The following is a 195,558-nucleotide window of genomic DNA, read 5'->3' as shown; positions in this document are numbered from 1 at the left end:
TGTAGAGTCGAGATCCTATGTTCGTGGTCAAGCCTGCTGGAAGCAGGCTTGACCGACCTTCAGCATGGCCGGATCGAAGTCTCGGCCGCTTTTGAACACGCCCCAGGCGATCCTGGCCAGCTTCCTTGCCAGAATGTTGAAGACGGCGGTGCTGGGGTGACCGCGTTTTGACAGCTCGTCGTAGAGCGGTTGCCCCCGGCGACACCGCTTGAGCCCCATTGCAGCCATGTAGAGCATCTGGCGCAGCATCGGTGCGCCCTGTTTGGACAGCCGACGTCGTCCAGTTCTGCCGCCAGACTCGTTGGGCCGGGGATCCAGGCCGGTGCAGGCAATCCATGCGTTGGCGTTGGCCAACGGCCAGCGCGTCATGTAGTAAATCAGGTGGGACGCGACGGCAGGGCCGATACCCGGGATGGTCAGCAGGCGCTTGTAGAGCGCGCCATGCTCTCCATCGCGGCCCAAGCGCTGCAGTTCGCTTTCCAGCTCGGACAGCGTCCCAGCCAGAGCGCAGAACAGATCAGACAGCTCCCCAGGGTCACTTTTGCTTACCCCGAAGGATTGCTCCAAGCGCGCGCGCGTCTCCACCAGCGCTCGCCGCTTGCGCAGCAAATCGTGCATCTGCTGCTGCTCGTCAGTACGCGGTACGTATTCACGCAGGCGGTCGCTCTCCTTCTTCACATAGCGGGCGATCGCTTGGGCATCCATGGCATCTGTCTTGCCGCGCGAGCCCGTCGCCCGAGCGTAGTTCTTGATCAGCCGTGGATCGATTACATAGACAACGTGGCCCGCCTGGCCAGCCATCCGAGCCAACAACTCGTAGTACCGTCCCGTCGCTTCCATGCCAATCCGGCATCGCTGGGGCAAGGTTTTGAGCCACTTGGCTATCCCGGCCCGGGTGTTGGCGACCCTGTCACCGGCCTTGCGGTCGGCCACCGCCGGCACGAACTCCTTGGAGTCCACGTCCACGCCAATATCGAGAGAATCAGACATTTGTACGGCTCCCAGCTATCTTTAAAGGGCTGGGGTGGTACCGCACCGACGTTAGCTTGCCTACATCGACGATCCCCTTTGGGGGCCGTACGATCCTTTATCGACGTTCGTGTGCGGGATGGGGATCGCTCGACTCGTCTGTCGGCTGGTATCCGCAGATGCATGCTTGACGGTCCCTCCACCCTGGCTCCTACATACAGCGTAGGAGCCGGGAGGAACATACAAGCCATGCTCGACTGCTCTTGGCGCCGTCGCCAGGAAACGCCCGCGCTGCGCGCGGAGTCGAGCATGGCTCGACTCCACAAAGGGCTGTCAGGCGAAGACGGCTTCGACCTGGGCCCAGCCGGCGGCGTCGACCTGCTCCAGCACGTCCAGTGCCTGCAGGTTCTGCAGCAGCTGGCTGACCCGGCTGGCGCCGAGGATCACGCTGGAGACATTCGGGTTGCGCAGGCACCAGGCAATGGCCAGCGTGGCCGGGGCGTGGCCCAGCGCGCGTGCCACCTCGCTGAAGCGCCGCACCTGACCCAGGCGGGCCCCGGCGTCGGCCCCCAGCACCAGGTCCTGCAGCCACTCCATGCCTTCGCGCCCCAGCCGTGCATCGGCCGGGATGCCCTGGTCGTACTTGCCGGTGAGCAGGCCCGAGGCCAGCGGCGAGAAGATGGTGGTGCCCAGGCCGGCACCCGCATACAGCGGCGCGTACTCGACCTCGACCCGCTCGCGGTGCAGCAGGTTGTACTGCGGCTGCTCCATCGACGGGCCCTGCAGGTTGCGCGCCTCGGCGATGTCCAGCGCCTGCTGGATCTGCGCCGCCGACCACTCCGAGGTGCCCCAGTAAAGAATCTTGCCCTGCCGTACCAGGGTATCCATGGCGTGCACGGTCTCGGCGATCGGCGCGTCCGGATCCGGGCGGTGGCAGTAATAAAGGTCCAGGTAGTCCACCCGCAGGCGCTTGAGTGCAGCGTGGCAGGCGTCGGTCACGTGCTTGCGCGACAGTCCGCGCTGGGTAGGTCGCGGGTCCTTGGCGCTGCCGAAGAACACCTTGCTGGACACGCAGAAACCGTCGCGCGGCAGGCGCAGGTCGGTGATCACGTCCCCCATGACCTGTTCGGCACGGCCGTTGGCATAGCCCTCGGCGTTGTCGAAGAAGTTGACGCCATGATCCCAGGCGGCGGCCACCAGGTTGCGGGCCTCATCGCGCGGAACCTGATCGCCGAAGGTCACCCAGGCGCCGAAGGACAAGGCGGAAATCGGCAGGCCGGTGGAGCCCAGGCGACGGTATTGCATGCGAATCTCCTGCTGCGGGCCCGCATCCGGGCCGGGATCGAACCCCATTCTACCTGCCGCCGCCAGCCGCAAGCCCTTGCCGTTGCTGGCCTGATCGGCACCGATGGCCGCGCACACGCTGCTTTTTCTTGCCCCGGCCCCTGCCCTGCACTAGGCTTCCCGTTTTTCGCGACGCCCCAGGGGAGTCACTCACATGGTCGAAGGTTTGGGCAGGATCGGCTTCGGCCTGTTCGGGTTGGCGGTGCTGATCGGCATCACCTGGTTGTTTTCCAATAACAAGCGCGCGGTTGACTGGAAGCTGGTTGCCACCGGTATCACCCTGCAGATCGCCTTTGCGGCGCTGGTGATCCTGGTGCCGGGCGGGCGCGACGTGTTCGACGCGCTGGGCAAGGGCTTCGTCAAGATCCTCAGCTACGTCAACGAGGGCTCGGGCTTCATTTTCGGCTCGTTGATGGACACCAAGAATTACGGCTTCATCTTCGCCTTCCAGGTGTTGCCGACCATCATCTTCTTCTCTGCACTGATGGGGGTGATGTACCACCTCAACATCATGCAGGGCATCGTGCGCGTGATGGCCTGGTCGATCACCAAGGTGATGCGCGTGTCGGGTGCGGAAACCACCAGCGTCTGCGCCAGCGTCTTCATCGGCCAGACCGAGGCGCCGCTGACCGTGCGCCCGTACATCGCCAAGATGACCCAGTCCGAGCTGCTGACCATGATGATCGGCGGCATGGCGCACATCGCCGGCGGCGTGCTGGCGGCCTACGTGGGCATGCTTGGCGGCGGTGATCCGGCGCAGCAGGCGTTCTACGCCAAGCACCTGCTGGCAGCCAGCATCATGGCCGCGCCGGCCACCCTGGTCGTGGCCAAGCTGCTGATCCCGGAAACCGGCACCCCGCTGACCCGCGGCACGGTGAAGATGGAAGTCGAAAAGACCTCCAGCAACATCATCGACGCGGCCGCTGCCGGTGCCGGTGACGGCCTGAAGCTGGCGCTGAACATCGGCGCGATGCTGCTGGCCTTCATCGCCCTGATCGCGCTGCTGAACGCACCGCTGACCTGGATTGGCGATGTGACCGGCCTGGCCGCTGCCATCGGCAAGCCGACCAACCTGTCGACCATCTTCGGTTACGTGCTGGCCCCGATCGCCTGGGTGATCGGCACCCCGTGGGCCGATGCCACCACCGTCGGTTCGCTGATCGGCCAGAAGGTCGTGATCAACGAGTTCGTGGCCTACACCGAGCTGTCGCAGATCGTGAACGGCCAGATCGCCGGCGTGAGCCTGTCCGAAGAAGGTCGCCTGATCGCCACCTATGCGCTGTGCGGCTTCGCCAACTTCAGCTCGATCGCGATCCAGATCGGCGGCATCGGCGGCCTGGCCCCGGAACGTCGCCACGACCTGGCCAAGTTCGGCCTGCGCGCCGTGCTGGGCGGTACCATTGCCACCTTCATGACGGCGACCATCGCCGGCGTGCTGACGCACTTCAGTTGAACCCTTGGTTGAGAAAAGATTCCCTATGAGCAGCAGTGTCGTTGTCGTCGGTTCCTTCAATGTCGATCACGTGTGGCGGTGCGAGTCGCTGCCGGCACCGGGTGCGACCATTGCCGGCCGTTACAGCACCGGCCCCGGTGGCAAGGGCTTCAACCAGGCCGTGGCGGCCTGCCGCGCCGGTGCCGACACCCACTTTGTGTGCGCGCTGGGCGACGACGCCGGTGGCGCCACCGCCCGTGAGCTGGCCGCGCAGGACGGCTTCGGCCTGATCGCCGAAGCCAGCAGCGAACCGACCGGCACCGCCGGCATCTATGTGGACGCGCGCGGCCGCAACACCATCGTGATCGGCCCGGGTGCCAACGCCGCGCTCAGCACCGACTTCCTGCAACAGCAGCAGGCGCTGCTGACCGGCGCCAAGGTGGTGCTGGTGCAGCTGGAATCGCCGGTGCAGACCATCGAAGCGGCACTGGCCACGGCCCGCGAGGCCGGCGTCACCACCGTGCTCAACACCGCACCGGCCGATGCCCCCTCCACCATCGGCCTGCTCAAGCTGGCCGATGTGATCACCCCGAACGAGACCGAGTTCGCCGCCCTGCTCGGCCGTCATGTCGGTGAGCGCGTGGATGCCAACGACGTCGCCGCGCTGGATGGCGCCAGCCTGCACGCGCTGTGCCGCAAGCTGGTCGGCAACGGCACCGTGGTGGTCACCCTGGGTTCGGTGGGCGTGTTCGTGTCGCATGCCGACGAGAACCTGCGCGGCGATACCCAGCCGTACTACCGCGTGGGTGCCGAACAGGTGCAGGCGATCGACACCACCGGCGCCGGCGACGCCTTCAACGGTGCGCTGGCCGCATCGCTGGCACAGGTGGCCGACGCCCCGTTCGCCCGCCACGTGCGCTTCGCCAACCAGTTCGCCGGTCGTTCGACCGAGAAGGAAGGCGCCGCTGCGGCAATGCCGCGTTTCACCCCGTCCGACGCCGAAGCAAAGTAATTCCACGCCATGCGTGGATGAAGAAGCCCGGGTGTGCCGACACCCGGGCTTTTCTGTTTGCCTTTCAATGAGTCAGATCCACACCTTGCGTGGATGAACGAGACCGGGCAAGCCGCAGCAGCAGGCCGGTGACGATTGCCAGCAGCGCCACGGCAGCGGCCACCACGCCCAGCGATGCCAGGCCGAAGCGTTCGATGGCCCCACCCCCCAGCAGCGCGCCCAGGCCGATGCCGGCGTTGGCCGCAGACACATTCAAGGTTCCGGCCAGCGCCTGTGCCTGCGGCGCTGCACGCATCACCCGCACCTGGCACAGCGGGAACAATGCGGTATGCGCCACACCCCACAGGGCCAATGCGATGAGCACGAATGCGCCGTGGCCGGCCAGCCCGACACTGGCCAGCATGCCCAGCGCCAGCACCGCGCAGAACACCAGCGTCGCGCCCAGTGGCGCACGATCGACCCAGCGCCCACCCAGTACATTGCCGAGCAGTCCCACGGCCCCGAAGCCCATCAGCCACCAGCCCACCTGTGCCGCCGGTACCTGCATCAGCCGCTCCAGCACATCGGCCAGGTAGGTGTAGGCAGCAAACATCGCGGTGAACACCAGCACCGACAGCAGCACATGGCCCAGCAACTGCGGCTGGCGCAGCACTCGTGCCTGTTCGCCCAGCGCGCGCCGCGGTCCGGCCACGGTGTCCGGCATCCACAATGCCAGCGCGCCCGCCATCAACAGCGACAGAGCCGCCAACAGCCAGAAGCTGCCGCGCCAGCCGAGGGCGTCGGCGGCCAACGTACCCAGCGGGATACCGAACAGCATTGCGGCGGTGATACCCAGGTAGACCCGGGCGACCGCACGACCTCCCTGCCCCGCAGGGGCCAGCTGCGCGGCAGTCTCACTGGCCGTGCCCCAGAACACCGGCAGGGCCAGTGCCGGCAGCACCCGCGCCAGCGCCAGCAGCCACGGCTGCGTGGCCATCGCGGCCAACGCGTTGGAACCCGCGAACAGCAGCAGGATGACCACGAACAGGCGGCGCCGGCCGACGTGTGACAGCAGCGCAGTCAAGGGTGGCCCGGCCAGCATCACGGTGAACGCGAACAAGGTGACCAGCTGCCCCGCTTGGGCGATGCCCAGGCCAAGGTCGCGCGCCAGCGCGGGCAACAGGCCGACGATCAGGAACTCGGTGGTGACGATGACGAAGGCGGACACCGCCAGCAGGACGACCGAAAGACGTGCGCGAGGATTTGCGTGGACAGCGGTCACGGCGGAATCGAGGGAGGACATGAGCGGGCATCAGAACAGGGGTCGCCAGCCTATTTCCTCCATGAGTTCCGATTGCTGCTATGTTTTCCACCGATTCCGGACAGAATTTCCCCATGCTTCCCACCGAGCGCCTGCGCGGCATCGAGGCCTTCGTCGCCACCGCCGATGCCGGCAGTTTCACTGCCGCCGCCGAACGCCTGCACCTGACCAGTTCGGCGGTGGGCAAGACCATCGCGCGGCTGGAGGCGCGGCTGGGAGCGCGGTTGTTCGAACGCAGCACGCGCCGCCTTCGCCTGACCGAGGCCGGTGAGGGCTTCTATCGCACCTGCGTGCGGGTGCTGGGCGAACTGGCCGATGCCGAGTCGGTGCTGGTCTCGCACGCAGACGCGCCCGTGGGCCGCCTGCGGGTGGATGCGCCGGCCACCTTCGGGCGCCTCAAAGTCTGGCCGTTGCTGCTGCAGCTGGCCGCCGAGTTTCCACAGCTGCATCCGCAGGTGACCTTCAGCGACCGCTTCAGCGACCTCGCCGAGGACGGCGTCGACCTCGCCGTACGCATCGGCGGTCCCGAGCCGCTGCCCGCCACGCTGGGCAGACGCCTGCTCGGTTACGAATGCCTGCGCTTCTGCGCCTCCCCGGCCTACCTGCTTCGGCATGGCCAGCCCCGCTCGGCCGCCGAGCTGGCCGGGCATGACGGTGTGCTGTTCGGACGCGCCGACGGCAGCATCGGGCCGTGGCAGGTGGCCGATGACAGGCAGCGCAGTACACCGCTGCAGGCCCGTGCGCGCCTGGTGGTTGGCAGCGCCGAGGCCCAGGTGGCGGCGGTCGAGGCCGGCTTCGGCATCGCGCAGCTGGCCACCTGGCTGGTCGATGACGCGCTGGCGCGCGGCAGCCTGGTCTCGATCCTGCCGTCGCTGGACTGCCGCGGCCTGCCGCTGCGCCTGTTGTGGCCGCAGGGCCGGCAGCGGCTGCCACGCGTGGACGTGGCCCTGGACCGTCTCGGCGCCGGGTTGCAGATCGATCCGCCGCGCTGAGCGCAGCGCTATCACCTGTGGTCGCATCGAACGGCTGCGACCGCCGGTCGCATTGCCCGCATCCCGCCCCTCACCCACCATCCGCGCAGCGTTTCAGCGTGGGCAGGACATGGACGGATTCCCCTGGTTGCTGGTTGCCGCCGCCGGCAGTGCCATCGCAGCCTTGCTGCACATCGGCTGCATTGCCTTTGGCGCCCCTTGGTACCGGTGGTTCGGCGCTGGCCCGCGCATGGTCCGGCTGGCGCAGGCCGGGCATTGGTGGCCACCACTGATGACCGCCGGCATTACGGCCGTGCTGGTGGCCTGGACACTGTACGCACTCGCAGCCGCAGGCTGGCATTCGCCGCTGCCGGCCAATCGCATGGTCCTGTCGGGCATCACCCTGCTGTTGCTGCTGCGCGCGGCGATGGGCTTCGCGCTGGCGCTGTTCCGCCCCGGCTACAACGGCCGGCGCTTCCGGGCGGCCAGTTCGCTGGTCTGCCTGGGCCTGGGGCTGGCCTTCGCGCTGGGCACCCGCCAGGCTTGGCAGAGCCTGGGGTAGCCGCCTACCATCGCCCGCCCTTGGGGGCGGCGGAAGCAACCGTCAAGCATCTGCTGATGCCGGTAAGGCATGAGGTCGGTGCCGATCGGCCTGAACCGGACCGCGCCCGACACGGCCGCACCGCCGCCCGCGCCCTACAATGGGCGCATGCAGATCGGACCGTACACCATTGCCCCCAACGTCGTGCTGGCGCCCATGGCCGGCGTCACCGACAAGCCCTTCCGCCTGCTGTGCAAACGGCTGGGCGCGGGTCTGGCCGCCTCGGAAATGACCATCAGCGATCCGCGCTTCTGGAACACGCGCAAGTCGATCCACCGCATGGACCATGACGGCGAGCCGGCCCCGATCAGCGTGCAGATCGCCGGCACCGAACCGCAGCAGCTGGCCGAGGCCGCGCGCTACAACGTCGACCACGGCGCGCAGATCATCGACATCAACATGGGTTGCCCGGCCAAGAAGGTGTGCAACGCCTGGGCCGGTTCGGCACTGATGCGCGACGAGCAGCTGGTGGCGCGCATCCTCGAGGCCGTGGTCAACGCGGTGGATGTTCCGGTCACGCTGAAGATCCGCACCGGTTGGGACTGCGACCACCGCAACGGCCCGCTGATCGCACGCATCGCCGAGAGCAGCGGCATCGCGGCACTGGCGGTGCACGGCCGTACCCGCGACCAGCACTATACCGGCCAGGCGGAGTACGCCACGATCGGCGAGATCAAGGCCGCGCTGCGCATTCCGGTGATCGCCAACGGCGATATCGATTCGCCGCAGAAGGCCGCCTACGTCCTGAAGCAGACCGGCGTGGACGCGGTGATGATCGGCCGCTCGGCACAGGGCCGGCCGTGGATCTTCCGCGAAGTGGCGCACTACCTGGCCACTGGCGAGGAACTGCCACCGCCGTCGCTGGCGGAAGTGCGCGACATCCTGCTCGGCCACCTGCACGCACTGCATGCGTTCTATGGCGAGCCGCAGGGCGTGCGCATCGCGCGCAAGCACCTGGGCTGGTATGCCAAGGACCGGCCGGAGAATGCTGCCTTCCGCGCCGTGGTCAACCGCGCCGAAGACCCGCAGAGCCAGATCGCGCTGACCACCGAGTACTTCGACCGCCTGATCGCCGGGGAACCGGCGTTGTCTTCGGCCGCCTGACCGCATCGCTGCGTCGCAGAGTCGAGCCTGCTCGACCGTCTTGAACACCGAGAGCCCGCCCCATGACCCCGCCGATTTCTTCCCCGACCTACCTGCACGGGTTTTCCGGCACCGAGCAGCAGCGCCTGATGACCCAAGCGCGCCTGCTGGAATCGAGCATCTTCGGCCAGATCGACTACAGCGGCGCGCGGCGCCTGCTGGAAGTCGGCAGCGGCGTCGGCGCACAGACCGAGATCCTGCTGCGCCGCTTCCCCGAGCTGCACGTGACCGGTGTGGATCTGAGCGAGACCCAGCTGGCCACCGCGCGCGAGAACCTGGCGCGCACGCCGTGGTGCAGCGACCGCTACACCCTGCAGCAGGCCGACGCCGGCGAGCTCCCGTTCGAGGCACGCAGCTTCGACTCGGCGTTCCTGTGCTGGGTACTGGAGCACGTGCCGTCACCGGCGCGCGTGCTGAGCGAGGTGCGCCGGGTGCTGGCACCGGGTTCGCCGGTCTACATCACTGAGGTGATGAATGCCTCGTTCCTGCTCGACCCGTATTCGCCGCACATCTGGCGTTACTGGATGGCGTTCAACGATTTCCAGTACGACCACGGGGGCGACCCGTTCGTTGGCGCCAAGCTGGGCAACCTGCTGCTGGCCGGCGGCTTCCGCGACGTGCACACCGAGATCAAGACCATCCACCTGGACAACCGCGAACCGGCACGCCGCAAGACGATGATCGCGTTCTGGGAACAGCTGCTGCTGTCGGCCGCCGACCAACTGCTGCAGGCCGGGTCGGTTGACGAGGAAACCGTGGAAGGCATGCGTCGCGAGTTCCGCCTGGTGCAGAACGACCCGAATGCGGTGTTCTTCTATTCGTTCGTGCAGGGCCGCGCCACGGTGTATTGAGCCGACGCGGCACTGCTGACTGAATCAGTAGAGCCACGCCATGCGTGGCTGCCACCGTCGATGTCCCTTCATCCACGCATGGCGTGGATCTACTCGACAGCGCCGACTACGGGCGCATGCCAGATCCGCTGCCACATCGCCGCCAGCCGGCGCCCGGCATCAGCGCGCGCGGCGGGACTGCTGTAATCCGCCCGCAGCTGCTCGGGCGTGATTGGCCGCCACTGCCCGTCGACCTGCTCGGCCACGGCGAAGTTGAAGGTGTAGTCCGGCTCCAGGCCCATGCGCAGGTCGCTCAGGACCAGCCGGCCGTCCATCACCTGCGCACGCATGAAGCCACGGTTGAACCAGGTCAGCTGCTGCACCGCCGGGATGCCCCCTGCTTCGCGCAATGCCTGCACGTTGGACGCGTGGCCTTCGAACTGCATCGGCCCATGGTCGGCCACCAGCGAGCGGTCGCCCACCACGTAGCCGTTCGGCGTCATCGCCACCACCCGCCACAGTAGGGTGTTGAACGGCATCGGCACCGAGAAGCGCGGGGCATCGCCCAGGCCCATCGCCGCCAGGCTCTGCTGGGCAGCACGGTCGACCTGGGCCTTGGCGATCAGGCCCCAGCCCAGGTAGGCACTGCTGGCCAGCAACGCCACACCCAGCACCTTGCCAGCCCAGGGGCGGGCGCGGCCAAACCAGGCCAGCACGCAGCCCAGCAGCAGCCACACCGTGTAGCCGGGATCGATGATGAAGACGCTGGAGCCCATGGTCGGGTGTGGCCGCAACGGCCACCACAACTGGGTGCCGTAAACGGTGAATGCATCCAACAGCGGATGGGTGACCAGCGCCAGCTGGATCGCCCAGAACCAGCGCACTGGTGACTGCGCAACGCGGCCGTTGCCGAAGCGCTTGAACAGCCACCAGATCAGCGCTGCCACCCAGGGCAGCACCAGCAGCGAATGGCTGAAGCTGCGGTGCTCGATCATGTTCGCCACCGGGTCGGCGGCGGTGAAGCCGAGCCACAGGGCATCGAGGTCCGGCAGGGTGCCGAGCGCGGCACCGGCCAACAGGGCCGCGCGGCGCTGGCCGGGCGGAGCGATGGCAGCGGCGACAGCGCCGCCGAACACGATCTGGGTCAGGGAATCCATGGACCGATGCTAGCGGCTTGCGGGCGGTGCATGTAGAGCCGAGCCCATGCTCGGCTGCCGTTACACGCAATGAAGAGCAGCCGAGCATGGGCTCGGCTCTACAAGGGGACAATCGCGGGTTACGCCGCCTGCGACAGGCGCGCGCCCGGCAGCTCCACCAGCGTCTGGCCGTTGTGGTCCAGCAGGCGCAGCGCGCCATCGTGGTCTTCGGCCAGTGCTGTCAGGCTTTCCACCCAGTCGCCGTCGTTGGCATAGACCAGGCCGTCGCGTTCAATCAACGCAGCGCGGTGGATGTGGCCACAGACGATGCCATCCAGTCCGCGACGGCGCACGTCGTCCAGGCCGGCCTGCACGAAGCGCTCGATGTAGCGTTCGGCCGCACCGCTGCGCTTCTTCAGGAATTCAGACAATGACCAGTAGCGCATCCCCAGCAGGCGCCGCACCGCGTTCAACGCCTGGTTGCCGGTCAGGATGCGGTAGTACAGCCAGTCACCGAACTTTTCCTGCAGGCCGCCGAAGTGGGTCACGCCGTCGTACTCGTCCCCATGCGCGACCAGCAGCCGGCGGCCATCGGCGGTCACGTGGATGGCGCGCCGGCGCACCTGCATCGCCGGCAGCATCAAACCGCAGACCTGGCGCAGCGAAGCATCGTGGTTGCCGGGGATGTAGACGATCTCGGTCCCGGCACGGCGCAACGCGTGCAGGGCCTGGATGACTTCGCTGTGTGACTGCCGCCAGTTGGCCCGGCGATGCGCCATCCACCACAGGTCGATGATGTCGCCGACCAGGTACAACCGTTCGCAACGCAGCTGCGAGAGGAACCGTGCCAGCTCGGTGGCATGGCAATGACGTGAACCCAGATGCACATCGGAGACGAACACTGCGCGCCGGTGCGGCGACAGGTTCGCCAGCGCGCTCATGCCGGCGTCCCCGCGTCGCGCAGGTAGCGTTTGCGCTTGTTCGGCCGGATCGCACACAGGTCTACTTCGATCAGGCCGTCGATCGAATCACTGAAGTCCGGGTCGACACCGAAGGCGAGGAAGCGGGCACCACCGGGTTCGCACAGATCGGTGTACTGGCGGTACAGCGTCGGCACCCCCGTGCCGAGTGCGGCCAGGTTGGCCTTGAGCACATCGAACGCGGCACCGGCATCCAGCTCGCCGAAACTCGGCGGTGCAGCGAAGTACTGGAACGGCCGGTTCGATTCGGCCAGGCCAGCAGTACCGCTGTAATAGCGCTGGTAGTACGCCACCAGCTGCTCGCGCGCATCGCGTGGCAGCGCCGCGCTGATCGACACCGCGCCGAACAGGTAGCGGATACCCGGCCGGCACTGCAGGTAGGCACCGATGCCCTGCCACAGGTAGTCCAGGCTGCGGCTGCCCCAGTAGTCGGGCACCACGAAGCTGCGGCCCAGTTCCAGGCCCTCGGCGATGTGGGTGATGGCATCGTCGGAATAGCGGAACAGCGACGCGCTGTAGAGCCCGGACAGTCCGTGCCGGGCCAGCGCATGGGCGCCGCGCATGATCCGGTACGCGCCGGCGATGCGCTGCGCGGCCGCGTCCCAGATCACGATGTGCTCGTACCGCGGGTCATAGTCGTCCAGGTCGCGGCTGCGCCCGGTGCCCTCGCCCACCTGGCGGAACGTCAGTTCGCGCAGGCGGCCCAGTTCAAGCAGCAGCGGTGAATCGGCGCTACAGGTGGCCAGCAGGATCTGCTTGCCATCGGCGGTCTGGCCCAGCTGGGTCGCTGCGGCAATCCCTGCGGCGACCTGCGAGGGCGGCACCGGGGCAGCCAGCGGCTCCGGACCTGCGCCGGCAGCGGCATTACCGGCTGCGCCATTGCGGCCCAGCGCATAGAGTGCGCGGCGTACCGCCAGCAGCTGTGCGCCCGGGTCGCCGCCTTTGCCCAGCTGCATCGGCTCGCCGATGCTCAGGCGCAGCGGGCGGCCACGGCGGGTGAACATCTCGCGCGCCAGCAGCGCGGTGCCAGCCGGCTTGAACAGGGTCGAGGCGCCGTAGAACAGTGCCGAATTGCGTGCTTCCACGCGCACCGGCAGCACCGGCGCACCGGCGGCACGGGCAAAGCGGACGAACCCGCGCTGCCAGCGGCCATCGCGGATGCCGCGCAGCGACAGGCGCGAGACCTCACCCGCCGGGAACACGATCACGCACTGCTCGGCGGCCAGCGCCTCCTCCACCGCGTGCAGACTGCCGCGCTGGGCCTTGCCGCCAAGGATGCGCACCGGCAACAGCAGGTCCTGCAGTGGCGCGATGGCTCCCAACAGATCGTTGGCCACGATCCGCACGTCACGACGGATGCGGCCGACCGCGTCCAGCAGTGCGAGGGCGTCCAGCGCCCCCGAGGGGTGGTTGGCGACGATCAGCAGGCGGCCGGTGGCGGGAATCTTCGCCAGCGCGGCCGGATCCACCTGGTACTGGCCATCGATGAATTCCAGGCCGGCGGCGACGAAGCCGAATCCGCGCAATCCTGCACTGCGCTGCAGGAACGCTTCGATCTGATCCAGGCGCGACCAGCGGCCGACGCTGCGCAGCAATGGCCGTGCTAGTTGGCCCCGGCGGCCGTGGAACCAATCGGGGAAGCGTTGCTGGAGACGCTGTTCAAGTTCCTGCATGGCGGATCCACTCATGCCCGGCGGCCGGATTGGCCGACAGCCTGCGCCTGGCAGGCGGCAGCCAGATGGCGGTTTTTGGGCAGAACGATGACGGCTGGCAGCGTCCGGCCAGGCCGGTAGCCGCCTGCTCCGTTGTCACGCAGGTGGAACACTGGGCCTCGAGGCTGGGGCCCAATCCCGGCCGGACGGCCTCTGCCGGGCCTACACGGGCTTAACCACCGGCAACCGGTACCGGTTCACAATGCACAGGCGGCGCACCCCGTGTATCATTCGCGCCCATCTTTCCATCCGAATCAAGGGATATTACGCCTGATGTCCAGCTATCTCTTCACCTCCGAGTCGGTCTCCGAAGGCCATCCGGACAAGGTTGCCGACCAGATCTCCGATGCGGTGCTGGACGCGATCCTGACCCAGGACCAGCGCGCCCGCGTGGCCTGCGAGACCATGGTCAAGACCGGTGTTGCCATCGTGGCCGGTGAAATCACCACCAGCGCCTGGATCGACCTGGAAGCGCTGACCCGCAAGGTCATCACGGACATCGGCTACGACAGCTCCGACGTCGGCTTCGACGGCGCCACCTGCGGCGTGCTGAACCTGATCGGCAAGCAGTCGCCGCACATCGCCCAGGGCGTGGATCGCAAGAAGCCGGAAGAAATGGGCGCTGGCGACCAGGGCCTGATGTTCGGCTATGCCACCAACGAGACCGACAGCTACATGCCGGCCGCGATCCACCTGTCGCACCGCCTGGTCGAGCAGCAGGCCAAGATCCGCAAGAAGAAGAACTCGCCGCTGTCGTGGCTGCGCCCGGACGCCAAGAGCCAGGTCACCCTGCGCTATGAAAACGGCGTGGTCTCGGCCATCGACGCCGTGGTCCTGTCGACCCAGCACGCCCCGGGCATCAAGCAGAAGGACCTCATCGAGGCCGTCCGCGAAGAAATCATCAAGCCGGTGCTGCCGGCGAAGTGGCTGCACAAGGGCACCAAGTTCCACATCAACCCGACCGGCAAGTTCGAGATCGGTGGCCCGGTGGGCGACTGCGGCCTGACCGGCCGCAAGATCATCGTCGACACCTACGGCGGCTGGGCCCGTCACGGTGGTGGCGCCTTCTCCGGCAAGGACCCGTCCAAGGTCGACCGTTCGGCAGCCTATGCGGCCCGCTACGTCGCCAAGAACGTGGTTGCCGCCGGCCTGGCCGACCGTTGCGAAGTGCAGGTCTCCTACGCCATCGGCGTGGCTGAGCCGACCTCGATCTCGGTCACCACCTTCGGCACCGGCAAGATCAGCGACGACAAGATCGAGAAGCTGATCCGCAAGCACTTCGACCTGCGCCCGTACGGCATCATCAAGATGCTGGATCTGGTGCACCCGATGTACCAGCAGACCGCGGCCTATGGCCACTTCGGCCGCAAGCCGAAGGAGTTCAGCTACCTCAACGGCGAAGGCGAGACCGTCAACGCCACGGCCTTCTCCTGGGAGAAGACCGATCGCGCCGCCGCCCTGCGCGCCGATGCGAAGCTGAAGTAAGACAGACGAAGGGCCGCGCAAGCGGCCCTTCTGCTTCCTGTAGAGCCGAGCCCGTGCTCGGCTTTCTTTTGTCTGCGCCAAGAGCAGCCGAGCATGGGCTCGGCTCTACAGGGGCGATGCCCGATACAATCGCCCCATGTCGACCGAACTGAAATCCCACCAGCTGTCCATGACCGTGCTGATGTCGCCGGAAATGGCCAATTTCTCCGGCAAGGTCCACGGTGGCGCGGTCCTGCGCCTGCTTGACCAGGTCGCCTACGCCTGCGCCAGCCGCTACGCCGGCAGCTACGTGGTCACCCTGTCGGTGGACCAGGTGATGTTCCGCCAGCCAATCGCGGTGGGCGAGCTGGTCACCTTCCTGGCCTCGGTGAACCATACCGGCACCTCGTCGATGGAGATCGGCATCAAGGTGGTGGCCGAGGACATCCTCAAGCGCAGCGTGCGCCATGCCAACAGCTGCTTCTTCACCATGGTGGCGGTAGACGAGGAAGGCCGGCCGACGCCGGTACCGCCACTGCAACCGGCCACCTCCGACGAGAAGCGCCGCCAGGCCGCCGCACAGATCCGCCGCCAGCTGCGCCAGGAAATGGAGCAGCGGCACCTGGAGCTGCTGGCGTCGAATCCGCCGTCGCCGGAGGAATGAGGGCGTGCGGGGCACGCCCCGCGCTCACCGAAGCAGGTAGCGCCGGGCCATGCCCGGCGGATGCGTATCACCCGGTGTTCTGCACGCCCTGCGAAACACCGTTCACGCAGGCCACCAGCGCGCGCAGCAGGTCATCGTCCTCGCGCCCGCTTTCGCGCCAACGCTGCAGCAGATCCACCTGCAGCACGCTGATCGGATCGACGTAGGGATTGCGCAGGCGGATCGACAGCGCCAGCCGCGCATCGTGGTCCAGCAGCGTCTGCTGGTCCATCAACGCCAGCAGCCAGTGCCGGGTGAGTTCCAGTTCACGCTGCACCTGCGGGAAGAAGCGCTCGTGCAGTTCGCCCGACAGCTTCGAGAACTGCTCTGCGATGGTGATATCGCCCTTGGACAGCACCATCGCGATGTCGTCCAGGAAGGTGCGGAAGAACGGCCAGTCACGCGCCATATCGCGCAGGGTCTGTTCGTGGCCGGCATCGACCGCCGCCTGCAGGCCACTGCCCACGCCGTACCAGCCGGGGATGACCGCGCGTGCCTGGCTCCAGGCGAACACCCAGGGAATCGCGCGCAGGTTGCCCAGTGCCGCGTCCTGGCCGAGCCGACGCGAAGGACGCGACCCCAGCGTCATCCGCTCGATCACGTCGATGGGTGTGGCGGTACGGAAGTAGTCCATGAAGCCGGCCTGGCCAACGAACGCGCGATACACCTCGCTGCTGGCCGAGGCCACCGCGTCCATCACCGGCCGCCACTCATCCTCGCGCGGCTCGGCGGCACGCGGGCGCAGGCTGGCGCGCAGCACTGCACCGGTGGCCTGTTCCAGCGAGCGAAGGGCCAGCGCGCGGATGCCGTATTTGCGATGGATCACCTCGCCCTGCTCGGTCACCCGCAGGCGGCCATCGATGCTGCCGCGCGGCGACGCATCGACCGCGTGCGTGGTCTTGCCACCGCCACGGCTGATCGAACCGCCACGGCCATGGAAGAAGGTCAGGCGGATGCCGGCCTCGGCCGCCACCTCCAGCAGTTCCACCTGCGCACGCTGCAGGCCCCAGCGCGAAGCGGCAATGCCACCGTCCTTGCTGCTGTCCGAATAGCCCAGCATCACCATCTGCACGTCGTCGCGCGCACGCAGATGGGCGCGGTAGACCGGGTCGGCCAGCAGATCACGCAGGGTGGCCGTGCCACGCTTGAGGTCATCCACGGTTTCGAACAACGGCGCGATGTCGAGCGGCACCGAACCGCCTTCTTCCACCAGGCCGCCACGGCGCGCCAGCGCCAGCACCGCCAGCACATCGCTGCGGTCGTGTGCCATCGAGATGATGTAGCTGCCCAGTGCATCGCTGCCATGCCGCGCGCGCGCATCGGCCAGTGCAGCGAACACCGCATCCAGCCGCTGGTTGCCCTCGTCATCGCCATTGGGCAGCGTGTCTTCCCCGCTGGCATGCGGGCCCAGCAGGCGCGCACGGCCCAGCGCATCCAGCGCCTGCCAGGTTGCTTCGCCGCCCAGCACCGCAGCCAGTGCGCGCGCATGCACGCTCGATTCCTGGCGCACATCCAACCGCGCCAGATGGAAGCCGAAGGTCTTCACCCGCCACAGCAGGCGCTGCACGGCGAAGCCGCCTGCATGTTCGCCGCGATTGGCGCGCAGGCTGTCGAGGATCAGCTGCAGGTCGTCGATCAGTTCGGCGGGGCCGGCGTAGGCGCCCCTGCCATCATCCAGCGTCGCCTGCAGGCGTGCGCGCATGCGGTCATTGAGCAGGCGGTACGGCATGTCGGCATGACGCGGGCGCGACTGCACCTGCGGCAGCAGCTGCTGGTACTGCGCCACGCGTGCCTGCAGCGAATCACTCACACCCACCCGCTCGGTAGACTGGCTGAGCAGGCTGGCCAGCTGCAGCAGTTCCTTCTGGTAGCGCCCCAGCACTGCCTGCCGCTGCGCATCCAGCGTGTTGCGGATGGTGGTGGCATCCACATTCGGATTGCCATCCATGTCGCCGCCTACCCACGTGCCGAAACGCAGCAGGCGCGGCAACGGCAGTTCTTCACCGTAGGTATCGCGCAGCGCCTGCTGCAGCGATTCGTACAGCACCGGAATCACCCGGTACAACACCTGCACCAGATAGAAGCCGACATGTTCGCGCTCGTCATCCACGGTGGGCCGCACCGGCGAGGAGTCGGTGGTCTGCCACGAGGCCGTCAGCGCCATGCGGAAGCGCGCGGCGTCGGCCGCGGCCTCACCTGGCGTGCGCTGGCCGTCGAGGTTGTCGACCAGGCTGGCCACCATCAGCTGCTCTTTTTCCAGCAGCGCGCGGCGCACCGCCTCGGTCGGGTGCGCGGTGAACACCGGTTCGATGTCGATGCGCGGGAGCCACTGCGCCAGTTCGTCCAGGCCCACGCCCTGCGCCTTCAGGTGCTGCAGCGCGTCCTGCAGGCCATCAGGCTGTGCACCTGCGGTACCGGCGCGCTGATAGTCACGGCGACGGCGGATGCGATGCACGCGCTCGGCGATGTTGACCACCTGGAAGTACGTGCTGAACGCACGCACCATGGTTTCGGCCTGCTGCGGCGTGCGCCCGGCCAGGCCATCGGCCAGCTCCGACAATGGAGCTTGATTCTCGCGGCGGGCGATGGCGCGGGTGCGCACGTCTTCGACGTCGTCGAGAAACGCGGCGGACACCTGTTCAACCAGCAGGTCACCGACCAGCGCGCCGAGCCGGCGCACGTCATCGCGAAGCGGAAGATCGGGAGAAGCAAACTCGATGCTGCTGCGGTACTCGTTCATCGGCGACGCACAGGCCTCGGTCAACGTATCCAGACCCCAAGCCTAAACCAGAACGGGCGTCGTGCTGCGATGCAAAAATGGTTTCATCTGCACGTATCCATGACGGACGCAGCCGAGCATGGGCTCGGCTCTACAAGCGTCGTGGCGCGTGACACCGTGTAGCGCCCGAGCCCATGCTCGGGCGGCGGCGCAGCCGCACAGGCGGCCCCGTTGCGGGGGCCGCCGTCACACTAGTCAGCGCTTCTTCTTCGCCGTGCCCTGCTCGGCCGGGCCGATGGTCTGTTCCAGCCAGCGCTCGCTTTCGGCCAGCATGGTCATGATCGATTCGCGTGCGCGGTAGGCGTGCGATTCGTTCGGCAGCATCACCAGCCGCGCGGTGCCACCCAGGCCCTTCACCGCGGCGAACATGCGCTCGCTCTGGATCGGGAAGGTGCCAGAGTTGTTGTCGTCCACGCCGTGGATGAAGAGGATCGGGTCCTTGATCTTGTCGGCATAATTGAACGGTGCCATCTTCTGGTAGACGTCCTGCGCCTGCCAGTAGTTGCGTTCCTCGGCCTGGAAACCGAACGGGGTGAGCGTGCGGTTGTAGGCGCCGCTGCGCGCGATGCCGGCCTTGAACAGGCGGGTGTGCGCCAGCAGGTTGGCGGTCATGAACGCACCGTAGGAATGGCCACCGATGGCGATGTGCTCGCGATCGGTCACGCCACGACGCACCACTTCATCCACCGCGGCCTGCGCGTTGGCCACCAGCTGTTCGATGTAGGTGTCGTTCGGCTCCTTGTCGCCCTCACCGATGATCGGCATCGATGGGCTGGCCAGCACCACATAACCCTTGGCCAAGAACGCCTGCGGGCCCCAGTAGCTGACCGCATTGAAGCGGTACGGCGAATCGGTCACCTGGCTGGCCGCCGCCGCGCTCTTGAACTCGCCCGGGTAGGCCCACATCAGCAGCGGCCGCGGGCCGTCGCGCTTCGGGTCGTACCCCGGCGGCAGCAGCAGGGTCGCGGTCAGGTCGACGCCATCCTTGCGCTTGTAGCGGATCTGCTCCTTCTGCACGCCCTTCAGCTGCGGCAGCGGATGGGCGAAATGGGTCAGCGCGCGCGGTGCGGCACCGGCATCGGCCAGCGACTGCACGTAGAAGTTGGCCGGCTCATCCGGGCTTTCACGGCTCAGCAGCAGCGAGCTGCCCTGGTCGTCCAGCAGCGCCACTGGCGCGGCGTAGCTGGGCGCCTGCGAGTGGAACAGGCGGGTGGCCTTGCCCGTGGAGATGTCGAAGCGGTCCACGAACGGGCGGTCGCCCTCCGGCGAAGCACCGGCACCGGCCAGATACAGGCTGCCGCCATCGGCGGTGGTCTGCAGCAGCGAGCGGCCGCGGTCGTCGCTGGACAACAGCGGACGGCCCGGATCGGAATAGCGGTCCTGCGCGTCACGATCCCACAGCAGGCGCGGCTCGGCACCTGCATTGTCCGGGGCAATCAGCCAGGTCCTGGTCTTGCGCGTCTTCCACCACGACTCGGTCAGCAGGGCCAGGTCGCCACGGCCCCAGTTGATACCCACCAGACGGCTGCCGAGCTGGGCCAGGGTCACCGGCGGCTTGTCGAACGGCGCGGCCTGCATCAACACCGCATCGCGCACCTTGGCCTCCCGGTTCGGATCGCCGCCGTCCTGCGCTTCGGCCCAGACCAGGGTGGCATCGGCATCACCGCGCCAGCTGATGTCGCGCACGCCGGTCACTTCGGCGTCGTTGCCGGTAGGCAGGCCTTCCACCAGCGGACGCACGGCCACGGTGTGCACCAGCTTGCCGCTGGCACGGTCGATCACTTCGATGCGGCGCGGGAAACTGCTCACCGGCACCACGTAGGAGTACGGCCGCTGCACCGGCTGGCGCAGCACGAAGCGGCCATCCGGCGACACTGCAAAGCCCATGAAGATGCCGGCCGCGCCGATCGCGCGGGTACGGCCATCCAGGCTGACTTCCATCGGCTGGGTGGTGGCGTAGTAATCGAACTGGCGCGCGTCGGCCTCGTTCTTCAGCAGGTCCTGGTAGGTACGGATCGACACGACGCCGCCGCCCTGGCTGGTCTGCTGCACGGCCGGGCCGGTCGGAATGCCGTCGGCGGCCGGGGCCGCACCGAGGTTGGCCGGACGGGTGAACACCACCAGGCCGCGGCTGTCCGGCAGCCACTGGTAGCCGCTGCCGATCACCGTGTTCAGGCCGGCAACCAGACGGCGGGCACTGCCACCGGCCACGTCCACCAGCCACAGTTCATTGGCGCCACTGGCGGCATCGACCTGGTTGAAGGCCAGCCACTTCTGGTCCGGCGACCACATCACACTGGCGATCGACAGCTTGGCCGGCAGGCCGCTGATCTGCCGTTCCTTGCCGTCGGCAACGTTCATCAGCCACAGCTTCTCGCCGAAGCTGAAGCGGCTGTCGGAGAACGTGCGCGGGCTGATACGCAGGCCGGCCAGCTTCAGTTCCGGCTGCGCCACCACCTGGATCGACGGCAGCGACGGCATCTGCATCATCGCGGCCACGTCGCGGCGTGGCGACAGGTACAACGAGGGCGCACGGGGCGCGTCCACCACCGCCTGCAGCGCGGCCGACGGCAGTTCGTAGCCGTTGACGCCCTGGGCCTGTGCGGCCACAGGCTGCGGCGCTGCCGCCCAGGCCAGCGGGGCCACCGCCAGCAGTCCCATCGACAGGACCAGGCCGGTCCAGCGCCGTGTGCGGCGCGCGTGCATGCTCATCGTTCCACCTGTGTGATGCGTGAAAACACCGACCTTAACAGTCTGTGCACGCGATCCCATCTGCCGATGGTTGGGTCGTTCCGATGTCATGCCGGGGCCGCGATATACTGGGCGTTCTCCCCTGCCGAGGGGCGCTGCGACCGGATCCCATGAGGCCCGGCCAGGCTCGGTAAGGTGGCTTTGTAACAACGGCGCCCGGCTAGATGCGAGCACCCGCTCGTCCACAACCGGAGCACACGAATGAACGCTGTTGCCAAGACCTTCTCCACCGAAGGTGATTACAAGATCCGCGATATCACGCTGGCCGACTGGGGCCGCAAGGAACTGGACATCGCCGAGCACGAAATGCCGGGCCTGATGTCGATCCGTCGCAAGCACGCCGCCAGCCTGCCGCTGAAGGGCGTGCGCGTGACCGGCTCGCTGCACATGACCATCCAGACCGCAGTGCTGATCGAGACCCTGAAGGACATCGGCGCCGACGTGCGCTGGGCCTCGTGCAACATCTTCTCGACCCAGGACCACGCCGCTGCGGCGATCGCCGCCACCGGCACCCCGGTGTTCGCGTGGAAGGGCGAGACCCTGGAAGAGTACTGGGACTGCACCCTGGACGCGCTGACCTTCACCCTGGCCGACGGCACCCTGACCGGCCCGGAGCTGGTGGTGGACGACGGCGGTGATGTGACCCTGCTGATCCACAAGGGCTACGAGCTGGAAAACGGCAGCGACTGGGTCAACACCGCCTCCGCCTCGCACGAAGAACAGGTCATCAAGAACCTGCTCAAGCGCGTCGCCAAGGAGCGCCCGGGTTACTGGGGCCGCGTGGTCAAGGACTGGAAGGGCGTCTCCGAGGAGACCACCACCGGCGTGCACCGCCTGTACCAGCTGGCCCAGGCCGGCACCCTGCTGATTCCGGCGATCAACGTCAACGACTCGGTCACCAAGAGCAAGTTCGACAACCTGTACGGCTGCCGCGAGTCGCTGGCCGATGGCCTGAAGCGCGCGATGGACGTGATGCTGGCCGGCAAGGTGGCCGTGGTCTGCGGCTACGGTGACGTGGGCAAGGGCTGCGCCGCCTCGCTGCGTGCCTATGGCGCGCGCGTGATCGTCACCGAGATCGACCCGATCTGCGCCCTGCAGGCGGCGATGGAAGGCTATGAAGTCAACACCATCGAATCGACCCTGGGCCGTGCCGACCTGTACGTCACCACCACCGGCAACAAGGACATCATCCGCATCGAGCACCTGAGCGCGATGAAGGACCAGGCCATCGTCTGCAACATCGGCCACTTCGACAACGAGATCCAGGTCGATGCGCTGGTGTCGTTCGCCGGCATCAAGCACGTCAACATCAAGCCGCAGGTGGACAAGTACATCTTCCCGAACGGCAACGCGATCTTCCTTCTGGCCGAAGGCCGCCTGGTGAACCTGGGCTGCGCCACCGGCCACCCGAGCTTCGTGATGTCCAACAGCTTCGCCAACCAGACCCTGGCACAGATCGACCTGTGGGCGAACAAGGACAGCTACGAGAAGAAGGTCTACCTGCTGCCGAAGAAGCTGGACGAAGAAGTGGCCCGCCTGCACCTGGAAAAGATCGGCGTGAAGCTGACCACCCTGAGCCAGGAACAGGCCGACTACATCGGCGTGCCGGTGGAAGGCCCGTTCAAGCCGGACCACTACCGCTACTGATGACTGTGAGGTGCCGGCCAACGGCCCGCACTTCCGGTGCATGCGACACGGACGGGCGCCTTCGGGCGCCCGTTCAGCGTTTGCGCACGGCCGAACATCACGCATCCACCAGAGTGGGGGCCAATAGCCTCGGTCAAGGCAGCACTCTCAGCGCGCGCTACGATGCCCCCATGACCCCGGCCATCAACCTGCTCAAGCGCGAGAAGATCGCCCACACCGTGCGCAGCTACGTGCACGACGCCCACGCCGAATCGTATGGCGGCGAAGCCGTCGACAAGCTCGGCCTCGATCCGGCCCAGGTGTTCAAGACCCTGCTGGCCAGCACCGAGGCACACGAACTGCTGGTGGCCATCGTGCCGGTGGCCGGCCAGCTGGACCTGAAGGCATTGGCCGAAGCGGCCGGCTGCAAGAAGTGCGAGATGGCCGCCGCCGACGCCGCACAGCGCGCGACCGGTTACCTGGTCGGTGGCATCAGCCCGCTCGGGCAGAAGAAGCGCCTGCGCACCTTCCTGGATGCCAGCGCGCAGGCATTGCCCGCGCTGCATGTCAGCGCCGGTCGCCGCGGCCTGGAAGTGGAACTGGCGCCGGCTGACCTGCTGCGCCTCACCGCCGGCCACTACGCGGCGATCGGCAAGGCACGTTGATGCGCTGGCCGTGGTCCGCAGCGCCGTCGCCCCGGCTTGAGGATGCTCAGGCCGATGTGCTGCTGCAGGACCTGTTGTCGCGCGACGCAACGCGCATCACCGATGCCGCACGCACCGTCGCCCGATTGTTCACTCCCGCATCCCTGGAGGCGTTGAGCGCGCATGCGGATACGATTGAACGCAGCTGCCAGGGCGTCGCCCTTGGCGGCATGCTGATCAGCAACCAGGCTCACCTCAAGGCGGCCCTGCAACGGCTGCGCTACTGGCAGGCGCGCGAAGGCTGCCTGTGCGCGCTCTACCCTTCCTATGTGTTCTTCAGCCCCGAGCCGCTGCTGGAACAAGGTCACGTTCAGCTGCGTGCACGGGGCGAAGCGGAGGACGGCTGGGGCGAATGCTACCGGCTGACGTGCACCTGCTGCGCGCAGCCATGGAGCGCGACCGAGCGCGAGTACCACTACCGCTGGTGGGAGTGGAAGGCCGAGCCCGCCCTGCAGACGCCCTAGTTGAGCTTGAACGTGACCGTTCCGCGTATCAGGCTCATGTTTGGCGCCTTGCCCGCCGCTTCACGCTCATAACGCCAGTCACGCGCGTGCTTGAGCGCCGCCGCATCGAGCAGTGGGTACCCACTGGACCGGGACAGGATGATCGCCTGGGTCTTGCCCTGTGCATCCAGCAGCAGCATCAGCTCGACACCGCCCTGCTGGGCTTCGCGCATGGCGGCCGCAGGATACGCCGGGACCGACGAGAGCCGCCGCTGGTGCCAGCCTCCTTCCCGGGCAATCAACGGCGTGCTGGAAGAGAGCGGGCAACGCGCAGGCATCTGCAGGTCGAAGCCCGCAGCCCCTTGCGAAGGCCGGGTGGTGGCTGGCCCACCACAGGCAATCGCCGACACGCTCTGGAGCAACGACTGCTGACGCGAAAGCGCTGCTGCGTCATCCGCCTCCACATGGAACGTGCAACGCCCCGAGGTTGCCTGCGCCTGCAGTGAACCCACGCCCGCGTCGCGGATCAGCGTCACGTCGGACAGGGCCCCACAGGCAGCGCCTGCATCGTACTTTGCTGCCGAGCTTTCACTTGCGGCCAGCAGGCCTGCGGCGACCCATGCAAACGGCATCCAGCTGCGAACATTCATCCCTGTGCTCCCTGCGTTGATTCACCGCCATGGTAGCGCTCCACTGCCGTCACCCTGTTCACATGCCGGCTGTCCGGCCACAGCGTGGGCTCAGGGCCGCCAGTTGGCGTTGTTCTCCCAGAACGCCACCGAGCGCCGGTAGGCCTCCCGGTCCAGCGGCACACCGGAACCGCCCTCCTCCACGCCCAGCGCATTGCGCATCATCGTGATCGGCGCCATCGGCACCTCTTCCGGTTCGGCGGTGTAGATGCAGCCGACGATGCCCCACTCGGCCTCGATCGGTGAACCTTCCTTCGCCAGCTGCCCAGCGCTGTACAGGATCACCACCAGGTAGTTCGCACGCGGTGATTCCACGCCCTCGAACCAGCGCACCAGCACCGGCAGTTCCTCGCGGTTGCGTGCCTCGTAACCACTGCGCAGCAGATGGCGGTTGGCCTCGGTGACCGGCACCGTCAGGCAGCGCGTGCTGGTCCAGTTCTCGTAGACGAACAGCTTGCAGAACGGGGCGTAGCCGTCGAGCACCTTCAGCGGCGCATGCGCGTTGAGGTGTGCCTCGAACTGCTCGGCAGTGCAGTCCTGGATGGTGTTGCCGCGCGGCACGCGCGGAAACAGACGGGGACGGGCGAAATCGGTGAGGACGATGGACATGGCATGCACGAGCGGGAACAGGCCCTCAGGGTAACGGTCGATGCGCTTGAAGTCTGCTTCACATTTGCCGGCCACAGTGCGCGTACATCTCCCGGAGAATCCTGCATGAACCGCTTCCGCTCCCCCCTGCTGTCCGGCCTGCTGGCCGTCCTTCTCCTCCCTGCCATGACCCCATCTTCCGCGTCTGCCGCAGCATCGCGGGTGCTGCTCGTTGTCAGCAGCGAAGGCCGGGACCAAGGGAAGACCCGCCCGGGCTTCGAGATGGACGAATTCGCCCAGGCCTGGCTCATCCTCAAGCAGAACGGCTTCGACATCGACGTGGCAAGTCCGCGTGGCGGCGCCGTCGAGGCTGACAAGTACAACCCCACCGAGGCCTTCAACTCAGCCGTCCTTGCCGATTCCCAGGCAATGGGCAAGCTTGCCGCGACGCTGCCCACTGCACAACTGCGCGCCAGCGACTACCAGGGCGTCCTGGTGATCGGCGGCAAGGGTGCCATGTTCGACCTTCCGGCCGACAAGGCCCTGCATGCCACGATTGCCGGAATCTGGCAGCAGGGTGGACTGGTCGCGGCGGTATGCCATGGTCCGGCCGCACTGGCAGGTGTTCGCCTTCCCGATGGCCGGGCCATGGTGGAAGGCCGCGCCATGACCGGATTCACGGAAGAGGAAGAAGCACTGTTCGGCAAACGTTGGGCGAAGGAATTCGCGTTCCAGCTTGAACCGCGCATGCGCGAGCTGGGCGCACGCTGGCAGGAGGCACCGCTGATGATGCCCAAGGTCGTAGTCGATGGACGCCTGCTGACCGGTCAGAACCCGTTCTCGACCGCCGCACTGGCTGACGCCTTCGTGCGCGCCAGCGGGCGTGTGCCACTGGCACGGCAGGCATGGCGCGATGAACGCAGCATGGCGCTGGTGGAGCAGCACCTGCAGCAGCGCGATGGGCAGGCGGCGCAGATACTGGCGCAGCGCCCGTCCGACCATCACGTCGAGCTGATCGGCATGCTGGGTTTCTACCAGCTGAAAGCGGCAAAGGACGCCACTGCGACCGCCGACGCGCTGTCCATCATGCAGTTGGCCAGCCCGCATATGGACGAGCCGAGGCTGCAGGTTGCGATGGCAGAAGCGCACTGGCGCCTGGGCTGGACCGATCTGGCCCGTTCGCAGGTACTGGCGGTGCTGGAAAAGCAGCCCGGTCTGGACGAAGCTAACGCTCTCCTGGCCCGCATGCAGCCCTGACCATGGACGCCGAGCGCCTGCGCCTGCTGTTGATTGAAGACAACCTGCCGTTGGCCTCGGCCATCATCGACATGCTGCAGGTGCATGGCCATCTGGTCGATTTCGCCGCTGACGGACACGTCGGGCTGCAGTTGGCGCTGGCGTCACCGCCGGATGTGCTGCTGCTCGATATCGGGTTGCCGGGCACCGATGGTACGACGGTCTGCCGTCGGTTGCGCGAGTGCAGTGATCGGCACGTCCCCGTCCTCATGCTGACCGCACGCGATGCGATCGACGACAAGCTGCAGGGCTTCGCTGCGGGCGCGGATGACTATCTGGTCAAGCCCTTCGACGATGCCGAGCTGCTCGCCCGCTGTCTCGCCCTCGCCCGCCGCCATCGCGTGGGCCAACCGAACCTCCTGCAGATTGGACCGTTGAACATCGACCGCCGCAGCGGCCAGGCCTGGCGCGCGGGATTGCTGCTGGAGCTGGCACAGGTTCCGCAGCGCATCCTGCTCGTACTGGCCGAGGCCTGGCCGCGAACCGTCACCCGCAGCGAGCTCGTTCAACGCCTGTGGGGGGACGAAGCACCTCCTTCCGATCCGCTGCGCTCGCATTTGTACCTGTTGCGGCAGGTACTGGACAGGCCGTTCGAAGGCGAGATGCTGCGCACCGTCCACGGTGTCGGCTTCCGTCTGGAAGCTTCGCCATGAAACCGCGGCCCACCCAGCACCTGCGCCGTCGACTGCTGATCACATTCACAGCCTTCGCGCTGTTCACCGCCATGGTGTTCGGCACCTACTCGCTGGTGTTCATGTATGTGGTGGAAGACAGCATCTTCAACGCCCAACTGGACCGTGAAGCACGCACTCAGCTCGCCCGGTACGCGCACGAAGGGGACTGGCGCACACCTGCCGATGCCGCAATCCAGCTGCATCGTTCACCCTCTACCTTCCCCGACGATCTGCGCAGCGGGTTCGTAAAGGAACCGTGGCGCTCAGAGTTCGCGGGTGTCGATGGCCGGCACTACCATCTCAAGCGGATCGATCCCCCGGCCGGCGCCCGCCCTGCTTGGCTTGTGTCGGAGGTCAGTGCGCAACTGGTGGTCCGGCCGATCCGCGATCGGGTCGTAATGCTGCTCGCCGGCACAGCACTGCTGGTCCTGATGGCGGCGATTGTCCTCGGCATCTGGCTCGCCCATCGCAGCACACGCTCGCTCTACGCGCTGGTCGAAGAGGTTGAAGCGCTGAAGCCGGAACCAGGCCCCGGCGTGCGCCTGGCAGCACGTTTCGATGATGACGAGATTGGCGTGCTCGCGCGCGCGCTGGATGGATTGTCCGCACGCGTCGCTGCCTTCGTTGCCCGCGAACACGCGTTCACGCGCGATGCCAGCCACGAACTGCGCACCCCCTTGAGCGTCATCTCCAGTGCGGCGAGCCAGTTGGCCAGCGAGTCGGGCCTGTCCGAGCGTGGCCGCCAGCATGTGCAGCATATCCGTCTTTCGGCACTGCAGCTGCAACAGGCCATTGCGGCGCTGCTGGCGCTGGCTCGCGAGGAAACCGCCAGCCACGGCGCTCCGCCGGTCAAACTTGTGCCGCTGCTGGAACGGGTGATCATCGAGCAGTCTCCGTTGCTGGCTGCACGGCCAGTCGAGGTACAGCTGACCGTGCCCGAAGGGGCCACGCTGCGCGCGCCCGAGGCGGCCCTGCGCGTAGTCCTGGCCAATCTGGTCGGCAATGCGTTCGCGCATACCACGCAGGGCCAGGTCCTGATTGCATGGCAGGACGCTCAGCTGCTGGTGCACAACACGGCAGGTACTTCACCCTTCCTTGGCAACTGGCCCGAGCCGCGGCCATTCGACAAGCGTGATGGCAGCGAGGGAAACGGCCTGGGCCTGGATATCATGCGGCGACTGTGCAGCCACTACGGGCTCGAACTGGTCATCCAGCAAGGCGGTGGCGGGGTGATGGCCCGCTTGAGGGGGCAGCCAGCCGAGGCATGAAGCGCCTCCGGCGGTCCAGCCCCGTCAGTGCCGAGTTGTAGCGGCCCCTACAACGCCATCCGTTCACGCAGTTCACGCGCCTGCCGGCGCGACACCTCCACCTCGCTGCCGTCATCCAGCGTCAGGTCGTAACCATCGCCGATGCTGGGCGTCACGCCGCGGATGCGGCGCAGGTTGACCAGGGTATTGCGGTTGGCACGGAAGAACAGATCCGGCGGCAGGCGTGTTTCCAGTGCGCTCAGGCTGCGGGTCAGCAAGGCGTTCTGGTCGCGGAACCACAACCGGGTGTAGTTGCCATCCACCACCAGCCGGCGGATCTCGGAGACCGCCACGAACCAGCAGCGTTCGCCCTCGCGCACGAACACCTGGTCCTGCGCGCCCAGCGTGCCACGCATCTCTGGCGCTTCGGCTGAAGCCACTTCGCGCTGGCGTGCCCGCTCCAGCGCCTCCAGCAACCGGGGCGCTTCCACCGGCTTCATCAGATAGTCCAGCGCGTTGGCCTGGAATGCGCGCACCGCGTAGGTGTCGTAGGCAGTAACGAAGACCACCGCCGGCACCGTGTCCAGGCCGTCCAGCACATCGAACCCACTGCCGGAAGGCATCTGCACATCCAGCAGTACCAGGTCCGGCGCCAGCGTGGCGATCGCCTCGCGCGCGGCAGGCACATCGTCGGCCTCACCCACGCACTGCACCCAGGGCAGCGCCGACAACAGCGTGCGCAGCTCCTGCCGCGCCAGCCGCGCATCATCAACGATCAACACACGCAGCGTGGCACTCATTGTGGAATCTCCAGCAGGGCCTGCATGCGGTCGCCGACCGGTTGCAGGGTGAAACGGCCGCGAGAACCGAGCTGCGCACGCAGGTAGGCCAGGCCGACGCCATGCCCGTCGGCAGGCTCGCTGGCGCTGCCCAGCGGGTTGTCCACCTGCAGTCGCAATACATCGCCGTCCAGCGTGGCCTGGATCTGTACCTCGCCACCACCGGGGCGGCTGGCAATACCGTGCTTGATCGCATTCTCCACCAGCAGCTGCAGCGCCATCGCCGGCAACTGCGCCTGCAGGGCGTCAGCATCGATGCGCCGAGCTACCTGCAGGCGCTGCTCGAAGTGGATCGCCTCGATCGCCAGATAGTCGTCCACCACCGCCAGTTCTTCGGCCAGCGTGACCTGCTCACTGCGGTTGTGCGCCAGCGCCTGGCGCAGTGTGCGCGACAGGCGGGTGACCATGTCACGCGCACGCTCGGGATCTTCCAGGATCAGCGCGCGCAGGTTGTTCAGCGCATTGAACATGAAGTGCGGGTTGAGCCGTGCGCGCAGTGCATCGCGCTCCAGTGCGCTGCGTTCGGCTTCGGCGCGCAGCCGGGCCAGTTCACTGTGGCGCGCCCGGCGCAGACCGTGCAGGCCGGCCCACAGGCCGGTCCACATCAGCAGGAACAACGCGGTGTTCATCCAGTACACCAGCAGCGAAGACCACCGGTAATCCGCGTGGCCGCCAGGCAGCTGCACCCAGCCCAGTGCCAGCGCCGGCAGCAGCAGCGCCGCCGTCATCGCCTGTGCGACGCTGGCACCGGCCACCACACCGGCGGCCAGTTTCAACACCAGGCTGCCCAGGCTCCCCTCCCACCAGCGCTGGCGCAGCGCCATCGCGCGCAGCATGCCGCTGCACACCCAGAGGCAGGCGGCCACGCTGACGGTGATCAACACGATGCCGCTGAACACCACGCCGCCGCCGATCCGCATCCCGGCCCACAGCCCGTACATCGCATAACCCGCCCATGCCAGTGCATTGAGCGTCCAGAAGCGGCGGGATGAGGTGGTGGCGTCCATGCGGGCTCTCGGCGAGGACAAGGGTCAGGGGTGCGCGGCGAGGAAACGCTGCACCTGCTCCTGCAGCCAGCGCGGATCATCCCACATCAGGAAGTGGAACCCCTGTGCGCTCATCGCGATCTGCACGCCCTTCAGTTTCGCGTACTGCGCCTGAAACACCGCGCGGGTGCTGTCCTCGGTGCCGCCCATCGGCTGGTAGCCGGCCCAGCTGCCCAGCACCAGCGTCGGTGCGCTGATCGAGGCGATGCTGTCGCGCAGGTCGGTGGTCATCACCGCATGCATGGCATCGGCGGTGGTCTGGCGGTCACTGCCTTCGCCCCAGCGGCCCAGCTCGGCCTGGCGCTGCGGATCACGGGTCATGCCCGGCAGGCCCGCCTTCAACTGCGCCTGCCATTGCGGGGCGTCGGCAGCGAGCATGCCCTTGCGCAGCTGGTCGGCCATCGGGCGCACGCTGTCTGCGGTGGCCTTCGGGTCACGCGCGGCTGGCAGGAACGGCAGTGCATCGACCACCACCAGTGCGCTGACCGCCGTCGGCTGGGCCTGCGCCATCTGCATGCCCAGCAGGCCACCCAGGCTGTGTCCGATCACCACCACCGGGCCCAGGTGCTGGTCATGCAGGTAGGCCAGCAGCTGCCCACGCATCGCCGGCAGGAACTCGGCCGGGCGCGGATCAGCGGCTTCGGCGCCGGCAAAACCGGGCAGCTGCACCAGATGGCACTGCACGTCCTTCAGCGCCAGGCAGGTCTCGCGCCAGACCTCGGCGCTGCTGTTGAGACCGGGAATCATCAGCAGCGGACGGCCCTTGCCGACCACCTCGACCTGCACCTTGCCGGTGCCTGTGGCGGCCGCCGCATGGGCCGAACCGGAGCCAAGCACGGCCATCGCCATGCCAATCATCGCCAGCCGGGCCAGCGCCTTCATTGCGTACCACAGTGCCAGGAAGATCTTCATCGTCTGCTCCTTCGTCGGGTGGATGTTGCCGGGATGGGAGCAGCGTGGGCCGGGCCGAGGCGTCCCGGTTGCGATTTCGGAGCAACGGCCGGACACCGGGGCGAACGGTCGCGTGCCACGGATGGCCTGCCCTCACGCAGCCGTCAAACATCCATCTTGATGAAGCGATATACTGACCCGCCCCCGCCGCCACCGCCCGTGCCATGACTGCCATCAGCTTCGAGTTCTATCCGCCCAAGACCGACGAACAGCGCAGCCAGCTGGACCGCGCCGCGGCCAAGCTGAAGGACTACGGCCCCGAGTACGTGTCGTGTACCTTCGGCGCCGGTGGCTCGACCCTGAGCTACACCTCCGAAACCGTGCGCCATCTCAACCAGCACCACGGTTTCGATGCCGCGCCGCACCTGTCGTGCGTGGGCGGCACCCGCCAGGAAATCCGCGAGCTGCTCAAGCTGTACCGCGCCATCGGCTGCCGCCGCCTGGTCGCGCTGCGCGGCGACCTGCCGTCGGGCATGGGCTTTCCCGGCGACATGCGCTATGCCGCCGAACTGATCGACTTCATCCGCGCCGAGCACGGCGATGCGTTCCATATCGAAGTGGGCGCGTACCCCGAAACGCATCCGCAGGCCTCCGATGCACTGGCCGACCTGAAGCACTTCAAGGCCAAGATCGATGCCGGTGCCGATGCGGCGATCACCCAGTACTTCTTCAACCCGGACGCGTACTTCCATTTCGTCGACGAAGTGCGGCGGTTGGGCGTGCAGGTACCGATCACCCCCGGCATCATGCCGATCGCCAACTTCAGCCAGCTGCGTCGCTTCTCCGAACAGTGTGGTGCGGAGATTCCGCGTTGGATCAGCCGCAAGATGCAGGCCTATGGCGATGATGCGGAGTCAGTGCGCGCATTCGGCACTGAAGTGGTGGCCCGGCTGTGCCAGCGCCTGATCGAAGGCGGCGCACCCGGCCTGCACTTCTATACACTGAACCTGGCCAAGCCGACCACCTCGGTGCTGAAGCTGCTGCAGGGCTGAGCGCACGGCGCGCCAGCGTGATCGGCGCTACCCTGTGGCGATGATCCGGCTTTCCTTCCTGCTGTTGCTGCTGCCGCTGTGCGTGCTGTCGAGCGTCGCCCACGCACAGTCCACGCGCCTGAACCGCTGTACCGATGCCCAAGGCCAGAGCGTGTATACCGACCGGCCCTGCGACAGTGTGGGTGCGCAGTCGCGGCTGCCGCCGCCTGCGCCCGCCGGCAGCACCCTGCAGCGCGACACCCTGGGAGCACGCTGCCCGCGGCGGCTGAGCGAACTGGTGGATGCGCTGCGTACTGGCATCCTCAGCAACGATGTGAACCGGCTGTCCTCGCTGTACCTGTGGGGCGCGGTCTCCGATGCGGGTGCGCAGCGCATCCTCGGCCAGCTGGAATCGTTGGCGCGGCGGCCATTGGTGGACGTGGTGCCGGTGTATCCCTCGCAGGCGCTGCCGCAATCGCAGGATGAGGGCCAGAACCCAGCTGCGCAGGGATCCGACCCTGTGGCCTCTGTAGCGCGCCATCCGATCGGCCTGCGCCTGGAACAGACCTTGCCCGGCAGCGTGTCGCGCGCTTCGACGGTGCTGGGGTTGCGGCGGCAGTACGGGTGTTTCTGGATCACGCTGTGATCGGGAGGGTCAGAGCCCCGCGTTGCGATGATCCGACCCTGACATCACGCCGGCCACAGCGCACGAATGGCGGCGATGCCCTGCCCACCATGGCGACGCGCCTCACTGATGTGGCCACTACCCATGCCACCCAGCGCGTAGATCGGCAGTGACACCTGCGCACGCAGCTCGGCGAAGGCATCCCAGCCCAGCGGCACGGCATCGGGATGGCTGGCCGTGGCCTGCACCGGACCCAGCACGGCGAAGTCGCAGCCCAACTGCTGTGCGGCCTGCAGCTGCTGCAGGTCATGGCAGGACGCGGCCACCAGCTGGCCTTCGGGCAGCGGACGCTGCGACAGCTCCAGCAGCTGCTCGCTGCCCAGATGCACGCCCACGCCCAGTGCGCGTGCCAGCTCGATATCGCGGTTGAGCAGCCACTGCACCCCGCTGCGACGATGCGCGCGCAGGGCCTGCTCGACCATCGCCTGGCGCTGCGGATGCGCCGTCGGCAAGCGCAGCTGGATGCGCTGCTGGCCCGCGGCCACCGCGCGCTGCAGCTGTTCGTGCCAATGCTGCATGCCGCCCTCATCATCCGCCGGCGCCGGGGTGATCAGGTAGCTGTCAGGCTGGCGCAGGGCGGCCACCACCGGCAGGTCTGCCGGTGGCATTGAATAGCGGCCCAGCTTGTCCGGCGCCACCCAGGTAATGGCCTGCCCTTCACGGCCCCGGGGGGTTCCCTTCCAGCTGCGCACGTGGCGCACCTCCAGGGTCAGATGCTTGTCCGGATAGCGCTGCGGCACGTCCATCAGCCACTCGCCGATATCGGCCTCGATGCCCAGTTCCTCGCGCAGCTCGCGCACCAGCGCCTGTTCGGAGGTCTCGCCGGATTCGCGCTTGCCGCCGGGGAACTCCCACAGGCCGGCCATGTCGCGGTTCTCGGTACGGCGGTTGAGCAGCACGCGGCCACGGGCGTCGGTGATGACGGCGGCCACAACGTGGATCGATCGGGTGGGGGAAGGCATGGAGGAAGCATGCCCAGAACAGGGCGGCCCGCGCAATCTCGGATCGGGCCGGATCAGCCCTGCGAAACAGCCGCCATAAAAGAAGAGCCCCGCTTTCGCGGGGCTCTTCGGGGTCAGCTCAGCTGGCCGTGGCAATGCTTGTACTTCTTGCCACTGCCGCACGGGCATGGATCGTTGCGGCCGATCTTCGGCTCGTCGCGCTGCACCTGTGCGATGCCCTGCTGGGCAGCCTGCACCTGCGCGGCTTCCTCGTCGGCGCTGTAGCCGCCCACGTCCTGGTGCTGGAACTGCGACTGGCTCAGGCGGGCTTCGGCCTGCTGGCGTTCGGCCGCTTCCAGCGCCTGCACTTCCTCGTCGCTGCGGATGCGCACGCGCGACAGCAGGGTCACCACTTCGCGCTTGACGTTCTCCAGCATGTCCGAGAACAGTTCGAAGGCTTCCTTCTTGTACTCCTGCTTCGGCTGCTTCTGCGCGTAACCACGCAGGTAGATGCCCTGGCGCAGGTAATCCATGCGGGCCAGGTGCTCCTTCCAGCTCTGGTCCAGCACGGTCAGCATCACGTGCTTCTCCAGTGCGCGCATGGTCTCTTCGCCCACGCCGGCTTCCTTCTCGGCGAAGTGCTGGTTGACGCGCTCCTGCACCTTGGCGGCGATGGCTTCGGCGTCCAGCTCTTCGTGCGACTTGACCAGGTCGGTCAGCGACATCTGCAGGCCGAAGTCCGACTCCAGGGTCGCTTCCAGGCCACGCAGGTCCCACTGCTCGTCGATCGAGTTCGGCGGCACGAAGCGGGCCACCACGTCGAAGATCACGTCGTCGCGGATGCCGTCGACGTTGTCCTTCACCGACTCGGCGTCCAGCAGTTCGTCGCGCTGGGCGTAGATCACCTTGCGCTGGTCGTTGTTGACGTCGTCGAAGTCCAGCAGGTTCTTGCGGATGTCGAAGTTGTGGGCCTCGACCTTGCGCTGCGCCTTCTCGATCTGGCGGCTGACCAGGCGGTCTTCGATGACGTCGTCTTCCTTCATGCCCATCATGCGCATGGCCTTCTGCACCCAGTCGGAGGCGAAGATGCGCATCAGGTTGTCTTCCAGCGACAGGTAGAAGCGGGACGAACCCGGGTCACCCTGGCGGCCCGAACGGCCACGCAGCTGGTTGTCGATACGGCGCGATTCATGGCGTTCGGTACCGACGATGTGCAGGCCGCCGGCAGCCTTGACGGCCTCGTGGCGCTTCTGCCATTCGGCCTTGACCGCGGCCTTCTGCTCGTCGGTGGCACCTTCGCCCAGCTCGTGGATTTCCGCTTCCAGCGAACCGCCCAGAACGATGTCGGTACCACGGCCGGCCATGTTGGTGGCAATGGTCACGGCCGCCGGACGGCCGGCATTGGCGACGATGGTCGCTTCGCGGTCATGCTGCTTGGCGTTGAGCACTTCGTGCTTCACGCCCGCCTTGCGCAAGTGCTCGGACAGCATTTCCGAGGTTTCGATCGAGGTGGTACCCACCAGCACCGGCTGGCCACGCTTGGCGCACTCTTCGATGTCGGCCAGCACCGCATTGAACTTGCCCTTGCGGTTGAGGAACACCTGGTCCGGGCTGTCCTTGCGGATGGTCGGGCGGTTGGTCGGAATCACCACCACTTCCAGGCCGTAGATGCTCTGGAACTCGAAGGCTTCGGTATCGGCCGTACCGGTCATGCCGGACAGCTTCTTGTACATGCGGAACAGGTTCTGGAAGGTGATGCTCGCCAGCGTCTGGTTCTCGCGCTGGACCGGCACGCCTTCCTTCGCTTCCACGGCCTGGTGCAGGCCATCGGACCAGCGGCGGCCGGACAGGGTGCGGCCGGTGAACTCGTCGACGATGACCACTTCGCCATCGCGCACGATGTAGTCCACGTCACGCTGGTAGATCGCGTGCGCGCGCAGTGCGGCGTTGAGGTGGTGGACCACGGTCAGGTTCTGCGGCGCGTACAGGCCTTCGGTCTCGCCGTCGAGGATGCCGGCCTCGACCAGCAGCTGCTCGGCGTGCTCCATGCCCGCTTCGGACAGGTGCACCTGCTTGCCCTTCTCGTCGACCCAGAAGTCGCCCTCGCCGTCTTCCACTTCCTGCTTGACCAGGTTCGGCACGACGCGGTTGACGCGGATGTACAGCTCCGGGGAATCATCGGCCGGGCCGGAGATGATCAGCGGGGTACGCGCTTCGTCGATCAGGATGGAGTCGACTTCGTCGACGATGGCGTAGTGCAGGCCGCGCTGGTAGCGGTCGGCCTTGGACAGCGCCATGTTGTCGCGCAGGTAGTCGAAACCGAATTCGTTGTTGGTGCCGTAGGTGATGTCCGAGGCGTAGGCTTCGCGCTTGTCGCTGTGCGGCATGCCCGGGTACACCACGCCCACGCTCAGGCCCAGCCAGTTGTACAGCTTGCCCATCTGCGCGGCGTCACGGCGCGCCAGGTAGTCGTTCACGGTGACCACGTGCACGCCCTTGCCTTCCAGCGCGTTGAGGTACACCGGCAGGGTCGCCACCAGGGTCTTGCCTTCACCGGTGCGCATTTCTGCGATCTTGCCCAAGTGAAGCACCATGCCGCCGATCAGCTGCACGTCGTAGTGGCGCATGCCCAGCACGCGGCGACCGGCTTCGCGGCAGACCGCGAACGCTTCCGGCAGCACCTTGTCCAGGGCTTCACCATCGGCGATGCGCTGCTTGAACTCCGGCGTCTTGGCCTGAAGCTGCTCGTCGGAAAGCTTCTCGATCTCCGGCTCCAGCGCATTGATCTTGGCGACGATGCGGTTGAGCTGGCGCAGCTGTCGTTCGTTACGACTGCCAAATACGCGGGTAAGCAGGCTGTTGATCATTGAAGGAACCGGGTTGGATGGACACGACGCCCGGCCTCCCCCTTGGGATCCGTCCGCCGCAAACGAAACAGGGCGCCTGGCGCCCTGTCGATGGCAACACCCATTGTAGCTTGGGACGGCCGGCTGAGGTTTCAAGCGCCGATCCGGTCGCGATCGCCCCGGATTCGGCAAAGAAACACGAATGCGGGGTCGGATCCCTTTCGCCACGGCGAATGGGATCCGCCCCCGGACCGGGGATCAGCCGCGGCTGACGCGGCCGACCGGCGTGTTGCCGCCGTCGCCGAGGAACTTGCGCGGGTTGACCACGTTGCCGTTCTCCCACACCTCGAAGTGCACGTGGGCGCCGGTCGAACGACCGGTGGAACCGGCCTTGGCCACTTCCTGCCCGGCACGGACCAGGTCGCCGACCTTCACCACCAGGCGCGAATTGTGCGCATAGCGGGTGACGTAGCCGTTACCGTGGTCGACGTCGACCACGTTGCCGTAGCCGCCCTTCACGCCGGAGAAGCTGACCACGCCTTCGGCCACGGCCATCACCGGGTCACCGACCTTGGCGTGGAAGTCCATGCCCTTGTGGGTGGCGGCACCGCGGCCGAACGGGTCGGCACGGGTGCCGAAACCGGAGGTCACATAGCTGTTGCGGATCGGCATGCGCGAGGGCACGGCGTTCTGCTGCAGCTGGTGGTCGAACATCAGCGATTCCATCACCGACAACTGGCGGCCTGAAGCAGCGAAGCGCTGCTCCAGCAGCTGTAAGTCGGCGTTGACGTCCTTGACCGGGATGTCGCTGGTCGGGCCGCCGGCGTCACCGTCACCGAGGCCGGGGGTCTCGTTGAAGTCGAACTCGCCGTCTTCCAGCTTGCCCATCTGGGTCAGCCGTTCGCCGAGGGCGTTGAGGCGTGTGGCCTGGGCCTGCAGCTCGCCGAGGCGGGCCGCCAGCGCGTTGACCTGGGTCTGCGCATCGCGCTTGACCTTGGCCAGCTCCGCATCCTGGCGCTCGACCTTGGCCTGCAGGCGGGAGTCATTCAGCGCGCTGGCGCCAATGCCACCGGCAAGGCCGATAATGCAGCCTACCCCGAGCACGCTGCCCAGCAGGGCGCGGGGGCGGTCCTCGAAATAGAACCGCAAACGCGCGATGGGCGACGATTTGGCCTGTCCTTCACGCGTTTTGATTACGATCTTTTTGAATGCCATCAGTGAGTTTTCATGTCTGAGCCGAAATCCAGCGTTCGCCCCGCGTCAGTGCCGAAGCCGGCGCTGGATGCGGTGATGGCGGACAAAAGCGGGAACCCGCTGCGGCGTGCCTTGTGGCTCGACGCGCTGGACCGTCAGTTGCGCCCCCAGTTGCCGCCACCTCTGCGCAGCCGTTGCCGGCTGGCCAATGTGGACGGGGAACACCTCGTTTTTCTCGTCGAGTCCCCGGTCTGGCATGCCAAGTTGCGGCTTGCCGAAGCCCAGTTGCTCGACGCGGCCCGTTCCATCGGGCTGAAGGCCACCAAGGTGACCATCAAGACTGCGTCTCCCACTCCCACGCGCTCCCCAGCGCTCGACAACCGGAATGGACCCCACGCAGTTTCAGCCGCCACGCACAAAGGGCTACGCGACGCCTTGGCTTGCCTGCAGGACGTTCCTTCGAAGCCGAAGAAGCGGTCCTGACGACAACGGAGCATCCGGCTCCGCTCCCCGTCGCGCGTGTCACCACGGCGTGAAACATTTCGGGGGCCGGGTCGCATCCTAGCTGCCATCCGGGGGCCTGTCGTTAGATTGTTGTTAAAACTACGTTAAATTCAGGCTTCCGATCCAACAGGTTCACAAAACCGTGACCTCGAACCGGCCTTGACGCGCGTCAAGCATGCTGAATGCGACGAAGACACCTGAAACGACAACGCCGCCCTCGAAGGCGGCGTTTTTGTCTTTCAATTCAACAACCTGCAGGAATCAGGCGTAGGCCGGAGTGGCATATTCCACCGGATCCGGCGTGGCCGGCGAGTCGAAGCTGACCCATTCCCAGGCGGTAGCGTCGGCCATTAGCGCGCGCACCAGCTTGTTGTTGAGGGCGTGACCCGACTTGAAGCCCTCGTAGGCACCCAGCACCTGACCACCGGCCAGATAAAGGTCGCCGATCGCGTCGAGGATCTTGTGGCGCACGAATTCGTCGGCGTAGCGCAGGCCGTCTTCATTGAGCACGCGGAACTCGTCCAGCACGATGGCGTTGTCCATCGAACCGCCCAGGCCCAGGTTGCGCTCGCGCATGTATTCCAGGTCGCGCATGAAGCCGAAGGTGCGCGCGCGGGAGATTTCCTTGGTGTAGGCCAGCGTCGAGAACTCGATTTCCTGGCGCGACTGCTTGGCCGGGATCATCGGATGGTCGAACTGGATGGTGAAGCCCAGCTTGTAGCCCTCGTACGGGGTGAAGCGGGCCACCTTGTCGCCCTCGGTCACTTCCACGGTCTTCAGCACGCGGATGAAGCGCTTGGGCGCATCCTGTTCCACGATGCCCGCCGACTGCAGCAGGAACACGAACGGGCCGGCCGAACCGTCCATGATCGGCAGCTCGGCCGAGGACAGTTCGACGATGATGTTGTCCACACCCAGGCCGGCCAGCGCCGACATCAGGTGTTCGACGGTCTGGATCTTGGCGTCGTTGCAGGTCAGGCCGGTGCACAGGGTAACTTCGGTGACCAGCTCGGCCTTGGCCGGCACTTCCACAACCGGATCCAGGTCCACGCGACGGAACACGATGCCATGGTTGACCGGTGCCGGGCGCAGGGTCATGTAGACCTTGTCACCGCTGTGCAGGCCAACGCCGGTGGCGCGGATCGTGTTCTTGAGGGTGCGTTGCTGGATCATGGGGGATGGACCGGAAGTGACACATTAGATTAACACGCACGGTCCCCTACCCCGGCTGAAAGGCAGGCAGGACACACCGGCGCGCCAATGGGACGCACATGAAGCAGGGCGGCCGGGCCCATCCTGGCCCGGCGCCCGCGTTTTCAGGACATGGTGGCGCAACCCGGGGAGGACAACCCCGGGCCGCCCCGCTTAGTCCGCCTGGCGGCGCAGGAAGGCCGGGATGTCCAGGTAGTCGTTCGGCAGTTCCGCTGCGGCCGGGGCCGAGGAGGCCGGGGCCGACGGGGTCGAAGCGGCCGCGGTATCGCTGCTGGCGCGACGCAGGCCCAGGCCCATGCCGCCGACGGCCTTGGACACGGCGTCGCCGCCGTTGTCGAAGTCGCCGAACTCCGGCTGGCCGGTGGTGGCGTTGCGGACCAGCTTGATCGGCGCACGCTCGCCCGGACGCTGGGTCTTGCTGGCCGACACGCGGTTCAGGCCGGTGGCCACCACGGTCACGCGCACTTCGTCCTGCATGTCCGGGTCGAGCACGGTGCCGACCACCACGGTGGCGTCTTCCGAAGCGAAGCCGTCGATGGTGCGGCCGATCTCGTCGAACTCGGCCATGGTGAAGTCGGCGCCGGCGGTGATGTTGACCAGGATGCCGTTGGCACCGGCCAGGTTCACGTCGTCCAGCAGCGGGTTCTGGATCGCCGATTCGGCGGCGGCCTGGGCGCGGTCATCGCCACGGGCGGTGCCGGTACCCATCATCGCCAGGCCCATTTCGGACATGACGGTGCGCACGTCGGCGAAGTCGACGTTGATCAGGCCCGGACGCACGATCAGGTCGGCGATGCCCTGCACGGCGCCCTGCAGCACGTCGTTGGCAGCGCGGAAGGCCTGGATCATGGTCGCGTTGCGGCCCAGCACGGTGATCAGCTTCTCGTTCGGGATGGTGATCAGCGAGTCGCAGTGCTGGCTCAGTTCCTCGATGCCCTTCAGCGCCACCTGCATGCGGCGACGGCCTTCGAACGGGAACGGCTTGGTGACCACGGCCACGGTCAGGATGCCCATTTCCTTGGCCAGCTGCGCCACCACCGGTGCAGCACCGGTGCCGGTGCCGCCGCCCATGCCGGCGGTGATGAACACCATGTCCGCGCCCTGCAGGGCGTCCATGATGCGCTCACGGTCTTCCAGCGCGGCCTGGCGGCCGACTTCCGGGTTCGCGCCTGCGCCCAGGCCCTTGGTCACGTTGGTACCCAGCTGCAGCTGCAGCTTGGCACCACAATTCTTGATGGCCTGCGAGTCGGTGTTGGCGGTGATGAATTCCACGCCGTCCACTGCCGAGTTGACCATGTGCGCCACGGCATTGCCGCCGCCGCCGCCCACGCCAACCACCTTGATCACCGCATTGGGTGCCATCTTTTCGATCAGTTCAAAATGCGCCATGTCCGTGTCCTCGTTGTATCCGCTTTGGCTGGCATGGGCATTCGGGCGTCCTGCCGTCCTGCTGCATGCCGACGTTGCGGCTGTGTGGGTTGTGTGTTGCCGGTATTGCCCTGTGATGCGGGTACTGCGGGTGTTGCGCCTGGGCGATGCCCAGGTTTGCGGATTCCGCGTCAGAACTCGCCGCGGAACCAGGTCTTGAGTTTCTTGAACATGCTTCCAGCGCGCCCGGTCGGCAGCGACGGCCGGCGCGGATGCTCGATCTGGCTGCCCATCAGCAGCAGGCCCACGCCGGTGGCATGCACCGGGTTGCCCACCACTTCGCCCAGGCCGGTGACGTGCTGCGGAATGCCCACGCGCACCGGCATCTGCAGCATTTCCTCGGCCAGCTCGACCACGCCTTCCATCTTCGACGCACCACCGGTCAGCACCATGCCGGCGCGCACCAGTTCCTCGAAGCCGGAGCGGCGCAGTTCGGCCTGCACCATCTCGAAGATCTCCTCGTAACGACCCTGCACCGCCTGCGCCAGCGAGTGGCGCGGCATGCGGCGCGGCGGGCGGTCGCCCACCGACGGCACCTGGATGCTTTCCTCGGCGGTGGCCAACTGGGCCAGGGCGCAGGCGTAGCGCACCTTGATCTGCTCGGCTTCCGGGGTCGGCGTGCGCAGCATGTGCGCGATGTCGTTGGTCACGTGGTCACCAGCGATCGGCAGCGAGGCGGTGTGGCAGATCGCACCCTGCACGAACACCGCGATGTCGGTGGTGCCGGCGCCCATGTCGACCAGCACCACGCCCAGCTCGCGCTCGTCGGCGGTCAGCACCGCCACGCTGGAGGCCAGCGAGGACAGCACCAGGTCATCCACCTGCAGGCCGCAGCGCTGCACGCACTTGCTGATGTTGGCCGCGGCCGACTGCGCGCACACCACCAGGTGCGCGTGCACCTCCAGGCGCACGCCGGTCATGCCGACCGGATTGCGGATGCCTTCCTGCGAATCGTCCAGCACGTACTCGCGCGGGATCGCATGCAGGATCTTCTGGTCGGCCGGAATCGCCACCGCCTTGGCCGCATCGAGCACGCGATCCAGGTCACCCCAGGTCACTTCCCCGTCGCGGATCGGCACGATGCCCGGCGAGTTCTTGCACTGCACGTGGTTGCCGGAGATCGAGGCGTACACCGAGCGGATCTCGCAGCCGGCCATCAGCTCGGCTTCTTCCACCGCGCGCTGGATCGACTGCACGGTCGATTCGATGTCCACCACCACGCCGCGCTTCAAACCGCGCGACTCGTGCGAGCCGATGCCGATCACTTCGATCGGGTTGCCCGGCGAATACTCGCCCACCAGCGCCACCACCTTGGAGGTGCCGATGTCCAGGCCAACGATCAGCGATTTGTCACCCTTGCGATTCATGTCCTTTCCTGCGTCCTGCTGGCTGGGGTCGCCGGCGTTTTCGCCGGCGTGGCCGGGGTACCCCAGCTCAGCGTGAAACCATTGGTGTAACGGAGGTCGGCGCGCTCGATCGGCGCGTCCTGGCGGTTCAGCTGCGGCAGCACCTTGACGAAGCGCTGCATGCGCGAGCGCGCGTCGTCACGGCCGACCACCACTTCGGTGCCGTTGCTCAGCACCAGCGACCAGCTGCCGCGTGCATCCATCGTCACCCGGCGCACATCGACGCCGGCCGGTGCGAACAATGCACGCGAGTCGCTGTACAGCTTCATCACTTCTTCGGTCTGGCTGTCCGGGCCATCCAGTTCGGGCAGCGCCAGATCGGCCAGCTTCTTCGGCGTGGGGAACAACTTGCCCTGCTCGGAAACCAGGCGGTCGCTGCCCCAGCGTGCGAACGGCTTGTGCTCGACCAGGGTCACTTCCAGCACGTCCGGCCATTGCTTGCGCACCTGCGCGCTTTCCACCCACGGCAGCTGTTCCAGCGCGTCCTGCGCGTCCTGCAGCTTGACCGCGAAGAAACCCGCGTGCGCATACGGCAGCAGCACCTGCTGCAGCTGCTCGGCCGGCACCCGCTTGAACTCACCATGCACGCGCAGCTTCGCCAGCGGCCAGCGCTCGGCGCCGACCCAGCCATTGACCACGGCCACCACCGGCAGTGCAACCACCGACAGCGCCAACAGCCAGACGAAGATGCGCAGCACCGCGTTCATGCGTGCGAGGCCTCCAGGGTCTGTTCCAGCACGCGCCACACCAGCTCTTCGAAGCTGATGCCGGCCTGGCCCGCGGCCTTGGGCACCAGCGAATGGCTGGTCATGCCCGGCGCGGTGTTCACTTCCAGCAGGAAGAAGCGGCCGCTGCTGCGGTCACGCATCACGTCCACGCGGCCCCAGCCACGGCAACCGGCGGCACGGAACGCGGCCAGTGCGATGCGCCGGATTTCTTCTTCGTCGCCACCGTCCAGGCCCGGGCACAGGTACTGGGTGTCCTCGGCGATGTACTTGGCGTTGTAGTCGTACCACTGGCCCTTGGGCACGATGCGGATCGACGGCAGCGCGACGTCACCGAGGATGGCCACGGTCAGTTCGTCGCCGACCACCATCTGTTCCATCAGCAGCTGGCCATCGTAGCGCGCGGCCAGCGCCACGGCCTCATCCAGGCCGGCATCATCGGTCACCCGGCTGATGCCCACGCTGGAACCTTCGTTGGCCGGCTTAACCACTACCGGCAGGCCCAGTTCGGCGGCATTGGCGTGCACGTCCTCGGCAGTGACCTTGCGGTACTGCGGGGTCGGCAGGCCCAGCGACAGCCACACCTGCTTGGTGCGGATCTTGTCCATGCTCAGCGCCGAGCCCAGCACGTTCGAGCCGGTGTACGGCACGCCGAAGGCGTCCATCAGGCCCTGCACGATGCCGTCCTCACCACCACCGTTGTGGCCATGCAGGATGTTGAACACGCGATCGATGCCGCCGGCGGCCAGCGCCTTGGCCAGCGCCGGGATGCCGTCCACGGCAAACGCATCGACGCCGCGTGACTGCAGGGCTTCGAGCACGTTGCGGCCGGAATCCAGCGATACCTCGCGTTCGCTGGAGGTGCCACCGAGCAGCACGGCGACGCGGCCGAAGCGGGCCGGGTCGGTCACGTGCAGCGGCGGGAAGGTCAGGGTGCTCACGCCTCGCCCTCCCCCTTGAAGCCTTCCACCGCGATGTGGGTGGCCACGGCGCCGATGTCGCCCGCCCCCATCATCAGCAGCAGGTCGCCGTCCTGCAGCACGTCCGGCAGCACGCTGGCCAGTTCGGCAGCCTTGCCCACCACCACCGGCTCGCTGCGGCCGCGCGCACGGATGGCACGGGCCAGCGCGTGCGAATCGGCACCGGCAATCGGCTCTTCACCGGCCGGGTAGACCTCGCTCAGCACCAGCGCGTCGACACTGGACAGCACCGCGGCGAACTTGTCGAACTGGTCGCGGGTACGGCTGTAGCGGTGCGGCTGGAAGGCCACCACCAGGCGCTTGTCGGCCCAGCCACCGCGGGCGGCGGCGAACACGGCTTCCAGTTCGCTCGGGTGATGACCGTAGTCGTCAATGATGCGGACCTTGGCACCGCTGGCGGTGGTCACCTCGCCCAGATCGTTGAAGCGACGACCAACGCCGGCGAAGCTTTCCAGTGCACGTGCGATCGCATCCGGCGCCACGCCCAGCTGCCAGCCCACTGCAGCGGCGGCCAGCGCGTTCAGCACGTTGTGCTTGCCCGGCAGCGCCAGCACCACTTCCTGGCTGGTGCCCTGCGGCAGGCGCAGGGTGAAGCGCATGCGCGAGCCTTCCTGCACCACGTTCTCGGCGCGCACGTCGGCCTGCGGGCTCATGCCGTAGCTCATCACGTGGCGCGGGGTCTTGGCGGCCAGTGCAGCCACTTCCGGGTCGTCGATGCACAGCACCGCCAGGCCGTAGAACGGCAGGCGCTGCAGGAACTCGGCGAACGCCGCCTGCACGCGGGCGAAGTCGTTGCCGTAGTTCTCCAGATGATCGGCATCGATGTTGGTGATGATCGACATCAGCGGATTCAGGCGCAGGAAGCTGCCATCGCTTTCGTCGGCCTCGGCCACCAGCCACTGCCCACCGCCCAGCTTGGCGTTGGCGCCGGCAGCCAGCAGCTGGCCACCGATCACGAAGGTCGGGTCCAGGCCACCTTCGCTCAGCACCGCAGCGGTGAGGCTGGTGGTGGTGGTCTTGCCATGGGTACCGGCCACGGCGATGCCACGGCGGAAGCGCATCAGTTCGGCCAGCATCGCTGCGCGCGGCATGATCGGAATGCGCTGGCTGCGCGCTTCCATCAGTTCCGGGTTGTCTTCGCGGATGGCACTGGAGACCACCACGCAGTCGGTGCCCAGCACGTTGGCCGCCGAGTGGCCGCGCATGATGCGCGCACCCAGGCTGGCCAGGCGGCGGGTCGCCGCGTTGTCGGCGTTGTCCGAGCCGGACACTTCATAGCCCAGCGTCAGCATCACTTCGGCGATACCGCTCATGCCGGTGCCGCCGATGCCGACGAAATGCACGCGCGGGAATGCGCGCACCAGGTCGTTGGTGTCGTGCAGGCGACGGATCATGCGCGGCCTCGCGCAGGGCAGGCGCAGTGGCATGCCTTCTTCATACAGCTTCCTCAAGAATGATATCGGCGATGCGCTCGGCGGCATCGACCTTGGCCAGGGCACGCGCGGCTTGCGCCATCTGCATGCGGCGGGCGGGATTTTCGGACAGATCGCGCAGCAGTGCGGCAATGCCGTCGGCCAGCGTTCCGTCCTGCTTCAGCAAAACCGCCGCGCCACGCTCGACCAGGAACTCCGCATTGCGGGTCTGGTGATCGTCGACGGCGGCAGGGAATGGCACCAGCACGCTGCCGACACCGACCGCGCACAGCTCGGCCAGCGTCGACGCGCCGGCACGGCACACGACCAGGTCGGCCCAGGCGAAGGCTTCGGCCATGTCGGCGATGAACGGGGTGATTTCAGCCTGCACGCCGGCCTTGGCATACGCCTCGACCGCTTCGGCATGCATCTTCTCGCCACTCTGGTGGCGCACCTGCACCGGCACACCCGTGCCCAGCGCGGCAATCGCCTGCGGCACGCCGGTGTTGAGCGCACGCGCACCCTGGCTGCCGCCGACCACCAGCACGCGCAGCGGGCCGTGACGGTCGGCGAAGCGCTGTTCCGGCGGTGCGATGGCGGCGATCTCCGCACGTACCGGGTTACCGACAAACTCCTCGCCCTTGGCGAAGGTACCCGGGAAACCGGTCAGCAACCGGCGCGCATAGCGCGACAGGATGCGGTTGGTCATGCCGGGCGCGCGATTCTGTTCGTGCACCAGCAGCGGCAGGCCGTGCAGGCGGGTGGCCATGCCACCGGGGCCAGAGGCAAAGCCACCGAAGGCGACCACCGCACGCGGCTGGCGCTTGCGGATGATCATGCCGGCCGCGCGCAGCGCGCGCATCAGCCGCCACGGCGCGCCCAGCAGGGCCAGCTTGCCCTTGCCGCGCAGGCCGGTGATGGCCAGCGTGTCGATTGGAATGTCGTGCTGCGGCACCAGGCGCGTTTCCATCGCACCGTCGGCGCCCATCCAGGTGACCGGCACGCCGCGCTGGCGCAGCACCCGGGCCACGGCCAGGCCGGGGAAGATGTGACCGCCGGTGCCACCGGCCAGGATCATCACCGGGCGCACGTTGGAAGCGCTGCTCATGACAGCCTCCCGAAGGTCGGTTCGATGCGCGACTGCAGGCGGCTGGTGCCACGCGCAGCGTTCGGCGCAGCGGCAGCCACCGGCTCGGCGCTCATCGGTACGCTGGAGGCCACCGGCGCGACCGGCGCGTCGCTCGGCTCGGCAGCGGCGTCTTCGGCGCCGCCGATGCGCACGGCCTGGCGGCGCTCGGCGCGCTTGAGCTCATAGGACACGCGCAGCAGCAGGCCCATCGCCACGCAGGTCATCAGCACCGACGAACCACCGGAAGAGATCAGCGGCAGGGTCAGGCCCTTGGTCGGCAGGATGCCCAGGTTCACGCCGATCGAGACGAAGGTCTGCATGCTGATCCACAGGCCGATGCCGAAGGCGATATAGCCGGAGAAGTGGCGCTTCATTTCCACGCAGCGCATGCCCAGCCAGAAGGTGCGGCCGACCAGCAGCGCGTACAGCGCCACGATCACGCAGGTGCCCAGGAAGCCGAATTCCTCGGCGGTGACCGAGAAGATGAAGTCGGTGTGCGCTTCAGGCAGGTAGTACAGCTTCTGCACCGAGTTGCCCAGGCCGACGCCGGTCCACTCGCCACGGCCCACCGCCATCAGCGCGTTGGACAGCTGGTAGCCGTCGCCCTGCTGGTCGGCCCACGGGTCCAGGAAGGAGGTGATGCGGCGCATGCGGTACGGCTCGATGATCGCCAGCGCACTCATGCCGACCAGGCCGATGATCACCGGCATCGACATGCGCGGCATGTTCACACCGCCCAGCACCAGCATGCCGGCGGTGATCGCCAGCAGCAGGGTGGACGAACCGAAGTCCGGCTGCAGCAGCAGCAACAGCACCAGCGCACCGGCCACGCCCAACGGCTTGAGCATCGCCGGCCAGGTCGCGTTGACCTCGTCGCGGAAGCGCACCAGGTAGCTGGACAGCCAGACGATGTAGAGCACCTTCACCGCTTCCACCGTCTGGAACTTGGAGATGCCCAGGTTGATCCAGCGGCGTGCGCCGTTGACCGTGCTGCCCAAGCCCGGTGCGAACACCGCCAGCAGCAGCACGAAGCAGCCCAGCAGCAGCATCTGGTTGTACTGCTCGATGGACTTCAGTTCAGTGCGGGCGGCAACGACTGCCAGCACGATGCCCACCGCCAGGAAGATCAGGTGGCGGTTGAGGTAATAGAACGGGCTGCTCATCAGCGCGATCGAACTGGACGCCACCATCACCACGCCAATGCCCGTGAGCGCGATGATCGCGCCCAGCAGCCACTTGTCGTAGCTGCCTTCGATGGCTTCAAGGCGTGTTGCCTGGCGGGACAGGTCGTTCATCTCAGCGCACCTTCAACGTAGCCAGGCCGATCAGCACGAGCACGACGGAGATGATCCAGAAGCGCACGATCACGCGCGGCTCCGGCCAGCCCTTCAGTTCGAAGTGGTGATGGATCGGCGCCATGCGGAACACGCGCTTGCCGGTCAGCTTGAACGAGGCGACCTGGATCATCACCGACAGCGTTTCGATGACGAACACACCGCCCATGATCACCAGCACCAGTTCCTGGCGGGTGATCACCGCGATCGTGCCCAGCACCGCACCCAGCGCCAGTGCACCGATGTCGCCCATGAACACCATGGCCGGATAGGTGTTGAACCACAGGAAGCCCAGGCCCGCACCGGCGATGGCCGCGCAGATGATGACCAGCTCGCCGGCGCCCGGGATCTGCGGGATCTGCAGGTAGTTGGCGAACACCACGTTGCCCGAGGCGTAGGCGAACACACCCAGCGCGCAGGCCACCAGCACGGTCGGCATGATCGCCAGGCCGTCCAGGCCGTCGGTCAGGTTCACCGCGTTGGAGAAGCCGACGATCCAGAAGTAGGCGATGGCCACGAAGCCGATGCCGGCCAGCGGCAGCGCGATCGACTTGAACATCGGGATGTAGAAGGTCAGCGCCGCCGGCACGTCGGCCGTGTAGAACAGGAACAGGCCCGCGGCCAGGCCGAAGATCGACTGCAGCAGGTACTTCCAGCGCGACTTCAGGCCGTTCGGGTCGCGGCGGACGATCTTGATCCAGTCGTCGTACCAGCCGATGGCGCCGAAGCACAGCATCACCGCCAGCACCAGCCACACGTAGCGGTTACGCAGGTCGGCCCACATCAGCACCGACAAGGTGATGGTGAGCAGGATCAGCGAACCGCCCATGGTCGGCGTACCGGCCTTGGAGAAATGGGTCTGCGGACCGTCCTTGCGGATCGGCTGGCCGCCCTTGAACTGGGCAAGCTTGCGGATCATCGCCGGGCCAAGCCACAGCGACAGGAACAGGGCCGTCAGCGCGGCAAGGATGGCGCGGAACGTCTGGTAGTTGAACAGCCCGAACAGGCTCTCCAACTGCTGCAACCATCGAGCCAGTTCATACAACATGCGGGGATTCCTCTCCTTGCGCCAGCAGCGCTTTGACAATCGTGTCCATGGCGCTGCCACGGGAACCCTTGACCAGGCAGCGCACGCCGGCGTGCAGCTCGTCCTTCAGCGCCTGCGACAGCGCGTCATGGGTGGCGAAATGACGGCCGCCTTCGCCGAAGGCAGTGGCGGCAGCGGCGCTGAGCGGGCCCAGCGCATACAGGCGCTTGAGGCCAGCAGCGCGCGCGCGGAGCCCCGCCTGCGCGTGCAGTGCCTCGGCGTCCGGACCCAGCTCGCGCATGTCGCCCAGCACCAGCCAGCCTTCTTCTGGCGCCGCGGCCAGGGCGTCGATGGCCGCAGCCAGCGAACCGGGATTGGCGTTGTAGCTGTCGTCCACCAGCACCGCGCCGTTGCGCAGCTGATGGGCGATCTGGCGGCCCGGCACCGGCTGCGCTTCGGCCAGGCCGGCCGCAATCAGCGCCAGATCGACACCAGCGGCCAGCGCCAGGCTGGCAGCGGCCAGCGCATTGCTGACGTTGTGGCGACCCGGCAGGCCGAGCACCACGCGCGCTTCGCCGGCCGGCGAAACCAGGGTGAACTGGCTGCCCTGCGCACCGGCGCGGATGTCGCGCGCGGTCACGTCGGCGGTATGTTCCAGGCCATAGCGCAGCACGCGGCAGCGCGGCAGAGTGCCGACGAAATGCTGTTCGAACCAGCGGCCGTAGGCATCGTCGGCGTTGATCACCGCCACACCATCGGCCGGCAATGCGGCATAGATCGCGCCCTTGGTCACCGCCACGCCGAGCAGGCTGCCCATGCGTTCCAGGTGCGCCGGGGCAATGTTGTTGACCAGCGCATAGCGCGGGCGGGCGATGTCGGTCAGGTAGGCAATGTCGCCCGGCTTGCCGGCGCCCATCTCGTAGACGGCGTAGTCGGCATCTTCCGGTGCATCGATCACCGCCAGCGGCAGGCCGATCTCGTTGTTGCGGTTGCCCGGGTTGGCGTAGACCACCTTGTGCGCGTGCTGTGCCATCTGCTGCAGGATCGACAGCAGCAGGCTCTTCACGCTGGTCTTGCCGTTGCTGCCGGTGATCGCGAACACCTCGGTGCCGCGGTCACGCTGCATGCCGGTGGCGATCTTCGCCAGCGCCAGTTCACTGTCGGCCACCAGCACCTGCGGCAGCTCGATCGGCAGCAGGCGCTCGACCAGCAGCGCACTGGCACCGCGCGCCTGCGCGTCGGCGGCGAAATCATGGCCGTCGAAACGCTCGCCGCGCAGCGCCACGTACAGGCTGCCCGGACCGAGGCTGCGGGTGTCATTGCTGACCGCATCGATGGCCACGTCGTCGCCGTGGATCTCGCCGCCGGCCCAGTGTGCGATCAGCGAAAGCAGGGTGCGCTTCATGCGATGCCCTCCCCGGCCTGTGCGGCTAGAACACCGGCCTTGGCCGCCAGTGCAGCGGCGGCCACTTCGGTGTCGTCGAAGTCATGGCGTACGCCATTTACTTCCTGGTACGGCTCGTGGCCCTTGCCGGCAATCAGGATGATGTCGCCGGCACCGGCGCGCTTCACCGCCAGGCCGATCGCACGCGCGCGGCTGCGCTGCACGGTCACGGCATCGGCGTTCTGGAAGCCGGCCAGGATGTCTGCCACGATCACGTCGCCATCTTCGCCACGCGGGTTGTCGTCGGTGACGATGACCTGGTTGGCCAAGCGCTCGGCAATCGCCGCCATCTGCGGACGCTTGCCGGTATCGCGCTCGCCACCGCAGCCGAACACGCAGAACAGCGCGCCGTGCAGGTGGCCATGCAGGCTGTCCAGCGCCTGTTCCAGCGCGTCCGGGGTATGTGCGTAGTCGACCACCACGGTCGGCAGGCCGTCTTCGCCGCCCAGGCGGTTCATGCGGCCACGGATCGGCTGCAGTGCCGACAGCACCTCGGCGATGCGCGGCAGCGGCTGGCCCTGTGCATGCAGGGTGCCGGCCACGGCCAGCAGATTGTCCACGTTGAAGCGGCCCAGCAGCGGCGACTGCACTGCGGCGCGCTGGCCGTCGATGACCAGCTCAAAGGCGATGCCACGGCCATCCAGCTGCAGCGCTTCAGCGCGCACGCTGGCATCGCTGGCACCACGCGAGCTCAGTCCGATCGGCTGCACGCCCGCCGGCAGGCCGGCAAACAGCTGGCGGCCGAAGGCGTCGTCAAGATTGATCACCGCGGCCTTCAGGCCCGGACGATGGAACAGCCGCGCCTTGGCCGCGCCATAGCTGGCCATGTCGCCGTGATAATCCAGATGGTCGCGGGTGAGGTTGGTGAACACCGCCACGTCGTAGTGCACGGCGTCGACGCGGCCCTGGTCCAGCGCGTGCGAGCTGACTTCCATCGCCACCGCGCGCGCACCGGCGTCGCGCAGCTGCGCCAACAGCGCGTGCATCTGCAGCACCAGCGGCGTGGTGAAGCCGGTCGGTTCAACTGCGCCATAAAGTCCGGCGCCCAGCGTGCCGATACTGCCACTGGGCGTGCCGAGCAGGTGCCAGGCCTGGGCCAGCAGCTGCACGGTGGAAGTCTTGCCGTTGGTGCCGGTCACGCCGACCATCGCCATCGCCCGCGACGGTGCGCCATGGAACTGGTCGGCCATCGCGCCCATGCGCGCACGCAGGCCCGGTACCGCGATCGCATCGGCCGGGGCCGGCAGTTCGGCGGGCGCCGGCGGTTCGAACAGGATGGCGCCCGCGCCGGCCGCACGGGCCTGCTCGACAAAGCCCAGGCCATGGGCGCCGAAACCGGCGATGGCGACGAAGGCATTGCCGGGGCGCACGGCGCGGCTGTCCAGCACCAGGCCGGTCAGAACGGGATCATGGCCCGCCAGGGCCACGTCCGGAAGCAACTGCGAAAGCAACATCGAAGGACTCATTGCGTGCCTCCCGTAGCGGGGGGCGTCTGGGCGTGCGCGCTGGGCAGCGCAGCATCGAATTCAGCGGCGGCATCCACCGGCAACGCGGCTTCTGCCGGCGGCGCGGGCAGGATCGAGGCCGAATGGCCGACCTTGCCGGACTGCTGCGCGGCCAGCCACGACTGCAGGTCGTCCAGCGGCACGTCCATCAGGCGCAGGGTGCCTTCCATCACGTTGTGGTAGACCGGCGCCGACACCAGGCCACCGTAGAACTTGCCGGCCTGCGGGTCGTTGATGACGATGACGGTGGCGAAGCGCGGGTTGGTGGCCGGCACCACGCCGGCAAACAGCGCGTTGTAGTGGCCGCGCTCGTAGCCACCCGGGCCGGCCTTTCGCGCGGTACCGGTCTTGCCGGCCACGCGGTAACCCAGCACCGCCGCCTGCTTGGCGCCGCCCTGGGTGACCACCGTTTCCATCATCGCCACCACCTGCCTGGCGACGTTCTCGTCGATGATCTGCTGGCCTTCATTGCGCTGGCCCTTGACGAAGGTCGGCGCGATCAGACGACCGCCGTTCGCCAGTGCCGAATAAGCGGTAGCGATCTGCAGCGGCGTCACGTTCAGGCCGTAGCCGTAGGACATCGTGGTCTTGGTGGTGCCCGACCAGCGTGCCGGGCGCAGCACCACGCCACCGGACTCACCCGGGAAACCGCTGTGCGGTACCGAGCCGTAACCGAAGCGGCGCACGCCGTCATAGAACACCTGGTCCGGCATCTTCGCCGCAACCTTGGCCGCGCCCACGTTCGAACTGCGGGTGATCACGCCGGTCACGTTCAACACGCCGTTGTTGCGCGGCACGTCGCGGATGGTGAAGCGGCCCAGGGTCATGTAACCCGGGTTGGTATCGATGATGGTGTCCTTGGTCACCGCACCCGCCTGCAGCGCGGTGGCGATGGTCAGCGGCTTCATCGTCGAACCCGGCTCGACCAGGTCGGTCACCGCGCGGTTGCGGCGGGTGTCCGGAGCCGCACCACCGACCGAATTCGGGTTGTAGGTCGGCAGATTGACCATGGCCAGGATCTCGCCGGTGGTCACGTCCATGATCACCATCGAACCGCCTGCCGCCTTGTTGGCCACCAGCGCGTTGCGCAGTTCCTTGAACGCCAGGTACTGGATGCGGCGATCGATGCTGAGGGTCAGGTCCTTGCCCGGTTCAGCAGCGCGCAGCAGATCGCTTTCGACGGTCTCGCCCTTGCGGTTGCGGATGACCCGCTTGGCACCGGCCTTGCCGCGCAGCCATTCGTCGAACGCCAGCTCCAGGCCTTCCTGGCCGCGGTCGTCGATGTTGGTGAAGCCCAGCACGTGCGCCATCGCCTCACCCTGCGGGTAGAAGCGGCGGAACTCGCGCTGCGCGGCCACGCCCGGAATCTTCAGCGCGACCACCTTTTCTGCCTCGTCCGGATTGATCCGGCGACGCAGGTACATGAATTCCTTGTCCGACTTCTGCGACAGGCGGCTGCTCAGCTCATCCACCGACATACCGACCGCCTGGGCCAGCTCCGGGATACGCTCGGGCGAACGCAGCAGGTCCTGCGGGTTGACCCAGATCGAGGCGACCGGCGTGGATACCGCCAGCGGCTCGCCGTTGCGGTCGGTGATCATGCCGCGCGAGGTCTTGATCGGCAGTTCGCGCAGGTAACGGGCCTCGCCCTGGCGCTGGTAGAAGTCGCTGTTGATGATCTGCACGTAGGCGGCACGACCGACCAGCGACACCGAGCACAGGCCGAGCGCCAGCGCGACCCAGCGCAGGCGCTGGCGCAGGTTGAAGGCGTTGCGCGGGCGGTTGCGGCCGGTCTTGCTCATGGCCGCACCACCACGATGTCGGCGGCCTCGGGGAACTTCATGCCGAGCTTCTCGCGGGCGATGCGATCGACACGGTTGGCTTCGGCCAGGGTCGCCTGCTCCAGCTGCAGGCGGCCGAATTCCAGATTGATGTCATCGCGCTTGCGCTCGGCGCGCGACAACTCGATGAACGTCTGCCGGTGACGGTGACGCACGAACACGACGCCGATCGCCGAGGCCACGGTGGAAGCCAGCAGGATGATCAGCAGCAGCCGGCTCATGCATCGGCCTCCCGCTTCTGGGCCACGCGCAGCACGGCGCTGCGGGCGCGCGGGTTGGCGGCCAGCTCTTCGTCGGTGGCCTTGATGGCACCGCCGATCAGGTCCAGCGTCGGCACGAACGCGACCGCCTCGGGCAGGCGGCGGTTGGCCGGCGGCGCCTTGGCCAGGCGGTTCATGTACTGCTTGACGATGCGGTCTTCCAGCGAATGGAAGCTGATCACCGCCAGGCGGCCACCGGGCTTGAGCCGTTCCACCGCCGCATCAAGCCCGGCTTCCAGATCGGCCAGCTCGCGGTTGATGTGGATGCGGATGGCCTGGAAGCTGCGCGTGGCCGGGTGGATCTTGTCTTTCCCACGCGGCATCACCGAGGCGATCAGCTCGGCCAGTTCGGCGGTGCGGGTGAACGGCTGCTTCTCGCGGCGGGCCACGATGGCGCGGGCGATGCGGCGGCTCTGGCGTTCTTCGCCGTAGGTCCACAGCACGTCGGCGATCTCGCGGTCTTCCACGCGGTTGATCCACTGCGCGGCGCTTTCACCGCTGTCCGGGTCCATGCGCATGTCCAGCGGGCCGTCCTTGCCGAAGCTGAAGCCACGTTCGGCCACGTCCAGCTGCGGCGACGACACGCCCAGGTCGAACAGCACGCCGTCCAGGCCTTCGGCCGTCGCATCCCACTGCAGCAGCTGGGCGAAGCTGCCGCGGAAGATGGACACGCGCGGGTCCGGCGCGAAATCGCGCTCGGCAACGGCGATGGCTTCCGGATCCTTGTCCATGACCAGCAGGCGCCCCTCGGGACCAAGCTGGGTGAGCACGCCACGTGCATGACCGCCACGACCGAACGTGCCATCCAGATAACGTCCGTTTTCGATCACCCTCAGGCCTTCGATGACCTGGGTGTACAGGACCGGCAGGTGCACCGCCGGCGACTGCGACACCGGAAGGTGACCGGCCTGCGCTTCTGGGCGCATCCGGGCACCCCGGCTCACAACTTCAGGTCGAGCAACCCATCACCCAGATCCTCGTCAGACAACGTCTGCTGGATCAGGGCCCGATGCGCCTGCTCGCTCCACAATTCGAACTTGTCGCCCATACCGAGCAATACCGCCTTCTTCTCAATGCCCACCGCACCGCGGTGGCTGGCGGGGATGCTGATGCGACCGTTGCCGTCCAGCTCCAGATGGGCGGCCGAGCCGACCAGCTTCTGCTGCAACAGGCGCACGACGCGCTGGGTGTTGGGCTTGGACATGACGTCGTCGCGGACCCGCTCCCATTCCGACTCTGCATACAGCCACAGGCAGCCGGCTTCGAACGGGTTGTAGGTCAGCACGAGACGGTTGTTGCTGGCGCGCGCGACGAGGTCGCGGTAAGCGGTGGGAACCGCCATGCGCCCTTTATCGTCAACTGTGATGGCCGTCTCGCCCTGGAACACGACGCGTGCACCTATCCTTCGCCCGGTGAAACATTGAACCACGAAAACCCACAAAACACCCGGATTTCCCTCTGATGCCCACCTTAGCAGCGGCCGAAGGGTTGTCAACAACTTTTCAGCGGGGAAATCGCCAGCCGCATCAATGGCTTGCAACAACCTTTAGAGAATTGTTCAAGGCTTATCCACAAGTTGCTGATCCGTCTCAATTTTTGAGATTGAACGGAAGTTCAGGGCTGTGGACAGCGCGTGAAACATCGCCCGCGCATTCATCCAAAACGGGCCGGAAGCGGCGCCAGACTGCGCAAACCGTGCACAATGAAGCCATGTGCCTGCTCGCTCTTGGCTGGATGCACCACCCGCGCTGGCGGCTGGTGATGACCGGCAACCGTGATGAGTTCCACGCCCGCCCGACGGCGGCGCTGGCCCCCTGGCAAGATGAGACCTCCGTCATCGGGGGGCGCGACCTGCGCTCCGGCGGCGGCTGGGCCGGCGTCGGTGCCGGCGGCCGCATGGCGGTGGTCACCAATGTCCGCGATCCGCTGGCCGCCCAGACCGGTCCTTCACGGGGCGCGCTGGTGGCCGACTTCCTGCGCGGCCGCGACCCCGCCGCCGTGCATATCGACCGACTGGCAACGGTGGCCGGCGCCTACGCCCCATTCAACCTGCTGCTGGCCGACGGCCACAGCCTGGAGTTCCTGGGCAACCACCCTGCCGAGCGCCAGCGCCTGGGCCCGGGCGTGCATGGCATGTCCAACGGCGCGCTGGACGCGCCCTGGCCGAAGACCCGGCGGCTGATGGCTGCGCTTGAAGCCTGGTTGGAGGCCGACGATGAGGACCTGACCGCGCTCTGGGCCGCCCTGGCCGACGAACATCGCCCCGCCGACGGCGACCTGCCCGACACCGGCATCGGACTGGAACGCGAGCGCTGGCTGAGCCCGGCCTTCATCCGCGGTGACGACTACGGCACCCGCGCCAGCACGATGCTGCTGATCGATGCCGAAGGGCACGGGCAGATCCACGAGCGTCGCTTCGGCCCGCAGGGTGTCGCCCTCGGCCAGAGCCAGGTCGATTTCTGACCCTGTACCTGTTTTCTGTGTCTATAAATGTCTGCACGCACGCCACACGATGACCCGGCGCGGTTCTGCCGCGCGCCTCACCGATCCACAGGGAGTCATCGATGCGCCGTGTTCTCGTACTTGTCGTCACCCACCTGCTCACCCTCGGCCTGGGCTTCGGCCTGGGCATCTACCTGCTGCCGATCCTGATCGCTCCCGACGACCCGCCGGTCGCGCAGGTACAGGCGGCGATGGGCGACGCCCGTTACCACACCACCTTCCGCCGCGACCTCAAGGGCAGCGACGCCGTGCACTGGGCCGACGGCAAGGTCAGCGTCAGCCCGCGCCAGGTCGCGTTCGACGGCAAGATGGGCCCGGGGCCGGACTACAAGGTCTACCTCGTGCGCGACTTCGTCGACAACAAGGCCGATTTCCTGAAGATCAAGCCGCAGGCCCAGCGCATCGGCGAGGTGAAGACCTTCAACCGTTTCCTGGTGGACGTGCCTGAAAGCGTCAACGTGGACGACTACACCACTGTGGTGGTGTGGTGCGAACGGTTCGAGCAGTTCATTTCCGCCGGGCAGTACCGCACGCCGGGTTGAACAACACCCCAAGCATCTGGGCGGAGAGCAGCCGAGCATGACTCGGCTCTACTGTAGAGCCGAGCCATGCCCGGCTTACCGTAAGAAAGAGGCGGAGCCGGCCGATAAGCCGGGTTCTGTCGTGGACAGTCATTCCTCTAGGCGTTACGTCACCGCAACGCTCAAGCAACCTACCCGGATCCAACGCGGGCCGCGCCAAAGGATCCCTATTTGGTCTTGCTCCAGGTGGGGTTTGCCGTGCCGGTCTGTTGCCAGACTCGCGGTGCGCTCTTACCGCACCATTTCACCCTTACCGGCCTTCCGAAGAAGACGTAGGCGGTATCTTTCTGTTGCACTTTCCGTCGGCTTGCGCCGCCCAGGCGTTACCTGGCACCTTGCCCTATGGAGCCCGGACTTTCCTCGGCACCCCCGAAGGGATGACGCGACTGTCTGGCCGGCTCCGCCAGCGCTCATTCTAGCCTACGCACGCCCTTCCTGCCGCGTTGATCGCGACGTGCGGTTCATCCATCCACGCATGGCGTGGATCTACCGATCGCGCTGCCCCGGGGATGCCGATCCCGCTGCTCTGGTGGGTGCGGATTCCGCTCTGGTGGGTGCGGACCTTGGTCCGCACCATCCACTCGCCGTAGCCGGCGATGTTCCTTTTTGTCGGTCGATATTCAAAACACCCGACGTTATGGAACAATGCCGTCATGGGAAACGCTGAGGCCAAGGCACGAAAGCTATTGCGACGCGCAGGCACCCTGCGCGCCCGCGAACTGGTGACCGCGGGGATCGCCCGCGCCCAACTGACCCGCCTGGTCGAGGCAGGTGCACTCATCCGGTTGTCCCGTGGCGTCTACGCGTTGGCGGAAAGAAACAGCGATGACACCGATGATGGGCTGCGGGTCATCGCAGAACGCCTGCCGCACCCCCGTCTATGCCTGTTGAGTGCCCTGCGCCTGCATGGCCTGACCACCCAGGCGCCATTCGAACGCTGGGTCTCCATCGGCAACAGCGACCGCGCTCCGCGGATCGATTGGCCGCCCCTTCGTGTGGTCCGCATGTCGGCAACGACCCTCAATGCGGGGCTGGAAGAACGTCGCGTAGGCAGACGCCTCATATACGTCAGCAATGTAGCGAAAACCGTCGTCGATTGTTTCAAGTTCCGCAATCTCGTAGGACTTGATGTCGCACTTGAAGCCCTGCGTGACGCGCTTCACAACCGTGCGACCACGCCGGATGCGCTGATGAAGTATGCGCGGATCTGTCGCGTTGCCAGACTGATGAGACCGTACCTCGATGCCCTGGCGTGACCCACTCACCACCACTCCCCCAGCGCGTTGCTTCCATCCGGCAACGGCTGCTCGATCGCGCGCGCAGCCGAGGCGAGGACTTTCAGTTCGTGCTGGACAGGTTCGCCGTTGAGCGCCTGCTCTACCGTCTCTCCACTTCCCGATACCGCGATCAGTTCCTGCTGAAGGGCGCCATGTTGTTCGCCGTGTGGTTTGACATGCCCCATCGCCCCACACGCGATGCAGACTTTCTACGATTCGGCACTGCAGATCCCGACCATCTGCTGCACATCGCACGGTCGCTCTGCGCAATACCGGACGACGACGGCCTGTGCTTCGACCCAGGCAGCATCGCCATCGAGGCCACCCGCGAAGAAGCGGAGTATGAGGGGCTGCGAATGCGCCTGACCGCACATCTTGGCCGCTCGCGCTGCCACGTACAGTGGGACGTGGGGTTTGGCGATGCGGTGACTCCCCCACCGCAGGAAATCGCCTACCCGGTAATGCTGGATGACTTTCCCGCACCGTTCCTGCGCGTCTATCCACGCGAGACCGTGTTTGCCGAAAAGCTGGAGGCCATTGCGGCACTGGGCGTCGCCAACAGCAGGATGAAGGACTTCTTCGACTTGCTGGCACTGGTCCGCGAAGACGCCATGGATCGCCCGCACCTTGTTGCGGCCATTGGCGCGACGTTTGATCGACGAAGGACCCCGGCGCCGACGCCCTTGCCCTACGGACTGACTCAGTCGTTCGCCGCAGATACCCAGAAGCAGACCCAGTGGCGCGCCTTCCTGCGCAGGAATCGCCTGATCGCGCCGGATCTCTCTTCGGTGATTGCCGAGATTGCCGAGTATCTGGACACCCTCGACACAACCGTACAGTCCTGACGCCGCATGGCCTGGCGCTATCGGTTCCGCCCTGGTGGGTGCAGTCCCTGCCGCAGCCCATCCATCCACGCATGGCGTGGATCTACCGATTCACTGGACAGGGCCGACGAAACCCGCGCCGCTCTGGTGGGTGCGGATTCCGCTCTGGTGGGTGCGGACCTTGGTCCGCACGATCCATCAACTCCCGTACAACGCCTTGCGCGGCGCGCCGGTCAGCTCGGCCGCCAGTTTCGCCGCGGTCGACGGCGGCAGATGCTCGCTCAGCTTGGCGTAGACACGGCGGCCATGCGCCAGCTGCGCTTCCTCATCGTCGCCGGCGCCCTGCACCATCACCACGAACTCGCCCTTGCGCTGGTTCTCGTCGGCTTCCACCTTGGCCAGCAGGCCGGCCAGATCGCCATCGAGCACGGTCTCGAACATCTTGGTCAGCTCGCGCGCCAGCACCGCCGGGCGCTCGCCCCCGAAGATCGCCGCCATGTCGGCCAGCGATTCGGCGATGCGGTGCGAGGATTCGTAGAACACCATCGTGCGCACTTCACCCGCCAGCGCCTGCAGCCGGTCGCGGCGGCCGCTGGCCTTGGCCGGCAGGAAACCTTCGAAGCTGAAGCGGTCGCTGGGCAGGCCGGCCACGCTCAGCGCGGCGATGGCGGCGCAGGCGCCCGGGATCGGGCTGACCTTGATGCCGGCCGCACGCGCAGCACGCACCAGGCGGAAACCGGGGTCACTGACCAGCGGGGTGCCGGCATCGCTGACCAGCGCCAACGACTCGCCGGCCTGCAGGCGCGAGACCAGGCGCTGCGACAGGGCCTCTTCATTGTGTTCATGCAGGGCCACCAGCGGCTGCTGGATGCCGAAATGGGACAGCAACTGGCCGCTGCGGCGGGTGTCCTCGGCACAGATGGCCGCCACCGAACGCAGCACCTCCTGCGCGCGCGGGCTCAGATCGGCCAGGTTGCCGATCGGGGTGGCGACGACGTACAGGGTTGGGACACTCATTTCAGCGGTACTCACGGGGCAAGGGTAGAATCGTAGCGTGTACCCGGCCAAGGCCGCTGCCCTCATCGCATGGACCCGATCATGAACAAGCCCGCCGCACGGATCTCCGCCCTGTCGCTGTCGCTGATGCTGCTGGCCGGCTGTGCCACCACCAGCCTGACCAGCGCGCCCGAATCGCCGGCCCAGAGCCAGGCGCTGGCGCTGATCGAACAAGGCAAACCGCGCGACGCCGCCCTGCAGCTGGAAGCGCTGGCCGCAACCCTGAAAGGTGGCGCCCGCAGCAACGCCCTGGCCGATGCCGCCTGGGCCTGGCACCTGGCCGGCGACAGTGCCCGCGCGCGCAGCCTGCTCGGCCAGCTCACCGCCCGCCAGCTGTCCGGCGCCAGCCTGCAGCGCTACCAGCTGACCGGCGCCGAGCTGGCACTGGCCGACAAGCAGCCGGCGCAGGCCCTGGCCCTGCTGAAGGAACAGGGCGACAACGTCTTCCCCGCGCTGCGCACGCGCTGGCACGTAGCCCGCGCCAACGCGCTGCAGGGCACCGGCGATGCCTTCGGTGCCGCCACCGAGCGCGCCCGCGCCCACGCCAGCCTGACCGGCAGCGCACGCAGCGAGAACCAGGCCGCCATCGCCGGTCTGCTCGGTACGCTTGACGACGCCACCCTGCGCAGCCGTGCCGCCGCGCTGCCGGCCAACGACCCGCTGTACAACTTCGCCGGCCGTGCGCTGATCGCGCGTGGCCTGCCGCTGCCGCGCCCGTTCGACCGCGATGGCGCCGCCCAGTTCGATACCAGCAAGCGCCCGCCGGCCATGAGCGACGGCTACCGTCCGCCGGCCAAGCTGGCCGTGCTGCTGCCGCTCAGCGGCCGCCTGGCCACCGCCGCGCAGCCGGTGCGCGATGGCCTGCTGGCCGCGTACTACGGCGAGACCCGCCGCCGCCCGGACATCAACTTCATCGACACCGCCGGTACCCCGGCTGGTGCGCTGGCCGCCTATGACAAGGCCGTCGCCTCCGGCGCCGACTTCGTGGTCGGCCCGCTGGGCCGTGACGAAGTGGATGCGGTCTATGGCCGCCAGCAGCTGCAGGTACCGGTGCTGGCCCTGAACCGTGGCAAGGACGCGCCGCCAGCCGGCAGCGCCGGCTTCTCGCTGGCGCCGGAAGACGACGGCATCGTCGCCGCCGAATATCTGCGCGGCCGCGAGCGCGGCAAGGCGCTGGTGATCAACAGCGCCGACGACACCGGCCGCCGTGCCGCCGCCGCCTTCGCCCAGCGCTTCGCCCAGCGTGGCGGCCAGGTGGTGGCCACCGTCGGCGTCAGCGACGCGGTTGGCGATGTCGGCGCGCAGGTGCGCAATGCCGGCCAGGTCGATGCCGTGTTCCTCGCCGTGCGCGCGCCGCAGGCCCGCCTACTGGCGCCGCAGCTGGCGCTGGCCGGTGCCGGTGGCGCCACCCGCGTGGGCACCTCGCAGCTGACCGTCGGCAGCGGCAAGGTGGAAGAAGACGTGGCGCTGGACGGCATCGTCTACCCGAACGAAGCCTGGAACGTGCGCAGCGTGTCCGGCCTGCCCTCGGCCAGCCAGGTGGCCAGCACCCTGCCCAGCGCACGCGGTGCCGCCGGCCGCCTGTTCGCCTTCGGCGCCGATGCCTGGAAGATCACCGCCTACCTGGACAAGCTGTCCAACGAAGGCGGCCTGGACGGCGCCACCGGCACCCTGTTCCTGGACAGCAACGGCAACATCCTGCGCCAGCCGGCCTGGTCCACCTTCAATGGCGGCCGGCCGATGCCGATCGTCGGTGGTCGCTGAGCGCAGCCAACGGGGCTCGGCGGTGGAAGCCGCCGCCGAGCAGCATCTGCAACAGGCCGGACTGCAGCCGCGTGCGCGCAACGTGCGTTATCGCGGCGGTGAACTGGACCTGGTGATGGACGACGCTGGCACCGTGGTATTCGTGGAAGTGCGTTACCGCGCGCGATCCGATTTCGGTGGCGGCGCGGCCTCGGTGGATGTGCGCAAGTGCCGACGCGTGGCACATGCCGCGTTGCTGTACCTGCAGGACCATCCCGCGCTTGCCGATGCGCCCTGCCGTTTCGATGTGGTGGAAGCCACGGGCGAACCGCCGCAGTTGAACTGGCTGCGCGATGCGTTCCGGCTGGATGATTGCTGATGTGTACCGTCCGCTCTGGTAGAGGCCGACCTTGGTCGGCGCTTCTGGGCCTTGGTAGATGCCAACCTTGGTTGGCGCTTCTGTGCCAACCAAGGTTGGCATCTACCAGAGCGCAGCCTGGCCGGCACGACCATGGTGCGTGACTGATGCCGTCGATCATCACCCATGCCGCTGTACCGCTGGCGCTGTGGTGCGCCGCCGATCGCGGCCGCATTCCGGCATGGCTGCTAGCTGCGGGTGTGGTCGCCGCGATGCTGCCCGACGCCGACGTGCTGGCCTTTGCCCTGCGCATTCCCTATGCCGATGCATTCGGCCATCGCGGTGCCAGCCATTCGTTGTTGTTTGCCTGCGTGCTGGCGGTGTTGGCCGCGGTGTGGGCGTTCTTTGGTAGCGGCCGACCTTGGTCGGCACCACACAGCTCCGGTAGTCGCCGACCTTGGTCGGCGGTTTCGTGCCAACCAAGGTTGGCACCTACCAAGCGAGGGCCAACGTTGGCGTCCACCGTACAGGCGGCGACGTTCGTCTTCATCTGCGCCGCCAGCCATCCCCTGCTCGACGCGATGACCTCCGGCGGCCTCGGCGTGGCCCTGGCCTGGCCGTGGAGCGAACAACGCTTCTTCGCCCCGTGGCGGCCGATCCGCGTTTCACCCTTCGCGCCGCAGTTCTTCAGTGCGCGCGGCATCGCCACCCTGCTTTCTGAACTGCGCTGGGTCTGGCTGCCGCTGGCCGCCGCCGTTGTTGCCTGGAAACTGATCCAACCCGCCCCTGCCGTCCCGCGAGATCCGTCATGAGTACTGCCCTGCCCGCTGCCCTGGTTGCCGAACTGTCTGCCCTGCTGGGCGCGGAGGGCTGGCGCACGGATGACAACGCACTGGAGGCGAACGCGCAGGACAACTCGTGGCGCCGTCAGCGCCCTGCCGCCGTCGCGGTGCCCGCCAGCGTCGAACAGGTGCAGGCGCTGGTGCGCGCGTGCCGTGCGCATGGCGTGGCACTGGTCGCGCGCGGCGCGGGCACCGGCACCACCGGTGCTGCCGTGCCGTTGCCGGGCAGCATCGTGCTGTCGTTCACCCGCATGGACCGCATCGTGGAGATCCGTGCCGGTGATCGCTGCGCCGTGGTGCAGCCGGGCGTGCTCAATGGAACGCTTCAGCAAGCCCTGGCACCGCACGGCCTGTTCTGGGCGCCCGATCCTTCCAGCGCGGAGATCTGCAGCGTGGGTGGCAACCTGGCCTGCAACGCCGGTGGCCCACGCGCGGTGAAGTACGGCACCAGCCGCGACAACGTGTTGGGCCTGGTGGCCGTCACCGGCACCGGCGAGGTGATCCGCTGCGGGGGTGCCTACACCAAGGATTCCACCGGCTACGACCTCACCCACCTGCTGGTGGGCAGCGAAGGCACGCTGGCGCTGATCGTGGAAGCCACCCTCAAGCTGACCCCGCTGCCGGTCAGCCAGGCCGGTCTGCGCGTGCTGTACCGCGACGCCGACGCGGCGGCGGCAGCGGTATCTCGTCTGATGTCGCAGCCGGTGGTGCCCACGCGCCTGGAATTCATGGATTCACGCAGCCTGGAGCTGTTGCGCCTCAATGGTGCTGACGTACCCGAGGCAGGCGCGATGCTGCTGGTCGAAGCCGATGGCGACCACGACACCCTGCCCTACCTGCTGCAGGCACTGGCCAGCGCTGCCGAAGGCGACGGCATGATCGAACTGGACGTGGCAATGGAAGGCCGCGCACGCGACCAGCTGTGGGCCGCGCGCAAGGCGCTTTCACCCGCACTGCGTACCGTCGCGCCCGGCAAGATCAATGAAGACGTGGTGGTGCCGGTGTCGCGCATTCCGGAGCTGGTGGCTGGCGTGCAGGCATTGGCACGCGACTACACGCTGACCATCGTCACCTTCGGTCATGCCGGCAACGGCAACCTGCACGTCAACATTCTTTACCACCCGGACGATGCCGACGAGAACGCACGCGCGCATGCCGCGCTGCCGAAGATCTTCGAGCTGACGCTGGCATTGGGCGGCACGTTGTCGGGAGAACACGGCATTGGATTGGCCAAGCGCGATTTCATGGCACAGGCGTTCAGCCCGGCCACGCTGGCGACGATGCGCGCGATCAAGACCGCACTGGACCCGGATGGAATTCTCAACCCGGGCAAGGTGCTGCCGCCGGTGTGATGCGCGCCGAGCATGGCCCGGCGCTACCAAGGCGTGCACTGTAGAGCCGAGCCCACGCTCGGCTGCTCTTCGTTCAGATCACGATGCACCCGCGCTTCGCGCGGTGAGCCGAGCATGGGCTCGGCTCTACAGAGGTCCGCGTGCCGGAAGGGTTGGGGTCGGATCCCATTGCCAAGCAATGGGCTCCGACCCCGGCACGCCCGCTTACCAGGCCATGCGCACGCCCACCTGGCCACCCACGTTGCGGTAGCCATGGTCACCGCGCTGAACACTCAGCCCGCCCCATGCGCCCCAGCGCTGGCCCAGCTTCAACTCGGCACCGGCCTGCATTTCATAGCGATTGCGCGGCACATCCGCGCCCAGCGTGTCATCGTTGAACTGCAACGTGCTGGTACCGCTGCCGCGCAGCCAGTTCACGCCCAGGTACGGCTGCACGGTGTTGCCACCCGCAATGCCATGGCCGAACACGCGCACGCCCAGGCGCCCGCTCAGGCCACCGGCATCCGCATGGTCGACAACCGTGCCATTGCTCTCCACGTGGCGATCCGCGCGATAGCCTGCATACGTCAGCTGCAGCTGCGGCTGCACGTAAAGTGCACTGCCAGCCCCCTGCCACACATTGAAGGTATGGCCCACTTCCAGTGACGCAGTGGCCACACGCGCATCATAGTGCTCCGGCTCCAGACCGATACCCTGCACACGGTTGTCGAAGCGGCCGAACTGCATGGTCGCATCCACATAGGCACCGCCGGTGCCTTCCGCATCCTGCATCCAGGTGCCGTACACACCCACGGCGGTACCACGCACGCGGCCGGTGGCGGTGTAGCCGGTCAGATCCGAGGCGACACGATTGTCAGCACGGCCATTGCCCAGCATCACACCGAACGTGGCATTGCCACGTCGCAGCAGGTCACTGCCGATCTGCAACACCGACGTATTGCCATCCACCGACAGCTGGCCACCCACCGCAGTGAAGTCCGCATTGCCACGACCCACGCGTGCCCAGGCAGTGCGCTCACCCGTGAGGGTGCCGGTGCGATCATGCATCCGGTGCACGAACATGTTCACTGCGGCGGACTGGTTCGCCAGATAGGCACCGGCTTCCGGGCGCAGCACCGGCGGCGGCCGGATCGGATCGACGATTCCGCCGCCGCCCCCGCCTTCACCCGGATCCGGACCCGGGCCTGGGTTCACCACGCAGCCCGGCGCCGCCGGGTCGTCTTCGCAGACATCAAACCACTGCGAGCGCAGGTACCAATGGCCATCGGTGGGATCGGCCAGACCGCCTTGGAACAGGAAGTACTCGTACGAACCGCCCACCGCACGCCCGGTCAGCGCATAGCTGGCCAGCGATGCGCCGTCCACTTCGATCAGCTGGATGCCATCCACAGTGGGCGCCCCCACACCGCCGATGTTCCTCACCGCAATCAGGGCATCACCGGAGGCATCACCACGCACAAGCAGGTGGTCGATGGCCGAATCATCGCCAGCCAGCGCGCCCTGGAACAGGAAGGTGGCGCCCTCGCTGTGCAGGTCACCTTCCACCGTGAGCGTATTGAAGCGGCCGCTGCCATCGGACAACGCCACCACGCTGTCGCGCGCCTGCAACTCGCCCACGGTCGCATCGCCGGTCAACGTCCATTGGCTGCCGCTTTCAAGCGCAAGCGTCTGCACCAGATTGGAAGACCCCTGCCACAGCGCGCCATCCGCCAGGCGCACGTGTACATCGGACTGCGGCACCAGTCCGGCGTCTTCGTCCTCGGGCGTGATGACGATATCGCCGTGCAGCTGCGAGCCCCCTTCCAGCGCCACGTCGAAGCGGCCGGCCACGGCAGCATCCAGTGCCAGGCCGATGCCGTTGCCACCGGACACCACCACACCGTTACTCAACGTCAGCACTGGATCGCGGCTGCTGCGCAACCAGATGCCACCGTGCTGCGCACTCACCAGCGAGCCGCCGTCGATGCTCATCTGGCCGTTGTCGTTGATCACCGCCGCCCAGGCACCTTCACCTTCGGTGCGCACGTGGGTATTGGCCAGCGTCATTTCGCCCCTGCCCCCCGACAACACACCGTGTGAATTGATGCCGGTGGTGCGCACCACGCTGTCTGCAAGGTGTACGGTGCCGCCAAGGCGGGCGATCGCACCAATGGCGCCGTCGCCTTCGGTAAGAATATCGATCATGTTGCCGTTCGCTATTGGTGCAGCAGATACACCGCCTTCGGCATACAACCCATGACCGTTCTGGCCAAGGGTCCGCAACCGGCTGCCGGTAACCTGCGCGGTACCTCCCAGCACCGATATCGCCTGCCAATAGGTGCCATTGGCCGTGATGGTCGATCCGTCGACTACCAGATCGCCATTCGTCACTCGAATGCCAACGCCATTGCGAGTGGTGATGAACGAATCGGTCACACTCGCAACCACATCGCGCTGGTTCATGTCGATGCCGATCGACACGCTGTCGAGCCGGCTGCCGTGCAGGGTAAGGTCCGCGCCTTCGGTCATATGGATGCCGAAGTGACCGGACAGCTCCACCCCATCCAGGCGCAGCACGCCGCCGCCACCGGTGGCGAAGCTGACCGCGGTGGCGTTGTCGCCACGTGCATGCACGCTGCCTCCGCGCATCTCAAGCTCACCGCCGACGAACAATCCCATTCCGGAGCGCTCGTGGGTCAGATCGATGGCGACATCTTCCAACACCACCTTGCTGCCCAGCCCCACCAGCACGCCCGATGCACCGGCGCCGCTGCCATCTATCCGCGCCGAGCGCAGGGTGACATCGCTGCCACCCTGCGCCCACACCCCATGGCCTGCCCCCGCCACAGCGATCTGCAGACGTTCGGCCAGCAGTGTTCCATCACGCACGTCCACCCCATTGGACTGGTCACCAAGAATCTCGATCGCGCTGTCGCGCACTACTGCCTGCCCCTGCTGCACGCTGATGCCATGGGCCAACCCGCCACGGGTAGTGATCCGCACGTTGTCCAGTGACAGCGCACCGGACAGCGCTTCCGCCCCCGACGCTGCCGTGCCGCGCGTTTCGATATGCGTTCCGCTGGCGTGAACCTGGCCGCCATTGGCGGCGGAAAGGCCGGCAGCACCATAGCCGGAGGTCAAGACGCTGCCCGCCTGCAGTTCGATACGACTTCCCGCACCCTCGGCGCGTGCAGCGGCAGCACGCAGCCCTTCGGTAATCAAATTGACCGGCCCGGTTGGAATGAGGCTGCCACCGTTGATGGCAAGGAACGCATGCCCACCCGGATTGCCCGGCTCCACCGGATCAGTGGTGCGGTAATCGCCTGCAGCCGGGTTCTGTTCGTCGCCATCGGCGATGACCTGCTGTGCCATGGCGACCGACGACGCCAGGGCGGCGGACAACCCCACGGCAAGCAGATGGGGGCGGGGAAGTACACGACGCATGCGGGGGACGCTCCAATGGAAGGGCCCATACCGTAGGAAGCGGCCGCAATGGCGCCTATCGAATTGGTTGCATACCGCAGCCGCTGCGTCGTCCTGTCGCGCCCAAGTACGGACCGGATTCACTGTGCTGAACATCGGCCGACCCGAGCGTCCAGACGGCCAGCGCTTTGCAACTAATTGCATGGGCCGGAGCCGTGCCCGCGGCCAGAATTCGTGCCGATCAAGACACAGGTTGCCTGCTTAGGCTCATCACGCGCGCTTCACGCGAAGAGGTCGAAAAGGCCACATCCGTGAACGAGCGCCTGAACGACTCCCTGTGTCGACTCTTTCCCAGAAAGGACAAGACCATGAACCGTCATCGCACCCGCACTGCTCATCCTCATCAACGCCCGCTGGCGCGTGGCATCGTCCTCGCACTCTGCATGCTGCCGCTGGCCGGCGCCTGGGCCGGTGATCTGGACGGTACCGTTGGGTTGGTCAACAACGGCGACCCGATTGAAGAGTGGACACTGCGCAACAACGCGGTGTTGACAGTGGTCGGTGGGCAGACCAACAGCATCCGTGCGGTTGATTCACTCGTGTACATGTCAGATGCCACCATCAACCGCAGCGGCTCCTACCAGCGTGCTGTCGAGCTGGATGGCACGGCGAGCCTGCAGTCGGAACGCAGCACGTTGCGTGGCGGCGGCATCTTGGTCCAGGGCTCCTCGTCGGCGCACCTGATCGGCAGCCGCATTCTTGTCACCGCTGCCGACGGCCTGCTGCCAAGCAATCCACTCAGCATCGGCCTGACGCTGGGCAGCACCCCCGGCGGCATTCCCTTGCCCGGCGCCTGGTCTGTTCTGGATTCCACCTACGTACGTGTGGAAGACACTGCAGGCGGCAGCGATATTGCCAGTGGCTTGGGCGTGCGCATGGAAAATGGGCGCGTGAACATCGTCAATGGCTCGGAAATCGACGCCGACAACGTGGGGGTGTTGATGTACGGCTCGATCCATACGCCCGACACGCTACGTCTGGGTATTGACGGTTCCACTATTCGCTCCGGGCGCGGCGCGGCGATCCGCGTGGGCGCCGACGAGGCTGCCGACTTCGAGATCACCGTGGCAAACGGTGCACGGTTGATCGGGGGGAATGGCAACCTGCTGCAGGTGGACTCGCTTACCGGTAGCAGCACGCCGGGGGCCAGCCATGTGCGCTTCAACGTGGATGACGCGCGCCTGATCGGCAATGTCAGCTTCGATGCCGCAACGGTTGATGGCAGCCTGGACGTCTTCCTGCGCAACAAGGCGCAGATCGACGGCCGCTTCATCAACGTCACCAGCGCCACCATCGATACCGACAGCGCCTGGCTGATGACCGGCGACAGCAGCGTGGGCCATCTCACCCTGGGCGCCGGCGGTACTGTGGCGCTGGGCAATGGCAGCAGCTTCAACACCCTCAGCCTGGACGAGTTCACCGGCAACGGCGGCACCCTGTTGTTCAACACCCAGCTGGGTGACGACGCCTCGCTGACCGACACGCTGGTGATTGCTGGTGATGCCAACGGCCAGGCCAACGTGCGCGTGCTCAATGCTGGCGGTGCTGGTGCCAAGACCGATCGCGGCATCGAGCTGATCGATATCGGCGGCGCCTCCAACGCGCAGTTCGATCTGGTCGGCCGCGCCGTGGGCGGCCAGTACGAGTACTTCCTGGTGAAGGACGCCAACGGCAACTGGTACCTGCGCTCGGAACTGGCGACCACGCCGGACCCGTGCCTGGCCGACCCGACCCTGCCGCAGTGCAAGCCGATCATTGATCCGATTGATCCCATCGACCCGATCACGCCTATCCCGATCCTGCGCCCGGAGACCGGCGCCTACCTGGCCAACCAGTTCGCGCTCGACCAGATGCTGCGCCACAGCTACCGCGATCGCCAGGGCGGCGCCGCGGCGGCGGAGGGCATCCGTGGCTGGGCCCGCGTGGACGGCACCCAGAGCAAGCTCGGTGCAGTGGATGACCAGCTCGACCTGCGCGTGGACCGCTCGCGCCTGCAGCTGGGTGCGGACATCGGCGTATTCGATGACGGCCGTGGCCGCGTCGGCGTGATGGGCACCGCCGCGCGCAGCAGTGCTACCTCGCGTTCGGACGTGACCGGTTTCAGTGCACGTGGCAAGGTGGAAGGCGGCGCGCTGGGCGTGTACGGCAACTGGGCCAACGATGCGATGTATATGGATGCCAGCGTGCAGCGCGGCCAGTTCCGCAACCGTGTGCAGGGCGAGGGCCTGGCCGAGGAGCGCTACGACTCGGACATCTGGCAGTCGTCGCTGGAAGCCGGTTACCGCTTCGGCATCGGCCAGATCGGCAACACCGCGCTGAGCCTTCAGCCGGAGGTGCAGCTGATCTACACCGACGCGAAGACCGACGTGCATACCGAGACCAACGGCACCGTGGTGCGTGCGCACGGCAACAGCGGTCTGTCCGGCCGTGCGGGCCTGCGCCTGCAGGGTGAATCGCGCTCGGCAGCGGGTGCCTCGGTCAGCCCTTATCTGGCGGCCAACTGGTACCGCGATGGCGCCGGCAATGGCATCGCCTTTGACGACGAAGTGTTGAAAGCTGGAATTCCGCGCAACCGCTATGAACTGAGTGCAGGTGCACGGGTGGAATTCCGTTCCGGTTTCAGTGCGTGGGGCGGGTTTGGGGTGATGCGTGGTGACAGTGGGTATCGCGAGGCGAATGCCAATCTGTCTGTGGCCTACAACTGGTAATGAAGTGAAAGCGGCGCCGGAGCAATCCGGCGCTGCTCCACTGTGCACGATGCGCATTCTGTAGAGCCGAGCCCACGCTCGGCTGCTCTCCGATCAGATCGCGAAAAGCGCCGCGCTTCGCACGGTAAGCCGAGCATGGCTCGGCTCTACAAGAACGCTGCACGAATGCTGACGCATTCGCCTCACTGGCGTACAGCTGGCAATGAAACGGCAACGGCGATCTCCCACAGACGGGGAGCCGCGCTTCCCTCAGTGATCCAACGGCGTCAACGTTTCGCCCGTAACGACCCTCCCCCCACGCATGAAAGAAGGCATAACTCATTGCCCGCCTTCTAGAATGCCCGTGATTCAACTGCAGCAACAACCCGCTGTCGCTTTTGACCTTGAGCGCCGCACGTTTCCGCTCATAGACTCGCGGCCCGCTGGATCCCCGAGCGCGGAGTCGTGCATCGCAGCACTTCCTGGTCCATCTGACCACGCCAGGCTTCAGCCATCTTCCCAACCACTGGCATCTCATATGAAATGCGCGACCAGCCTTCTCCTGCTCCTATCTATTGGCCTTCTTACGGCATGCGATGCCCGCCCACATACGCGCGGCTACATCTATCCAAATGACCGCTATCTGGAGGAAAACGTAGCGAAGTGGAACAGTACGGTCGACACGGTTAACACGTGGAACGACGGCCCATGGGCGGAAGAGTTCTATGAAGCAATTGATAACGGAGGTGACCTCTCCAAGTTTCGCTTTCGACTGCAGAATGCACACAAGGACGCCGTCGAGAGGCGAACCGCTGCAGAACGCATGACACATCGCTCCGAGGCAGCTGATCTGCACCAGCATCTACTCACATCACTGCATAGCGTCGAAGACATGTTCTCGATCATGGTGGCCATGGCAGAGCTTCCAGAAGGCTACACCACAGAACAATCCGCATCGCTTCTGACTCGTTTGAAATCCGCCATCGAGCGCATGGATACAGATCTACAGCAGCTGAGTGACGCCCAAGACGCCTTCGCCAAGTCAGAGAAGATCCAGCTCACGACAAGCGACCCAACCAGCCGCTAGACCCGATTCGCCGGCTGATGCAACGGCGTTGAAGACCGATCAACTTGCAACTTGTTGTATCGCATACGCCAAACAGGCTCGATACGCTCTGCGACCGGCCCATCATCCAATCTCAATATGATCAGTCTTGCGCTACGCCCCTTTCGTCTTTTCGCCTGTTTCAAAGGGCGATCATCACGACGCGAGTTCTGGCTCTTCTTTCTTCTTCAGTTCATGGTCAGCGTGTCGTTCATCGCGATCGCCGCATACACCTCCCGCCGATTTCCGCCAGGCGCCCTGGGAGAAGGCATGCGATTGAGCGATCTTCTTGCATACGTCTGGTTTGGCTACATTGTTTTCAGCCTTGTACCGTTCTATGCACTTGTCGCACGCAGATTTCGGGATCTCGGGCAATCTGGGTGGATGAGCCTGACGTTCATGATCCCAGCGATTGGCCCGGCCTTTGTACTACTGAACATGCTTCGCCCTGGCCAGGAAGGCGATAACCTCTATGGAGCTGCACCGCGCAATTGATTTGGATGGCTCTCGCCAACCTGTCGGTAGCCTGCAACGGGTAATGAAACGAAAACGGCGCCGGAGCAATCCGGCGCCGTTCCACTGTGCGCGATGCGGTTTCTGTAGAGCCGAGCCATGCTCGGCTGCTTTCCCGTCAGGTCACGCAAAGCGCCGCGCTTCGCGCGGTAAGCCGAGCATGGCTCGGCTCTACAAGGACGCTGCGCGAATGCTGACGCATTCGCCTCACTCGGCATGACTACCATTCGCGTGCATGCAGATTGCAACAACTTTGAATTTGAAACTTTTCTGATTGGTACAGCGGTACCTTCGTGCGCATCATGTGTCCGCCACCGAGAACGGGTGGCACGGGCTTGCAATCCCGTTAGGTTGATGTGTTTGGTTACGCTTGCCTGTCGGCGTCGCTCGTCCCTCGGGCGACGTCGACAGGCATTCCGTCCGCGTTTACATGGCGGGCGGTGCGTGGGGGCCTCGTGCCCGCCGGCGCTTTTACATCAACCTCCGGTATTGCAACCACGCACCGTCCGCCACCCTCGCTGTTAAGCGGGGTGGCCCCTTGCTTCGCACACAAGGACGCCGCCATGACCACATCACACTATCCCCACCTGTTCGCCACTCTGGGCGAGGCCGCCACGCGCCTGCCCGACGATCTGGCGCGCACGCTGGAAAGCACCTTCGCCGCACTGCAGGAAGGCGAAGCGCCCGGCACCATCACGCTGCTGCATTGCCTGCAGCACATCCGCCAGGGCGACGCCGCCGATGGGCAACCGTGGCCGGGCAAAGGCCGTACGCCGGGGCAGCGGCTGGCACTGGCGCGCATCGACCGCGCCAATGCCGGGCTGACATTTCTACTTGAACTGCTGCACGCCACCGAGCGCGTGCGCGTGGATGGCGAGATCAGCCAGCAGGTGGACGATGACGCGCGCGAGGGGTTGCTGCTGGCGTGCCGGGGGTTGGCCGAGTATGTGGATGTGCAGCTGCACGCAGCTTAGCGGCTTCTGTAGAGCCGAGCCCATGCTCGGCTTGCCCGGAACCTGACCGAAGAGCAGCCGAGCGTGGGCTCGGCGCTACAGGGCCGTACCGGCTTTCAATCGTATGCGGCGGTGACCACGATCTCGGTGGAGATATTGCCGGCGTTGATACCACTGGTGTTGGGAATGAAGTAACCCGCGCGCAGCGGATAGGACGCCGTCGCGCCAGAGACAGCCACCGGAATATCAGTGTCGCCCTTCTTCAGGTACGTGTTGCCGGTCGCGCCGGCCAGCAGCGCGACCGTCACGCCGGTTGCTGGCGTGGTGGCGGCGGTGTTCTTCCAGCGCTCCGGGTCGCCGTCGGCGGCCGTGCCATCGAAGGACAGGCGCGCACGGCTGACGCCCACGCAGCCCGTGAAGTTCAGTGCACCGGCCTTCACGCTGTTGGCGGCACCTGGCGTCATCTCATCGGCCTTCACCGGATCCAGTGCGATGGTGGGCGCTGCCAGCGTGCAGGTGCCCGGCAGCACGCGACCGCTGATGGTGAGTGTGGTTTGGGCACCTACGGCCGACGCGATCAGGCACAGCATCGGCACCGCGATCACCTGAAGAAGAGAACGGGACATGGTTGAACTCCTGTGAACGTTGAAAGGAAAGACGAAACTCATGGGGCGGTGCCCTCTTCCTGCTCCGGCGTGCCCGCCTGCAGGCTCTCCGGCGGCAACGGCTGCGGCACGCACACGGCCTGGCTCCACGACAGCCCGTAGGCGTCCGGCGCATCGGGCATTCGGTAGTCGATGCGGCAGCGTCGCTTGCCATCGGGGTCGACGATCAACGCGCCGCTGTCCTGCGCACCCCGCAGCTGGATCACCCCGCCCTGCCCCACCGCACCGGTCGGCGTGCCGTCTTCGGTCTGCACCATCGCCGCAAACGGCAGCGGCTGGCCCAGCGCGTCGGTGGCGTCGATGAACAGCGTGCGCTCGCGGCGCACCTGGAACGGCACGCGCACGATGCCACCGGCGGTGGGCGCTACACGCTGCGAGGTCTGCAGCAGCTCCACCTCGATCGGCAGGCCAGAGGGGTCCAGGTCAATGGTGTTCCAGCGATAGGGGCTGATGTGCGGCAGCAGTGCGTAGCCATTGCGCGCCACACGTAGGTCAGTGCTGCTGCCGATGCGTGCGCCCTGCGCCCCCGGCGCCTGCACCAGCGCGAAGCCGTCGCCCACGGGAGCGCCCAGGTTCAGGCCACCGCTGTGCAGCGCCACGCTGCCCGATGCGCCAAGCGACAGGCTGCGGTAGTCGCCACTGCGGCTGTAGCCGGCATTGAGATTGCCACGGCTGCCTTGCCACGCGGCATAAGCACTATGGCTGTTCTGTCCATTGCCTTGTGCGCTGGACAGGCTGTAGCTCAGCGCACGTGACTCACCCAGGCTGCCGGTGATGCCCAGCTGCGACTGCCTGCTACTATCGGCGTGGCTGAGCTGGGTGCTGGCACGCGGCGCGTTGGCGCTACGGCCCAGCGGCACGCTGAGGGTGAACGCGTAGCGGGTGTCCTGGCGGCCATCGCCCACGCGGAAGCGCAGCGCGGACACACCATAGTTGACCCGCCCCAGCGTGCTCTGGAAGCCCACCTGGAAATCGTTGCGGCGTCGGGCGCTGTCCCAGTAAGACACATGGCCGCCGCTGAGATACAGGTTGCTGCGCTGGCCGACCTTCTGCGAGAAGTTCACCTGGTAGCGCTGGCGGGCGCGCTGGCCGTAACCCCAGTCGTCGCTCTGCGCGCGTGCCACATCGTTGAGGCTGAGGAAGCCGCGCGTACTGTAGCGATACGCAGCCAGGCCGAAGTTCGTACCGGTGCGCGCCACGTAACGTTGGTAATTCACGCGGAAGCTGTTGCCGGTGGCGGTGTCGTTGCCGCGCAGGCGGGCGCGCGAATGGGTGACATCGGCACCGAATGCACCGATGGCCGTGTTGACCGCAGCACCGGCGAGCAGGGCGCGATAGTCCTCACCCAGCTGGGCGCCACCCAGCACGGTAAGCCGGTTGTTCAGGCCGCGCGCGTAGGTGCCCTCGGTGAAGCGCAGCGCCTGCAGCGTGTTGCCGGTGTCGCGCAGCTCGCCCGCGGTGACCGCAAAGCGCGACGACCCGGCACGCAACGCCTGCGGCACGGCGGAGAAATTGACACTGAAGCGCTGCACGCGGCCATCGGCTTCGGTGACGCTGACGTCCAGGTCACCGCCGAAGTTGGTGGGATAAAGATCCTCGATGGTGAATGGACCGGGCGCCACATTGCTTTCGTGGATGATGCTGCCGTTCTGGCGGATGGTGACCACCGCATTGCCTTCGGCAATGCCCTGCACCACCGGCGCATAGCCACGCAGCGAATCGGGCAGCATGCGCTCGTCGCTGGCTACGCGCACGCCGGTAAACGGCACGCTTTCGAACAGCTCGCCACCGGTGTTGCCCTGGCCCAGCAGCAGCTGGCTGTTCCAGCGCGGAATGTCGCGTTGCAGATGGCTGCTGATGACCTCGTGCCGGGTGCCCTGTCTGCCATGGGTGAACGATGCGCGGTGGCGAAGCCGCCATGCGCCCAGGTTCACGCCTGCCCGCAACCCAAGGTAACTGCTGTCGCTGCCTTGGCTGCGGTAGTGGTTGGCGCTGTAATCGATGAAGGCAGCGGTGATGCCGTCGTCGCGCAGTTCCGGTGCCACGAAGCCACGCGCGGCGATGGCCTGTGCCGCCTGCGGAATGCTGAGGGACAACTTCAGCTCGCCACTGTCAAAGGTGCTGTTGGCGCCCTCCACCAGCGCTGGCAGATTCACGCAGGTGCTGTCTTCGGCGGGCAGTGCCTCCAGGAACGCAGGCTTCAACGGCAGCCCGCGTACCAGCGCCGGTGACAGGCATGGCACCGCAATCTGCGGGTCGTCCTGGATGACGAAGCGGATGTCCTGGCTGCGCAGGAACTCGCCGTTCACATGCACGTCCACCGCGTAGTCGCCGGCCGGCAGCGGATTGCCGTTGGCGTATCGCGCCATGTCGATGGCTTCGCCGCCGATCAGGAAGCCTTCGCTGAACTCGACAGGGGCTGCGGTGGCGTCGAGTGCAAATCCAGCCGACAGCACCGCACCGATGGCGGCGCAGAGGGATCGGGTGGCGGCAGGGGTACGATTGACGGCCCTCATCGGTAGTCGGCGGTCAGCACCGCCTCGCCTTTGACGTCGCCGGGCACCAGCGGACCGGCCGTACGCAGATAGCGCGCACTGAAGGGAATGGATTGCTGCCCCTTGCTGGACCAGCCGTGCGACCACGCCTGGCCGAACTGCACCGGCTGGCCACCGCGCAGCAGCTGCACTTGAACGCCGCCAGCGGTGGCACCGGGAGCGGGTGCCAGCTGACCGTTGCTGCTACCAGGATCATTGGCATCGGCCAGCGACAGCTGCACGTCGATGTTGTCCATCGGGCAGTTCATCGCGACGTCGAAGCTGGATTCCTTCGCGTTGCTGCCGCTGGCGGCGAGTTCGTTGGCGAGAACGTCGTCGAGGGCGTGGGAAGCGTTGGCGAGGGTGCAGGTGACGGGGGGCATGGAGATCTCCACCGACAGGTGGTGCTGCATCCTCTGGCTCGGATCACCCTCGGGCCAAGATGTGATGGTGCCCAGGTAGCTCATCGGCACCGGCTCCATGGCTCCCCCACGGAAGAACACAATCACATAAACCGCGACGGTAACCGGTCCAGCAGTTGCAATCGGTATGCCGGGGTGTCGATTGATCGCTCCTACAGCCAAGGCGGGACCACCATAATTCGAGGGAGCCCCCTCTCTCACACTGTAGCCAAAGCCGATGAGTGGTGAGCGCGAACTGAAGCTATAGGCCTTGTAGGTGACGCCACCGTAGGTGACATCGCGCTCGTAGGTGAGACCGGTCAGTGGCGCATCCACGACGAAGGCTGTTTGCCCGGCAGCGCACTCGAACCCCAGGGCGACTGCTCCCGCCGCGCTTGTTCCCAGTCTTTCATCCGGCCGATCCAGGTTGTAGCCCCTTTGGGTGTAGCTCAGATCTTGATCTCCCGGACTAAGCCGCGCGCAGCTGGCCCCGGCCTCCAGAATGCACAGGGAAGCGATGACCACCGCACCCACCCGCGCGCGCACCACACCACGCGGCACATGCGTGCAGACAGACAGAAGAGCGCGGAACTGCAATGGAAACCGCACGGCGATTCCTCCGACAACCAATCGAGGCCGCGCAGTCTAGGCAGCGGCACTGCCACTTCCTATCGGATTAATTGCAGTTCGCAAACGTCAACGCGCTTTTACAACTTGTTGCATACCGCAGCCTGAAGCGCGCATCGAAACTACCCGGGCTGACTGCCATGGGCGGTCACCGCGTGCCTCCATTCCACTACAGAGAACTGTCATGCCACTCACACTCCGCCTCCTGTCGCTTTCTGCCCTCGCCGTCGTCGCGCCGTCGGTGTCTGCCGAAACGCTGGAAATCACCGGCGAACTGATGACCTCCACCTGCTCGGTGGGCTCCACCGGCGGCACCATCACCGTGCCGATGGGCAAGGTGGATCTGGCCTCGGTCAACGCCAGCGCCCGTGCCGGCCAGAAGAACTTCACCATCGCCCTGGACTGCTCGGGTTCGGGTGCATCACAGGATGTAGGTGTGCGCTTCGGCGGCACGCCCGACGGCAGTACCGGCAACCTCGCATTGACCGCCGCATCGACCGCCAGCAACGTGGGCGTTGCGCTGTACGACGCGGCAGGCAACCAGCAGAAGATCGGTGAGGACCCGGCCGTGTGGGTGACCATCGCCGCCGGTGGCAGCGGCCAGCTGGACTACAGCGCGTGGTACGCCTCACCGGCGCAGAACGCGCGGGCTGGCACCGCCAATGCCTCGGGCGACTTCGTGGTGGTCTACAAATAACGCGCTTCCGGCAGGCTGGCGCCACGCAGCGACGGCCTGCCCCTTTCAACGAGGTTGACCATGAAACTCCGCGCCAGGACGTGGATATGCGCGCTGCTGGCCGTGTCGGCGGCGCTGCCGGCATCGGCTGCGGTGACGCTGCAGGGCACACGCATCGTTCACGATGCCAGCAAGGGCCGCGACGTAACGGTCAGGGCCAGCAACGTGGGCGAGTTGCCCGCGATGACCCAGGTGTGGATCGATGACGGCGACAGCCAGTCGCGTCCTGAGCATGTACGTACGCCCTTTCGGCTGACACCGGCCGAGCCGCGACTGCTGCAACCGAAGCAGGGCCAGGCATATCGCGTCACCTACGCACCGCGCCCGTCGGAGGCACCGCTGCCAACCGATCGCGAATCGGTGTTCTATTTCAATCTGCTGGACATTCCGCCCAAGCCCAGCGATGCCAGTAGCAAGAACCTGCTGCAGTTCGCGGTGCGTACGCGGGTGAAGCTGTTCCATCGCCCGGCCGGGCTGCCGGGCAGTGCACGCGATGCAGCGGCCACGCTGCAGTGGTCTGCCGATGGTGATGGCCTGCAGGTGCGCAACCCGAGCGCGTACCACGTCTCGTTGAGTTCATTGACGCTGGCCGATGGCCGCCGCGTGGACGTGGATATGATCGCGCCGGGGGCACAGGTGCGCTATGCGCTGCCGGAAGGTGCAGCCATGCCGGCAACGGTGGCGTTCAAATGGCTGGATGATTACGGCACGCCCCGTGAGGCCGAGGCGCGCGTTGATCGGTAAACGTAGATCGGGCTTCCGCAGTGCACCGGCAATGACTTGCACTGAGGGTGGCAGACGCGTCACGCTGCAGGCCACAGCCTCACAACCCAGGTTCGCACCATGGCGTCACCCTTGGGCTCCGTGCTTGCCACCCTGCAAGGCCTGCAGCGCCGGCTGCTGTTCGGCGGCGGTGCCGTCTTGACCCTGCTTCTCCTGGCCGCCGGCTGCGCGGCGCTGTGGCTGCGGTTGGAAACGGTGCACCTCAACGAGCGCGAGGCGCTGCAGCGCGGCCAGCAGACGGTGGATCGCTACATTGGCGAGCGCAGGCGGGCCTACGTGGCCAGCTTGAACACCAACGCCATGCTCTGGGCTACCCAGCAAACCGCACTGGTGGCCGGTGGCCTGCCTGTTGCGGCCCGCTTTTCAGCACAGGATGGCCAGGCCGGCGTGGTGGCACCGGGCGCCCTGTCCGTCCCCTGGCTGGCGCTGTCCCCGCGCGAGGGCCGTCTTCCGCCACAGGCGGAGGCGGCATACCTGGGCATGGTGCAGACCTATTCGGCGTACATGGCCGCCACCGTAGCGGCGCAGGATTCGCCCACTTCCTTGATCTCCTTCGCCTTCGAACCGGAAGGGCGCCTGTTTGCGATCGCCGGGCTGCATGATGAAGCGCAGCTGCTGCAACTCATGAAGGTGCCTACCCGTGAACAGGCACTGGCCGCGCTGTCACAGACCGCCGATGCCGGCTGGCAGTCAGCGGGGGCGGAGTCCGAGCTTCAACTGGCCAGCGGCCGGCTGCGCGCCTACTTCGGCCGCAATCCGTTCACCGGCGAGGATGCACTGGTCACCCAGATGCGCCTGCGCAGCAATGGCACCCCCTTCATCAACCGGCTGACGTTTGAACCGCTTCAAGGCCTGCGCGAGCGGTTGGAGGAGGCCAGCCCGGGGATGTGGGTGGTGCTGGACCGGCAGGGAAACGATGTTCTGCGCAGTGCTGCGGACGCTGCGATTTCCGGGCCTGCGCTGCGCGCCGCGCCATCGCCCCGGCCTACGCTATTGGCACTGCCTGCCGGCCGTGCCTTCGTGATGTCCGCACCCTTGCAGGGCATCGACTGGACGCTGCTGCGGCTCTACCGCTGGACCGACATCTGGACGGCGCAGCAGACCTATCTGCTCGGCGGTGGGCTGGCCCTGGCCGCCCTGCTGGCCGCGCTGTGGACGCTGTTGCTGCTGGTGGACCGGCGCGTGCTGCGGCCGGCGCTGGAAGAAGCCGCACGGGTGCATGAAAGCGAAGCGTTGAGCCGCACGCTGATCGAAACGTCGCCGGTCGGCCTGTGCCTGCTCGACCAGCAGAGCGGGCAGGTGATCCTGCACAACCAGGCACTGGAGCAGCTGATCGGCGACACCACCGGCAACCTGTTGGACGCACTGGTCGGCCGCCTGGTGCAACGCGTTGACGGCCAGGTACACGGGCAGCTGTTCGAGGCGCCGTCCGCGGACGAGCACGGTCCATCGCGCTACCTGCAATCCATCGTGGCCGCCGCGCGCTACCAGCGGCAGGCGATCTGGGTCTGCGCGGTGACCGATGTGACCGCACAGACGGAAACCCAGCAGCGTCTGCTGGATGCACGGCGTCATGCCGAACAGGCCCAGCACGATGCCGAGGCTGCGGACCAGGCCAAGACGGCCTTCGTGGCGATGATCAGCCATGAAATCCGCACCCCTTTGAGCGGCGTGCTCGGCCATCTTGAACTGCTTGCCCGCCAGACCATGCCGGCGGCGGCGCATACGCATGTCACGCGCGCGCGCAGCGCGGCCGATGTGCTGCAGGGGCTGGTGAACGACACCCTGGACCTTTCCCGTATCGAAGCCGGGCTGATGACGCTGGAGCCGGCGCCTTTCGATCCGCGTGCGCTGCTGCAGCAGACCGCGACACTGTTCGAGCCACAGGCCACCGCGAAAGGCCTGCGCCTGGAGCTGCACACCGGCGATGCGCTGGGGCCAGCCTACGTGGCCGACGCAGGTCGCGTGGCGCAGGTGATCAACAACCTGGTGGGCAATGCGGTGAAGTTCACGGCATCGGGAACGGTGGCGGTCAGCGTTGATGCCTCGCTGCGGCCCGATGGCAGCGAGTGGCTGCACGTGGAAGTGCGCGATACGGGCCCGGGCATCGATGCCGAGGCGCAGGCCGTGTTGTTCAAGCCGTTCGTGCAGGTCGGTGCCGGCTCGGCACGGCAGCACGGCGGCAGCGGCCTGGGGCTGGCCTTGTGCCAGCGCTTCGCCGAACTGCTCGGCGGCACCCTCGGCGTTCGCAGCACCCCGGGCACCGGCAGCGTTTTCCACCTGGACATTCCGGCACGCCGGACCACCGCCGTGGCAGGCACGCCGCCACGGCCGGCGCCTGTCGAGCGCGCGCATCCGTCGGGCGGTCACGCGTTGTTGGTGGATGACAGCGTGATCAGCCGTGACGTGACGCTGGGGCAACTGCATGCGCTGGGTTGGCAGGTCACCTTCGCGGCCGACGGCGAGGAGGCGTGGCAACGCTGGCGCGCGGGCCGGTTCGATATCGTGCTGACCGATCTGAACATGCCACGTCTGGACGGATACGGGCTGGCCCGGAAACTGCGTGCGGACGATCCCTCCATTCCCATCGTCGCGCTCACCGCCAATGCGATGCCCGAGGACGCGCAGCGCGTGCGCGAGGCCGGCATGTCCACGCTGCTGCTGAAGCCGCTCGACCTGGCGTCGCTGCAGGCCGCGCTGCATGGATTCGACCTCGATCGCTCGGCACAGGCACCCTTACCTCCGGTGGTGAGCGAGGCGGTTCAGCGGCAGATGCGCGAGGCGTTCCTGCAGACCGCGCATCGCGACTACGCGGCGCTGAGCCAGGCGCTGGACAGTGCCGACGCACCGGCCATGATCGATCAGCTGCACAGCTTCGCCGGCGCGCTGGTATTTCTGGGAGAAGCCCAGGCAGCGCGCAGCTGCCAACAGGCCGAACAGGCCCTGCGCAGCACCGGCGCGACAGATGCGGCGTCGAAGGCGATCGTCATTGAGGCTATCGCGTTGATCGCGGCGAGCATCGAACGTCAGGTTGCCGCGCAGCAGCCGGCATGACCTGCGTGCTCAGCCGGCGAAGTGCTCGTACCCGCTCGGGCCGTCGTGGCCTTCGGTATGCACGCCCTGCCCTTCCATGATGCGGCCGATGCGGGTGATCGGCAGATCCAGCGATTCGGCAACGAAGTGCAACGCGTCGCGCTGGTCGGCGGCGGCGGTGAAGCACAGTTCGTAATCGTCGCCGCCGTGCAGCGCGCACTCACGGGCAGCATCGCGGCCCAGCAGTTCGCGCAGCGCCGCTGACATCGGCAACGCATCGGCATCGACTTCGGCGCGCACACCGCTGCGTGCCGCGATGTGGCCAAGGTCGGCCAGCAACCCATCGGAGATATCCACGGCCGCATGCGCGAACGCACGCAGGCGCAGGCCGAGGGTGACTCGCGGGGTCGGCCGCAGCAGGCGCAGGCGCAGGCTTTCGTAATCGGCCAGCAGCGTGGCGGTGGCCACGTTCAGCGCACCCTGCTGCCATAGCCGCAGCGCACCGGCAGCGTCGCCGAGGGTGCCGCTGACCCAGATGTCATCGCCAATCTGTGCGCGATCACGACGCAGCGCCTGGCCGCGCGACACCTGCCCCATCGCAGTGACCGACAGCGACAGCGGGCCACGCGTGGTGTCGCCACCAATCAGGGCGATGTCGTGCTGGTCGGCCAGTGCGAAGAAACCGTCGGCGAAGGCCTCGATCCAGTCTTCGCTGGCTTCGGGCAACGACAGCGCCAGCGTGCACCACGCCGGGCGCGCGCCCATCGCGGCGAGGTCGGACAGGTTGACGGCCAACGTCTTCCAGCCGATGTCGAACGCCGGCGTTTCGGCCGGGAAGTGCACGCCGCTGTTGAGCGTATCGGCGGTGACCACCAGCTGTTCGTTCGGGCGTGGCTGCAGCAGTGCGGCGTCGTCGCCAATACCGAGCACGATGTCGTCGCGCTCGGCGGTGCGGGCGCGGATGCGGTCGATGAGGGCGAATTCAGCCAGGGACATGGGGCGTTCCCGTGGGGGTGGCGGCGATATCGGGCATCGGTGCCAACCAGGGTTGGCACCCACCAGAAGCGGAGTCAGGGCCGGTATCGACCCAGCAGGTCACGGCCCGTCCAGGACGAGCAGAACCGGGTCAGTGACCCGATTCGACCTTGCGCCATTCCACGGCGGCACGATCCAGCACGCCGTTGACGTAGGTGTGGCCGTGTTCGGAACCGAAGCGCTTGGCCGATTCGATGGCTTCGTTGATCACTACGCGGTACGGCACATCCAGGCGGTAGCGCAGCTCGTAGGCGGCCAGGCGCAGCACCGCGCGTTCGATCGCGTCCACTTCTTCGATGCCGCGGTCCAGGTACGGGCCGAGCGCTTCGTCGATGTCGCGGCGGTTGTCGAGCACGCCGTGCAGCAGTGCCTCGAAGTACGCCAGATCGGCGATTTCGCGGGCCTGCTCGTGAGCGAACTGGGCGATCAGCGACTGTGCGTTGCCGCCGGAGATCTGCCAGGCGTAGATGGCCTGCACGGCACGACGGCGGGCGCGCGAGCGCAGCACCGGATCGACGCCATCGCGGCGGACGGGTTTACCGGAGGGCTTGCCCTGGGTGTTCTTGTTCATGGCAGCTGCTCCAGAAGATTGACCATTTCCAATGCGGCGAGTGCGACTTCCTCGCCCTTGTTGCCGTGGCTGCCGCCTGCGCGGGCCTCGGCGTCTTCAACGCGTTCCACCGCCAGCACGCCGTTCAGCACCGGCACGCCGAAGTCCAGCTGCACGCGCATCAGGCCTTCGGCGCAGCGGTCGGCCACGTGTTCGTAGTGGCGGGTATCGCCACGGATCACGCAGCCCAGGGTGAGGATGGCGGCGTGTTCATGGGCCGCGGCCAGGCGCGCGGCCACCAGCGGCAGCTCCCAGGCACCCGGCACGCGGATCACGTCGATGTTGGCTTCGGTGATGCCGTTGCCGGCCAGGCTCTGGCGGGCGCCAGCGACCAGCGTATCGGTGATGCGGGCGTTCCAGCGGCTGGCCAGGATGGCGAAGCGCGCCGATTCGGGAGTGCGAAGATCGCCTTCGTAGTGGCTCATATGCGGCTTGGGGGACTCGATAAGGGGGTAATTCTAGCGTGGATGGGCCCCGGCCGTGGCTGGCGGGGCCTGCAGGGTGTGCCGACCAACGGTCGGCACCCACCACAGGTAGGGCATGGTCGGCACCCACCAGAGGGCGGACGGTGGGTGCCGACCGTTGGTCGGCACGCCAAGGGGGTTACAGGGCCACCGTCTCCACCACTTCCAGGCCGTACCCGGCCAGGCCGATCTGGCGGCGCGGGGTGCCCAGCACGCGCAGCTTGCCCAGGCCCAGGTCAGACAGGATCTGTGCGCCGGCACCGTTGCGGCGCCACTGGCTCACGTCCTTGTCCTTGCCCGGCACCACCGGCGCCGGCTGCTGGCGCAGGCGGGCCAGCAGGGCCTCGCCATCACGCGGGGCCTGCAGCACCACCATCACGCCACTGCCTTCGGCATCGATCGCACGCAGGGCATCGGTGGCGGCCACGCCGAAATCGTCGCGGCGCCAGTGCAGCAGGTCGGCCAGCGGGTTTTCCACCTGCACCCGCACCAGGGTCGGGGTGTCGGCATCCGGGGTGCCGCGGACCAGGGCGAAATGCAGGTCGTGGGCGATGCGGTCGCGGTAGGTGACCAGCTTGAACGGGCCGAATTCGGTCTCGATCTCGCGCTCGTCCACGCGTTCGACGGTCTTTTCGGTGGCCAGGCGGTAGGCGATCAGGTCGGCGATGGAGCCCATCTTCAGGCCGTGCTCGCGGGCGAACACTTCCAGCTCCGGGCGGCGCGCCATGCTGCCATCCGGGTTCAGGATCTCCACCAGCACGCCAGCCGGCTCCAGCCCGGCCAGCATGGCCATGTCCACGGCGGCTTCGGTGTGGCCGGCGCGGGTCAGCACGCCACCCGGCTGGGCGATCAGCGGGAAGATGTGGCCCGGCTGGTGCAGGTCCGACGGCTTGGCGTTGGGTTTCACCGCAGTGCGGATGGTGTGGGCGCGGTCATGCGCCGAGATGCCCGTGGTGACGCCCTCGGCGGCCTCGATGCTGACCGTGAAATTGGTCTGGAACTGCGCGGTATTGGCCTGCACCATCGGCGCCAGGCCGAGATCGGCGGCGCGGGTGCGGTTCAACGGCAGGCAGACCAGGCCACGGCCATGGGTGACCATGAAGTTGATGTCGCTGGCCTTGACCAGCTCGGCGGCCATGATCAGGTCGCCTTCGTTCTCGCGGTCTTCGTCATCGACGATGACCACCATGCGGCCCAGGCGGATGTCTTCCAGGATTTCGGGGATGGGTGCGAAGTTCATGCGCGGGCTCCTTCACCCAACAACCGCTCGACATACCGAGCGACCAGATCGATTTCAAGATTGACTGCGCTGCCCACGCCGGTGGCGGAGAAGGCGGTGTTGGCCACCGTGTGCGGAATGAGGGCCACTTCAAAGCCTTCCTCGTCCACTTCGTTGACGGTGAGGCTGACGCCGTCCACGCAGATCGAGCCCTTCTTGGCGATGTAGCGGCGCAGCGCGGCCGGCGCGGCGAAACGCCAGCGCTGGGCACGCGCGTCTTCATGGATGGACAGCACCTGGCCGAGCCCATCGACGTGGCCGCTGACCAGATGGCCGCCGAGGCGGTCGGTCGGTCGCATGGCCCGTTCCAGGTTGATGACCGCCCCTTCGCCCAGCTGGCCCAGCGTGGTCAGGCCCAGGGTCTCGGTGGAGGCATCGGCCTGGAAGCTGCTGGCGTCGAATGCGATGACGGTGAGGCAGACACCGTTGATGGCAATGCTCTCGCCCATCTGCACGTTGTCGAACGGCAGATTCCCGACATTGAAGGTGAAGCGGACATCGCCGCCGATGGATTCGCGTGCGGCCAGACGGCCGACGCCTTCGATGATTCCAGTAAACAAGAAACGTTCTCCGCGAAAAGTGAGCGAAAAACGCCGCAAGGCAAACAGGCACGCGCAGGGCATGAGCCCTGTGGCACCGTCTTCTTTCATCCGGACTATGACCGTCGGCTCCGGCATTGGACCGGATCTGCTGACCCCCGGCCGTGGGCCGGGGCGCTCGCGGGCTCGTGCTTGCGCACCTACCGCCGGTGGGGAATTGCACCCCGCCCTGAAGACGTTTGTGTACCGGCGAACCGGCGTGGCTAGTGTACCAGCCCGGGCTGAACGGGGTCGGATGCCACAGCTGTGACGGCCGTCGCTCGCAATTTGTAAAACTTTCATTAAAATTCCACCCCGGACGACATGAGGTCGCCACGGGCAGCCCGCTGGGGCAGGCCCGCCAAAGGACTGAAATTCACAGGAATTCCCATGCGCAAGATGCTGATCGTGGCCGCCCTGCTGGCCGCCGCCCCGCTCTCGGCTTCGGCCGACGCCCTGAGCTACACCTACGTCGAAGGCGGTTGGACGCAGGTCAAGGTTGACGACAACGCACTGGACGACCCGAAGGTCGACGGCGGCTACCTGCGTGGCTCCGTGGCCATCGCCGAACAGGTCTACGTGTTCGGTGGCTGGTCGCGCACCAGCAAGACCTACCATTACAGCGACGGCTCGCTGAAGCTGGAACTGAATCAGCCGGAGCTGGGCATCGGCTACCACATGCCGTGGACCGACCGCCTGGACTTCACCGCCGATATCGCCTGGGTGCGCCAGAGCGCTGAACTGACCGACCGTTACGACGGCTACAGCGACCGCTACAAGGACCACACCAACCTGGGCCGCGCCACCCTGGGCATCCGTGGCAAGCCGTCGCGCATGACCGAAGCCTGGGCCAAGGCCGGCTACATGGACGGCGGCAACAACTTCAAGGGCACCTGGGTCGGCACCGTCGGCGGCCAGATCAACTTCACCAAGACCTGGGGTCTGGTGGGCGAGATCTCCGGCTACCGTGACGTCACCCAGTACTCGGCCGGCGTGCGCGCCAGCTTCTGATCCAACGATCGCTCCTCGTCGTGCGATCGAACGGGCCCCGCAAGGGGCCCGTTTTTTTTGGCCGCTGCACGCCGTCACCTGGCCGCGTGGCGCCATCGAAAGTGCAGGCAGATGCGCTAGGCTTGCGCGCCTCTGGAACAGGAATACACCGTCATGAAGACCCCCACCCGTACCCTTCTGGCCAGCGTGCTGCTGTGCGCCCCGCTGTTTGCCAGCGCTGCACCGGCCCAACTGACGCCCGAGCAGGCCTTCGACCTGTACGCACGCGTGCTGCTGGAAGACGATGCGGCCGCCACGCGCACGCTCAACGACGCACTGAAGCCGGCGTTCGAAGGCCAGGACGCCGTGACCCCCAACCCGGGTGCGCTGGCCAAGGCATTGGCCGAACCCTGGCAGACGGTACTGGCCAGCACCGGCGCCAAGTCAGACGCCGCGGCCACCGAAGCGCTGTATGCCAAGGCGCTGCGTGATTCGAAGTGCCGCGCGACCAAGAGCGTGGTCGAAGACAACGAATACGTTGAAGACCAGAAGCTGGCGCGGATCACCTACAGCTGCCAGCTGCCCGACTTGGGCAAGGTCCGCCCGCTGTTCGCCGCGAGCCTTGCGTCTGACGCCAGCCCGGCCGCGCGCAAGCAGTTCACCGATGCCTACACCCAGGCACTGCAGAGTGGCGTGCGCGTGCCGGTCAGCGGCACTTTCACCCTGTACCCGGCCAAGGACAACGGCTACTGGTACAGCGGTAATTTCGATGATCTGGTGGGCACCGTAGCCGGTGCGCTGGCGCCGTTCGAGGACTGGATGCAGGATGCACAGGCGGCCAGCGCGCCGAAGGTGACCGGCATACCGGGCTGCGACCTGCTGCTGCAGCAGCACCGCGCCTGCGTGGCGAAGATCGCGCCGGACCAGATCAGCGGCGTGGATGCGATGGCCGAGGAACTGAAGGCCAAGGCGCAGGTGCAGTCGGCCGAGGAAATGACGCAGGAGTGCAAGGCACTGCGCCCGATCGCCGAGATGATGTGGACCGACGAGTGCGCGTGAGGGGGTAAACGGTAGCGCCGGGCCATGCCCGGCGACGCCCGCAACGCTGCACATTTTCAGACAAGTTGCATGGACCCGTGCAAGGAACGCCCCTGATCCTCGGGGCCCTCCTGAATTGCCCGTGTGCCGCCATGCTGAAACCCGTCTTCATCCTGCTGCTGGGCCTGCCGCTCTGGGCGGTAGCCTCCGCGCCAGCCGATCTTTCGCCGCAGGCCGAATACACGCTGCAGGCACAGGTGCTGCTGCACGACGATGGCGCGGCCCGGCAGATACTGCGCGAGCAGGGAGAGGGATACGAGCCTGCCGTTGCCCTGGAGTGGCAGTTGCTTGTGGACGATGTGCCTGCGGCACTCGCGCGGCAGGGTTCTACTGCGCCTTCCCCGGCTGCCACGCAGGCCTTTGTACAGGCACTGGCAATGCGACTGCCGAGGGTCAGCTGCGCTGCCCGGGAGTTCGTGCCGTCGGGATCGCCGGAGATCGGCCTGTACCCACTGGTCTGCCAGCATCCCGACGTGGAACCCCTCCGGCAGGAGTATCTGGCGTTGCGGGCCGCACCTGAAGCAGGGCGCCAGGCACGCATCGATACGCTCTTCCTGCGTTGGGCGGCGGTGCTGCGCGACGGACCCGATGTACCACATTGCAGTCGGGTCACCGGGTGGTACCAGGCGCGCCATGCGTTCGCCCATGCCGAGCGCGTGCATCAGCTCTACCAGACAATCCTGTGGCGATTGCTGCCGATCGAGTTGTGGCTGGGTGAACCGCTGCTGCCGCAGGAAGATGAGCTGTGTGATGACGCTTGAAGTCCGTCGGGCTCAACCCTGCACTACGTAAGCCCGTTATGCCCGCAGCAGCAACCTGATGTCTTCGCCCACCTGCCGCTGGTCGACCACACGCAGGCGGCGTTGCTGGTCCATCGCCTCGATGCCGAGACCGGCCAGCAGCGGACGACCGCTGTCGCCCAGCAGCGTGGGCGCCTGATACAGCAGCAGCTCGTCCACCCAGCCGCCGCGCAGCAAGGCACCGGCCAGCGTCGCGCCGGCTTCGGTATGCACTTCGTTGATGCCACGCTCGGCCAGCAGGGCCAGCACCGCGCCCAGGTCCAACCGCCCATCAACGCAGGGCACGCTGGCAAATTCGGCGTCGGCCGCATCCGGTGCGCTTACTGCTGCGTCATGCAGGTACAACGTCGGCGCCCCACCCTCGCGCACGCGGCTGCACTCCAGCGAGCGCAGGCGTGAATCGAGCACCACGCGCAGCGGTGGCATCACCTCGGTATCGGCCAGGCGCACGGTCAGCATCGGGTCGTCGGCAATCACGGTGTCGGCGCCGGTCAGGATCGCACCCGCACGTGCGCGCCAGTGCTGCACGTCTTCGCGCGCGGCCGCACCGGTGATCCACTTGGAGCTGCCATCGGCCATTGCGGTACGGCCATCGAGGCTGGCCGCCAGCTTCACCCGCAGCCACGGGCGGTTGCGCTCCACGCGCGACAGGTAACCCTTGTTGAGCTCGCGCGCCTGTGCCGCCATCAGCCCTTCGGCGACGTCGATGCCGGCATTGCGCAGTAGATCGAAGCCACCGCCATCGACCTTGGGGAACGGATCGCGCATCGCCGCGACCACACGCGACACGCCCGCCTCGATCAGTGCCAGCGCGCAGGGCGGCGTGCGCCCGTAGTGCGCGCAGGGTTCCAGGGTGACGTAGGCAGTGGCACCGCGGGCCTCGCTGCCGGCCTCGCGCAGCGCGAACACTTCAGCATGCGGGCCACCGGCGCGCTGGTGCCAGCCCTGCCCGACCACGCGTTCGCCATGGGCGATCACGCAGCCGACCATCGGGTTGGGGCGGGTGGTGTAGGCGGCACGCTCGGCCAGGCGCAGTGCGTTGGCCATGTGCAGGTGGTCGAGGACGGAGAACGGGGTGGTCATGCGGCCATGGTAACGCCGCCGGTGTGCATCCATGCCATCAGTGCCAACCAAGGTTGGCACCCACCAGAGCAAAGGAGATCCAGGCCATGCGTGGATGGGCAGCACCCACCAGTGGATGCGGCCATCGGTGCCAACCAAGGTTGGCATCTACCAGGGAAGAGGCGGTCAGCCCTTCTTCTTCTTGGTCAGGGCAATCACGTCGCCCAGCAGCTGCAGCTGTTCGGTACTGGACGGCAGGTCGCGTTCCAGCTTCTCGATCTCCTCGCGGAAATCGGCCACGTCCTCGAAGCTACGGTAGACCGATGCGAAGCGCACATAGCCGACGTGGTCGAGCTTGCGCAGTTCGTTCATGACGAACTCGCCGACCTTGATCGAAGGCACTTCGCGCTCTCCGCTGATGCGCAGCTGGTGGACCACGGCGCGTACCGCCGCTTCGATCTTGTCTTCGGCCACCGCACGCTTCTGCAGCGCGCGGTCGAAGCCAGCGCGGACCTTGCGCTGGTCGAACGCCTCGCGGGTGCCATCGCTCTTGACGATGGCCGGCAGCTTCAGTTCAACCGTTTCCAGGGTGCTGAAGCGCTCGCCACAGGCTTCGCATTCACGCCGACGACGGATCGTCGCGCCGTCTTCGGAGACGCGCGAGTCGATGACCCGGGTATCGGCATGTTGGCAGAAGGGGCAATGCATGGAACGCCTGGGTCAGGGAAGTACCTATTGCCACGGTCATGGCAGCGTCGCAAAGGTACCTGAGAAAGGGCCCCGCAGCAAATGCTGTCTGCGCGGAAGTGCCTGCACAGCGCGCCTGTAGCGCTCGCGGCGGGACGCTGAGCCGGTCCTGCCGACGTCAGGGACGGTCTGCCCCCAGCGCAGCCACACCAAGTGCCCCGCCATGACCAGCAACGGCGGCCCAAGCCCAAGGAACGCCGGCATCGATATCTCACCTTGCTTGAAGGTGAAGTACAGCATGACGGCGACCACGCCGAAGGCGAATCGGAACGCCTGGCTCAGCGGAATACCTGCTGGCACGGTCATGACAGAGTCGCAACAGCACTTGAGAATAGACCAACCAGCAAACTCCGCTTTACTTCACTGGCCCGCTGGATTTCGACAGCCATCGGAAGTGGCAGGCAAGGCTGATCCAGGGAGCCCCCCAACCGATTGCCAGTATCAGTAGTATCGGATCCACTCCAAAACTTGAAACTGTTATCACCAACGCGGACACAGCCTGAGCAGCTGACACTAGAAGCAGCGTCCCCAGAACTCGCGCGGCGGGTTTCAATCCATCCGGTCCGCGCATCTGCCACGTGTTTGCCAGCTGGAAAACAAGCGGGATCGCCGTCACAGAGAGCAGACCCCACATCGCAAGCAATGCAAGAAGTGCGCTGTTGTCACCGCCGTGTGCCCATACCCATAGAAACAGCAGCGAACCCAACAGGCCAGCCAACGCGCAGGGGATGGAAAAAAGAAGGCTGTGGAGAAGCAGGTAGAGGCCGTGGCGGCGGCGCCAGGATTGCATCGGGGGCTCCTTTCAGTAGTTCGGAAGACCCTAGTCCTGACGCCTGCAGCACACCATGCAATTTATCTGAAACTTCCAACCACCAGTCACACAGCGTCGGTCGCGCCCCAGCGCAACCACACCAGGTGCCCTGCCATCACCAGCAGCGGTGGGCCAAAGCCGAGGAAGGCCAATGTCGAGATCTCCCCGTGCTTGAAGGTGTAGTACAGCGTGGCGGCAACCACGCCCAATGCGGCCAGGGCACCCAGCGCCAGCCCCACCCAGGCGACAACCGGGGAATCGCGCAGGCCGGCAAGGCCACGCCACAGGAACAGGCCGCTCAGCCACAACCACGACAGCAGGCCGATGATTCCGGCGGTCGACCACAGCAGCAACAGTGTGTGCTCGTCGCCTGTCAGGTACTTACCATCCCATACGACCATCAGCCCCAGCACGGCACCCGTGCCGCCTGCCGCCGCAGTGGGCAGGCCTACCAGCAGGCCGGCGATCGCCATCCAGCGTTTGTGCAGACGCTCATCCATGCGTTCGATTTCCTTCCATGGGCCACGTCATGCGCGGCGTTTGATCCACACCAGCATCGCAGCCGGCACCAGCATCGACGGGCCCAACAGCAACAGGGTGATGCCTTCGGCGTGCACGGTGATGCCCCACCACAGCGCCAGTCCCAGCGGGGGCAAGGCGGCGAGACCGCCCGCCAGCAGCATCCACCACCAGAGGCGGTGCACGTGCAGCCCGGCACGCCCCTGCATCAGGAAACCCGCGCTGAGCCACAGCCAGGCCAGGCAGCCGGCAATGCCGGCCAGGCCCCACAGCGGCATCACCGTCACCGAGGCCAGCGTGCCATGACCGAACTGTCCCAGCCCCATCAGCAGCAGCATGGTCGCTGCCGCGCCGCCCATCGCCAGGCTGGGCAGGCCAAACAGCACCGCCAGCGCGGTGTACAGATACTTGAGGTGGCGCTCATCCATGCGCGGTTGCTCCAATGCCGGGGTCAGAGCCCTTCCCTGTGGGAAGGGATCCGCCCCCACTCCCCGATCAGCCGTAGACCGGATACTTGCGGCACTGCGCGCTGACGGCATCACGCACGCGGGCGATCACGGCGTCATCGTTCGGCGCGTCGAGCACGTCGGCGATCCAGTTGGCCAGGTCCATGCAGTCCTGTTCAACGTAACCACGGGTGGTCACCGCCGGGGTACCCAGGCGCAGGCCCGAGGTCACGAACGGCGAACGCGGGTCGTTCGGCACCGAGTTTTTGTTGACGGTGATGTGGGCCTTGCCCAGCGCGGCTTCCGCGTCCTTGCCGGACACGTCCTTGCCGATCATGTCGACCAGCATCAGGTGGTTCTGGGTGCCGCCGGAGACGATCTTGTAGCCGCGCGCGATCAGCGTGTTGGCCATCGCCTGGGCGTTCTTCACCACCTGCTGCTGGTAGGCCTTGAAGCCCGGTTCCAGCGCTTCCTTGAAGGCCACGGCCTTGCCGGCGATGACGTGCATCAGCGGACCGCCCTGGATGCCCGGGAACACGATCGACTGCAGCTTCTTGACCAGGTCTTCGTCGGCGCCCTTGGCGACGATGATGCCGCCGCGTGGGCCGCGCAGGGTCTTGTGGGTGGTCGAGGTGACCACGTGCGCGTGTTCCAGCGGGCTCGGGTAGACGCCAGCGGCAACCAGGCCGGCAACGTGGGCCATGTCGACGAACAGGTAGGCACCGACCTTGTCGGCGATGGCGCGGAAGCGCGCCCAGTCGATCACCTGCGAATAGGCCGAGAAGCCGGCCACGACCATCTTCGGCTTGTGCTCCAGGGCCAGGCGCTCGACTTCGTCGTAATCGATCAGGCCCTGGTCGTTCACGCCGTACTGCACGGCGTTGAACAGCTTGCCCGAGGCGTTGACCTTGGCACCGTGGGTGAGGTGGCCGCCATGGGCCAGGCTCATGCCGAGGATGGTGTCACCCGGCTGCAGCAGGGCGAAGTACACCGCCTGGTTGGCCTGCGAGCCGCTGTGCGGCTGCACGTTGGCGTAGTCGGCGCCGAACAGCTGCTTGAGGCGGTCGATCGCCAGCTGCTCGGCGATGTCCACGTATTCGCAGCCACCGTAGTAGCGCTTGCCCGGGTAGCCTTCGGCGTACTTGTTGGTCAGCTGGCTGCCCTGCGCTTCCATCACCGCCGGGCTGGTGTAGTTCTCGCTGGCGATCAGCTCGACGTGGTCTTCCTGGCGCTGGGTTTCAGCGGCGATGGCCTTGGCCAGTTCGGGATCGTAGGATTCGATGCGGACGTCACGCGGGAACATCGGGTACTCCAGCAGGCAGGGAAAAGGGGGTACGGCTCAGCCCCCGATTGTAGCCCCGCACCGGCCTGCTGGGGCCGAAACGGACGGGGCCGGCATCCCCGAAGGAATCCGGCCCCGTATGGTTTCGATTGCGCTGCCCCGCCGTGCCAGTAGATCCACGCCTTGCGCGGATATGACCGCCGACTCAGCGGTTGCTGAGCACGTACTGGGCGATCACACCGGTGGCGATGGCAACCAGCAGCATGTTGCCGCGGTCATCGCGGATCCAGTGGTGCCCGTAGGGCGGGCGACGCAGGTGATAGCGCGGGTAGTCGTTCACCACATAGATCGGGCCGCGGTAGTAGTCGCGGTAGCGATGGCCGACCTTCCAGCCATAGCCCGGGCCATAGGCCGGGCGGTACACCACACGCGGCGGCGCCGGGCGGTAGTAGCGGTCATGGTCGCGGTGCCACTCGCGGCGATCCTGGCGGTAGTCGCGCCGGGCCTCGCGGCGGTCGCGCTCCCAGTCACGGCGGTCGTGGCGCCACTCACGGCGATCCTCGCGCCACTCGCGGCGGTCGTGGTCGCGGCGATGATCGTTGTCGGCGAATGCCGGGGCCACGGCGCCCAGCGCCAGCACAGAGGCCACGGCGCTGGCCATTACTCGATTGATGCGCATGTCAGACCTCTGCTTGGGTGGGTGGTGAGCCCATATTGCGCATACGATCTGAACCGTTTCCGGCTGGAAACGCTTCCCGCTGCAGGACTGTGACGCAGTATTCAGGCCACGGCCAGCCCGGCGCCCTTCCCCGGGCGCGGCCCGGAACCGGTTCCGGCTATAATTGGCGGTATTCCATTTCAGTCTGTGCCCGCTGCCGCAACGGGATCTTCCCGTGACGGACCGGGCGCAGGGCCGCGCCTACGGAGACCGCATGTCCTCGCAATACATCTACACCATGAACCGCGTGTCCAAGGTGGTCCCGCCCAAGCGGCAGATCATCAAGGACATCTCGCTGTCCTTCTTCCCGGGCGCGAAGATCGGCCTGCTGGGCCTGAACGGCGCCGGCAAGTCCACCGTGCTGAAGATCATGGCCGGCGTGGACACCGATTTCGAGGGCGAAGCCCGCCCGCAGCCGGGCATCAAGGTCGGCTACCTGGCGCAGGAACCGGAGCTGGACCCGACCAAGACCGTGCGTGAAGCGGTCGAGGAAGGCGTGGGCGAAGTGCTGCAGGCCCAGGCCGCGCTGGACGCGGTGTACCTGGCCTACGCCGAGGAAGGCGCCGACTTCGACGCGCTGGCCAAGGAACAGGAGCGCCTGGAGGCGATCCTCGCCGCCGGCGACGCGCACACGCTGGAAAACCAGCTGGACGTGGCCGCCGATGCGCTGCGCCTGCCGCCGTGGGATGCCGTGGTCGGCAAGCTGTCCGGTGGTGAAAAGCGCCGCGTGGCCCTGTGCCGCCTGCTGCTGCAGAAGCCGGACATGCTGCTGCTCGACGAACCGACCAACCACCTCGACGCCGAGTCGGTGGAATGGCTGGAACAGTTCCTGGCGCGCTACACCGGCACCGTGGTGGCGGTCACCCACGATCGCTACTTCCTGGACAACGCCGCCGAGTGGATCCTGGAACTGGACCGCGGCCGCGGCATTCCGTGGAAGGGCAACTACACCGACTGGCTGACCCAGAAGGATGAGCGCCTGAAGCAGGAAGACAACCAGGAAAAGGCCCGCCAGAAGGCGATCCAGAAGGAACTGGAGTGGTCGCGCCAGAACGCCAAGGGTGGCCGCACCAAGGGCAAGGCCCGTCTGGCCCGCCTGGAAGAACTGCAGTCGGTCGATTACCAGAAGCGCAACGAGACCAATGAAATCTTCATCCCGCCGGGCGAGCGCCTGGGCAATGCGGTGATGGAGTTCAAGAACGTCTCCAAGAAGTTCGGCGACCGCCTGCTGTTCGACAACCTGAGCTTCCTGGTGCCTGCCGGCGCCATCGTCGGCATCATCGGCCCGAACGGTGCCGGTAAGTCGACCCTGTTCAAGATGATCACCGGCCAGGAAAAGCCGGATACCGGCGAGATCGTGGTCGGCCCGACCGTGAAGCTGTCCTACGTGGACCAGAGCCGCGACGCACTGGAGGGCAACCACAACGTCTTCCAGGAAATCGCGGGCGGCCTGGACATCCTCAACATCAACGGCATCGAGATCCAGTCGCGCGCCTACATCGGCCGCTTCAACTTCAAGGGCCAGGACCAGCAGAAGATGGTCGGTTCGCTGTCCGGTGGTGAGCGTGGCCGCCTGCACATGGCCAAGACCCTGCTGCAGGGTGGCAACGTGCTGCTGCTCGACGAACCGTCCAACGATCTGGACATCGAAACCCTGCGTGCGCTGGAAGATGCGCTGCTGGAGTTCCCCGGCAACACCTTCGTCATCTCGCATGACCGCTGGTTCCTGGATCGCATCGCGACCCACATCCTGGCGTTCGAAGGCGACTCGCACGTGGAGTTCTTCCAGGGCAACTACCGCGAGTACGAAGAAGACAAGCGCCGCCGCATGGGCGACGACGCTGCGCCGAAGCGCCTGCGCTTCAAGGCGCTGAAATAAGGCAACCGGAAAGGCCGCGCTCGCGCGGCCTTTCTCCTTTCGGTAGGTCACCACCGTTGGTGGTGACGCTTCAAGGCGTACCGACCAACGGTCGGTACCCACGTTCTGCATTCGGGTAGGTCACGACCGTTGGTCGTGACACCTTATCGTCGCGAGAATCTCCATGTCCCTGTTCGAGCGCCTGTTCCAGCTGCAGCAGCACGGCACCACCGTGCGTACCGAGCTGCTGGCCGGTGTCACAACCTTCCTGACGATGTCCTACATCGTCTTCGTGAACCCCGAGATCCTCGGCACCACCGGCATGGACGCGGGCGCGGTGTTCGTGGCCACCTGCCTGGCTGCTGCACTGGGTTCGGCAGTGATGGCGCTGGCCGCCAACTTCCCGGTGGGCATGGCGCCGGGCATGGGCCTGAACGCGTTCTTCGCCTTCACCGTGGTCGGTGCCGCTGGCCTGCCATGGCAACAGGCACTGGGTGCGGTGTTCATCTCCGGCCTGGTGTTCCTGGTGCTGTCGCTGACTGGCGTGCGTGCGTGGCTGGTGTCCGGCATCCCCTCGTCGCTGCGCTCGGCCATCGTGGCTGGCATCGGCCTGTTCCTGGCGATCATCGCGCTGCAGAAGTCCGGCGTGATCGTCGGCAATGAAGACACGCTGGTGGCGCTGGGCCCGTTGAACACGGCGCCGCCGCTGCTGGCACTGGCCGGCTTCCTGCTGATCGCGGTGCTGGAAGCACGCCGCATCCGCGGTGCGATCCTGATCGGCATCCTGGCGGTGACCGGTGCGGGCTGGGCATTGGGCGATGTGCAGTACCAGGGCCTGGTCTCGTTGCCGCCGAGCCTGGCACCCACCTTCCTGCAGCTGGACCTGCCGGGCCTGCTGCACCATGACGGTGGCGCACCCATCGCCGTGCTGCTGCAGGTGGTGCTGGTGTTCGTGCTGGTGGAAGTGTTCGATGCCACCGGCACGCTGTACGGCGTGGTCGGTCGCGCCGGCCTGCTGAAGCTGCCGGGCGCGCAGAAGCGTTTCGGCCGCGCGCTGCTGGCCGACAGCACCGCGATCGTGGCCGGTTCGATGCTTGGCACCAGCAGCACCACGGCCTTTGCCGAAAGCGCCTCGGGCGTGCAGGTGGGCGGCCGTACCGGCCTGACTGCATTGGTGGTGTCGGCGCTGTTCCTGGCCGCGCTGCTGTTCTCGCCGCTTGCGGCGATGGTGCCCAGCTATGCCACCGCGCCGGCACTGCTGTTCGTGGCTGGCCTGATGCTGCGTGAGCTGGTGGAAGTGGACTGGAGCGACCTGACCGAATCGGTGCCGGCCGCACTCTGTGCGCTGGCGATGCCGTTCACCTACTCGATCGCCAACGGCCTGGCGTTCGGCTTCATTGCCTATGCCGCGCTGAAGGCCGGTACCGGGCGTTGGCGCGAAGTGCATCCGGCGGTGTGGCTGGTGGCGGTGCTGTTCACCCTGCGCTACGCGCTGGAATAAGCGGCCGGCACTACCAGAGCACGCTTCGGCCCGCGACCGTGACTACCGGACGCGGGGTTCACCCGCCACGCACGGCGCTCTGGGATGATGCGGGCATGGCTCGGCCCGACCTTCCCGCGGATCCGTCTTCGCCGTTGCGCCGTCGCTTGCTGCGCGCGGCAGTGCTGGCGCCATTGGCCGGTACGCTCGCCACCCTGCCCGGCTGCTCACTGCCGGTGCAGGTGGATGGCACCTTCCTGCAACCGTGGCGCAGCCACCTGCAGTGGGGCCTGGACGACTGGCAGCGTTCCTTGAAGCTTGCGCATACGCTGGGCTGCCGGCAGCTGGTGCTGCAGTGGACCGGCATCGTCGGTGGCAGCGACGGCGACTGGTCACTGCCCGACGGCAGCCTGCAGCAGCTGTTCACCGCCGCCGGCGAGAACGGCATCCGCATCCGCGTTGGCCTGCCCTTCCAGCAACGCTGGTGGCAGGCCATCGCCGCGGACGACGCCACACTGCAGGCCTTCCTGGCCGAGAGCCTGGCGCACGCACGCAGCTGGTTGGCACAGGCACCCTGGGCACAGCAGCCAGCCTTCGGAGGCTGGTACCTGCCCTACGAACTGGAGCAGTACCACTGGGCCGATCCGGCCCGCCAGCAATGGCTGGCGCAGTGGCTGCACGGGTTGGTGCAGGCCGCCAGCGCGCGCGGCGGTGACTGTGCGATCTCCTGTTACTTCAGCCGCCTGCAGACCGATGGCAACCTGGTCACGCTGTGGCAGGCGGTGCTGGCACAGGCCACGCTGCGGCCGATGGTGCAGGATGGCGTGGGGGTGGCCGGTGCCGGCAACGTGCAGCAGCTGCAACCGCTGCTCGATCATTTCCACGCACACGGCATCGGCTTCGATGCGATCGTTGAGCTGTTCCGCGAACTGCCCGACGGCCCTGCCGACGGCAGCGGATTCAAGGGCGAAACGGCCGATGCCGCTCGCATCCAGCGGCAGTTGGCATGGGCACGCGACAGCGGCGCACAGCACGTGCTGGTCTATGCGCTGGAGCCGTGGCTGACCCAGGACACGCCGCAGGCCGCAGCGCTGCGGCGACGCTGGGGCCTGCCTCAGTAGTAGAGGATGGCGGTGGCGAACAGGCCCTTGGCGCGCTGCGTATCACCGCCGCCGATGGCCAAGCGGTACTGCACGGTCAGGTCCAGGTAGGAACGCGGCGTGTTGTAGTGGTCCTCGCGGAACCAGTAGCGCACGCCCACGCCCGGCCCTGCGCCAAGTGACCAGCTGCGCTGCGTATCGTTGAGCGCGAACGACTGCGCCGGGAACGGCGGGTAACGGATGTCGCGCACGCGCGAGCGCTGGTCCAGCCAATCGGCACCGACCACGACATAGGGTGTGACCACCCAATGCGTCTGCCCTGCACCGAAACGGAAGCTGCGGCCGGCGCGCAGTTCACCGGCAGCGAACCACTGTTCGCGATGCAGGCGGCCATTGGTCTCGCCCAGGCGCCGCACCGGCGTGCCGTTGGCATCAAGCGCGTCGAGGGTGAAGGTGGCACCATTGTCGTCCCAGGTGTATCCCCCCTGCGCGTAGCCACTGACCATCCACCACTGGTTCACATCGGTGCGCAGATCGGTGCCGTGGTAGTAGCCATAGGTCAGGTAGGACATCCAGCCGCCGGAACCACTGGCCAGCCGGTAGCGCGCCAGCGTGCTGGCTTCCAGTGGCCGGTTCAGGGCCAGCTGCAGGCGGCACTGCACTGCGGCCGATTCGGGGTAGACCTCGCCCTGGCGGGTTGCACTGCCGAGGAACTGTCGGCGCTCGATGCCAGCACTCAGACCGGTCTGGCCAAACGCGTAGCGCATGCCGAAGGACGCGATGGTGGATGGCCAGCCGGTAGTGGAACGCGAGTGACTGAGGCGCTCGGCGCGTGCACGCGCATCCGGCGTTGATTCGCCGGTGCACGGGTCCACCGCGCGGATCGATTCGTAGGTCCCGCCCTCGTCGTACAGCGTGTTGAGCAGGCGTGCGTAGAGTTCCAGCGTGCCATGCTGGTCGTTGAAGGCCGGGGGCCGCCAGAACGCTTCCAGCGTGCTGAACACCGAATCGCCGGGCGTGCTGATCGCAGCGCCGCCCACATTGGTCGCCGCCTGGCGCGCACCGCGGAAACCCGCCGAGGTGATCACGCCCCACTCGCGCGAGTAATTGGCGATGGCATTGCGTACGTTGTAGCGCTGGTGCGCATCCAGTGGCAGCTCGCCGGCATCGGCGCGATCAATGGCGCTACGCAGCAGCGTCACCGCCTGCGGATGGTCACCGTTGGCTGCGCTGGCGTAGGCCTGGTCGAGCACTACGCTTTTCGGTGCCTTTCCGGTGGCCTCGGCGGCACGGAAGTCGGCCAGTGCGCGCGCCGGTTCGTGGGCCTTCTGGTTGAGGTAGCCGCGCTGCATCAGTGCGCCCGCGTCATCAGGACGCTGCGCCAGTGCCGTATCCAGGCGCTGCCGCGCTTCGTCCTGCTGGTCACGGTTGCCCGCCGCCAGCGTGGTGGTCAGCAGGCCTTGCAGGTTCGCGTCGTCCGGTGCGAGTTGCACGGCCTGCCGCGCTTCACCGATGGCATCGGCGTAATCCTGGCGCGCGTAGGCAGCGTAGGCACGCTGTGCGGCACCGCCATCCCCCTGCAGGTCGGCCGGCACCAGTTCGCAGACGTTGCCGCTGTCCCCGGACGGGCAGTGCTGGACCGGTGCCGGGTAGGCCTCGGCGCTGATGCGGGGAGGCTCGCGACTGGCACGGGTCGCCCGGCTGCGCTGCGCGATGCCCTGCTGCAGCAGCTGCCGTGTCCGTGCATCGCCTTCACCTGCCGGTAGCGCCGCCTGCAACGGTGCCAGCAGTGCAGCTGCGCGTACCCGATCACCTGCGGCCAGCGCCGCATCCACTGCCAGCAGTCGCACGTTGCGCTGCTGCGCGGTTGATCCCGGCGTGGCAAGCGCGGCATCGAAATCCTCATTGGCCCGCAGCGTACTGCCCTGGCGCTGGCGCAGGTAGCCACGCATCACCCGGGCATTGAGATCGTTGGCGTCCGCCTGCAATGCCTGATCAGCACTGTGCTCAGCGTCGGCCAGCTGATCGCCCTGCAGCTGCGCGGTGATCAGCAGCAACCGGTATGAAGCAACGTCGGGTGCCAGTTCCACGGCGGCGTGCGCCTGCTCAATGGCGGCGGCATCCTCACCTGCGGACAGCAATTGATAGGCCTGCTGTGCCTGCAGCAGCGCGCGTTGGCGGCCCAGTGTCACGCGCCGCGCGCGCAGCGCTTCGACATTCGGTGCGCCCAGCTGCAGCGCGGTGCCGACGGCGGCGTCGGCCTGTTCGGGCTGCTGCTGAGCCTCCAGCGCCGCCACCCACAGCAGGGCCCATGCGCCCTGTTTCGGCTGCTGCCGGAACGCCTGTTCGGCCTTGCTGGCGGCGATGCCCATCTGCCCGGCGTCGTAGGCCGCATAGGCTTCGGTTGCCAGCATGTAGGCCTGCCGGTTGTTGCGGTCGGCCACCGTTGCGGGTGCACGCGGCACCGCTGTGCTACGCGCTGCACCTGTGGTCGTCCTGGGCGCAGCGGCCGCCAGCGCCGGCAAGGCCGGATCCTTCATCCCCGCGTCCAGCGCACGGCGCGCCTGCTGCTGTGCTTCTTCGCCACGACCAAGCTTCTGCAGCGCATAGATCTGCAGCAGGCGCAGCCGCACCACGTCCGGGCGCAGCCGGATCGCTTCGCTGGACTGCCGGTAGGCCGTGGGGTAATCGCCACGTTCATAGGCAGCAAACGCCTGCTCGGCGATGCGGTAGGCCGCACCGGACAGCGGCAGTGCCGCATCGGCCTGCGCCAGCACCGGCGCGGCGGCCGTGGCCAGTGCCACGGCAATGACGGTGGACAGCAGCGTGGTCTTCATGCCGGCAAGGCTCCGGGCGGCGGCGACTGCAGCGTGGCCGCACGCCGGCGCTGCTCCTGCATGGCCTGGGCCACGGCCTCTTCGGTGGTGATGCCCTGCTTGACCAGGTAGTCGCCGATGCGGCCGTCGCGCTGCGGCATGTAGTCGTCCAGTGCGATCTCGAAGCGTGCGTGATCGATCAGGCGCATTTCCACGAGCAGGTCGCCCAGCAGGGGCACGTTGTCCAGGTGCCACTGCCGTTCGCCACCGATCAGGCGCAGGCCCGCGTTGATCTCGCTTTCGCGGGCAATGCTCTGTTCGATGTGCTCGCTGCGCGTTTCCTGCTTCAGCAATGCCACGGCGTCCTCGGGCAGCGGACTGGCCACGGCCAGCCGCAGGGTGCCTTCCTGGCGCGGCGGCAGCGGCAGCATGCGCCATTGCACGCAGGCATCGGCACTGACCGGGAACTGGCAGGCACGCAGGTAATCCACGTCGATCACCGCGCGTGGCAGGTCGCCCTGGAAGGCGATGGCCTCGGCCAGGGTCTCGTCATCCAGCCAGCCCTGGGTGAGCAGGATGCGGCCCAGCGGTTGCTGGCGGCCTGCCTGCTGCTGGTCCAGCGCCTGCTGCAGGCGTTCGGGTTCCACCGCCTGCCAGGTGGTCAACAGCTCGCCCAGCTGCTTGCGGGTCTGCACCAGCTGCGCCGCATCGGGGAAGTCGTGCATGGTCTTGTCCCAGACCATGCGCTTGCCGAACAGCAGGTAGGCCAGGAACACCTTCCAGGCTCGGGCGGTGGCCATGAAATTGATCATGTTGCCGACCACCATGCGCGGGATCGACATCAACGCATGCTCCCAGCCGTACAACCGGTTGACGAAATAGAAGCGCTGCACGACCCGGGTCGCCAGCGCTGCGGTGGTCAGCAGCGCGACATTCATCTGCCAGGTACCGGCCTGGAACACGCTGGGAAACTGCATCGTCCACAGCCCGGTCATCTTCAACAGCCAGAACAGCAGCAGCTGCAGGAAGATGATGTACGCAATGATGCTGACGAACGAGGTGATGATGCCCTTGCGGTCGCGTGCCAGCAGGTACTTGGTGGCCAGCGAGCCGCGCCAGCCCAGCGACTCCCAGCTCTGCAGGCCGATGCCCAGCACCCACCGCGCCTTCTGCCGGTACGAGGCACGGAAGTTGTCGGGGAAGTACTCGCGCACGCACAGCGCCATCTGCTGGGTACGCTCGCGCACCGGCCCCCAGCCGAACCATGACGGACGGCGCACGCGGAACTGCACCGGGAAGCGGGCGAAGATCGACTGCATGCCCATCGCCGCCAGCCGCGCACCGACGTCGTAATCCTCGGTGAGGCTGTCGGTATTGAAGGGCTGGTTGTCGGTCTGCGCGCTCAGCGCCAGCAGCGCGCGCCGCGAGAAGCAGGTACCGACGCCCGCGGAGGGCACCATGCCGGACACGCTCTCGCGTACCACCAGATCCTTGGCGTGCCACTCGGCGAACTCGTCCATGTAGACGCCGGCCACCAGTTCGTACCACTCGCGGTCCAGCGAGGTGACCGGCAACTGGATCATGTCCTTGCGTGGCAGCAGGTAGTTGTAGAAGCGCAGTTCCATCGGGTGCAGCACGTCCTCGCTGTCGTGCAGGATCACGCCGGCGAATTCAATGTCGTGGCGCTTCTCGTAATCGAAGATGGCCAGGATCAACCAGTTCAGGCAGTCGGCCTTGCTGGTCGGCCCGTCGTGCGGCACCTCCACGCGGCGCAGGCGCTTGTAGCGGCGGCGCATGCGCTCCACTTCATCGATGGTCTGCTGGTCGTTGGGATAGGTGCCGACGAACACGACGTACTCGCGGTAGTCGAGCACGTTGATCATGTTCTCCACCATCTGCGCGATGACGTCGTATTCCATCCACGCCGGCACCATGATCGCCAGCGGCTGTTGCGGCCGCTGCATCAGGTCTTCCTGGGTCAGCGGCCGGTACGCTTCGCGACGCTTGATGGTGAGCGCGCGCCAGCTCTCGCGCACCCAGTACCAGACATCGATGAACAGGTCATCGAGGCTGGAGATCAGGATCAGCACGGCCACCGCCGCCGCCGTGGTTTCCAGGGCGGCGTAATAGTTGGCCAGCTGGATGTTCCAGAACAGACCGTCCACGGTGAATCAGTGCCCTGTGTTGGCGGACTTGCGGCGGCGCACCTGGGTGACGCGGGCGGCCAGCAGCGCGAACACGATCACGCCGACCAGCAGCAGCAACCAGACCATGTGCCGTTCCCACTTCGATTGCGGATTGCCATCCTGGGCAACGCGGCTTCCGTAAGGATCCTGGCGATCGAACTCGCGCACGGCATCAGTGCCGTCGAGCACCGCAAGATCACCGCGCAGCAGCCGGAACGGTGCGCCGAACGACGGTGCCTGCGCGCCCAGGTCGCTGTACAGCACCCCGAGCTGGCCGCCGGAGGTGCCGACCTGCACCACTGCGGCGCGATCCAGGCCGCCGACATCCAGCAGCGGCTGCGGCTTCCCGCCGATCAGCAGGTGGCCGTCCTTCAGGCCGGCCACATCAACACCCGACGGCGCCACACCGAAGGCCAGCCACGGCGTACCCGGGCTGACCGCCGCACCGGCATCGACCACCTTCAGCACCGACGCCTCCGGCGAGGCGCCCACTGCACTGGCCACCGCGATGACCTTGCGCAGCGATGCCGGCGCATCCTGCAGCCACGTGGCGGGCACGAACACCTGGTTGCCGCGTGACAACTGGCTGCTGGCACCGACGAAATCACTGCCCAGCGCACGCTTGGCCAGGGTCAGGTGGCTGCTGGGCAGGATCGAGACCGGATAGGCGGTGGCCGGATCGTGGCAATAGGGGCGTGCCGGCTGGCGCAGGAAGCTGACGCGGATCTCGTTGCGCGCCGACAGCGCATAGGCCGGCACCTTGGCCACCAGCCGCTGCGGCTGGCCGTTGGCCGACAACACCTTGCCCCCCAGCAGGTAATCGTTGAAATGGATCGTGGCCACCGCGCCCTGCCCGGCCGCATTGGGGGCCGCCGAGACGTCGATCACCACCTCCTCGGGCAGGCGCCCGTCGGCCGACAGCGCACCGAGGTCGAAGGTGGCGCTGCGGTCCGCGCGGGTGACGACATCCATCGTGCCGGCGATGTTGCCGAGCCGGCTCAGCAGCACCTGGTCACCGTCCAGCTTCGGCGTGCCCGCCGCGCTGACCTGCAGGCTGCGGCCCAGCGCATAGCTGCGCCACTGTTCGGCGAACAACCCGGCGACCTTGCCCGCCGCCGCCGGGTCGACCACCAGCGTCGGACGGCCGGCAACGGCCACCACGCTGACCGAGGCGGTGGTCGCGGGCTTTTCCAGGCCACCCATGTCGGTACCGCGCCACGCGGCGAACGCCGTGCCCGCGTCGGCGCCAGCGGTGGCAACCTGTGCGGCCAGCGCATCCAGTGCCGCGCGCACGCCGGCCCGCAGCGCATCGCTGCCGATCATCACATCGGCGGCCAACGGCCCGCTGTCTCGCAGCGACAGCAGCGCACCGACTTCGGCCAGATCCTTGATCGCGTATGCCCGCTCTCCTGAAGCCAGCGCTGCATAGGCCGACACGCCCTGCAGGCTGGCCGGGATGCTGATGCCGGTCAGGTCGACGCTGTCACCGACCTTGGGCAGCGCCACCACCTGCACCTGCTTGCCACCGGCCTGCAACGCGGTACCGATGCGCCAGGCCGCATCGTAGGCGGGCGCCTGCAGTGCCTTGCCATCCACCAGCAGGCGCACCTGCGGGGGCAGCGCGCCCCACGCCTTGGCCACGGTATCCACGGCGCGGCCGTCGAAGCGGTAGCTGAAACGCGAGTCCGGCGACAGCCGCAGCACGTTGGCCGGCGCGCTCTGGTCGGCACATTGGTAGTCGGACACGATCGACCACCAGCCGACGCCGACCCGCACGAAGCCGTTCTGGCGGGGTTCGCCATCGATGGCCAGCAGCTGGCTGGCATCGCCCTGGGCATCGGTGATCGAACGCGCGGCGATTGGATCGCCATCGACCGACCACAGGCCGGACGTGCGCCCGGCGTGGCCACGCACATAGCGCCCGTCCAGCTGCAGCTGCGCATCGCGGGTAGCGACGCCGGCCGGCACCGGCAGGTAGACCTCGCGCTGGCTCTCCTGCCCGCTGAGCACCAGCGGTTGGCGGAAACCGAGTTCGCGCAGGGTCATCTGCCGGTTGACCGTGCTGTCGCCGCTCCATTCGGCGAACTGGCCGGCGACGCTGTCGGCGGCATGGGCACTGCCAACCACGCCCGACAGGACGAACGCGGCGGCGGATGCAAACAGGGAAGAGCGGCCGGTCTGGGTCATGGCGTCACTTCGCGTGGATGGGAGTGGGCGGCACCGCCGCTGCGGAGGCCAGGCGAGAAGTCGGGAAGGGGCGTGCCACGCAGGGCGGCGACGATGCGCGCGCTGGCACGGCCATCGCCGTAGGGGCTGGCGTCGGGATCGAAGTGGGTCCGGTGCGGTGGTTGTGCCAGTGCCGCGTTGACCGCCGCGACAATGCGCGAGGGCGTGGTGCCGACCAGCGTCACCACACCGGCCTCGACCGCCTCCGGGCGTTCGGTGACGTCGCGCATGACCAGCACGGGCTTGGCCAGCGCCGGCGCTTCTTCCTGCACGCCACCGGAGTCGGTGAGGATGACGTCGGCGCGCTGCATCAGGCGCACGAAGCGCAGGTAGTCCTGCGGCGGCACCAGGTGCACGTTGTCGAGATGGCCGAGGTGGGCGTTGACCGGGCCCTGCACGTTCGGGTTGAGATGCACCGGGTACAGCACCTGCAGGTCCGGCCGCCGGGCCAGCTCGGCCAGCGCGCGGCAGATGTCCTCGAAGCCCTGGCCGAAGCTCTCGCGACGGTGGCCAGTGACCAGCAGCAGGCGACGATCAGGATCAAGCATGTGGAAGGGTTCGTCAGCCCGCGCACGCAACGCCGGGTCGGCATCCAGGCGCTCCACGGTCTGCTGCAGGGCATCGATGACGGTGTTGCCGGTGACCAGGATCTGCCCGCCGAGGTGTTCACCGGCCAGGTTGGCGCGCGAGCTGGGCGTGGGCGCGTACAGCTGGTGGCCGACCACATCGATCACCCGCCGGTTCATTTCCTCCGGCCACGGCCGGTTGATGTCACCGGTGCGCAGTCCGGCCTCGACATGGCCGATCGGAATGCGGTGGTGGAACGCGGCCAGCGCGGCGGTCATCGCCGTGGTGGTATCGCCGTGCACCAGCACCCGATCCGGACGGACCTGCGTGTACAGCGCGTCAAGCCGCTCGAACAGCTTCGCGCACAAGCCATTGAGGGTCTGGTTGGGCACCATGACATCGAGGTCATGGTCGGCGGTGATCTCGAACAGCGACATCACCTGGTCCAGCATTGCCCGGTGCTGGCCGGTGATGCAGACCACCGATTCGATATCCGCAGCCTCGCCCAGGGCACGCACCAGCGGCCCCATCTTGATCGCTTCCGGTCGCGTGCCGAACACCGACAGGACCTTCACCGCAGCGCTCCGGACGGACGGCGCGAGGAAATGCCAGGAGCTGTAGCCACGTCTGGATCCTTTCGGCGTTCCCGTCCAACACCCGCAGGCAGGAGACGGTCACCTCATGAGGAAACTCCAAAATCGCGACGTACATCACATTCGAATGATGGTACGCGCGTCGTGGCATTGATCTTCATCGTTGGAAGATCAAGACGCAGTCAACGCCGCCCGTGGAACGGGCGACGTTGCAGTGAAACGCAGCAGTGGCCGCAGCCTGGGTTGCCTTACTCGTACTGGATGGTGAAGGTGGCCTGGCCGTTCGCGACACCCGCACCCACCGTGCCGGCCTGGGTCTGCACATAGCGCGCGCGCAGCGGCAAGGTCATCGTGCTGGTGCCGGGGGTGGTGGTACCGATGTTGACGGTCTGGCCGAAGCGCACTTCGCGCTCGGTGCTGCCATCACGCTGGACCATCTGGATGCCGATGCGGGTGGCGCTGTTCGTCGCCGCGCTCAGCTTCAGCACGCCCGGCATGTTCGAGCTGTCCTGGTCGGCATCCAGGCGGATGCCGATCTTGCTCTGGTAGGCCGCAACATTGCTGCCCTGGCAGTTCAGGCGGATCTCGAAGTCACGATTGACCGCCTTGGAACCGACACCGGTGAAGCTGGTGTTGGGCACACTGCCGAAGTCGACGGCAATGTTCCGGCTGCCGGCCTGCACTTCGCAGGTCGGGCTGACCACGGTGGTGCCCGAGCCCTTGAAGGTCGAGGTCAGCACCGGACGACTGGCGCCATCACCGTCGAAGTAATAGGTGGTGAAGCGACCGTTCGGCGCGATCACGCCCGAGCCGGTCTGCGCGGCGGTCTTGATCAGCTGGATGCGGAAGGTGCCGCCGATCAGCGAGATGGTGGCGTTGCCGGCAAAGTTGATGGAGTGCGGATAGTAGGTCTGGATGGCGCCGGAATCGCGGAACAGGCGGATGCCCACGCCCGCAACGTCGGTTTCATACACATTGGAGAACCCGGCGACCGGCCGCCGCTGCGCTGCGTTGACGTACTCGCCGATGGAACGGCCACCGGACCAGTCGCAGCGCGCGACGCTGTTCTGCTGGGTGATCGATTCGCTGATTTCCTTGATCACGCCACCGACCGGCGTGCTGGGCAGGATCACGATCTGGCCCATGTCCATGGTCACGTCCTGCGCGGTGAACCAGCTGGACTGGATGCGGCACGACGCACTGGCCTGTTGCGCCAGCAACACACCACCGAGCACGGCCACGGCAGCCAGCGCCTTGCGGCCTCGGGAAGAAATCATCGGCATGCTGCCTCCAGCGGGATGAAGCCGGTCTTGGACGCATCGGCGCCCGCCGGAACCTGGTAATCGACGGTGCAGCGCTGGTCGGCGCCTGCGCCCCATTCCACCAGCAGGCGGCCCTGGTTCTTTTCACTGCGCACGTACAGGCGGCCGCCCTGGCTGACCATGCCCACCGGCTGGCCCTGCTCGTCCTTGACCTGCGCACCGAACGGCATGGTGCGGCCATCGGTGTTGCGCACCTGGATCAGCAGCGCGTTGCCCTTGCGGGTATCGAAGCGCAGGTAGCTGATGGCACCGGCGAACGGCGCGATCGACTGGCTGGTGCTTTCCAGCTCGACGTCGTGGGCCATGCCCTGCGGGTCGAGGGTGACGGTGTTGAGGCGGTACGGCGACACGTACGGCACCACGGCGTAGCCGCGGCCATCGACGCGCAGGCCCGGGGCGTTGCTGACGATCGCATCGCGCGCGCCCGGTGCTTCCACCAGCACCATGGTGTCGCCACGCTGCGGGGTGAAGGTGAAACCACCCGGATGCACGACCACGCTGCCATTGGCACCCACCGAAGCCTGACGGAAGTCACGCGAGTGGCTGTAGCTGGCGTTCAATGCGGAATAGCGGCTGCGGTATTCGACGTTGCCGATCGCGGTGGTGCTGCCCTCGCGGGAATCGGACAGGGCCGCGCCATAGCTGAAGTTGTTGTCGACACCGGCTGAACCGGTGATGCCAACGCGGCTGTTGTCGTAGCCCCCGCGGTCGCGCACGCCGAGATCAGCACTGAACGACACCGGGTGGGTACCACGGCCCAGCGGCACGCTCATCGACAGCAGGTACTGGGTATCCGAGCGACCGAGTACGCCCTCTTCGGTGCGCAGCGCCGAGAAGCCGTAGTTCACCGAACGCCAGGCGTTGTTGTAGCCGACCTGGTACTGCTTGGAGGTGCCGGAACGGTCGTAGAAGTCGCGCACCGAGCCGGTCACGTACAACGCGCCGCCACGACGGCCCAACGGCTGGTTCAGGGTCACCTGGAACTGGCTGCGCTGGCGACCACGGGTGGTCGGATCGATGCCACGCTTGTCCGAATCACGGCCGTACAGCGCATCCTGCAGGCTGTAGAAGCCTTCGGTCGAATAGCGGTAGGCGGCCAGGGTCAGGTTGGTCCCGGTCTCGCCGATCATGTTGCTGTAGCTCAAGCGCACGCTGGCACCGGTGTGGTTGCCGTAGTGGTCGAACGTCGTACGTGCGTGGGTGACGTCGGCGGCGAACGCGCCAACCGGCGTGGACAGGCCAACGCCGTACAGCAGCGACAGGTAGCCGTCGCTCAGTGCACTGCCGCCGTACAGCGTCAGCTGGTTGCCGATACCGCGCTGGTAGGTGCCCTGCACCAGCCACGGCTCATCGGCCAGCAGCTTGTTGCGCACCTGGCCGGCGGTCAGCGAGTAGCGCGACACGCCTTCGCGCAGCATCTGCGGCACCGAACCGAACGGCACCTTGAATTCGCGGCGGCGGCCATCGGCCTCGATCACGCTCACTTCCAGATCGCCGCCGTAGCCGGTCGGGTACAGGTCGTCGATGACGAAGCTGCCCGGCGACACGGTGGAGGAGTAGATCAGCTGCTCGTTCTGGCGCACTTCGATGCGTGCATTGGTCTCGGCGATGCCGCGCACGACCGGCGCGTAGCCGCGCAGCGAATCGGGCAGCATGCGGTCGTCGCTGGCCAGGCTGGCACCGCGGTAACCGATCGAGTCGAACAGTTCACCGGTGGTGTAGGCCTCACCGATGGTGAGCATGCCGCGCACCTGCGGAATGCCGCGCTGTGCATAGGTGGCGATGCTCTGCCAATGGCGGCCGTCGCCCTCGGACCAGGTCAGGTTCGAATCGTGGCGGAACTGCCAGCCACCCAGGTTCATGCCGGCGTTGAGGCCGAGGTAGGCACTGCGGTTGCGCTGGCCACCTTCGACACGGCTGTCGCTGTCGATGGCATTGAAGCTGTAGCCGACGAAGCCGGCATTGATGCCGCGGTCCCACAGCGCCGGGTTGACGTAACCGCGTGCCTCACGGCGCAGGAACACCTGCGGGATGCTCAGGTCGTAGCGCAGGTTGCCGCTGTCATAGACACCATAGGCATTGGCCATGCGCTGCTGGACCGGCACGCAGCTGGTCTTGTCGGTCGGCACGGACGGATCCTGCTGCAGCAGCACGGCTTCGCTGTCCACGCCCATTTCTTCCAGCATCGGCAGCGGCAGGCAGGCGTCGACACGGCCCTGCGCATCGGCCTTGAACTGCAGATCGCGACGGCCCTGCCAGGCACCGTTGACGTAGACGTCGACCCGATAGTTGCCGGCCACCATCGGGTTGCCGTTGCTGAAGGCCGCCAGGTCGACCTGCTTGGCCTGGCCAGACAGGAAGCTGGAATTGAACTGGGCCGACTCCGGTGCACGCGCATTGGCCGCACCACTCTGCGCCATCAGCGCCTGTTCGCCGAGATTGGCCGGGGCAGCCAGCGCCCATCCTGGGCAGGCCACGCCAGCAACCAGCAGGCAAAGCGCCTGATGGATCGACAATGTCAATCTGTTTCCGATCACACTGACATTCCTTCAATTCGCCGCACAGCGGCGGTGGCGGGATGCGCAGGCCAGGGGCCAGCGCGGCGCGTTCAGCCCCCGGTGCTGCCGAGGCGGATGGTGTGTTCCACCCGGCCGCCGTAGTCGTTGATGGTGATGAAGCGGACCTGGTCGGTGCCCGCCGGTGCGGCGAACTCCAGGCTCTGCTTCGGCGCGACCATCGCGCCCTTGTCCTCGACGGCCTTTTCACTGCTGCCGGTCACGGCATGTACTTCGGCCAGAGTGACGTGGAAGGGGCTCGGGTTTTCCACCCGCAGGCGGTCGCCGGTGCGGGTCCAGCGCAGCGCTGCCGGCGCGTCGTTGGCGACGCCCTTCAGGCCCTGCGGCCGGTAGAAAAGCTTCAGGCGCGAACGAAACGCGACCTGCAGGTAATTCTGTTCGCCGCTGTCGGCGTTGTCCGGGGACGGCGGAACATCCAGCACGTTGAGCCAGAACACCGACTCACGGTCGGTCGGCAGCTGCGCGCCGGAGAAGATCAGGCGAAGCGCCTGGCTGCGGCCCGGTTCGACGCGCGCGATCGGCGGCGTCAGCACGAACGGGGCATCGCTGGTATCGGCGGTCTGGTTGGCGTCGCCGCTGTCGATCCAGGCCTGCACCAGCGCCGGCGAATCGCCCACGTTGTCGACCTGCACGGTGACTTCGCGCGCCTGCGCCGGATAGATCACTCGCGTGCCATTGACCACCACGCCGGCCAGAGCGTTCTGGCAGAAGGGCAGCGTGAACGCTGCCAGCAGCAGCGCCCGGGGAAAGATTGCTTTCATCGGAAGTACTACGCTCGAGGTATGTGGCCTGGGGCCGCGATGCACTGGCCGGCGCGTACGCCGGCCAGTGCGGGTACGACTACGATCAGTTGTAGATGATCGTGTACTTGACGCTGCTGGTGACGTCGCCCGGGGTGGCGGCGGCAGTGGCGTAGTACTCAGCGTAGTAGTTCAGGTTGGCGGTGCCGTCGCCGGCCACGGTCACCCACTGCGAGTTGTCCTGGGCCAGACCGGTGCCAGCCGCCTTGATCGGCAGGAACGTGTTGTTCGAGCCCAGCAGCTGCAGCTGCACGTTGGTGGCAGCGTTGGCCGAAGCCTGGTTGACCAGGCGGCCGCTGTTGAAGTCAACGGTGGAACCCGGCTCGAAGTAGGTGGCGACGTTGCCGGCGCTGCACTTGCTCAGGTTGATGGCGAACGGGGTACGGCCCGCAACGGCACCGGCGGTGGCCAGGGTGTTCTTGGACACGGTCGGCAGGTTGACGGCGAAGTCCTTGCCGCCCGGGGTCGAGATGGTGCAGGTCTTGTCGGTCACCTTGCCGTTGAAGGTGATGGTGCCGTCGGCGGCGTTGGCGGCCAGCGGAGCGGCGGCCAGCATCAGAGCGGCGATGATATTGATCTTGTGCATTCGCTTTTACCTAACCCTACTGAAGAGATGAGAAGTAGAGGAGGAAGCAAGGAGCACTGCCGGGCTATCAAGACCCATCCTTGCGTCTCACCTGTGGCCGGACTCGGACATACCTTCCCCTGAATCCGTGACGCAAGTATATGCACAACTGTGATGAAAGTCTCATTATTTTTCTGAACGCCAATTCATTGACGCTCTAAATGTGACGTGATAGGCGAAATCGAGATTCAGGGAGCGTGGGGAACGTGACGGTGGCCGGATCAGGTCACAAACGACCCCGCATGACGCTCCTGGTGACGCGTTCGGCATGCGCGGAAACAGGCCTTTTTCAGGTGGAAATCGCCTTATTTGATGCGCATCACTCTTTCTTGGTGATGGCCCTAGCAGATTCGGATTTGTCCTATTAAAGACGGATCGAACCTGTCGCTAACTAGGACACACCGAACCAGAGAACGTGTCATGAGGAACTCCATTCTGCTGTGCGTGGCCCTGATGTCCGTCAGCGCACTGGCCCAGGCCAGCAGCGGCAGCATCCGTTTCAGCGGCCGCATCGCCGAGCCGGGCTGCACGACGGCCCTGTCCCAGGGTGAGCTGAGCCTGGCCGCCTGCCCGCCTTCGGCCAAGGGCTCGACGGTGGCCGTGACGGCCCTTGCCGATGGCCAGGCCGCGACGCTGCGCGACGGCAAGCGCCAGGGCCAGAAGCTGTCGGTGTCGGCCAGCGCGATGCGCGCCGGCGATATCGCCTTCTCCGAGCGTTACAGCGTGCAGGCTTCGAAGCAGCAGCCGCTGCAGGGCGCCTACCTGGTGGTGGTCGACTACCTGTAAGCCGGCGTGCCGCAAGCCGACGCGTTTACGCCGGCGGCAGCTCGAAGACCTGGCGCAGATAGGCCAGGTAGCCCGGGTCGTCGCACATGCTCTTGCCCGGCGAATCGCTGAGCTTGGCCACCGGCTGGCCGTTGCAGCGGACCATCTTGATCACGATGTTGAGCGGCGTTGGCCCCAGATCATTGGTCAGGTGGGTGCCGACGCCGAAGGCGACCTGGCAGCGACCACGGAAGTAGTCGTACAGGCGCATCACCTTGGCGATGTCGAGCCCATCGCTGAACACCAGCACCTTGCTGCGTGCATCCACCCGGCGCTGCTGGAAGTGCGCCAGCATGCGGTCGCCCCAGTCGAACGGATCGCCCGAGTCGTGGCGGACACCGTCGAACAGCTTGCAGAAGTACATATCGAAGTCGCGCAGGAACGCGTCCAGGCCGACCACGTCGGACAGCGCGATGCCCAGATCGCCGCGATACTCGCGTGCCCACGATTCCAGTGCCGCCACCTGCGAATCGCGCAGGCGCGGGCCCAGCGCCTGGAAGGCCTGCAGATACTCATGGGCCATGGTGCCGTGCGGGGTCATGCCGTACAGGCGGGCGAAGTGCACGTTGCTGGTGCCGACCAGCTGCGGGCCGAGCGCGTCGCGCAGCAGCGGCAGCAGACGGGCGTGCCAGTCACGCGAGTAGCGGCGGCGGCTGCCGTAGTCGGCAATGCGGCACTGCTCGAACCCCGGGGTATCGCGCAGCAGCGCGGCCTTGGCCTGCAGGCGGCGCTCACCCTCGGCGAAGTCGGCAGTAGTGGTGTTGCGGAACCAGACTTCGTTGATGATCGCCAGCAGCGGCACTTCGAACAGAATGGTGTGCAGCCACGGACCGGTGATGTCCAGTTCGATCTCGCCGGGCACGGTCTTCGACGCGCGCAGCTGGATGTACTTGCGGTCGAGGTGGAACAAGCCGAGGAAATCGGCGAAGTCGGGCTTCACGAACCGCAGGCCACGCATGTAGTCCAGCTCCGCGTCGCTGAAACGCAGGCTGCACAGGTGGTCGATTTCTTCGTCGATCTGGTCGATGTAGTGGGCCAGGTCGATGCCGGGCGTGCGGCACTTGAACCGGTACTGCACCTGGGCACCGGGGTGCTGGTGGAGCACCGCCTGCATCATGGTGAACTTGTACAGGTCGGTGTCGAGCAGGGACTGGATGATAGGCATGGGGCGGATTATGCGCCCGGCGGAGTGAACCGTGGGCGCGCCTGCCTTCCGTAGAGCCGGGCCCACGCCCGGCGGATTGTTGCCTGAGCCGAGCGTGGGCTCGGCTCTACAACGACCTGCGCAGCAGACGCGGCACCAGCATCAGGGCGTGCGCCCAGATCGCGCCCCACACCGCCACCCGTACCGGCAGCGAACGCTGCCTGGCCTCGAACTTCTGGAAATAGCGCCACAGGCCCTTGTGCTTGTGCCATTCGACGAAGAGCGGCCGCGAGCGGCTGGAGACGCCACGAACGTGGGTGACCTGCAGGTCATTGGCGATCGCCACCACCGCCCCCGCTTCGCGCGCGCGCCGGCACAGGTCCAGGTCTTCAGCGTGCAGACGATAGCCGGCGTCCCAGCCTCCGATGCAGTCGAACAATGCACGCGGCATCATCAGCAGCGCGCCAGACAACGCCGGCACCCGCTGCAGCGCCTGCTGCGGGTCACGCGGCACCGCCAGCTTCGAGCCCTTGCCCGGCGAGCGCAGCATCATCAGGAAGTCCGGGTCGCGGCGGCGCACGGCCTCGTCGGCAAGGCCCTGCTCGTCGACCTGTTCGACGCCGAGCAGGCAATCGCCCAGCGCTTCCGCGCGGCTGCGCAGTGCGGCCAGTGTTTCCGGTTCAACCATCAGGTCCGGGTTGATGAAGGCCAGCCATGGGCTGTGCGAATCGGCCACGCCCTGGTTGTTGGCGGCGGCAAAGCCGGGATTGTCCGGATTGCCGACGAAACGCACGCGCGGGTCGTGGCTGGCATGGCGCTGCACGATATCCAGCGTGCCATCCATCGAGCCATTGTCGATCACCCGGATCTCGGCCACGTCCTGCGCCTGGCGCAGGCGCGAGAGACAGGCATCGATGGTGCTGCCGCTCTGGTAGGTGACGACAATGGCGGCAATGGCAACATTCAAGCAGGAGGCTCCGGCGCGGAAGACGGGACGAACAGGTCCCCCTGTTCCTTCGGCATTATCGCCTGCCGCATGCGCTGCTGCAGATCGGCGCGCAGCCCGTGCAGTGGATCGTGCATCAGGAAGTCAGCCAGCCGTGGCACCCAGCCCGGCCAGCGCGCGGCCAGAGCCTCGAGATCGCCATCGCGGCTGACCGCCTCCCCTGCCCGGCTGATGAAAGCGGTCTCGCACAACACGTTGCGCCATCCCAGGCCGGCCATGCGCAGGCTCAGGTCCACCAGCGCCGCGTTCCAGCCGGCATAGCTGTCCACGTCCAGGCCCCCGGCACGCCGGCGCGCGTTGCCCCGCACCAGCACCGCGTGGGTGACCGCCGACGGCAGCTCCGGGTGCAGCGTTGGCAGGCCGGCACAGGTCTGCGCCAGCAGCACGGCATCGTCGGGTTCCGGATTGATCTCGCCCAGCCGGGGCCACGCAGCGGTTTCGCCGGCATTGCACCATGGGGTTGCGGTCGCGATGGCGGCATCGCGGGCGAAGGCGTCCTGCAGCTGCTGCAGCCAGCCCGGTGCGGGCACGCTGTCCGGTGCCAGCACCGCCACGTCCATGCCATCGCAGGCGCGCAGCATCTCGTCCAGGTGGGCGACTTCACCCAGCGGCCGTGCACGCCGGGTGTACTCGGCCTGCAGTGGCGTGTGCGCCAACCAGTGTCCCACCACCGCCTGCGCACGCGGCCCGGTCTGCGCATCGTCGGCCAGCCAGACCGCGGTCCCCGGCGCGGTGCCCGCATCCAGTGCGGCCAGGCAGCGGTCGAGCGCGGCATCGTCCACGCACAGCGGCAACAACACGATCGCCCCCATCCCGCCTCCGTGGTTGTCGGTAGCCACAGCCTAGCACTGGGAGGGTATCGGCCGGGTTGCACCCGGCACCCGCTTCAGGCCAGGGCAACAGCAACAGCCGAAGCAAAAGCTGGGTTCCTGGGGTTGGCGGGGTGGGTCCGGTTGCGGGGGACGCTGCAAGTACGTCCATGTAAGCTCGGTCGCCGCATCCATGCGGCTCACGCCCCCGCAACCGGACCCACCCCACCTTCGACAGTTTTCCGCGACCTGCCTGCTCTTCTGTAGAGCCGAGCCATGCTCGGCTCAGATCTCACAGATATCGAAATATTCGATTTCGATGGAGAGTCATCCACGCATGGCGTGGATCGTGTCGACCAAGGTCGACACCTACCAACAGCAGCAGGAAACTGTCGAAGGCGGGGCACTGTGGGTTTGCGGGGTGTGAGCCGCATGGATGCGGCGACCAAGCCTACATGGACGTATTTACGGCGTCCCCGCAAACCCACAGTGCCCCGCCACCCCTCAGTAAACCCGCTGTTGCCGTTGCTCTGGCTCTGGCTCCGGCTCTAGCCTCTGCGGGTGCCGGGCGCAGCCCGGCCGTAACCCCTTACTTCTTTGCGCGCGGCTGGTTCAGCGGCTCCATCGCTCGGAAGCGCTGGCTGTACTCGTCGGTCAGATTGCGCGCTTCCTGGCTGTTGCGCACGATGCTCGGGGTCAGCAGCACGATCACTTCGGAACGGCGGCTGGTGCGGCTCTTCTGCCCGAACAGCGCGCCCACCACCGGAATCCGGCTCAGGCCGGGAATGCCGCTGCTGCCATCGGTGCCCGAATCGGTGATCAGGCCGGCCAGCATGATGGTGTCGCCGCTCTGCACCGCCGCTTCGGTCGACAGCTTCTTGGTGGAAATCCTCGGGTTGCAGTTGCGCTCGGTCGGATTGCAGTTGTCAGGTACGTTCGAAGCGCTGCTCACTTCCTGCACGATGTCGAGGAACACCGTGCCATCGCGGGTCACGCGCGGGCGCACCTTCAGGATCACGCCGGTGTCGATGTACTGCACCGAACTGTAGGTGCCGGTGCCCAGGCCGGTGTTCACCGTGGTGGTGTTGATCGGCACCTTGTCGCCCACGTTGAGCGTGGCCTCGGCGTTGTTGCGCACGAACACCGAGGGAGTCTGCAGCAGGCGTACATCGGTGACCTTGTCCAGCGCGCTCACCACCGCCGCACCATTGTGGCCGGTGAACGCCCAGCCCAGGCCTTCGCCACCGGTCGCGGCACCGGCGAAGCTGCTCCAGGAGCCACCCGCTGCTGCCGGCAGGGTCACGCCGCCCAAGGCTCCCGTCAGTGCACGCCCGGCCACGGCATTGTCGAAGAACCAGTTCACGCCGTACTTCAGGTCACCGTCCAGCGAGACTTCGGCCACCTGCGCTTCGATGTGCACCTGCAGCGGCATCACGTCCAGCTTCTCGATCACCTCGCGGATCGAGCGCCAGGCCTGCGGGGTCGAGCGCACCAGCAGGGTATTGGTTTCCTCCACCGCCGACACGCCCACGCGATCGCCCTCCACTTCCAGGCTGACGCTGACGTTGCCGGACTGGCGCTGCGGCAGGTTCATGCTGCCGTTGCCGGCACCACTGGAACCGCTGCCCGGGGTCGAGCCGAAACTGCTGCTGTTGTTGCTGTCCATGCCACGGTCGCCGTCGCTGCCCAGCTGCGACGGCATCGCACCCGGGGCCAGCGAGGCCGGGCTGGAACCGCCACGGTTGCCGCTGCTGGCGAAGGCTTCACTGAGCCGTTCGGCCAGGTCACGCGCCTTGATGTAGCGCAGCTCGTAGGAGAACAGGCGGGCACTGCCACCGGCCGTATCAATGCGGTCCAGCCACTGCTGGATCTGGTCCAGGTAGCGCACCTGCGGGGTGATCACCAGCACCGCGTTGGCGTTTTCCAGGGGCAGGAAGCGGAACATGCCGGCGCTGGGCGTCTTGCTCTCCTCGCCGAACACTTTCTCCAGGTCGGCAGCCACCTGTTCGGCCTTGCCCGACTGGATCGGGAACACGCCCACCGACATGCCCGACAGCCAGTCGACGTCGAAGATCTCGACGGTGCGCATGTAGTTTTCCAGCTCGGCGCGGGTACCGCCCAGGGTGATCACGTTGCGGCCGCTGTCGACGTTGACGATGGCATTGGGCCGCGCATACGGCTCCAGTACCTTCTTCATTTCGGTGGCGGAGATGAACTGCAGCGGGATGACCCGTACCTCGAAGCCTCGCGCACTGGCAGCGGGCGCCGTGCTCGGCGCGACCGTACCGGCCAGCGCCTGGTCGGCGGCGACGATGTTGTAGCGGCCACCACTGTAGACCATGCGTGCGTTGTTCCAGCCCAGCACCATCTCCAGCAGGTTCAACGCCTGCGCCGGCGACACCGGCTTGGGCGTGGCCAGGGTGACCGTGCCCTGCACCCCCGGTGCGATCACGTAGTTCTGGCCCAGCATGTCACCGAGGATGGCCTTGACCACCGCATGCACCGATTCGCCTTCGAAATTGAAGGTTGCTTCACCGGTGCTGGCGCCATGCAGTGCCGGTGCCGGTGCGCGTGCTGCTTCGCGGTTGATCATGGTGCCGGTGCCACGGCGGATCACCGCCTGCGGAGCGCCCTGGGCGTCACGGGCAGCATCCGCGGCGACATCGGCCGCCTGGCCGGCCTCGGCAGTGGGCGACAGATTGCCCTTGCGCTGCACATGCGGCGCGGACACGGTGCTGCAGCCGACCAGCAGCGCGAGGGCAAAGGACCAGGGAAGGAAACGCAGGCTCATGCATTCACTCTATCGGTTGGTGCCATCGCCCGGGGGCGGCGACGGTTGTTGCTGCTGTTGTTGTTGCTGCAGCTGGCGGCGACGGGCCTGGATGCGTTCGCGGATGGCCTGCATCTGCGCTTCGCTGGGGCCGTTGTTGGTGGCAGGCGGTGTGGCGGCCGCCGCAGCCGAGGGCGCTGGCGTACTGGCAGCAGGCGACGGCGATGGGGTTGCCGCAGCCGGCGGCGGTGCAGGCGGAGCGCCTGCCGGGGGCGGCACAACGATCGCACCTGCCGGCGGCGCACCGTTGGCGCCGCGCAGCACGGTCGGCGGCTCACCGCCCTGGCCGTTGAAGACCGCCAGTTCCAGCACCTGGTTGCCACCGGGGCCGATCACGGTGGCCTGGCGCGGCTGCAATGCCACCAGCTGCCAGCCGTCGACGGCTTCACCGTTGAGGCGCAGGCGCAACGAACGGTTCTGTTCGGTGGTGAAGGTGGCCATGCCGAAGTCGCCGGTCAACAGCACGCCGGTCAGGCGCAGCGCGGCGCTGGCGGCAGGCTCGCTGCCACCGAGCAGGTAGGGCTTCGGCCTGCGGTCCTCGGCGAACAGCGGTCGCTCGCCGATGGCGCTGTAGCTGTCGGCGCTGGCCATGCGTTCTGCGGCCAACGGCGGCAGCACCGGCAACGAAGGCACCGCATCGGCATCGCCATCCGCACCTGGCAGCTGGCTGCCCAGGCCGAAGCCGGTGGCCAGCCAGACCGCTGCCGCCCAGCCGGCCAGTGCCAGCAGGAAACCGGTGCGCAGGCTGATCTGCTCAAGCTTCATCGGCCACCTCCTGCCCCTCTTCCGGCGCAGCCGGTGAGGGTGCCGGTGCAGGTGCAGCCGAAGGCGGTTGCGGCGCCGCGCCCGGCTCGGCTGCAGGTGCCGGCGCAGCGCCATCGGCAGCGGCACCGGGCAGCAGGTAACCGGCCAGTTCGAACGACACGTCCAGGCCGAGCCCGGATTCATTCGGCGACTGCTGGAAGCGCTGCGCGATCAGGTTGAGGTTGTCGACGAACAGGCGCGGGCTGCCGGTTTCCAGGCTGTGCAGCACCGTGGCCAGTTCGGCCACACCGCAACGCAGGCGCACCTGCATGGCAACGCGTACGAACTCGGCGTCACGACGGTTGTCGGTCAGTGGCGTGCGGTTGCTGATGGTGCAGCTGCGGTTGCCCGGGCTGGCCATCGCCACCGCATCCTGCAGCTTCGCGCCGAGCGCAGCGGCTGCAGCTTCGGCGGTGGCTTCACGCAGGAAGCCCGGCCGCTGCTGCAGTGCCTCGCGGGTGGCGCGCAGGCGTTGTTCGATCTGCGGCTGCTGCTGCAGCTGCGCCTGCACGCGCTGTTCGCGCTCGCGCAGGGCGGCCACGTCGGCATCGATTTCGCGCAGCGGCTGGGTGAACCAGGGGTGCACCAGCAGCAGGTAGGCCAGGCCCAGCACTGCGAGCAGCAGCGCCAGTGCCAGCCAGCGGTCACGGCGTGCGCTTGGCATCGGCATCGGCCGCCTCCCGGGTCAGGGCCGCAGCCGGCAACGGCTGCAGTTCGGCGGTCATGGTGAAGCGGTCACGGCCACTGGCGGCGCCATCGGCCTGCAGTACGCCGGTCAGATTGACCTTGCGCCACTGCGGCGCATCCTGCAGCAGCTGCACCAGTTGCGAGGCCTCGCGGCTCAGGCCGATCAGCTGCAGGTTGTTGTTCTCGATGGCCAGCTTTTCCAGGTAGGTGCCCTCCGGCAGGCGCCGGGTCAGTTCATTCCAGATTTCCACCGTTCCGGCGCGCTGGCTGCGCTGCTTTTCCAGGAACGCGGCACCATCGATCAGCGCCTGCAGCTGCGCGCGTTCGCTGGCAACACCACGCGCACTGCGCGCACTGCGTTCAACCTGCGCACGCAGCTCATCGGCGGCGGCACGGCGGTTGTCGAGCAGCTGCAGGGCCGCCAGCACCAGCATCACCAGCGCGGCCACGGCCAGCAGCACATTCCAGCGCCGCGTCGGATCCACCCGCAGCTGGCGCTGCCCTGGCGGCAACAGATTCACCCGCAGGGGGTCACCGTGGGCGTCGATGGCATCGACACCGGCCAGTGCATCAGCCCACTCGCCCACGCTGGCGCGCCACGCTTCAAGCTGGCGCAGTGGCCAGGCGACCAGTTCGACCTGCAGCTGGCCTTCGGCGGCGCTCCCGAGTTCACGCACGTCATAGCTGACCTGGCTGGATTCGAACGGCGTCTGGCGGTCGATCTCGAAACCGACCACGGCGCGCAGGCGGTCGGCCGCAGCCGCAGGCAGGCGCAGATGACGACGCAGTACCTCGCTGGCCGGCAGCAGCCACACCCGCGGCAGGCTGCGCAGTCGCGGTTCCAGCACGCGGTCCAGTTCGGCCGGCGACAGCGGCCACGGCACGCTGGCCACCGCTTCGCGGCGCTCACCGGCCTCTCGCCAGACCTGCAGCTGGTCACCCTGGCGCTGCAGCAGCAGGCGCGCCTGTGCCCAGCCCAGTGCCCACTGCCAACGTGCCGGCACCCAGGCCAGCAGCGATTGCCGCCACCAGCGCAGGAAACGGCCGGCACCAGGGCCGATCCGGCCCTGCACCTGCCGCACACTGTCCTGCCATGCCGTCATCTTGCTGTCATTCCCTGCTCCCAGCGAAGCACTGTGTAGGACCGCCCGGGAACCCCGCCCGAGCCATTGCGTACCACTGCCTGCAACACCGACCGGCGTCCACTGCCGTCGGTTGCACGAGACTCGATACTATAGGTGCCGCTGCTGCTGGCAAGCGTTGTCGCACCGCCAGCGGTATCTGCGTCACGCTCCTGCTGCGCGCGCTGCGCCAGCACGGTATCCGCATCCAGGCCCAGTGCGGTCAGCACCGGCGCGCTGGCGTACTGGGGATCCGGGCGCGCCTGGCGGCTGTACAGGGTCAGGTGCGGCAGCATGGCCTTGTACAATGGGCCACGCATGCCCAGTACCCGCTGCAGTTCGCCGAGCGTCTCGAAACGCTTGTTGCGCGGGCCATACGGCAACCCGGCCGCCGCATAGTCCGGCGCTTCGGCGCCGCCACCCGGTTGCAGCAGGCTGTCTTCATCACGCCAGTCGACAATGGCGCCGGCCATCTGCCGGGCCGCCCCTTCGTCTTCGCCGAGCGCCTTGAGGAACGCGGTCAGCAGGGTCACGTCGGCCAGGTTCAGGTTGATCTTGCCGTTCTCGTCCAGCACCTTGATCTCGATGCTGGCGTCATCGAACTGCCAGCGGTAGGTGCGGCCATCGGCACGCCAGGGCGCCCGCAGCGGATCGGCGGACAGCCGCAGCAGCGCGTACTCCAGGCCGGCGCGCGCCCGTTCCTGGCCACGTGCGTCATCATCCAGCACCCGCTGCTGCAGATGCTCGATCCGTGCGCTCAGCGCGAACGCACCGACCAGCGCGGTCATCAATGCGATCAACCACAGCACCAGGACCAGTGCCGCACCATGTTGCCGGTTCATCGCGCGCCTCCGCTGCCACCCGCGCGCGGTGCCACCACCAGGGTGGGCCAGGGCGCCCCCTTGGCGGGCACGATCTGGATCTCCACCAGCATCGGCAGGCGACGGGTATCGTCCCAGCGCGGCATCCAGTCGCTCATCTGGCCGGTACTGGCATCGATGCCGCGATAGCGCAGCTGCACCGACTTCAGGCTCTCCACCAGCACTTCCGGTGGGCGCGGCGGATTCTCGGCGATGCGCTCGCCTTCCTGCAGCAGCACCAGGTCCAGCAGCAGGCGCTGCTGGCCATTGCGGCCGTCCACCTGCAGCGCGTGCAGGTAGGCTCCGCCACGGCCGAGGTAACCCGGGAGATCAGCGGCGAACATCATGCGCTGTTCTTCGCCCTGGAAGAAGATCGGTTCGCGGGTGGGATCGGGGACTTCCAGCGGCGTGCGCAGCGCACCGGCCAGCTGCCGCCGCAACAGGGCCTGCACCGCGCGCATGCGCTCACTCTCGGCCGCAATCTGCTCGCCACGCTGGCTGACCGCCATCGCCGAGCGCACGCTGGCGAACGCCAGCGCCAGGCCACCGGCCAGCAGCACCGTGGCCAGCATCACTTCAACCAAGGTGAAACCTGCAGCACGGCGCTTCATCGCGCACGCTCCAGGTCCGGCGGCAGCAGGCGCAGGCTGCGCCAGCGCAGCTGCTCGCGTTCGCTGTCACCCCAACGCACCTGCAGCTGCAGTTCGGCCAGCCAGGGGGCACCGGCCGACGGTGACTGCACGACGCTGCCTGCACGTGGCTCCACCCACGGCTGCACCTGCAGTTCCCAGTGGTAGCGTCCCTGTTCCCAGTCGCCCTGCTGGCTGCCCACCTGCAGCGGCGTGGCGACGCCGGTTTCGGCCAGCAACGACTGCGCATGCAGTATCGCGCGCGTGCGCACTTCGGCCTCACGCACCTGCCTGGCCCCCCCGGACAGGCTGCCCAGCAGCAGGGTCAGCGCCAGCCCGAGCAGGGCAAAGGCGATGATCACTTCCAGCAGGGTGAAGCCGCGGGCGCGCTGCTTCATTGCGCCCGCCAGGGGCCGGAGCGGACCTCACCGGTCAGCCAGCCCACGTCGATGCGCCATTCGGCGTCGTCACGCTGCAGCCGGATGCGGCCGCCGCTGGAGCCGCCATCGGGATGGAACTCGATCACGCCCTGTCCTGGCGCGGTGGCCAGCTGCGCGGCGCCTTCGAACTGCACCTGCAGCTGTGCCGGTACGTCGCCGTGGCGCTGGTTGGCGCCTTCCCAGCGCCGCTTGGCCGGCTCGATGACAAAGCGCTGCGGCTCGCCGCGGGCGATCGCCTGCGCGCGCACCACGCGCAGCTGGTTGGCGATGTCCTTGCCGGCGCTGCGCAGCTGCATGCCGGCGAAACCGCGCGACAGGCCGGCAGCGGTGATCAGGCCGATCGCGGCGATCAGCGCGATCACCAGCAGCATTTCCAGCAGCGACAGACCCGCTGCGCGCCTGCCGGGCAGGCGCGGGCGTGGCAACCGGCGCGGCAGGAAATGCAACATGCCCGGTTACGGCTGGTAGCGGATGTCAGCGTCGACGCTGCTGCCGCCGGCCTTGCCGTCCTTGCCCAGGCTGATCAGCTCATACGGCTGGCCTTCGCCCGGCGTGCGGTATTCCAGCGCATGGCCCCACGGATCGTTCAGATCGGCCGGCTTGGCATACGGGCCCAACCAGCCACCGACGCCAGCCGGTGCAGTCACCAGATCATTGAGCGAGCCGGGCAGCTTGCCGGTATCAATCTGGTAGTTGTCGACCTTGGATGCGACGGTCTGCACCTGTGCCTTGGCAATGTTGGCCTTGCCGCGGTCGGCGCCACCCAGCACGCGGCTGGCGACCAGGGTCAGCACCGCGCCGATCAGCACGATGACGATGATGATCTCCAGCAGGCTCATGCCCGACTGGTTGCGCGCGGCGGTGAAGGAAAGGCGGATCGGTCGACGGGAAGCAATCATGGTCGGTCCTTTCAGTTTCGGAGTGTCGGGGTTGCGTAGGGATCCATCGTCAACCGATGGCATTGGTCAGGTCGTACAGCGGCACCAGCACGGCGACGATCACCGCGCCGACCACCGAGGCCAGTACGAGGGTGATCGCCGGCACCATCGCCGCCAGCAGGCGGTCGATGCGCCGGGCGCTGTCCTGTTCGAAAGTATCGGCCGCTTTCAGCAGCATGGTATCGAGTGCACCGGATTCCTCACCGACCTGGATCATCTGCAGCGCCAGGCGCGGGAAACGCTTGCCGCGCGACAGCGCCAGCGACAGGCCGGTACCGTTCTTCACTTCATCCGCGGCGGCTTCCACATCGGCGGCCAGCGCGCGGTTGCCCAGTACATTGCGGGCGATGCCCAGGGCACCCAGCAGCGGCACCCCATTGCGCAGCAGCGTGCCCAGCGTGCGGGCCAGCCGCGCGGTTTCCAGTTCACCCAGCAGGCGCCCGATGCCGCGACGCTGCAGCAGCCAGCCATCCAGCGCCAGCCGGAAGGCGGGTTGCCGTGCCTTGCGTTCGAAGAACAGCGCCAGCACCGCCGGCACCACCAGCAGCAACACCCACCAGTCACGCACGAACAGGCCCAGCTGCAGTACCGCGTTGGTGAACCACGGCAGCGCCACATCCAGGCTCTCGTACATCTGCGCGAACTGCGGCACCACGTAGCCGAGCAGGAACAGCAGTGCGCCGCCCACCACCACCAGCAGGATGGCCGGGTACACCAGCGCGTTGATCACCTTGCCCTGCAGCGCGCGGCTGCGTTCGAGGTAATCGGCCAGGCGCTGCAGGGTTTCGTGCAGGCTGCCGCCGGCCTCACCGGCACGCACCATGTTCACGTACAGGCGCGAGAACAACCCATGCTGGCGCTCCAGTGCGGTCGACAGCGGCGCACCACCGCGAACCACATCGCGGATGTCGGTGATCGCGCGGCGCGAGCGTTCGTCTTCCGGCAGGCCGAGCAGGATCGACAGCGCGCGATCCAGCGGCTGGCCTGCACCGAGCAGTGTCGCCAGCTGCTGGGTGAACTGCAGCAATGCCGCACCCTGCAGCGGCCGTTGGCGGAACAGGTTGCGCCAATTGCTGCCACCGATCGCGCCGCCATCGGCCAGCTGGGTCTCCATCGGCAGATGACCCTGGTCCTGCAGGCGCGCGACCAGTTCGGCCTCGCTGGCCGCTTCCATCTGCCCGTCGAAGATCTCGCCGTGCGGATTCAGTGCCTTGTAACGGTAGGTCGGCATGTCAGCCCCGGCGTCCTGCGCGCATCAGCTTTCCTCGGTGACACGCAGGACTTCCTCGATGGTCGTCTGGCCACTGAGGGCCTTGGACAGGCCATCTTCGTACATCGTGCGCATGCCCGCTTCGCGGGCAATGCGTTCGATCTCGCCCATGCCATCGCGGCGCATCACCGCGCGCCGCAGCGCATCGTTCATCACCAGGAATTCCATGATGGTGGTGCGGCCGAGATAACCGGTCGGCGCCAGCGCGGAGGGCTTCGGGCGATACAGGTGGATCGGCCCTTCCGGCTGCAGGCGGCGCAGCTCGAAGCGTTCGATTTCCTCCGGCGAGGCCTCATAGCGCTCGGCGTGGGTCGGTTCCAGCCGGCGCACCAGGCGCTGGGCGAGGATGCCGTTGATGGTGGACGTGAGCAGGTAGTCTTCCACGCCCATGTCGAGCAGGCGGGTGATGCCACCCGCTGCGTTGTTGGTATGCAGGGTGGACAGCACCAGGTGGCCGGTCAACGCCGACTGGATCGCAATGCGCGCGGTTTCCAGGTCGCGCATTTCGCCGATCATGATGATGTCCGGATCCTGGCGCACGATGCTGCGCAGGGCGTTGGCGAAGTCCAGGCCGATCTGCGGCTTGGCCTGGATCTGGTTGATGCCCTCGATCTGGTATTCGACCGGGTCTTCAACGGTGATGATCTTGACGTCGGCGGTATTGAGCTGGCTCAGCGCGGTGTACAGCGTGGTGGTCTTGCCCGAGCCGGTGGGGCCGGTCACCAGCAGGATGCCGTGCGGCTGCTCCAGCACCTTGCGGAACTGCGGCAGGAACGCATCGGTGAAGCCGAGGCGGTGGAAATCGAACACCACCGTTTCGCGGTCCAGCAATCGCATCACCACGCTTTCGCCGTGCGCGGTCGGTACCGTGCTCACGCGCAGGTCCAGCTCCTTGCCCTGCACGCGCAGCATGATGCGGCCATCCTGCGGCAGGCGGCGCTCGGCGATGTTGAGCCGGGCCATGATCTTGATGCGGCTGATCACCGCCGCGGTGAGGTTGGCCGGCGGGCTTTCGCCCTCCACCAGTACACCGTCGACGCGGTAGCGCACCTTCAGCCGGCTCTCGAACGGTTCGACATGGATGTCCGAAGCGCGCAGCTCCACCGCACGCTGGATCACCAGGTTGACCAGGCGGATCACCGGCGCTTCCGAGGCGAGGTCGCGCAGGTGCTCGATGTCATCGACCGCACCGCCCTCGCCGTCGGCGGTTTCGACGATCGCGCCCATCGCGCTGCGGCCCTGGCCGAACCAGCGCTCGACCAGGTCATCGATCTCCGCACGCATGCCCAGCACCGGCGTCACCGGCACGCCCAGTGCCAGCTGCACCGCCTGCTGCGGGTAGGGATCGTGGGCGTCGGCCAGCCACAGCCGTACGCCCTGTTCATCCAGGGCCAGCGGGCAGACATGGAACTGCTTGAGGAAGCGCAGTGACAACGGCAGGCCTTCCGCCAGCCCTTGTGGCGGTGCTTCCGGCAGCTGCTTGCCTTCCAGCAGCGGCAGGCCCATCACTTCGGCGCTGGCCTGCGCCTGGTCACGCTCGGAGACCAGCCCCAGCCGCACCAGCAGGCCCAGCAGGCTGCCGCCGGCCTCTGCGTGCAGCGGCCGCGCACGTGCCAGATCGCCTTCCTTCAGCCGGCCGCGCGCCAGCAGCGCATCCAGGATGCGGCCTTCAGCGTTGTCGGCAGCGGCGGTAGCAGCAAGCGCGTTCACATGACTCTCCTGTCAATCGGCTCGACTTTAACAGTTAAGCCATGATTTCCGCCGCCCCTCCACCACCTTTCGTAAAAAGACGAAGCCCGTCACACGCGGTGACGGGCTTCGGCTATTCAACTACGACAGTTCCAGCTTACTGCGTGGCAAGGATGCTCACGCCGTTGTAGGCCGCTTCGCCGACTACCTTGATGTAGTAGGTAGCCGCCACCGGCTTCGCTACCCGCACCGTCTCGGACGTGCCCGGACGGGTCGACTTGGCGTCGTTGTCGCTGGCGCTCGGTTCACGCCCCTGGGCAATGTAGACCGAGACATTGCCGGTACCACCGTAGGTGATCACGCTGAGCTGCTTGCCGGCGGCAGCCTCGAAGCTGTACAGGCGGCTGCTGGCGGCGGCACCGTTCAGGCCACCGACGGCGGCCTTGTTGGTCAGCGGCGTGGCCACCGGCCCGCAGTTCTCGGTGCACGGTTCTTCCAGTGCCTTGGCCAGCGCGGCCTTGGCGTCGAGGATGCCGGTACCGATCGGGGTCGCCGCCGGAATGGCGACCGGGAACGGACGTGCGGTTTCCTTCAGCAGGGTGCGCATCGCGCCCGGGGTCAGCGGGTCCTTGCCCTTGGCGATCAGCGCGCTCTGCACCAGTGCGGCAACGGCGGCCACATGCGGCGAGGCCATCGAGGTACCGCCCATGCCCATGTAGCCCGGCGTGCCCGATTCCGGCGTGGTGGCCGCATTGGAGCCGGTCTGCCAGATGTAGCCGCCCGGGTTGCCGTCCACACTGCCACCGCCACCCGGACCGGACAGGTCCACGCGGGTGCCGTAGTTGGAGTAGTAGGTGATGCCACCGGTGATGCGGGTGGCACCCACGGTCACCACGCCTTCGCAGCTGGCCGGCTGGTACTTGGACGCGTTGTCGGTTTCATTGCCGGCCGCCACCACCACGGTGGTCCCGCGCGAGATCGCGCCGTTGATCGCGTCCTGGTAGGTGCTGGCGCAGGCGCCACCGCCCCCCAGGCTCATGTTGATGATCTCGGCCGGATTGGTGTTGGCCGGAATGCCGGCCACCGTGCCACCCGATGCCCAGACCACCGCATCGGCGATGTCGGACAGGTAGCCACCGCATTTACCGAGCACGCGCACCGGCAGTACCTTGGCCTTGTAGGCGACACCGGCCATGCCGACGCCGTTGTTGGTCTGCTCGGCCACAGTGCCGGCGACGTGGGTGCCGTGCCAGGAACTGTCCTCGGCCAGCGAGCCGTCATAGCACTCGTTGTCGTTCTCGACCCAATCGCCGTAGTCCTGCGCACCCGGCACGCGATCGTTGGTCGGGCGCCGCGAGGTCTCCGCGTCGCTGATGAAGTCGTAGCCCTCCAGCAGGTTGCCGACCAGGTCCGGATGCTGCGGCAGGATGCCGGTATCGATCACCGCCACCACGATGCCCTCGCCCTGCGAGACATCCCATGCCGCCGGTGCGTTGATGCCGCCGACCGCATTGTGCAGATGCCACTGGTTCTGCTGGTAGAAGGGATCGTTCGGCACCAGCGCCGGCTGTACGTTGCCGGCACGCAGTTCGGTGCGGCGCAGCTTCACGTCGGCTTCGGCGTACTGCACCGACGGGTCGGCCTTCAGCTCTTTCAGTACGCGCTGCAGTTCGGCCGGGGCCAGGCGGCCCTGCACACGGATGAGGTCCGCCCCGGTAGACAGCTTGCGGACCACCTGCGGGCCGAGCGTGCTGGCGCGGGATGTGCCGCCGGAGAGGCTGGCACGGGTCAGTGCGGACTGCACGGTGGACAGCTTCGCCGAGCGGTCAGTGGCGGCAGCAGCACCGGCCCGGTACTTGACGATGATGCGCTCGGTTCCCGGCTGGGCGGTGCTGGCCTGGCGCACCGGTTCACGGGTCGGCAGTCCAGCGGCGTGGACGGCACCGACAGCCGTCATCGACAGCACGGCGGCGGCAAGCACATTGATGCGAAGGTTCTGCTTCTTGATCACGTCGAATTCCTCTTCTGGGTCATGGATCGAACCAACACTGCGGCCATCATTCCTTGACGACTCCCGGCCGGCCCAGCCGGGATTGCCGTGACCTCCCCCCAGGCCCTCACTGCAGGTGCTGCGCCGGCGTGGGTGGCCGCCGGCGCGATGGAGTGGCTTACCAGCCGAAGCCGGCACCGACGCCAACCGAGCTGTCGTCGCTGCTGAAGGCACCACCGAAGGTCACCGTGGCGCGATCGCTGATCGCACGCTGGTAGCCCAGCGACAACGCCGACTCGCCGCCCTGGAAGCCAATGCCGACGCCGACCCGGTTCTGGGTGCGGATACCGGCGGCACTGGTGGCCATGTTGAGCATCGCCGCGCTCATCGCCCCCTGGCGGTCGATGCGACGATCCATGTGGCGCAGGCGTCCGTCGATTTCGCCCTTGAACACATCGAAGCTGTCGGCGACGGCCTGGACGCGGCTGTCGGTGTAGCTGTTGGCCGTGGCCATGCCACGGTCGAGCTGGCCCTTGTTGACCGCATCGGTGGCCGTGGTACCGGCCGCCACGTTGGTGACCTGGCGCTCGTTGCCTTCACTGCCCACCGAGACCGTGTTGGCACGATCGGCAACCGAGCCCTGCCCCAGTGCCACCGCGTTGGCCGCGGTGGCATTGGCGCCTTGGCCTATGGCGGTGGACGAGGCGCCACTGGCAACGGCGCCCTCGCCCATGGCGACGGCGTTGAAGCCCGTCGCGGGAGTGCCAACCGGAATCCCGGCACCGGCGGCGGCAGCGGTCGGCGTGCCCTGCACGCGCGCGGTGCTGGCCGGTGCCGCGTCGGCCGTTGCAGGTGCATCAGCGGCGCTGGCCAGCGGGCTGTCATCCAGCGGGGTACTCATTGCGCGCAGGCTGGCAGTCCCGGCACGCGTGCCACCGGCGGTGCGGCGGTCGATCTCGCTGACCTTGCGGTCCAGCGCGCCGAGCGCATCGCCGACGTTGCTGTAGGTGGCGCCCTGGATCACATAGTTCGGCGCCACGAACACACCCTGCATGCCAACGCTGGCACCACCGCCGAGGAAGCTGGCGGCATCACTGAGCGACTGGAACAGCTGGCCGCCGTTGATCGCCTGGCGACTGCCCGCAGCGATGCTGCCGGCACCGACGTTGTCGATGGTGGTTCCCTGGAAGCCGGACAGGGTCAGGCGGTCACGGCTGGCGTCGTCATAGCTGACTGCGCTGGCCGCCGTGGTTTCCACGGTGGCGATGCGCGAATCGAAATCACCGACGCGGGTTTCCACCGCGCCCACCCGCTGGTTGGTGACGTTGAGCTGCGAACCGGTGATGGCATCGCTGCTGCCGGCGGCGATGCGGCCATCGGCCACATTGACGATGCGGCGCGTGGCCGGACCATCGGTGCCATTGCCACCGCCGACCGACACCACGTTGGCATCGAGTGCACGCGAACCGGCACCCAGCGCAACCGAGTTCGCGCCCGATGCACCGGCGCTGGTGCCCAGTGCAAGGGCACCGTTGCCGATGGCCATCGCATTGGCACCCAGGGCATTGCTGCGTGCGCCGCTGGCAGTGGCTGCCGAACCGATCGCGGCGGCATCGCTGCCGTTGGCACTGGCGGTACCTGCGCCGGTGGCCTTGACGTAGCGGGCCGTGCCATCGGCGGTCGCCGCGACCGCATCGAGCTGGCCACGATTGACCGCATCGGTGCGCTCGGTGCCGGCAGCGACACGGGTGATCTGACGATCACTGCTCGCGCTGCCGACCGACACAGTGTTGGCACGGTCGGCGACCGAGCCCGCGCCCAGCGCAACGCTGCCTGCGGCACTGGCGGTGGCACTCACACCTACCGCCGTGGCATTGGCGCCGGTTGCCTTGCTGCCGTAGCCGGCCGCGGTACCCAGGCGACCGCTGGCCTCGGCATAGCTGCCCAGCGCAGACGCACCATCGGCCGAGGCATTGGCGCGGAAACCACTGGCCTGCGACTGGGTGCCGCTGGCCGTGGCCTGCGCACCGCTGGCGGTACTGTAGGCGCCCTTGGCCTGTGCGCCGGCACCGGTGGCACTGGAACCGAGTTCGCTGGCGCTGGCGCCACTGCCCACGGCTACGCTGTCGACACCTCCGGCCTGCGCCGCGTTGCCGAGCGCCGCCGCATTGTTGCCGGTGGCCAAGGCATCGAAGCCCACGGCAGTGGCATTGGCGGCCATGGCATTGGCGCCGCTGCCCAGCGCGGTGGCGCCGTTGCCGATGGCATTGGCCGCATTGCCGGCAGCCAGTGCGTTGTCGCCGTCCACCAGTGCACCAGCTTCGCCATCGGCATTGCCGCTGGCCTGGAACTGCAGGCTGGTCTTGTCGGCGACGCTGGCGACCGCATCCAGCTGGCCCTTGTTCACCGCATCGGTGGCTTCGGTGCCCGCCGCGACGTGGGTCACCTGGCGCTCACCGCCGGCCTTGCCGACGGCTACGGTGTTGTCACGATCAGCCTTGGAGCCAGCACCGAGCGCGACGCTGTTGCTGCCATTGGCGGTGGCGTTGGCCCCCAGCGCGGTGGCGCTGCTGCCTGCCGCCCACGAGTTCCAGCCAATCGCGGTCGCGTAGTCTTCGGTGGCCCAGGCACCGGCGCCGAACGCCGCCGCACCGGTGCCACTGGCACGCGACGGGATCAGGCCGAAGAAGGTGCTGCCGCCGATGGCCACGCTCTCCTCGCCACTGGCCTCGCTGGACTGACCCACGGCAACGGCACCGGTACCGGCCGCAGCGGCACCGAAGCCGACTGCAGTGGTGTTGGCAGCGCTGGCCGCAGAGCCGTAGCCCAGAGCGGTGCCGAGGCGGCCGCTGGCTTCGGCGTAGCCACCCACTGCGGTGGTGCCATCAGCCGAAGCCGCGCTGCGGAAACCGCTGGCGAGCGCCTGCCCGCCGCTGGCATTGGCTTCTGTACCCGTGGCCGTGCTGTAGGCGCCGCTGGCCTGTGCACGCGCACCCACCGCGCTTGCACCGACCTCACTGGCGCTGGCACCGCTGCCCAGGGACAGGCTGTCCTCGCCGGTGGCCTGTGCGTTACTGCCCAGGGCAGCCGCGTTGTTGCCGGTGGCCAATGCATCGATGCCCACGGCGGTGGCGTTGGCGGCCAGCGCATTGGCACCGCTGCCGAGCGCAGTGGCACCATTGCCGATCGCGTTGGCGGCATCACCCGCGGCCAGCGCGTTGTCACCCTCGACCAGCGCGCCGGTTTCGCCGTCGGCATTGCCGCTGGCCTGGAACTGCCTGCTGGTCTTTTCCGCTGCCGCGGCTACGGCGTCGAGCTGGTTCTTGTTGACCGCATCATTGCCCTGCGTGCCATCGGCCACATTGGTGATCTGGCGGGTGTTGCCGCCGCCGCCTACCGACACGGTGTTGTCGCGATCGGCGATCGAATCGGCACCCAGCGCCACGCTGTTGGCGCCACGCGATTCGGCGGCATTGCCCAGCGCGGTGCTGTTGATGCCACCCGACCAGGCACCACCACCCACCGCGGTGGAGTAGTTGCCTGAGGCCTCGGTGGCCAGCACGCCGAACAACGAACCACCGACGGCGACGCTGTTGGTGCCGGTGGCCAGGCTGCCCTGGCCGGTGGCGGTGCTGTAAGCGCCGGAGGCTTCCGAATCGCCGCCCACTGCCACACTGTTGGAACCGGATGCATTGGCGAAGTTGCCGAACGCAGTGGCATTGAAGGCCGAGGCCTGTGCATAGCCACCGATGGCGGTGCTGTAACCGCCGCGGGCTTCGGCACCGATACCGAAGGCCGCCGACGCCGTACCACTGGCCACGCTCTCGCTGCCGACAGCGGTGGCCGCGTCGCCGCTGGCATTGCTGAAGTAGCCCAGGGCCACGGCTTCTTCGCCGGACGCTTCGGACAGCACGCCATTGGCAGTGCTACCGGCACCGCTGGCAATGCTGGCCGCACCGAACGCCGCGCTCTGCTCGCCGCTGGCTTCGCTTTCCGCACCATGCGCAGTTGCGTACTCGCCCGTGGCCTGTGCGTTGGCACCGACCGCGCTGGCGTTGGCCGCAGTTGCCAATGCGTTGAAACCCAGCGCCTGTGCGTTGCTGGCCAGCGCGTTGGCGCCGCTACCCAGTGCGGTGGCGCCATTGCCGATGGCGTTTGCGGCATCACCGGCCGCCAGTGCGTTGTCACCCTCCACCAGTGCACCGGCTACGTCGTCGCCGTTGCCGCTGGCCTGGAAGAAGCGGCTGGTGGTGGCAGCGGTAGACGCAACCGCATCCAACTGTGCCTTGTTCACCGCGTCGGTGGCCTGGGTACCGGCGGCGACGTTGGTGAGCTGGCGCTCGTTGCCGCTGCTGCCCACCGACACCGTGCGTGCACGGCTGGCGACCGAGCCGGCACCGAGCGCGACCGCATTGCTGGCGCTGGCGTTGCTGCCGGCGCCAAGCGCGGTCGCGCTTTCACCACTGGCCACTGTATTGGTGCCGATGGCGATGCTGTTGATGCTGTTGCCCAGCGCCTGGAAGCCCAGCGCCACGCTGTTTTCGCCATAGCCGAAGGCACCGCGGCCGACCGCCGTGGAACTGGTGCCGTTGGCCCAACTGTTGTAACCGATGGACGTGGCGCCGCTGCCACTGGCCCACGCCGCATTACCGAACGCCGCGGCGTTGGTGGCGGTGGCCCATGCCCCCGAACCGAATGCTGCCGCGCCACTGGCAGTCGCCCAGCTGTAACCGCCTACTGCGGTGCTGTCATCGCTGCTGGCGAATGCGCTGTCGCCGACCGCGACTGCATAGCTGCCGGTGGCGCGCGACTTGCCGCCTGCGGCGAAGCTGTTGTCACCACTGGCCTTGGCAGCGTTGCCGAAGGCGCTGCTGGCAGCCCCGGTGGCCTGCGCGCCACTGCCCACCGCCGTGGCATCGGCAACAGCGGTGGTACCCACCTGCTGCGCCGTGCCGTCAGCACCGATGATCGGCTGGTTGAACTCGTCGTAGGCCTGGCCGAGGCCACCGATGGCGACACCGCCATTGCCGGTGGCTGCGCTGTTGCGGCCCACGGCCACGCTGTCATCGCCAATGGCCGACGCGGCTGCACCCTGCGCGATGGCGCCTGCGCCGATCGCATTGCTCGACGAGCCCACAGCGATGGAGCCCTCGCCATCGGCCAGTGCGCCAGCGTCACTGCCTGCCTCCGGCTGTGCCTGGAAGAAGCGCGCGGTGGTATCAGCGGTACTGGCCACGGCATCAAGCTGGGCCTTGTTCACCGCGTCGGTGGCTTCGCTGCCCGCAGCGACGCTGGTGATCTGACGCTCGTTGCCTGCACTGCCGACAGCCACGCTGTTGGCACGCACCGCTTCGGAGTTCGCGCCAAGCGCGACGCTGTTGGCGCCGCGTGCGGTGGCGTAGTAACCCACGGCCGTGCTCTGCGCGCCGCTGGCCCAGGTCTGCGCGCCCAGCGCGCTGGCATTCTCACCCGGGGCGTAAGCGAAGTAGCCAACGGCCGTGGCTTCAGCACCGGAGGCTTCGGTCAGGCTGCCGTTGGCCACCGCGCGGTCACCGCTTGCGATGGCACCGGCGCCGACGGCGGTCGCCGCTTCGCCGCTGGCCTGGGTCTGCACGAAGAAGCCCAGGCCTGGGATCAGGTCGGCCGGGCCACCGATGGCGACGCTGCTGGTGCCGGTGGCATTGCTCTGGGTACCCAGTGCGGTGGAATAGTCGCCGATGGCATTGGCCACCGCACCGAACGCGGATGCCTGCGCGCCGGCGGCATAGGCGCCGACGCCGTAGGACGACGCCGCAAAGCCGCTGGCTTCGGCACTGGCGCCCACCGCGGTGCCACCGACGCCGGCGCTGGTGGCACCGGTCTCCACCGGTACGCCGCCACTGGTGATCAGCGGGTTGCCGTCGGCATCCACCGCAGCGCCACCCACGGCAACGCTGCCTGGACCGTTGGCCTGCGCGTTGTTGCCGAACGCGGCACTGTTCTGGCCCGAGGCCAACGCATTGTTGCCCAAGGCGGTCGCGTTCTGCGCGACGGCCGTGGCGCCCGCACCGACGGCCGTGGTGCCGTTGCCGAGGGCATTGGCGGCCTCGCCCGCCGCCAGTGCATCGTCACCTTCAGCCAGTGCACCCGCATCGCTGTTGCTGCTGCCGGTGGCCTGGAAGCGCTTGGCGGTGGCATCGGCCACGGCGGCGACGCCCTTCAGCTGGCCGACATTGACGGCATCGTTGTCTTCGGTGCCTGCGGCCACGCTGGTGATCTGCCGGGTCAAGCCGTATTCGGCGGCACCGACGGACACGGTATCGACGCGGTCGGCCAGCGAGCCCGCGCCCAGCGCCACGCTGCCGGTGGCGACCGCAGCGGAATTCGAACCCAGCGCGGTGCTGTATTCACCGACGGCGGTGCTGAATGCACCCACCGCAATCGACGCTTCGTTGGCGGCGGTAGCGCCGCGGCCGAGCGCGGTGCTGCCCGGGCCCATCGCCACGGCACCGCCGCCGACAGCGGTCGCGCCATCGGCGGTGGCTTCGGACAAGGCACCCAGTGCGGTGGCCGCGCCGTTTTCGCTGGCAGCGGTCGCGCTTGCGCCAACCGCGGTGTCGCCGAGTCCGAAGGCCGCAGCACTCTGCCCGACCACCACGCTGGCATCGCCGATCGCCAATGCGCCCTGGCCGAACGCGCTTGCGCCCAGGCCCGCGGCAATGGCCTGGGTACCGATGGCGGTGGTGGCGTTGGCCAGCGACTGCGCACCGGCACCGGCCGCGACTGCGCCCTGGCCGTCGATCTTCGCCGCGTCGCTGTCATCACCTGCGCCGTCGGCCTTGAAGTAGCGGTTGCCATCTGCGGCCACATCGGCCAGCGCGGCCTGGGTGGCGCGCGCCTGCGCATCCAGCTGCGCCTTGTTCACTGCGTCAGTCGCCTGCGTGCCTGCGGCGACGTTGGTGACCTGCCGTTCCTTGCCGGCATCACCGACGGAGACGGTGTTGGTGCGCGTGGCCTTGGAGCCGGCGCCCAGCGCTACGCTGTTGGCGGCAGTGGCGCTGCTGTTGCTGCCGATCGCCACCGCGTTGCTGCCCTTGGCGCTGGCCGAGCCTTCAATCAGGCACTTTTCGAGCAGCTTGCCGCTGAATGCCACGCAGGTGGCGCTGCCGCCGATCTGCACCGACTGTGCCGCGGCGGTGCCGCTCATGCCCAACCCCAATACCAGGCCCAGTGCCACCGCCAGCAGTGCGGGCGTGGCCTGCGTCGCATCGCGGCGCTGGTCAACGACCCCGCCACTGCTGCTGTCGGAGGAGGCCAGTTCCGAGGCCACCACCAACTGACCCAATGCTTTGTTCCAGACCTTGCGATAAATCCGATTCATCGGTACGGCTCCTGATTGGACTGGTTTTGGGCAAAGCAACGCCACCGCTGGGCTTTCCGGCCCAACGTCCCCTGGGGGCGTTTATTCGCGTGATTTACTGCGGGGTATTGCCGAACGGCGCGCAGCGACAGAAAACCGAGCGCGTGCGCCAACCGGTTACTGCGAAATGAATGATTCTGAAACGGGGTTCAAGTGTTAACGGCAACTTTCCAAATCGTCAAGACTTTGACACGGCAAATCCTATTGCCGTGAAGCAGTTCACCCTTTCACCTGTTTATGAAAGTGTTTTGTTAGGCATGCGTGACGAAGTTCCGCCGCATGAAAATCGATGTAACTAGCGGCCGGGACAGGAGTTTCACGCGCGCAAAGAAAAACCCGCCGATCAACGGCGGGTTCTTCCGTACGCAGCGGCATTGCGGCCTGCGCAGAACGATGCGATCAGCCGCACCATACCCGCGCGTTGCGGAACATGCGCATCCACGGCGAGTCACCCTGCCACTCGGCCGGGGCCCAGCTCAGGTTGAGTGCGCGCGGCGTGCGTTCCGGGTGCGGCATCATGATGGTGACCCGGCCGTCGTTGCTGGTCAGGCCGGTGATGCCGTCCGGCGAACCGTTCGGATTCAGCGGGTACTGACTGGCGACGTTGCCGTTGCCGTCGATGTAGCGCAGCGAAACGCGAGCGGCGGCCTGGTCGACGGCATTGTCGAACACGGCCTGGCCTTCACCATGTGCCACTGCCACCTGCAGGCGCGAACCGGCCATGCCGCGCAGCAGGATCGACGGCGATTCCACCACTTCCAGCAGCGCGGTACGGGCTTCGAACTGCTCACTGGCGTTGCGGCGGAACTGCGGCCAGTGCTCGGCGCCCGGAATGATGCCCTTGAGCTGGCTCATCATCTGGCAACCATTGCACACGCCCAGCGCGAAGCTGTCCTCGCGCGCGAAGAACGCGGCAAAGGCATCACGCAGCGCACTGCGTTCCAGGATCGAGGTCGCCCAGCCACGGCCGGCACCCAGCACGTCGCCGTAGCTGAAGCCACCGCAGGCGACCAGGCCGGTGAAGTCCTGCAATGCCACGCGGCCTTCGATCAGGTCGCTCATATGCACGTCGAAGGCGCGGAAGCCCGCACGTTCGAAGGCGTTGGCCATTTCGATCTGGCCGTTGACGCCCTGTTCGCGCAGTACCGCCACGCGCGGACGCGCGCCGGTGCTGATGAACGGGGCGGCCACGTCCTCGTTGAGGTCGAAGCTGAGCTTGGGCTTCAGGCCCGGCGCAGTGAAGGCACGAGCGATCTCGCGCTCGGCATCGGCATTGGCCGGGTTGTCGCGGCGCTTCTGCATCGCGTGGGTGACCGACCACCAGGCGTCGAACAGCGCTTCCCAGCGCCATTCGGCCAGGTTCTCGCCAGCCAGCGACACGCGCACCACCGGTGCAGTGGTCGGCTTGGCGATGCGCTGTGCACACTCGATCAGTGCATGGCGCTCGACCAGGTCGGCAAAGGCGGCGCGGTCTTCGCGGGCGATCTGCACCACCGCGCCCAGTTCTTCGTTGAACAGGCTGCGGAACGGATCATCGCCCCAGGCATCGAGGGTGATGTCCAAGCCCAGCCGCGAGGTGAAGGCCATTTCGCACAGCGCGGCGAAGGCGCCGCCATCGCTGCGGTCGTGGTAAGCCAGCAGCAGGCCGGCCTGGCGCGCATCGCGGATCAGCTCGAAGAAGCCGCGCAGGCGCTGCGGGTCATCCAGGTCCGGTGCGGCACCGGCGAAGGCCGGCAGGTCGCCGTGGTCGGCATGCACCTGCGCCAGGATCGAACCGCCCAGGCGCTGCTTGCCGGCGCCGAGGCCGATCAGCCACAGCTCGCTGTCCACATCACGGTCGAGCAGCGGGGTCAGCTGCTGGCGCACGTCGGCCACCGGCGCGAACGCCGAGATCACCAGCGACACCGGCGACACGCTCTTGTGCGCTTCGCCCTGGTCGTGCCACTGCGCCTGCATCGACAGCGAGTCCTTGCCGACCGGGATGCTGATGTCCAGCTGCGGGCACAGTTCCATGCCCACCGCCTTCACCGCGTCGTACAGCAGCGCGTCTTCGCCGGGGTGGCCGGCCGCGGCCATCCAGTTCGCCGACAGCTTGATCTCATCCAGCGCATCGACCGGGGCCGCGCACAGGTTGGTCAGCGCTTCGCCCACCGCCATGCGTGCCGAAGCAGCCGCATCGAGCAGGGCCAGCGGGGTGCGCTCGCCGATCGACATGGCTTCGCCGGCCACGCCGTCGAAGTCGGCCAGGGTGATCGCCACGTCGGCCACCGGCAGCTGCCACGGGCCGACCATCTGTTCGCGTGCGGTCAGGCCACCGACGCTGCGGTCACCGATGGTGACCAGGAAGTTCTTCGAAGCGACCGTCGGGTGCGCGAGCACGCGCAGGCCGGCTTCCTGCAGGTCCAGGCCACCGGTCTTCAGCGCCGGCCAGCGCGGTGCCGGCGGGTGCGCGGTGTCGCGGTGCATCTTCGGCGGCTTGCCGAACAGCACGTCCATCGGCAGGTCGATCGGCGCGTCGGCCGGGGTATGGCCGGGCACGGCGCCATAGGCCACCACCAGGTGCTCTTCGGCCGTGGCCACGCCCACCGCGGCGAACGGGCAGCGCTCGCGGGCGCACAGCGCGGCGAACTCGGCCAGGCGCTCCTGGGCCACGCCCAGCACATAGCGTTCCTGCGACTCGTTGCACCACAGCTGCATCGGCGACAGCGACGGATCATCGGTGGGCACCTTGCCCAGGTCGATCACGCCGCCGACCTTGGAGTCGTGCAGCAGTTCGGGGATGGCATTGGACAGGCCACCGGCACCGACGTCATGGAAGAACTTGATCGGGTTGTTGGCGCCCATCGCCACGCAGCGGTCGATGACCTCCTGGCAGCGGCGCTCCATTTCCGGGTTGTCGCGCTGCACGCTGGCGAAGTCCAGGTCTTCGGCGCTTTCGCCGGAGGCCACCGAGCTGGCGGCACCGCCGCCCAGGCCGATCAGCATCGCCGGGCCACCCAGCACGATGACCGCATCACCGGCCTGCAGCTGGATCTTGTCGACCTGCACGCGATCGATCGCGCCGAGGCCACCGGCCAGCATGATCGGCTTGTCGTAGGCACGCACCAGATCGGCGCCTTCCGGCAGCTCGAAGCTGCGGAAGTAGCCAAGCAGGTTCGGGCGGCCGAATTCGTTGTTGAACGCAGCACCGCCGAGCGGGCCATCGGTCATGATTTCCAGCGCCGGTGCCATGCGCGGGTTCAGCGCGCGCGGCGCTTCCCACGGCTGCGGCAGCTCCGGGATGCGCAGGTGCGACACCGAGAAACCGGACAGGCCGGCCTTCGGCTTGCCGCCGCGGCCGGTTGCGCCTTCGTCGCGGATCTCGCCACCGTTGCCGGTCGATGCGCCCGGGAACGGCGCGATCGCGGTCGGGTGGTTGTGCGTTTCCACCTTGATCTGGAACGCGCTGGGCACCTGTGCTTCGCGGCGGTATTCGCCACTGGCCGGGTCCGGGCGGTAACGCGAGGCCGGATGGCCTTCAATCACCGCGGCATTGTCGCTGTACGCGCTGAGCGTGTGCTGCGGGGTCTGCTGGTGGGTGTTCTTGATCATCCGGAACAGCGAGCGGTCCTGCTCCTGGCCGTCGATGGTCCAGCTGGCGTTGAAGATCTTGTGGCGGCAGTGCTCGGAATTGGCCTGCGCGAACATCATCAGTTCCACATCCGACGGCGACCGGCCCAGCGCGGTGAAGCGTTCGCGCAGGTAGTCGATCTCGTCCTGGGCCATGGCCAGGCCGAGGCGCTGGTTGGCGGCCTCCAGCTGGTCCACCGGCACGCGTTCCAGTTCGCCGCGGGCCGGCGCCGAGAACAGCGCCTGGCCCTGTTCCACGGTCTCCAGCACCGACTGCGTCATCGGGTCGTGCAGCGCCTTGGCCAGCGCCTGCTGGGCGGCGGCATCAGCCGGCCAGCCCTGCACGTCGATGCGCAGGCCGCGCTCGACCCGGCTCACCGGCTGCCCGGCACCGCGGACCAGCTCGGTGGCCTTGCTCGACCACGGCGACAGCGTGCCCAGGCGCGGCACCACGATACGGCTGACCGCGCCTTCGGCCAGGGCCTCGGCCTGCGGCGCAGCTTCGAGGATGCGGCACAGCGTGGTCAGGTCGGGGGCGGCGCTGCCTTCGGGCTGCACGAAGTAGACGTGCCAGGCACCGCTGATGCGCAGGGAGGGAGCGATGGACTGCAGGCGGGATTCAAGACGTTCGCGGCGGAACGGCGACAGGGCGGGCGCGCCCTCGAGGACCATCATGTCCGGGGAACCGTAGTTGGGAAACGGGCCCGACATTGTACCGGAAGCGGGGGAAGGGCTTTGGCCGGGCGGCGCCCGGCACCCGCCTAGGCCAGGGCAACGGCAACAGCAACAGCAGTTGCCAAAGCAAAAACAGGATTTCCGTGGGATGGCGGGGTGGGTCCGGTGGCGGGGGACGCCGTAAACCCATCCCTGGGGGCTTGGCCGCGGCATCCATGCCGCGGACACCCCCGCCACCGGACCCACCCCGCCTTCGACAGATTTCCGCGATCTGCGGTAGATCCACGCCATGCGTGGACGCTCCCCGGTAGTGCCGGCCGCTGGCCGGCAACCAGGAAATGTCAGAAATCAGGCATTGAAGAGCGAAGCGACCGGCTTTTGCTTTTGATTTTTTGTTCTGTCTTCCGTGGCTGGCCGCGCAGGAACCTGTCCGTGGCCGGGTGGGTGGGCTGCGCAGGGGCGTAAGCGCCATGGATGGCGCGCCCGAGCCTACAGGGACGTATTCACGGCGTCCCCTGTGCAGCCCACCCACCCGGCCAACCTCCAGAAACCCGCTGTTCGCGTAAAGCCCCAGCCACGAGGGGCTCCGCCGATGGTCGCCGACCGCGCGCAGCGCCGCTCTTCGCCCGATTCCCGGAACCATGCGCTTGCTCACGGATTGACCACACAATTGATGACAACGTTGTCCCTACCTGGCGCCGGACTCTCTCCCCGGCCTCCCAGGTACCTCCGTCCGGCCCCTCCGTCGCCTTCCCGGGCGATGCCCGGACCTGCGTCACGCGCGGCGCCATCGGGGCCCGCGCGCCCTTTGATCGGAGACTTACCCATGTACGACCCGATTGTGCGCAGTGCCGAACGTGCGACCCGAAACTGTCGTCCCCGCCGCCTGGCCTGGCTGCTTGCCCTGGCCGCCGGTACCGCCGCCCTGCCCGGCCTGGCGCAGGCCGCCAGCTGTGCCGGGGTGGCCCAGTGGGACCAGGCCAAGATCTACCGGGCCGGCGATACCCTGCAGAAAGGAGGCGTCCTCTATCGGGCGAACCAGGACATCTGGAACGCGCCGCCGGACCATCCGGCCGGTGCGCCCTACTACACCAACCTCGGCGCCTGCGATGGCAGCGGCGCCAACCAGCCGCCGGTGGTCAGCCTGACCTCGCCGGCCAACGGCGCCACCTTCAGTGCCGGCAGCACGGTCAACGTGACTGCCAACGCCAGTGATCCGGACGGCAGTGTCGCCAAGGTCGAGTTCTTCCGCGATGGCAGCACGCTCGGCGTGGCCACCAGTGCGCCGTATGCGGCCAGCTGGGCCAATGCCAGCGCCGGCAGCCACACCCTGCGCGCGGTGGCCACCGACAACAACAACGCCACCAGCAGCACCGCGACCATCACCATCACCGTCAACGCCGCCGGTGGCGATACCACCGCGCCCAGCGTGCCGGGCGGGCTGGCGGTCGGTACGCGCACCGCCAACAGCATCGCGCTCAGCTGGAGCCCGTCCACCGACAACACCGGCGGCAGCGGCGTGGCCGGCTACGACGTGTACCGCAACGGCAGCCTGGTCGGTTCACCGTCCAGTGCCAGCTATGTCGACGGCGGGCTGACTGCCTCCACCACCTACCGCTACCGCGTGCGCGCCCGCGACAACGCCGGCAACGCGTCGGCACAGGGCACCGAGATCAGCGCCACCACGCTGGCCGGCGACGGCGGCACCACCGGCAAGCGGGTCATCGGCTACTTCACCCAGTGGGGCATCTACGGCCGCAATTACCGGGTCAAGAACATCGACAGCAGCGGCTCGGCCGCACGCCTGACCCACATCAACTACGCGTTCGGCAACGTGCGCAACAACCGCTGCGAAGTGGGCATCACCCAGCCGTCGGATCCGAACAGCGGTGCCGGTGGCGATGCCTTCGCCGACTACACCAAGGCCTTCAGTGCTGCCGAGAGTGTCAGCGGCAGCGCCGATACCTGGGACCAGCCGCTGCGTGGCAACTGGAACCAGCTCAAGCAGCTCAAGGCCAAGTACCCGGGCATGAAGGTGCTGATCTCGCTGGGTGGCTGGACCTGGTCGCGCGGCTTCTCCAGCGCGGCGCGCCCAGAAAACCGCCAGGCGTTCGTCGCCTCGTGCATCAACGCCTACATCAAGGGCAACCTGCCGGTGACCGACGGTGCCGGTGGCGCCGGTGCCGCGCTGGGCGTGTTCGACGGCATCGACATCGACTGGGAATACCCGGTGGCCTGCGGCATCGAATGCGGCAAGCCGGAAGACAACGCCAACTTCACCGCACTGATGGCCGAGTTCCGCCGCCAGCTCGATGCCGTGCGTCCGGGCCTGTTGCTGACGGTGGCGGTGGGCGCCGGCATCGACAAGATCCGCGTCACCGATCCGGCCGCGTACCACCCGTACCTGGACTACATCAACGTGATGACCTACGACTTCCACGGTGCGTGGGATACGAAGACCAATCACCAGTCGGCGCTGTTCGATTCGCCGAATGATCCGTCCACCGGCGACCAGAAGCTGTACAACAGCAACGACGCCATCGAGGCCTTCATCAGCCGCGGCGTGCCCGCCGCCAAGCTCAACCTGGGCATCGGCTACTACGGGCGCGGCTGGACCGGTGTGGCCAACGCCAACAACGGCCTGTACCAGACCGCCACCGGCGCCGCCCCGGGTACCTACGAGGCGGGCATCGAAGACTGGAAGGTACTGAAGAACCTGGCGTGGCCGGGCTACACCGACAACACCGCCGGTGCCACCTGGATCTACAACGGCAGCACGCTGTGGAGCTTCGATACCCCGGCCAACATCACCCGCAAGATGGGCTACGTGAAGACCCAGGGCCTGGGCGGCGCGTTCGTCTGGGAATTCAGTGGTGACGATGCACAGGGCACGCTGACCAAGGCGGTCAGTGATGGCCTGAAGTAAGAAAAAAGCCGGGGGTGCTGCGCGCCCCCGGCTTCCTACCTGTAGAGCCGAGCCCATGCTCGGCTGCGGAAACATCAGCCGAGCATGGGCCCGGCTCTACAGAAACAAGGTCGGCGGCGATCAGCGCTTGGCCGACAGCTTTTCCAGCGCCGCGCGCAGCTGCGCCGGCGGCAGGTAACCGCCCAGCTGGGTACCGTCCGGGGCGAAGATGGCGGGCGTGCCGTTCACGCCCAGCTGCTGGCCCAGTGCGTACTGCATCGCCACCGGGTTGGTGCAGTTCTTGGCCGGCACGCTACCACCGCGCTTGGCATTGGTCAGCGCCTGGCGGCGATCCGCCGCACACCAGACCGAGATCATGTCGGTGTAATCCTTGCTGCCCAGGCCCATGCGCGGGAACGCCAGGTACTCGACGCTGATGCCGTTGCGGTTGAGCTCGGCGATGTCCTGGTGCAGCTTGCGGCAGTAGCCGCATTCGATGTCGGTGAACACGCTGATGGTGTACTTGGCGTTCGGTGCCGCGAACACGATGCGGTCGCCATGGTTGGCCTTGGCCAGCAGATCGCGGCGGTAGCCGAGCAGGCCTTCGCTGTTGGCCGGGCCCTTGGCGCGGGTGTCGTACGGCTGCGACTGGAACAGGTAGCGGCCGTCATCGGACACGTACAGCAACTGGCCGGACACGACGACCTCGCGGAAGCCGGGGAACGGCGCAGCGCCGATGTAATCCACCTGGAAACCGGGGTTCAGCGCGGTCAGCGCGGCACGCACGGCCTGATCGGCTGACGCGTTGGCGGCCGGGCTGGTCTTGGCCGCAGCGGTGGCGGGTGCCTTGGCAGCTGGCGGAGCCGGCTGGGCGCAGGCGGTCAGGCTGAGCGCACCGAACACGGCGGCGATGGCAAATCGGAGCATGGAGCGGTCCGCGACAGAAGAAGACCTGGGATTCTGACACAGCTGCCGCGACCGGGCCGCGACGTCGCCCGACGCTTGAGGCCGGGGTTCAGGCCTCTGCTCAGCCGCGCGGATGGTGGCGCGCGTGCAACTTCTGCAGGTGTTCGCGCGCAACCAGGGTGTAGATCTGGGTGGTCGACAGCGAACTGTGGCCGAGCAGCATCTGCAGCGCGCGCAGATCCGCGCCGCGGTTGAGAAGGTGGGTGGCGAAGCTGTGGCGCAGGCCATGCGGACTGATCCGCACCGGGTCGATGCCGGCCACCTGCGCGTGGCGCTTGACCAGATGCCAGAACGCCTGCCGGCTCAGTGCATGCAGCGTCGGCTCGATGAACAACGGGGTCTGCCCATCGGCCAAGGCCTGTACTCTGCCCTTGCCGACCAGCTGCGGGCGCGACTGCTGCAGGTAACGCTCCAGCCAGTGCTGCGATTCCTCACCCAGCGGCACCAGCCGTTCCTTGCTGCCCTTGCCGGTAACCCGCAGCACGCCCTGGCGCAGGTTGACCGCAGTCGCCGGCAGCAGCACCAGTTCGCTCACGCGCAGGCCGGCGGCATACATCAGCTCCAGCATGGCCCGATCGCGCAGGCCCAGCGGGCTGTCGACATCCGGTGCTGCCAACAGCGCGTCGATCTGGCTCTCGGCCAGCGCCTTGGGCAACAAACGTGGCAGCTTCGGCGGATCGAGCAGCGCGCTGGGGTCTTCGCTGCGCTCACCACGACGCACGCCGTCGGCGAAGAACGCGCGCAGTGCCGACAGCAGGCGCGCGTTGCTGCGCGGCGACCAGCCATGACGGGTACGCCAGGCCAGGTAGTCGAACAGGCCGGGGCGCTCGATGCCGGCCAGCCCGCCCTCGCGTCCATCCATCCACCGCGCCAACCCTTCCAGGTCGCGCCGGTAGCTGTCGAGCGTGGCGCGCGCGAGGCCGTTCTCGGCCCAGATCGCATCGAGGAAACGCTGGATCCGCACGCTGTCATCGGCGCGCAGTTCCGGCAGTTGCTGCACCAGCTGGCGGCGTTCGGCGGGGGTGGAAACAGAGGCCATGCGTAGAGGATACGAGGGCCACTGCGGATGCGGCCAGCATTGCGTATGCTCGGCGCATGTCCCGCCCTGCCACCGACACGGCCCCTGCGGCTGCTACCGAAATGCCCCGCCCGCGCGCGCTGCTGCCCTGGCGCGTGCTGGCGATGGTCTACGACGCGCTGCCGGTGCTGGCGCTGTGGATGCTGGCCGGCACCCTGTTCACCCTGGCCTACACCTTCAGTGGCCACGCCCAGCGCGAGAACATCGCGCCGTTCAGCGCCTGGCAGTGGCTGCTGTGGGCGGTGTGCTGGGTGATCACGGGGTGGTACGCCACGGCCAGCTGGCGCCGTGGTGGGCAGACACTGGGCATGCGGCCATGGCGGTTGAAACTGGAATCGAGCGATGGCACGCCCTTGCGACGCGCACAGCTTTGGCTGCGTTTCGCCGTGGGCACGTTGTCCCTGCTGCTGGGCGGCCTGGGATTCTGGTGGGCCCTGGTCGACCGCGAACGCCTGACCTGGCACGACCGCGCCAGCGGCACCCGCCTGGTGCGCATGCCGAAACGGTAAGGCGCTGTCTGTAGAGCCGAGCCCGTGCTCGGCTGCTTTCCGCACTGTACGCGACAGCCGAGCACAGGCTCGGCTCTACAACAATCAGAATCAGCCCGACTTGCGGCGGAACAACAGTCCGGACACCGCCAGCATCACGATCGGCGGCAGCGCATAGGCAATGCGGTAATCGAACTTCAACGCGCCGGCCATGCGACCGAAGAACAGCTGCAGCAGCCAGAAGCCCAGCGCGAACAGGATGCCCAGGAACAGGCGCTTGCCCATGCCGCCGCTGCGCAGCGAACCGAACGCGAACGGCACCGCCGCCAGGCACAGCGCCAGCACGTTCACCGGGTAGAACCAGCGGCTCCAGTACACATCCTCGAAGTCGCGCGCATCCAGCCCGTTGCGCTGGCGATAGGCGATGCTGGTGCTCAGTTCGGCCACGCTGAGGTTGCGCGGCTTGGCGATGCCGGTGGCCAGCGCCGCCGGATCCAGCGAAGAATTCCACGCTTCGCGCGCCACTTCCTCACGCGTGGCCGAGCGTTCACCAAAGGTGTCCCGGCGCACGCCCGTCAATACCCAGCCATCCTTGTCATGCTCGACGGTGGCAGCATGGGTCAGCGAGGCGATCCGGCCGTCTTCAGCGATGCGATACAGGCGCACGTCGCGCAGGATCAGGCGCGTGCCCTTGTCGCCAACCAGCTGCTCCTCGCCACTCTGCGCATTGAGGAAGGTATCGCCCTCGCGTGCCCACAGGCCCGAATAACGGCTGGTGGCGATATCCCGCCCCCACTTGGCACTGGACTTCAACGCATCGGCACGATCCTGGCCCCAGGGACCCAGCGTCTCGGCGCTGAGCACCATCACCGCGGTCAGCAGCGACAGCGCGATCGCCACCGACACGCTCAGCCGCTTGCGCGACAGGCCCAGCGCGCGCAGTGCGGTCAGCTCGGAGGTGGCAGCCAGCTGGCCCAGGCCCATCAGCGCACCGATCACCGCGGCGGTGGGGAACATGGTGTAGGCGCGGCGCGGCACCGTGTACAGCACCCAGGCGGCGGCATGGCCCAGGGTGTAACCGTTCTTGCCGATGTCCTTGAACTCGCCGGAGAACGCCATCACCACGTCCAGGCCGACCAGTACGGCCCAGGTCAGCAACACGGTGGTGAACACCGACCGGCCCAGGTACAGGTCGAAACGCATCGGGCGCAGCCTCATGCGCGGGCTCCCTTCGGGCGGCCCAGGCGGCCATCACGTGCATACATCCAGATGGCCAGCGCCAGCAGCGGCAGGGTCAACCACCACAGGCCGAGCGCAGGGGGGATCTTGCCGTTGGCGATCCAGCCGCTGCCGACGAACATCAGGTTGGTGCCGACCATGTAGGCCATCAGCGCCAGCATCATGCGGCCGTAGCGCTGCTGGCGCGGCGAGCTGCGGCCCAGCGGCACGGTCAGCAGGGCGAACGCCAGCGCGATCAGCGGCGGGGCCAGGCGGCGGTGCAGCTGCGCCTGCGCCTGCGGACGCTCATCGCCGATCAGCTGCAGGGTCGGCATCAGTTCCGGGTCATCCTCGGTGCGGATCTGCGCGCCATCGGGCAGGGCCACGTCATTGCGGGCGAAGGTCGCCAGGCGGTAGTCCAGCGCACCGGCCACCGGCCCTTCCACCTGGTGGCCGTCATCCAGCTCCAGGAAGCGCTGGCGGGTACCCTCGAAGAACATGCGACCGCCATTGGCCGACACCACCTCCAGGCGGTCATCCTTCTGGCGCTGCAGAAACACTTTGCCCAGCTGGGTGCCATCGGGCGAGATCGAGGACAGGTAGACCACGCCGCCATTGGGCAGCGGGGTGAAGCGGCCCGGCTCCAGGCCGGCCATCAGCACGCTGCGGTTGGCCTCGATGATCATCTGCTCGGCCACCCGGCCGGCCCACGGGCCCAGCCACAGCGAGCAGGCGCCGACCAGCAGCACCACCGGCACCACCAGCATCAGCAGCGGCCGCAGCAGGCGCTTGGGGCCCACGCCAATGGCGGTGATGACCGCCATTTCCGAGTCACGGTACAGGCGGGCGATGGCCAGCAGCAGGCCCAGCATCAGGGCCAGCGGCAGGATCAGCGGCAGGTAGGCGATGAACTGCAGGCCCAGCTGCGAGAACAGCAGCTTGGCCGGCAGCCGCCCGTCGGCGATGTTGCCGAGGATGTCCACCAGCACGCCGCCCACGCTGACCACCAGCAGGACGATCAGGGTAGCCAGGAAACTCTGGACGAAATCGCCCAGCAGGTATCGGTCGAGCTTCAGCATGGGGCGGTGGTTTAAACTCTGGGGTTCGTTCGCGGTGCCGCCCAGTCTACTGTCTGGGCGTAAACGGCCTGCGATTGTACGGACTCGCCAATGGAATCTGCTCAATGGCCCTCGAATTCACCCTGAACCACGTTGCTCCGGCCGCCGCCACCGTTGATTGCCTAGTGGTCGGCGCGTATGCCGACCATACCCTGACCCCGGCCGCACAGGCCCTGGACGCCGCCAGCGGTGGCCGCCTGGCCGCCCTGGCCCAGCGCGGCGACCTGTCCGGCAAGACCGGCGCCACCACCCTGCTGCATGACCTGCCGGGCGTGACCGCCCCGCGCGTGCTGGTGGTCGGCCTGGGCGAAGTCGCCCGTTTCGGCGTGCCGCAGTATCTGAAGGCCGTCGGCGACGCCGTGCGCGCGCTGAAGGCCGGTGCTGCCCGCAGCGCACTGTTCACCCTGTCCGAAGTGGCCATCAAGGACCGCGACGCGGCCTGGGCGATCCGCCAGGCGGTAATCGCCGCCGATCACGCCGCCTACCGCTACACCGCCACCCTGGGCAAGAAGAAGGCCGACGACGCCGGTCTGGCCCAGCTGGCCATCGCCGGTGACGACGCGCAGGCTCTGGCCCAGGGCCAGGCCATCGCCGCCGGTGTCGAGTTCGCCCGCGAACTGGGCAACCTGCCGCCGAACTACTGCACCCCGGCCTACCTGGCCGAGGTGGGTGTGAAGTTCGCCGGCGAGCATGACGGTGCCGAGGCCGAGATCCTCGACGAGCACCAGATGGAAGCGTTGGGCATGGGCTCGCTGCTGGCCGTGGCCCGCGGTTCGGCCAACCGCCCGCGTCTGGTCGTGCTGAAGTGGACCGGTGCCGGCGACGCCAAGCCGTACGTGCTGGTCGGCAAGGGCATCACCTTCGACACCGGTGGCGTCAACCTGAAGACCCAGGGCGGCATCGAAGAGATGAAGTACGACATGTGCGGTGGCGCCAACGTCATCGGCACCTTCGTCGCTGCGGTCAAGGCCAAGCTGCCGCTGAACCTGGTGGTGGTGGTGCCGGCCGTGGAAAACGCCATCGACGGCAACGCCTACCGCCCGTCCGACGTGATCACCTCGATGTCGGGCAAGACCATCGAAGTCGGCAACACCGACGCCGAAGGCCGCCTGATCCTGTGCGACGCGCTGACCTACGCGCAACGCTTCGAGCCGGCCGCGCTGGTCGACGTGGCCACCCTGACCGGTGCCTGCATGGTCGCCCTCGGCCACCAGACCGCGGGCCTGATGAGCAAGCACGACGACCTGGCCAACGAGCTGCTGGCCGCCGGCGAGCACGTGTTCGACCGCGCCTGGCGCCTGCCGCTGTGGGACGAGTACCAGCCGATGCTGGATTCGAGCTTCGCCGACGTCTACAACATCGGCGGCCGCTGGGCCGGCGCGATCACCGCTGGCTGCTTCCTGTCGCGCTTCGCCGAAGGCCAGCGCTGGGCCCACCTGGACATCGCCGGCGTTGCCAGCGATGAAGGCAAGCGTGGCATGGCCACCGGCCGCCCGGTCGGCCTGCTGAGCCAGTGGCTGCTGGACCAGGCCGCCCGCGCCTGATGCCGTACCCGACCCTGGCCGGCGCCCGCCGGCCGGGGCCTCGCCCGGCACCGCCGGAACCCTGCCTGACCCGGACCCTGCCATGCCCCGCGCCGACTTCTACCTGATCGCCAAGCCCCGCTTCCTGACCGAGCCGTTGCGCCTGGTCTGCGAGCTGGCGCGCAAGGCCAACGACGCCGGGCTGTTCACCCTGGTGCTGGCCCGCGACCAGGCCCAGGCCGAGGAGCTGGACGAACTGCTGTGGGCGTTCGACAACGACGCTTACATCCCGCACCAGATCGCCGGCGAGGACATGGACGAGGAAGAAGCGCTGGTGCTGATCGCCGTACCCGGCACCGGGGCACCGGCGCGTCCGCTGGTGATCAACCTGCGTGATGAACCCTGGCTGGGCGAGTGCGAGCGCGTGCTGGAAGTGGTTCCGGCCGACCCGGAAGCGCGCGAACCGCTGCGCGAACGCTGGCGCCAGTACAAGGCCGCCGGTTACGACCTGAACAAGCACGACATGTAAGCGCGCCCCGGCCCCCTTGATGGGCCGCCGCCGCGCCCTGATCCTTCAACGATTACCTCCTGGTTCCCCCGCATGACCCAACTCGCCTCCAGCTACGACCCGAAGTCCTTCGAGACCGACCTCTACGAGGCCTGGGAGAAGGCCGGCCACTTCAAGCCGTCCGGCACGGGCGAGCCGTACACCATCCTGCTGCCGCCGCCGAACGTAACCGGCACCCTGCACATGGGCCACGCGTTCCAGCAGACCCTGATGGACGCGCTGGTGCGCTACCACCGCATGCGCGGCTACGACACGCTGTGGCAGGTCGGTACCGACCATGCCGGCATCGCCACCGAAATGGTGGTCAGCCGCAACCTGGCGCTGGAAGGCAAGGGCGAGACCCGCGATTCGCTGGGCCGCGAGGGCTTCATCGGCAAGGTCTGGGAGTGGAAGCAGCAGTCCGGCGACACCATCGAGCGCCAGATGCGCCGCCTCGGCACCTCCGCCGACTGGTCGCGCAGCACCTTCACCATGGACCCGCAGCCGTCGGCGGCGGTCAACGAAGCCTTCGTGCGCTGGTACGAACAGGGCCTGATCTACCGCGGCCAGCGCCTGGTCAACTGGGACCCGGTGCTGAAGACCGCCATTTCCGACCTGGAAGTGGAGAGCGCCGAGGAGGACGGCTTCCTGTGGTCGATCGCCTACACCCTGGATGAAGGCCTGAGCTACGAACACGTCGAGCGCGATGCCGACGGCGTGGAAACCCTGCGCGAAACCCGCGATTACCTGGTCGTCGCCACCACCCGCCCGGAAACCCTGCTGGGCGATACCGCGGTGATGGTGCACCCGGAAGATGAGCGCTATGCGCACCTGATCGGCAAGAACGTGGTGCTGCCGCTGACCGGCCGCCGCGTGCCGGTGATCGCCGACGACTACGTGGACCGTGCGTTCGGCACCGGCGTGGTCAAGGTCACCCCGGCGCATGACTTCAACGACTACGAAGTGGGCGTGCGCCACAGCCTGCCGATGATCAACCTGTTCACCCCGGTGGCAGCGCTGAACGAGAATGCGCCAGAACGCTTCCAGGGCCTGGACCGCTACGCAGCACGCAAGGCCGTGCTGGCCGAGCTGGAAGACCTGGGCATCCTGGTCGAGACCAAGGCGCACAAGCTGCAGGTGCCGCGCGGCGACCGTACCGGCCAGGTGATCGAGCCGTACCTGACCGACCAGTGGTTCGTGAAGATGGACGACCTGGCCAAGCGCGGCCTGGAACTGGTCGAAGACGGAACCATCGCCTTCGTGCCACCGAACTGGATCAACACCTACCGCCACTGGATGAACAACATCCAGGACTGGTGCATCAGCCGCCAGCTGTGGTGGGGCCACCGCATTCCGGCGTGGTTCGACGCCGCCACCGGCAACTGCTACGTCGGTCGCAGCGAAGACGAAGTGCGCGCGAAGAACAACCTCGGCAGCGATGTGGTGCTGAACCAGGAAAGCGACGTGCTGGAGACCTGGTTCTCCTCGCAGCTGTGGCCCTTCTCCACCCTGGGCTGGCCGAACGAGCAGGCGATGGCCGAGCGCGGCTTCGACCGCTACCTGCCGTCGTCGGTGCTGATCACCGGCTTCGACATCATCTTCTTCTGGGTGGCGCGCATGATCATGGCCACCGACAACCTGGTCGGGAAGATCCCGTTCAAGGACGTCTACTTCACCGGCCTGATCCGCGACGGCCAGGGCCAGAAGATGTCCAAGAGCAAGGGCAACGTGCTCGACCCGCTGGACATCATCGACGGCATCACCATCGACGACCTGGTCGCCAAGCGCACCGGCGGACTGATGCAGCCGAAGATGGTGGAGAAGATCGAAAAGGCCACCCGCAAGGAATTCCCGGACGGCATTGCTGCCCACGGTGCCGATGCGCTGCGCTTCACCATCGCCGCGCTGGCCACCCACGGCCGCGACATCAAGTTCGACATGAACCGCGCCGAGGGCTACAAGAACTTCTGCAACAAGCTGTGGAACGCCAGCCGCTTCGCGCTGATGAACACTGAAGGCGCGGCGTTCACCGGCGTGCCCAAGCCGCGTACCGATGCCGAGCGCTGGATCCTGGCGCGCCTGGCCGCAGTGTCCACCGAGGCGCAGGGCCACTACGCCAACTACCGCTTCGACCTGCTGGCGCAGTGCCTGTACGAGTTCGCCTGGAATGAGTTCTGCGACTGGTTCCTGGAACTGAGCAAGCCGGCCCTGAACGGTGCCGACGCGGCTGATGCTGAGAGCACCCGCCACACCCTGCTGTACGTGCTGGAAGCGCTGCTGCGCCTGCTGCACCCGCTCACCCCGTTCATCACCGAACAGCTGTGGCAGCAGCTGGCCCCGCGCCTGGGCCTGGCCGAAACCACGCTGTCGCTGCGCCCGTACCCGACCGCCGCCGAATTCACCGGTGATTTCGCCCAGGCCGAGGCCGACGTGGAATGGCTGAAGGCCGTGATCAGTGCGGTGCGTCGCGTGCGCAGCGAACTGAACGTCGCCCCGTCCAAGCAGGTGCCGCTGCGCCTGCAGGCCGGCCTGGAGCAGGACCGCGTGCGCATCGAACGCTTCAGCGCATCACTGTCGTTCCTGCTCAAGCTGGACAGCATCCAGTGGCTGGCCGAAGGCGAAAGCGCACCGCCGGCTGCCGCTGCGATCGTGGGCGAGCTGAAGCTGCTGGTGCCGCTGGAAGGCCTGGTCGATCTCGATGCCGAGCGCGTGCGCCTGGACAAGGAAATCGCCCGCGTCGAAGCCGAAAAGGAAAAGAGCGAGACCAAGCTGGCCAGGTTCACCGACAAGGTGCCACCGGCGGTGGTGGAGCAGGAACGCGTGCGACTGGCCGACTGGAATACCCAACTGGCCGGCCTGCGCGAGCAGCGCGCGAAGCTGTAAGCGCCGCGCTCTGGTGCGTGCCAGCCAAGGTTGGCACCTACCACGGCGGGAGAGGTTGGCATCTACCGATGCGGAATCGGAAACGCCGGGCAATGCCTGGCGTTTCCATTTTCCCGACATGGCATCATCGCCCGATGCCTCTTTCCATTTTCCTGCTGGTCCTCGCGGCTGCGGCCCTGCACGCCAGCTGGAATGCGATCGTCAAGCGCGGACCAGACAAATTCCTCGGTACCGTGCTGGTCACCGGCAGCGCCGCGCTGCTGTCCGCCGCCGCCCTGCCCTTCCTGCCCTTCCCCGGCGCGCACAGCTGGCCGTGGCTGGCCGCTTCGGTGCTGCTGCAGGTGACCTATTACGGGCTGGTCGCACGCTGTTACCAGCAGGTCGACATGAGCCTGGCCTACCCGCTGATGCGCGGCAGCGCGCCGATCCTGGTCGCGCTGGCGGGCACCCTGCTGGGTGAGCAGCTGCCACCGGCTGCGTGGCTGGGCGTGGTGCTAGTGAGCACCGGCATCCTGTGCATGGCACTGGGTGCGCGTGGCGGCCAACTGCGCTTGCCACTGCTGACCGCGGCGATGATCGCCACCTACACCCTGGTCGATGCGCAGGGTGCGCGCCAGTCCGGCAGCGCACTCAGTTACACGCTGTGGCTGTTCCTGCTGTCGGGCATTCCCCTGCCATTGTGGGCGCTGTACACCCGGCGCGGCGCGGTGCTGGACTATGCGCGGCAGCATTGGCCTCTCGGTCTGGCCGGCGGCGTCGGCACCACGGCGTCCTATGCGATGGCGTTGTGGGCGATGACCCAGGCGCCGGTGGCGATGGTCTCCGCGCTGCGTGAGTCTTCGATCCTGTTCGCGCTGCTGATCTCGGTGTTCCTGCTGCGCGAGCGCATTCCGCGTGCGCGCTGGCTGGCGGCGGCGCTCATCGTAGGCGGTGTATTGGCACTGCGGTTGGCGTGAGCAATGCGTGCCAACCAAGGTTGGCACCTACCACGGCAGGTGATGTGTCGATCGCAGCGGAGATCCGTCGGTAGTGCCGGCCGCTGGCCGGCAACCCTTCCCGGTTACAGCGGCGGCATCGCCTGCAGGTCGCCGTCGACCAGTTCGATCGCCATCACTACCGCGTCCTCGCGGCCCTGTGCGGCCGGGTAGTAACGCGGGCGGCGGCCGATCTCGTTGAAGCCTTCGCTGTGGTACAGCGCCAGCGCCGGCGTGTTGGACGGACGCACTTCCAGGAACACCCGCTGCGCACCCCGGTCGCCGGCCAGCTGTACCAGCGCGCGCAACAGCTGGCGTCCGAGCCCACGCGACTGCGTCAGCGGGTCGATGCAGACGTTCAGCACATGGGCCTCGTCGGCCGCGATGCTGAGCACGCCATAGCCGATCAACTGGCCATCGCGCTCCATGGCCAGGCCTGGATAACCCGCACGCAGGCAGTCAACGAAGATGCCGCGGGTCCAGGGAAACGGATAGCCGCGTACTTCAATCGCCATCACCGCGTTGAGGTCGCTCTCGCGCAGCGCACGCAGGCTGACCGCACCGGGCTGGCTGACCGCACTCATGGCGTGCCCCGCTTGCGCAGGGCGCGCAGCTGCGGCCACAGCGCGCGCTTGGCGGCCGGGTCCTGGCGCAGCTGGTCCAGCGGCCAGCTGTCCATCAGCGCCTGCGTGGCCGGATCGTTGGGGTTGCAGCCGGACGCGCGCAGCAAGGCGATCTGCAGGCGATCCGGCAGCCGCACCACCGGCTGCCGGGCATTGCCGCCGGGCAGCGGGCGGGCAGCGGCGGGCGCGGTGTCCGGTGCGCTGACCGGGGTCTCGCGACGCGGCGGTGCCGGGCGCTCCTGGCGGGAAACCGGTGTGGCCGCAGCCAGAGGCTCGCGCGCGGGTGCGGTGGGTGCCCGCGCCTGCTCCACCGCTGGCGCGGCAGCCGCCTCGGCTTCGGCCACGCTCAGCTGCAGCGCGGCATCCAGCTCGGCGGCCAGCTGGCCGTCGTGATAAACGGTGTAGCCCATGGCCTGCAGCCAGGCCTGCTGGGCCGGTGACCACAGCACGGGCAGGTCCTGACTCACGCGGCCTCGGGCTTCTTGCGCAGGCGCTGCACGGCCCACATCACCGGGCCGGACAAGGCGTACAGGATGCCCACCGCGAACAGCACGCGCGGCAGATCGATGACCGCGATGGCGATGGCCACCGGTACCAGCGCCAGCACCAGGAACGGCACGCGGTCGGAACGGGTACCCTTGGCGCCGCCGCCCTTGAAGCTCCAGAAGCGGATGCGGCTGACCATCAGCAGCGCCGCAACGATCGTCACCGCCAGCGCCACGTAGCGCAGCTGGTTGCCGTCCCAGCCCAGGTTGCCATCGGCAAAGGCCCAGACGAAGGACATCATCAAGCCAGCCGCGGCCGGGCTGGCCAGGCCGACGAACCAGCGCTTGTCGACCACTGCCACCTGGGTATTGAAGCGGGCCAGGCGCAGCGCCGCGCAGGCGGCATACAGGAAGGCCACGGCCCAGCCGACGCGGCCGAGCAGCGGGTCATCGAACTTCAGCCACGACAGCGACCAGTGGTACATCACCAGTGCCGGGGCCATGCCGAAGCTGACCAGGTCGGCCAGCGAGTCGTACTGCACGCCGAATTCGCTGCTGGTACCGGTCAGGCGCGCCACGCGCCCATCCAGGCCATCCATCACCGCTGCCACGAACACGGCGATGCTGGCGTTGACGAAGTCCCCGTTGGCCGCGGCGATGATCGCGTAGAAGCCGGCAAACAGGCCGGCGGTGGTGAACAGGTTGGGCAGCAGGTAAATCGTGCGCGAACGCGGCGGCGGTGTGATCGGGTCCATGGAATCCAGTTTAATCGACTTGCCAGTGCTCGGCGCCAATGCTGCAATCGGCGTTCTACGCCCATTCCGTGGAGTTTGCCATGCGTGCCCTGTCCTGCCTTGGATGCCTGCTGCTGTTGGCCAGTGCCAACGTCGTGGCTGGCCCGGTCTATAAATGGAAGGACGCCAATGGCGTGACCCAGTATTCGGAGACCCCTCCGGCGGGCAGGAAATTCGAGACCCGGGCGCAGGCGCGCAGCCCACAGGCTGCGGCCAGCGCCGAGACCCCGGCCGCACCGGTGCCCGAGCAGTGCAGCACAGCCCGGGCCAACCTGGCCCTGCTGGACGGTGGCGGCCAGGTGATGCAGGACACCGATGGCGATGGCAAGGCCGATACCCCGTTGGCTCCGGAACAGCGCAGCGCGCAGAAGGGGTTGGCGGAGGCCGCCATCAAGGCTTACTGCCCGGCAGAGTGAGGGTATCGGCAGGGCTTGCAGCCCTGCACCTGCTTCAAGCAACGGCAACGTCAAACGCCAAAGCGGCTTCCTGAGGGATGGCGGGGCACTGTGGGTTTGCGGGGACGCCGTAAACCCATCCCTGGGGGCTTGGTCGCCGCATCCATGCGGCTCACACCCCGCAAACCCACAGTGCCCCGCCTTCGACAGTTGGCCGGTGGCCAGTAGATCCACGCCATGCGTGGATGAAATCTGTCAGATATCGAATTGAATCCGGGGTCAGATCCGTTTTCCTGCGGAAAACGGATCTGACCCCAATGGCTTTCCGACAGATCGCGGAAAACTGTCGAAGGCGGGGTGGGTCCGGTTGCGGGGGCGTGAGCGCCATGGATGGCGCGACCGAGCCTACAGGGACGTATTTACGGCGTCTCCCGCAACCGGACCCACCCCGCCATCCCACGTATAGCCCGCTGTTGCTGTTGCTGTTGACGTTGCTTGAGGCGGGTGCAGGGCGCAGCCCTGCCGATACCCCTCCCCCCGGCCGGGCTGGCAGAATAGGCGTCTCTGCCGTTATCCGAAGCCGACGATGCGCCTCTCCCAGTTCCACCTGCACACCACCAAGGAAACCCCCAGCGACGCCGAGCTCACCAGCCATCGGCTGATGCTGCGCGCGGGCATGATCCGCAAGCTGGCATCGGGCCTGTACACCTGGTCGCCGCTGGGCCTGCGCGTGCTGCGCAAGGTCGAGCGCATCGTGCGCGAGGAAATGGACCGTGCCGGGGCCGTGGAATTCCAGATCCCGACCATCCAGCCGAAGGAACTATGGGAGCAGACCGGCCGCTGGCAGAAGTTCGGCCCGCAGCTGCTGAAGATCAAGGACCGCAAGGACCAGGTGTTCTGCTACAGCCCGACCGCCGAAGAAGCCGCCTGCGACTTCGCTCGCGCTGAGCTGTCCAGCTACAAGCAGCTGCCGGTGAACTTCTACCAGGTGCAGACCAAGTTCCGCGACGAGATCCGCCCGCGTTTCGGCGTGATGCGTTCGCGCGAGTTCCTGATGAAGGATGCCTATTCGTTCCACCTGCACGATGAGTGCCTGGTGCGCGAATACGAGAACATGAAGTCGGCCTATAGCCGCATCTTCACCCGCCTCGGCCTGGACTTCCGCATGGTGCAGGCCGACTCCGGTGCGATCGGCGGTGATGCGTCGCAGGAATTCCACGTGATCGCCGATTCCGGCGAAGACGCGCTGGTGTTCTCCACCGGTTCGGACTACGCGGCCAACATGGAAGCGGCGATCGCCGCCGATCCGGCACCGCGCGCGGCCGCCAGCGAAGCCATGCGCAAGGTCGACACCCCTACCCAGAAGACCTGCGAGGATGTCGCGGCACTGCTCGGCATCGACCTGCAGCGCACGGTGAAGTCGGTGGCGCTGATCGCTGGCGAAGGCAAGGCACAGCAGTTCGTGCTGGTGCTGGTGCGCGGCGACCATGAGGTCAACGAGATCAAGCTGGCCAAGGTTGCCGGCCTGGACGAACAGCGCTTTGCCAGCGAGGCGGAAATCGCCGAGTACCTGGGCAGCGTGCCGGGCTTCCTCGGCCCGGTCGCTCCGGCCAAGGCCATCCGCGTGGTGGCTGATCGCGAAGTGGCGGCGATGTCCGACTTCGTCGTCGGCGCCAACGAAGCCGGTTTCCATCTGGCCGGCGTCAACTGGGGCCGCGACCTGCCGGAACCGGAAGTGGCCGACATCCGCAACGTGCGTGCCGGTGACCGCGCGCTGGACGGTGGCGAACTGAAGATCGCCCGTGGCATCGAAGTCGGCCACGTGTTCCAGCTGGGCCGCAAGTACGCCGAAGCGCTGGATGCCACGGTGCTGGACGAGAACGGCAAGGCGGCGGTGATGGCGATGGGCTGCTATGGCATCGGTATCTCGCGCGTTGTGGCTGCCGCGATCGAACAGAACCATGACGATGCCGGCATCATCTGGCCGGACGCGATGGCGCCGTGGCAGGTGGTGGTGTGCGTGATCAACCCGAAGGGCGACGCCGCCGTGGCCGACGCCGCGGCCAACCTGCTGCAGGAGCTGCGCGATGCGGGCCTGGACGCGGCACTCGACGACCGTGGCCTGCGCCCGGGCGCGATGTTCGCCGACATGGAACTGATCGGCATCCCGCACCGCGTGGTGGTCAGCGAACGGGGCCTGGCCTCCGGTACCTACGAGTACCGCTCGCGCCGCGCCAGCGAAGCGGAAAGCCTGGACAAGGCCACCCTGCTGCAGCGCCTGCAGGGTTGATCAGGAAAAGACCGGGGCATGCCCCGGTCTTTTTTTACCTGACGCCCATTTGAGCAATATTGCAGCGGACATAATCCGGTCAAAATCGACGCAATGCAGCCGGGATGCTGCCAGGCCATGACCCGTCTGCATTTGTGCTGGGATTAATTCATCTTTATTCTGTCCCGCGACGCCATGGACTGGCTCGTCCCGTCCACTTATTAGTTTCCGGAGTAACCGTAAATGAGCATTGACCTGACCGGCCTGTCGGCACGCGAGCTGGGCGCCCTGATCCGTACCGCCAAGAAACAGCAGACCATCGTCGCCAAGCGCCGGCCGATCACCAAGGTCCGGGCACAGCTGACCAAGCTGGCCAAGACCGAGGGTTACACCATCGAGGAACTGTTCGGCGACGCCCCGGCCCCGCGCGCGCGCAAGGTGGCCAAGGTCGCCAAGGCACCGTCGAAGACCGCTGGCCGCAAGCTGGGCAAGGTTGCCCCGAAGTACCGCAACCCGGCCAACCCCAAGGAAACCTGGACCGGCCGTGGCAAGCAGCCGCGCTGGATGGCCGAGCTGACCGCCAAGGGCAACAAGAAGCCGGAAGATTTCCTGATCAAGAAGGCCTGAGGCCGGATCGGGATGCAATGAAAAACGCCGGCGAAAGCCGGCGTTTTTCATTCTTCGGTGTGTGGACCAACGGTCCACACCTACAGGGTTTTGCGAGCGGGCATCAGCAGGTTGCCGAACAGCAGGCCGGCGACCAGGGCCATCACCACGTTGAGCACGGTGAGGAACACGCTCTGGCCGGCACCCACGTCCTGCTGCTGGACCAGGGTCAGCACGCCGCGCAGGCTGGTGCTGCCTGGCACCATCATGATGATGCCAGGCAGGCGGATGATCGCACCCGGGCGGCCCACCAGGCGGCCGAACAGATTGCCACCGGCGGTCAGCAGCATCGCCGACAGGAAGATGCCGGCCGGCGCGCCCCAGGCGTGGCCACCGAACTTGGAGATCGCATATCCGGCCACCGAGGCGGCGATCACCCACGGGTAATCGCGGCGGTTGGCCTTGAACAGCATCGCGAAGGCGAACGCCGCGGTCAGCAGCGAGCCCCACTCCACCCAAGGCCCCTGCGGCCGCGCCGCGCGGATCACCGGGTCGAGGCCGAGCACGTCGGCCAGGGTCACCGCGATCATCGCGCCGACACTGAGTTTCATGATGGTGGTCAGCGCACCGGCGAAGCGCGCGGTCCCCGACACCCAGTGCTGGCTGGCCAGTTCATTGACCGCATTGGTCAGCGACATGCCCGGCAGCAGCACCACCAGCGAGGCGATGATCACTGTGTTGAGGTTGAGCGCGCCGATGAAGGACGCGACCAGGGTGGCGACCAGGCCGGCCAGCAGCGCGGCCAGTGCCTCGGCGGCTTCGCGGGTTGCCGGGCGACGGTCGGTGACCATGCCGAGCAGGCCGATCATCAGGCCGATGACACCGGCGGTGGCGATGTCCAGCCACGGCAGCTTCCACATGCCGGCCACGCCGGCCGCGCCGAGGGTGAACGAAAGGATGGTGCGCAGCTTGCCGCGCCGGCCCGGATCCTTGTCCAGCTGGCGCAATGCGGTGTGGCCCTGGGCAATGCTCATCCGCCCATTGGCCACTTCCTCGGCGATATGGTCGGCGACGCTGAGCTTGTGCAGGTCGTTCTCGCCGGGCGCCAGGCGGATCACGCGGGTGATGTCACTGGAGCCGATCGCCTGCGCCGGGTCGCTGAAGCTGAGGATGATACCGGTGGGATTCGACCACGGTTCACAATCCAGATCGAGCTGGCGGGCCAGTGCCACCACCGCCGTTTCCAGGCGCTGGGCCGTTGTGCCATAGCTGTGCAGGCGTCCGGCGATCTCGGAAACGAAGGCCACGCGCTGCGCGTAGCTGGCCTGGGGCGTGGGGATCGTGTGAGCGTCTGCGGACATGCGCCGTAGTATTACCTAGGCTGGGCCCTACCGGAGAAATTCATCCGAGTTCGACGCGAAGCCCAATACAGAACGGTTATGCTGCGACCCGAATGGCCCAAGTGACCCCGAACCACGCCCCCCAGCTCGAACAGGATGCCCATGACCCGGGCGTGATCCACCTGTCCGGCACCTGGACCTTGAAGACCGCGCTGGCCGCGGCCGAAGTCCTGCGCGGCGTTCCCGACACGCTGACCGGCATCGATGCCACCGCCATCGAGAAGATGGATTCGGCCGGCGTGCTGCAGGTGCTGCGCGTGGCCCATCGCGCCGACCTCGGCGAGGACGCACTGAAGTTCCGCCCGGATCACCAGGCGCTGGTGTGCACCATCGAGGAAGTGGCCGACGACCGGCCCAAGCCCAAGCGCGATTTCGGTGTGCTGGCGGCACTGGAACGGCTGGGTGTCAGCGTCCATGCCACCGGCCACAACATCAAGGCGCTGTGCAGCTTCCTCGGCGAGAACCTGGCCAAGGCGGCGCGCCTGGTCAAGGAACCCCGCCGCTTCCGGATGACCGCCACCGTGCACCAGATGGAGCAGGTCGGGCTGGACGCGGTACCGCTGGTAGCGCTGCTGTCCTATCTGGTTGGCGCGGTGATCGCCTTCCTCGGCTCGACCATCCTGCGCGACTTCGGCGCCGAGATCTACGTGGTCGAACTGGTCAACATCGCCTTCCTGCGTGAGTTCGCGGTACTGCTGACCGCGATCGTGCTGGCCGGCCGCACCGCCAGCGCCTTCACCGCACAGATCGGTGCGATGAAAGCGCGAGAGGAAATCGATGCGATGCGCACCCTGGGCCTGGATCCGATCGACCTGCTGGTGCTGCCACGGCTGCTGGCGCTGCTGGTCACCCTGCCGCTGCTGACCTTCATTGCAATGATCGCCGGCCTGGCCGGCGGCATCACCGTCGGTGCGTTCGACCTCGACATCCCGCCGCAGATGTACATCGCGCGCATGCACGAGACGATGGAAGTGCGGCACATGCTGGTCGGCCTGTCGAAGGCGCCGGTGTTCGCGCTGGTGATCGGCCTGATCGGCTGCCTGGAAGGCCTGAAGGTGGAAGGCACGGCGCAGTCGGTGGGCGAACGCACCACCTCCAGCGTGGTGCAGACCATCTCGCTGGTGATCATCATCGACGCCTTCGCGGCGTTGTGGTTCATGCACATGGACTGGTGACATGAGCACGCATCCGATGCCCGACGACATTCCCATGCAGGACGACGACGGCCACGACCTGGCCATCCGCGTGCGCGGGCTGGTCAACCGCTTCGGCAGCCAGACCGTGCATGAAGACCTGGACCTGGACGTGCGCCGCGGCGAGATCCTCGGCGTGGTCGGCGGTTCGGGCACCGGCAAATCGGTGCTGATGCGCTCGATCCTCGGCCTGCGCGTGCCCGACGAAGGGCAGATCGAGGTGCTCGGCCGCGACGCGCGCGCCGACGATGCCGAAAGCCGCCTGCACATCGAGCGCAACACCGGCGTGCTGTTTCAGGACGGTGCGTTGTTTTCGTCGCTGACCGTAGGCGAGAACGTGCAGGTGCCGTTGAAGGAGCACCACCGCGAACTGCCCGAGCGCTGGCATTACGAACTGGCGCTGCTGAAGGTAAAGCTGGCCGGCCTGCCCGCCGATGCGATCAACAAACTGCCCTCCCAGTTGTCCGGCGGCATGCGCAAGCGCGCCGGCCTAGCCCGCGCGCTGGCACTGGACCCGCCACTGCTGTTCCTGGATGAACCGACCGCCGGGCTCGACCCGATCGGCGCGGCCGCCTTCGACCGCCTGATCAAGACCCTGCAGGAAGCACTGGGGTTGACCGTGTTCCTGATCACCCACGACCTGGACACGCTGTACGCGATCTGCGACCGGGTGGCGGTGATCGCCGACCGAAAAGTGGTGGCCAACGCGCCACTGCCGGACATCGAGAAACTGGATCATCCGTGGATCCAGGAATACTTCCACGGACCGCGTGCGCGTGCCGCGCGCGGCGAACAGATCGAGAGTGCCTGAGCCATGGAAACCAAAGCCAACTACGTGCTGATCGGCGCGTTCACCCTGATCACCGGCCTGGCCCTGCTGGCCTTCGGCCTGTGGGCGGCCAAGTACTCCTCCGACCGTACCTGGCAGGAATACCGCGTGGTGTTCCGCGAGGCAGTAACCGGCCTGTCGGTGGGCAGCCCGGTGCAGTACAACGGCATCGCGGTGGGTTCGATCATCGAACTGAACCTGGTGCCGGACGACCCGCGCCAGGTGGTCGCACGCATCCGCCTGAACTCGACCACCCCGGTCAAGACCGATACCCGTGCCAAGCTGGCGATCACCAGCCTGACCGGCCCGTCGATCATCCAGCTCAGCGGTGGTACGCCGCAGTCGCCGGCACTGACCACGGTCAACAAGGACCCGGCGCCGATCATTCCGACCACGCCGTCGGCGCTGCAGAACATCACCGATGTGGCCAACCGCATCGTCGAGCGCATGGACCAGATCCTCAGCGACCGCAACGTGGCCTCGATCAACGCGACGCTGGCCAACCTGGAAACGATCAGCGGCGGCCTGGCCGACCGTGACCAGGGCACACAGGCGCTGCTGCTCAGCGCGCGCGATGCCGCCCGCAGCCTGGACACCACGCTGAAGACCACCAACGGCACCATCGAGCGCCTGGACAGGAACCTGGTGCAACAGCTGCCGGGCATCATCGACAAGCTCGACGGCACCCTGGCCAAGCTTGATTCGGCCGCCGGCAACGCCGACTCGATCCTTGGCGAGAACCGTGCCGCGATCAACAGCTTCGCCAACGATGGCCTCGGCCAGCTCGGCCCGACGCTGACCGAGCTGCGCGGCCTGATCCGCGATCTGCGCAGGGTCAGCGACCGCCTCGAGAACAACCCCGCGCGCTACCTGCTGGGCCGCGACGCACCGAAGGAGTTCGAACCCAAATGAGCCCGCCCCCCCTTCCGCGCCTGCTGCTGGCCGCTTCGATGGTCACCCTGCTGGGCGGCTGCTCCATCCTTGGCAGCAGCGAGAAAACCGCAGTGACGCTGTACTCGCCCTCGGTGCAGGTCAAGGCCGACCCGGCGTGGCCGCAGGCCAGCTGGCAGCTGGTACTGGCCAAGCCCAGCGCCGCGCGCATGGTCGACAGCCCGCGTATCAATGTGCGGCCGATGCCGTCGCAGCTGGAGATCTACAAGGGAGCCAGCTGGGCACAGCCGGCCACCGACATGATCGAGGACACCCTGCTGCGCGGCTTCGAGGACTCCGGCCGCATCCGCGGCGTGGCCCGCAGCACCGCCGGCATCCGCGCCGACTACAAGCTGTCCACCGACGTGCGCCGCTTCGAATCGGATTACCAGGGACAGGCCACGCCGACCGTGGTGATCGAGGTCAACGCCAAGCTGATCCATGTGGCCGACCAGCGCGTGGTCGCCGACCGTACCTTCCGTCAGGCGCAGCCGGTCGGCAGTACCGACGTGCCGGCGGTGACCGCCGCCTTCGAACGTGGCCTGCAGCAGCTGGCACAGGAGATGGTGGGCTGGACGCTGACAAGCGGGCAGGCCGATCAGCCGACCGTCGCGCGCTGACCGATCAGCGTGGCGTAATCCAGCGGAACGTCAGGTTGATCCGTTCACCCTGCACCCGTGCCATCTTCGGCAGCGCGTGCTGGTAGAACCGCTGTGTCTGCCCCGCCATCACCAGCAGATCGCCATGGCCGAGCAGGTACTCGGCCTTCCGCGCCGGGTCATCGCGCCGGCGCAGCAGGAAGCGGCGCGCCACGCCCAGGCTCAGCGAAGCAATCACCGGGGCCGGCCCCAGCTCCGGCTCGTCATCGCTGTGCCAGCCCATGTAGTCGCCGCCGCCGCGATAGCGGTTCAGCAGCACGCTGTTGAAGCGGCCGAAGCCTTCCGCCTGCAGGCGCTCGCGCATGGTCTGCAACGCGGGTGGCCACGGGTGCGGAACGAATTCAGCCCCGGAATAGCGGTAGCGCGCCTGCGGATCGCCGATCCAGCAACTCAGCCGCGGCGAATCCACCCAGTTGCCGAACATGCGGATGCGATGGACCTCCCAGCGGACTTCGGCCTGCAGGGCGGACAGGAGCCGGTCGGCATCGGCCGCGGCCAGCCAGCCCGGCAGGTGCTGGACGTCGGCATCGGGCAGGTCGTGGGGGAACAGCATGGCCACACGCTAGCACGCCGGTGTTTGCCGTCATGGCAGCCAGCACCGAAAATGGCGCCATGACCGTTTCCCACATGCCGACGCCGTCCGATTGCCGCCTTTCGTGGGACCCCGCCCCATGAGCGTGCGCCAGTCGCTGTTTCCGTTGCTGCGCGCCGTGTTCCGGGCCTTGCCGCTGCCACAGGCGCAGCGTGACCGGTTGCGCACCCGGCTGTTGGCGCGGCACGGCGACTGGGTACCGCCGCCACCCAAGGGCCAGCAGGACGAGGGGGGCACGCGCGCCAGCGCCCAGCTGCGCTGGCGTGCCGACGAGCAGGCGATCGGCCACGTGCCATGGCGTGAGGCGACCTTGCCGTCTCCTTTGCCGGCAACGCTGGTCGCGTTCTACCTGCCGCAGTTCCACACCTTCCCCGAGAATGACGCCTGGTGGGGCAAGGGCTTTACCGAATGGCGCAACGTAACCCGCGCGCTGCCGCAGTTCGAGGGCCACATCCAGCCCCGCCTGCCGGCAGACCTGGGCTTCTACGACCTGCGCAACCCTCAGGTGATGCGGGACCAGGCGCGCCTCGCAGCTGAGTACGGCATCGGCGCGTTCTGCTTCTATTACTACTGGTTCAGCGGCCGCACCCTGATGGAGGATCCGCTGCACCAGTGGCTGGCCGACGACAGCATCGACCTGCCGTTCTGCCTGTGCTGGGCCAACGAGAACTGGGCACGACGCTGGGATGGCCGCGACGAGGACATCCTGATCGGCCAGCAGCACAGCGCCGAGGACGATCTGGCCTTCATCGCGCATGTCGCGCCCTACCTGCGCGACCGCCGTGCCTTGAAGGTCGAGGGCCGGCCGATGCTGCTGGTCTATCGCCCGCACCTGCTGCCCGACGCCCGGGCGACCGCCGAACGTTGGCGCCGCTGGTGCCGCGACAATGGCGTCGGCGAGATCCACCTGGCGTACGTGCAGGGCTTCGAGCGCCCGGATCCACGCGACATCGGGTTCGATGCGGCAGTAGAGTTCCCGCCGAACATGAGCAACCCGCGTTCGTTGTCGGCGCAGCAGTGGCTGCTCAATCCGGCCTTCAATGGCGATGTACGCGACTGGCGCGAACTGGCTGCAGAAATCGCAGCCCGCCCGCTGCCGGACTATCCGCTTTACCCGGGCGTGAACCCGGGCTGGGACAACGAAGCGCGCCGCTCCGGCCGGGGCCGCGTCTACCTGCATGCATCCCCACGCGGCTACCGGGACTGGCTGCGTACCACGATCCATGAACGCCTGGCCCCGGCGCCAGCGAGCCAGCGGATGGTGTTCATCAACGCTTGGAACGAATGGGCAGAGGGCGCCGTGCTGGAACCGGATGCACGGCTGGGTCATGCCTGGCTGCAAGCCACCCGCGATGCACTCGTGCCTGCTCCGGCACTGCTTCGGAAACCGGCAGTGCATCTCCATGCCTGGTATCTGGAAACGCTGCCGGACGTCCTGTCCGCGCTGCGCGAAGCGGCACTGGACTGGACAATCGTGGTGACCACCCCGGCACACCAGGCGGAGCCGGTGCGGCAGGCCCTGGTGGCGCATGGGCTCGAGGGTGAGGTCGTCGCCGTGGACAACCATGGGCGTGACATTCTTCCGTTCCTGGAGGTCGCCGAAGGGCTGCTGCAGACCGGCCACGATGTAGTACTGAAGCTGCACACGAAGCGTTCAACGCATCGCGCCGATGGCGACCAGTGGCGCCAGGAACTCCTGCAACGGCTGGTGCAGGGCGGACGTGCCGCGCGCATCCATGCCGCGTTCCAGGCCGATCCAGGGTTGGGCATGGTGGTGGCCGAAGGGCACCTGCTGCCGGTCGCCGATTTTGTCGGTGGCAATGGTCCCGCATTGGCGCGGCTGCAGGCCCGGCTGGGACTGGAAACGCCGGTGGACGCCAGCCGTTTTGGTGCAGGCAGCATGGGTTGGTGGCGGCTGCAGGCCCTGCGCCCGTTGCTGGACGCGCATCTGCATCGCAGCGCGTTCGAGGACGAGCAGGGCCAGATCGATGGAACGCTGGCCCATGCCATTGAACGTGTGCTGGGCGCCTGCTGCGAACACGCCGGACTGCGCGTCACGACAGCCGCAGCGTGCCTCGGTGAGGCCGACCCGGAGGCCGGCAGCAACGAATACGCTTACGCCCGACGCAGTTGAGGGCGGAGGGGGCACCGCGCGCCCCTTCCACCCATCGTTCAGCCGCGCTGGAACGCCACGCCGGTCTTTTCCTTCAGCTCGTCATCACTGACGCCCGGCGCCGCTTCCGCCAGCAACAGGCCCTTGTCGGTGACGTCGAACACGGCCAGATCGGTGATGATGCGGTCGACCACACCCACGCCGGTCAGCGGCAGCGTGCATTCGGTCAGGATCTTGTGCTCGCCGTTCTTGGCGGTGTGCTCCATCAGCACCACCACGCGCTGCACGCCGGCCACCAGATCCATCGCGCCGCCCATGCCCTTGACCATCTTGCCGGGCACCATCCAGTTGGCCAGGTCGCCCTTGTCGGTGACCTGCATGGCGCCGAGGATGGCCAGGTTGACGTGACCACCACGAATCATCGCGAAGCTGTCGTGGCTGCCGAAGTAGCTGGCACCGGCACGCGCGGTGACGGTCTGCTTGCCGGCATTGATCAGGTCGGCGTCCACTTCGGCGTCGGTCGGGAACGGACCGATACCGAGCAGGCCGTTCTCCGACTGCAGCCACACATCCACCCCTTCGGGGATATGGTTGGCGACTAGGGTCGGCAGGCCGATGCCCAGGTTCACGTACGCACCATCGGTCAGTTCGCGGGCGGCACGCGCCGCCATCTCATCGCGGGTCCACGCCATGTCAGTTGCCCTCCGCGCGGATGGTGCGCTGTTCGATACGCTTTTCAGGATGCGGGTTGTGCACGATGCGGTGTACGTAGATGCCCGGCAGGTGCACCTGGTCCGGATCAATGGCGCCGACTGGCACCACCTCCTCCACTTCCACGATGCAGACCTTGCCGGCCATCGCGCAGGCCGGATTGAAGTTGCGCGCGGTCTTGCGGAACACCAGGTTGCCCGCTTCATCAGCCTTCCACGCCTTGACCAGCGCCACGTCGGCGCGCAGCGCGGTTTCCATCACGTAGTGCTTGCCGTCGAACTCGCGGGTTTCCTTTCCTTCAGCCACCACCGTGCCGTAGCCGGTGGCGGTGAAGAACGCCGGAATGCCCGCACCGCCGGCGCGCAGGCGCTCGGCCAGGGTGCCCTGCGGGTTGAACTCCAGCTCGAGCTCGCCGGCCAGGAACTGCCGCTCGAATTCCTTGTTCTCGCCCACGTAGGACGAAATCATCTTCTTGATCTGCCGGGTTTCCAGCAGCTGGCCCAGGCCGAAACCATCAACGCCGGCATTGTTGGAGATCACGGTCAGGCCCTTGGCACCACTGTCGCGCAGCGCGGCGATCAATGCCTCGGGAATGCCACACAGGCCGAAGCCGCCCACGGCCAGCGTCTGGCCATCGGCGACCACCCCTTGCAGGGCCTCCGCCGCACTGGCGAAGCGCTTGCTGCGCTTGCCGGTGGAAGTCGATTGCTGCATTGCTGTACTACCCTGCACGTTGAGGATGACCGCATTCTAGCTGGAGGGCGGCGAAGGGCCTGGATGCGCCGCAGCATTGCACGGGCATCGCACAGGGTTCCGTAGAATGCCGGGTTCCCCTGCCAATGGCCGGCCCCGTGCCCGCCCCACCCTCGTTGATGGCCCATACCTACACCGAAGAAGACCTGCTCCGCTGGATGGAAGGCCGGACGCTGGAAATGAGTGACCATGGCCTGTCGGAAGTCCACAGCATGCGTCTGTTCGGTGACATTCTGGTCGCTGAGGTAAAGATCCCGGCCAAGTACTCCTACCGGGTGGAGATCGACCTGGCCGCCAGCCTTCGCCATCCGCGCAGCCTGCTGCGCAACCGGTGTTCCTGCCTGCTCGGCCACGACTGCATGCACGTGGCGGCTGTGCTGGCGCAGATGCTGCAGCAGATCGACCATACGCCCCCCATGCCCGACGACAGCAGCACGCTGCCAACGTTGCTGATCCGTTCGATGACGCCCGTCCTGCGCCTGCACACGGTCGAGTTCCGTCCGCCGTGGCTCGGCCCCCGCGACCCTTCGCAATGGGCCGATATCGCGACCGTGGCCTTCGAATACGACGAGCACGTGCGGTTCCTGGATGATCCGAGCCTGTTCGCACACGATCCGGAGGGCCAGCTCGCCCTGCTGCCCCGCGACCTGGTTGAGGAGTCACGGCGCGAGGCCGAGCTGCGCACGGTGGGACTGCATCGCGACACGGAGCCACGGGCGCCATTGGACGGCGCAGGCCCGCAGTTCCAGCTGCGCACCCATGACTGGACACGGTTCCTGCTGGACGACGTGCCGCGCCTGGAAGCCCTGGGCTGGAAAGTGGAGACGGACGACGATTTCCGCCATCGCATCACCCGGGTGGATGAGATCGGCCTGGACATCCAGACCGACCCGGCGGATGCGGGCTGGTTCAACCTGGGCCTGGACATCCAGGTGGAAGGCCGCAACGTGTCGATGGTTCCGCTGCTGCAGCAGGTGCTGCAGTCCGATCCCCGCTGGATGCGTGGCCAGCTGGACGCCATCGGCGATGACGAGAACATCCTGTTGATGGCAGGCGACAGCACCCGCCTGGCACTGCGGGCCGCTCGATTGAAGCCGATCATGGCGCTGTTGGCGGACCTGTTCGCCCAGCGTGGCGCGCCGCTGCGCTTGTCAGCGCTTGACCGTGGCCGCCTGCAGGCGCTGCGGGACACGGCGCGCCTGCAGTTCCGGGGGCGCAAGGACACCCAGGCGCTAGTGCAGCGCCTGATGCAGGCACCCGCACTGGGTGAAGTGCCGCCACCGACGGGGCTGGTGGCGACGCTGCGTCCCTATCAGCGTGAAGGCCTGTCGTGGTTGCAGTACCTGCGCCAGCAGGGTCTGGGCGGCGTGCTGGCCGATGACATGGGGCTGGGCAAGACCCTGCAGACACTGGCGCATCTGCTGCTCGAGAAGGAAAGTGGCCGCCTGGACCGGCCGGCGCTGCTGGTGGTGCCGACCTCGCTGTTGCACAACTGGCAGAGCGAAGCCGCACGCTTCACCCCTGGCCTGCGGGTGCTGCCCCTGCACGGACCGACGCGCGAAGCATTGTTCGAGGCGATTCCCGAGCATGATCTTGTGCTGACCACGTATCCCCTGCTGTGGCGCGACGAGCAGGCGCTGCAGGCACATGCCTACCATCTGCTGATTCTGGATGAAGCCCAGCAGGTGAAGAATCCGAAGTCACGTGCGGCCATTACCCTGCGCACGCTGCAGGCCCGCCATCGCCTGTGCCTGACCGGCACGCCACTGGAGAACCATCTGGGCGAGCTGTGGACGCAGTTCGACTTCCTGCTGCCCGGCCTGCTCGGCAGCGAGAAGCAGTTCAACCAGCATTGGCGCCATCCGATCGAACGTGGCAGCGACCACCGTCGCGCCACGTTGCTGGCGCAGCGTCTGCGTCCCTTCATCCTGCGCCGGCGCAAGGACCAGGTCGCGTCAGAGCTTCCGCCCAAGACCCTCATTACCCGTGCGGTGGACATGGAGGGCGGCCAGCGTGATCTCTATGAAACCGTGCGTGCCGCGATGGAGAAGCAGGTGCGCGAGGCCATCAGCGGCAGCGGGCTGGCGCGCAGCCATATCGTGGTGCTGGATGCCTTGCTGAAGCTGCGCCAGGTCTGCTGCGATCCGCGCCTGCTGCCGGGCGACGCCCCGGCACGCAATGCCGGCTCGGCCAAGCTGGAGCTGCTGCGCGACATGCTGCCGTCGATGGTCGAGGAAGGCCGGCGGGTCCTGGTGTTCTCGCAGTTCACCGGCATGCTGGCACTGATCGCGCAGGCGCTGGAGGAGCTCGGGCTGGCCTATGTGACGCTGACCGGCGACACCCAGGATCGGGTCACACCGGTGCAGCGCTTCATGCAGGGCGAGGTGCCGGTGTTCCTGATCAGCCTGAAGGCAGGTGGCGTCGGGTTGAACCTGACCGCCGCCGACACCGTCATCCACTTCGACCCCTGGTGGAACCCGGCGGCCGAAAACCAGGCCAGTGACCGCGCCCATCGCATCGGCCAGCAGCAGCCGGTGTTCGTTTACCGACTGATCGCTGCAGGCAGCATTGAAGAACGGATCGCCGAGCTGCAGGAACGCAAGGCCACGCTGGCCGACTCGATTCTCGAAGGCGGCGGCGCTACGGGGCCGCGCTTCAGCGAGGAAGACGTGCAGGCGCTGCTGGCGCCGTTGCCGGGCCTGCCCGGCAAACGTTCCCGTAAAGCGGGCAAACGGTCGACGCGAGCCTGACCCCCGAACGCCAGTCAGGTGGCGTTCCCCGATGGAAACGATTCCCATACGGGACTGGGACTACAATTGGGGGCTGAGCTCACAAAGGATCTGATCGATGCCCCTGCCCGCCTTCAAGGCCTACGATATCCGCGGCCGTGTGCCGGAAGAACTGAACGAAGACCTGGCCCGCCGCATCGGCGTCGCCCTGGCCGCACAGCTCGCTCCCGGTCCGGTGGTCCTCGGCCACGATGTGCGCCTGACCAGCCCGGCGCTGCAGGATGCGCTGGCCGCAGGCCTGCGTGGTACCGGCCGCGAGGTGATCGACATCGGCCTGTGCGGCACCGAAGAGGTCTACTTCCAGACCGATCACCTCGGTGCGGCCGGCGGCGTGATGGTGACCGCCAGCCACAACCCGATGGACTACAACGGGATGAAGCTGGTCAAGGAGAATGCCCGTCCGATCAGCTCCGATACCGGCCTGTTCGCGATTTCCGACGCGGTCGCCGTCGATACGTCCGAGGCCCAGCCGCCGCGCGCCGGGCAGACCGCCCAGCATGACAAGAGCGCCTACATCCAGCACCTGCTCAGCTATGTCGATGCCAGCAAGCTCACGCCGCTGAAGCTGGTGGTGAATGCCGGCAACGGCGGCGCGGGCGCCATCGTCGACCTGCTGGCACCGCACCTGCCGTTCGAGTTCATCCGCATCTGCCACGAACCCGACGGCAACTTCCCCAACGGCATTCCCAACCCGCTGCTGCCGGAAAACCGTGCCGCCACTGCCGACGCCGTGCGCGAGCACGGTGCTGACTTCGGCATCGCCTGGGACGGCGACTTTGATCGCTGCTTCTTCTTCGATCACACCGGCCGCTTCATCGAGGGCTATTACCTGGTCGGCCTGCTGGCCAAGGCCATCCTCGCGCGCAATCCCGGCGGCAAGGTCGTGCATGACCCGCGCCTGGTCTGGAACACCGTGGAGATGGTGGAGCAGGCGGGCGGCGTACCGGTGCTGTGCAAGAGCGGCCATGCCTTCATCAAGGAAAAGATGCGCGCCGAGGATGCGGTGTATGGCGGTGAGATGAGCGCCCACCACTACTTCCGCGAATTCGCCTATGCCGACTCCGGCATGATCCCGTGGCTGCTGATCGCCCAGCTGATTTCCGAAAGCGGCCGCTCGCTGGCCGACTGGGTCGAAGACCGCATGGCGGCCTATCCGTGCAGTGGCGAGATCAACTTCAAGGTGGCCGATGCCAAGGCCGCTGTGGCCCGCGTCATGGCGCACTTCGCGGCGCAAGCGCCGGTACTGGACCACACCGACGGCATCAGTGCCGACTTCGGCGACTGGCGCTTCAACCTGCGCAGCTCCAACACCGAGCCGCTACTGCGCCTGAACGTAGAAGCCCGCGGCGACGCAGCGCTGATGCAGGCCCGCACCGACGAAATCTCCCGTCTCATCCAGCAGTAATCAAGGAAGATCATGAGCAACATCCAGCCTGTCATCCTCTCCGGTGGTTCCGGTACCCGCCTGTGGCCGCTTTCGCGCGAGGCGTATCCGAAGCAGTTCCTGCCGTTGGCCAGCGAGCTGACGATGCTGCAGGCCACCTGGCAGCGCGTCGCTCCCATCGCCGCGCATGGCCCGCTGGTGATCGCCAACGAGGAGCACCGCTTCGTCGCTGCCGAGCAGTTGCAGCAGGTCGGCGCCGAGCCGGCTGGCATCATCCTGGAGCCGGTTGGCCGCAATACGGCGCCGGCGATCGCGGTCGCAGCCCTGGAGGCCACCCGCGATGGCGCCGATGCGCTGCTGCTGGTGCTGCCCTCGGACCATGTGATCACCGATGAGGCCGCGTTCCGCGCTGTCGTGCAGGCTGCAGCCAGCGCTGCCGAGGCCGGCAAGCTGGTGACCTTCGGCATCGTGCCGAGCGGTCCGGAAACCGGCTACGGCTATATCAAGGCCGCCGATGGGCAGGGCCTGCGTGCGGTCGAGCGCTTTGTCGAAAAGCCCGACCTTGAGACCGCCACCGGTTACGTCAGCAGCGGCCAGTATTACTGGAACAGCGGCATGTTCCTGTTCAAGGCCTCGCGCTACCTGCAGGAACTGAAGCACTTCCAGCCCGACATGCTGGCCGGCAGCCGCCAGGCCTGGCAGCAGGCCCGTCGCGATTCGGATTTCACCCGTCTGGACAAGGACGCCTTCGCTGCGGTTCCTTCCGACTCCATCGACTACGCGGTAATGGAAAAAACCGCAGACGCCGTGGTGATTCCGCTGGACGCCGGCTGGAACGATGTCGGCTCGTGGACAGCCCTGCGCGATGTCTCGCAGCAGGACGGTGATGGCAATGCGCATCAGGGTGATGTGATCGCCATCGACTGCCGCAACACCTATGCCTATGCACAGCGTCTGGTAGCACTGGTCGGCCTGGATGATGTGATCGTGGTCGAGACGGACGATGCAGTGCTGGTCGGCAAGGCCGATCGCATGCAGGAGGTCAAGACCGTGGTGGCGCAGCTGAAAGCCGAAGGCCGCAGCGAGGCCACCTGGCATCGCAAGGTCTACCGCCCGTGGGGCGCCTACGATTCAATCGATAACGGCGAGCGTTTCCAGGTCAAGCGCATCACGGTCAAGCCCGGCGGCACGCTCAGCCTGCAGATGCATCACCATCGCGCCGAGCACTGGATCGTGGTCAGCGGCACCGCTGAAGTGACCCGCGGCGACGAAGTGATCCTGCTCAGCGAGAACCAGAGCACCTACATTCCGCTGGGTGTGACCCATCGCCTGCGCAATCCGGGCAAGCTGCCGCTGGAACTGATCGAAGTGCAGTCGGGCAGCTACCTGGGCGAGGATGACATCGTGCGCTTCGAGGACACGTACGGGCGCAGTTGAGCCGACGCCCTGCAGCGAGTGCCGACCGTTGGTCGGCACACTGTGGATGCACGCGACCACCAACGGTGGTCGCCTACCCGGTCAGGCAATCTCCGCCATCACCCGCTTCAACCCGTCCTGCCATGCCGGCAGCACGATGCCGAAATCCTGCTGCAGCTTGCGGTTGTCCAGCACCGACCAGGCCGGGCGCTTGGCCGGCGTCGGATACTCGGAACTGGGAATCGCCTCGACGGCCGGCACCTTCGCCAGCACACCGTTAGCCAGCGCTTCGGCGAAGATCGCCTCGGCAAACCCATGCCAGCTGGTCTGGCCACTGGCCGTCAGATGCCAGGTTCCCGACAAGTGGCCCGGGTGCTGCAGCGCCTGCGCGGTGACATTGGCGATCAGCGCCGCCGGAGTGGGCGTGCCGATCTGGTCGGCGACCACCCGCAGCTGATCGCGCTCGGCGCCCACTCGCAGCATCGTGCGCAGGAAATTGGCGCCATGTGAGGCATACACCCACGCCGTGCGGAATATCAGGTGGCGGCCACCGGCGGCGCGCACGGCGTCTTCGCCATCCCGCTTGCTGGTGCCATACACGCCCAGCGGCGCGGTTGGCTCATCCTCGCGGTAGGGCGCGCTGCCCTGGCCATCGAACACGTAATCCGTGGAGTAATGCACGAACGGCACGTCGTGGGCGGCGCACCAGCGTGCAATCACGCCCGGTGCCTGCGCGTTGGCGGCGAAGGCCGCCTCGGCATCCTGCTCGGCACGATCCACGGCCGTGTAGGCGGCCGCGTTGACCACCACCGACGGCTGCAACCGGTCCAGCAGCGCCGGCAGGCTGTCGGGCTGGCCGAAATCCGCCACCTCGCAGGCACTGCCATCGGCCAGCTGCCCGCTGCGGGTGGTGGCAATCACCTCACCGAGTGGCACCAGCGCGCGCAGCAGCTCCTGGCCGACCTGGCCATTGCCACCGAAAACCAGAACGGTCATGGCACGTAGACCGGCAGGCGGTCTTCGGCAATGTCCTTCAGGAAGGGTGCGCTCTCATCCTTGGCCGACAGGGTCGGTGCGCTCACCGGCCAGTCCACCGCGATGTCGGCATCGTTCCAGCGCACGCCTGCATCGAAGTCCTTCAGGTAGACCTCGGTGCACAGATAACTGAACACCGCGCGCTCGGAGAGCACGGCAAAGCCATGCGCGAAACCCTCCGGAATCCAGAACTGCTTCTTGTTTTCCGCACTCAGCACCACCGCTTCCCACTGGCCGAAGGTCGGCGAGCCGCGACGGATGTCGACAGCCACGTCGTAGACCTCGCCTTCCAGCACGCTGACCAGCTTGCCCTGCGGGCGCGGCCACTGGTAATGCAGGCCACGCAGCACGCCCTGTGCCGAGGTGGACACGTTGCTCTGCACGAAGCGATCCGGCAGGCCCAGTGCAGCAAAGCGCTCGGCGTTCCAGGTCTCGAAGAAATAGCCACGGGCATCGCCGAACACGGCCGGTTCGATCACCACGCAACCGGGCAACTTGGTTTCAATCACTTTCACGGAACAACTCCTCGCAGGGCGAGCGTGTGCAGGTACTGGCCGTAGCCGTTCTTGATCAGCGGTGCAGCCAGTGCTTCCAGCTGTTCGGCATTGATCCAGCCCTTGCCGAAGGCGATTTCCTCCGGGCAGCAGACCTGCAGGCCCTGGCGGGTCTGGATGGTCTCGATGAAGTTGGAGGCTTCCAGCAGCGACTGGTGTGTGCCGGTATCCAGCCACGCATAGCCACGGCCGAGCGCTTCCAGGTGAAGATTGCCTTCTTCCAGGTAGCGCTTGTTGAGATCGGTGATCTCCAGCTCACCACGCGGCGACGGCTTCAGTTCGGCCGCGTAATCGCTGGCCTTGCCGTCATAGAAATACAGGCCGGTGACCGCATAGTTGGAGCGCGGTTTCTCCGGCTTCTCCACCAGATCGATCACCTTGCCGCTCTGGTCGAACTCGGCCACGCCGTAGCGCTCCGGATCATTCACCCAGTAGCCGAACACGGTCGAGCCGTGCACGCGTTCGTCTGCACGCTTGAGCACCTCGCGCAGGCCGTGGCCGTGGAAGATGTTGTCGCCCAGCACCAGGCAGCTCGGCTTGCCGGCGACGAAGTCGCGGCCGATAAGGTAAGCCTGGGCCAGGCCATCCGGACTAGGCTGCACCGCGTACTGGATGTCCATGCCCCATTGCGAACCGTCGCCCAGCAGCTGCTGGAACAGCGCCTGCTCGTGCGGGGTATTGATGATCAACACTTCGCGGATGCCCGCCAGCATCAGCACGCTGAGCGGGTAGTAGATCATCGGCTTGTCGTACACCGGCAGCAGCTGCTTGCTGACACCCTTGGTGATCGGATACAGCCGGGTGCCGGAGCCACCGGCGAGGATGATGCCCTTGCGCTGGGTCATGAGGTCTCCTGGGTTCAGGCCGCGGTGCCGATGCGCTGCAGACGGTAGCTGCCGTCGAGCACGCCGTTGACCCATGCCTGGTTGTCCAGGTACCAGTCGACGGTGAAGGTGATGCCCTGCTCGAAGGTGTAGGCCGGTTCCCAGCCCAGGTCGTTCTTCAGCTTGGACGCATCGATCGCATAGCGGCGGTCATGGCCGGGGCGATCGGTGACATAGGTGATCTGGCTGCTGCGCGGCTGGCCATCCGCGCGCGGGCGGCGCTGGTCCAGCAGTGCGCAGATGGCCTGCACCACTTCGATGTTCTGCTTTTCCGAGTTGCCGCCGACGTTGTAGGTCTCGCCGACCTGGCCCTTGGCCAGCACGGTGCGGATCGCTTCGCAGTGGTCGGACACGAACAGCCAGTCGCGCACCTGCTTGCCATCGCCGTACACCGGCAGCGGCTCGCCAGCCAGCGCCTTGGCGATCACCAGCGGGATCAGCTTCTCGGGGAAGTGGTACGGGCCGTAGTTGTTGGAGCAGTTGGTGGTCAGTACCGGCAGCCCGTAGGTGTGGTGGAAGGCACGGACCAGGTGGTCCGAAGCGGCCTTCGACGCCGAGTACGGCGAATTCGGGGCGTACGGTGTGGTTTCGCTGAACTTGCCGGTCTCGCCCAGGGTGCCGTACACCTCGTCGGTGGACACGTGCAGGAAGCGGAAGGTCGCGCCCTGTTCGGCCGGCAGCGTCTTCCAGTAGTCACGGACCGCTTCCAGCAGGCCCAGGGTGCCCACCACATTGGTCTGGATGAAGGCACCGGGACCGTCGATGGAGCGGTCAACGTGGCTTTCGGCGGCGAAGTTCAGCACGGCATCGGGCTGATGCTCGGCCAGCAGGCGGGAAACCAGCGCACTGTCACCGATGTCGCCCTGCACGAACACGTGGTTGGCGTTGCCTTCGAGGCTGGACAGGGTCTTCAGGTTGCCGGCGTAGGTCAGCGCATCGAGGTTGATGACCTTGATGCCGCGGGCGACCGCCTCGAGAACGAAGTTACCGCCAATGAATCCGGCGCCGCCGGTGACAAGCCATGTGGGCACGAAAGGCATCTCCTTGAAGTGGGCAAATCTGCGGGCTGCGTCTGCAACCCGCCGCACGTTGACCGCCAAGGATACATGCCCAGCCGCTCGCCCCCCCAACACCTGAATGAACAGGCGCTAGCCGGCCATCCCGCCAGCAGGGTCGGACTCGGCCTGAAGCATCCAGACCTTGATGTCCGCAGGCAGCAGCCGCATCACCGGCGCGAGCACGCTCAACGCGGCCGTGAGCGCCATGGCCTTGGCCGTCGACACCGACCGGTCGTAGCGGATGCGCGCGTACAGACCTTTCACGCTCAGGGAAGGCAGCGTACGGGCGTGCTGCAGGCTCAAACCGGTGCGGGTGCCAATCGCGCGCATGCTGCCGTCGTCCAGGTAATGCACGTGTGGCGACGGGAACCCCTTCTGCCACAACCGCTCGAAGCTGGCAGGTGCCCCCATCCGGGCCATCACCCGCGCGACCCGGTAGAGCACGCCCGTGCGTGCCGGTGCATTGATCACCACCACCCCCCCGGGGCGAAGGACGGCCGTGCAGGCCCGCATCGCAGACAGGATGTCGGGGATGTGCTCCATGACGTCATTGAAGACGATCACGTCAAATTTCTCACCCGCCTGCAGTACATCCGGGAAAAACCCCCGGCGTACGGGCAAGCCGCGCGCGCTGGCCGAATCGGCTACGCGGGCGTCGGGCTCGATGCCCACGACCTCGAAATGGCCCTCGGTGGCCTGCAGGAACCAACCATGGGCACAACCGACATCCAACAGCCGCGGGCGCCCCTCCGCCCGCTGCGGAAACCGCGCTGCCAGATCCTCGGCCAGCACGGCGAAGTTGCGTTGCCGAAGGTCACTCAACCCCTCTTCGCGAAGCACCTCGTCCAGCACCTCGCGATCCCCCTGCACGTCGATATCCACGCGAAGCGAGCTTCCCTCGTAACTGCACCGGCCGCATTGCAGGTGCCAAGGCTGCAGCCCAGCCTTGAGCTGCCCCTCACAGGCAGGGCATTGATCGAATCCCATCAACATCGTCTCCAGGTTCTGACGCACGCATGACCCGCTCTCCCCGGGCCCGGGAAACATCGTGGCGACTTCAGTGACCACCAGAGCATAACGCCCGCATCCGCACCACCATGTTGCACACGCAGCACGCCAACGCGGGGACGCCGTAGCGGCTCCACCCAACCATACGCATTCGCATGGTCACCCCAAGCCAGCTAGAATCGGGATCCCACCCCCGAACCGGTTGCTGTTGCAGGACCGGATGATCTCCAGCAACTGTGAGCCGGCCAGCGGCCGGTACTACAAGGACCCCGTACAAGATGAAAATCCTCGTCGCGTACAAGCGCGTGGTGGACTACAACGTCCGCATTCAGGTCAAGCCGGACGGTTCCGGCGTGGTCACCGACGGCGTCAAGCTGTCGCCCAACCCCTTCGATGAAATCGCCCTGGAAGAAGCGTTGCGCCTGCGCGACAAGGGCATCGCCAGCGAAGTCGTGGTTGCCACCATCGCCCCGGCCGACGCCCAGGCGCACCTGCGCAACGGCCTGGCCATGGGCGCAAACCGTGCCATCCACGTCGTCACCGACCAGGCCATCCAGCCGCTGACCGCCTCCCGTACCCTGCTCAAGCTGATCGAGAAGGAACAGCCGGACCTGGTGATCCTCGGCAAGCAGGCCATCGACGATGACGCCAACCAGACTGGCCAGATGCTGGCCACGCTGTGGGGCCGCCCGCAGGCGACCTTCGCCAGCAAGCTGGAAATTGCCGATGGCAAGGCCACGGTGACCCGTGAAGTCGACGCCGGCCTGGAAACGCTGGAAGTGGATCTGCCGGCCGTGGTCACCACCGACCTGCGCCTGAACGAGCCGCGCTTCATCAAGCTGCCGGACATCATGAAGGCCAAGGCCAAGCCGCTGGAAAGCCTGCAGCTGGCCGACCTCGGCGTTGAAGCCGCCGACACCTTCAAGACCACCCACTACGCCGCGCCGTCCAAGCGCAGCAAGGGCGTGATGGTCAAGGACGCGGCCGAACTGGTTGCCGCACTCAAGCAGAAGGGGTTGCTGTAATGAGCAGGATTCTCGTCATCGCCGAGCACCACGACGGCAAGCTCAACGCCGCCACCGCCAAGACCGTCAGTGCCGCCGCCGCCATCAGCGGTGCCAGCATCGACGTGCTGGTGCTGGCCGCCGACCCGGCCGCCGTCGCCGCTGAGGCCGCGAAGATCGCTGGCGTCGCCAAGGTCCTGACCGTGGCCAACGCCGCCAACGCCCAGGCCCTGGCCCAGGTGCTGGCGCCGCAGATCGCACAGCTGGCCAAGAGCTACACCCACGTGTTCGGCCCGTCGACCACCTTCGGCAAGGACCTGATGCCGTGCGTGGCCGCGCTGCTCGGCGTCAACCAGGTCTCCGACCTGATGGCCGTCGAAGGCAGCCACACCTTCAAGCGCCCGATCTACGCCGGCAACGCGATCATCACCGTGGAAGCGCCTGCCGACCAGATCGTGGTCGCCACCGTGCGCGCCGCGTCGTGGCCGGAAGCCGCCCAGGGCGGCAGCGCGGCCGTTGAAGCAGCCAGCGTCGAAGCTGCCCTGCCGACCCACACCCGCTTCGTCGGCCTGGCCGCCGGTGCCAGCGACCGCCCGGACCTGCAGAGCGCCAAGCGCGTGGTCTCCGGCGGCCGTGGCGTCGGTTCGGAAGAGAACTTCAAGGTCATCTTCCAGCTGGCCGACAAGCTCGGTGCCGCCGTCGGTGCCTCGCGTGCCGCGGTCGATGCCGGCTACGTGCCCAGCGACCTGCAGGTTGGCCAGACCGGCAAGATCATCTCGCCGGAGCTGTATGTGGCAGTGGGCATCAGCGGTGCGATCCAGCATCTGACCGGCATCAAGGACGCCGGCACGATCGTGGCGATCAACAAGGACGCGGATTCGCCGATCTTCGAGATTGCCGATATCGGTCTGGTGGGGGATCTGTTCACGATCCTGCCGGAGCTGGAAGCAGCGCTCTGAGCCCGTTTGCATGACGCTTGCACGGAGGGCGCCGCCAACGGTGCCCTCCCTTTCCGGACTTCTGTCGTATCCATGATGCCGCGCCTGTTTCGCTTCCTCCTTTCCGGTGGCTCGGCCGCCGCCGTCGAATATGCGATCTTCCTCCTGCTTCAGACCGGGCTGGGTACGGACTGGTTGCTGCTGAACCAATCAGTCAGCTTCGCCGGCGGCTTCATCGTGAGCTTCATGCTCAATCGCCACTGGGTATTCCGCAGTGAAGGAGCCTGGGGCGCGGAACTGGCCAGGTACGGGCTCCTGGCTGTAATCAACCTGATCCTGGGCAATGTCGCAATCAGTCTGCTGGCAGGCCCTCTCGGCGTTCCGCCACTGCTGGCGAAACTGATCGTGATGGTCATGGTGGCATCCTGGAACTACGTCATCTTCTCCCGACTGGTCTTCCGGCAGCGCCCGATGGCCTGATCCTGCAGGCCCTGGCGCCATCACCACCTTCCTGAACACCTTGGCGGAGCCCTCTCACGGCTTGCCCTAGAATAGGCCCCCCAAACCTTCGTACCTCCAGGTTACTTCGAATGGCAAAGACCCCGAACTCGCTCGGCCTCGGCACCCGTGCCATCCATGCAGGACAGCAGCCCGACCCGAGCACCGGCGCCATCATGACGCCGATCTACGCCACTTCGACCTACGTCCAGGAAAGCCCCGGCAAGCACAAGGGCTATGAGTATTCACGTACCCAGAACCCGACCCGCAACGCCTACGAGGCCTGTGTCGCCAGCCTTGAAGGGGGCACCGCCGGCTTTGCATTCGCTTCCGGACTTGCCGCTGCGTCGACGACGCTGGAGCTGCTGGACGCGGGCGACCACGTCATTGCGATGGACGATCTGTATGGCGGCACCTACCGCTTGTTCGAGCGCGTCCGTCAGCGTTCGGCGGGGCTGGAGTTCACCTATGTCGACCTGAACGACCTGGACGCGGTACGGGCAGCGATACGGCCCAATACCCGCATGATCTGGGCGGAAACCCCCACCAACCCCATGCTCAAGGTTGTGGACCTGGCCAAGCTGGGCACCTTCGCCCGCAAGCAGGGCCTGCTCCTGGTCGTGGACAACACCTTCTGCTCGCCGATGGTGCAGCGTCCGCTGGAGTACGGCGCCGATCTGGTCCTGCATTCCGCAACCAAGTACCTCAACGGCCATTCGGACATCGTGGGTGGCATCGTGGTGGCCGGCAGTGATGCCCTGGCCGAACAGATGGCCTTTCTGCAGAACTCGATCGGAGCCGTGGCCGGCCCGTTCGACTCCTTCCTGGCCCTGCGTGGCCTGAAGACGCTGCACCTGCGCATGCGTGCACACAACGAAAGTGCGTTGGAACTGGCCCGCTGGCTCGAACGCGACAGCCGGATCGAAGCTGTGATCTACCCTGGCCTGAAGAGCCACCCGCAGCACGCTCTGGCCAAGCGCCAGATGGATGGCTTCGGCGGGATCATCTCCGTGCGCGTGAAGGGCGGCAAGACCAAGGCCCGCCGCATGCTGGAACGTTGCGAACTGTTCGCACTGGCCGAATCGCTGGGTGGGGTGGAGAGCCTTATCGAGCTGCCGGCGGTGATGACCCACGCGTCGATTCCGCCGGCCCAGCGCAAGCGACTGGGCATCACCGACAACCTGATACGTCTGTCGGTGGGCACGGAAGATCTGGCCGATCTCCGTCACGAACTGGACGCTGCCCTGGGACGTTGAGCCAGGTCTTCATTGATTCCACGCCGCCGCGCCAGCGGTGGCTTGACGCCGCGTCCTGCACGCGGTGACCGTATTGAACCCGCGAGAATTCCTTGATGAATGAAGCACTCTCCGACCTGGGACGCAGCCTGCGCTCCTGGCGCCTGTGGACATTGCTGGGCTGGCTGGAAATCCGCCAGCGCTACGCCCGCTCCCGTGTCGGTCCGTTCTGGCTGACGATCAGCATGGGCGTGATCATCGCATCCATCGGCATGGTCTACGGCACCCTGTTCGGGCAGAAGCTCAGCGAGTACCTGCCTTACCTGGCGACCAGCCTGGTCATGTGGGGGATGTTCACCAGCACCGTGCAGGAGGGCAGCAACGCGTTCATTTCCAATGCCGCCTACATCCGCCAGGTCTCAACGCCGAAGTTCATCTACATCCTGCAGGTGCCGTGGCGCAACCTGCTGATCCTGTGCCACAACATCGTGATCGTGGTGGCGCTGCTCGCCATCTTCGGCGTGAAGCGCTGGGACACCCTGCCGCTGGTCATTCCCGGCCTGGTCCTGGTGGTGCTCAATGCAACCTGGATGGCGACCCTGTCCGGACTGCTGTCAGCGCGCTTCCGTGACTTCCCGCAGATCGTCGCAGCGATCATGCAGGTGGCCTTCTACATCACCCCGATCATGTACAAGCCGGAAGCGCTGACCAAGTATTCGTTCATCGTCAACCTCAATCCCCTTGCCTATCTGCTCAACGTCGTGCGCCAGCCTGTACTGGGCGAGGTTCCGTCCGTGCGGACCTGGGGAGTGGCCATTGCCATGGCCGTTGTCGGCTGGATCGTCGCCCTGGTGATGGTCCACCGTTATCACAAGCGCATCGCGTACTGGGTGTAAGGATTCCACATGGCTTTCATTGAACTGGAACACGTCAGCCTCGATCTTCCGATCTACGAGGTGCACGGCCGCTCACTCAAGCGCCAGGTGATGCGCCTGGGTCGCTCCAATGCCGTTGCCGACAGCAACGACGGCGTCATCATCGTCCGCGCCCTGCAGGACGTCAGCGTTCGCCTGGAGACCGGTGATCGCGTCGGTCTGATCGGCCACAACGGCGCCGGCAAATCGACCCTCCTGCGCGTCCTTGCCGGCATCTATGCCCCCACCGGAGGCATCATCCGACGCGATGGCAAAGTGGTTCCGCTGCTGGACATCAGCCTCGGCATGGACGACAACTCCACCGGTTGGCAGAACATCCGATTGCGCGGCCTGCTGCTGGGCATGACCAAGAACGAGATCATCGAAAAGCAGGAGGGAATCGCTGAATTCAGCGAACTCGGCGATTATCTCGACCTGCCCATCCGGACCTACTCCAGTGGCATGCGCGTACGTCTGGCATTTGCCATTTCCACGGCGGTTGATGCGCAGATCCTGCTGCTGGACGAAGTGATGGGCGTGGGCGATGCCGGCTTCATGCACAAGGCCAAGCAGCGCCTGGCAGATCTTCACGGCCGTTCGGACATCGTCGTGCTGGCCATGCACTCCAACGAAGAGATCCGCCGTGTCTGCAACAAGGTGATCTGGATGGACAACGGTTCAATCCGGATGTACGGCGATACCGCGTCGGTGGTGTCCGCCTATGAGCAGTTCGTCAACGGACATTGAGTCCCCGTCCCACCCTCCGGTACCCCTGATGACGCACCCCATCCAGCCAGCCTCCAATGCCAGCCACTCATCGCCGCAGTCCTCTTCACCGGAGATGATTGCGAGCTGGCTGATGGATACCCTTCGACCACAGCAGGTGATCGATGCGGCTGGAGAAGGCTCGTCCCTGTTTGCAGCTCTGGTCGATCTGGCCGCTTCGCAAGGGCTGCCGGTGCGTCCGGTCGAAGCACCGGACGCATTGGGCAGCACCAAGCTCAACGCATTGGTGATGCTGGCGCCGGACCAGATCAGTGATGGCTGGCAGCTCATGGACTGGATGCGGCGCCTGGACACCCATGGCGGGATCCTGCTGCTGGGCCCTCCGCCTCGTGAAAGCGCGATCACCGGCCACGCCCTGGCAGACGGCCAGCACTGGCTGTTCGTGGCCGATCCGGAATGGAGCATCGGAGCGACACCACCAGGATCAAGCGATCGGCCACAGATCGAAGAGCTCGCCTCCCTGGAAACGGCACAAGCCGTGCTGCTGGAGCAACGCCAGCACATGGAGCAACTGCGCAGCCAGATCGTGCAACAGGAAAGCAGCCTCACCGAGGTAGAACAGAATCTGCTGCGTGCAGAACGTCGCGTGGCGTCGCTGCGGCGCGCACTGGAAACATCCGGGATCACTTCCCAAGCGACGCTTGATCATCTGCACCGGGCCCAGAATCAGATCGGAGAGCTGCTCAATTCGCGCTCCTGGCGCGTGACCGCCCCGCTGCGCATGGCACACGTTGCCGTCTGGCGCGTTCGTTCGCTGCTCAAGCAGCTCCTGCATCTGTCCACGGCCACCATTCGCGTCGCCCGCCAGAACGGCATCCGCGAGGCCGGACGCCGGATCACCAGCCAGCTGCGGCAGCCCGCTGCATTGTTCCGCCAGGGCTCAGGGGCCGGAAGCTGGAAACTGAGGCCGGTCCATGCGCTTCCACCGGCAAGGCCGGCGAGCAGTTCGCAGCAGCTGCGCGTCCTGCTGGTGGCGGAAATGGGCATCGGGCAGTGCCTGAAATACCGCGTGCTGCAGAAGCAGCTGATGATCGAAAGCCTTGGCTACGACTGCACCGTCGTCAACTGGACTGATGTCGTCTCTACCCGCGACCTGCTCTCCACGCACAGCGTTGCCGTGTTCTACCGCGTCCCCGGCTATCCGGACCAACTGGAGACGATCGCCCTTGCTCGTGCGGCTGGCGTGCGTACGTTCTGGGAAGTCGACGATCTCATCTTCGACATCGAACACTACCGGAACAACAGCAACGTCAACGATCTCAGCCCAGTTGTGCGCAAGGCCATCCTCGAAGGCGTACCGCTGTTCCGGGAGGCGCTGCTGGCTTGCGATGCCTGCATCGCATCGACCACCGCCATGGCCGACGCCATGCGCGCAACCGGTGCGCCCGAGGTCTGGGTCGTCGAGAACGCACTGGACGTGGAGACACTGCGCGCAGCAGAGGAAATCGCCGCCGCACCGCCGCGTGGTGATGGATTGCTGCGCATCGTCTATGGCTCTGGTTCCAAGGCCCACGATTCCGATTTCCGTATCGCCGCTCCAGCGTTGCTACGCATTCTGAAGAAGCGCTATGACGTTCGCCTTACCATCATCGGTCATCTCAACCTTCCCGAAGCGTTCAACGAAGTCGATGCCCAGGTAGAGCGCCTGCCGCCCTCCGATTACCCGACCTACATGCGCAGGCTCGCCAGGTGCCAGATCAACATCGCACCGCTGGAGCGCACGGTCTTCAATGACGCCAAGTCCAACATCAAGTATCTGGAAGCGGCGATCCTGGGCATTCCCAGCGTCTGCTCCTCCAGCATGGAGTACCAGCAGACCGTCCAGCACGGCACCACCGGTCTGCTGGCCAGTACCGAACAGGACTGGGAAGAACAACTGCTGGCATTGATTGGGAGCCCCGGGCTGCGCCGCCAGATCGGCGAGAACTCGCGTCGCCATGTCGAGGATGACTACACCCCTGAAGCCGTAGCCAAGCACAGGCTGCTGCCATGGCTGAAGTCATTGGAACCGTCCGTCGAGCGTCGGCCACGTATTCTGGGCGTCAACATTTTCTTCGAACCACGCAGCTTCGGCGGCGCCACGATCGTGGCCGAGCAGATGGCACGTATCATCAATGCAGGCGGCCGGGCGGAATACGCGACATTCACCACCCTGCCGGCCACCGATGTGCATGCCTACAAGGTGACCCGCTACGAATCGAGCGCGGGCGAGGTGTTCGCCATGGGTCTGCCGCATGAGCACGATCAGGCCCTGCATTTCGACAATCCCTATCCCACGCATGGGTTCCGCGAAATCCTCCGTGCCTGGCGTCCGGACGTGGTTCACATCCATTCCATCCAGGGCATCGGCATCCAGATCGCGGAAGTCTGCCAGGCCGAAGGCGTCCCGTTCGTGGTAACGCTGCACGATGCATGGTGGATCTGTGCGCGCCAGTTCATGGTCAACGACAAGGGCCGTTACTGCTACCAGCGCAAGATCGACCTTGATGTGTGCTCGCGCTGCGTACCGCAGCCCGCAATGAACCCCTATCGCCAGTACCGCCTGCACGAAGTGTTGACCGGCGCAGCGTTGATGCTGTCACCCAGCAAGTTCTTCGCTGGTGTCTACGCCGACAACGGGTTTGATCCCGAGCGCCTGCGGGTCAACAAGAACGGCATCGTCAAACCTGCTTCGGCCATTCACCGCGAGCCACCCAGCACCCGCCCGCTGCGGTTCGGTTTCGTTGGCGGCGAGGGCCCGATCAAGGGAAGCGCCCTGATCAAGAAGGCTTTCGCAGGCCTGCCGCATACCAACTACGAACTGCATGTCGTCGACAACGAACTCAACCTCGGACGTCGTTCGATCTTCGAATCCAACTGGAAGGTTCCCGGCACCTTCAAGGCGGTCCCCGCTTACAGCCAGGAGACCATCGATTCGTTCTTCGGCAGCATCGACGTGCTGTTGTTCCCGACCCAGTGGAAGGAGAGCTTCGGCCTGTCGGTCCGCGAGGCATTGATCCGCGATGTCTGGGTGATCGCTACCGACGCAGGCGGTGTCATCGAAGATATCGTCGACGGCGAGAATGGCGACATCATCCCGCTGGATGATGATGGCAGCGCGCTGCAGGCCGCCATCAAGCGCCTGCTGGATGCGCCGGGCCAGCTCGACGGTTACCGTAATCCGCACGCCGCAATGGTGCGTCTGTTCGACGAACAGGCTACGGAACTGACCGACTACATGCTGGAAGTGATCGAGCGCCAGCCAGTGAACTGGCGCGACCCGGACGAACTGAACTGAACGAAGATGCCGTTGGCATGAAGCCAGCCGGGTTTCCACGAATTCAACGAAAAAGCCGCTGATCGTGAGATCAGCGGCTTTCTTTTTCATCAGGGCTCAGGGCAACCGCGCGGGAGGATGTCGTCCTGGTTTTCCGTTTCCAGGAATACGCAACTGTCCACGCGTTCCTGGCTGTGGCTTTCCCACACACTTACGCCGCTGCCATCGCGCGGCGCGACTTCCCCACCTACATAGGCTTTGCCATCCAGCTTGAACTCGGCGTAGCCATTGTCGGTGAGCTCTGACAGCTCGAAGGGCAGCACAAGCCGCTCTCCTCCCTGGGTCCACAGCCGCAGTTCGGCCTGCCCGGCATGCGTGGTCATATAGGTGCCAAACCGCACCGAGATACGCTTCAGGCCAGCAGGATCCTCGCTCTGTGCGGGCAGGAAGTGCAACGGCACGGTGTTGTCGGGCGTCAACGGTGGCGAGGGCTTCAGCTCAGGCGCCGCGATTGCGGACTGCGTCGCGCCAGTATGGTAGCGCTCGACCAGGAGCGAACAGCTCGCATACGCCATCCAGGCCAGGAACAGCATTGCCAGCCCGTGCCCGGCCTTGAACAGCAGGCCATCGCGCGGTGCTGCGTTGGCCGTCAGCGCCATCACCAGGCATAGACCCGGAATCAGCAGATAGCGCCCCTGAACGCCATCAACGGTCGTCGAAGCGGGATCGGTCCACTGCACCAGCAGGGCGAGGAAGGTCATCAAGACCGACGCCAGGCAGACCACGACCAGCGTCCAGCGCGCCAGGCTCTGGGTGCGCCACCCTTCCAGGTCGAGCGACAGCAGCATCAACACCACCAGCGTCAGCCCTGTCATGTGGTAGAAGGCAGGTGAGAAGGACGCGTCCAGCCAGCCCAGCACCCCGATGAACGACACGACGTAGAAGGACATCCGCGCCATGTTGGTCCAGGTCGCGAACAGGATGGAGGCCAGTTCACCGGGATGCGTGAGAAGGTGCAGCAGACGAGCTGCATGATCGATCCGATGGCTGCTGGGGGGATAGACCGTCGTCTTCACCGTGAACAGGGTCCATGCCAGTACGAACACACTGATGGCGATCGCAATGTACAGCTGCCGGCGCTCGCGCATCAGCCATGCTGCGACGAAGGGCAACAGCAGCATCGGCAGCATGTTCGCGCGACAGGCACAGACCAACAGGACACTTATATGGAGTGCAGCCACCGCCGTCGGTGGCGAGGCACGGCCATCGGTGGCGATCCGCATGAAAGCCGATAGGCCAACCAGCGCCACTGCTGTGGCCATGGGATCAAGCACCGCCGCGCCAAACAGAAACAGGTTCATCGGCAATGCGAGCAACGCCAGCACCACCGCCGAAGGCCGGTGGAGTCTAAAGGCCAGCAGCAACAGAACCCCGCAGGTCATCCATTCCAGCAGGCGGGCCAGCCGATAGGATTTGCCCACGCTCATGCCCAGCGCTTTGCCCATGCCCAGCCCCACGGCTTGTGGCGCGTACATCAGCGGGAAGTAGTAAGCGGTCCCCACTGCCGTCTGGAACTGCGGCTGGTCGCTCCACTTCACGCTGCCTGCCGCCTGCAGTTCATCAGCGGAGACTTTGCGCTGTGACGCTCCCTTCAGTGGTTCGAAGTACGACATGTACTGCACCAGGCCACTGTCGAGGTAGCCTCCCGAAGGGGACCCATCCACCGACTTCAACAGGATCTGCCCCTGCCCCATCATGTAGGCACGCTTGACGTGGTCGTACTCGTCAGGCGCCTGGAACGGCGGCGTGATCGCAGACAGGACCAGGCTGACCAGCAGGGTAGCGAGCAGGTACAGCGGCCAGACCTGAGGCGCCACACGCTCTGCCTGGGCGGACACGCGCATCAGGTATTCCCCACTTCAAGCGCCGACCAACGAAGCCGTGGATGAACAGCATGGCGGGGGGTTGCTGCGATGTCCTGGCCGAAGAAGGCAAGCAACAACTGCACACCCAGCAATATCGGCATCGCGGCCAGCATCACCGTACCGCTGCTGGCAACCTGCCCGGTACCAATGCTGGTCAGCCAATGCTGCAGGCCATAGATCATGCCGAACAGCAACAGCACCAGGCCGGCCGGCAGTTCGAACGACGCCAGAGACAGATTACGCAGGTAATAGTTGTAGAAAACGCGCTTGCCGAAGTTGCGCAGGTTCTTGAACAGGAACTCCGACAACACCTGCGAGATCTTCAGATTGCTGACTTCGTCGCCATACTTGGCGTGCATCGGCACATCCAGCACCACCGCACGCAGCGTGCTGAGCCGGAACAGCATGTCGGTCTCGAAGAAATAGCGCTTGCTGATCCGTCCCATCGGCAGGTGGCGCGCCACATCACGGTGGATGGCAGTGAACCCATTGGTGGGATCGAACAGGTCCCAATAGCCGGAGGAGAGCTTGGTCAGGAAGGACAGCCCTGCATTGCCAAACAACCGCAGCTTCGGCATCTGCGCAATGCGCTCGAGATCGAAGAAACGGTTGCCCTTGGTGTAGTCGGCTTCACCGGCGATGATCGGGCTGACGAAGCTTGGGATCAGCGCCGGGTCCATCTGGCCGTCACCGTCTACCTTGACGATGATGTCGATGCCGTCTTCGATCGCTGCGCGATACCCTGTCATGACCGCACCACCCACGCCCTGGTTCTCGACATGGCGCAGAACGACAACACGCGGATCGGTGCAGTTCGCTTCAACGAAGTCGCCACTGTTCATCGGGCAACAATCGTCCACCACATAGATCCGATGGATGTCACTCCCCATTCCATCAATAACGCCAAGAATGTGGTTGATGACCTTGTAGGACGGAATCACAACGGCGATCTGGACAGGCATGCGCACTCTCTGAAGTTCTCCGGGCTGGCCCCGGCGGGTAACAAAACAAGCCGATTGTGACATCTGCGACCTGTCCAGAGTGTGCAGGGGGCGAACCCGCCCCCTGCGCAGGACGCTTACTGCACGCGACGGCGCAGGTAGTTCAGCAGGTCGATGCGGGTGATCAGCCCCAGGAAGGCATCGCCGTCCATCACGATCGCCACCTGACCGCGGTCGAATACGGGCAGCAGGGCTTCGATCGGCGACTTCACGTCCAGACGGTCCAGCTTGCTGACCATGGCGGTGGCGACGCTGTCGCGGAAGCGGGCTTCGTCGCCATAGACGTGCAGCAGCACGTCACTTTCATCGACGATGCCCACCAGCTGGTCACCGTCCATCACCGGCAGCTGCGACACGTCGTACAGCTTCATGCGCTGGTAAGCGGTGGTCAGCAGGTCGTTCGGTCCGATCACCACGGTGTCGCGCTGGCCGTACGGGCGCAGGATCAGGTCGCGCAGGTCTCCATGCTGCGGGCGCTGCAGGAAGCCGTTGTCCAGCATCCAGTAGTCGTTGTACATCTTCGACAGGTACTTGTTGCCGGTGTCCGGCACCAGCACCAACACCTTCTTCGGCGTGGTCTGTTCCTTGCAGTACTTCAGGGCCGCCGCCAGCAGGGTGCCGGTGGACGAACCGCCCAGGATGCCTTCCTTGCCCAGCAGCTCGCGCGCGGTGTGGAAGCTCTCGGCGTCGCTGATGGCATAGGCCTTCTTGACGCGGCTGAAGTCGGAGATCGACGGCAGGAAGTCCTCGCCGATGCCCTCCACCAGCCAGCTGCCCGACTTGTCGTTCAGATTGCCGTCGTTGATGTACTCGGCCAGGATCGAGCCGACCGGATCGGCCAGCACCAGCTCGGTCTTCGGCGACAGCTTGGCGAAGGCGCGCGACAGGCCGGTCATGGTGCCGGAGCTGCCACAGCCGAACACGATGGCATCGAGGTCGCCGCCCATCTGCTCCAGGATCTCCGGGCCGGTACCGAATTCATGCGCGGCCGGATTGTCCGGGTTGCCGAACTGGTTGATGAAGTACGCGCCCGGGGTCTGCTCGGCGATGGTCTTGGCCAGATCCTGGTAGTACTCGGGGTGGCCCTTGGCCACGTCCGAGCGGGTCAGACGCACTTCAGCGCCCATCGCCTTCAGGTTGAAAATCTTTTCCCGACTCATCTTGTCGGGAACGACCAGAATGAGCTTATAGCCCTTCTGCTGGGCCACCAGGGCCAGGCCCAGGCCGGTGTTGCCAGCGGTGCCCTCGACCAGGGTCGCGCCAGGCTTCAGGTCGCCGCGCTTCTCCGCCGCTTCGATCATCGACAGGCCGATGCGATCCTTGATCGATCCGCCCGGGTTGGCGCTCTCCAGCTTCAGGTAGAGCTCGCAGACGCCGGTGTCCAGGCGCTGGGCCTTGACGATCGGGGTCTGGCCGATGAGTTCGAGGACGGAAGAATGGATGGGCATTCGGAGGACTTTCGGTTCGCGCCACGCAGGGCCGGACCGATGATTATCCGACGGATGGCGATGAAAGTCAGGTCGCTGCGGCAGCGGCGTGCCCGCCGTAAAAAAGAGATGCGGACGGCCCCGGATCGACGAGGAGACCGGTCCCGCCCGCATCGGTGAGTTGTGCCTGCAGGCCAAGGCACCACCGCTTGTGGTGCCTTGGCGCGGCCGCCTCATCGGCGGTGCCGCGATGCCGGGGCAGAAGCGCCCGGCGGGGCCATCGATGGCCGGGTCACGCCGTTCCGGGCGTGACGGGGTGCGTCAAAGCGTGGGGGACGTCGTTGGGAGCGGTGTTTCGTACATTCGCAGAAGTCGTTGCTTGGCCAGCAGCTTTTCGCGCTTCATGCGACCCAGGGTGACATCATCGATCGGGAGTACACCCAACTCCGCGTCCATGCACTTCTTGTTCAACTTGCGGTGCTGGTCATGGAGTGCCCTGAACTCCGGATCACGCGCGCGACGGGCGTCGATCTCGCTCTGGGGCTGATCTTCAAACATGATGGACCTCCTTCGACAGATACACGAACGCCCCGGCCGCAAGGCACGGGGCGTTGTTCATGGAGGAGCGCCGGTCGATGGCCACCTGGACGCCTGCAACGACCTGCGGCACTGGCCTGCGCACGTCGATTCGCTGCGGTTCGCGCCCTGTTTGCATCGGCCCGGCCCTCCCATCGTCCGGTCCGCGGCATTGCGTCCCGGACGATTGACCCTACGCCTGCTCAAGGCGGGGAACAAGACCCCTGCGGCAAAAAGACCGAACCCCGCCGGGGCGGGGTTCAGGCTGAATGCTCATCGCAACGAAAAACAAACAATATCAAGCAATTACGGGGCGATGATGACCTCGGCCGAACGCGCCTGGGTGGAGGCTGCCTTCTTGCCAGCGAGCTGGATCCGGTTGCTGGCGACACCGGCCGCGACCAGGGCATCGCGCAGCGCTTCGGCACGCTTCTGGCCTACGCCATTCGCGTTGTCGTAGGCCTCGATGCGCAGGCGGCCCTTCTTGCCGATGTTCAGGTATTCGGCCAGTGCCTTGGCCTGGTTGCGGGCCCCGCCGGACAGGCTGGAGGCGCCGGCGGCAAACGCATCGCCACGGAAGGTGAAGACCTCGCCGCGACCATCGAACTTCGAGGCCGGCAGTTTCTGACCGGACACCAGCTCGGCTTCCTCGCGGGCCAGCTTGGCGGCGTTCTGCTGGGCAGCGCTGAGGCGCTGCTGCTGCTTGCCGGCCACGCTGGTCAGGGCGTTCTCGGCGTCTTGGCGGGCCAGGGTTTCGGCCTCGGCGGCCTGGCGCAGGCGCTCGGCCTCTTCGGCCTGCATCTGCGCCTGCATGCGCAGCTGCTCGGCTTCCTGGCGGGCGCGGGCGGCGTCGCGGCGGCTGGCCTCGATCAGCAGGTCACTGCGGGTGCGATCGAGGCGATCGACCTCACGCGCGGCCAGTGCGGTACGCACGGCGGTCTCGGCAATCTCCACCCGGCGCTCGGCCAGGTAGGTGGCCAGCTCCTGGTCGCGGCGCTTGGCCTTGTCCAAGGTGGCAATGGCCTGCTGGGCCTGCATGCGCTCGAAGGCGCCCAGCTCAGCGGTATCCGGGTTGGCCTGGATCGCCATCAGGCGCTGGCTCAGCTGCGCCACCATCGGATTGTCGGCGGCCACGGCCAGGGTCGGCAGCGCCAGCAGCGCGGCCAGGGTTGCGGCAGTCATCGGCTTCACCGGCGATCCTCCCCGGTCGACAGCTGGCGTTGCAGCTGGTTGACCTCGTTGCGGCGCAGCTGCAGCTGGGCGGTCACGGTGGCTTCCTCGCTGCGCACGCGGGCCAGGTCGGCATCGGCGGCGGCACGCAGGGCCATTGCCGGGGCGTTCTTGCGCTCGCGGCGGTCGCCGGCGGCGCGCTGGGCCTGCTCCAGCCCCTGCCGGGCCAGCCCGATCAGGTCCGGGGCGTACTGGTCGGCATCGGCCTGGGTGGCCTTGTCGACCGCCTGCCGGGCCTGGGCCAGTTCCATCGCGCCATCCTGCGCCCAGGCGGGGGCAGACAGTGCGAATGCAAACGCCATCACATACAGGCTGTGGCGCATTCGTGCGAAGCTAAGTCGTTTCATTGGGGAGGCCGTACCGGTTGTCGGTTCACGGCCATTGTCGTCAAGCCGACACCGTGCTGGCAACGGGCGTCGGCCGTTTCGTTGGGGAAAATTCGCAATGGATATCGGCTACTTCCTGAAGCTGATGACCGAAAAGAACGCTTCGGACATGTTTCTGACCACCGGGGCACCGGTCTACATCAAGATCGAGGGGAAGCTCTATCCGCTGGGCAATACCGGCCTGCCGCCGGGCATGGTCAAGAAGATCGCCTACTCGCTGATGGACGAAGGCCAGGTACCGCAGTTCGAGCGCGAGCTGGAACTCAACATGGCCATCGCCCTGCCCGATGCCGGTCGCTTCCGCGTCAATGTGTTCAAGCAGCGCGGCGAAGTCGGCATGGTCATCCGTGCCATCCGCAGCCGGATTCCGAGCATCGAAGAGCTGAACCTGCCGCAGGTGCTGAAGGACGTCATCATGACCCCGCGCGGGCTGGTGCTGGTGGTGGGGTCCACCGGCTCGGGCAAGTCCACCTCGCTGGCATCGATGATCGACCACCGCAACAGCACCACCACCGGTCACATCCTCACCATCGAGGACCCGATCGAGTACCTGCACAAGCACAAGATGTCGATCGTCAACCAGCGCGAGGTCGGGCTGGACACCCATGCCTTCCACAACGCGCTGAAGAACGCGATGCGTGAAGCGCCGGACGTGATCCTGATCGGCGAGATCCTGGATGCGGAAACGATGGAGGCCGCCATCGCTTTCGCCGAGACCGGCCACCTGTGCCTGGCCACCCTGCACTCCAACAACGCCGACCAGACCATCGAGCGCATCCTC

Annotated in this window: 159 protein-coding genes, 1 other RNA gene, 1 pseudogene and 2 riboswitches (1 of these 163 running past the window's edge); of the genes and pseudogenes, 64 read left to right on the top strand and 97 right to left on the bottom strand. The window is 66.9% G+C overall.

Annotation, left to right across the window (positions count from 1 at the left end; genetic code table 11):
* Positions 1-27: 27 nt before the first annotated feature.
* Together AC13FN_RS09290 and AC13FN_RS09285 are read right to left on the bottom strand one after the other, a co-directional pair.
* Entirely contained in the window at positions 28-966 is a 939-nt protein-coding gene (locus AC13FN_RS09290; RefSeq protein ID WP_482995098.1) for an IS110 family transposase, read from the bottom strand.
* A gap of 336 nt (positions 967-1,302) precedes the next feature.
* A complete protein-coding gene (locus AC13FN_RS09285) occupies positions 1,303-2,274 on the bottom strand; it encodes an aldo/keto reductase (protein ID WP_032129941.1) in 972 nt (323 codons plus the stop codon).
* A 193-nt stretch (positions 2,275-2,467) separates the two neighbouring features.
* On the opposite strand from AC13FN_RS09285, the gene AC13FN_RS09280 reads away from it, so the two are divergent.
* Positions 2,468-3,766: a NupC/NupG family nucleoside CNT transporter gene (locus AC13FN_RS09280; protein WP_032129935.1), complete on the top strand. Its 1,299-nt coding sequence runs from the start codon at positions 2,468-2,470 to the stop codon at positions 3,764-3,766.
* Between the two features lie 25 nt (positions 3,767-3,791).
* Positions 3,792-4,757, top strand: a complete 966-nt coding sequence (locus tag AC13FN_RS09275) for a ribokinase (RefSeq protein WP_049486753.1) — start codon at positions 3,792-3,794, stop codon at positions 4,755-4,757.
* 64 nt (positions 4,758-4,821) lie between these two features.
* Here AC13FN_RS09275 and AC13FN_RS09270 read toward each other — a convergent pair whose 3' ends face one another.
* A complete protein-coding gene (locus AC13FN_RS09270) occupies positions 4,822-6,039 on the bottom strand; it encodes an MFS transporter (protein WP_482984604.1) in 1,218 nt (405 codons plus the stop codon).
* A gap of 92 nt (positions 6,040-6,131) precedes the next feature.
* Between AC13FN_RS09270 and AC13FN_RS09265 the strand changes: the two genes are divergently transcribed.
* The 4 genes from AC13FN_RS09265 (at position 6,132) to AC13FN_RS09250 (ending at position 9,623) form a co-directional block, all read left to right on the top strand.
* A complete protein-coding gene (locus tag AC13FN_RS09265; RefSeq protein WP_054171045.1) occupies positions 6,132-7,049 on the top strand; it encodes a LysR family transcriptional regulator in 918 nt (305 codons plus the stop codon).
* Between the two features lie 109 nt (positions 7,050-7,158).
* A complete protein-coding gene (locus AC13FN_RS09260) occupies positions 7,159-7,590 on the top strand; it encodes a hypothetical protein (RefSeq protein WP_482984605.1) in 432 nt (143 codons plus the stop codon).
* Between the two features lie 147 nt (positions 7,591-7,737).
* A complete protein-coding gene (gene dusB / locus AC13FN_RS09255; RefSeq protein WP_482984606.1) occupies positions 7,738-8,733 on the top strand; it encodes a tRNA dihydrouridine synthase DusB in 996 nt (331 codons plus the stop codon).
* 62 nt (positions 8,734-8,795) lie between these two features.
* Positions 8,796-9,623, top strand: a complete 828-nt coding sequence (locus AC13FN_RS09250) for a class I SAM-dependent methyltransferase (protein WP_005415318.1) — start codon at positions 8,796-8,798, stop codon at positions 9,621-9,623.
* A gap of 89 nt (positions 9,624-9,712) precedes the next feature.
* On the opposite strand, the gene AC13FN_RS09245 is transcribed toward AC13FN_RS09250, so the two are convergent.
* From AC13FN_RS09245 to olsF, 3 genes are all read right to left on the bottom strand, one after another.
* Positions 9,713-10,759: a metal-dependent hydrolase gene (locus tag AC13FN_RS09245; RefSeq protein ID WP_482984607.1), complete on the bottom strand. Its 1,047-nt coding sequence runs from the start codon at positions 10,757-10,759 to the stop codon at positions 9,713-9,715.
* 119 nt (positions 10,760-10,878) lie between these two features.
* Positions 10,879-11,679 carry a UDP-2,3-diacylglucosamine diphosphatase gene (locus AC13FN_RS09240; RefSeq protein ID WP_010481879.1) on the bottom strand — a complete coding sequence of 267 codons (801 nt, stop codon included), beginning with the start codon at positions 11,677-11,679 and terminating at the stop codon, positions 10,879-10,881.
* On the bottom strand, positions 11,676-13,391 hold the full coding sequence (gene olsF / locus AC13FN_RS09235) for a bifunctional ornithine lipid synthase OlsF (RefSeq protein ID WP_312393324.1): 1,716 nt from the start codon (positions 13,389-13,391) through the stop codon (positions 11,676-11,678). The genes AC13FN_RS09240 and olsF overlap by 4 nt, the downstream gene beginning before the upstream one ends.
* 312 nt (positions 13,392-13,703) lie before the next feature.
* Here olsF and metK point away from each other — a divergent pair, with 312 nt between their 5' ends.
* A complete protein-coding gene (gene metK / locus AC13FN_RS09230; RefSeq protein WP_010481882.1) occupies positions 13,704-14,915 on the top strand; it encodes a methionine adenosyltransferase in 1,212 nt (403 codons plus the stop codon).
* A 136-nt stretch (positions 14,916-15,051) separates the two neighbouring features.
* Entirely contained in the window at positions 15,052-15,558 is a 507-nt protein-coding gene (locus AC13FN_RS09225; protein ID WP_217015145.1) for an acyl-CoA thioesterase, read from the top strand.
* A 67-nt stretch (positions 15,559-15,625) separates the two neighbouring features.
* Here the strand turns inward: AC13FN_RS09225 and ppc are convergent, their stop codons facing one another.
* Together ppc and AC13FN_RS09215 are read right to left on the bottom strand one after the other, a co-directional pair.
* Complete coding sequence (gene ppc, locus AC13FN_RS09220; RefSeq protein WP_217015829.1) at positions 15,626-18,337, bottom strand: phosphoenolpyruvate carboxylase; 2,712 nt, start codon at positions 18,335-18,337, stop codon at positions 15,626-15,628.
* Between the two features lie 234 nt (positions 18,338-18,571).
* Positions 18,572-21,088 (bottom strand): S9 family peptidase, encoded by a 2,517-nt coding sequence (locus AC13FN_RS09215; RefSeq protein ID WP_482984608.1) that lies wholly within the window; start codon positions 21,086-21,088, stop codon positions 18,572-18,574.
* 120 nt (positions 21,089-21,208) lie between these two features.
* Positions 21,209-21,292, top strand: a riboswitch (S-adenosyl-L-homocysteine riboswitch).
* A gap of 36 nt (positions 21,293-21,328) precedes the next feature.
* On the opposite strand from AC13FN_RS09215, the gene ahcY reads away from it, so the two are divergent.
* The 3 genes from ahcY to AC13FN_RS09200 all read left to right on the top strand — a co-directional run bounded on the left by ahcY (position 21,329) and on the right by AC13FN_RS09200 (position 23,921).
* Complete coding sequence (gene ahcY, locus AC13FN_RS09210; protein WP_019338084.1) at positions 21,329-22,774, top strand: adenosylhomocysteinase; 1,446 nt, start codon at positions 21,329-21,331, stop codon at positions 22,772-22,774.
* Positions 22,775-22,944: 170 nt separating this feature from the next.
* Positions 22,945-23,418, top strand: a complete 474-nt coding sequence (gene ybaK, locus AC13FN_RS09205; RefSeq protein ID WP_053442525.1) for a Cys-tRNA(Pro) deacylase — start codon at positions 22,945-22,947, stop codon at positions 23,416-23,418.
* Positions 23,418-23,921, top strand: coding sequence for a hypothetical protein (locus AC13FN_RS09200; protein ID WP_054171028.1), 504 nt, complete (start codon positions 23,418-23,420; stop codon positions 23,919-23,921). Before ybaK ends, AC13FN_RS09200 begins: the two co-directional genes overlap by 1 nt.
* On the opposite strand, the gene AC13FN_RS09195 is transcribed toward AC13FN_RS09200, so the two are convergent.
* Positions 23,918-24,436, bottom strand: coding sequence for an energy transducer TonB (locus AC13FN_RS09195; RefSeq protein WP_197578271.1), 519 nt, complete (start codon positions 24,434-24,436; stop codon positions 23,918-23,920). The two genes, AC13FN_RS09200 and AC13FN_RS09195, sit on opposite strands and share 4 nt — an antisense overlap.
* Before the next feature lie 204 nt (positions 24,437-24,640).
* Positions 24,641-25,198 carry a DUF3228 family protein gene (locus AC13FN_RS09190; RefSeq protein WP_049435658.1) on the bottom strand — a complete coding sequence of 186 codons (558 nt, stop codon included), beginning with the start codon at positions 25,196-25,198 and terminating at the stop codon, positions 24,641-24,643.
* Positions 25,199-25,303: 105 nt separating this feature from the next.
* Here AC13FN_RS09190 and AC13FN_RS09185 point away from each other — a divergent pair, with 105 nt between their 5' ends.
* From AC13FN_RS09185 to AC13FN_RS09175, 3 genes are all read left to right on the top strand, one after another.
* Entirely contained in the window at positions 25,304-26,434 is a 1,131-nt protein-coding gene (locus AC13FN_RS09185; protein WP_482984609.1) for a type 1 glutamine amidotransferase domain-containing protein, read from the top strand.
* A 2-nt stretch (positions 26,435-26,436) separates the two neighbouring features.
* Positions 26,437-27,126, top strand: coding sequence for a response regulator transcription factor (locus AC13FN_RS09180; protein WP_054171025.1), 690 nt, complete (start codon positions 26,437-26,439; stop codon positions 27,124-27,126).
* A 71-nt stretch (positions 27,127-27,197) separates the two neighbouring features.
* Positions 27,198-28,415, top strand: coding sequence for a sensor histidine kinase (locus tag AC13FN_RS09175; protein ID WP_482995108.1), 1,218 nt, complete (start codon positions 27,198-27,200; stop codon positions 28,413-28,415).
* A gap of 47 nt (positions 28,416-28,462) precedes the next feature.
* On the opposite strand, the gene AC13FN_RS09170 is transcribed toward AC13FN_RS09175, so the two are convergent.
* From AC13FN_RS09170 to AC13FN_RS09160, 3 genes are read right to left on the bottom strand one after another with little or no spacing between them, the layout of a single operon-like run.
* Positions 28,463-29,194, bottom strand: a complete 732-nt coding sequence (locus AC13FN_RS09170) for a LytR/AlgR family response regulator transcription factor (RefSeq protein WP_217015139.1) — start codon at positions 29,192-29,194, stop codon at positions 28,463-28,465.
* Positions 29,191-30,240: a sensor histidine kinase gene (locus tag AC13FN_RS09165; protein ID WP_049435606.1), complete on the bottom strand. Its 1,050-nt coding sequence runs from the start codon at positions 30,238-30,240 to the stop codon at positions 29,191-29,193. The genes AC13FN_RS09170 and AC13FN_RS09165 overlap by 4 nt, the downstream gene beginning before the upstream one ends.
* Before the next feature lie 24 nt (positions 30,241-30,264).
* Entirely contained in the window at positions 30,265-31,191 is a 927-nt protein-coding gene (locus AC13FN_RS09160; RefSeq protein ID WP_049435607.1) for an alpha/beta fold hydrolase, read from the bottom strand.
* Positions 31,192-31,394: 203 nt separating this feature from the next.
* Between AC13FN_RS09160 and metF the strand changes: the two genes are divergently transcribed.
* Together metF and AC13FN_RS09150 are read left to right on the top strand one after the other, a co-directional pair.
* Positions 31,395-32,222, top strand: a complete 828-nt coding sequence (gene metF, locus AC13FN_RS09155) for a methylenetetrahydrofolate reductase [NAD(P)H] (protein ID WP_004143823.1) — start codon at positions 31,395-31,397, stop codon at positions 32,220-32,222.
* 40 nt (positions 32,223-32,262) lie between these two features.
* Complete coding sequence (locus tag AC13FN_RS09150) at positions 32,263-32,847, top strand: DUF4124 domain-containing protein (protein ID WP_482984610.1); 585 nt, start codon at positions 32,263-32,265, stop codon at positions 32,845-32,847.
* 44 nt (positions 32,848-32,891) lie between these two features.
* Here the strand turns inward: AC13FN_RS09150 and AC13FN_RS09145 are convergent, their stop codons facing one another.
* The 3 genes from AC13FN_RS09145 to AC13FN_RS09135 form a co-directional block, all read right to left on the bottom strand.
* Positions 32,892-33,848 carry a Nudix family hydrolase gene (locus tag AC13FN_RS09145; RefSeq protein WP_197643471.1) on the bottom strand — a complete coding sequence of 319 codons (957 nt, stop codon included), beginning with the start codon at positions 33,846-33,848 and terminating at the stop codon, positions 32,892-32,894.
* 113 nt (positions 33,849-33,961) lie between these two features.
* Positions 33,962-36,694, bottom strand: a complete 2,733-nt coding sequence (secA, locus tag AC13FN_RS09140) for a preprotein translocase subunit SecA (protein WP_049435610.1) — start codon at positions 36,692-36,694, stop codon at positions 33,962-33,964.
* A gap of 237 nt (positions 36,695-36,931) precedes the next feature.
* Complete coding sequence (locus AC13FN_RS09135; protein ID WP_312392541.1) at positions 36,932-37,888, bottom strand: M23 family metallopeptidase; 957 nt, start codon at positions 37,886-37,888, stop codon at positions 36,932-36,934.
* 12 nt (positions 37,889-37,900) lie between these two features.
* On the opposite strand from AC13FN_RS09135, the gene AC13FN_RS09130 reads away from it, so the two are divergent.
* On the top strand, positions 37,901-38,350 hold the full coding sequence (locus tag AC13FN_RS09130; protein ID WP_029379786.1) for a DciA family protein: 450 nt from the start codon (positions 37,901-37,903) through the stop codon (positions 38,348-38,350).
* A 282-nt stretch (positions 38,351-38,632) separates the two neighbouring features.
* Here AC13FN_RS09130 and lpxC read toward each other — a convergent pair whose 3' ends face one another.
* The 15 genes and pseudogenes from lpxC to mraZ form a co-directional block, all read right to left on the bottom strand.
* Complete coding sequence (lpxC, locus tag AC13FN_RS09125) at positions 38,633-39,544, bottom strand: UDP-3-O-acyl-N-acetylglucosamine deacetylase (protein ID WP_004143722.1); 912 nt, start codon at positions 39,542-39,544, stop codon at positions 38,633-38,635.
* Positions 39,545-39,736: 192 nt separating this feature from the next.
* The gene (gene ftsZ / locus AC13FN_RS09120; RefSeq protein WP_286070961.1) at positions 39,737-40,972 is read right to left on the bottom strand and encodes a cell division protein FtsZ; all 1,236 of its coding nucleotides are present in this window, start codon (positions 40,970-40,972) and stop codon (positions 39,737-39,739) included.
* 170 nt (positions 40,973-41,142) lie between these two features.
* On the bottom strand, positions 41,143-42,378 hold the full coding sequence (gene ftsA / locus AC13FN_RS09115; RefSeq protein ID WP_005408083.1) for a cell division protein FtsA: 1,236 nt from the start codon (positions 42,376-42,378) through the stop codon (positions 41,143-41,145).
* 68 nt (positions 42,379-42,446) lie between these two features.
* Positions 42,447-43,124 (bottom strand): annotated as a pseudogene (locus AC13FN_RS09110) (cell division protein FtsQ/DivIB); the annotation flags it as partial.
* Positions 43,121-44,083: a D-alanine--D-alanine ligase gene (locus AC13FN_RS09105; protein WP_049435615.1), complete on the bottom strand. Its 963-nt coding sequence runs from the start codon at positions 44,081-44,083 to the stop codon at positions 43,121-43,123. The gene AC13FN_RS09105 and the pseudogene AC13FN_RS09110, both read right to left, overlap by 4 nt.
* A complete protein-coding gene (gene murC / locus AC13FN_RS09100) occupies positions 44,080-45,516 on the bottom strand; it encodes a UDP-N-acetylmuramate--L-alanine ligase (protein ID WP_482984611.1) in 1,437 nt (478 codons plus the stop codon). Before murC ends, AC13FN_RS09105 begins: the two co-directional genes overlap by 4 nt.
* Before the next feature lie 40 nt (positions 45,517-45,556).
* Entirely contained in the window at positions 45,557-46,642 is a 1,086-nt protein-coding gene (murG, locus tag AC13FN_RS09095) for an undecaprenyldiphospho-muramoylpentapeptide beta-N-acetylglucosaminyltransferase (RefSeq protein ID WP_482984612.1), read from the bottom strand.
* Positions 46,639-47,958 carry a putative lipid II flippase FtsW gene (gene ftsW / locus AC13FN_RS09090; RefSeq protein WP_049435618.1) on the bottom strand — a complete coding sequence of 440 codons (1,320 nt, stop codon included), beginning with the start codon at positions 47,956-47,958 and terminating at the stop codon, positions 46,639-46,641. Before ftsW ends, murG begins: the two co-directional genes overlap by 4 nt.
* A 1-nt stretch (position 47,959) precedes the next feature.
* Positions 47,960-49,045 (bottom strand): phospho-N-acetylmuramoyl-pentapeptide-transferase, encoded by a 1,086-nt coding sequence (mraY, locus tag AC13FN_RS09085; protein WP_010481929.1) that lies wholly within the window; start codon positions 49,043-49,045, stop codon positions 47,960-47,962.
* Positions 49,035-50,429 carry a UDP-N-acetylmuramoyl-tripeptide--D-alanyl-D-alanine ligase gene (locus AC13FN_RS09080; protein ID WP_281055949.1) on the bottom strand — a complete coding sequence of 465 codons (1,395 nt, stop codon included), beginning with the start codon at positions 50,427-50,429 and terminating at the stop codon, positions 49,035-49,037. The genes mraY and AC13FN_RS09080 overlap by 11 nt, the downstream gene beginning before the upstream one ends.
* Positions 50,426-51,934 (bottom strand): UDP-N-acetylmuramoyl-L-alanyl-D-glutamate--2,6-diaminopimelate ligase, encoded by a 1,509-nt coding sequence (locus tag AC13FN_RS09075; RefSeq protein WP_312394000.1) that lies wholly within the window; start codon positions 51,932-51,934, stop codon positions 50,426-50,428. Before AC13FN_RS09075 ends, AC13FN_RS09080 begins: the two co-directional genes overlap by 4 nt.
* Positions 51,931-53,775 (bottom strand): peptidoglycan D,D-transpeptidase FtsI family protein, encoded by a 1,845-nt coding sequence (locus AC13FN_RS09070; RefSeq protein ID WP_180836335.1) that lies wholly within the window; start codon positions 53,773-53,775, stop codon positions 51,931-51,933. The genes AC13FN_RS09075 and AC13FN_RS09070 overlap by 4 nt, the downstream gene beginning before the upstream one ends.
* Entirely contained in the window at positions 53,772-54,035 is a 264-nt protein-coding gene (gene ftsL, locus AC13FN_RS09065; RefSeq protein ID WP_005412242.1) for a cell division protein FtsL, read from the bottom strand. Before ftsL ends, AC13FN_RS09070 begins: the two co-directional genes overlap by 4 nt.
* Complete coding sequence (gene rsmH, locus AC13FN_RS09060) at positions 54,032-55,000, bottom strand: 16S rRNA (cytosine(1402)-N(4))-methyltransferase RsmH (protein ID WP_010481940.1); 969 nt, start codon at positions 54,998-55,000, stop codon at positions 54,032-54,034. The genes ftsL and rsmH overlap by 4 nt, the downstream gene beginning before the upstream one ends.
* Positions 55,001-55,014: 14 nt before the next feature.
* Positions 55,015-55,461 carry a division/cell wall cluster transcriptional repressor MraZ gene (gene mraZ, locus AC13FN_RS09055; RefSeq protein WP_004143635.1) on the bottom strand — a complete coding sequence of 149 codons (447 nt, stop codon included), beginning with the start codon at positions 55,459-55,461 and terminating at the stop codon, positions 55,015-55,017.
* 323 nt (positions 55,462-55,784) lie between these two features.
* Between mraZ and AC13FN_RS09050 the strand changes: the two genes are divergently transcribed.
* Both AC13FN_RS09050 and AC13FN_RS09045 read left to right on the top strand, forming a co-directional pair.
* Positions 55,785-56,537, top strand: coding sequence for an NRDE family protein (locus AC13FN_RS09050; protein ID WP_482984613.1), 753 nt, complete (start codon positions 55,785-55,787; stop codon positions 56,535-56,537).
* Positions 56,538-56,638: 101 nt separating this feature from the next.
* Positions 56,639-57,118 carry a DM13 domain-containing protein gene (locus AC13FN_RS09045; protein WP_053442516.1) on the top strand — a complete coding sequence of 160 codons (480 nt, stop codon included), beginning with the start codon at positions 56,639-56,641 and terminating at the stop codon, positions 57,116-57,118.
* An 89-nt stretch (positions 57,119-57,207) separates the two neighbouring features.
* Here AC13FN_RS09045 and rnpB read toward each other — a convergent pair.
* Positions 57,208-57,559: RNase P RNA component class A (rnpB, locus tag AC13FN_RS09040), an RNA gene on the bottom strand.
* A 194-nt stretch (positions 57,560-57,753) separates the two neighbouring features.
* On the opposite strand from rnpB, the gene AC13FN_RS09035 reads away from it, so the two are divergent.
* Positions 57,754-58,413 (top strand): type IV toxin-antitoxin system AbiEi family antitoxin domain-containing protein, encoded by a 660-nt coding sequence (locus tag AC13FN_RS09035; protein WP_312394049.1) that lies wholly within the window; start codon positions 57,754-57,756, stop codon positions 58,411-58,413.
* Positions 58,410-59,279: a nucleotidyl transferase AbiEii/AbiGii toxin family protein gene (locus AC13FN_RS09030; RefSeq protein WP_312394050.1), complete on the top strand. Its 870-nt coding sequence runs from the start codon at positions 58,410-58,412 to the stop codon at positions 59,277-59,279. Before AC13FN_RS09035 ends, AC13FN_RS09030 begins: the two co-directional genes overlap by 4 nt.
* Positions 59,280-59,456: 177 nt before the next feature.
* Here AC13FN_RS09030 and rsmI read toward each other — a convergent pair whose 3' ends face one another.
* A complete protein-coding gene (gene rsmI / locus AC13FN_RS09025; protein ID WP_312394053.1) occupies positions 59,457-60,275 on the bottom strand; it encodes a 16S rRNA (cytidine(1402)-2'-O)-methyltransferase in 819 nt (272 codons plus the stop codon).
* Positions 60,276-60,356: 81 nt separating this feature from the next.
* On the opposite strand from rsmI, the gene AC13FN_RS09020 reads away from it, so the two are divergent.
* The 4 genes from AC13FN_RS09020 (at position 60,357) to AC13FN_RS09005 (ending at position 64,609) form a co-directional block, all read left to right on the top strand.
* Positions 60,357-62,078 (top strand): penicillin-binding protein activator, encoded by a 1,722-nt coding sequence (locus AC13FN_RS09020; RefSeq protein WP_019661062.1) that lies wholly within the window; start codon positions 60,357-60,359, stop codon positions 62,076-62,078.
* Positions 62,068-62,436, top strand: a complete 369-nt coding sequence (locus AC13FN_RS09015; RefSeq protein ID WP_026347139.1) for a YraN family protein — start codon at positions 62,068-62,070, stop codon at positions 62,434-62,436. The genes AC13FN_RS09020 and AC13FN_RS09015 overlap by 11 nt, the downstream gene beginning before the upstream one ends.
* A 146-nt stretch (positions 62,437-62,582) precedes the next feature.
* The gene (locus tag AC13FN_RS09010) at positions 62,583-63,227 is read left to right on the top strand and encodes a metal-dependent hydrolase (RefSeq protein ID WP_312392519.1); all 645 of its coding nucleotides are present in this window, start codon (positions 62,583-62,585) and stop codon (positions 63,225-63,227) included.
* Positions 63,224-64,609, top strand: coding sequence for an FAD-binding oxidoreductase (locus tag AC13FN_RS09005; RefSeq protein ID WP_482984614.1), 1,386 nt, complete (start codon positions 63,224-63,226; stop codon positions 64,607-64,609). Before AC13FN_RS09010 ends, AC13FN_RS09005 begins: the two co-directional genes overlap by 4 nt.
* A gap of 204 nt (positions 64,610-64,813) precedes the next feature.
* Here the strand turns inward: AC13FN_RS09005 and AC13FN_RS09000 are convergent, their stop codons facing one another.
* Positions 64,814-68,032 carry an autotransporter family protein gene (locus AC13FN_RS09000; RefSeq protein ID WP_482984615.1) on the bottom strand — a complete coding sequence of 1,073 codons (3,219 nt, stop codon included), beginning with the start codon at positions 68,030-68,032 and terminating at the stop codon, positions 64,814-64,816.
* 347 nt (positions 68,033-68,379) lie between these two features.
* Here AC13FN_RS09000 and AC13FN_RS08995 point away from each other — a divergent pair, with 347 nt between their 5' ends.
* The 4 genes from AC13FN_RS08995 to AC13FN_RS08980 all read left to right on the top strand — a co-directional run bounded on the left by AC13FN_RS08995 (position 68,380) and on the right by AC13FN_RS08980 (position 73,350).
* Complete coding sequence (locus AC13FN_RS08995; protein ID WP_482984616.1) at positions 68,380-70,779, top strand: autotransporter family protein; 2,400 nt, start codon at positions 68,380-68,382, stop codon at positions 70,777-70,779.
* A gap of 517 nt (positions 70,780-71,296) precedes the next feature.
* Positions 71,297-71,845 (top strand): hypothetical protein, encoded by a 549-nt coding sequence (locus tag AC13FN_RS08990; protein WP_482993495.1) that lies wholly within the window; start codon positions 71,297-71,299, stop codon positions 71,843-71,845.
* A gap of 117 nt (positions 71,846-71,962) precedes the next feature.
* A complete protein-coding gene (locus tag AC13FN_RS08985; protein WP_482984618.1) occupies positions 71,963-72,358 on the top strand; it encodes a DUF805 domain-containing protein in 396 nt (131 codons plus the stop codon).
* A 581-nt stretch (positions 72,359-72,939) separates the two neighbouring features.
* Positions 72,940-73,350 (top strand): hypothetical protein, encoded by a 411-nt coding sequence (locus AC13FN_RS08980; RefSeq protein WP_171953843.1) that lies wholly within the window; start codon positions 72,940-72,942, stop codon positions 73,348-73,350.
* 95 nt (positions 73,351-73,445) lie between these two features.
* On the opposite strand, the gene AC13FN_RS08975 is transcribed toward AC13FN_RS08980, so the two are convergent.
* The 3 genes from AC13FN_RS08975 to AC13FN_RS08965 are packed head-to-tail and all read right to left on the bottom strand — an operon-like array spanning position 73,446 to position 77,538.
* Positions 73,446-73,955 (bottom strand): fimbrial protein, encoded by a 510-nt coding sequence (locus AC13FN_RS08975; RefSeq protein WP_235651182.1) that lies wholly within the window; start codon positions 73,953-73,955, stop codon positions 73,446-73,448.
* 38 nt (positions 73,956-73,993) lie between these two features.
* Positions 73,994-76,510 carry a fimbria/pilus outer membrane usher protein gene (locus AC13FN_RS08970; protein WP_482984619.1) on the bottom strand — a complete coding sequence of 839 codons (2,517 nt, stop codon included), beginning with the start codon at positions 76,508-76,510 and terminating at the stop codon, positions 73,994-73,996.
* On the bottom strand, positions 76,507-77,538 hold the full coding sequence (locus tag AC13FN_RS08965; RefSeq protein WP_482984620.1) for a fimbrial protein: 1,032 nt from the start codon (positions 77,536-77,538) through the stop codon (positions 76,507-76,509). The genes AC13FN_RS08970 and AC13FN_RS08965 overlap by 4 nt, the downstream gene beginning before the upstream one ends.
* 202 nt (positions 77,539-77,740) lie before the next feature.
* Here AC13FN_RS08965 and AC13FN_RS08960 point away from each other — a divergent pair, with 202 nt between their 5' ends.
* From AC13FN_RS08960 to AC13FN_RS08950, 3 genes are all read left to right on the top strand, one after another.
* Positions 77,741-78,253: a fimbrial protein gene (locus AC13FN_RS08960; protein ID WP_482984621.1), complete on the top strand. Its 513-nt coding sequence runs from the start codon at positions 77,741-77,743 to the stop codon at positions 78,251-78,253.
* Between the two features lie 60 nt (positions 78,254-78,313).
* Complete coding sequence (locus AC13FN_RS08955; RefSeq protein ID WP_197597629.1) at positions 78,314-79,036, top strand: fimbria/pilus periplasmic chaperone; 723 nt, start codon at positions 78,314-78,316, stop codon at positions 79,034-79,036.
* 99 nt (positions 79,037-79,135) lie between these two features.
* Positions 79,136-82,129: an ATP-binding protein gene (locus AC13FN_RS08950; RefSeq protein WP_482984622.1), complete on the top strand. Its 2,994-nt coding sequence runs from the start codon at positions 79,136-79,138 to the stop codon at positions 82,127-82,129.
* A gap of 9 nt (positions 82,130-82,138) precedes the next feature.
* Here AC13FN_RS08950 and thiL read toward each other — a convergent pair whose 3' ends face one another.
* The 5 genes from thiL to AC13FN_RS08925 all read right to left on the bottom strand — a co-directional run bounded on the left by thiL (position 82,139) and on the right by AC13FN_RS08925 (position 86,056).
* Positions 82,139-83,104, bottom strand: a complete 966-nt coding sequence (thiL, locus tag AC13FN_RS08945; RefSeq protein ID WP_010481973.1) for a thiamine-phosphate kinase — start codon at positions 83,102-83,104, stop codon at positions 82,139-82,141.
* A gap of 130 nt (positions 83,105-83,234) precedes the next feature.
* Positions 83,235-83,714: a transcription antitermination factor NusB gene (gene nusB, locus AC13FN_RS08940; protein ID WP_005408062.1), complete on the bottom strand. Its 480-nt coding sequence runs from the start codon at positions 83,712-83,714 to the stop codon at positions 83,235-83,237.
* Complete coding sequence (ribH, locus tag AC13FN_RS08935) at positions 83,711-84,178, bottom strand: 6,7-dimethyl-8-ribityllumazine synthase (RefSeq protein ID WP_010481977.1); 468 nt, start codon at positions 84,176-84,178, stop codon at positions 83,711-83,713. The genes nusB and ribH overlap by 4 nt, the downstream gene beginning before the upstream one ends.
* A gap of 178 nt (positions 84,179-84,356) precedes the next feature.
* Complete coding sequence (gene ribB, locus AC13FN_RS08930) at positions 84,357-85,457, bottom strand: 3,4-dihydroxy-2-butanone-4-phosphate synthase (protein WP_478410625.1); 1,101 nt, start codon at positions 85,455-85,457, stop codon at positions 84,357-84,359.
* Positions 85,454-86,056, bottom strand: a complete 603-nt coding sequence (locus AC13FN_RS08925) for a riboflavin synthase (RefSeq protein ID WP_478410624.1) — start codon at positions 86,054-86,056, stop codon at positions 85,454-85,456. The genes ribB and AC13FN_RS08925 overlap by 4 nt, the downstream gene beginning before the upstream one ends.
* Before the next feature lie 74 nt (positions 86,057-86,130).
* Positions 86,131-86,276: riboswitch (FMN riboswitch) on the bottom strand.
* A 188-nt stretch (positions 86,277-86,464) separates the two neighbouring features.
* On the opposite strand from AC13FN_RS08925, the gene AC13FN_RS08920 reads away from it, so the two are divergent.
* The 3 genes from AC13FN_RS08920 (at position 86,465) to AC13FN_RS08910 (ending at position 88,923) form a co-directional block, all read left to right on the top strand.
* A complete protein-coding gene (locus tag AC13FN_RS08920) occupies positions 86,465-87,085 on the top strand; it encodes a hypothetical protein (RefSeq protein ID WP_049435637.1) in 621 nt (206 codons plus the stop codon).
* Positions 87,086-87,238: 153 nt separating this feature from the next.
* Positions 87,239-88,123: a hypothetical protein gene (locus tag AC13FN_RS08915; RefSeq protein WP_313301785.1), complete on the top strand. Its 885-nt coding sequence runs from the start codon at positions 87,239-87,241 to the stop codon at positions 88,121-88,123.
* A gap of 131 nt (positions 88,124-88,254) precedes the next feature.
* Positions 88,255-88,923 carry a hypothetical protein gene (locus AC13FN_RS08910; protein WP_460131057.1) on the top strand — a complete coding sequence of 223 codons (669 nt, stop codon included), beginning with the start codon at positions 88,255-88,257 and terminating at the stop codon, positions 88,921-88,923.
* A gap of 36 nt (positions 88,924-88,959) precedes the next feature.
* On the opposite strand, the gene ribD is transcribed toward AC13FN_RS08910, so the two are convergent.
* The 8 genes from ribD to AC13FN_RS08870 all read right to left on the bottom strand — a co-directional run bounded on the left by ribD (position 88,960) and on the right by AC13FN_RS08870 (position 94,508).
* A complete protein-coding gene (gene ribD, locus AC13FN_RS08905) occupies positions 88,960-90,045 on the bottom strand; it encodes a bifunctional diaminohydroxyphosphoribosylaminopyrimidine deaminase/5-amino-6-(5-phosphoribosylamino)uracil reductase RibD (protein WP_313301794.1) in 1,086 nt (361 codons plus the stop codon).
* 165 nt (positions 90,046-90,210) lie between these two features.
* Positions 90,211-90,732: a transcriptional regulator NrdR gene (gene nrdR / locus AC13FN_RS08900; RefSeq protein WP_010481984.1), complete on the bottom strand. Its 522-nt coding sequence runs from the start codon at positions 90,730-90,732 to the stop codon at positions 90,211-90,213.
* A 36-nt stretch (positions 90,733-90,768) separates the two neighbouring features.
* Positions 90,769-91,077, bottom strand: coding sequence for a hypothetical protein (locus AC13FN_RS08895; protein ID WP_482984623.1), 309 nt, complete (start codon positions 91,075-91,077; stop codon positions 90,769-90,771).
* Between the two features lie 49 nt (positions 91,078-91,126).
* A complete protein-coding gene (locus AC13FN_RS08890) occupies positions 91,127-91,561 on the bottom strand; it encodes a hypothetical protein (RefSeq protein WP_241885840.1) in 435 nt (144 codons plus the stop codon).
* An 86-nt stretch (positions 91,562-91,647) separates the two neighbouring features.
* Positions 91,648-92,082 carry a hypothetical protein gene (locus AC13FN_RS08885; RefSeq protein WP_478410619.1) on the bottom strand — a complete coding sequence of 145 codons (435 nt, stop codon included), beginning with the start codon at positions 92,080-92,082 and terminating at the stop codon, positions 91,648-91,650.
* A 27-nt stretch (positions 92,083-92,109) separates the two neighbouring features.
* Positions 92,110-92,529: a hypothetical protein gene (locus AC13FN_RS08880; RefSeq protein WP_099560086.1), complete on the bottom strand. Its 420-nt coding sequence runs from the start codon at positions 92,527-92,529 to the stop codon at positions 92,110-92,112.
* Positions 92,530-92,596: 67 nt separating this feature from the next.
* Entirely contained in the window at positions 92,597-93,850 is a 1,254-nt protein-coding gene (gene glyA, locus AC13FN_RS08875; RefSeq protein WP_482984624.1) for a serine hydroxymethyltransferase, read from the bottom strand.
* A 184-nt stretch (positions 93,851-94,034) separates the two neighbouring features.
* A complete protein-coding gene (locus tag AC13FN_RS08870; RefSeq protein WP_197578241.1) occupies positions 94,035-94,508 on the bottom strand; it encodes an RcnB family protein in 474 nt (157 codons plus the stop codon).
* 253 nt (positions 94,509-94,761) lie between these two features.
* On the opposite strand from AC13FN_RS08870, the gene ettA reads away from it, so the two are divergent.
* The 3 genes from ettA to AC13FN_RS08855 all read left to right on the top strand — a co-directional run bounded on the left by ettA (position 94,762) and on the right by AC13FN_RS08855 (position 99,006).
* Positions 94,762-96,426, top strand: a complete 1,665-nt coding sequence (ettA, locus tag AC13FN_RS08865) for an energy-dependent translational throttle protein EttA (RefSeq protein ID WP_005412220.1) — start codon at positions 94,762-94,764, stop codon at positions 96,424-96,426.
* 163 nt (positions 96,427-96,589) lie between these two features.
* Positions 96,590-97,906 carry an NCS2 family permease gene (locus AC13FN_RS08860; RefSeq protein WP_005408048.1) on the top strand — a complete coding sequence of 439 codons (1,317 nt, stop codon included), beginning with the start codon at positions 96,590-96,592 and terminating at the stop codon, positions 97,904-97,906.
* 95 nt (positions 97,907-98,001) lie between these two features.
* Positions 98,002-99,006, top strand: coding sequence for a DUF4434 domain-containing protein (locus AC13FN_RS08855; protein WP_482984625.1), 1,005 nt, complete (start codon positions 98,002-98,004; stop codon positions 99,004-99,006).
* Here the strand turns inward: AC13FN_RS08855 and AC13FN_RS08850 are convergent.
* The 8 genes from AC13FN_RS08850 to AC13FN_RS08815 form a co-directional block, all read right to left on the bottom strand.
* Positions 99,000-101,822 (bottom strand): NfrA family protein, encoded by a 2,823-nt coding sequence (locus AC13FN_RS08850; RefSeq protein WP_482984626.1) that lies wholly within the window; start codon positions 101,820-101,822, stop codon positions 99,000-99,002. The two genes, AC13FN_RS08855 and AC13FN_RS08850, sit on opposite strands and share 7 nt — an antisense overlap.
* Positions 101,819-103,966 (bottom strand): glycosyl transferase family protein, encoded by a 2,148-nt coding sequence (locus tag AC13FN_RS08845; RefSeq protein ID WP_010481996.1) that lies wholly within the window; start codon positions 103,964-103,966, stop codon positions 101,819-101,821. Before AC13FN_RS08845 ends, AC13FN_RS08850 begins: the two co-directional genes overlap by 4 nt.
* A gap of 6 nt (positions 103,967-103,972) precedes the next feature.
* Positions 103,973-106,174: a membrane protein gene (locus tag AC13FN_RS08840; protein ID WP_049435646.1), complete on the bottom strand. Its 2,202-nt coding sequence runs from the start codon at positions 106,172-106,174 to the stop codon at positions 103,973-103,975.
* Entirely contained in the window at positions 106,171-107,355 is a 1,185-nt protein-coding gene (gene wecB / locus AC13FN_RS08835; protein WP_049435647.1) for a non-hydrolyzing UDP-N-acetylglucosamine 2-epimerase, read from the bottom strand. The genes AC13FN_RS08840 and wecB overlap by 4 nt, the downstream gene beginning before the upstream one ends.
* A gap of 266 nt (positions 107,356-107,621) precedes the next feature.
* On the bottom strand, positions 107,622-108,656 hold the full coding sequence (locus AC13FN_RS08830) for a fimbrial protein (protein WP_054170994.1): 1,035 nt from the start codon (positions 108,654-108,656) through the stop codon (positions 107,622-107,624).
* Entirely contained in the window at positions 108,647-111,211 is a 2,565-nt protein-coding gene (locus AC13FN_RS08825; protein ID WP_197643523.1) for a fimbria/pilus outer membrane usher protein, read from the bottom strand. The genes AC13FN_RS08830 and AC13FN_RS08825 overlap by 10 nt, the downstream gene beginning before the upstream one ends.
* Positions 111,212-111,303: 92 nt before the next feature.
* Entirely contained in the window at positions 111,304-112,032 is a 729-nt protein-coding gene (locus tag AC13FN_RS08820; RefSeq protein WP_049411192.1) for a fimbrial biogenesis chaperone, read from the bottom strand.
* 85 nt (positions 112,033-112,117) lie between these two features.
* Positions 112,118-112,657 carry a fimbrial protein gene (locus tag AC13FN_RS08815; RefSeq protein WP_010482005.1) on the bottom strand — a complete coding sequence of 180 codons (540 nt, stop codon included), beginning with the start codon at positions 112,655-112,657 and terminating at the stop codon, positions 112,118-112,120.
* 459 nt (positions 112,658-113,116) lie between these two features.
* Between AC13FN_RS08815 and AC13FN_RS08810 the strand changes: the two genes are divergently transcribed.
* A complete protein-coding gene (locus tag AC13FN_RS08810) occupies positions 113,117-113,482 on the top strand; it encodes a hypothetical protein (RefSeq protein ID WP_010482007.1) in 366 nt (121 codons plus the stop codon).
* A 25-nt stretch (positions 113,483-113,507) separates the two neighbouring features.
* Here AC13FN_RS08810 and pncB read toward each other — a convergent pair whose 3' ends face one another.
* The 17 genes from pncB to purL form a co-directional block, all read right to left on the bottom strand.
* Positions 113,508-114,686, bottom strand: a complete 1,179-nt coding sequence (pncB, locus tag AC13FN_RS08805; RefSeq protein ID WP_010482009.1) for a nicotinate phosphoribosyltransferase — start codon at positions 114,684-114,686, stop codon at positions 113,508-113,510.
* Positions 114,687-114,792: 106 nt separating this feature from the next.
* The gene (locus tag AC13FN_RS08800; RefSeq protein ID WP_482984627.1) at positions 114,793-115,632 is read right to left on the bottom strand and encodes a glycosyltransferase family 2 protein; all 840 of its coding nucleotides are present in this window, start codon (positions 115,630-115,632) and stop codon (positions 114,793-114,795) included.
* Entirely contained in the window at positions 115,629-116,483 is an 855-nt protein-coding gene (locus tag AC13FN_RS08795; protein WP_281055956.1) for a glycosyltransferase family 2 protein, read from the bottom strand. The genes AC13FN_RS08800 and AC13FN_RS08795 overlap by 4 nt, the downstream gene beginning before the upstream one ends.
* A gap of 586 nt (positions 116,484-117,069) precedes the next feature.
* On the bottom strand, positions 117,070-119,271 hold the full coding sequence (gene gspD, locus AC13FN_RS08790; RefSeq protein ID WP_482984628.1) for a type II secretion system secretin GspD: 2,202 nt from the start codon (positions 119,269-119,271) through the stop codon (positions 117,070-117,072).
* A 9-nt stretch (positions 119,272-119,280) separates the two neighbouring features.
* On the bottom strand, positions 119,281-120,075 hold the full coding sequence (locus tag AC13FN_RS08785) for a hypothetical protein (protein WP_049435130.1): 795 nt from the start codon (positions 120,073-120,075) through the stop codon (positions 119,281-119,283).
* Positions 120,065-120,784, bottom strand: coding sequence for a type II secretion system protein GspM (gene gspM / locus AC13FN_RS08780; RefSeq protein WP_049435129.1), 720 nt, complete (start codon positions 120,782-120,784; stop codon positions 120,065-120,067). The genes AC13FN_RS08785 and gspM overlap by 11 nt, the downstream gene beginning before the upstream one ends.
* Complete coding sequence (locus AC13FN_RS08775) at positions 120,759-121,904, bottom strand: PilN domain-containing protein (protein ID WP_482984629.1); 1,146 nt, start codon at positions 121,902-121,904, stop codon at positions 120,759-120,761. The genes gspM and AC13FN_RS08775 overlap by 26 nt, the downstream gene beginning before the upstream one ends.
* The gene (locus tag AC13FN_RS08770; protein WP_482984630.1) at positions 121,901-122,764 is read right to left on the bottom strand and encodes a type II secretion system minor pseudopilin; all 864 of its coding nucleotides are present in this window, start codon (positions 122,762-122,764) and stop codon (positions 121,901-121,903) included. Before AC13FN_RS08770 ends, AC13FN_RS08775 begins: the two co-directional genes overlap by 4 nt.
* On the bottom strand, positions 122,761-123,393 hold the full coding sequence (locus AC13FN_RS08765) for a type II secretion system protein J (RefSeq protein WP_049435126.1): 633 nt from the start codon (positions 123,391-123,393) through the stop codon (positions 122,761-122,763). Before AC13FN_RS08765 ends, AC13FN_RS08770 begins: the two co-directional genes overlap by 4 nt.
* Positions 123,390-123,809, bottom strand: a complete 420-nt coding sequence (xpsI, locus tag AC13FN_RS08760) for a type II secretion system protein XpsI (protein WP_049435125.1) — start codon at positions 123,807-123,809, stop codon at positions 123,390-123,392. The genes AC13FN_RS08765 and xpsI overlap by 4 nt, the downstream gene beginning before the upstream one ends.
* A complete protein-coding gene (xpsH, locus tag AC13FN_RS08755) occupies positions 123,806-124,300 on the bottom strand; it encodes a type II secretion system protein XpsH (protein WP_043402658.1) in 495 nt (164 codons plus the stop codon). Before xpsH ends, xpsI begins: the two co-directional genes overlap by 4 nt.
* Before the next feature lie 6 nt (positions 124,301-124,306).
* Positions 124,307-124,750 (bottom strand): type II secretion system major pseudopilin GspG, encoded by a 444-nt coding sequence (gene gspG / locus AC13FN_RS08750; RefSeq protein ID WP_010482031.1) that lies wholly within the window; start codon positions 124,748-124,750, stop codon positions 124,307-124,309.
* Positions 124,751-124,799: 49 nt separating this feature from the next.
* Positions 124,800-126,020: a type II secretion system protein XpsF gene (xpsF, locus tag AC13FN_RS08745; RefSeq protein WP_049435124.1), complete on the bottom strand. Its 1,221-nt coding sequence runs from the start codon at positions 126,018-126,020 to the stop codon at positions 124,800-124,802.
* Positions 126,021-126,044: 24 nt separating this feature from the next.
* A complete protein-coding gene (gene gspE / locus AC13FN_RS08740; protein ID WP_049435123.1) occupies positions 126,045-127,769 on the bottom strand; it encodes a type II secretion system ATPase GspE in 1,725 nt (574 codons plus the stop codon).
* 136 nt (positions 127,770-127,905) lie between these two features.
* Positions 127,906-129,759 (bottom strand): S8 family peptidase, encoded by a 1,854-nt coding sequence (locus tag AC13FN_RS08735; RefSeq protein WP_482984631.1) that lies wholly within the window; start codon positions 129,757-129,759, stop codon positions 127,906-127,908.
* A 157-nt stretch (positions 129,760-129,916) separates the two neighbouring features.
* Positions 129,917-137,098, bottom strand: coding sequence for an ESPR-type extended signal peptide-containing protein (locus AC13FN_RS08730; RefSeq protein ID WP_482984632.1), 7,182 nt, complete (start codon positions 137,096-137,098; stop codon positions 129,917-129,919).
* A 438-nt stretch (positions 137,099-137,536) separates the two neighbouring features.
* The gene (gene purL / locus AC13FN_RS08725; protein ID WP_482984633.1) at positions 137,537-141,421 is read right to left on the bottom strand and encodes a phosphoribosylformylglycinamidine synthase; all 3,885 of its coding nucleotides are present in this window, start codon (positions 141,419-141,421) and stop codon (positions 137,537-137,539) included.
* Positions 141,422-142,247: 826 nt separating this feature from the next.
* Between purL and AC13FN_RS08720 the strand changes: the two genes are divergently transcribed.
* Positions 142,248-144,347, top strand: a complete 2,100-nt coding sequence (locus AC13FN_RS08720) for a glycosyl hydrolase family 18 protein (RefSeq protein WP_482984634.1) — start codon at positions 142,248-142,250, stop codon at positions 144,345-144,347.
* Between the two features lie 120 nt (positions 144,348-144,467).
* Here AC13FN_RS08720 and AC13FN_RS08715 read toward each other — a convergent pair whose 3' ends face one another.
* Together AC13FN_RS08715 and xerD are read right to left on the bottom strand one after the other, a co-directional pair.
* Complete coding sequence (locus AC13FN_RS08715; protein ID WP_049434091.1) at positions 144,468-145,253, bottom strand: thioredoxin fold domain-containing protein; 786 nt, start codon at positions 145,251-145,253, stop codon at positions 144,468-144,470.
* 100 nt (positions 145,254-145,353) lie between these two features.
* Entirely contained in the window at positions 145,354-146,331 is a 978-nt protein-coding gene (gene xerD / locus AC13FN_RS08710) for a site-specific tyrosine recombinase XerD (protein WP_482984635.1), read from the bottom strand.
* Between the two features lie 56 nt (positions 146,332-146,387).
* On the opposite strand from xerD, the gene AC13FN_RS08705 reads away from it, so the two are divergent.
* The gene (locus tag AC13FN_RS08705; RefSeq protein WP_054170981.1) at positions 146,388-146,879 is read left to right on the top strand and encodes an RDD family protein; all 492 of its coding nucleotides are present in this window, start codon (positions 146,388-146,390) and stop codon (positions 146,877-146,879) included.
* 90 nt (positions 146,880-146,969) lie between these two features.
* Here AC13FN_RS08705 and lptG read toward each other — a convergent pair whose 3' ends face one another.
* Both lptG and lptF read right to left on the bottom strand, forming a co-directional pair.
* Positions 146,970-148,076: an LPS export ABC transporter permease LptG gene (lptG, locus tag AC13FN_RS08700; protein ID WP_010480722.1), complete on the bottom strand. Its 1,107-nt coding sequence runs from the start codon at positions 148,074-148,076 to the stop codon at positions 146,970-146,972.
* Positions 148,073-149,155, bottom strand: a complete 1,083-nt coding sequence (lptF, locus tag AC13FN_RS08695; protein ID WP_482984636.1) for an LPS export ABC transporter permease LptF — start codon at positions 149,153-149,155, stop codon at positions 148,073-148,075. Before lptF ends, lptG begins: the two co-directional genes overlap by 4 nt.
* A gap of 104 nt (positions 149,156-149,259) precedes the next feature.
* Between lptF and AC13FN_RS08690 the strand changes: the two genes are divergently transcribed.
* The 4 genes from AC13FN_RS08690 to AC13FN_RS08675 all read left to right on the top strand — a co-directional run bounded on the left by AC13FN_RS08690 (position 149,260) and on the right by AC13FN_RS08675 (position 155,103).
* Positions 149,260-150,738 (top strand): leucyl aminopeptidase, encoded by a 1,479-nt coding sequence (locus AC13FN_RS08690; RefSeq protein ID WP_054170980.1) that lies wholly within the window; start codon positions 149,260-149,262, stop codon positions 150,736-150,738.
* Between the two features lie 82 nt (positions 150,739-150,820).
* Positions 150,821-151,246, top strand: coding sequence for a DNA polymerase III subunit chi (locus tag AC13FN_RS08685; protein ID WP_010480719.1), 426 nt, complete (start codon positions 150,821-150,823; stop codon positions 151,244-151,246).
* Between the two features lie 72 nt (positions 151,247-151,318).
* Positions 151,319-154,147: a valine--tRNA ligase gene (locus AC13FN_RS08680; protein ID WP_054170979.1), complete on the top strand. Its 2,829-nt coding sequence runs from the start codon at positions 151,319-151,321 to the stop codon at positions 154,145-154,147.
* A gap of 134 nt (positions 154,148-154,281) precedes the next feature.
* The gene (locus tag AC13FN_RS08675) at positions 154,282-155,103 is read left to right on the top strand and encodes an EamA family transporter (RefSeq protein ID WP_482984637.1); all 822 of its coding nucleotides are present in this window, start codon (positions 154,282-154,284) and stop codon (positions 155,101-155,103) included.
* Between the two features lie 104 nt (positions 155,104-155,207).
* Here the strand turns inward: AC13FN_RS08675 and rimI are convergent, their stop codons facing one another.
* The 3 genes from rimI to pssA are packed head-to-tail and all read right to left on the bottom strand — an operon-like array spanning position 155,208 to position 156,984.
* Positions 155,208-155,705, bottom strand: a complete 498-nt coding sequence (gene rimI, locus AC13FN_RS08670; RefSeq protein WP_197645244.1) for a ribosomal protein S18-alanine N-acetyltransferase — start codon at positions 155,703-155,705, stop codon at positions 155,208-155,210.
* Entirely contained in the window at positions 155,702-156,211 is a 510-nt protein-coding gene (locus tag AC13FN_RS08665; RefSeq protein WP_043403295.1) for a hypothetical protein, read from the bottom strand. The genes rimI and AC13FN_RS08665 overlap by 4 nt, the downstream gene beginning before the upstream one ends.
* A complete protein-coding gene (gene pssA / locus AC13FN_RS08660; RefSeq protein WP_005408007.1) occupies positions 156,208-156,984 on the bottom strand; it encodes a CDP-diacylglycerol--serine O-phosphatidyltransferase in 777 nt (258 codons plus the stop codon). The genes AC13FN_RS08665 and pssA overlap by 4 nt, the downstream gene beginning before the upstream one ends.
* An 80-nt stretch (positions 156,985-157,064) precedes the next feature.
* On the opposite strand from pssA, the gene AC13FN_RS08655 reads away from it, so the two are divergent.
* From AC13FN_RS08655 to AC13FN_RS08645, 3 genes are all read left to right on the top strand, one after another.
* Positions 157,065-157,439 carry a DUF4124 domain-containing protein gene (locus AC13FN_RS08655; protein ID WP_029379706.1) on the top strand — a complete coding sequence of 125 codons (375 nt, stop codon included), beginning with the start codon at positions 157,065-157,067 and terminating at the stop codon, positions 157,437-157,439.
* Between the two features lie 565 nt (positions 157,440-158,004).
* On the top strand, positions 158,005-159,708 hold the full coding sequence (locus tag AC13FN_RS08650) for a proline--tRNA ligase (RefSeq protein ID WP_482984638.1): 1,704 nt from the start codon (positions 158,005-158,007) through the stop codon (positions 159,706-159,708).
* A 222-nt stretch (positions 159,709-159,930) separates the two neighbouring features.
* Positions 159,931-160,314, top strand: a complete 384-nt coding sequence (locus AC13FN_RS08645; protein ID WP_005415203.1) for an H-NS histone family protein — start codon at positions 159,931-159,933, stop codon at positions 160,312-160,314.
* Between the two features lie 80 nt (positions 160,315-160,394).
* On the opposite strand, the gene AC13FN_RS08640 is transcribed toward AC13FN_RS08645, so the two are convergent.
* Positions 160,395-161,654 carry a threonine/serine exporter family protein gene (locus tag AC13FN_RS08640; RefSeq protein WP_010480697.1) on the bottom strand — a complete coding sequence of 420 codons (1,260 nt, stop codon included), beginning with the start codon at positions 161,652-161,654 and terminating at the stop codon, positions 160,395-160,397.
* Positions 161,655-161,746: 92 nt separating this feature from the next.
* On the opposite strand from AC13FN_RS08640, the gene AC13FN_RS08635 reads away from it, so the two are divergent.
* The 4 genes from AC13FN_RS08635 to AC13FN_RS08620 are packed head-to-tail and all read left to right on the top strand — an operon-like array spanning position 161,747 to position 165,265.
* Positions 161,747-162,868 (top strand): ABC transporter permease, encoded by a 1,122-nt coding sequence (locus AC13FN_RS08635; protein ID WP_049434970.1) that lies wholly within the window; start codon positions 161,747-161,749, stop codon positions 162,866-162,868.
* Position 162,869: 1 nt separating this feature from the next.
* Positions 162,870-163,697, top strand: a complete 828-nt coding sequence (locus AC13FN_RS08630) for an ABC transporter ATP-binding protein (RefSeq protein ID WP_217015081.1) — start codon at positions 162,870-162,872, stop codon at positions 163,695-163,697.
* 3 nt (positions 163,698-163,700) lie between these two features.
* Entirely contained in the window at positions 163,701-164,627 is a 927-nt protein-coding gene (locus tag AC13FN_RS08625; protein ID WP_005408000.1) for an MlaD family protein, read from the top strand.
* A complete protein-coding gene (locus tag AC13FN_RS08620) occupies positions 164,624-165,265 on the top strand; it encodes an ABC-type transport auxiliary lipoprotein family protein (RefSeq protein WP_482984639.1) in 642 nt (213 codons plus the stop codon). Before AC13FN_RS08625 ends, AC13FN_RS08620 begins: the two co-directional genes overlap by 4 nt.
* Before the next feature lie 4 nt (positions 165,266-165,269).
* Here the strand turns inward: AC13FN_RS08620 and AC13FN_RS08615 are convergent, their stop codons facing one another.
* Positions 165,270-165,857, bottom strand: coding sequence for an alpha-ketoglutarate-dependent dioxygenase AlkB family protein (locus AC13FN_RS08615; protein WP_482984640.1), 588 nt, complete (start codon positions 165,855-165,857; stop codon positions 165,270-165,272).
* A 118-nt stretch (positions 165,858-165,975) separates the two neighbouring features.
* Here AC13FN_RS08615 and AC13FN_RS08610 point away from each other — a divergent pair, with 118 nt between their 5' ends.
* Complete coding sequence (locus tag AC13FN_RS08610; RefSeq protein ID WP_478415641.1) at positions 165,976-168,030, top strand: glycoside hydrolase family 99-like domain-containing protein; 2,055 nt, start codon at positions 165,976-165,978, stop codon at positions 168,028-168,030.
* Positions 168,031-168,068: 38 nt separating this feature from the next.
* On the opposite strand, the gene AC13FN_RS08605 is transcribed toward AC13FN_RS08610, so the two are convergent.
* Positions 168,069-168,701 carry a CoA transferase subunit B gene (locus AC13FN_RS08605; RefSeq protein ID WP_049434965.1) on the bottom strand — a complete coding sequence of 211 codons (633 nt, stop codon included), beginning with the start codon at positions 168,699-168,701 and terminating at the stop codon, positions 168,069-168,071.
* A 1-nt stretch (position 168,702) separates the two neighbouring features.
* Entirely contained in the window at positions 168,703-169,434 is a 732-nt protein-coding gene (locus AC13FN_RS08600; RefSeq protein ID WP_049434964.1) for a CoA transferase subunit A, read from the bottom strand.
* A 158-nt stretch (positions 169,435-169,592) separates the two neighbouring features.
* Between AC13FN_RS08600 and AC13FN_RS08595 the strand changes: the two genes are divergently transcribed.
* From AC13FN_RS08595 to AC13FN_RS08585, 3 genes are all read left to right on the top strand, one after another.
* A complete protein-coding gene (locus AC13FN_RS08595; protein ID WP_049434963.1) occupies positions 169,593-172,223 on the top strand; it encodes a DEAD/DEAH box helicase in 2,631 nt (876 codons plus the stop codon).
* A 97-nt stretch (positions 172,224-172,320) separates the two neighbouring features.
* The gene (locus AC13FN_RS08590) at positions 172,321-173,667 is read left to right on the top strand and encodes a phosphohexomutase domain-containing protein (RefSeq protein ID WP_217015071.1); all 1,347 of its coding nucleotides are present in this window, start codon (positions 172,321-172,323) and stop codon (positions 173,665-173,667) included.
* A 12-nt stretch (positions 173,668-173,679) separates the two neighbouring features.
* The gene (locus AC13FN_RS08585) at positions 173,680-175,083 is read left to right on the top strand and encodes a mannose-1-phosphate guanylyltransferase/mannose-6-phosphate isomerase (RefSeq protein WP_482984641.1); all 1,404 of its coding nucleotides are present in this window, start codon (positions 173,680-173,682) and stop codon (positions 175,081-175,083) included.
* Positions 175,084-175,164: 81 nt separating this feature from the next.
* On the opposite strand, the gene rfbD is transcribed toward AC13FN_RS08585, so the two are convergent.
* The 5 genes from rfbD to AC13FN_RS08560 form a co-directional block, all read right to left on the bottom strand.
* Positions 175,165-176,058 (bottom strand): dTDP-4-dehydrorhamnose reductase, encoded by an 894-nt coding sequence (gene rfbD, locus AC13FN_RS08580; RefSeq protein WP_329760729.1) that lies wholly within the window; start codon positions 176,056-176,058, stop codon positions 175,165-175,167.
* Positions 176,055-176,612: a dTDP-4-dehydrorhamnose 3,5-epimerase gene (gene rfbC / locus AC13FN_RS08575; protein ID WP_049434959.1), complete on the bottom strand. Its 558-nt coding sequence runs from the start codon at positions 176,610-176,612 to the stop codon at positions 176,055-176,057. The genes rfbD and rfbC overlap by 4 nt, the downstream gene beginning before the upstream one ends.
* A complete protein-coding gene (gene rfbA / locus AC13FN_RS08570; protein WP_049434958.1) occupies positions 176,609-177,496 on the bottom strand; it encodes a glucose-1-phosphate thymidylyltransferase RfbA in 888 nt (295 codons plus the stop codon). The genes rfbC and rfbA overlap by 4 nt, the downstream gene beginning before the upstream one ends.
* Positions 177,497-177,510: 14 nt before the next feature.
* Entirely contained in the window at positions 177,511-178,566 is a 1,056-nt protein-coding gene (rfbB, locus tag AC13FN_RS08565) for a dTDP-glucose 4,6-dehydratase (RefSeq protein WP_482984642.1), read from the bottom strand.
* A gap of 117 nt (positions 178,567-178,683) precedes the next feature.
* Positions 178,684-179,607, bottom strand: a complete 924-nt coding sequence (locus tag AC13FN_RS08560) for a class I SAM-dependent methyltransferase (RefSeq protein WP_482984643.1) — start codon at positions 179,605-179,607, stop codon at positions 178,684-178,686.
* 272 nt (positions 179,608-179,879) lie between these two features.
* On the opposite strand from AC13FN_RS08560, the gene AC13FN_RS08555 reads away from it, so the two are divergent.
* From AC13FN_RS08555 to AC13FN_RS08525, 7 genes are all read left to right on the top strand, one after another.
* The gene (locus AC13FN_RS08555; protein WP_482984644.1) at positions 179,880-180,626 is read left to right on the top strand and encodes an electron transfer flavoprotein subunit beta/FixA family protein; all 747 of its coding nucleotides are present in this window, start codon (positions 179,880-179,882) and stop codon (positions 180,624-180,626) included.
* Positions 180,626-181,564 carry an electron transfer flavoprotein subunit alpha/FixB family protein gene (locus AC13FN_RS08550; RefSeq protein WP_197645261.1) on the top strand — a complete coding sequence of 313 codons (939 nt, stop codon included), beginning with the start codon at positions 180,626-180,628 and terminating at the stop codon, positions 181,562-181,564. The genes AC13FN_RS08555 and AC13FN_RS08550 overlap by 1 nt, the downstream gene beginning before the upstream one ends.
* A 72-nt stretch (positions 181,565-181,636) precedes the next feature.
* Positions 181,637-182,023 (top strand): GtrA family protein, encoded by a 387-nt coding sequence (locus AC13FN_RS08545; protein WP_049434955.1) that lies wholly within the window; start codon positions 181,637-181,639, stop codon positions 182,021-182,023.
* A 110-nt stretch (positions 182,024-182,133) separates the two neighbouring features.
* Positions 182,134-183,297: a cystathionine gamma-synthase gene (locus AC13FN_RS08540; protein ID WP_439448095.1), complete on the top strand. Its 1,164-nt coding sequence runs from the start codon at positions 182,134-182,136 to the stop codon at positions 183,295-183,297.
* Between the two features lie 95 nt (positions 183,298-183,392).
* Positions 183,393-184,172, top strand: a complete 780-nt coding sequence (locus tag AC13FN_RS08535) for an ABC transporter permease (RefSeq protein ID WP_162838407.1) — start codon at positions 183,393-183,395, stop codon at positions 184,170-184,172.
* 9 nt (positions 184,173-184,181) lie between these two features.
* Complete coding sequence (locus AC13FN_RS08530; RefSeq protein ID WP_049434952.1) at positions 184,182-184,937, top strand: ABC transporter ATP-binding protein; 756 nt, start codon at positions 184,182-184,184, stop codon at positions 184,935-184,937.
* Positions 184,938-185,049: 112 nt separating this feature from the next.
* The gene (locus AC13FN_RS08525; protein WP_482995107.1) at positions 185,050-188,253 is read left to right on the top strand and encodes a glycosyltransferase; all 3,204 of its coding nucleotides are present in this window, start codon (positions 185,050-185,052) and stop codon (positions 188,251-188,253) included.
* An 89-nt stretch (positions 188,254-188,342) separates the two neighbouring features.
* Here AC13FN_RS08525 and AC13FN_RS08520 read toward each other — a convergent pair whose 3' ends face one another.
* From AC13FN_RS08520 to AC13FN_RS08495, 6 genes are all read right to left on the bottom strand, one after another.
* Positions 188,343-190,136 (bottom strand): DUF2142 domain-containing protein, encoded by a 1,794-nt coding sequence (locus AC13FN_RS08520; protein WP_482984646.1) that lies wholly within the window; start codon positions 190,134-190,136, stop codon positions 188,343-188,345.
* Positions 190,136-191,119 (bottom strand): glycosyltransferase family 2 protein, encoded by a 984-nt coding sequence (locus AC13FN_RS08515; RefSeq protein ID WP_482995106.1) that lies wholly within the window; start codon positions 191,117-191,119, stop codon positions 190,136-190,138. Before AC13FN_RS08515 ends, AC13FN_RS08520 begins: the two co-directional genes overlap by 1 nt.
* A 116-nt stretch (positions 191,120-191,235) precedes the next feature.
* A complete protein-coding gene (locus tag AC13FN_RS08510; protein ID WP_099560176.1) occupies positions 191,236-192,606 on the bottom strand; it encodes a pyridoxal-phosphate dependent enzyme in 1,371 nt (456 codons plus the stop codon).
* 300 nt (positions 192,607-192,906) lie between these two features.
* Complete coding sequence (locus AC13FN_RS08505; protein WP_005407964.1) at positions 192,907-193,143, bottom strand: HP1242/YdcH family protein; 237 nt, start codon at positions 193,141-193,143, stop codon at positions 192,907-192,909.
* Positions 193,144-193,467: 324 nt separating this feature from the next.
* Entirely contained in the window at positions 193,468-194,352 is an 885-nt protein-coding gene (locus tag AC13FN_RS08500) for an OmpA family protein (RefSeq protein WP_482984647.1), read from the bottom strand.
* Positions 194,349-194,714: a DUF4398 domain-containing protein gene (locus AC13FN_RS08495; RefSeq protein ID WP_005407961.1), complete on the bottom strand. Its 366-nt coding sequence runs from the start codon at positions 194,712-194,714 to the stop codon at positions 194,349-194,351. The genes AC13FN_RS08500 and AC13FN_RS08495 overlap by 4 nt, the downstream gene beginning before the upstream one ends.
* A gap of 121 nt (positions 194,715-194,835) precedes the next feature.
* Here AC13FN_RS08495 and AC13FN_RS08490 point away from each other — a divergent pair, with 121 nt between their 5' ends.
* Positions 194,836-195,558, top strand: partial view of a PilT/PilU family type 4a pilus ATPase gene (locus AC13FN_RS08490; protein WP_043398800.1) — the 5' portion only. It continues 405 nt past the right edge of the window; 723 of the gene's 1,128 nt are visible here — the first part of the coding sequence; its start codon is at positions 194,836-194,838; its stop codon lies off the right edge, out of view.

The sequence above is a fragment of the Stenotrophomonas sp. 115C5 genome, assembly GCF_056861055.1.
This window is presented reverse-complemented; position numbering and strand designations above follow the sequence as displayed.

What these genes read in the sequence shown, in the direction of transcription:
- AC13FN_RS09285 (WP_032129941.1), bottom strand. Translation starts at nt 2,274, where the DNA reads ATGCAATACCGTCGCCTGGGCTCCACCGGCCTGCCGATTTCCGCCTTG.
- AC13FN_RS09280 (WP_032129935.1), top strand. Translation starts at nt 2,468, where the DNA reads ATGGTCGAAGGTTTGGGCAGGATCGGCTTCGGCCTGTTCGGGTTGGCG.
- AC13FN_RS09275 (WP_049486753.1), top strand. Translation starts at nt 3,792, where the DNA reads ATGAGCAGCAGTGTCGTTGTCGTCGGTTCCTTCAATGTCGATCACGTG.
- AC13FN_RS09270 (WP_482984604.1), bottom strand. Translation starts at nt 6,039, where the DNA reads ATGTCCTCCCTCGATTCCGCCGTGACCGCTGTCCACGCAAATCCTCGC.
- AC13FN_RS09265 (WP_054171045.1), top strand. Translation starts at nt 6,132, where the DNA reads ATGCTTCCCACCGAGCGCCTGCGCGGCATCGAGGCCTTCGTCGCCACC.
- AC13FN_RS09260 (WP_482984605.1), top strand. Translation starts at nt 7,159, where the DNA reads ATGGACGGATTCCCCTGGTTGCTGGTTGCCGCCGCCGGCAGTGCCATC.
- dusB (WP_482984606.1), top strand. Translation starts at nt 7,738, where the DNA reads ATGCAGATCGGACCGTACACCATTGCCCCCAACGTCGTGCTGGCGCCC.
- AC13FN_RS09250 (WP_005415318.1), top strand. Translation starts at nt 8,796, where the DNA reads ATGACCCCGCCGATTTCTTCCCCGACCTACCTGCACGGGTTTTCCGGC.
- AC13FN_RS09245 (WP_482984607.1), bottom strand. Translation starts at nt 10,759, where the DNA reads ATGGATTCCCTGACCCAGATCGTGTTCGGCGGCGCTGTCGCCGCTGCC.
- AC13FN_RS09240 (WP_010481879.1), bottom strand. Translation starts at nt 11,679, where the DNA reads ATGAGCGCGCTGGCGAACCTGTCGCCGCACCGGCGCGCAGTGTTCGTC.
- olsF (WP_312393324.1), bottom strand. Translation starts at nt 13,391, where the DNA reads ATGCAGGAACTTGAACAGCGTCTCCAGCAACGCTTCCCCGATTGGTTC.
- metK (WP_010481882.1), top strand. Translation starts at nt 13,704, where the DNA reads ATGTCCAGCTATCTCTTCACCTCCGAGTCGGTCTCCGAAGGCCATCCG.
- AC13FN_RS09225 (WP_217015145.1), top strand. Translation starts at nt 15,052, where the DNA reads ATGTCGACCGAACTGAAATCCCACCAGCTGTCCATGACCGTGCTGATG.
- ppc (WP_217015829.1), bottom strand. Translation starts at nt 18,337, where the DNA reads ATGAACGAGTACCGCAGCAGCATCGAGTTTGCTTCTCCCGATCTTCCG.
- AC13FN_RS09215 (WP_482984608.1), bottom strand. Translation starts at nt 21,088, where the DNA reads ATGAGCATGCACGCGCGCCGCACACGGCGCTGGACCGGCCTGGTCCTG.
- ahcY (WP_019338084.1), top strand. Translation starts at nt 21,329, where the DNA reads ATGAACGCTGTTGCCAAGACCTTCTCCACCGAAGGTGATTACAAGATC.
- ybaK (WP_053442525.1), top strand. Translation starts at nt 22,945, where the DNA reads ATGACCCCGGCCATCAACCTGCTCAAGCGCGAGAAGATCGCCCACACC.
- AC13FN_RS09200 (WP_054171028.1), top strand. Translation starts at nt 23,418, where the DNA reads ATGCGCTGGCCGTGGTCCGCAGCGCCGTCGCCCCGGCTTGAGGATGCT.
- AC13FN_RS09190 (WP_049435658.1), bottom strand. Translation starts at nt 25,198, where the DNA reads ATGTCCATCGTCCTCACCGATTTCGCCCGTCCCCGTCTGTTTCCGCGC.
- AC13FN_RS09185 (WP_482984609.1), top strand. Translation starts at nt 25,304, where the DNA reads ATGAACCGCTTCCGCTCCCCCCTGCTGTCCGGCCTGCTGGCCGTCCTT.
- AC13FN_RS09180 (WP_054171025.1), top strand. Translation starts at nt 26,437, where the DNA reads ATGGACGCCGAGCGCCTGCGCCTGCTGTTGATTGAAGACAACCTGCCG.
- AC13FN_RS09175 (WP_482995108.1), top strand. Translation starts at nt 27,198, where the DNA reads ATGGTGTTCGGCACCTACTCGCTGGTGTTCATGTATGTGGTGGAAGAC.
- AC13FN_RS09170 (WP_217015139.1), bottom strand. Translation starts at nt 29,194, where the DNA reads ATGAGTGCCACGCTGCGTGTGTTGATCGTTGATGATGCGCGGCTGGCG.
- AC13FN_RS09165 (WP_049435606.1), bottom strand. Translation starts at nt 30,240, where the DNA reads ATGGACGCCACCACCTCATCCCGCCGCTTCTGGACGCTCAATGCACTG.
- AC13FN_RS09160 (WP_049435607.1), bottom strand. Translation starts at nt 31,191, where the DNA reads ATGAAGATCTTCCTGGCACTGTGGTACGCAATGAAGGCGCTGGCCCGG.
- metF (WP_004143823.1), top strand. Translation starts at nt 31,395, where the DNA reads ATGACTGCCATCAGCTTCGAGTTCTATCCGCCCAAGACCGACGAACAG.
- AC13FN_RS09150 (WP_482984610.1), top strand. Translation starts at nt 32,263, where the DNA reads ATGATCCGGCTTTCCTTCCTGCTGTTGCTGCTGCCGCTGTGCGTGCTG.
- AC13FN_RS09145 (WP_197643471.1), bottom strand. Translation starts at nt 33,848, where the DNA reads ATGCCTTCCCCCACCCGATCGATCCACGTTGTGGCCGCCGTCATCACC.
- secA (WP_049435610.1), bottom strand. Translation starts at nt 36,694, where the DNA reads ATGATCAACAGCCTGCTTACCCGCGTATTTGGCAGTCGTAACGAACGA.
- AC13FN_RS09135 (WP_312392541.1), bottom strand. Translation starts at nt 37,888, where the DNA reads ATGGCATTCAAAAAGATCGTAATCAAAACGCGTGAAGGACAGGCCAAA.
- AC13FN_RS09130 (WP_029379786.1), top strand. Translation starts at nt 37,901, where the DNA reads ATGTCTGAGCCGAAATCCAGCGTTCGCCCCGCGTCAGTGCCGAAGCCG.
- lpxC (WP_004143722.1), bottom strand. Translation starts at nt 39,544, where the DNA reads ATGATCCAGCAACGCACCCTCAAGAACACGATCCGCGCCACCGGCGTT.
- ftsZ (WP_286070961.1), bottom strand. Translation starts at nt 40,972, where the DNA reads ATGGCGCATTTTGAACTGATCGAAAAGATGGCACCCAATGCGGTGATC.
- ftsA (WP_005408083.1), bottom strand. Translation starts at nt 42,378, where the DNA reads ATGAATCGCAAGGGTGACAAATCGCTGATCGTTGGCCTGGACATCGGC.
- murC (WP_482984611.1), bottom strand. Translation starts at nt 45,516, where the DNA reads ATGATCCGTCGCCTGCACGACACCAACGACCTGGTGCGCGCATTCCCG.
- murG (WP_482984612.1), bottom strand. Translation starts at nt 46,642, where the DNA reads ATGAGCAGCGCTTCCAACGTGCGCCCGGTGATGATCCTGGCCGGTGGC.
- ftsW (WP_049435618.1), bottom strand. Translation starts at nt 47,958, where the DNA reads ATGAACGACCTGTCCCGCCAGGCAACACGCCTTGAAGCCATCGAAGGC.
- mraY (WP_010481929.1), bottom strand. Translation starts at nt 49,045, where the DNA reads ATGTTGTATGAACTGGCTCGATGGTTGCAGCAGTTGGAGAGCCTGTTC.
- AC13FN_RS09080 (WP_281055949.1), bottom strand. Translation starts at nt 50,429, where the DNA reads ATGAAGCGCACCCTGCTTTCGCTGATCGCACACTGGGCCGGCGGCGAG.
- AC13FN_RS09075 (WP_312394000.1), bottom strand. Translation starts at nt 51,934, where the DNA reads ATGAGTCCTTCGATGTTGCTTTCGCAGTTGCTTCCGGACGTGGCCCTG.
- AC13FN_RS09070 (WP_180836335.1), bottom strand. Translation starts at nt 53,775, where the DNA reads ATGAGCAAGACCGGCCGCAACCGCCCGCGCAACGCCTTCAACCTGCGC.
- ftsL (WP_005412242.1), bottom strand. Translation starts at nt 54,035, where the DNA reads ATGAGCCGGCTGCTGCTGATCATCCTGCTGGCTTCCACCGTGGCCTCG.
- rsmH (WP_010481940.1), bottom strand. Translation starts at nt 55,000, where the DNA reads ATGCGCCCAGAAGCGCAGGCCGGTCACCTTCCGGTGTCGCAGTCGCCG.
- AC13FN_RS09050 (WP_482984613.1), top strand. Translation starts at nt 55,785, where the DNA reads ATGTGCCTGCTCGCTCTTGGCTGGATGCACCACCCGCGCTGGCGGCTG.
- AC13FN_RS09045 (WP_053442516.1), top strand. Translation starts at nt 56,639, where the DNA reads ATGCGCCGTGTTCTCGTACTTGTCGTCACCCACCTGCTCACCCTCGGC.
- AC13FN_RS09035 (WP_312394049.1), top strand. Translation starts at nt 57,754, where the DNA reads ATGTTCCTTTTTGTCGGTCGATATTCAAAACACCCGACGTTATGGAAC.
- rsmI (WP_312394053.1), bottom strand. Translation starts at nt 60,275, where the DNA reads ATGAGTGTCCCAACCCTGTACGTCGTCGCCACCCCGATCGGCAACCTG.
- AC13FN_RS09020 (WP_019661062.1), top strand. Translation starts at nt 60,357, where the DNA reads ATGAACAAGCCCGCCGCACGGATCTCCGCCCTGTCGCTGTCGCTGATG.
- AC13FN_RS09010 (WP_312392519.1), top strand. Translation starts at nt 62,583, where the DNA reads ATGCCGTCGATCATCACCCATGCCGCTGTACCGCTGGCGCTGTGGTGC.
- AC13FN_RS09005 (WP_482984614.1), top strand. Translation starts at nt 63,224, where the DNA reads ATGAGTACTGCCCTGCCCGCTGCCCTGGTTGCCGAACTGTCTGCCCTG.
- AC13FN_RS09000 (WP_482984615.1), bottom strand. Translation starts at nt 68,032, where the DNA reads ATGCGTCGTGTACTTCCCCGCCCCCATCTGCTTGCCGTGGGGTTGTCC.
- AC13FN_RS08995 (WP_482984616.1), top strand. Translation starts at nt 68,380, where the DNA reads ATGAACCGTCATCGCACCCGCACTGCTCATCCTCATCAACGCCCGCTG.
- AC13FN_RS08990 (WP_482993495.1), top strand. Translation starts at nt 71,297, where the DNA reads ATGAAATGCGCGACCAGCCTTCTCCTGCTCCTATCTATTGGCCTTCTT.
- AC13FN_RS08985 (WP_482984618.1), top strand. Translation starts at nt 71,963, where the DNA reads ATGATCAGTCTTGCGCTACGCCCCTTTCGTCTTTTCGCCTGTTTCAAA.
- AC13FN_RS08980 (WP_171953843.1), top strand. Translation starts at nt 72,940, where the DNA reads ATGACCACATCACACTATCCCCACCTGTTCGCCACTCTGGGCGAGGCC.
- AC13FN_RS08975 (WP_235651182.1), bottom strand. Translation starts at nt 73,955, where the DNA reads ATGTCCCGTTCTCTTCTTCAGGTGATCGCGGTGCCGATGCTGTGCCTG.
- AC13FN_RS08970 (WP_482984619.1), bottom strand. Translation starts at nt 76,510, where the DNA reads ATGAGGGCCGTCAATCGTACCCCTGCCGCCACCCGATCCCTCTGCGCC.
- AC13FN_RS08960 (WP_482984621.1), top strand. Translation starts at nt 77,741, where the DNA reads ATGCCACTCACACTCCGCCTCCTGTCGCTTTCTGCCCTCGCCGTCGTC.
- AC13FN_RS08955 (WP_197597629.1), top strand. Translation starts at nt 78,314, where the DNA reads ATGAAACTCCGCGCCAGGACGTGGATATGCGCGCTGCTGGCCGTGTCG.
- AC13FN_RS08950 (WP_482984622.1), top strand. Translation starts at nt 79,136, where the DNA reads ATGGCGTCACCCTTGGGCTCCGTGCTTGCCACCCTGCAAGGCCTGCAG.
- thiL (WP_010481973.1), bottom strand. Translation starts at nt 83,104, where the DNA reads ATGTCCCTGGCTGAATTCGCCCTCATCGACCGCATCCGCGCCCGCACC.
- nusB (WP_005408062.1), bottom strand. Translation starts at nt 83,714, where the DNA reads ATGAACAAGAACACCCAGGGCAAGCCCTCCGGTAAACCCGTCCGCCGC.
- ribH (WP_010481977.1), bottom strand. Translation starts at nt 84,178, where the DNA reads ATGAGCCACTACGAAGGCGATCTTCGCACTCCCGAATCGGCGCGCTTC.
- ribB (WP_478410625.1), bottom strand. Translation starts at nt 85,457, where the DNA reads ATGAACTTCGCACCCATCCCCGAAATCCTGGAAGACATCCGCCTGGGC.
- AC13FN_RS08920 (WP_049435637.1), top strand. Translation starts at nt 86,465, where the DNA reads ATGCGCAAGATGCTGATCGTGGCCGCCCTGCTGGCCGCCGCCCCGCTC.
- AC13FN_RS08915 (WP_313301785.1), top strand. Translation starts at nt 87,239, where the DNA reads ATGAAGACCCCCACCCGTACCCTTCTGGCCAGCGTGCTGCTGTGCGCC.
- AC13FN_RS08910 (WP_460131057.1), top strand. Translation starts at nt 88,255, where the DNA reads ATGCTGAAACCCGTCTTCATCCTGCTGCTGGGCCTGCCGCTCTGGGCG.
- ribD (WP_313301794.1), bottom strand. Translation starts at nt 90,045, where the DNA reads ATGACCACCCCGTTCTCCGTCCTCGACCACCTGCACATGGCCAACGCA.
- nrdR (WP_010481984.1), bottom strand. Translation starts at nt 90,732, where the DNA reads ATGCATTGCCCCTTCTGCCAACATGCCGATACCCGGGTCATCGACTCG.
- AC13FN_RS08895 (WP_482984623.1), bottom strand. Translation starts at nt 91,077, where the DNA reads ATGACCGTGCCAGCAGGTATTCCGCTGAGCCAGGCGTTCCGATTCGCC.
- AC13FN_RS08890 (WP_241885840.1), bottom strand. Translation starts at nt 91,561, where the DNA reads ATGCAATCCTGGCGCCGCCGCCACGGCCTCTACCTGCTTCTCCACAGC.
- AC13FN_RS08885 (WP_478410619.1), bottom strand. Translation starts at nt 92,082, where the DNA reads ATGGATGAGCGTCTGCACAAACGCTGGATGGCGATCGCCGGCCTGCTG.
- AC13FN_RS08880 (WP_099560086.1), bottom strand. Translation starts at nt 92,529, where the DNA reads ATGGATGAGCGCCACCTCAAGTATCTGTACACCGCGCTGGCGGTGCTG.
- glyA (WP_482984624.1), bottom strand. Translation starts at nt 93,850, where the DNA reads ATGTTCCCGCGTGACGTCCGCATCGAATCCTACGATCCCGAACTGGCC.
- AC13FN_RS08870 (WP_197578241.1), bottom strand. Translation starts at nt 94,508, where the DNA reads ATGCGCATCAATCGAGTAATGGCCAGCGCCGTGGCCTCTGTGCTGGCG.
- ettA (WP_005412220.1), top strand. Translation starts at nt 94,762, where the DNA reads ATGTCCTCGCAATACATCTACACCATGAACCGCGTGTCCAAGGTGGTC.
- AC13FN_RS08860 (WP_005408048.1), top strand. Translation starts at nt 96,590, where the DNA reads ATGTCCCTGTTCGAGCGCCTGTTCCAGCTGCAGCAGCACGGCACCACC.
- AC13FN_RS08855 (WP_482984625.1), top strand. Translation starts at nt 98,002, where the DNA reads ATGGCTCGGCCCGACCTTCCCGCGGATCCGTCTTCGCCGTTGCGCCGT.
- AC13FN_RS08850 (WP_482984626.1), bottom strand. Translation starts at nt 101,822, where the DNA reads ATGAAGACCACGCTGCTGTCCACCGTCATTGCCGTGGCACTGGCCACG.
- AC13FN_RS08840 (WP_049435646.1), bottom strand. Translation starts at nt 106,174, where the DNA reads ATGACCCAGACCGGCCGCTCTTCCCTGTTTGCATCCGCCGCCGCGTTC.
- AC13FN_RS08830 (WP_054170994.1), bottom strand. Translation starts at nt 108,656, where the DNA reads ATGCCGATGATTTCTTCCCGAGGCCGCAAGGCGCTGGCTGCCGTGGCC.
- AC13FN_RS08820 (WP_049411192.1), bottom strand. Translation starts at nt 112,032, where the DNA reads ATGAAAGCAATCTTTCCCCGGGCGCTGCTGCTGGCAGCGTTCACGCTG.
- AC13FN_RS08815 (WP_010482005.1), bottom strand. Translation starts at nt 112,657, where the DNA reads ATGCACAAGATCAATATCATCGCCGCTCTGATGCTGGCCGCCGCTCCG.
- AC13FN_RS08810 (WP_010482007.1), top strand. Translation starts at nt 113,117, where the DNA reads ATGAGGAACTCCATTCTGCTGTGCGTGGCCCTGATGTCCGTCAGCGCA.
- pncB (WP_010482009.1), bottom strand. Translation starts at nt 114,686, where the DNA reads ATGCCTATCATCCAGTCCCTGCTCGACACCGACCTGTACAAGTTCACC.
- AC13FN_RS08795 (WP_281055956.1), bottom strand. Translation starts at nt 116,483, where the DNA reads ATGGGGGCGATCGTGTTGTTGCCGCTGTGCGTGGACGATGCCGCGCTC.
- gspD (WP_482984628.1), bottom strand. Translation starts at nt 119,271, where the DNA reads ATGAGCCTGCGTTTCCTTCCCTGGTCCTTTGCCCTCGCGCTGCTGGTC.
- AC13FN_RS08785 (WP_049435130.1), bottom strand. Translation starts at nt 120,075, where the DNA reads ATGAAGCTTGAGCAGATCAGCCTGCGCACCGGTTTCCTGCTGGCACTG.
- gspM (WP_049435129.1), bottom strand. Translation starts at nt 120,784, where the DNA reads ATGCCGATGCCAAGCGCACGCCGTGACCGCTGGCTGGCACTGGCGCTG.
- AC13FN_RS08775 (WP_482984629.1), bottom strand. Translation starts at nt 121,904, where the DNA reads ATGACGGCATGGCAGGACAGTGTGCGGCAGGTGCAGGGCCGGATCGGC.
- AC13FN_RS08770 (WP_482984630.1), bottom strand. Translation starts at nt 122,764, where the DNA reads ATGAACCGGCAACATGGTGCGGCACTGGTCCTGGTGCTGTGGTTGATC.
- AC13FN_RS08765 (WP_049435126.1), bottom strand. Translation starts at nt 123,393, where the DNA reads ATGAAGCGCCGTGCTGCAGGTTTCACCTTGGTTGAAGTGATGCTGGCC.
- xpsI (WP_049435125.1), bottom strand. Translation starts at nt 123,809, where the DNA reads ATGAAGCAGCGCGCCCGCGGCTTCACCCTGCTGGAAGTGATCATCGCC.
- xpsH (WP_043402658.1), bottom strand. Translation starts at nt 124,300, where the DNA reads ATGTTGCATTTCCTGCCGCGCCGGTTGCCACGCCCGCGCCTGCCCGGC.
- gspG (WP_010482031.1), bottom strand. Translation starts at nt 124,750, where the DNA reads ATGATTGCTTCCCGTCGACCGATCCGCCTTTCCTTCACCGCCGCGCGC.
- xpsF (WP_049435124.1), bottom strand. Translation starts at nt 126,020, where the DNA reads ATGCCGACCTACCGTTACAAGGCACTGAATCCGCACGGCGAGATCTTC.
- AC13FN_RS08730 (WP_482984632.1), bottom strand. Translation starts at nt 137,098, where the DNA reads ATGAATCGGATTTATCGCAAGGTCTGGAACAAAGCATTGGGTCAGTTG.
- purL (WP_482984633.1), bottom strand. Translation starts at nt 141,421, where the DNA reads ATGATGGTCCTCGAGGGCGCGCCCGCCCTGTCGCCGTTCCGCCGCGAA.
- AC13FN_RS08720 (WP_482984634.1), top strand. Translation starts at nt 142,248, where the DNA reads ATGTACGACCCGATTGTGCGCAGTGCCGAACGTGCGACCCGAAACTGT.
- AC13FN_RS08715 (WP_049434091.1), bottom strand. Translation starts at nt 145,253, where the DNA reads ATGCTCCGATTTGCCATCGCCGCCGTGTTCGGTGCGCTCAGCCTGACC.
- xerD (WP_482984635.1), bottom strand. Translation starts at nt 146,331, where the DNA reads ATGGCCTCTGTTTCCACCCCCGCCGAACGCCGCCAGCTGGTGCAGCAA.
- AC13FN_RS08705 (WP_054170981.1), top strand. Translation starts at nt 146,388, where the DNA reads ATGTCCCGCCCTGCCACCGACACGGCCCCTGCGGCTGCTACCGAAATG.
- lptG (WP_010480722.1), bottom strand. Translation starts at nt 148,076, where the DNA reads ATGAGGCTGCGCCCGATGCGTTTCGACCTGTACCTGGGCCGGTCGGTG.
- lptF (WP_482984636.1), bottom strand. Translation starts at nt 149,155, where the DNA reads ATGCTGAAGCTCGACCGATACCTGCTGGGCGATTTCGTCCAGAGTTTC.
- AC13FN_RS08690 (WP_054170980.1), top strand. Translation starts at nt 149,260, where the DNA reads ATGGCCCTCGAATTCACCCTGAACCACGTTGCTCCGGCCGCCGCCACC.
- AC13FN_RS08685 (WP_010480719.1), top strand. Translation starts at nt 150,821, where the DNA reads ATGCCCCGCGCCGACTTCTACCTGATCGCCAAGCCCCGCTTCCTGACC.
- AC13FN_RS08680 (WP_054170979.1), top strand. Translation starts at nt 151,319, where the DNA reads ATGACCCAACTCGCCTCCAGCTACGACCCGAAGTCCTTCGAGACCGAC.
- AC13FN_RS08675 (WP_482984637.1), top strand. Translation starts at nt 154,282, where the DNA reads ATGCCTCTTTCCATTTTCCTGCTGGTCCTCGCGGCTGCGGCCCTGCAC.
- rimI (WP_197645244.1), bottom strand. Translation starts at nt 155,705, where the DNA reads ATGAGTGCGGTCAGCCAGCCCGGTGCGGTCAGCCTGCGTGCGCTGCGC.
- pssA (WP_005408007.1), bottom strand. Translation starts at nt 156,984, where the DNA reads ATGGACCCGATCACACCGCCGCCGCGTTCGCGCACGATTTACCTGCTG.
- AC13FN_RS08655 (WP_029379706.1), top strand. Translation starts at nt 157,065, where the DNA reads ATGCGTGCCCTGTCCTGCCTTGGATGCCTGCTGCTGTTGGCCAGTGCC.
- AC13FN_RS08650 (WP_482984638.1), top strand. Translation starts at nt 158,005, where the DNA reads ATGCGCCTCTCCCAGTTCCACCTGCACACCACCAAGGAAACCCCCAGC.
- AC13FN_RS08645 (WP_005415203.1), top strand. Translation starts at nt 159,931, where the DNA reads ATGAGCATTGACCTGACCGGCCTGTCGGCACGCGAGCTGGGCGCCCTG.
- AC13FN_RS08640 (WP_010480697.1), bottom strand. Translation starts at nt 161,654, where the DNA reads ATGTCCGCAGACGCTCACACGATCCCCACGCCCCAGGCCAGCTACGCG.
- AC13FN_RS08635 (WP_049434970.1), top strand. Translation starts at nt 161,747, where the DNA reads ATGGCCCAAGTGACCCCGAACCACGCCCCCCAGCTCGAACAGGATGCC.
- AC13FN_RS08630 (WP_217015081.1), top strand. Translation starts at nt 162,870, where the DNA reads ATGAGCACGCATCCGATGCCCGACGACATTCCCATGCAGGACGACGAC.
- AC13FN_RS08625 (WP_005408000.1), top strand. Translation starts at nt 163,701, where the DNA reads ATGGAAACCAAAGCCAACTACGTGCTGATCGGCGCGTTCACCCTGATC.
- AC13FN_RS08620 (WP_482984639.1), top strand. Translation starts at nt 164,624, where the DNA reads ATGAGCCCGCCCCCCCTTCCGCGCCTGCTGCTGGCCGCTTCGATGGTC.
- AC13FN_RS08615 (WP_482984640.1), bottom strand. Translation starts at nt 165,857, where the DNA reads ATGCTGTTCCCCCACGACCTGCCCGATGCCGACGTCCAGCACCTGCCG.
- AC13FN_RS08610 (WP_478415641.1), top strand. Translation starts at nt 165,976, where the DNA reads ATGAGCGTGCGCCAGTCGCTGTTTCCGTTGCTGCGCGCCGTGTTCCGG.
- AC13FN_RS08605 (WP_049434965.1), bottom strand. Translation starts at nt 168,701, where the DNA reads ATGGCGTGGACCCGCGATGAGATGGCGGCGCGTGCCGCCCGCGAACTG.
- AC13FN_RS08600 (WP_049434964.1), bottom strand. Translation starts at nt 169,434, where the DNA reads ATGCAGCAATCGACTTCCACCGGCAAGCGCAGCAAGCGCTTCGCCAGT.
- AC13FN_RS08595 (WP_049434963.1), top strand. Translation starts at nt 169,593, where the DNA reads ATGGCCCATACCTACACCGAAGAAGACCTGCTCCGCTGGATGGAAGGC.
- AC13FN_RS08590 (WP_217015071.1), top strand. Translation starts at nt 172,321, where the DNA reads ATGCCCCTGCCCGCCTTCAAGGCCTACGATATCCGCGGCCGTGTGCCG.
- AC13FN_RS08585 (WP_482984641.1), top strand. Translation starts at nt 173,680, where the DNA reads ATGAGCAACATCCAGCCTGTCATCCTCTCCGGTGGTTCCGGTACCCGC.
- rfbD (WP_329760729.1), bottom strand. Translation starts at nt 176,058, where the DNA reads ATGACCGTTCTGGTTTTCGGTGGCAATGGCCAGGTCGGCCAGGAGCTG.
- rfbA (WP_049434958.1), bottom strand. Translation starts at nt 177,496, where the DNA reads ATGACCCAGCGCAAGGGCATCATCCTCGCCGGTGGCTCCGGCACCCGG.
- AC13FN_RS08555 (WP_482984644.1), top strand. Translation starts at nt 179,880, where the DNA reads ATGAAAATCCTCGTCGCGTACAAGCGCGTGGTGGACTACAACGTCCGC.
- AC13FN_RS08550 (WP_197645261.1), top strand. Translation starts at nt 180,626, where the DNA reads ATGAGCAGGATTCTCGTCATCGCCGAGCACCACGACGGCAAGCTCAAC.
- AC13FN_RS08545 (WP_049434955.1), top strand. Translation starts at nt 181,637, where the DNA reads ATGATGCCGCGCCTGTTTCGCTTCCTCCTTTCCGGTGGCTCGGCCGCC.
- AC13FN_RS08540 (WP_439448095.1), top strand. Translation starts at nt 182,134, where the DNA reads ATGGCAAAGACCCCGAACTCGCTCGGCCTCGGCACCCGTGCCATCCAT.
- AC13FN_RS08535 (WP_162838407.1), top strand. Translation starts at nt 183,393, where the DNA reads ATGAATGAAGCACTCTCCGACCTGGGACGCAGCCTGCGCTCCTGGCGC.
- AC13FN_RS08530 (WP_049434952.1), top strand. Translation starts at nt 184,182, where the DNA reads ATGGCTTTCATTGAACTGGAACACGTCAGCCTCGATCTTCCGATCTAC.
- AC13FN_RS08525 (WP_482995107.1), top strand. Translation starts at nt 185,050, where the DNA reads ATGGATACCCTTCGACCACAGCAGGTGATCGATGCGGCTGGAGAAGGC.
- AC13FN_RS08520 (WP_482984646.1), bottom strand. Translation starts at nt 190,136, where the DNA reads ATGCGCGTGTCCGCCCAGGCAGAGCGTGTGGCGCCTCAGGTCTGGCCG.
- AC13FN_RS08515 (WP_482995106.1), bottom strand. Translation starts at nt 191,119, where the DNA reads ATGCCTGTCCAGATCGCCGTTGTGATTCCGTCCTACAAGGTCATCAAC.
- AC13FN_RS08510 (WP_099560176.1), bottom strand. Translation starts at nt 192,606, where the DNA reads ATGCCCATCCATTCTTCCGTCCTCGAACTCATCGGCCAGACCCCGATC.
- AC13FN_RS08505 (WP_005407964.1), bottom strand. Translation starts at nt 193,143, where the DNA reads ATGTTTGAAGATCAGCCCCAGAGCGAGATCGACGCCCGTCGCGCGCGT.
- AC13FN_RS08495 (WP_005407961.1), bottom strand. Translation starts at nt 194,714, where the DNA reads ATGCGCCACAGCCTGTATGTGATGGCGTTTGCATTCGCACTGTCTGCC.